Below are 190688 nucleotides of genomic sequence, written 5' to 3'. Positions count from 1 at the left end.
GCCGTAGGCGGTCATCGTCGACATGCCGCGCCGGGCGTTGACGACCTGCGCCATGTCCGCGCCCTCCCGGATCGCCTGCGCCCCGGCCTGGGTGAAGACACGGTCCTGCTCGGCGCGGGACAGGGCGTTGAAGTACGCGCGTGGGCTGATGAACCCGCGCTCCGCGCTGCCGGGCCGGCTCGTGGGCGAGAAGCTGTCGCCGCGCAGGCCGCCCCGGTGCTGGTTGCGGGCGATCAGCGTCGTCGGCAGATGGATGCAGTCACAGCGCGGGTGCCGCTGGAAACCCTTGTTCCAGCCCCACTCGGTGCCCGCCAGGATCACGCACCGGCCACAGGCGGGCGGCTGCACCACCCGGACGTAGCCCTGGATCGTGCGGCGGCTCGCCATGGCCGTGCTGGTCGCCCCGCGCCCGGCGTCCGCGACCTGTGTGGAGGTGATTCGCAGGGCGCTCGCCAGGGACCCGCGGAACGCGTCGTCGGCGGACTGCCCGGCGAGCATCCGCACCTTCCAGTCGATGACCGGCTGGTACAGCAGGGAGAGCAGGGGGCGCCCGTCGGAGGCGATCCCCGCGAACGACGACGGTACGACCCTTCCGGCGGCGGCGGGGTCTGCGTCCTCGGCGGCCAGGACCGCGTCCAGGTACGGATCGGCGAGCCGTGCGGCCTCCGTCTGCGCCTCGGTCACCGCAGCCACCAGCAGCGGCGACAACTGCGCCCAGGAACCGCTGATGTCCCGCCTGCTGATCTGCCCCCACACCGCCTGCACCCGGTTCACCGCACGCCGCACCACGAACTGCTGATGCCGGTACTGCTCCAGGGCGACAGCCCGCGTCATCGTGTCGACCACGGGCTACCCCACCGGAACCGGACCGGCAGGCCCAGGCACGGCCGGTATGGCCGGGTCGCCCGGCTTGGGCCCGTACCCGGCGGCGAAGTCGTCGCCCAGCGCGCGGGTGAAGGCGTCGCGGTCCATCTCCGCCATACGGGCGCGCTGCAAGGCCGAGTAGCCCAGATCCTCGCGGGCCTGCGGGACCGGAATGATTTTGGCCTGCACCAGCTTCACCGTGGCGTCCGCCTTCTGTGCGAACGTCGGGGTGGCCGGGTCCCGCCACAGGGTCTCCAGGCGCTGAAGCCTCGGATCCCAGGACCCGTCGATGATCCGCATGATCAGCCGGTTCATCCGCTCGTAGCCGCCGCCGAACGGCTTCTGCTTGCGCTCGCACCGCTTGATGAGCCGGGTCTCGCGCGAGCGGATCGCGTCCGCCGAGGCAGCGTCGTCGGCGACCAGGCCCATGTAGTTGGGCGGCAGCGCGGCCAGCGCGGACGTGATGCGGGCGAGCAGCTCGATGGTGTCGTGGAAGTTGGACAGGTCGGCGGCGGGGAACTGGATGACGTCGGCGCCGTCCTCTTTCCTCGTCTTGGCCGTCGACCAGATCCGCCCGGTCAGGCGGGACCACACCGACAGCTGCTTGCCGTTGACGTCCACGAAGTCTTCCTCGTCGAAGCCGAACGCCGCCCGCCTCGGGAGGGCGTGGAACTCTGCGCCCACCATCAGGTCGGTGGCGATCTTGCAGGCGGCGTCCGAGATGGGCAGAACGGCCTTCATCTCCGACTGACCGCCAGGAACCAGCAGGCGGCCCCGGTTCGGCATGACCGCTACCAGCGGCTCGCCCACCTTGTGGTCGTCCCGGTCGATGACTGTCCAGGTACCCGGGCCGCCGGATTTGAAGTGCACGGTGGCGTCGGGCCGGTAGAGGGTGGCGTACCGGTCGCGGACGGCGGCGGTGAGCGGGTCGATCTCGTTGTACCGCTTCAGCGCGGCCCGGATCTCTCGCGTCGCCGGGTCGAAGTCGGCGTACATCTGCAGCGCCGATTCGGCCGTGACCAGCGGGGTCGCGGAGTCCTTCGGGTTCGATCCGACGACCAGGAACGACCGCTTCATGGCGAGGGCGTCGACGTGGGCCTGCTGGCTCTTCTCGTCCATACCGTTGGCCTGCCACAGCTTCCACAGATCGTCGTCCGCCGAGTCGGAGTCCGGGTACCGGAACCCCTCGACGTCCAGGCGCTCCTCGACGGCGTCGACGACCAGCTGCGGCCAGTTGATGACGACCTGCCGGATCTGGTCGCCGATCTCCTTCAACAGCTCCGGGTGCATGTACGAGAGGGGCTGCTCGCCCTCGTAGTAGTCGTTCAGCGCCTTGAGTTCCTGCAGCTCGAAGTCGTGGCTGCGGGAGAGGTAGGTGGCCCATTCCTCCTCGGTCAGGTTGTTCAGGTCCACAGCCGCCTCCCTCTCACATCACGACCATGGCGGCCTTCTTCTTCGGCTTGTTCTGACCCGCCTTGATGGCGTCGCGGTAGGCCTCCCACGACAGGCAGCCGGCCATCGAGCCGTCCATGGACAGCGGCGATTGGTGGCGTTCCTTCTCGATCACCCACAGGGGCTGGCCCTGCTCGTCGAGCATCTTGAGGATCTTCCGGCGGGCGTTGGCGATGTGCCGGGCGTAGACCGGGTCAGCAGAGTGGGTCAGCGCGCCGGACTGCATGGCGCCCTTGTAAGCCTTCAGTGAGTACGCCATGGCCTTGAGCCGGTTGGTCCACCACTCGGTGACCCGCTTGTCGCCCCACCGGCCCTTCCAGCGGCTGATCATGCCCTCCCAGTACGGCGGATCCGCATACAGCCGGACCACGTCCCACGTCTTGAACGCCTCGACCAGGACGGCGTCGACTTCGTCCTCGGGGCACTCCCAGCCCTCGCCTCCGGGGTCGTTGGCGCCGGGCGGGCACTCCCAGATGCCCAGCGACCACTGAAAGCCCGTCGCCAAGTGCGTCGCGATCAGCGCGGTGGCGTCCCGGAACTGGGCGCCGTCGAACCCGATCACGATCTTCTCGCCCTTGGCGGGCAGCGGTTGATCCGGCCGGGCCAGTTCCTTCCACCGGTCGACCGAGAACGCCTGACGGCCCGCCTGCACGCGCCGGTTGAGCCACACGCGCTCCCAGTACGCCCGGTCGGTGTCCGGCGCGTTGTACAGGGAGACGATCGCGTCGACCTGGCCCTCGAAGTCCGGCCAGGCCGCGATGGACGGACCCGACGCTTCCCGGACCGCAGCCCGGATCTGACGGTCGTCCGAGAGGTCCTCATCCGGACGCGGCGTGGCCTCCCGGTGGAAGAAGCACAGCGTCCGGTCCTTCGACTTGCCCGCCGCGATCAGCTCGGCGAACTCGTGCGTGCCCTGCGCGACGCTGTCCTCGCCGGGCGTGTAGGTGGTCGTCGTCTCCAGCGACCACGGGTCGAACATCATGATCTTCGGGATGTTCGCCAGCATCGTCTGGTGGGCGCCCCGGTGGCGGGGCAGCGTGAAGCGGTGCGTCTCGTCGAAGTGCTGGAACGTCGTGCGGGCGCCGTCTCGGGAGTCGGGCGAGGAGGCCAGCGGGACGGCCTTGCCGGAGCCGCCCCAGCGCATGATGCGGTCCAGGCCCGGGTCGAACAGGTCGCCGTCCGGTCCCTCCGTGACCATCACGTAGAGGGCCGCGTAAGCCAGTTCCTCCGTCTGCTCCTCGGTGTAGGCCACCATCGGGATGAACGGGTCCGACACCGGGACGCCGACGGGCTCGCCGTCCGCGTCGAACCCGTCGCAGCGCACCGGACCGTCCGGGTGCAGCTCGGCGAACGCCACCGCGGCGGCCAGCTCGGTCTTCGCCGTGCCCTTGCGTACGGACAGGCCGACGCGCTTGAAGCGACGCTTGCCCGCACGCGGGTGGCCCTGCGGGTACACCTCGTACCAGCGGTAGATCAGCCCGCGCTTCTCCGGGTCCAGCACGTACGGCCGGCCGCGCAGAGCGCCGGGTCCGTGGACGGCGCGCTCCTCGATGAGGTCGCACACCTGCGGTCCCAGCGTCGGCCACGGCTCGGCGTCCGGCGCGGGGACCATCAGGACGCCCACGGCTCACTCCACCACGTGCAGAGCGGCCCGCGGATCGTCCGGCCGCCGGCCGGTGGTCACCGGGCGGCGCCGGGGCCGGGCGGCCCGCTCGTCCGCGTCGTCTGCTGCCACCCTCCAGCGCAGCCGCAGCAGCGCCAGCGGGGACAGGCCGAGCCGGTCCGCCATCTGGCGGGCCTCCCTCGACGCGTCCAGGTCGCCCTGCTCGGCGCGCGCCTTCCAGCGGACGTACTGCGCGATCTCGCGGGTCCAGCCGGCACGCTCCCACTCCACAGCCTGCGGCAGCGCCCACAGCTGCTCCCACAGTTCGGCTTCCACCCGTTCCTGCGCGGTGAGCTGGGCGGTGAGGATGGCCGCCGCTTCCCGGGCCGCGTCGGCCTTGCGCTGCAGAGTGGTGCGGCGACGGGTGGTCAGGGTCGGTTCGGCCAGGGACAGTTCCAGTTCATCGGCCGCGCGCTGTGCAGTGTCCCGCTGCGTCGACAGGACGATGTCGGCGAGCAGGGGCCACGGCGGCGTTGCGCCTTCGCGGCCGGCGGCGGGCAGTTCGACCATCGCCACGGTGGCGTTGCGCCTCCGGGCGTTGGGTTTCGGAGCAGGGCCCATTCCGGCCATGCCGATCACCCCCACAGTGCCGTTGCGGCACCTCGGAAGGGGTCCGGCCGTTGCGGCCGAACCTGGTTACGGTGCGTGGTGCCTGGGCGCTCCCCGCGGGCCTCCCAGACCCGTACAGACAGAGAGCGCCCTCCCCGGCGGTCCCCCAGATGATCATGGTCGGGGGTCACCCCCCAGGGTGATCATGGTCCGGGGTCACTCTGTGTCACGGTTCGTTGTCACTGGCGGGCCCGGTCGACCGGTCCTCCATGACCTCGGCGACGTGGATCATGCCTGCCCGCTCGATCCAGCCCAGGCCGTCGGAGTAGGCCATGCTCAGGCGGGAGTCGCCGTCGGTGTCGATGACCTTGAGCAGGACGATGGCGCCGGCCACCAGCTCACCGTCGTCGAGCGTGGCCTCGATGCCGAGAGCGTCGAGCACGTTACCGATCGGGCGTGGGCCGCTCACGCGTCGCCCTCATGTGGCGTCTGACTGGGCGCCTTGAGTGCCTTGGCGTCGCCATCCAGTAGAGCCTTGCCGAGCACCTCGTCCCGGATGAAGGAGAGGCAGTCGGCTTCAGTGTGGAAGGCGAGGCCACCGAGAGAGAAGCAGCCGACCTCGACCTGAAGGGTTGCGAGCCATGGAGCTTCGGGCGCAAAGGGGTTGGTCTCGGGGTCGTCGTCGTGCTCAGCCCACCATCCGCTTCGTGTCATGCGTGCCATCCTCCAGGCTGCTCGCGTGCGGTGTGGCTGCTGTGGCACGGACCGCAGAGCCCGCGCCCGTGCTGCGGGTCGTTGGGGTCGAGGCCGGCGGCGGTCAGGGCCCGGCGGTCGAGCGGGTGGTGGTCGGCGTGCCGAGAGGGCTGGCCGCACGGACTGCCGTGCCCGTGCGCCTCGACCCCGCACACGCACGTTGGGTCGCGCTTCAGCACGGGCTCGCGGAATCGTGTCTCGTGCTCGTGGTCGTAGCCACGCTGCCGTGCGCTGCCTCGCCGCTGGTCGGCCTCGGCCCGGTGCGCGTTGCACTTGCCCTGCTGGGTGTATTCGGGGCATCCGCTCACCGAGCAGACGCGCCAGCCTCGGGACTTAGGCATGTCACCTCCGCTACCGTGTCGCGCCTTGGGGGTGGTGCAGATGAAGCGGCAGCAGATCGATGTGCCGTTGGCGGTCGTTGTGGCCGGTGTAGTGCTGATCATCGGATGCCGTCTGATCACGTGGTGGCCGGGCGTCATCGTGGGCGCCGCGGTGATCCTGGGCGTACTGGTCTCGGCGGCGGCGAACCGCCGGTCGAGGGACTGACGGCGGCGCGGGCAGGCGGCCTTCCTGCATCCGGACGGTTCGCTACCCGTCTTCCGCGCCGCCGTCAGGACTGTTGCACGGCGGCACCCTGGGGTTCAGGTCGCCGGGGCGCCGCCGTGAGTTGGGTCGGGTCCGGCGGATGGCGCATCGTGTCGCGATGCGGCTGAGCCGGGCGGAGGGGTGACTGCGGCGTAGTGATCAGGCGGGTGCGGGGCCCATGTTCGCGATGAAGAGGGCACCGCTATAGCCGGGGCCGCCACCGAAGTAGAGCTTCTGGCTCGTGCCGTCTGCGCTGCTGCCCTTGTAGGCGAACACGATCGTCACGTTGCCTGATCCGTCGACCTCGCCGGGCTGCACGATGAACTCCCGCACGCCAGCGACGCCTGCGAACGCGGCCTGCGGGTACAGCGGGGCGTACCCGTCGGTCTCGGGGGTGGCGGTGCCGGAGCTGGTGTACCGCGAGACGCCGCCGGCAGCCGCCCTGATGCCGGTGTCTACGACGATGCCGTATGTGCGCAGGAACGACGGTGAGTACCAGATGCGGTCACCGACGGCTCCGGGGACGGACTTGCCGATCTCGACGGCACCGGAGGTGGTGACGATGGCCCATCCGGCGACGATGGGCGGGGTGATGATCTGCAGGTCGATCCGGCCATCGGTGCTGCGGATCGAGGAGCCGCCACCCGCCGGTCCTTGCGGGCCGGTGGGTCCAGCTGGTCCTGTGGCGCCGGCAGGTCCCTGCGCTCCGGCGGCTCCGGTCGCGCCGGTGGGGCCGGTGGCTCCTGCCGGTCCGGGTGGGCCCTGGAGGATGAGGTAGTTGCCGTCGTCTGCGGTGACGGGGGTGAGTGCGGCGATCTTGAGGTTGGGGGTGGCCTTGAGGAGCCGCACGGGGAAGGTGACGGTGTCGGCGTCGTAGAACGACAGGGTGAGTTGGTAGGTGCCGCCTGTGGGGTTGATGCCGTCGGCGTCGTTGGCGACCACGGTGATGGACACGTGGCCGTTGGCGTCGAAGTTGGCTCGGGCGGGGCCTTGGACGGTAGTGCCGCTGGCGGCGTGGACGAGGCGGCCGGCGGTGGGTTCGAGGCGGACGTGTCCGACCATCGGGATTCCGTCGGGGTGCGGGTAGTCGCCGGTGAGGGTGACGGTGGCCATGCCGTCGGGCAGAGACATATGACACCTCCTCGGATGCACGATCGCGCGCTGCTGGTTCCCGGCGGGCCGGGCGCGGCTTCACGGCCGAGCGACGGGAGTTATGAGGCGCCTATGCCGACGAGGCGCAGGGCGCGGCTGCGGGTGGCCTGTTCGGCGAGGGCGATGTCGGCGAGGGCGTACAGGGGCCGGTCGCGGTCGTCGAGGCCGGCGGGGGCGAGATGGCCTCGGGCGCGCCACTTGCAGATGGCGGATGGTGTGACGGCGGCTGCGCCGGCGCTGATCGAGCGGCGCCATCTGGTGGCGAGTTCGGCGGCCTGGGTGCCGTTGTAGAGGCCGTCGGTCATGTGTGCCGCCTCCTCCTGGACGTGCCGCAGCCCCGGAACGGGGGGATCCGGGGCTGTGGGGTTCAGTGGGTGGGCGCACGTGTGGTGTTGGCGCCATGTTGACGCTACGACCTGGGGTTTGTCCAGCAGGAACGCCGCGACCCGCCGTGCTCGGGGACGCGGCGGGTCGGTGGCTCCGTGTGAAGCGGCCCATCAGCCCGGAGCGGCAGGGGCAGTGTGGCACAGGGGTACGACAGCGGCGGCGTGGTGGGTGTCGGCCGCGTCTTGTTCGGCCTGGACGGTGTGCAGGACGGCTGCGGCGTGCTGGTCGTAGGCGTCGGGTTCGAGGTGGTGGCCGCAGACGCGGCAGTGGATGCCCCATCGGCCGTCGGTGCGGACCAGGCCGAATGCCTCGCAGTTGGGGCAGGGCGCGGCTTGGGGGTGGTGGCGGGGGGTGCTGTGGGTGAGGCCGCGGATGAGGGCCAGGAGGTCGCCGAGCTGGTGGTGGAGGTCAGCGACCCAGGGGTGGGTGAGGGCGTAGGGGAGGTAGGCGGTGAGCCAGTGGCACCAGCCGGTGATGGTGGGCCCTTGGCGGGGTACGGCGTTGTCGCAGGCTCCGATGTAGAGGGTGTGGTCGGGGTCGCGGTCGGGGTGCCAGCCGATGGCGGGGTAGGTGTAGGCGATGTATCCGGCCCAGCCGTCGAGGAATGCGCCGATCGGAACGGTGGTGTCGTCGTCCTTGTCAGCGTTCTTGGGCGGGGCGGGGTGGCCCGGGGCGAGGAGGACCAGGACGCGGAGGTCGACGGGCACGGGGGCGTGGGCGCGGCCGGTGCCGCCGGTCCGGCCGGCTGCTGGACTGCTCGGGGGCGCGAGCTCGGCGGCCAGGAGGTGGGCCTGTCTGGGGAGTTCGGCGAGCCAGGCCCGCAGCTCCCCGGAGTGGACGAGGCACAGATGCTCGCCGTCCGGGGCGGTGCGGGGGCACAGGGGGCAGGAGGTCATCGGACGAGACCTCGTAGCTGGGCGAAGATCTGGTCGACGTCGGCGGGGGCGAGGAGGGGGTGTCCGTCGAGGGTGTAGCGGAGGCGTACGTCGATCTGTGCGGCGGTGGCGGCCTCGGTCCAGTGCGTGGCCATCTGCCGGGCCTCGTCGGGGCTGAGTTCGCCTTTCATGGAGCCGCGGGCGATGTGGACGTAAGGCAGGCCGGTCTTGGCGCCGGCGACGGACGCGATGCGCAGCGCGGTCTTGATGTCGGGGGCGGGGCGTTCTGCGCGGACATCGAGGAGGATGTGGCCGGCGGTGTTGTGGTCGGCCTTGAGGGTCTTGCGGCACCAGTCGAGGAGCGCGATGTCGGTCTCGGCGTGGGCGGCGGCCGCCATGAGAGTGCGGGCGGTGTTCAGGGTGACCTTGGGGGTCAGGAGGGCCTGGACGGGGCCCCAATCGAGGCGGCAGGCGGCGTTACCGGCCAGGTCGGTGGCGGACCCGATGGTGCAGATGTGGCTGTCTTCGGCGTCGGTCATGGTGTGGGTTCTCCGGTGCAGGCGTGGCAGTGGCCGCAGTAGCCGTGGCGTTTGTCGTCGGGGTGGCGGCTGGTGCGGGTGCAGCGGGGGCAGGTGAACGGGAGGGGTCCGTACTGCTGTTCGAGCTGCTGGGTGATGTCGGCTTCGGTGCGGCCTCCGAGGATGGCGATGCGCAGGGGCGGCAAGCCGAGCTCGGCGAGGTCGACGAGGATCGGTTCGTCGGCCATGAGGCGGGTGACGTTCTCGCCGGACAGGCCCAGGAGGACGACGGGCCCCTTGCGGTCACGCAGGACGGCCTTGATCACTGGTGGGGTCCCTTCGTGTCGCAGGTGTGCTCACGGCCCGCGGTACGGAAGGCGGCATCACAGCAGTCACGGCCCTGGGCCTGGAGGTCGCGCAGTTTGCCGAGGACCGTATGGAAGGAGGCGCGGGCCTGGTCCAGGAAGTCCTCGGCGGCCTGGTCGCCGTCGTGGTGGGTGATGAACGCGGTGAGGGCGCCGACGAGCTGGGCGGCGACGCAGCGGGGCAGCATGGCGTCGAGCTCGGTACCGGCCTGGCGGGCTCGGGGGTCCCACGCGCCGTGGAACTGGAGGGCGAATGCGGGGTCGCCGTGGCTGCAGGGCAGCTCGTCGGCGATGGAGGCGCCGCAGTTGTTGGCGAGGAACGGCGGCGCGGTGGGGCGACGGTCCAGGTACATGATCATTCTTTCCGTCCGGGGATCGGGGCATTCGTACTGATGGGTAAGGGTTGGCGTCTCGCGCGCGGGCGCTCGCCTGCGATTGCGCGCGCGTGAACGCAGGCGCGCGCCCGCGCGCGAGACGGGTGTCAGGCGGGGGGTGCCGTGTGGTGGTGCGGGTGTTCGAGTGTCTGTTCGATGGAGTGGCGCCAGCCGGCGCGGAGGATGCCGGCGCCGTCTCCGGGTTCGGGCGAGAGGTGGCCGTCGACGCAGGCCTTGGCGCAGAGGACTGCAAGGTCGCGGGCCTGGCCGTCGGTGGCGGTGAACTGCTCACAGACGTTCACCGGGCGCAGGGTGTGCAGCTGGCTGGCGCGGATCTTGCCGGCGTCGTACGGGCCGTGGTCGGGGTCGAGGGCGACGACCAGGAGCTCGTGAGTGACGCCGGGGCGCTGCAGACGCGCAGGGTCGACGCCGGCGACGTCGGCGAGGGTGACGATGCCGAGCATGTACTGGGTCCAGGCCGGAGACCAGTGGGGTCCGGTGATGATCCAGAAGTCGATGGTGGCGGGTGCGTCGGTGTAGGCGTCGGCGGGGATTCGTACTGCGGTGCCGTAGATGCCGGCCCATTCGCTGGTCTCGGCGTATTTCTGGGCGGTCATGGTGTGGTGCCTTCCTGCTGGTCGTTGAGGGTGCGGATGGCGTCGGTGAAGGCGCGTGGGGGTCCCCAGCGCTTGTCGACCTCGTCCTCGATGACGGGGATTTCGCGGTACGGAACGGCGGGCAGGGGCTCGTCGGTCTTGAGGGCCCACCAGCCGGCGCAGACCATCGCGCCGAGCGGGAGGCCGCGGAAGGTGGCGACGGGTGTGTAGGCGCCGAGGGCGTTCACAGGCAGGCCCTGGTGGCAGAAGAACGGCTCGTCGTCGGGCAGCTGCACGCCGGCGTTCTCCGCCTCGGGTGAGCCAGGCCGGAAGGCGCAGTCGGCACAGGGCGTACGCATGACGCCGGGCGGCCTCGGTGCGCGGTCGGCGCCGCCGCACGGGTCGTCGGTGAGGCCGACGGCGGAGCAGTGGTGGCAGCGTTCGGTGCCGCCCTCGTATGCGGCGGCGAGGCCACCGATGCAGAACGGGCACTTGTACGGCGTGATGTAGAGGCCGCCCGTCATCGCTGCCCGCCGGGCGGTGCGGGGCGCAGCGCTGCGAGCAGGCGCTTGAGCAGACCGGGCGGGCGAGGCGGAACCCAGCAGCAGGGGCCTTCGCAGTAGTAGGCGGGTACGGCGGGGGTCGGGTCGGGGGCTGGTTCGTCGTCGTCCCATTCGTCCCAGCCGACAGCGGTCATTGCTGTTCCTCGTTCCTGGCGTCGGCTTGTCGCTGGATGGCTGTGGCGACGGCGGTCTGGGCCTGGTTCACGGTGTCGGTGAAGCGTTCATGGGCTTCGGGGCTGGAGTCGTGGTCGACGATGGCGAGGACGGCGCCGAGGATCTTGGCGAGGTAGCAGCGCGGGAAGATGACGGTCATCTCCTCGTCGTGCTGGTCGCCTTTCGTGTGGTGTCCGTGGAGGCGGGCGGCGAAGGCGAGGCCACCGTGTTCACAGAAAGCGTCAGGCGTGATGGTCAGTGGCCCACCGAGCGCGACGAAGGGGCCGCGGTCGGTGGGCGCGGGGGGTGACACGACGGCGATGGTGGCGGGGGTGGTCTGTGACTCGCTCTTCCGTGCCTCCTTGGCCAGCCAGCGCAGGAAGTCCTCGGCGCCGGCCCAGCCGGAACAGGGGGGTGTGGTGGCGTCGCGGCGGGCGTACGTGTGCAGGCGGTCGGCGGCCTGGGTCAGTACGGAGGCGGCGTCCGTCGGCTCGTCGCTGTCGACGTCGGTGAAGTGGTGGGTCACTGGTGCCTGCTTCCGGGTCGGGTGGTGCGGCGGTGGTGGCGTTCGGCGATGTCGCCGCCGGCCTCGTAGGTGAAGGCTCCGGCGCCGATGAGGCTGGCGAGGGCCCAGGTCCAGTCGCCGTTGGTGGCGGCGGCGATGGTGGTGCCGAGGCATATGAGGGCGAGGAGGCAGGCGAGGGTGATGGAGGCGCGGGTGGGCATGGGTGTCCTGGGGATGTCGGGGGTGATGGTGTAGCCGCTGGCGGTGAGGTACAGCTCGACCTGGGTGGCGACGGTGGGTGGTTCGAAGGACTGGTCGAGGTCGGCGTGGATCCACCAGTCTTCGAGGGCGGCCTGGATGGCGGCGTGGGGGCTGGTGTACGGCTGGTGGGTCATCGCTGCCACCTGACGGGCCGTACGCCGACGCGGACCTTGGCGGCGGAGAGCCTCTTGGCGGGCCTGGGCGCGGGGTTGGTGCAGGTGGGGGCGTGCGGGTAGTGGAGGGCCTCGGAGCCCTCCAGGGATGCGCGCTGGCCGCCGAGTTGGCGGACGTGCCAGCGGCCGGTCTGGTCCTGGCGTACGGCCTGGTTGCCGTAGTCGACGCGCTGAGCGTTGATCTCCTGGGTGATGCCGTTGGCGTTGCGGCAGAAGATCACGTCGGCGCGGCATCTGGGGCACTTGCCGGGTCCGTTGGGTGGGGCGGCGGGGCGCGGGGGCTGGTGGGGCATTGCACGGGGTCCTTCCGGTCAGGCGGTGGCGGGTAGCGGGGTGTTGCAGAGGCGGCAGTTGGGATGTCGCAGGGGTGGCCGGTAGGGGGCGGCGCAGTTGGGGCACTCCTGCAGGCTGGTGGCGGCCGCGGTGGGCGGGGGCTGTCCGCGCGCGGGACGGCGTCCGGGCGGGAGGGCGAGGCCGGCGCATGCCTTGCAGGGGGTCCCGGTGTGGCGCATGAGGCCGTCGACGCAGTCGGTGAGGCCGCATGGGGACGTCCAGTCGGCGAGGGCGACGCCGAGGAGCCAGCGGCCCGGGTCGGCGAGGTTGGCGGCGCCGGTGCGGGCTCGGCGGTGGACGAGCTGGTCGTGGAGGTCGTCGGCGGGGATCTGGGCGTCGAGCTGGCGGCCGATGGCGCGGGCGGCCTGGCGCAGGACGAACGGGCTGATGCGGGGCAGGAGATCGGCCACGGGGACCAGGACGTCCCAGACGCGCGGTGACAGGCTCAGCGAGGGCCCGTCGTACGGACGCGGCCGCCGGGCGGCACGGAACGTGTCAGGCGCGGCAGCGGAGTTGTCCACGGGCCCGGGCGCCCACTTACGGTCACCTCGCCTACGGCGGACACCCCCACCGGGGTGCGCAGCAGTGTTCTCAAGGTGAGTCAGTCCTAGGTCTTCCTTATACGCGGGGGCTCCGCACTCAAGATCGGGAGCCGCCCCGCACTCAGCGTCGGGAGTCGACGGCGGCGGGGTACGGGGAGCGGGCGTGACGCTGGCGGGGTCGTGGGCCGGGTGGACGGGGTCGTCGTGGACGGTGACCTGGTGGCGGCCGCGGTGGCCTTGTCGCTTGTCCTGGGTGATCCAGCCGAGGCCTTCCAGCTCGTCGAGGAGGCGGGCGGCCGTGCCCTCGTGCAGGGGCTCGCCGGCGTGCTTGCCGCTGTGGTGGGCGAGGGCCTGGCCGATCTCGCCGAGGGTGAGGTCACGGTGCTCGACGAGCGTCGTGTAGCGCAGGAGGAGGTAGAGGCGGTGGAGGGTGCCGCGCAGGGCGTCAGCGGCCCGTACGGGCGCGTAGACGTACCGCTCGTCGGCTTCCAGGCGGCGGGCGGACCGTTCGTTCGTCAGGCCCTTCCCAGTGGCCCGGTGGGAGCGCTGACGGCGGGTCAGCTCCGTCACGCCGTCGGTCGGCGCAGGCCTCGACAGACGTGTGAGCGCCTTCTCGACGGCCGATACGGACAGGCCGGTGAACTCGGCCAGGCGGCCCACGGAGGCCTCGCACATCCGGCCCTTCGAGAGGGCCTTGACCTTCCCGTAGACCTTCGTGTCGGCGTCGGCGTACGCCGCGGTGTCGACGACCAGGCGCAGCGGGTAGCGGACCCACTGGCCGCGCCCAGCACCACGGGCCCCGCCACTGCTGTGGCGGGGCTCGCGCGGAGCGGGCGTGCGGGTCACGGTGTCCTAAGAGGTGTCGCCGGTCTCGTCGACGTCGCCGACGGGGATCGTGTAGGTGGCGCCACACGGGCCCGTACGGATGCCGGGCAGGATGTGGCGGTGGACCTGGTGGCAGCCGCCCGGGCCGTCGCAGCGCACCATGTACTCGATGCGTCCCGAGGTGACGATCGGGTCGACGGCCACCGCAGCCGGGCCGCCCCAGCGGGGCGGGTCGTCGGGGAGCAGCGCTAACTGCTGCTCGGCGCCGCTCACCGCGGCTCGCCGGTATGGGGAGGCTCCATCCGGACGCCGACCAGCGCGTCACCGGGCGGCATGGTGAGGGTGACCGGACGCGGCAGGTTCCCCGTCCAGTCGAGGATCGACGGCCGGCTGATGTAGCCCTCGGCCATCAGGAAGTTCAGCGAGATGCGTACGACCTTCCCGGACATGCCCGCCTCCGGCGCGAGGTTGCGGGCGTCCTGGACGTGGCCCGCCGGGATGTGCCCGCTGTCGCCGGCGTGGTGGGCGAGAACGAGCGCCAGGAGGCGGGCGTGCACCTGCAGGCCGCCGGTCAGCACCGCCCGCTCCCACACGCTGCGGTTGTAGGGCGGGGTCGGGCGCGGGCGGGCGAGGAGGCTCGGGGTCGGTCTGGTGAGCGAGTCAGCCATCAGGGTCGTCCTGTCGTGTTCGGGGCTGGGCGGTGGCCGGCGGCCAGGCGGCCATGGCCGCGGGGCTGTGCCGGTCGCACCGCCAGCCGCACGGGTAGAAACGCGAGTAGGTCAGCGAGTGAGGAGGCGCGGGCACGTCGCACGGGTGGCGGCGGCCACGCGACCGGTTGACGGCGGCCACGGCCGGTGTCCGGTGCATCAGCGCCTCCTCGCCTCGCGGGGTGGGCCGCCCGCCCCGCAGGGGGATGTCGGGGCGGACGGCCCGGCTTCAGACGGCCGCCGGGTACTGGCAGGGCCGGATATGGGTCTGGACCTCGTACGGCTGGCCGGGCTGCAGCTGGCCGGTGGTGATGGCCTGGTGGTAGGCGGCGGCGAACGAGCGAACCGCGAGGTCGACGACCGTCGGCAGCCGCAGGCCCCACCAAGCCAGCCGCCGCAACTCCCGCAGCAGCCACGGACGGCCACCGAGCTCGACCTGCAGCCACGGCACCGCTGCGGCCGACGGCACACCGGCCACCGGCCGGAACACCAGCGCAGCCACCCCAGCCACCCGCCGCACAGGAGCGGAAGGAACCGCGACCACGGAGACCTGCTGACCGTCTGGATCAGCCACCGGCCCAGCCACCTCAGCCCCCCGCTCGGCCACTGGCCGTTCCTGGCCGACCACTTCAGCCACCGGCTCAGCCGACGTGTCAGCCACCTCGGCCACCGGCGCGGGCAGCGGCTTGTCGAGGAGCTGCTCGGCCGCGTACCGGCTGATGCCCAGCCGCCCCGCGATCCGGCGCGCGCCGTAGCCCAGCTCGGCCCTCAGCCGGTGCGCCTCAGCGTGCGGGTCGACGGCGGTCACTGGCCGTCCCCCTCACCCGTACCTGCGGCCTCGGCCGCGCGCTGCTCAGCCATGTGCTTGCGGTGCTCCTCCTTCGGGCCCAGGAGGACGAACTGCAGGGCCTTCTCCAGGACCACGCCGTAGTCGTAGGCGGCGTCGGCGATGCCCTCGGCGACGGTCCAGGCGTCGTGCATCGCGCTGGCCTCGTGGTCGGCGACGTACTCCTGCGAGCCGATGTCCTCAGCGAGCTGAGCGGCGTACAGGCAGTCGTCGAGCCGCTTGTAGGCGGCCTGAACCTTCCCGGCGTCGCTGTAGCGGGCCTCGGTCAACGCCTCGGTGCCGACGCGCTCACTGCCCGGGGTCAGGACCAGGAGCGTGTCGGTGCCCTGCGTCATGGCGAACTCGACGCGCTCCGGCTGCCGGCCTTCCTGGACCTCCCGTACGGCCCAGGCAGCGCCGGACGCGTACAGGCGGGCAGCGTCCTGGTAGGCGTGGCGGGTCGCGTACATGGCGTCCCGGTAGTGCTTCTCCAGCCCGCGTTGCGCGACTGCATGGGGCCGGACCGGGTGGAGTTTGGCCCGCCAGCCGACAGCGTCGGCCGCGGGGACCCCGGTGACGCGTCCGTCGTGGTGGTCGAGGCCGGGATGGTCGGCGCGCGCGTGGTCGACGACGGCGGCCTGCGCGGCCAGCTGCCATTCGAGGGCGGCGTGACCGAGCGCGCGGACGCTGTCGGTGAGGTGCTCGAACCACGGCGCGTTCTTCGGAGCGAGGTCGTACATCACCGGCCACCCCCGATGTGGACGGAGCGGCCGTCGCGGACGATCGTCAGCCGGTGCGGGCCGGCCTCCATCCACAGCTCCGCGAGCGGGTCGGGGTCGTCCTCGACGGCATAGCAGCCGACCACGCTCGTCTCGGGCAGGGTGTGGGCGAGCGGCTGCAGAGACAGGAAGCCGTGCTGACCCGCGCTGACGAGGTAGGTCTCGCCGCACGCGGCCGTGCGGGCGCCAGCCTCGTAGTGGACGTGGACCAGGTCGCCGGGGCGGGCCGGGTACCAGGGCGCCGTGGTGAGCTGCGCGTAGCCATCCATCAGCGCGCCCACCTCACCGACCAGGTCCCGGGCGCGCTTGGCGTCCTCGGCCTGGACGAGCGGCGAGCGCGGCTCCTGGGCGCCGGGGCTGCCGTACACCGCGATGAAGAGCCGCTCGGCGAACCCGGCCGGACTGCCGGTCCAGGTGTGCGTGTGGGGATCGCCGTCGTGGCCCATGGTGCCCGGCAGGGTGTCGGTGACCTTGACCGACAGGTAGGCCGGGATGGCACCGGGGATGAGACGCTCGATGGCTTCGGTGATGGTTTTCAGTCGCTGGTCGCGACGCATAGCGGTTCCTTCTGTGAGGCCCGGGCGGGACGGTTCAGGTCACGTCCCGCCCGGAGATCGGGTGGAGAGGTCAGGCCCTGGGTCCGCCCTCGCGGGCCTGGCGGGCGTGCGCCAGGTCCTCGCGGACGTAGGAGGGCAACCAGCCGGGCAGGATCCGCACGGCCAGGCGCTCGGGGACGGCGCCCTGAGAGGTCAAGTGGTCGACGAGCACGGCCAGGGCGAACCAGAGGCCGAGGAGGGCGCCGAGGGCGACGAGCACGACGACGAGGAGCGTCACCGGGTCTCACCACCGTCGCCGAGCACGTGGTCGGCGCTCACCCAGCCGCGGGCCATGGCCAGCCCGGTGGCCTGCGCCCCGGACGTCACCTGCATGTGCCGGTAGATGGCCTTGCGGTTCGACTTGATCGTGTGGGTGGACAGGTGCAGCCGCTGCCCGCTCTCCTCGGCGGACTCGCCCCGCGCAATCCCGATCAGCACCTGCAGCCGCGACGCGGTCAGCCACTCGGGCCGCTCCTGCACGGCAGGCCAGCGCAGCATGCCCTCCCGGTACAGCGCGACGGCCGCCTGCAGGCCCCGGTCAGTGGCCGCCCGTCGCGGCTGCCCGTTGATGACGTCCTGGGCCCGCAGGATCAGACTGGGCGTCCGCCCGGTCGGCTGCGTGAGCGTGGGCGTCTGCGTGGTCATCGGGCCCCCTCGTCGAACAGGACACACGCGAGCTCGACGACGCCGGCGTGCTCCCACCGTTCGGTGTCCTCGCCGGGCTCCCAGCTGCCGCTCAGGCCGTGCTCGGCCAGGTGCAGCGCGAACTCGGCCAGGACCGCCGGCGCAACGAACTCGTCGACGTCCAGGAGGCGGCCGACGTCCAGGGTGTGGAGGGACCAGCCGGTCACGTGCGACCATGCGAGCGTCAGCCCGTCCGGCCGTACGTCCTCGGCGAGGTCGAGGTGCCCGGCAGGCCACACCAGGCGCAGGAACAACTCCTGCCGCCCGCGCGGCCCAGCGGCCCGCACGCCCGCCTCCATCACCTCGGGGTGCAGCTCCCACGCGGCGAGCTCCGTGTGGACCGCGTCGCCGTACGCCAGATGCGGCCAGAGCGCGGTCACGACGGTGTGGGTGGACGTCGCCTCGGACAGCTGGTCGCCGCCCGGGGTGTCCTTCCCTGCCGTGCCGACCGTGCTCGTCTCCCCCGGGGCGCTCACTCGCCACCACCAGGCGCCGCCTCGGCGAGGCGCGCGGCGATCCACCGTGCCGCCGCGCCCGGGGTCTTGAACCCCTCCTTCACCTGCGCCCACCGCAGACCCAGGCCGGCGCCGTACGGGCCGTCGGGGTCGGGCACGGCGGCGGCCGTCCAGATCACCGCGCCGCGACGGCCGCGGGTCTGGGTGATCTGGCCAGCCACGTCCGCCGTGGTAACGCGCTCGACGCGTGCGGCCGTGACGAGGAAGTCGAACGGCTCCCCGGTCTCGTCGCGCAGCATGCTCAGCCACGGGTCCCCCGGCCACAGCCACAGGCCGGACGCCTTCCGAGGCGGCAGCCCGTAGCCGATCCGCGCCGTGGTCGTGTGGTGCTGGCCGTGGAACTCGCCCGTCAGCAGGTGGGCGCTCCCGCAACTGCGGCACACGACCCGCACGGCGAGCTTCTCGTACGAGTTGTCGTGCCTGCAGTCGATGTCCGGGCACGAGTGCTTGACAGGCTCCTCGGCGAAGCGGGAGAACACGCCGTCGCGGTGGTCAGTCTCGTCCGTCCGGAAGGCGACCTCCCACACCGGGCGGCGACAGCCCTCCGCGTGCAGCAGCGACTGCCACGCCAGGTACGTGTCCTGAGTGCTCTTCACAGGCCACCGCCCACGGCTGCCTGGTCGTCGTCCGCCCAGGTGTGGACGGCGTCCGTACGGGACCCCGTGCAGTGCCGGCACCGGGCGGCCCGCCGCTTGGCGTCGCTCTCGCCCAGCGTCTCGGGCTCGAACCGGTGCAGCACCACGGTGCCGACGGGCAGTGCCGTGAGCGGCGCCTGGGCGTCCGGGTCGACGGCGGCGGCCTGGTCGGCGGCGGCGAGCTCGGCCCCGGCCGCGGTGATCGCCGAGTTCGCGCACCACACGCTGCACCACCACCTGGCCGGCTCGTCCGTCCCGGAGACCTGGACGAGCACCGAGCCGGGCACCACCGGGTCGGACGGGTCGAGGTCTTCGTCCGCCATGCCGCACCCGGGAGTTGAACAGGTCGCCGCAGTGTGGACGGTCGCGAGCAGCAGCTCACCCAGCATCAGGCGCTGCTGGTCGTCGAGGACCAGGGCCGCCGGACCGCCCCGGACCGTCGTGCACGGGACGACGGTGTCCTCGTGCGGGGTGTCCCCGACCAGGCCGCGCACGGTGCCGTCCCACGCGATCGTGAGCGGGGCGTCCGTGGGCTGTCGGCCGTCGGCCGCGGTGAGGACCTCGTGGACGGTCAGCAGGTCCTCGGGGCGGCGCCCCGCGCACAGCGCGGCAACGGTCATCAGCCGGCCGTGGAACCAGGCGACGGTCTCCTCGTCCTGGTCGGCCCGCGTGTACTCGGCCCGGGTGTCGTCGACCCCCAGCTGGTACGCGCGGTCCGCGATCGCCTTGGCGTCGAGGGGCTGGCCGGCCGTCTCCTGCCCGTCCGGGGCCGCCTGGTCGCCGGGCGCGTCTGTGGTGGGCGTGATGTCGGCCTGTGGTGCGGCGGCGGTGCTCCCGAGGGGGACCGGGACGACCGCGCCGTACGCGGCGAACATCCCTGCGGGGGTGGCCGGCGCGGCCGACGGCTGCGGGCCGCGCGGGGATTCCTGGGGCATGGCGCCCGGAGAGGTCTGGGATGATGCGTTCACGGGTTCCTCATTCGTCAGTGGGTGAGGCGGTCCGAGGGGTCGTGCCTGGTTGGAGCCGGGCACGGCCCCGATTTCTGTTTGTCAGGCGGCAGTCGCACGCGAAGGTGCGGGCAGCAGAGAACGCTGGGCGGGGCGCCTAGCGCCGTAACGGGCGCTCAGCGGGAGCACGGCGCGAACAAGGTCGGCGTCCTCTGCGCTGAGGGGCGGCGCGGCGTCGACGATCCGGCGGATGTACGCCCGCCGCTCCGCCGCAGTCACGCCGCGCTCCGTGACGGCTCTTGGAGCCCGATCTCCTCCACGTCGAGCCCGAGAAGGCCCGCCAGCGCGGCCCGGAGCCGGGGTCGCGGCGTGTAGATCCCGCGTTCGATCCGGCTGATCTGCGACTCGTCGACAGAAACTCCTACTGCTCGGCACTTATCGGCCAGATCCTGCTGAGTCATGCCGCACCGCAGCCGTTGCTGCTTCACTCGACTTGTTGTTTCGCTTGGCATGAGCCACAAGCTAACGCAGGAGGCCACAAGTCAGCAACCCTCTGGAGCGCAAGTTGCCGCAAGTTGCAGGCATGTAAGCGACCTTCCGCCTATTGCGGTAAGTTGCGTTAGCCTGCGTTTCGCTGGTCAGAAGGGGTTCTGATGCCACAACCGCACGAGCGGCTCGACAAGGCGATGAGTGCGCGGCGCCTGGAGCTGCGCTTGAACTGGCGCGAGCTCGCGCGAGACGCGCAAATCTCATATGAGGCGCTGAGGGCGATCCGCAAAGGGGATTACCGCCCGGCCGAGCTGACGGCGCGCACCCTGGACGAGGCCCTGCAGTGGGCCCCCGGCAGCGTGTACGCCATTCTCGACGGCGGCGAGGCCGTCACTGTCGAGATGCAGACAGCCATAGACCGAGCGGCCAGCGAATACGCGGACAGTCGCGCCGCTGCCAGGGAGGCCGAGGCTCGACAGACTGCACCAACACTGGATCAAGAGCTGGAGCTCGCGGCGCGCCTCATGGCGGCGCAGATCAGGGAGTTGGGCCTGTCACCAGCGGACGCAGAGGAGGCTTGGCGCCGCGCCTATCACAAAATCGTGCAGGCACACGTGCCCGCCAACCCCCTGGAGGCCCACCCGGAGACCCCTCCCCACCATCAAGCAGGTTAGTAACGTTCCGGTCACGATGCAGATATATGCGTGACCGTGATCCTTCGTGAGCGCAGAGTGAACACTCCCCACGCAAATGCCACATGCACGCAATAAACAGGGGAGGTGCAGGGTGGCGGATTTTGCCCAAGTGGTAGCGGCCGTTGCAGCCGGGGCGGTGCTGACGGTGGCGACCATGCTGGTACTCAAGCTGCACAAAATGGAGCGCAGAACCGAACGAGAACGAAGGGTCAATGACGCAAGCACTGCTGTCGTCGCCGGTGTAGAAACGTTTCGCCAACTGACTCGCGCTGCCCCGGCGGCCGACGAGAACAGCGCCCCCAGGGCATCGGATGGCGTCGTAGAGATTCGCTCCAAGGCCCATCTGCGCATGCTGTCCGGACGCGACGCCGTCCCGGCTCCGGGCCCGCCTGCTGGCTGCGAGCGCACGCAGCCGGACCGGACTACTCGCGGTCGGCGAGCGCGGGAATCGCACCCCTGACGTTCCGCCACACAATGCGTTCGAGGACGGGCTGGTTCGGGCCTGTCCGCGGGCTCGGCAGGACGTAGGGATAGCCGAGGTAGCGCGGGGAGAGGATCAGCCGCACGAGCTGGCGCCGGCCAGCGATCGGCGCCTCGCACCATGACTGCCAGACATCGACACCAGGTTTGATGATGCTCAGGACCACCGAGGGCAGCGTCAGCTCTCGCTCTTGCGCTTCCATGCCAGCCACCTCCAGCTCTTTGGCGGCGAGGGAGTTCGCGAGGACGAGCACCTGGGCGAGGTTGGCCCCCTTGGCGTCTCTCATCTCGTCCCGCTCCGCACGGGCCGCGGCGAGTCGCGTCTGCAGGTCCACCAAGCTGGCGTCACTGCTGGGCGGGGCGGCCAGGAGCTCGTAGATGTCCTCCCGAGCGAGGTACTCCAACAACAGCCCCAAGTCTCCCTCCCTGCCGATGAGTAGGTCGTCGACGGGCGCCTTCTGAATGTTCATGCAGCCCGCCTGACACCTGTACGTCGGCTTCCTCCTGTTGGAGTTGTCGTCTTGCACGCGGAACGGGCCGTCGCACTTGGCGCAGAGCAGGCCGGCTGTCAGCTCGTGCCGGGCCCCACCGCCCCGGTAGGTGGCACGGCCAGGGGTGTCGAGAAATCGCTGCACGTTCCAGAAACGCTTCTGGGGCACGATCCCGTCCCAGACTGCCTCGTAGAGGGTGCCCTTGTACGCCCGGATGCCTGCGTAGGAGTGTCGCCGCGCCATGTCGGCCAGGTGCTCATGCGTGAAGGGCCGCCCGGATCTGTTCGTGTACCCGCGTCTCTCGAACCGTCGGGTGATTTCCCCCATGGACACATGCCGCTCCAACAGACGGAAGAGCTCCCGGGCGACGATCGAGCGAGCGGGGTCTTCCACCCAGTTGGCCAGCTTGCCGGTCTTCGGGTCGTAGACCGGCATGAGTCCGTAGGGCGCCTCCCCGTACGGGCGGCCGAGGCGCGCCTGGGCTGCCGCGCTGCGACTGACCCGCCGGTGGGTCTTGTAGGACTCGTACTCCGAGTCGACGGCGTCCTCGATGAGGGACTTCCGGTCGCGGCCGTTACTCGGGTCGTACAACCGCTCGTGCGTGGTGACCCAGATGCGCACTCGCTTCTCTTCGCACAGCTCGATGAAGGAGACCCATTCACCGACCTTGCGGGAGCCTCGGGATGACTCCCAGAGCATGAGTACGTCGGCGCCAAACTGGCTCTCACGGCCCGACGGCCCGCTCTGCAGATCGGCGAGCAGCTGCTCAAAGTCGTCGCGCTTCTTCTTGGCGTATCGCGACGCCGAGAGTCCGTCGTCGACATACGGCTTGCTGTGAAGCACCCAGCCGTTCTCGGCGGCGGAGGCCGCGTTGTCGACGCCCTGGTCTTTGACGCTCGTGCCGCCCTTGCGGTCGGACAGACGCCGGTAGTCGCGCGCGATCAGGTCTTCTGCCATGCCTCAGTTCACAACATAATTGCGGCCACTAGCAAGGAATCTCCGAGCCCATGCCCGTGGCCGCCACCTTCGCCTTCGCCCGGGACGACGGTGCGAGTCTGCTGGACGTCTCCCGCCTGGACACCATGGTCACGGTCGTCGACGCGGTGAACTTCCTGCCGGAACTGGACCGCGGCGACGACCTGCTGGAACGCGGGATCACCCCGGTCGAGGGCGACGAGCGCACGGTGAGCGATCTCCTCGTCGACCAGATCGAGTTCGCCGACGTCATCCTCCTCAACAAGACCGACCTGGTCTCCGAGGAGGCGGCCGACCGCCTGGCGGCGACCCTGCGGCGCCTCAACCCGGCCGCCCGCGTCCACCGCACCGTCCGCGGCACGATCGATCCCGCCGAACTCCTCGGCACGGGCCTGTTCGACCTGGAGAAGGCGGAGCAGGCGCCGGGCTGGGTGGCCGAGTTGAACAGCGACCATGTGCCGGAGACGGAGGAGCACGGCATCTCCTCGCTCGTACTGCGCGACCCGCGCCCCTTCCATCCGGGCCGCCTCTGGGACCTGCTCACCGGTCCGCTCGACGCGGGCCACTACGGCCGAGTACTGCGCTCCAAGGGCTTCTTCACCCTCGCCTCCCGCCCCGGCACCACGGGTCTGTGGTCCCAGGCCGGTTCGGTGGCCCGCTTCGAGCCGATCGCGACGGGTGCCGCCCCGGGTGACGAATCCCCCGTACAGGGGCAGGAGTTGGTGTTCATCGGCACCGACCTGCGTCGCCAGACGCTGCGACTGGCGCTGTCACGCTGCCTGTTGACGGAGGACGAACTGGCCGCGGGCGCAGCGGGCTTGGCACACATGGCGGACGAGGACCCCTTCCCCGCGTGGGAGGTGCATCCGGCGGACGTCTGTGACGCGCTCCCCGCCTGAGCTGCTCAATGGCGGGTTTGCCACTGCTCGGTGACGATCGGTCGGCCGGATACGGCAGGATGAGCGGTCGCCGGACGTCGTACAGACGTCCGGGGACTGATCGCGCATTCAGAACTTTTCGCACATTCGAACAGGTGGCAAGTGACGAGACTTCACATCCGGCCGTCGGTGGCGCGGGGCGCCGCGGAACCACTCCTCGGAGGTGAGCGGTGAAGCGAGAACTCACCGTGGACGATCTGGTCGTCGCGGGCATCGCCCTCGCCGTCGGCCTGCTGGCGGCCTTCCTGCTGCGCATGCTGCTGCGCTGGCTGGGCAGGCACGCGGACCGCACCCGCTGGAGCGGGGACGACGTCATCGTGGACGCGCTGCGCACGGTGGTGCCGTGGTCGGCGTTCACCGGGGGCGCGGCGGCAGCGGCCGCCGCGCTGCCCCTGACGAGGACGGTCGGGCACAACGTCAACCAGACGCTGACCGTGCTGCTGATCGCCGTCACCACGCTGACGACCGCGAGAGTGGTCAGCACGCTGGTGCGCACCGTCACCCAGTCCCGGTCGGCGGTGGCCGGCTCGGCGACGATCTTCGTCAACATCATCAGGGTCGTCATCCTGGCCCTGGGCTTCCTGGTGGTGCTCCAGACGCTGGGCGTGTCCATAGCGCCGATGCTCACCGCCCTGGGAGTCGGCGGTCTGGCCGTCGCGCTCGCCCTCCAGGACACCCTCGCCAACCTCTTCGCGGGCATCCACATCCTCGCTTCGAAGACCGTCCAGCCCGGTGACTACATCAAGCTGAGCAGCGGCGAGGAGGGATACGTCGTCGACATCAACTGGCGCCAGACGACGATCCGCCAGCTCTCCAACAACCTGGTCATCATCCCGAACGGGCAGCTCGCCGGGACCAACATGACCAACTTCAACCGCCCCGAGCAGATGCTGACGATCCTGGTCCAGGTCGGCGTCGCCTACGACAGCGACCTGGAGCAGGTCGAGCGGGTCACCTGCGAGGTGGTGACCGAGGTGATGACGGAGATCACCGGCGCCGTCCCGGAGCACGAGCCGCTGGTGCGCTTCCACACCTTCGGCGACTCGCGGATCGGGTTCACGGTGATCCTGGGGGTCGGCGAGTTCAGCGACCAGTTCCGGATCAAGCACGAGTTCATCAAGCGACTGCACCGGCGCTACCGGGCGGAGGGCATCAGCATCCCGGCGCCGGCGCGGACGGTCGCCCTGCAGCAGGGCGCGGTGGTCATTCCGCAGCAGCGCGGCGGCCACGGGGACCCCGACCTGGGGTTCGGCCTGGAGCAGGGCGGACCGTCGTCCGCCCTGCTCGACAGATGAGACGCGCGCCTCAGTCAGAGGGTCGCGGAGTTGTCGTGATGGCCGGCCGTACGGTTCTTCGGCGCGAGCAGTGACGTGGACACCGGGGTGACCGTCCAGTCCGGGTGACCGGGCATCCGCGGTGTCGTCGTGCCGTACAGCCAGTCCCGCAGGAAGCCGGAGAGGTCCTGGCCGGCGATCTCGGAGGCGACCGAGATGTAGTTCTCGGTCGTCGCCGAGGCGTTGCGGTAGCGGTCGAGGAAGGTTCGCTCGATCGAACCGAAGGTGGCCTCACCGACGAACTCACGCAGCGCGTAGAGGACGAGGACGCCGCCCAGGTAGCGCTGGCTGTCGAAGAGGTTGGCCTCGTTGGGGGCCGCGACCGGCCCGGAGGTACGGCGCCACTGGTCGCCGCGCGCGTACGTGTTCTTCATGCGCGCTTCCATGGTGGTCAGGCCGAGGGAGTCGGTCCAGCCGCGCTCGTAGCGGTAGAGCAGTCCGTAGAAGTCGGCGTGGCCCTCGTTGAGCCAGAGGTCGGCCCAGGTGCCGGGGCTGACACTGTTGCCGAAGTAGGAGTGGACCAGCTCGTGCATCATGTGCGACCCGATGAACCGCTCCGCCTGGAGGAGGTAGTTCGGCTTGTACAGCGTGAGGGTCTGCGTCTCCAGGCCGGTGAAGTCGAAGGCGGCCGGGTCGTCCGAGTTGCACGGCAGCAGGCCGTACGTCTCGAACGGGTAGGCACCGAGCCGCTGTTCGAGCCATGCCACCAGGCCCGGGGTCAGCGCCAGCGCCGGTTCGAGGGCCTCGGCGCGCGCGACCGGGACGACGTCCCGCAGCGGCAGCCCGTGCGGGCCCTGCCGGTCCTTCACCACGTAGTCGCCGACGGTGATCTGCACGAGCTCGGTCGCGATCGGCGAGCCCGAGCGGTAGGTGTACGCGGTCCGGTCGCCCGCCAGGCTCTCCGTGCGCACAAGGGCACCACTGGCGACTCCGCGCAGGCCGTTCGGAACGGTGATCCGGCACGTGAAGTCGGCCTTGTCGACCGGGTGGTCGTTGCACGGGAAGACGGTGTGCGCCGAGTTGGGCTGCGGGCACACGGCGAAGCCGTCGGGGGTGGGGACCCAGGCGGTGTGGGTCAGGGCGCGGCGCGGGTCGGCGCCGTACTCGACACAGACCGTCGCCCAGGCGCCCTCCCGCAGCGCCCGGGCGGGCGTGATCCGCAGTTTCTCGTCGACCTGCTCGTACGTGGCCGCACGGCCTCCGACGCGGACGGCGCGGATGTCCAGGCCGAGGGCGTCGAGGGAGAGCCGGCTGAGCGCCTGGGTGGTGCGGATGCGCAGGGTCGCCTCGCCCTCGACCAGCTTGGTCGTGGCGTCGTAGGCGAGGTCGAGGTGGTAGGCGGCGACGTGGTAGCCGTCGTTCCCCAGACCCGGGTAGACGGGGTCACCGAGGGTCTCGGGCCCCGGGGCGGCGGTGTCGCCCCCCGAAGCCGCTGCGGATACTCCCCCGGACGCGGCGTGGGCCGAGGAGGCCAGGGTGGTGGCCGCGGCCGTACCGAGCAGGGCTGCCGCAGGGGCCGTCAGTCTGGTGCGATATCTCATGGGTCGCTTTCGCTCTGGCAGCCGGGTGGTCAGCTCCGGCTGTCGATCAGGTGTGCGGGTCTACCCCCTAGACCACAAGATCGGCGAAGTCGGTTGCATCACCGCCCGAAGAGATCCCGAGCGACTTCCGCACCGAGCTCTGAGATATCTTGATGTCGAGCAATGTTGCAGACGTGGAGCGGAGCACCCGGTGACTGACTCGACCATCATCTACACGCACACTGACGAGGCGCCCGCACTGGCGACGCACTCGTTCCTGCCCGTGATCCAGGCGTACGCCTCGCAGGCCGGGGTGAACGTCGAGACCCGGGACATCTCGCTGGCCGGGCGCATCATCGCCGTGTTCCCGGAGTACCTGGAGGAGGGGCAGCGCATCGCGGACGCCCTCTCCGAGCTCGGTGAGCTGGCGAAGACGCCCGAGGCGAACATCATCAAGCTGCCGAACGTGTCGGCGTCGATCCCGCAGCTCAAGGCGGCCGTCGCCGAGCTGCAGAGCCAGGGCTACGCCCTGCCGGACTACCCCGACGACCCGAAGTCGGACGAGGAGCGCGACATCCGCGCCCGGTACGACAAGATCAAGGGTTCCGCCGTGAACCCGGTGCTGCGCGAGGGCAACTCCGACCGCCGTGCCCCCGCCTCGGTGAAGAACTACGCCAAGACCCACCCGCACCGCATGGGCGCCTGGACCCCCGAGTCCAGGACGAACGTCGCGACGATGGGCCAGAACGACTTCCGCTCCACCGAGAAGTCCGTGGTGATCTCCGAGGCCGGTTCGCTGCGCATCGAGCTGGTGGGCGAGGACGGCACGACCAGCGTGCTGCGCGAGTCCGTACCCGTCCTCGCGGACGAGGTCGTCGACGCCTCCGTCCTGCACGTCGCCGCGCTGCGCGAGTTCCTCACCGCGCAGATCGCCCGCGCCAAGGCGGAGGGCGTGCTGTTCTCCGTGCACCTCAAGGCCACGATGATGAAGGTCTCGGACCCGATCATCTTCGGCCACGTCGTGCGCGCCTTCTTCCCGAAGACGTTCGCCCAGTACGGCGAGACCCTCGCGGCGGCCGGCCTGTCCCCGAACGACGGTCTCGGCGGCATCTACAAGGGCCTGGAGTCGCTGCCCGAGGGCGCCGCGATCAAGGCGTCCTTCGACGCCGAGCTGGCCGAGGGCCCGGAGCTGGCCATGGTCGACTCCGACAAGGGCATCACCAACCTGCACGTGCCGTCCGACGTCATCGTCGACGCCTCGATGCCGGCCATGATCCGCACCTCCGGCCACATGTGGGGCCCGGACGGCAGCGAGGCCGACACCCTGGCGGTCCTCCCGGACTCCTCGTACGCAGGCGTCTACCAGGTCGCGATCGACGACTGCCGCGCCAACGGCGCCTACGACCCGTCGACCATGGGCTCGGTCCCGAACGTCGGTCTGATGGCGCAGAAGGCCGAGGAGTACGGCAGCCACGACAAGACCTTCGAGATCCCGGCCGCCGGTACGGTCCGCCTCGTCGACCAGGCCGGCAACGTGGTGATCGAGCAGGCCGTCGCCGCCGGTGACATCTTCCGCGCCTGCCAGACCAAGGACGCCCCGATCAGGGACTGGGTGAAGCTGGCCGTCACCCGCGCCCGCGCGACCGGCTCGCCGGCCGTGTTCTGGCTGGACGAGACCCGCGCGCACGACGCCAACCTGATCGCCAAGGTCAACACGTACCTGGACGAGCACGACACCGAGGGCCTGGTCATCCGGATCCTGAACCCGGTCGACGCGACCAAGCTGTCGGTGGAGCGCATCCGGCGCGGCGAGGACACCATCTCGGTGACCGGCAACGTGCTGCGCGACTACCTGACCGACCTGTTCCCGATCCTGGAGCTGGGCACCAGCGCCAAGATGCTGTCTGTCGTCCCGCTGATGGCGGGCGGCGGCCTGTTCGAGACGGGCGCCGGCGGCAGCGCGCCCAAGCACGTCCAGCAGCTCGTCAAGGAGAACTACCTGCGCTGGGACAGCCTGGGTGAGTTCTTCGCCCTGGCGGCCAGCTTCGAGCACCTCGCGACGACCACGGGCAACGCGCGTGCCCAGGTGCTCGCCGACACGCTCGACCGGGCGACGGCGACCTTCCTCAACGAGGACAAGTCGCCGACCCGCCGTGTCGGCGGCATCGACAACCGTGGCAGCCACTTCTTCCTGTCCCTGTACTGGGCGCAGGAGCTGGCGGCGCAGACGGACGACGCGGATCTGGCGAAGGCGTTCGCCTCGTTCGCCGAGGCGCTCACCGCGAACGCGGACGCGATCGTCGGTGAGCTGATCGCCGTTCAGGGGAAGCCGGCGGACATCGGTGGGTACTACCAGCCGGACGTCGAGAAGGCGAAGACGGTCATGCGGCCGTCGGTCACGTGGAACGAGACGCTGGCGACGCTGAGCTAGCGCTCGGCGGGGTGGTTCGGTTGTTTTTTGGGCGCGGGCCCGCTGTGGCTGGTCGCGCAGTTCCCCGCGCCCCTTAAACGCAACCCCCGTTCATCAGCTCAGCGTTTGGCTCCCGGGACGCGCATCTGCGTCCCGGGAGCCCATTTTTATGACGGGTCGGTGTTCCTGACCCTGGCCAGTACGTCGCGGATCATGTCCGCGCTGATGGTGAAGTGGTCGCGGGCGATCCGCTCCGCTCGGTCCGGGTCGCCGGAGGCGATTGCCTCGTAGAGGGCCCTGTGGTCCTCGCCGCCCCGGTGGAAGTGGGTGCGTTCGCCCTTGCCCCAGGGTTCGACCGGGAAGCCCAGGCTGGCGCGGGCGAGCAGGTCGCGGCTGAGCATGGCGATCTGGGGATTGTGCGTGGCGTCGCAGACGCTGCGGTGGAAGGCGCTGTCGGCGGCGTGTTCCTCGCGCGGGTCGCGCGCGGACAGGTAGGCGGTCAGGGCGTCGCGCATGGGTACGAGGTCCTCGGGGCGTCGTCGCCGGGCCGCCGTCGCCGCCACCATCCCCTCCACCAGCCCGCGCAGGTCGAAGAGTTGCTCGAACTCCGCCCAGCGCGGCACCAGGGTGCGCCGGACGGCGGCACCGGAGGACTCGGTCCAGCTGTCGCGCACATAGGCGCCGCCGTTGCGGCCCCGGCGGATCTCGATGACACCGACCGCCTGGAGGCGGCCGACAGCCTCACGCACCGTGGGACGGCTCACCCCCAGCAGCGTGATCAGCTCGCGCTCCACAGGCAGCCGCTCCCCCGGCAGGAAGTCGCCGACGGCGATCGCGGTGAGCAGCCGGTCGGAGACCTCGTCGACCGCCGAGGCCACGCGCACCGGGCGCAGTTCGGGCGAGGGGGCACCACCACCGGACAGGGCACGGTCGAGCACCCGCGAGAACTCGTCCCCGGCTGCTGGTCGCTCGGGCGGCTCGGGCGGTTGTGGTGACTCCGATGCGACGGTCAGCGGTCCTCCTCGGTCGGTCGCGGGTTCCAGGCGCGTGAACACGCGGTTACTTCTGCCGGGCCACCGCTAAGAAGCCTTAAAAGGTCTTGTGGACTGAGCATTTACCCAAACAGTATGTCAGCCATCCCCGAACACCACTCCTTTTCAGACGCCGACCGGCTTGATTCTGCCCTTCCCCGGAGGCTCTTCAGTGGCGATCCCCGAACCGAACCACACCGGGACCATCGACTTCAACGGCTGGTCCACCTGGTACCGCATCACCGGCGAACCCGGCAGGACTCCCCTGGTGGTCCTGCACGGCGGCCCCGGCGCCGGTCACGACTACACGCTCCGCATCGCGGGCATCGCCCAGCAGGGCCGCCCGGTGGTGCACTACGACCAGCTCGGCATCGGACGGTCCGCCCATCTGCCCGACGAGGGCGCCGGCTTCTGGACCGTCCAGCTCTTCCTCGACGAACTCGACAACCTGCTAAGGAAGTTGGGCATCGCCGACGCCTACCACCTGCTCGGCCAGTCGTGGGGCGGCATGCTCGCCGCCGAGCACGCCGTGCGCCGGCCGGCCGGGCTGCGGGGACTGGTCATCGCCAACTCCCCCGCTTCCATGGAGCTCTGGCTGGCGGGCGCCGCCGAACTGCGCTCCGCGCTCCCGCCCGAGGTCCAGGAGACCCTGCTCGCCCACGAGACGGCCGGGACCACCGACCACCCCGACTACCACGCGGCCGAGCAGGTCTTCTACGAGCGCCATGTGTGCCGTACGGTCCCGTTGCCCGCCGAGGTCCAGGCCACCTGGGACAACATCGCGGCCGACCCGACCGTCTACCACACGATGAACGGGCCGAACGAGTTCCATGTCGTCGGGACCATGAAGGAGTGGTCGGTCGTCGACCGGCTGCACCTGATCGACGTACCGACGCTGCTGGTGTCCGGCCGCCACGACGAGGCGACGCCCGACACGCTCCGGCCCTTCGCCGACCTCGTCCCCGATGTGCGCTGGCACATGTTCGAGCACTCCAGCCATATGCCGCACGTCGAGGAGGAGGAGCTGTACCTCCAGGTCGTCGGCGACTTCCTCGACTCCACCGACTGAGTCACCCCGCCCCCGCGCTTTCAACGCCCGCTTCTCCGACGGGAGTTCCCGCCCATGCCCCGGATCACCAGACGCACCGCCCTCGCCGCGGTGACCGCCGCCCTCGCCCTCACCGCGACCGCCTGTTCGTCCTCCGGCGACGACGGCGGCGCGTCCGACCCGACCTCCGGTACCTCCGGCGGCGCCCAGTCGGCCGCGTTCCAGCCCGCACACAAGGGCGGCACGCTGAAACTGGTCGCCCACGCGGCCGCCGGAACCCTCGACCCGCAGGTCAACTACACGCTCCAGTACTGGCAGTTGTACCAGTCGATGTACGACGGGCTGCTGGCGTTCAGGAAGACCGGCGGGCAGGAGTCGTTCACCGTCGTCCCCGATCTCGCGGCGGCCATGCCGGTGGTCGGAGACGGCGGGAAGACGTACACCTTCACGCTCCGCAAGGGCGTCAGGTTCTCCACCGGCAAGCCCGTGACCACCGACGACGTGGTGGCGTCCTTCCAGCGGATCTTCAAGGTGTCCAGCCCCACCGCCGGCACCTTCTACAACGGCATCGTCGGCGCCGACGCCTGTCTCAGGTCGCCGGCCTCCTGCACGCTCGCCAAGGGCGTCGTCGGTGACGCGGCGGCCGGCACGGTCACCGTCCATCTGACCGCACCGGACCCGGAGTTCCCGTACAAGCTGGCCGTTCCGCACGCCAGCATCCTGCCGAAGAACTCGCCGACGAAGGACGCGGGTACCAAGCCCCTCCCGACGACCGGCCCGTACATGGCGGCCTCGTACGACCCGAACCGGGCGCTCAAGCTGGTCCGCAACCCGTACTTCGAGGAGTGGTCCCGCGAGGCCCAGCCCCAGGCCTACGCCGACGACGTCGACTACACCTTCGGGCAGACCGTCGAGTCCGAGGTGACCGCCGTGCAGAACGGCTCGGCGGACTGGATGTACGACCCGCCGCCCGCCGACCGGTTGAGCGAGATCGGCACAAAGTACGCCTCGCAGGCGCACGTCAATCCGCTGACGGCGTTCTGGTACGTCACGCTGAACGTCAACTCGGCCCCGTTCAACAACAAGTTGGCGCGTCAGGCCATCAACTGGGCGGTCGACCGGGACGCGGTGGTCGGGTTGTACGGCGGCAAGAACCTCGCCTCCCCCGCGTGCACGATCCTGCCGCCGGGCTTCCCCGGACACGTCGACAGATGCCAGTACACGAAGGGCGACGGGAAGACCTGGTCGGCGCCGGACCTCGCCAAGGCGAAGGCGCTGGTCAAGCAGTCGGGGACGGCCGGGCAGGAGGTCGGCATCGTCGTCCAGGACGACGAGGTGAACAAGTCGATCGGGCAGTACCTGCAGAGTCTGCTGACCCAGCTCGGCTACAAGGCGACGCTCAAGCCGCTGTCCGCGAACATCCAGTTCACGTACATCCAGAACACCAGGAACAAGGTGCAGTTGGCACTGACGTCCTGGTACCAGGACTACCCGGCCGCCTCCGACTTCCTCAACGTGCTGCTGTCCTGCGCCTCTTTCCACCCGGGCAGCGACTCCAGCATCAACATCTCCGGGTTCTGCGACAAGGGGATCGACGCCCGGATGCGGACCGCGCTGAAGACCGGGCAGACCGACCAGAAGGCCGCCGACCAGCAGTGGGGCACGATCGACCAGGACATCATGGCGCAGTCCCCCGTGGTCCCGGTGATCAACCCGAAGATCGTCGACTTCATGTCGAAGCGGGTCGGCAACTACCGGTTCAGCAAGCAGTTCTACATGCTCGTCGGGCAGTTGTGGGTCAAGTGAGCGGCATCGCGACCCCCTCGGCCGCCCCCGAGGCCCGGAGGCGCTCGCCGGGCCCCTGGCGGACCGCCGCCGCCGATCTGCTGCGCAACAGGTCGGCGGTGGCCGCGGCCCTCCTTCTGCTCGTCGTCGTCACGGTGACCCTGTGCGCTCCCCTGTACGCCGACCACATCGCGCACACCGACCCGTTCCAGTCCCAGGTGACCGGGACGACGGTCGTCGACGGCAGGACGGTCCCGGTGCTCACCCCGAGCACCACCGGCCTCGGTCTCGGCGTCACGCCCATCGGCCCCACCTGGGACTTCGGCCACTACTTCCTCGGCTCCGACAACCAGGGCCGGGACGTCATGGCCCGGCTGCTCTACGGCGGCCGTACCAGCCTGTTCATCGGGGTCGCGGCAGCGCTGGCGTGCTGCGTCGTCGGTACGGCCGTCGGGGTCGTCGCCGGGTACGCGGGCGGGGTCGTCGACGCGGTCATCTCCCGGGTCCTGGACGTGATCTGGGCCTTCCCGGTCTATCTGCTGGCCATCTGTCTGTCCGTCGTCCTCCTCACCGACGGGCTCACTCTCGGACCGGTCACCGTCGAGGCGGGAAGTCTGTGGCTGCCCGTCGTGATCATCGCGGCGATCTACGTCCCGTACGTGGCCCGGCCGATGCGCGGACAGGTGCTGGTGCTGCGGAACAAGGAGTTCATCCAGGCGTCCATCGGGTCGGGCGCGCCCGCGCTGCGGGTGATGCGGCGGGAGGTGCTGCCGAACGTGCTGCCCACCGCGATCGTGTTCCTGCCGCTGATGACCGCGCTGGCGATGCTCACGGAGTCGGCGCTGTCCTTCCTGTCCGTCGGCGTCCAGCCGCCCGACGCCAGTTGGGGCACGATCATCGAGGACGGCCTCGGGCTGCTGTACACCCGCCCGGCCGTGACGATCGCGCCCGGACTGCTCATCGCGCTGACGACGGCGGCCCTCAACGTGCTCGGCGACGGGGTGCGCGACGCCCTCGACCCGAACGCCCGACTGCGCGGAGGGGTGTGAACCGATGCTGTACTTCGCGCTCCGGCGCTTCCTCTCCGCGCTCCTGGTGATGTTCGCGATCAGTGTGCTGGTGTTCCTGATCTTCTTCGCCACCCCGGGAGTCGACCCCGCCGCCCGTATCGCGGGCCGCAACGCCGACCCGGCCACCCTCGCCCAGGTACGGCACTCCTTCGGCCTGGACCGGCCGCTGCCCGTCCGCTATCTGCTGATGATGCGGCACCTCTTGATCGACCGGGACCTGGAGTCGTTCGTCAACCGCGGCTCGAAGGTCATCCCGCAGATCACGCAGGCCATGCCGGTGACGCTGTCGCTGGTGATCGGGGCCGCGGTCATCTGGATGACGGTCGGCATCCTCATGGGCACGGTGGCCGCCGCCCTGCGCGGCACGGCCGCCGACCCGCTGATCATGCTGGTCGGGGTCGTCGGTGTCTCGCTGCCCGCCTACTGGCTCGGCGAGGTCGTCAACCTCCTCACCCAGAAGCGGCTGCACGACTCGGTGTTCTCCTGGGTACCGCCGCCCGGGTACGTGGACCTGACCAGGGACCCCGGCCAGTGGGCGCTGCACCTGCTCTTCCCGTGGCTGACCCTGGCCCTGCTGTACGCCGGTATCTACGCCCGGCTGCTGCGCGGCGAGGTCGTCAGCGCGCTCGGCGAGGACTACGTACGCACCGCCCGAGCCAAGGGGCTGTCCGAGCGACGGATCCTGGTACGGCACGCGCTGCGCTGTTCGCTCATCCCGATCGTGTCGCTGTTCGGCCTGGACTTCGGCGCCCTGGTGGGCGGCTCGGCCCTGCTGACCGAGGTCGTCTTCGGCCTGCCCGGCGTCGGCAAGCTCACCTTCGACGCGCTGCAGAACCTGGACCTGCCCGTGATCATGGGGACGGTCATGTACGCGGCGTTCTTCGTGGTCCTCGCCAACGCGCTGGTCGACATCCTGTACGCGCGACTCGATCCGAGGGCTCGCCATGTCTGAACCTTCTGAACCCCTTCTCGACGTACGGGATCTGCGGATCTCCTTCCGTACCCGCACCGGCACGGTCACGGCCGTGGACGGGCTGTCCTTCTCGGTCGCCCCCGGCGAGATCCTGGGCGTGGTCGGCGAGTCGGGCTCCGGCAAGAGCGTCTCGATGCTGGCCGTGCTGCGGCTGCTCACCAGTCCGAACGTCACCGTCACGGGCGAAGTCCGGTTCCGTGGACGGGACTTGCTCACCCTCCCCGACAAGGAGATGCGGTCGGTGCGCGGCCGGGAGATCGCCATGGTCTTCCAGGACCCGATGACCGCGCTGACGCCGGTGTACACGGTCGGCCGACAGATCGCCGAACAGATCCGGACGCACGAGAAGGTGTCCCGGAAGGAGGCGCTCGCGCGGGCGGTCGAGCTGCTGTCCGACGTGGGCATCCCGGACGCCGCCTCGCGGGTCGACGCCTACCCGCACGAGTTCTCGGGCGGGATGCGGCAGCGGGCGGTCATCGCGATGGCCCTCTCCTGCGGTCCGGCACTGCTGATCGCGGACGAGCCGACCACCGCGCTCGATGTGACGATCCAGGCCCAGATCCTCGATCTGATGCGGGAGTTGAACCAGCGCGGTTCGGCGGTGGTGCTCATCACGCACGACATGGGTGTGGTGTCCGAGACCGCCGACCGGGTGCTGGTGATGTACGGCGGGCGGGCTGCCGAGGAGGGCCCGCGCCGGGCCGTGTTCCACGGTCCCCGGCATCCGTACACCTGGGGGCTGCTCGACTCGGTGCCCCGGGTCGGCGGGCCGCGGCTGCGTCGGCTGCCCACCATCGCGGGCGTGCCCGTGTCGCCGGACAGCGTGCCGGAGGGGTGCGCGTTCGCGCCGCGCTGCCCGGCGCGGCACGACCGGTGCGCCGAACGCCCGGTACTGCGCGGTGAGTCGGGGCATCTCGACGCCTGCTGGCTGCCGGCCGAGGAACGCGCGTCGGCCCGTACGGCGCACTCCACACTGGACAGAAAGGCGGCACCGTGACCACGGCCCCCCAGACCGGAACCGGCGGCGCCGGCCTGCTGTTGCGCGCCACGGACGTCACCAAGCACTACCCCCTGCGCGGCGACTCCCTCACCCGGCGCCGCAAGGTGCTGCGGGCCGTGGACGGGGTCTCGCTGGAGGTGCGGCGGGGCGAAACCCTCGGCATCGTCGGCGAGTCCGGCTGCGGGAAGTCGACGCTCGGCCGCTGTCTGGTCCGGCTCACCGACATCACCGGCGGGCGCGTCGAGTTCGACGGGCAGGACATCACCACGCTGTCCGCACGTCGGCTGCGCCCCGTACGACCGGGGATGCAGCTCGTCTTCCAGGATCCGCAGGCCTCCCTGAACCCGCGCCGCCGGGCCGGGGACATCGTGGCTGAGCCACTGCTCATCCACCGGTACGGGGATGCCGCCGCCGTCCGGCGCCGGGTGACCGAGCTGTTCGACGTGGTGGGGCTCGCGGCGGCCCATCTGGACCGGTACCCGCACGAGTTCTCCGGCGGGCAGCGTCAACGCATCGGAATCGCGCGGGCGTTGGCGACGTCCCCGAAGCTGGTCGTCGCCGACGAACCGGTGTCCGCGCTCGACGTGTCGATCCAGGCGCAGGTGCTGAACCTGTTCGCCGATCTCCAGGACGAGTTCGGGCTGACGTACGTCTTCATCGCGCACGACCTGGGCGTGGTCCGTCATGTGTCGGACCGGATCGCGGTCATGTATCTCGGTGAGATCGTCGAACTCGCCGACACGGAGACGCTGTACGAGGCTCCCGCGCACCCCTACACCGAGGCGCTGATGTCTGCGGTCCCGGAGATCGACGACGGGACCGGCGCCCCCGACGCGCCGCGCCGAGAGCGGATCGTCCTCACCGGGGACGTACCCGACCCGGTGGCCGAACCGGCCGGTTGCACCTTCCACACCCGGTGTCCGTACGCGCGGGAGGTGTGCGCCGTGGAGCGGCCCCGGCTGGTCACGACGGCGGCGGGGAGTGCGGTCGCCTGCCACTACCCGCTGGTGACCGCGGGGTGAGAGCGGCGGGCGGGAGCGGTTGCGGGAGTGCGGTTGCCGGGGGCGGATCCGCCCCCGGCCGGCGTGCGTCGCGTCAGACGCGCAGCCACTCCGTCACGACGACCTCCGCGTCCGTCCGCAGCCGGAGCGCGAACGGGCCGGAGACGTGGAGGTCGCTGGTGAAGCGGCCCATGCCGTCGGCGGTGAGGGTGGGCGGTGCGGCGAGCTGCGGACCGCTCAGCACCTCGATCCTGGCCTCCTGCGGCGGTAACACCTGCCCCATCAGACCGTGTGCGCTCACCTCGATGTCGACCGTCAGTTCGTCCGTGTGGAAGGTCAGCATGCGGGGCGGGTCCATGGCGCCTCTGACGGGGATTCCATGGACCAGCGAGTCGAAGGCCAGCTCCGCCAGCCGGGTGTCGAGCGAGTACAGGGCGTAGGCCTCGACGGCGGTCTGCTGGAGCTGCGCCGGGACCGGATCCATGACGGCGGCGGCCTGTCGCAGTGTCTCCTCCAGCAGGTCGTTGTCCAACGAGTCGTCGCCCTCGAACTCCGGCAGGTCGTCGGTGTCGTCGTCGAATCCCTCGGGGTCCTGGGGCAGTCCGTCGCCGTCGTGTGCGTTGTTCACAGCACCCCCCGGGCGGCCAGTCGTACCCGCAGCCGGCGCAGGCAGCGCTGGCGCAGGGGGCCGATGCTACCGACGGCGATCCCGAGGCCGGCGGAGATCTCCTGGTAGCTCGGTGGCGGTGAGGACATCAGGATGCGCAGCAACTGCCTGCAGCGGGCGCCGAGTTCCTCGAACTCCTGCCATAACCTCCGGACACGCTCCGCCTCGGCGGAGGCCTCCTCGGACTGGATCACCCACTGTTCGGGCGTACGGTCGTCGCTGATCCGGTCGAGCAGTTGGGCGTCGTCCGTGGGCGTCATCCGCTGGGAGCTCTTGATGACCTTGAGGCACTCGTGCCGGGCCGTGCTGGCGAGCCAGGAGCCCGCCTTCTCCGGTTCCCGGATCCGGCCCAGATGCTGGGCGAAGCGGAACCAGACGGTCGAGTACACCTCGTGCGCGTCGGCGTCGGACAGCCGGTGGGCGCGCGCCACCGACCACACCAACGGGCTCAGCCCCTCCACCAGCGCCTTCCAGCCCGCCGCGTCGCCGTCGACGGCGGACTGGACCAACGCGCCGACCGCAGCTCGGTCCACGTCCCCACCCCTCGTGTACGGCCAGTCATCGTACGCCGTGGAAGGGGGTGCTCCACTCGTCCTACGCATGGTCCTCACTCGATTTGTCCTTGTACGGAGGCCTGTTGACCTCATGGGGCGGGCTGGAGGTTCACGACCGGCACCGGGCTCCAGGTGGGCGGGATCAGCGCGGGTACTACCGCGCCCCGGACCTCGGCGAACTCGGTGTTCGCCGCGAGGAGTTGCTGCCGCGCGACGCGCGGGTCGGCCTCCTTGTGGGCGGTCATGTGGGCGGCGATCATCGCGGCGACCACCGGGGTGGCGAACGAGGTTCCGCTCCACTGGGCGAACCCCTCGAACATCACCTGGTCCGGGGTGCCCGAGGCCGTCTCGGTGTCCCCCGAGAGCACACCGAGGTGCACGGGGGCCTGGCAGGTGCAGGCATAGGTGAAGTGGTGGCGGCAGGTGGCGTACGTGCTGTGCTGGTAGATGTACGGCACCGGTGTCTCGAAGCCGGTGAGGGCGCCGGTGAGCCGCTCGCCGGGGGCGTAGACCTTCACCCACGCGCCGTGGTTGCTGAAGCAGGCGCCGAACTCGCCGTCGCTGCGCAGGGCGCCCACGGAGATCACCGACTGGGCGTACTCGGGCTTGTCGGCGTAGGCGGCGGGCCAGAAGGGGGTGGCGCTGGCGTTGTTGCCGGCGGCGGCGACCAGCAGGGTGCGCGGCTGCTCACGCAGTGCCTCCATGAACGCGGTGAGGCCGAGCAGGCCTTCCGTGCTGCCGTTCGACGTGCCGGCGGAGAGGCTGATGATGGCCGGCCAGCCGTCGCGCTCGACGGCCTCGAAGAGCTTGTCGCCGAACTCGGACTCCAGGATCGCGCCGGCGTCGTTCAGGGTGTTGCGGGAGACGATGTTCGTGTTGGGGGCGACGGCCGCGACAAGCCCCGAGATGAACGTGCCGTGCCCCGCGTACTGCTGGAGCACCCCGTTCGCGTCGCACTCGTCGAGCTGGGCGTCGCCCTGGACGTGGGCCATCGCCGGGTAGGACGCGTAGTCGTGCATGAGGCCGGTGTCGACGACCAGGACGCCGACCGCGCTCTCCGCGTCGTAACCGCTCTCCGCGAGCGCCGGGTTGGGTCCCGCGCTGTACGGGACGGGCACGGGCTCGTCGCCGGGACAGGCGTTGACCGGGGCGATGTGCACCACGTGGTTTCGGCTGACCAGGCGCCGCCCCGCGTTGCCCTCGGTCTCCCTGAGCGCACGCAGGGCGCCCGCCACCGCGCGGTCGCCGCGCCGGCCGCCCTGGGCCGGGTCGCCGACCCGGATCCGGGTGATGCCCGACCGGTTGGTCTGCGGACTCGCGCGGCGCACGTCGTCGGCGGCGAGTCCCGCGAACGTGGTGAAGTGCGCGCGTACGGTGTCCTCCACGATCCGCGCCTCCTCGCCGTCGCGGGCGAGGACGACACCCTTCTCGTAGATGAACTCGGCGGCGTCGTCGGGCCCCATCGCCAGCTCCACGCCGGGCATGGAGCGCTGGATCTGGTCGAACTGCTCCTGGAAACGCTGAGGTGCCATGGAATGTCCTCCCCCTTGAGCCGATCCCCTGTTGCCTCAATGAAGAGCCGTCCGGCGGCAGCGTGATACAGGGGTCGCGCCACGTTTCTTGATACAGGGATCGTTCAGCGATGGACAGCGAGTTATCCATGGCCAAACCTGTGTGACGCGGGGCGCGGAGCACTACCATCCGTTGGGTGACAGCGGGAAGCGACACGGTTCTCGAACTACTCCCGATGGTGTTCGCCCGGCCGAAGGACGCCCTCGCGCGCGCGGAGAACGTCCTCGGCGGCGATCCGACGCCGTTGCACGCCTCCGTCGCCCATCAGGTGATCGGCATGTGGCAGCGGGACTTCGGCGACATGCGTGTCGCCCTGCGTCATCTGCGGCGCGCCCGTGATCTCGCGGCGGACGCCGGGTCGGCGGAGCGTGAGGCGGACGTCCTCGGCACGCTCGGCGTGGCGCTGGTCCACGCGGGCCGTACCCGGCAGGGCCTGGAGGCCTTCGAGCAGGGCGTCGACCGGGGTACGGGCCATACACGCGCGCGCGTGCTGTACCGGCGGGCGTACGCCTGGTGGGTGCTGGGCCATCATCGCGAGGCCCTGGAGGACGTACGGCGGGCCATTCCCGTGCTGCGGCAGGCGGACGACACCATCTGGACGGCGCGGGCGCTGACCCTGCGGGCGACCGTGCATCTGGCGCTCGGCCGACCCGAGCGGGCCGACGCCGACTTCACGGCCGCCGAGCAGATGTGGGACACCACCGGCCAGGAGCACGACAAGGCCGACGTCGTCGAGAGCCGGGCGCTGGCCGCCTACCGGGCCGGGGACATTCCGGCGGCGCTGCGCCTGTTCGACGAGGCGGCCGAGCGGTACGACCGGCTGGGCACGCCGATCTTCGTGTTCTACATCCGGCGTTGTGAGGTGCTGATGGCCGCCGGGCTGGTGCCGGAGGCGGTCGCGGAGGCCGACGCGGCACTCTCCGTGCTCGACGGCATCGGCGGGCAGAGCACCCGCAAGGCGGAGCTGCTGCTGACCGCCGCGAAGGCCGCCCGGCTCGCGGACGATCCGCACACCGCGATCGCCCGCGCGGCGGTGGCCGTACGTCTGTTCGCCGGGCAGCGGCGCAGCTGGTGGGAGGCGCACGCCCGGCTCGTACTGCTGGAGGCGCGGGTCGCGACCGGGCGGACATCGGGCAGGCTCGTCGCGGACGCGGCGGCGCTGGCCGACCGGCTCGCCGCCTTCGGGTCGCCTGCCGCGCCCGAGGCGTCGTTGCTCGCGGGCCGGATCGCGCTCGCGCTGGGCTGGACCGAGGACGCGGAGAAGCATCTGAAGGTGGCCGCCCGCAGCCGGCGCGTCGGGCCACCGCTGGCCCGGATGACGGGCTGGGCCGCACAGGCCCTGCGCGCGGAGGCGGCCGGGTCGGGGCGCGGCGTGCTGGAGGCCTGTCGGCGCGGGCTCGCCGTCCTGGACGACCACCGGATGACGCTCGGCGCCTCGGAGCTGCGGGCCCGGGCCACAGCTCAGGGCGCCGAACTGGCCGCCCTGGCACAGCGGGCGACCCTGGGCTCCGGGGGGCCACGGAGGCTGCTGGTGTGGAGCGAGCGGTGGCGGGCCACGGTCCTGTCGGCGCCGCCCGTGCGGCCGCCCGACGATCCGGCGCTCGTACGGAGTCTGACCGCGTTCCGGGAGATCGCCGCCCGCGCGGAGGAGGCCCGGATCGACGGCCGCCCGGTTCCCACGCTGGAGCGTGAACAGCGGCGCCTGGAACGGGAGGTGCGCTCCCGCACGCTGCACATCAGTGGTGAGGCCCCCGGCGGCGGGCGCGGCTTCGACCCCGGCCGACTGCTCGAACACCTGGGCGCCGGTGGACGGTTGATCGAGATCGCCGTCGTCGACGGCAGGGTGCAGGTGCTGCTGTGCGGTGACGGGCGGGTGCGCCGCTTCGAGGCGGGGCTGCTGGCGGAGGCGGTGACGGAGGCGGAGCACGTACAGGCTGGACTGCGGCGGCTCGCGCATCCGGGGGCCGAGGGCAGGCTGCCGGTCCTTGAGGCATCGGGGCGCCGGCTGGAGGAACTGCTGCTGGGCGCGGCCGTACCGCATCTGGGCCAGGGCCCGGTGGTCGTGGTCCCACCGGGGAGGCTGCACCGGGTTCCCTGGGCACTGCTGCCCTCCCTCCGGGAGCGGGTGCTCAGTGTGTCCCCGTCGGCGAGGAGTTGGCTGTGCGCCCGGGAGACCGGGCCTCCGTCGGGCGGCCGGCATGTCCTTGTCCGGGGGCCGGGTCTGGCGAGCGGCGGGGCGGAGGTGCCCGACCTGGTCGACCGGTACGGCAGGCCCACGGTCCTCGAACACGAGGGCGCGCGGGTTCCGGCGGTGCTGGAGGCGCTGGACGGGGCCGCGTTGGCCCATATCGCCGCCCACGGCACCTTCCGGGCGGACAGTCCGCTCTTCTCGTCGCTGCGGATGGCCGACGGTCCGCTGATCGTGCACGACTTCGAGCGCCTCGGCCGCAGTCCGCACCGGATCATCCTGTCCAGCTGCGACACCGGCCGCCTCGCGACCGTCGGCGCGGACGAACTCCTCGGTCTGGTCACGGCGTTGCTCCCGCTGGGCACGGCGGGCGTGGTGGCGAGCAGCGCGCCGGTCAACGACGCGGCCGTGGTTCCGCTGATGCTGGCCCTGCACAAGGGCCTCAGCGTGGGCCTCTCCCTCGCCGAAGCCCTCCGCGACGCCCGCGCCGCCCTGCCCGGGGACGCCACACACCAGGCGACGGGCTGGGCCTTCTCGGCGTTCGGCGCCGCCTGAGCCAGTCTTGCGGCTCGCGCCCCTGGACGGCGACCGGGCGAGCTGCGCGCGGGGCCGCAGGGCGTCGAGGCGCTCAGCGTGCCGACCGGCCCGCGCGCCCCTGCCCGGGAGCGGCGGGCGCCCGGCGCAGGGCGTGCCCGAGCCCCGCCGACGATCACGCGGGCCGTGTGCAGAGCCTGGTCATCCCCGGGCCGCCGAACGGCTTCCGTCGGCCTCCTTGAGGAGGCCGAGGACGCGGGACGGCCCCGCCACGATCACGCGGGCTGCGCGGTCTGGGTGTCCTCCAGGAGCCAGGGCAGGGCGGCACGGTCGCTCGCGCCGAGTCTGCTGTACGCGCTGTACAGGTGGTTTCCGACCGTACGGATGGACAGGGTGAGCCGGTCCGCGATCTGGCGGTTGCTCAGGCCTGTCGCCGCAAGGGTGACGATCTGGCGCTGGCGCGCGGTGAGTTCGCCGAGGACGAGGCCGGACAGCGCCGGGGTACGGGCGCCCTGGCAGCGCCGGGCCAGAGTCATCGCGCGGGAGCGGGACCTGCGCGCGGCGCTCGGGTCGCGGTGCACCGGGACGGCCTGGGCGTGTGCCTCGGCAGCGAAGAGCAACAGGCCCCGGCGTTCGAGCAGTTCGGCGGCGCGGTCCAGCGCCGGGCCGTCCTGGCGGACGAGCGCGTCGGCGTGCCGGGCCAGGGGTTCGGCGCCCGCGCCGGGCAGTCGGGCGAGCCGGTCCGCGACCAGGTGCGGGGCGCCGAGGCGTACGGCGTCGTACAGGGCGTACGCCTCCCCCGCACCGCCGTCCGGGTCCGTGACCGACTCCAGTGCCCCGGCGAGGTCGCCGAGCGCCGCCCGCAGCCAGGGGGTCGCCGGTCCGGGGGACGCGGTCGCCGCCTCGCTCGACTGGGTTGACGCCAGCGCCAGTTCCGTACGGCAGGACGGGTCGTCCGGGTCGGCGCGCAGGCCTTCCCGGGCCCAGGACAGTGCTTCGCGCAGTTCTCCGCGCAGTCGGGCGAAGCGGGCCCGGACGGTCGCGTAGCCGACCGGTACGGCGGGGTGCGGTCCCGTGTTCTCGGCCGTCAGCCAGTCCCCGACGGGGCCGGCCGGCTCCTGGACGTCGGTGCGTTCGATCCGGTCGGCCAGTTCGGCGCGCTCGGCCTCCAGGGCCGTCACGCATTCGGCCGGGGTGCGGGACAGCCGCCGGGCCCGGAGCCGGCCGGCACAGGCGCGCAGGACGGGGCCGTGCAGGGGGTGGGCGAGGCGGACCTCGGTCATGGCGTCGACGCGGATCAGACCGTCGGCCTCAAGTCGTTCGAGGGCGTACAGGTCCAGGTCGGCGAGGTCCAGCGCGAGCGGTTCGCTGAACGCCAGGCGGTCCAGAGCGTCCCGTTCCGCGGCGCAGGCACGGTTCAGCGCCTCGGCGGCTCTCTCACGCACCGGGGCGGTCACGGGAACCGGGCCGCGCCACTTCAACTCGTCCGAGTCCAGAGCGAGTTCGCCGCGCTCCAGTACCGCGCCGATCAGGTCGCGCAGCAGTCGCAGGTCGCCCTGGCAGAGGTCGTGCAGACGGCGGGCGGTGAGCGGCTCGACCGGGGCGCCGACACTGGCCGCGACCAGCTGAGCGGTCTCCTCGCGGGGCAGCGGCTCAAGGGCGAGACGCGGCAGCACCTCGCCGGTCCACAACCGGGACACCGCACCGGGCGCTGTACTGCCGTCCGTCGCCACCACGAGCAGCCGGGTACGTCCGTGCACCGCGAGCTGGTGGACCAGGGCCGCCGAGGAGCCGTCCAGCAGATGGGCGTCGTCGACCAGCAACGTTCGTACGCCGGTGAGGAGTTGGACCGCGCGATGCAGGGTTACCCGCTCCGGGAGAAGATGGGCGAACGCGGCGAAGGGAACGTCCCGGGTCTCGGGCGTGCCGCTCACCTTCGCGCAGTCGGTGCCCCGCACGGCCTCCGTGACGAGCCGGGTCTTGCCGCGTCCGGGCGGCCCCGTCACCACGACGCCCCGCCGTTCGGCCGCCAACGACCGGCGGACCAGCTCCAGTTCGTCGTCCCGGCCGGTGAACGGCCAGGGCAGTTCCAGGGTCCTGGCATCCCGCAGAGAAGTCGTCACGTGAACAAGAGCGGGGCTACTCAGCTTTGATACAGGGCGACTTGAGTAGCCCCCGACTCAGGCGCCCGGGCGCCGTGACCCGCAGTCTGTTCCCCATGAACGCACGGTTCTGCTCACTCCCGCAGCAGCCGGCCCCCACGTTCCCACCGGGGTTGCCGGCCGAGCGGCTCAGCGCGCTCCTCGCGGGGCGCTCGAAGTGGGTGAACGGCACCGTGCTCCACTACTACTTCTTCGACCGGGACGGCGACGGCTCGGTCATCCCCCTGCCGGGGACCGGGGAGACGCGGTGGGAGTCGTGGGTCGGCGCGACGGCACAGTGCGACGTCGTCCGCGACTGCTTCAGGGAGTGGCTCGACCTGGGGATCGGGCTCTCCTTCGTCGAGGTGCGCGACCGTTCGGAGGCAGAACTGCGCATCGGGTTCCAGACCGGTGACGGTTCGTACTCCACGGTCGGGCGGGACGCACTCTCGGTGGGCCTGGGGCGGCGCACGATGAACTTCGGCTGGGATCTGACCGCGCCCGGGGAGCGCGCGACGGCCCTGCACGAGATCGGGCACGCCCTGGGCCTGCTGCACGAGCACCAGAACCCGTTCGCCGGTATCCACTGGGACGACGAGGCCGTGTACGACGACCTGGCAGGGCCGCCGAACTTCTGGGGCCGCGACAGGACGAACGCCAACATCCTGCGCAAGCTCGACCCGGACGAGGTGAACGGCTCCGTCTGGGACCCGCTGTCGATCATGCAGTACCCGTTCTCGGCGGGGCTGATCCTCGAACCGGAGCAGTTGCGCTCCGGGGTGCGGCCGCCGGGGACACTCTCCCCGGCCGACAAGGAGTGCGTGCTCCGCTGGTATCCGCCGACGGGCTCGCGCAGGCCGGCCGAACTGGTGCCGTTCAGGTCGGCGCCCCTGTGTCTCGGCGCGGGCGAGCAGGCCGACTTCGGAATCGCGCCGCCGGAGACCCGCGACTACACCGTGGGGACCTTCGGGGAGAGCGACACGGTCGTCGGGGTCTTCGAGGAGATCGACGGCGAACCCCGTTATCTGGCCGCCGACGACGACGGCGGCACTCCGCACAACGCCCATGTAAGGGTCCGGCTCGTCAAGGGCCGCCACTACTTCGTCCGCGTACGCCTGTACTCCACCTGGGGATCGGGGGAAACGGCCGTCATGTGCTGGTGAAGCTGGGGGGCAGAGACCAGCGCATGACGGCCGCCGCGAACGAGACAGACCACCTTCGGGCACTCGGGGGAGCGGTCGAGGACGTCACCTTCATGGGGGAGGGTGACGTCCTCGACCACGCCATGTACGACGGTTCAGGACGCCGCCCGCTCCCCCGCTGCCTCGGCGTCGGGGTGGGTGAGGCCGAGTCGGTCGCGGAGGGTGGTGCCTTCGTACTCGGTGCGGAAGACGCCGCGTTCCTGGAGGAGGGGGACGACGGTGTCGGCGAATCCGTCCAGCCCGCCCGGGGTGATGTGCGGGACCAGGATGAAGCCGTCGCTGGCATCGGCCTGGACGAAGTCGTTGATCGTCGCGGCGACGGTCGCCGGGGAGCCGACGAAGTTCTGCCGGTTGCCGGTCTCGATGACCAGATCACGGATGGACCAGTTGTTGGCCTGTGCGCGTTCACGCCATTCGCGGGCGGTGGCCAGCGGGTCGCGGTACATGCGTACCTGGGCGCGGCCGCGGGAGAGGGTGTGTTCGCCGAGGTCGGGGTCGATGTCGGGGAGGGGGCCGTCGGGGTCGTAGGCGGACAGGTCACGGTTCCAGACGAACTCCAGGTGCTTGATCGCGGTGGCGCCGCTGACCTGGAGGCGGCGTACCTCGCGGGCGAGTTCCTCCGCCTCGGCGTCCGTGTCGCCCAGGACGAAACTCGCGGCGGGCAGGATCAGCAACTGCTCGGGGTGGCGGCCGTACTTGGGCAGGCGGTTCTTGACGTCGGTGTAGAAGGCCTGGCCTTCGGTGAGGGTGGCGTAGCGGCTGAAGATGGCGTCGGCGGTGGAGGCGGCGAACTCGCGGCCTTCGTCGGAGTCTCCGGCCTGGAAGATCACCGGGCGGCCCTGGGGGGAGCGGGGGACGTTGAACTGGCCCTCGATGTCGAAGTGCTGTCCCTGGTGCACGAACGCGCCGGCTTTCGCGTCCTGCAGGAAGGTGCCCGTCTGCGGGTCGGCGAGGAGGTCGTCGGCGTGCCAGGAGTCGAAGAGTTCGCCCGCGGTCTGCAGGAATTCCTGGGCCCGTGAGTAGCGCTCGTGTTGGGGGAGGTAGCCGCCGCGGCGGAAGTTCTCGCCGGTGAAGGCGTCCCAGGAGGTGACGACGTTCCAGGCGGCGCGGCCGTCGGAGAGGTGGTCGAGGCTGGCGAACTGGCGGGCGACCTCGTAGGGCTCGTTGAAGGTGGAGTTGATGGTGCCGGTCAGGCCGAGGTGTTCGGTGACGGCGGCCAGGGCGGCCAGGACGGTGAAGGTGTCGGGGCGCCCGACCACGTCCAGGTCGTAGATTTTTCCGCCCTGTTCCCGTAGCCGCAGTCCCTCGGCGAGGAACAGGAAGTCGAACTTGGCGCGTTCGGCGGTCTGCGCGAAGTGGACGAAGGAGCTGAACTCGATGTGGCTGCCGGCCTGGGGGTCGCTCCACACGGTGGTGTTGTTGACACCGGGGAAGTGCGCGGCCAGATGGATCTGCTTCAGCGGCTTGCTCATGGTCGGGGAGGTCCTTCCGGCTCAGGCACTGACAGAAGCAGCAGTGGTCGTGTAGCGGTTGGCGGGGCGGGCAAGGCCCAGGAGCCCGCGCAGGGTGTCGGCCTCGTAGGCCTGCCGGAAGACGCCCCGGCGCTGCAGTTCGGGGACCAGTTTCCGGGTGATGGCGGGGAGGTCGTGCCCGGCGACGGCCGGCCGCAGCCGGAACCCGGACAGTCCCGCCGACGCCAGCTGCTGCAGCAGGTCCGCGAGTTGGGCGGGCGTACCGGCGAAGACCGGGGCGTCACTGGTGTAGGCGTACCCGGCGAGGGCGTCGAGACGTTCCCGGCGGGCCGCCGCCTCTGCCTCGGTGTCGTCGAGGAAGACGACCAGGTCACCGAAGACGTGCAGGAGTTCACCGGCACGGCCCGCCGCAGCCTGCTCGGCGCGGATCTCCTCGACGATGGTGCGGGCCTGCCCGGCATCATGCGGGGTGACATAGCCGACATCCGCCGAGCGGGCCACCAGCCGGTACGGGACGGTGTCGTGGGCCAGTGCGGTGACCAGCGGCTGGCCCTGCGGCGGACGCGGGGTGATCGAGGGGCCCTTGACGCTGAAGTGCGGGCCCTCGAAGTCGATGTAGTGGAGCTTGTCGCGGTCGACGAAACGCCCGGTGGCGATGTCACGGATCTCCGCGTCGTCCTCCCAGCTGTCCCAGAGCCGACGCACCACCTCGACATAGTCGGCGGCCTCGTCGAAGAGAGCGGCCACGGACTCCCAGGCCCGTGGGTCGTTCAGCGGGTCGACGTGCGGAATCGAGCGGCGGCCGAAGTGCGCGGCCTCGTTCTGGCGGGCGGTGATCTGGACGCGCAGACCCGCGCGACCGGTGCTCACATAGTCGAGGGTGGCGATCGCCTTGGAGAGGTGGAACGGCTCGGTGTGAGTGACCACCGCCGTCGGGACGATGCCGATGTGCCGGGTGAGCGGGGCGACCCGGGCCGCGATCAGAACCGCGTCGAGGCGGCCCCGCACCTGGTCGATGCGATCGTCGGGCTCGGTGAAGGAAGAGGACTGGAGGCCGAGGCCGTCCTCGATGGTCACGAAGTCGAGCAGCCCACGCTCCGCCTCCGCGACCAGATCGGCCCAGTAACGGGCGGTGAACAGCTCACGCGGCCGGGCCACGGGTTCACGCCAGGCGGCCGGATGCCAACCGGCACCGTCCAGAGCGACCGCGAGATGCAGAGGGGCGGAGGGATCGGGCGAAGCTGATGCGGACACGACGGGGTGCCTTCCTGATCGACCGTACGAAGGGGCGGGACAGCGGTCAGGAGCGACAGAGCGCGCCGGCCACGCGCAGGAGGTCGATGTGCCGCCGCGAGTACAGACCCGGACGGCGGACAAGGGGCTTCGTCACGATGTGGTCAACAGCCCGGCGAGGCCTCGTGTTCCGACTTTTGTGTCGGCCGGATGAATTCCGGCAGCGCCCCGCAGGGGGTAGGGAGGACCCGCCTATCCGGCGGAGCGTTCCGCGTGTGCCGCCCAGTCCAGAATCTGTACGGCGGCTCCGGCGGCCTCCAGTCCCCGGCAGTCGGCGTGGTGCCGGCGGGCGATGGCGTCGAGGTCGAGGTGGGGCCCGAAGGCCGGGTGGGCGGCGAGGCGGCGGGCGTAGGCCCACAGGGCCGGATGATCGGCGACGCGGTGCACGGCGGCGGCGTCCAGGTGCCAGCGGTGCACGGTGTCGAGGCGGACCAGGCCCACCCACAACTCCACGTCGGCGGCGGTCAGTTGCTCACCCAGCAGATACGGGTCCGCGGCGAGCCGGGCGTTCAGCGAGCCGAGGGTGCGCAGCAGGGAGGCGAGCGCGTCGGCACGGTCGACGTCATCCGCGGCGGCGTCCCCGGCTTGCTGGGCGGTCCCGGCGGCGTCGAAGTGCCGGGCGCACAGCCGCTCGACGGCCTCGATCTCCGCGTCCAGGCCGCACGGGTAGAGCGTCGGCCGCCCGGCGCCGAAGTGCCGGGACAGGTCGCGCAGGATGTCCGGGGTGTGCGTGCTGACGATGCGCCCCGACCAGTCGTCGCTGAGCACCGGGGCGGTGGCCGCGCCGGAGTAGCGGTGCGCGCTCGCCTCGTACAGCGGGCGCAGTGCGGAGTGTCCGCCGCCGGGGGCGTCGGGCACGGCGGGCAGCTCGGTCACGGGACAGGCCGCGTCGAGGCCGAGCAGGCTGTGGGTCACGGCGATCCGCAGACAGTCCGGGTCGGCCGGGGACAGGTGGAGGCGGTAGCGGCGCGGCACGGCGTAGTGGCCGCTGCGCGCGTCCCGGCCGAGCCGGCCTCGGAAGGCGGGGCCGGAGCGGGCAGGGACGGCGGCCAGTGGTGTGAGGGTCATGAGTCTCCCCAGGGTGTGATGCGCAGACGTACGCGCGGCGGAAGGCGTAGTCGGGGGGGGCCGCCCGGCGAGGGGCGTGATGGGCGGCCGGGCTCAGCGCAGGGGGCTGATGGCGCTGCAGACGCGCTGGAGATCGATGTGCCGGCGGGAGGTCAGCAGCGGGGTCGGCCGGGGTGCGTGCACCACCTCGATGGCGTTCGACTCCACGCTCATCACCTTTCCCTACCTTTTCACTAGGATTCCCATGGGGAGTGTCGATCGGCTCGCGGCCCACGTCAAGGGCGTCTCGTACGGCGGACGGCGCGGCCCTTCCGGTCCTGGACGTCTCGTCGACGCGAATGGGCCGGGGTTACTGATCGCACGGGTGTTCGCCGAGGCGGGGCGCATCGGCGAACGGCCGGATTCGCCGGAACCGGCCGACCTGTTTCTGCCCGGCAGGTCAGCCCTCGGTCTTGGCGGCGGCCTGTTTGACGGCCTCACGGATCCGGCAGTACGTGCCGCAGCGGCAGACGTTCTCGATCCGGTCGATGTCCGCGTCGGTCGGCTCGGACGTCCGCCGCAGCAGCGCCACCGCCGCCATGATCTGGCCCGGCTGGCAGAAACCGCACTGGGCGACATCCTGGTCGAGCCACGCCTGCTGGACGGGGTGCAGGGTGTCGCCGTCGGCCAGCCCCTCGATGGTGGTGACCTTGCGGCCCGCGCAGTCGGCGACGGGCACCACGCAGGGCTGGATCTCCGCGTCGTCGAGATGGCTGGTGCAGGCGCGGCAGACCCCGACCCCGCAGCCGTACTTGGGGCCGGTCACGTGGAGCAGGTCGCGCAGCACCCACAGCAGCGGCATGTCGGCCGGGGCCTCGACGGTGACCGGTTCGCCGTTGAGGTCGAAGGTGTAGCGGGGCATCAGTACCTCTCGGAGGGCGCGTAGGAGCCGCGGTTGCCGGCTGGTCAGAAGGTGAGCGGGAAGCGGCGGGGCTTGGTGCCCGTCGCCCGGGCGTAGGCGTTGGCGACCGCGCCCGCCGCGGCCGGCACCCCGAGTTCCCCGGCGCCGCCGGGCTCCGCCGTGGACGGCATGATGTGCGCCTCGAACCGGAGGGGGGCGTGCCGCTGGCGGGCATAGCGGAAGTCGTCGAAGCTGCCCTCGCGGATCGCGCCCCGGTCGATGTGGAGGCCGGCCCGCAGCACGGTGGAGATGCCGTCGATGGTGGCGCCCATGAGCTGGGCCTCAAGTCCTCGTGGATTCACGGCCGTTCCGACGTCGGCTGCCATCACCGCCCTGGTCACCCGGGGGTTCTTCGGGTCGGTGGCGTCGATCTCGATCAGACAGGCCACGCAGGAGCCGTACTCCTCGTGGACCGCCATGCCCTGTCCGTGTCCGGCCGGGAGGCCCCGCCCCCAGCTCCCGGCGGACGCCGCCTTGTCTAGTACGGCGCGCACGGATCCGCTCCGGAGTACGGTGCGCCGGAAGGCGACCGGGTCCTTGCCGAGGCTGCGGGCGATCTCGTCGACCATGACCTCCTCGACGGTCCGGCTCGTCCCTGAGTCCACCGACCGCCAGGCGCCGAGCGGGATCGCCGCCAGCGGCACATCGCCCGAATCCCCCGAGAGCCGGCCGAAGTTGTACAGCCCGCTGTCGCTGGGCAGCGGGCCCGCCGCCGCGCGTCCCGTCCGCACGGGCACGGACTTCGCACCGCCCTGCGCGGCGAGTCCCTCCCCCTCCCACGACTCGCTCACCGAGGACGTCGCGTGGACGAAGGCCACCACCCGGCCGTTCTTGTGGCTCGCTCTGATCCGGTGGTGGGTGGCCGGGCGCATCCTGCCGTGCCGCAGGTCGTCGCCGCGGCTCCACATCAGCTTGACCGGCCGACGGGCCGCCTTGGAGACGAGGGCGGCCTCGATCGCGAAGTCGTGGTTCAGCCGCCGCCCGAACGAGCCGCCGCCCCGCATGACATGGACCTTGACCTTCGACGCCGGGAGACCGACCGCCGAGGCGATGGCGTCCCGGGCGTCCATCGGCGTCTGGGTGGAGAACCACAGCTCGGCCCGGTCCGCGCGGACGTCCGCCACCGTGGTCAGCACCTCCATCGGGGCATGGCTGACGAACGCGAACTCGAACTCCCCCGTCACCTGCGTCGATCCGCTCGGCGCGGCGCCCAGCGGCGGGACGGCGGCGCGCAGCCGGGCCCTGACGACCGGGTCGGACAGCGCGGCCAGCGGGCCGGGTGCCCAGGTGATCCGCAGGGCGTCCCGGGCCTGGAAGGCATGGTGGAAGGTGTCCGCGACCACGGCGACTCCGCCCGCGACCCGCACGACGGCGCGGACACCCGGCATGGCGCGGGCCGCCCGGTCGTCGACGGCGCGGATCTTTCCGCCGAGCGTCGGCGGCCGGGCCACCACGGTCGGTTTGGCGTCGGCCACGTTCAGGTCACCGGCGTAGCGTGCCCTCCCGGTGATGATGTCCCGGGCGTCTATCCGGGTCGTCGGCTTCCCGATCACCTTGTGCCGGGAGGGCGGTTTGGGCTTGCTTGACACGGCGGGTCGGGTGACCTTCGCGGCGGCGGCGGTCAGTGACCCGAAGGTGGCCGTACGCCCGTCCGGTGCGACCACCATGGTGTCGCGGGTCCGCAGCAAGCGTGCGGGCAGGCGCCACTGCCGGGCGGCGGCGGTCACCAGCCGGGCGCGCGCGGTGGCGGCCAGCGCCCGGGCAGGTCCGTACAGCGAGCTGACCGAGTTCGAACCGCCGGTGAACTGGCTGCCCTTGGTGCGGGCGTCGGCGAGGGGGATGTCGACGTCGGCCAGGCGGGCGTCCAGTTCCTCGGCGATCATCATGGCGACCGCGGTGGTGACTCCCTGGCCGACCTCGACGCGCGGGAGCCGGACGACGACCCGGTTCGCGGCGGTGATCTCCAGGACCAGCATCTCGTCGTCGTCACCGGTGACCACGACGCCGGGCCGGGCGCTCGCGTCCGCCGCGCGGTGTTCGGCGCCCTCCGCCGAGGACGTGTCGCAGCCGATCGGCGCGGCCACGGTGAGGGTGGTCGCGGCCAGCGTGTAGACCATGAACCTCCGACGGGACCACTGCCGCTCCATCGCCACCCCTGCCGATTCCTGTCGGTTCCTACCGCTGGCCGCCGGTTTCCGACGGTCCGTCGCCGCGCCCGCTGTCGGTGCGTCTGCTGTGTAGGAGGGGTGAGGCGGCTTCGTGGTTGCGTGCCGGCACCGGCCGTTCCGTGCCCCTCCCCCGGGCCCGGGCGGCGGAGCGGCTCGCACGGCGGACAACGGACGAAGCGCGGGCCGGGAGTGATCCCGGCCCGCGCTTCGTTTCCGTCATCCGGTGGTGTCAGCCGAGCAGCTTGGTCGCCAGGGTCGCGGCGTTGTACGAGCCCCAGCCGGTGGTGAAGTCCCAGCCGGTGGCGGCGGAGTAGGCGCCGTTGCTGCCACTGGTGATGTCGTGGAAGCCGGTGCCGCTCGCCGTGTAGAGGGCGGGGTTGGCGAAGCCGAGGTTGGCCTTGCCGGCCGCAGCGGCCTGCTGGTTGTAGAGCGCGGCGAACGCCGCCCACTCGGGCGCCGCGGCGCTGGTGCCGCCGACCGAGGACCAGGAGCCCTGGGAGTAGATCGAGACTCCGGGGCTGGGGTTGGCGTGCGCGGAGACGTCCGGGACCTGACGGAAGCCGCCGCCCGCGGACTTCTGCACCGCGGTCTGCCAGCTGGGGATCTTGAAGACGGAGGACTTGCCGCCTCCACCTCCGGACCAGGCCACCTCCTTGCTGAAGGCGTTCGCCGAGGTGACCGTCAGCTTGGTGCCGCCGACGCCGGTGACGTACGGGTCGCTGGCCGGGTAGTCGACGGTGGTGGTGCCGTCACCCGCGTCGTCCGAACCGTCGTCACCGGAGGCCGCGTAGAAGCCGAGCCCCTGGGCGGCTCCCGCCTTGAAGACGGCGTCCACGGCGTTGATGTTGGAGGTGGTGCGGGCGCTCTCGGAGGCGCCCCAGCTGATCGACGTGGTCGGAATGCCGCTGTCGACGATCGCCTGGTAGGTGTCGACCTCACCGGCGTCGGAGTTGGGGCCCTCGAAGACGGTGACGTTCGCCTTGGGTGCGATGGCGTGCAGGACCTCGATGTCCAGCTCGACCTCGACCTGGCCGTCACCGAGCGCGCCGGAGCCGCCGTCCACCTTGGACACGGTCGGGGTGGGCGAACCCAGGCTGTAGTTGGTGTCGTACTTGGTGATGTTGGACTGCTGGAAACCGTCGAACTCCAGCAGCGCGATCTTCTGGCCGCTGCCGGTGTACGTACCGGACACGTTGTAGCCGCCCTTGAGCTGGGCCGGGGTGTAGCCGCCGCCCGGGCCGTTGCGGGGGGCGACACGGGAGACCGACTGGTGGTGCAGCTGGGTGCGGTTGTTGAGGCCGGCGACGTCACTCACCAGGGCGGCGACGGAGGCGGGCAGGGTCGGCGCGGCGTCGTTGGCGTAGAAGGAGCGACCCGACGACGCGTCCTTCCAGGTCGACAGCCTGGTGCCGAAGGCCTTCTCCAGCTGGGCGGCGGTGCCGCTCGCGTCGACGAGCAGGTTGCCCGAGTGCACCTTCCCGACGGTGAGGCCCTGGGCCCGCAGGTAGTCCTTGAGCTGCTTGACCTCGGCGTCGGTCCGGCCGAAGCGGGCGGCGAACTGGCCCTTCGTCAGGTAGTGGCCGTAGGAACTCGACCGGGGGTCGCTGACCTTGGCGACGAAGGTGTCGAGCGCACGGTCGTTTCTGGGGGCCAGGCTGATCGCCACCGATATCCGCTTCCCGGCGGCGAGCTTGCCGGTCCGGGTCGCGCTCCTGCTCAGGCCCTTGAGGACGTCTCCGGTGACAGCGGCGCGCGTCGCGTGCGGCTGTGCGACGTTGGCCGCGTAGGCGGTGGGAACCGCGGCCGCGAGCAGCACCGGTGCGGCGACCAGGCCGAGCAGTTTCAGGCGTGACTTCACTGAGGTCCTCCGGAGAGTGGGGGCGTGTCCCGGAAGCGGAACGACTTCACCGTAGGAACGGCGGCCCCACCCCCGTAAGCGGGGGAACCCTTGCTCTACGTGTTAACTGCACATGTCATGTCAACGGCGTGTGTCGGGTGCCCGCACCGTCCGGATCCGGCCGGGCTGACTCACCGTCACTCCCTGTGGCACCGGGGTCACTTGGTCGTCGTCGCCGTACGTCACGGCGGCGCCGGAGGCGAGGACGGCGACCGCCATGGCGTGGGCGAGCGCGGTGCGCGAGCGGACCCCGAGCTTGCGGTAGACCCGGGAGAGGGCGCCCTCCACCGTCTTGACGCTGATGAACAGCTTCGCGGCGACTTCCCTGTTGGTGGCCCCGCCGCCGACCAGTTCGGCGATCCTGGCCTCCGTCGGGGTGAGTTCGGGTTCACCGGTGCCTGTCTCACCGCCGCGGTCCCTGGCGTCCAGCCGCGCCAGCTCGTCCCAGGCCCGTGCCGCCAGCGGAGCGGCGCCGATCCGCTTCGCGGTGTCCAACGCCTCGTGCAGGACCGTTCGCGCCGTGCTTCTGCGCCGCGAGCGGCGTTCGACCGTGCCGAGAGCGATCAGGGTGCGCACCAGCTCGACGGGCAACGGCAGCCGGCGCAGCCGGTCCACGGCGCGACGCAGGTGCAGCGCCCCCTCCTTCGCCCGGCCGAGCGCCGTCTCCCGGAGGCCCTCCGCCCGCTCCAGAGCCGCCAGTACGCTGCCGGGCGCGTCGGCGGACAGCAGTGCGCGGGCGTCGTGGAGCACGGTCCCGGCCGTGTCCGTCTCGCCCAGGAGCACCAGGGCCTCGGCGAGATCCGTGTACCAGTGCAGCAGTGGCGGGTCGGCCGCGCACATCGTCTCGCCGAGCAGCTTGACGCGTCCCAGCACCTCGACCGCGGCGGCGGCGCCCCGCGGGTCACCGGCGAGCAGTTCGGCCTGGCCGAGCACCGCCAGCGCGCGCAGCAGGAACAGCCGGTCACCGTCCGCCTCCGAGGCGCGTACCGCCTGCTCGGCGAGGGACCGGGCCTCGTCCACGCTGCCGCCCGCCATCGCCGCGAGGGCCGCCGCGTAGAGCGCCGGCGCGGCCAGTACGCCCGACTCGGCGAGGATGTCCGAGCAGTGGGCGGCGGTGCGCAGTGCCTCTCGGCAGTGCCCGGCGCGCACCTGGATACGGGTCAGCGCGACCAGGGTCGCCATGACCTCCTCGACCCCCGCGAACTCGCCGATCTCCGCCAGCAGCCGGGTGACCCGCTCCCCCGCCTCGGTGACCCTGTCGGAGTCCAGGGCGAGGATCGCCCCCATCCGGATCAGTCCCCAGCTCTCCGGGCCGGTGTCGGCGCCCCCGGCCAGGGCGAGCGCCTCCTCCAGGGCCGCGTCGGCGGCGACCGCTTCCCCGGCCAGGGAACGCACCCGGGCGAGAGTGGCGAGGGCCCCGATGCCGGTGTCCGTGTCACCGGCCAGCTCCGCCTGCCGGGCCGCGCGCCGGGCGTGCCGGGCCGCGTCCGTCAACTCCCCGCACAGCAGGCCTCGTACGGCCGCCCAGTAGTGCAGCCAGGCTTCCGACCCGGGATCGCCTGCGGCCTCCCTCAGCCCCTCCTCGATCAGGTCACGGGTGCCTTCCAGCGCCTGTCCCGCGTTGCGCAGCAGGATCACCCGGGCCCGCGCCCGTTGCCGCGCGGAGCCGGGCCCGGCGAGGACGGTTCCGGCCGCCTGTCCCGCCTCCTGCGACTGGCCTCCGTCGCAGGCGTATTCGGCGGCGGCGAGCAGTCGTTCGACGCGGTCCGCGGTGCGGTCGGCGGGAGTGCGCAGGGCGGCGAGCGCGGCGAGCTCGAAGGCGGCTTCGGGCGTGCCGTCGCGGCGCGCGGACTCGGCCGCCGACATCAGCGTGCGGGCGGTGGTCTCGTCCTCGTGCGGATGGGCGAGGGCGAGGTGGCGGGCGCGCTCCACCGGCTCGGTGACCGCGCGGGCCAGCAGGGTGTGCGCCGCGCGGCGGCCGTACTCCGGCGCGTCCGCGTACACGGCGGCGCGGACCAGCGGATGCCGGAATCGTACGGTTCCGTCGGCGCCGGCCGTGGCGACGCCGAGCCGTTCTGCCTCCGCGAGGTCGTCGGCGGCGTCGGGGAGCCCGGCGGCGCGCAGGACGGTGAGGGTGGGGTGGGCGGCGGCGCTCGCGACCAGGAGGGTGTGCCGGGCCGTCGGCGGCAGCGAGCGCGTCCGGTCGAGGAGCCGGTCGCGCAGGCCTCTGGGCACCTGCGGCGGGCGGCCGAGCCCGAGGGTCGCCGCGTCGCGCGGGGCCGTCCGCGCCAGCTCCATCGCGTACGACGGGTTTCCGGCGGCGGTGTCCTGGATCGCCCGCAGTACGCCCGGTGGTGGCTCGGCGCCGACGACGGTTCGCACGAGGTCGGCCACCTCGTCGTCGTCCAGGGGCGGCACAAGGAGTTCGAGGGTGTCCGGCGGGCAGCAGCGCCGCCGTTCGGGCCGCTCGCCGTCGGCCACGCGTTCGGCGGCCAGCACCCGGATGTCGAGGCCCTCGACACGTCGTAGGGCGAAGGCGAGCACCTCAGCGGTCGGCTCGTCGAGCCACTGGAGGCCGTCGACGACCAGCAGGACGGGGCCGGCGGCGGCGAGAGCGCGCAGTACGTCGAGAACGGCGACGCGCACCGCGAGGCGGGCGCGGTCGTCGGCCGGTTCGCGCTCATGCAGCAGAGCGGCTCCCAGTGCCGATCGGGGTTCGGGCGCCAGTGTCTCCAGACAGCTCTCCGGCACCCGCGCGAACAGGTCGACGAGGCCGACGAAGGGAAGTCCGGCCTCCTCGGGGACGGGCGAGCAGCGCAGCACCGTTCGGGACGGCTGGGCACGCTCGGCCGAGGCCGCCAGGAGGGACGTCAGCAGAGCGGACTTGCCGATCCCGGCGGGCCCGTGGAGGAGGACTCCCTGACGGCCTGCCAGCTCGGCCCGGGCGGTGTCGAACAGTTCGCGGCGACCGGTCACGGACGGGACACCCCTGGCGGCGGCCCGGCCTCGACCGTGGCGCGGCACGTCACGGGGCTCTGGATCATGTGTTCATGACAGCCTTGGTGGATTCGGCTTGTCAATCGTTCAACTCGACCCACGCGTAGGTCCGCCCGGAGTCGGTGGGTCACCTTCCTCCGCCTTGCTCGACGTGAGGCAGGTGATCGAGGCGGAACTCGTCTCGCGGGGCTACGAGTTGGAGTACGCGTTCGTCGCGCAGGGCCCGGAAGGCCGCTGTCCGAAGACGGCCCCGCCGCCTCCGCGGCACCCCGGAGCCGACCGTAGAATCCTCGCGACCAAATCGGGGGCGACATCAGCGGGGGAGTCCGCGTGGAAACGATCATCGTGCAGTTGCCCGGTACCGCCCAGTGGGGCGTGGACGAGACGGACAGTCCCGAACTGATCCATCTGGGGCCGGGGGAAATCGCGGACTTCGGACGTGGCGGAACGGGGGTCCGTATCGTCCTCACCGACCCGGGGGTGTCCCGCAGAGCCGGGCAACTGGAAGCCGCGGAGGACTACTGGCGGCTGTCCAACTTCAGCCGCAGCGTGTCGTACGTGGTGGAGAACCTGGAGGGGGCCGGTGAGTACCTCACCGTCGCGCCGGGACGGCTCGGGGCGCCCGTGCCCTTCGAGTTCTCGCGCGTGGTGCTGCCCGCCCTGTCCGGCGACGCCACGTTCAAGGTGTTCGCACCCCAACACGCCTATCTCGGCGAGCAGTCCGTGCCGGGCGGTGGCCAACAGACCGTTCAGCCCTTCGCCCTGGACCCGACGTCGAAGTACTTCCGCGTCCTGGTGGCCCTGTGCGAACCCAGGCTGCGCGACGCGTCCGACTCGGCGCTGCCCGGCGTCGGGCAGATCGTGGAGCGGCTACGTCCACTGGAGTCCTGCCGGGACCTGACGCGCTCCGCGGTCAACTACCACATCGACTATCTCGCCTTCACCAAGCTGCGCCTGGACCTCGGCGAGGAGGCCACGGACGCGACCGACGGCGGCCGCACCGGCGCCAAGCGCACCCGGCTCGCCTCCGTCGCCCTGCGCTTCGGTCTGGTGCGCGAGGAGCACCTCAGCCTGCTGCCGCCCCGCGGCACCGGCCGCCTCACCGCCGCGCAGGAGGCCGGCGGCGCATGACGAAGCCCGGAGAATGGGCCGAGTGGGAAGCGCCCCGCCCGGCCGGTCCCGGGACGCTGACGCCACGCACGTCGCCGTGAAGGTGCTGCTCCCGGCCGGTGGCCTCGGGCCGCAGCCCTGACAGCTGTCAGGACGCGACGAGCCGCTCCCGGCCTAGTCTCGAAGCCGATCAACACGGGGGAAAGTTCGCACAGACGGCCGACAGCTGTCCATGCGCGCCCCCTTCCGTACGCCGACGGAGGAGCATCGTGACAACTGCACGTCGTATGGCGGGATCCATCGCGGTCGCCGCAGCACTGATCGCCGGTAGCACCGCCCTGGCCACCGGGCCGGCTGCCGCGAAGGGGGAAGTCGCGGCCGCGCCCGGTCAGGCCCGGGTCGCCGACTGGGACGGCAACGTCTACCTCTACTACAGCGCCTCCAGCAACAGTTCCTGGAGCAAGTACGGCACCGCGGTCAATGACTTCGCGGGGCACACTTTCGCCGCCGGCGGCGAGGGCCACGGTCTGAGGGTGAAGAACAACGTGAATCGCGCCTGGAACAACGATCCGAGCTTCAGGGCCCGCATCTTCTACAACGAGAACCAGAACGCCAGCGGCAACGCTCCCTACGACGACGTCTGGCCCGGAGAGTCCCGCCCGCTCAACTCCGGGGTGCAGAACAACAACGCCTCGCTCGGCTGGTACTACGCCGGCTGATGCCCGTGCGGGCCGCCCGCACGCCGTCGGGCGGCCCGCACACCCGCACCCGCACCCGCACCCGCGAAGGGACACGACACCATGTCGGCGCGAACAACGCACCGGACCCGGCGTCTCGTGACGGCCGTCATCCTGCTCGCCGTCACGGCGGGGTGCGCCCGGGGGCAGGCGACGGAGTCGAGGTCGGCGCCCACTCCGTCCGGGGTGCCGACGGCTTCCGGCCCCCTGCCGGTCAACGCGGTGCCGAGGATGCTCGATGTCGGTTCCCTGGTACTGCCCGTCGAGCCCTACCTGTTCACCGATCGCCAGGTCGGGCGCCTGTTTCGGGCCAAGGCGGTACTGACCGAGTCGTGCATGCGACGCTTCGGCCATTCCTGGCCCGCCCCCACCGGCCCCATCCCGAGCACGGGCACGCTGAACCCGGCCAACACGGCTCATCGGTACGGCATCACGGACGCGGCCGAGGCAGCGCGCTACGGCTACCACCCGGTTCCCGGATCGGTACCGCCGCAGGTCAGGAACAAGCCCACGAGGGCGCAGCCGCCTCCGGAGGCGATGCTCGTTCTGCGCGGGTCGTATCAGGACGGCACACCGGCGGACACCGACTCGCACGGTCGTCGGCTCCCCGCCGGCGGTTGCCAGAGCGAGGCCGCCAGGGCGCTGTCCGGGGACCCGCAGAAGCTGGGGAACGGGGAACTCGTCGGCGCGGTCAACATCGGCAGTTACCGTGACTCACAGCGCGACCCCCGTGTGGTGGCGGTCTTCCGCGCCTGGTCACGGTGTATGGAGCGGCAGAACAGCGACTACACCTACGCCGACCCGACCCGAACGCCCGGCGATGCCCCGGAGTTCAACGGTCCGACGGCCGGCCGGGCCGAACGCGCGCTGGCGAGCACGGACGTCGCCTGCAAGCGGGAGACGAACGTCATCGGCGTCTGGTCGACGGTCGACGCGGCGTACCAGCGGCGAGCGATGGCCGAGAAACGACGGGAGCTCGCCGCCGTCAGAAAGGACATGCGTACTCAACTGGCCAACGCCGACCAGGCGCTGGCCGAGCGTCGCTGAAGGGCGCCGCTTCGGGGAGATCACCCCGCGCGAGCCGAGTCGGCCACGCCAGGCGGCATCCGTCTCAAGGGCGACGCGACCGGCCGCGGGACCCTGCGGTGCCGACGCCACGAACCGTCCGGGTCGGCCCGGTCCGGCCCGGATCACCTTACGAAACGACCGCCCGGCACCGAGCCGGGCCGGCAAGAAGGGATTCCATGCGCACATCCCGCACCAGACGCGCCTTCGGGTCACCGCTGCCCAGGCCCTTCCTCCTCGTCCTCGCGACCGTCCTCGCGGTGTTCGGACTGTCGACCGCTTCCGGGGCCGCCCCGGCGGCCGCCATTCCGTCACAGGTGAGCGCGGGCGCCCGGCCCGACTTCCGGTTGCCTTTCGCCTGCGGCCAGACTTGGGAGTTGAACACCTACCTCGGGCACGCTCCCGACGACAAGAAGCTCGACATGTACCGCGTCGGCGGGCAGACCCTCGGCTCCTTGGTCGTCGCCTCGGCCGCCGGCACGGTCACCGAGCGCTTCGAGCCCGGTGGTCTGGAGATCAACCACGGGGGCGGCTGGTTCTCCGTGTACCTGCACATGGACCGCATCGACGTGACTGTGGGCCAGCAGGTCGCCTCGGGCGCGCAACTGGGCAGGCTCGGACTGGTCGGGACCGACTCGGCCCACCTGCACTACGAGCAGTTGTACGACACCAACGGCGACAACGACGGTGAGACGGACGAAATGGTGTACCCGGTGATCCAGAACACCGAGTACCGTCTCTCCCCCTCCGGGCCCTTCCCCGAGGTCACCAGCACCAACGCGTGCGGCGGCAACCCGCCCACCCCCACGCGGTTCTGGGTGGACACCTTCGCCGACGCCCCCGGCTACGCCGCCGTCGACTGCGTCGGCGACACCAGCCCCCGCTGCGCGGTCCAGGGCAAGCTGCTCAAGGGCACCAACTACGTCCTGTGCAAGAAGAAGGGCGCCGAGGTGCGCGTGGGGAACTCCTACAACCACTGGTGGCTGCTCACCGACCTCGACGAGGTGGCGCCGGGCGGCTCGGGCCGCGCGTACGTCTCCGCGTACTACCTCCAGCGTTGGGGGAACAACGAGGCGAAGGACAACGACGGGCGCGACATCGGTCTCTGCTGACCTGGGTCAGCTCGGAGAGGGCCGGGCCGGGCACTCCGCCAGCGCCGGACGATCCTTCGTCCGCACGGCCGGCAGCCAGGCCGTGGTCCGGCCCTTCTCCGCCGTGAGACGCACCCTGTACCACCGCACCGAGCGTGTGCCCGCCTCGTCGGCGACCGGCATCCCCTGCGGGAACTGGCAGTCGGCGGTCAGGACGTCGCCGCCCCAGACCCGGGTCCGCACGACGTTGTCGATGTCGTACGGCAGCGAGGGGTCGATCGCGAGTCCGAGGCTGCACAGGTTGTGCCGCTCGCCGAGCCGGTGGCACGACCGCTCGGCGTTGTACACCTTTATGGACGCGTTCGCCACGACGCTCGCCGTCGCCCCGCTCCGCCCCGGCGTGGCGCCTCCGCCCGATGACCGATCGTCGTCGTCGAACTGGAGCCACCCGGCGGCACCCACTCCGCCCGCGACCACCGTCAGTGCGGCGGCTGCCAGGACCCTGCGCCTGCGCCGTGTTCCCGGAGGCGCCAGGGCGCGTGCCTGTTCGGCCCTGATACGGCCCAACAGGCTTTCGGCGGTGTGCGCGGCCCGGTCGGTGTGGGCCGGACTGAGGCAGTCTGCCGCCAGTTCACGCCAGAAGGGCGGCATCCGCAGATCCATGCGCAGCGGTGCGCGTCCGTCGGCGTACTCCTGGGCGGCGGCTCCACGGGCCGCCGGCGTGGCACCGGGGAAGGGCAGGACGCCTCCGGTGAAGACCTGATGGATCATCACGCCGAGCGCCCAGATGTCGGTGCTCTGCCGTACCTGCACACCCCGTTCGCCCAGCGACGCCTGTCGGCGTTCCGGCGGCAGGTAGTCGAGGGTGCCCAGGGGCGGTACGTAGGCGTGGGTGCCGGTCAGTTCCACCGCAAGGCCGAAATCCGCCAGCCGTACCGATCCGTCCGCCATGAGCAGGACGTTGTCGGGCTTGAGGTCGCCGTGCACCCAGCCCAGTTCGTGCAGGTGCGCCAGCCCTTCGCAGATCTCGGTGAGCAGCCGCGCTCCCTCCCCCACCGACAGCGGCTCTTCCCCGGACGGCGAGGAACCGGACCGGCCCGGGTCGGACGAGGCCTCCAGCCGTTCGCGCAGGCTTCGTTCGGCCCGCTCCATCACGAGCACCACGGCCCCGTCGAAGGCCGAACCGGCGGACTCGTCGAGGGTGATCGAGTCGAACAGCCGGATGAGCCGGGGGTGCCGGGTGCGCCGGCTGAACTCGGCTTCGCGCCGCCCGGTCTCCACCAGTCCGCGCGCCTGACGCGGCGCGAGTCCGGCCGTGGGCAGAAACTTGAGCGCCACCTCCGTCGGGGCCGTCTCCCCGTCGGCGGCCGACCCGCTCCCGTCATCGCCGGCGTTCCCGTGGTCGCCGGTCTCACCGGTCTCATCGGCGTCACCGGCATCACCGGCATCACTGACGTCACTGACGTCACTGACGTCACTGACGTCGTCGGCGCGCCTGCCCGCGTACACCGTCCCCCATCCACCGGCACCGATCAGGTCGGTGACCTCCCACTCGCCGACCCGGTAGCCGCGCGGGACCACCTCCACGGATCCGCTGTTCACGCTCCCGCCACCCCCGTCCGCCGAAGCGACGCTCCTCTCGACTGCAGAAGGCCCGGAAACTCCTCGCGGACGAGCCCGAAACGCGGGGCGAGCGCCACCGCCGCCTCCCGTTCGCCGTCGCGCCGCACGCCCTGTCCCGCTCCGGTGGCCGAGGCGGCGATCCGCGGCCACCCGTCCGACAGCAGGTGAACCAGTACGTGGCTCATGCTCTCCTTCTCCTCCTCGTGTTCCTGGTGCCCATGCCCAGCGTCCCGGTCCGGACGGAACTCCGCTCCAGGGCTGTGGGGTTCGGCCCGGCCGGGTGCGGAGCCCTGGCACCGGCTCGTGGGCGGCCGGCGGGCCGCGCGGTCGGTCGATCAAGGTTCCGCCCCGCACCGAAGACGCTCCGGGTGCTAAGAGGCGACGGTGGCAGTACCGGTTCCCGGCCGTGGGACACGGTCACGTTCGGTCCCCCTGATTCCCTGCGACAAGCCAGGATGGTCGGTCCGGCGACCAGGGCAGCGATCAGAACACTCACACGACGGCACCCTCGTTGTCATGGGATTCAGGCATGCGGAATCCCAACCCGTCGATAAGGTAACCCTCATGAATGAGAAATCGGGCAACTGTCATAGCCGGTAAGGGATCCGAGCGGCCCGCCGAACCGAGCGTCCATCAGTTGCGCCTGTTCGTGGTGCTCAGTGAGGAACTCCATTTCAGGCGCGCCGCCACCCGTCTGTTCATCACGCAGTCCGCACTCAGCCAGCAGATCCGCGACCTGGAACAGCGCCTGGGAGTAAGGCTGTTCGAGCGCACCAGCCGGGCCGTCGCGCTCACCGTCGCCGGACGGGCCCTGGTCCCCGAGGCGCGAGCGGCCGTCGACGCCGTCGCCAGGGTGCGAAGGACGGCCGACGCCCAGGCTCGCCAGCTCTCCGGCCGGCTCGTCGCGGGAACCATCGGCGCCGAGGCCGCCATGCCGCACACCCGTGCCGTTCTGAGCGCGCTGCTGGAGCGGCACCCCCGGATGACACTGCAGGTGGTCAGCCTCAACTTCGCCGACCACTTCACCGCTCTCCTGCGGCAGGAGGTCGACGTGATGTTCCTACGGCCCCCCGTCCCGGCCGGCACAGAGGTGCGCAGGCTCGCCACCGAGCCCCGCGTGGCCTGCCTCTCCGCGGGCGATCCGCTGGCCTCGCTGCCCAGTGTCTCCCTGGCGCAGTTGGCCGGCCGGCCCGTGGTCGCCATGCCAGAGAAGGTGCCTCGCGTGTGGTGGGACTTCTGGGCGGTGGACCCGCGCCCCGACGGCAGCACCGTGCGGTACGGGCCGGTGGTCACCGACATGGAGTCCCTGCTGCACGCCGTGGCGGGTGGAGAGGCGATGTGCTTCCTCCCGGCGGCCGCACGCGACCTGTTCCCCCGCCCCGGCATCCGCTACGTCGACGTCACCGATCTCGCCCCCTGCAGCGCCGCCCTGGCCTGGCTCGCCACGAGACGCGACGAACCGACCATCGCCGCCGTACGGGAGGCGGCCGATACTGCTCTCCAAGGCGGGTGAGGTACGGGAGAAAACCTGACCGGATCCCCCACCGGTCCCCCGTCCGGGACCCGAAAACCATCAGGGGCCGCTTCAGATCTCCTCTGAAGCGGCCCCTGACCCACGACTTCGAAAAGTCGGGACGACAGGATTTGAACCTGCGACCCCTTGACCCCCAGTCAAGTGCGCTACCAAGCTGCGCCACGTCCCGGTGCGTCGACCCACGGTTGCCCCGCGTGATCGCACAGACAAACCCTACCGCACACCCGCCCTGCCTCCGAGCGGTTACGGAACGGTCACCGGGACATCAAAGGGCCCTTACCGGCCCATCCGCCGCACTACCGTCGTCCCACCCGAAACACAACAGGGGGACGACCATGAGCAATCCGTACAGCACTCCCGGGAACGCGCCACAGGCTCCGATACCGGGACCGACGCCCGACCGTCGGGGACAGGGGCCGAGATGGGCTCGTAAGAGATTCGTCCTGCCCGCCCTCGGGCTCGCGTTCTTCCTCGGCGTCGGCATCGGGGGAAGCGGTCAGGGGGACGGCAAGGACGCGGTGGCCGCCGACCCGACGCCCACAGCGACCGTGACGGCGACGGCCACGGCGACCGCCACGGTCACGAGCACCGTGACAGCCACGCCCGAACCCGCCGCCACCGTCACCGTGCGGGCGACGAGGACGGTGACGGCCGAGCCGGCCGTCGACACCGACACCGGCTCCGACGCGGGATCGGACGACGGCTCCGGGTCCGGCGACGACAGCGTGTACTACGCGAACTGCGCGGCCGCCCGCGCCGCCGGAGCCGTCCCGGTGCGTGTCGGTGATCCCGGCTACGGCCGGCATCTCGACCGGGACGGCGACGGCGTCGGCTGCGAGTGACGGGCAGAGGTCAGGCGTTCGGGTCGAACGCGATTCCCGCAGGCATGGCCGCCGCCAGGTGGGAGGCGAAGTTGCCGTCCTTGAGGCCGAAGTTGGCGCTGCCCCAGTCGGCTGAGGTCAGCTTGTCGCGGATGCCTGACGGATAGCCGTTCCAGCCGACCAGCGCCGGGAACTGCCAGGTTCCCTCGTGGTTCTCCGGCGGCTCGTCGTTGGTACCCGCGAGGCGGAAGCAGTGCGTTCTGATGCCGTCCTTGTGGTAGACGATCTTGGGGTGCGTGCCGTCCCACCGGACCTGGTCCCGGGCGTGGATGGTGAAGCCGCCGTGGTTGGAGGTCGAGACGTACTCCGCCACGCCGTCCCGCACCCACACCACCACATGCTCCCAGTCATGCCGGTGTCCCCCGATGCTGCTGCCCGGGAGTGCCTGGTCCTTCTCGAAGTAGAGGCCGTAGATGATCGCGCACCAGCCGTTGTTGCACTTGTAGCGGGAGTAGCCGTTGGTGTTGTCGAGGTCGGAGGCGTCCCTGCACTGCCCGTTGAGGGAACCGGTCGGCTTGAGGCCACCATTGAGGGTGCCCGTGGCGCCGATGGCGGGGGTGGAGTAGCAGCCGTCCGTGTCGTAGTCGTACGCCGGCTGGTACGTCTGCTCGGTGCCGTCGGCGTTGGCCGGGAGGGCTCCGGGCGGGGCGGCCAGGGCGGTGCCGGGAAAGGCGACGACCAGCGCGACCGCGCTGCCGAGGACGAGCGAGGCTCTGCGGGTGCGCACACGTCTCTTCACGGGGGCCTCCTGATCGATGCCGTGCGGGGTACGGCGGTTCGGTCAGATTGGCATGCCCATATCACGGATCGGTCACTCGGAAGGAAAGGTTCGAGCGCGCCCGATGAACGTGGGGGCCTACTCCGGCGGCGTCGGCGTGTCGTGCGTCCGGTACATCGCCTGCACGTCCAGCTCCAGTTGGACTGTCGGCCCGACCACCGCGATGCCACGGGCCAGCATCGAACGCCAGTTGAGCGTGTAGTCCTCCCGGTGCAGTTCCGCGCGGGCATGGGCGGCGCAGCGCAACTCCTCGCCGTAGCCGCCGTTGACGGACCCCAGGTAGGTCGTGTCCAGCGACATCGAGCGGCTCACCCCGTGCATCGACAGCGAGCCCTGCACCGCCCACTTCGCACCGGCCCGGTAGGAGAAACGCGAGCTCACGAAGTCGATGTACGGATAGCGCTCGACGTCCAGGAAGTCCGCCGACCGCAGATGGTCGTCCCTGGTCCGGTTTCCGGTGGTGATGCTCGACGCGTCGATACGGACCTGCACCCGGGACTCGGCCATCGACCGCGCCACCTGGATGCCACCCTCGAACCGCTCGAAGCGGCCGTGCACATGACCCATCCCGACATGCTTGGCGATGAACCGGATCGCCGTGTGCGGCGGGTCGAAGAGCCAGGTGCCGGGCACCGGGAGGTCCAGGGGCCGGGCCGGCTCCAACTGGACGCGCCGCGTCGGAAGCATCACCCCGTCGACGAGATCGACCGTCTCGCGGGACGGCGTGAGTCCCTCGGCCATCACCATCAGGCTGTAGCGGCCCGCGGGCAGCACCGCGAGGAAGTAGCCGTACGGGTCCGTCGTACCGCGTGCCATCACCTGGTGGGCGTCGGTCGCGCTCACCGTCACATCGGCGCCGCCCATGGGCTGGCCCAAGGGGTCGAGGACCTCGCAGCCGAGGGCGCCCGCGCCGGACGGGAGGGAGAGTGAGAGGCCCTCGCGGTCGGGGGCGCCTCTGGACCGCAGGCGTCTGAGCAGTGCGAGGGCCATCGGGGTTGCCTTTCTGTCGTACTTCTCTTGGCCGTCAAGGGGGTGGCGCGGGTGCGGTACCCGGCCTCAGTCCGCCGTCCCGGGCGCCGCGCCCCGGTACGCCGCCCGCAGCAGACCGAGCACACCCTCGGGCGTGACCTCGCGCGGGTTGGCGTACGGCCGCTGCCCGGCCACCTGGGCCGCCGCCACCGCCACGTCGGCCTCGGTGAGGCCCAGTTCGGCGAGGGAACGCGGAGCGTCGAGACGTCCGGCCAGCTCCCACAGGGCGGTCGGGGCGTCGGTCGCGCCGCCCAGCGCACGGGCGACGGCGTCTGCCGCCTCGGGTGCGGCGGGCGCGTTGTAGGCCAGGGCGTGCGGCAGGACGACCGTGTGGGTCTCGGCGTGCGGCAGGCCGAAGGTGCCGCCGAGGACATGGCACAGTTTGTGGTGCAGGCCCATGGTGGTGGCGCCGAGGCAGGAGCCGCACAGCCACGCCCCGTAAAGGGCTCGGCCTCGTGCGTCGAGGGACACCGGGTCGGCGGCCACGGCCGGGAGCGCCTCGGCCATCGCCCGTACGCCCTCCCGCGCCATCAGGGAGACGAGCGGAGAGGCGTCCGGGGCGTAGAGGGCCTCCACCGCGTGGGCGATCGCGTTGATGCCGCTGGTGACCGAGAGCGGGACCGGCAGGGAGAGGGTCAGCTCGGGGTCGTACACCACGCTGCGCGGGAGGACCGATCGGTCGCGGCCGGTGGTTTTCACGCCCTTCTCGGTCAGGCCCCAGACGGGGGTCATCTCCGAGCCGGAGTAGGTGGAGGGCACGGCGATCAGAGGCAGCCCGGTGCGCAGCGCGATCGCCTTGCCCAGGCCGATCGCGGAGCCGCCGCCGACCGCCACACACCCGTCGGCGCCCGCCGCGAGCGCCACTTCCACAGCCCGGTCGGCGACTTCCACGGGTACGTGCATCCGCGCCTCGGCGTGCAGACCCGCCAGGGCCGGTCCGAGCGAGTCGGCGACCGCCTGCGCGGTCTGTCTGCCGCGCCCACCGCACACCACCAACAGCCGTCGCAGACCGAGCCGTTCGGCCTCCCCGGCCGTCGCGGTCAGGGCGGCCCCGGCCCGCAGCACGACCCGCGTCGGCAGGGCCTCGTAGACGAAGTCCGTCTCGCCCCTCACGCCTTCTTCTCCAACTGCTGCGACTTGTCCGGCTGTTTCGACTTGTCCCGCTCAAGTACGAGGTCGAAGCGTGCGTGGCGGAAGGGGTTCGGGACGCCGAACTCCCCTGCCAGGGACGGGTCGTCGGTCTCGGTGAAGTCCTGGACCAGGCTCTCCTTCACCGCGAACACGGCGTCCGAGTCGAGGTATTCGCTGCCCGCGACGAAGATGTGGGTGGTGACGGGCTCGTGGCCGTCGGCGGTGGCGATGAAGTGGATGTGGGCCGGCCGGTAGGGGTGCCGGTCGGTGGCGTGGAGCAGTGCGCCGACGGGGCCGTCCGTCGGGATGGGGTACGGGCTCGGCACACAGGTGCGGAACCAGAAGCGGCCCTCCGCGTTCGCGGTGAAGAGCCCGCGGCCGTTGCCCGGCGGCTGGACGTCGGGCTGCTGGACGTCGTAGTAGCCCTCGGCGTCGGCCTGCCAGACATCGAGTACCGCCCCGGGCAACGGAGTTCCGTCCCTGTCGAGCACCCGCCCGCTGATCACGCACGGCTCTCCGTTGCCCACCAGGTCGATGTCGGCGCCCAGTTCGCGTACCGGAGACTTCGTCATGTGGAAGGGCCCGAGCACCGTCGACTCGGTGGCGCCCGGGTCGCCGTGGCCGTTGAGGGTCTCCACGAGCATCGAGACACCGAGGACGTCCGACAGGAGGATGAACTCCTGCCGGGTGTCGGTGCAGGTCTGCCCGGTCGCCGTCAGGAAGTTGATGGCCCGCTCCCACTCGGCCATCGTCGGCTCGGTCTCCCGTACGAAGGCGTGGAGGTGGCGGGTGAGGGAGGTGAGCAGCTCGCGCAGGCGCGGGTCGGCGGTCCCGCTCATGCTGTCGACGACCGCCTCGGTGACGGCGGTGGTGAATCCGGCACCCTCACCGCCGTCACGTGGGCTGGGTTCAGTGGTCATTCCGCGCGCTCCGTCCTGTCCGTCCTGTCCGACCTGTCCCGTCAGGCATGTCCGAGGATCTGTCGCAGCGCGTCCGTCAGCAACTGTTCGGCGTTCTCGGCGGCTTCGGCGTGTCGGAACGCGACGAACCCGTCCGGGCGTACGAGCAGCACGCCCGCGTCGGACACCTCGCTGAGTCCGGCCCAGTCGCCGTAGGGGTCCTCGTACTCCTGGCCGGGGCCGACGACGACCGTGGCGATGTCGAGGGGCTGGGCCTTCGCCGCGCGGATCCAGGCGTCGCCGCCGATGCCGGTGAGGAGGGTGAAGCGGCCCCCGCCCACGGTGTCGAGGGTGGACAGGGTGCGGGTGCCGGAGGTGAGCCAGGCGTGCGGGATCCGGGCGCCGGGGCGGGTGGTGGGCTGGTGGTACAGCTCGGGGTCACGAGCGAAGCCGGGGTCGGGGGTGCCGTCGGGGACGATCGCGGCGGACTCGTAGCGCTGGTTGAGGTCGACTCCGTGGGCGTTGAACTCGTACACCTTGGCGGCGATCGCCGCCCGCAGCCGGGCGCGCTGCCCGGCGGCGGCCTCGGTGGCGTCCTTGCGGGCGGCGATGTTGGCCCACAGCTCCTCCGGGGTCTGCGGGGAGAGCCCGTCGAGCGCCGCGAAGATCGGAGCGGTCTCGGCGATGGACTTGTTGGCGCGGGTGACGACCTGCTTGCCCACGGGGGCCCGTTCGGCGGTGTAGCTGTCGAGCAGCGAGGGGTCGGCGACGCCGTCGAGGACCAGCTTCAGCTTCCAGGCCAGGTTGTAGGCGTCCTGGACGGAGGTGTTCGAGCCGAGCCCGTTGGACGGCGGGTGCCGGTGGACGGCGTCGCCGGCGCAGAGGACGCGTCCGTTGGCGTAGGTCTCGGCGTACATCTCGTTGACCGTCCAGGCCGAGGACGACTTGATGGTCACGGGGATGTCGTCGTCGCCGACCAGCCTGCGGACGATTCCCTCGGCGTACTCGGTGGTGAGGTCGGGGGCGCCGGCGGTCACGTCGTAGCCCCAGACGATCATCCACTCGTTCCAGGGGCGGACGTTGCGGACCAGCCCCGCGCCGATGCCGCCGACGGTGGCGCCCGGGGCGAGGACCCAGTAGAGGGTGGAGGGGCGGTGGGCCGTGTACCGGGTGAGGTCGGCGTCGAAGACGATGTTGATGCTGCCCGCGACACCCATCTGACCGCCCATGGGCAGTCCGGCGTCCTCGGCGACCTTGGAACGGCCACCGTCGGCGCCGATCAGATAGCGGGCGCGGATCTCGTACGTGTCGCCGCGCAACCGGTCACGGACGGTGGCCGTGACGCCGGATTCGTCCTGAGTGTGCGTCAGGTACTCGGTCTGGAACCGGAGTCGGGTTCCACGGGCGACGGCCGCGTCGACGAGAACCGGCTCCATCAGGTGCTGCGGCATGTCGCACATCCGGGTGGGACCGGCCAGTTCGTGCGCGGCCTGGACGAGCGGGTCGTTGCCCCAGGAGCGGACCCTGCCCAGTTCCTCGCCGGCCAGGCTGGTGCAGAAGGTGGTGTCGCCCATCAGGTGCTGGGGCGTCGCCTTGGCGACCACGTCCTGCTCCACACCGAGGTCGCGCAGAACCTCCATCGTGCGCTGGTTGGTGATGTGCGCGCGGGGCGTGTCGGCGAGGCCTGCGTACCGGGTGACGACGATGTTGGGCACGCCGTAGGTGCTCAGCGCGAGCGCGGCCGACGCTCCGGCCGGGCCGCTGCCCACGATCAGTACGTCGGTCTCGACAACGGTATGCACGAGAAGCACTCCAAACGGTGGACAGGCCTCGTCCGGGAACAGCCGGGCGGCCAACCATGATCGTGGAGCGGTACGGCCGTGCGTGGGTGTCTCAATACGAGACACCCATCGCTTCCCGGAATCTCACCGCACCGCCGGGGCGCCCCGCGAACCCGGCCCGATACGGTGAGTCGTGCCATGACCACAGCCGAAGAATCTCCCGCCCTCCTCCTGCTCAGCCAGGCGCGCCAGCGGTTCCTGACCGGGCACCCACTGCCCGACGACGTCCCCGACGAGACCGTCGCCGCCTGGCGGCGCGCCCGTTTCCTCGGTGTGCGGCACGACGTGCGTCAGGCCGGCCCCGTCGACGGCCGGGCCTTCGGGTCGGCCCTGCTGGTGGCGGCCCGGCCCGTCCTCGAACGGCTCGCCCCGGCTCTCGGCGGCGGGACGACGCTGCTGCTCACCGACGAACGGCTGCGGGTGCTGTGGGCGGAGGGCAGCACGCCCGGGGTCGAGTTGCGCCGCGATCTGGCCGAGCGGGAGGTCGGGCACAACAGCGCGGCGCTCGCCCTGCGCGTCCGGCGGCGCGCCGAGGTGCACGGCCCCGAGCACTTCCTCGACGTGTGGCAGGACGTGTCGGCGGTCAGTGTGCCGGTGTTCGCCCCGGAGTCCGGCCGCCCCCTCGGCACGATCACGGTCGCCTCCGAACTGTGCGCCGGCGAGGGCCCGCATCCCGGCGCGGCCCTCGCGGAGGCGGCAGCGGCGGCGGTCGAGGCGGAGTTGCTGGCCGGTTCCCGCTCGGCCGAGCGGGCCCTCGTCGACGCCTACGCACGGGCGGCGCGCGTGCCGGAGGGGGAGCACGGAGGCGGGAACGGTGGCGGGCCGGAGCGCGCGGTGGTGGCGCTGGACGGGCGCGGCCGGCTGGTCAGTGAGGCGGCTGCGCGGCTGGTGTCGCCGCAGGTGCTGGAGTGGCTGGAGCGGGGCGCGCGGGCGCTGTTGCAGTCACCGGCGCCCGTCTCGTCGTACGACATCGCCCTGCCCGAGGGAGCGGGCTGCAGCGCCGAGTTCCGTCCGGTGCGGGAGCAGGGCAGCGGCCGGGTGGTCGGGATCGTCGCCGTGCTGGAGGCGGACCCGGAGGGTGCGGTGACACGGGCGGTTGTACGGGCGGTGCCGCGTCCTGCGGCGGGGCGGCTGGCCGGGAGTTCGGTGCCGTGGCTCCACGCGGCGGGCCGGGCCGTGGAGTTGGCGGGCGGCAGCGAACCGCTCCTGCTGACCGGGGAGCGCGGATCGGGCAAGACCGCGCTGGCCCGCGAACTGCTGGGCGACGCCGAGCCGCTGGTCCTCGACGCCGCCGAGGAGCCGGAACTCGGTCTGGGACAGGGCGAGTTGACGGGAGAGCGACCACTCCTCCTCCGGCATGCGGAGCGTCTCGCCCAGTCGGACGTCGCCGCGCTGAACGGGCTTCTCGACGAGCGTCCGGACGTCCGCCTGCTGGTCACCTACACACCCGGCACTCCCCCGGGCCCCTGCCTTCAGCGGTTCCTGGACACCCTGGGCGCCCGCTCGGTCGTCCTGCCCGCGCTGCGTGAACGCCCCGAGGACATCCGCGAGTTGCTCCCGGCCCTGACACCGAGGCCGGCCGGCGGCACACCGCCGCTCACCTGGACGCTGGACGCGCTGCGGGCTCTGGAGCGATATCCGTGGCCGGGGAATGTCACCGAACTCGCGCACCTGGTAAGGACGTTGGCGGACAGCCGTCGGGCGTCGGGGCCGGTCGGACGGGCCGAACTCCCGGACCCGGTGAGGGATGGGCCCGCGGTACGCCCGCTCAGCCCGATGGAGCACGCCGAGCGCACCGCCATCCTGGAGGCGCTGCGCCGCAACGGCGGCAACAAGGCCCGCACGGCGACGGCCCTGGGCATCGCCCGCGCGACGCTGTACCGGAAGCTGCGCGAGTACCGGGCCTGAGCGGTTTCACCCTCTGGGGTCAGCCGGGGGCGGCGAACGCGATGGGGTACGACGATCTGAAGGTCATCGAGGCGCACCGGTTCGTGCGGTCATGAGTCGGTCTGTGGAGTCGGGGGGTGGGTGTCGCTCGGGGGGGGTGATGGCCGGCTCGGCTCGGCTTGTGTGGTGGAGTCACTGCGGGTCCGCTGTGGCTGGTCGCGCAGTTCCCCGCGCCCCTTTTGGGGCGCCCGGAAGCGGTCAGCGTGGGGGCATGTTGTACGGGGTTACCACCTGGATCGCCGACGGCAGGGTGGGGCCGGCCGGTGGGAGGGCGCCGTGGGTGCGCATGATCGTGCGGCAGGCCTCGTGCATGTCCTGGCGGAGGTCGTGGTGGAGGACGCAGGACAGGCGGTGCTCACGCAGCAGACGGGTGTTGTCGTGGTCCAGGTCGTGCGCGACGAACACCGCGCACTCCCGTCCCAGGTCCGCGAAGGCCCGTAGCGTCGCGATGTTGCCGCCGCCGATCGAGTACACCGCACGGATGTCGGGGTCGCGTTCCAGGGCGTCCCGGACCAGGTCGTACTGGGTGGCGTCCAGACCCTGCCCCTCGGTGATCTCGACAAGGGCGCGCTCGGGGTGCCGGGCCCGCATCGCGCCCCGGAAGCCCATCTCACGCTCCTCCTCGTTGCGGAAGAAGCCGCTGCTGAGGCTGGTGAGTACGTTGCCGGGGAGTTCGCCGAGCCACTGGCCCATCAGGTAGGCCGCCGTGGCCCCGGCGGCCCGGTTGTCGATGCCCACGTAGGCGAGGCGGGCACTGGAGGGCAGGTCTGTCACCAGGGTGACGACCGGGATGCCGGCGGCCACGAGGCGTCCGACGGCGGCGGTGACCTCGGGCACGTCCGGTGCCTTGAGGATGACGCCCTGCGAGCCGCGCCGGGCGATACGGTCGAGGCCCGCCGCCAGCTCCGCCACCGGGCCGGTCTCGCGGAAGTGGAAGCGGGAGCGCACGACGGCCGGATGGAGGGCGGGCAGCTCGGCCTCCAGGGCGGCCCGGACCGTGGTGGTGAACCGCTCGGGCGCCTGCATCACGATGTCGATCATGAACGTACGGCCGACCAGCCGGACCTGGGTGCGCTGTCGGTCCAGGTCGGCGATGGCCTGCCGCACCTCCGTCCGGGTGCTCTCGCGCACACCGCCCCTGCCGTTGAGGACGCGGTCGACGGTGGCCTCGCTGAGGCCGGCCTGACGTGCGATCTCCCGGATCGGAAAGGGGTGGCCCATGGGGAGGTTCCTCGGCTTCCGCTTGAGGGGTTTTTGATGGCCGTCTGCTGGTTGTTTGACGAGTTTGTCATGACAACAATGACAGCAACACCGAGAGTCGAGAGAAGGACGACGATGTCCCTCAGCGCCGCACAGCGCCCCGCGTGGCTGTCCGAACAGGACTGCGATCTCGACGCCTTCCGCGCCGAGGTCGAGCGCACGACCGACGCCGCCGACTACCCGTACGCGACCGCCGTCCGCGACAACGTCCTCGTCTACGACAGTGAGCGGCTGCGCGCCGCCGTCACCACACCGGACGGACACCGGAAGGTCCTCGCGGAGCTGGTCCGGGCGCTCACCGACGGACCCGGCGTCGTGGTGCTCCAGCGGGCCTTCGCCGATCTGTCGGTCGTGGACCGGGCGACCGCCGCCTTCGAGGCGCTCATCGCCGACCAGCGCGCCGCGGGGACGGTGGCGGGCGACCACTTCGCCAGGCCGGGCGCCAACGACCGGGTGTGGAACGCCCTGGAGAAGGCGGCCCTGCGCGCGCCGGACGCGTTCGCCGACTACTACGCCAACGACATGGTCGCCCTCGTCTCGACGGCCTGGCTCGGCCCCGGCTACCAGGTCACCTCACAGATCAACGTGGTCAACCCCGGTGGCGCCGCGCAAAGCCCGCACCGCGACTATCACCTCGGTTTCCTGTCCGACGAGGCGGCTGCCGGCTACCCGGCGCACGTCCACCGGCTCTCCCCCGTACTGACGTTGCAGGGCGCGGTTGCCCACTGCGACATGCCCGTCGAGTCCGGCCCGACCCTGTACCTGCCGTACTCGCACACGTACGAGCCCGGATACCTGGCCTGGCGGCTGCCGGAGTTCGCGGCGTACTTCGACGCCCACCATGTGCAGCTGCCCCTGTCCAAGGGCGACGCCGCGTTCTTCAACCCGGCGCTCTTCCACGCGGCCGGTACCAACCGCTCCGCGGACATCCGCCGGATGGCGAACCTCCTCCAGGTGTCCTCCGCGTTCGGGCGGGCCATGGAGACCGTCGACCGGGAGGCGATCGTGAACGCGGTCTATCCGGTGCTGCTCGCCCGCAAGGCCGAGGGAGCGGGCGACGCATGGCTGCACGCGGTCGTCGCGGCCTCGGCCGAGGGCTACCCCTTTCCCACCAACCTCGACCGGGATCCGCCGGTCGACGGCCTGGCCCCGCCCTCGCAGGCGGACCTCGTGCGGCGTGCACTGCGCGAGGAGTGGACCCCCGAGGCGCTCCGCGACGCACTGCGGGCCGGCGCCGAACGACAGATGAGCTGAGGAACGAGAACAGCATGGGACTTCTCCAGGACAAGGTCGTCCTCGTCAACGGCGGCAGCCAGGGCGTCGGGGCGGCCATCGCCCGGGCCGCCGTCCGTGAGGGTGCCGTCATCGCGGTCACCGGGCGGCGCCCGGAACCGGGCGAGGCGCTGGTCGCGGAGCTGACGGCGGCGGGCGGCAAGGCCATGTACGTACGCGCCGACCTCTCGGACGCCGAGCAGGCGAAGGCGTCCGTGGCCGAGGTGGTCGCCGCGCACGGCCGGATCGACTGCCTGGTCAACTCGGCGGGCCTGACCTCGCGCGGCACACTGCTCGACACCACGCCCGAGCTGTTCGACGCGCACATCGCGATCAACCTCAAGGGCCCGTTCTTCGCCATGCAGGCGGCGGTGGCGGACATGGTGGGCCGCAAGGCGCCCGGCACGGTCGTCAACATCATCACGTCCTCGGCGCACGGCGGGCAGCCGTTCCTGGCCCCGTACGTCGCCGCCAAGGCCGGTCTCATCGGGCTGACCCGCAACGCGGCGCACGCCCACCGCTGGGACCGGGTCCGGATCAACGGCCTGAACATCGGCTGGACCGCGACCGAGGGCGAGGACGCCACCCAGCGGGCCTTCCACGGGGCGGGCGACGACTGGCTCGACCAGGCCGCCGAACGCCTCCCCATGGGCAAGCTCGGCCAGCCCGACGAGATCGCCGACTTCGTGGTCCTCCTGCTGTCCGACCGGTCGGGCGTGGTCACCGGTTCGGTGATCGACTGGGACCAGAACGTCCTGGGCGGCCTGGACTGACCCCTGCTCGTCTGTCTCCCGTCTCGTCTTCTCCGCTCCCCTCCCCCTCCCCCTCGTCTCTTCTCTTCTCTTCTCTTCTCCTCGCATCGCAGGACACCGCACCGCACCCGCACCACATCCAAGGAGCAGCACAACCATGCGTATCGGAATCCTCGGCCTCGGCCGCATCGGCGCCTTCCACGCCGAGACCCTCTCGGGTCTCGACGCCGTCGACTCCCTCGTCTTCAGCGACCCGTTCGCGGACGCCGCGAAGACCGCCGCCGAGCGCTTCGGCGCCCAGGTCGCGGACTCCCCCGAGGCCCTGCTGGCCGCCGGTGTGGACGGCATCGTGATCGCCGCCGCGACCGACGCCCACCCGGCCCTGATCCTCGCCGCCGTCGAGGCGGGTGTCCCGGTGTTCTGCGAGAAGCCGGTGGCCCGCACGATGGCCGAGGGTGTCGCGGTGCTGAACGCGGTCAAGGACAGCGGGGTCGAGATCCAGATCGGCTACAACCGCCGCTTCGACGCGGGCTTCGTCGCCGCCCGGGCCGCCGTGCGGAGCGGTGAGCTGGGCCAGTTGCACACGGTCCGGTCGACCACGCTCGACCCGGCGCCGCCGCCGGCCGCGTACATCGCCTCGTCCGGTGGCATCTTCCGGGACTGTTCGGTGCACGACTTCGACATCATCCGCTGGGTGACGGGCCGCGAGGTCACCGAGGTGTACGCGGTGGGCTCCAACAACGGCGCCGACTACATCAAGGAGGCGGGCGACGCCGACACCACCGGCGCCATCCTCACCCTGGACGACGGCACGATCGCCGTGGTCTCCAACTCCCGTCACAACGCCCGGGGTTACGACGTCCGCATGGAGATCCACGGCTTCCAGGACAGCATCGCCGTCGGTCTGGAGGACAAGCTCCCGCTGCGCTCCGTGGAGCCGGGCGTGACCTTCCCGGCGGGTGTCCCGCACGACTTCTTCATGGACCGCTTCATCCCCGCCTACCGCGCCGAACTGACGGAGTTCACGGAGGTCGTCGCGGGCAACCGCACCTCCCCGTGCACGGTCGCCGACGCGCTGGAGGCGGGCTGGATCGCGGACGCGTGCACGCTCTCGCTCCAGGAGCACCGCCCGGTGCGCATCGAGGACGTACGCACGGTCTGAGCAGGTCCGTCAGAACGGCCGGCCCGCGCTGCCCTCAGCGGTACAGCGCGGGCCGTTCCACGAGCTCCACCTCTACGCGCCGGCCCTCGGCCCGCGCGCGTACGCCGGCCTCGCACACGGCGGCCACCGCGTAACCGTCCCAGACACCGGGCCCGGTGACCTCGCCGCGCCGGGTGGCGTCGACCCATGCCTGGACCTCACGGTCGTAGGCGTCCTCGAACCGCTCGATGAAGTCCTGGGCGATGCTTCCGCCCCAGTGACCGGCGGTGTTGACGACCATGCCGTGCCCGTCGCCGATCCGCGCGGTTCCGCGCTCGCAGACGACCTCGGCCTGCACCTGGTATCCGAAGCCGCAGTTGACGTTGATCTCGACGTCGACGATCGCACCGCCGTCGGTCTCCATCACGACGAACTGCGGGTCCTGAAGTCCGTCCGGCGCGTTCCGGGAAGGCCTCGGACACAGCACGGTGACCGCGGTGATCTCCTGGTCCAGGAGCCACCGGGTCACGTCCATCTCGTGCACCACGGAGTCGTTGACGTGCATCTCGCTGGTCCACCAGGGCGGGGAGGACACGTTGCGATGCCGGTTGTGCAGCATGAGGGGTCGCCCCAACCGCCCTGTGTCCAGCAGTGACTTGAGCTTCAGGTACTCGGCGTCGTACCGCCGCATGAACCCGACCTGGACCCGCCGGTGCCCCAGCCTCACCTCGGCCTCCAGCACCCGCAGCGCGGATGCCGCGTCGGGCGTGAGGGGCTTCTCGCACAGCACCGGCAGGTCGTACGAGAACGCCGCGAGCAGGGCCGCCTCGTGAGCGGCCCCGGGCGAGGCGACGAGCACGGCGTCGACATCGGTGGATGCCATGGCGGCGACGGGGTCGGTGTGGGCCGTACAGCCGTCAATACCGGCCGCGATCGACCGGGCCCGCTCCTGATCGACGTCCACGACGGCGACCACCCGGGCCCCACTGGTGACTTCCTCGATACGACGAACGTGATCGGCACCCATCTTGCCGGTACCGATCACGAGAACGCCGAGCGTGTCATGGTTTTCCATGGAGATGCGGTGCCCCTTCAACAGGCGGCGCGGCGGAGCTCGCTCAGGGGCTCGGGGCCGTGACACTTACGGCTTCGCCGCGCGGGCGCGACCAGCCACAACCGACCCGCACCCGCCGAACTACCGCTCGTTCCCCCACGCTACGCGCTACGCCGACTTTCCCTGCGAGGAGGTGGCGACGGAAGCCTTGAGGTCCTTCGCCTCGGGAAGCTCGTCCACATCCACACCCCGAACCTGCGCCAACTCGTGTTTGAGTGCTGCGAGTTCGGCGCCGCCGGCCATGTGGTTGGTGAGTTCTTCGAGACTGACCTCGCTGCGGGCGGCGGAGAGTTCCATGGTGCCCAGGCGCAGGACGCTGAAGTGGTCGCCGACCATGTAGGCGTGGTGCGGGTTGTGGGTGATGAAGATGACGCCCAGACCCTTGTCGCGGGCTGCGGCGATGTACTTCAGCACGACACCGGACTGCTTGACACCCAGGGCGGCGGTGGGCTCGTCGAGGATGAGGACGCGGGCGCCGAAGTAGACGGCGCGGGCGATGGCGACGGACTGGCGCTGGCCGCCGGAGAGGGTGCCGATGGGCTGGTCGAGGTCGTCCAGGACGATGCCCATGTTGCGCAGTTCCGCGTCCGCGGTCCGTTTCATCTTCTCGATGTCGAGGCGGCGCACGGGCCAGGGGCCCTTGGTCATCTCGGAGCCGAGGAAGAAGTTGCGCCACACCGGCATCAGGGGGACGGTCGCCAGGTCCTGGTAGACGGTGGCGATACCGGCGTCCAGGGCTTCACGGGGTGTGGCGAAGTGGACGGGGCTGCCGTCGATGAGGAGTTCGCCCTCGGTGTGCTGGTGCAGCCCGGAGATGATTTTGATCAGGGTCGACTTGCCGGCGCCGTTGTCGCCCAGGACGCAGGTGACCTGGCCGGAGCGGACGGTGAGGTTCACGCCGTGCAGGGCACGGATGTTGCCGTACGACTTGCCGGTGTCGCGCAGTTCGACGATCGGCCGCCCGTCCTTCGGCGAGTCGTCCCGCGGCGAACTCTCGTCGGTGAGCGTGTCGTTGGGCGAGACGCCGTTGGGGGAGGTTTCGTTGGTTGTCATCAGTTCACCTCCGGGTCGCCTGGCGGCGGACCCACAGATTGACGAGGGCGGCGACCAGGAGCATCACGCCGAGGAACGCCTTGAACCAGTCGGGGTTCCAGTTGGCGTAGACGATGCCCTGGGAGACCATGCCGAAGATGAAGGCGCCGATGACCGGGCCGATCGCCGAGCCGTAGCCGCCGGTCAGCAGGCAGCCGCCGATGACCGCGGCGATGATGTAGAGGAACTCGTTGCCGACGCCCTGGCCGGACTGGACGGTGTTGAACGAGAACAGCAGGTGCATGCCGACGAACCAGGCGCCCACGCCGACGCCCATGAACAGGGCGATCTTCGTGAAGTTGACCGGGACACCGACCGCGCGGGCGCTCTCGTTGCTGCCACCGACGGCGAAGATCCAGTTGCCGAACCTGGTGCGCAGCAGCAGCCAGGTGGCGATCGCGGCGAACACCAGCCAGTACACGATGGTGATCTTGAAGCTGACGTCGCCGATGGAGAACTCGGAGGCGAAGACCTTCTTGGCCTGGTCGAAGCCGTCCATGTCGGCGATCGAGTCGGACGCCACGTTCCCGGTGAAGATCTTCGTGACGGCGAGGTTGGCGCCCTGCAGGATCAGGAACGAGCCCAGGGTGACCAGGAAGCTCGGCAGTCCGGTCTTGATCAGCAGCCAGCCGTTGAACGCCCCCACGGCGAGGGACACGATCAGGGCGACGAAGACACCGGTCCACACGTTCATGGACAGCTGGAAGCTGAGGATCGCGGCGGTCAGCGCGGAGGTGGTGACCGCGACACCGGCGGACAGGTCGAACTCCCCGCCGATCATCAGCAGGGCCACCGGCAACGCCATGATGCCCATCACGGACGCCTGGTAGAGCACGGTTGCGAGGGCGCTGGTCTCACGGAACGACGGCGCCACCGCGAAGAAGAACACGTACACGAGGATGGCGGCGATGAGAGCGCCGACCTCGGGGCGGCCGAGCAGCCTGCGCCCCAGGGAACGCTGGTTGGTGCGGCCGTCCTTCTGAATGGCCGGCGGAGCCGGCGGCGAGGAACTCGCCGCCGGAGCCGTGGTCTGACTCATCGACATCACCGAGTGCCCTTCGCCGCGAACGCGGCGATCTTCTCGACGTTGGACTTGTCGACGAAGGCGGGACCGGTCAGCACGGGCTGCTCACCGCCACCGCTGTAGTTGCCGTTGTTCTTGAAGAGCCACTGCGAGTCGACGGCCAAGTAGCCCTGGAGGTAGGGCTGCTGGTCGACCGCGAACTGGACGTCGCCCTTCGTGATGGCGTCGGTCATCTCCTTGTTGAGGTCGAAGGTCGCGACCTTGGCCTTGCTGTTGGCGTCGGACACCGACTGCACCGCGGTCAGCGCGTAGCTGGCGCCGAGCGCCACCACGTAGTCGATGGCCTTGTCCTGGTTGAGCTTCGCGGTGATGGTCGACTTCACGGACGGCATGTCGGTGCCGTTGACGTTGAGGACCTCCAGCGTGCCGGTGAACGTCTTCTTCACACCGTCACAGCGCTGGGTGAGGCCGACGTTGCCCTGCTCCTGGATCACACAGACGGCCTTCTTGGAGCCGAGTTCGTTCAGCTTCTTGCCGAACGCCTCGCCCGCGACGGACTCGTCCTGGCCGAAGAACTGCTGCAGACCGAGCTTCTTCCAGTCGCTCAGGCCCGAGTTGAGGCCGACCACGGGGATACCGGCCGCGGTCGCCTTGGCGATGACGTCCTTCATCGCGTCCGGCTTCGCCAGCGTGACGGCGATTCCGTCGACCTTCTGGTCGATCGCGTTCTGGACGAGGTTGGCCTGGTTGCCCGCGTCCGGGTCGGCCGAGTAGACGAGCTTGATGTTGTCCTTGTCCGCGGCGGCCTGAGCACCCTTGCGGACGATGTCCCAGAAGGCGTCACCGGGGGCCTGGTGGGTGACCAGGGCGACGGTCATCCGAGGGGTGGTGGCCTTGCCCGCAGAAGCGTCGGTGCCACCGTCCTCGGACTTCTTGCCACCGGAACTGCTGGAGCAGCCCGCGAGGACCAAGGCCGCTGCCGCGGCAGCGGCAACAACGGGGGCGATTCTGCGGGAGCGAGAAGAGCGAGCCATCTTTCCTGCACCTCACTGTGCGACCGGGGAGAGGGTGGGGATCCTGGTGATCCCGGGCCCGGGTCCCGGAGCTCCGGGCCGTGTGCCGCGAACACGGCAGTTCGTGTTGGGACCGAATCCAATTCCTTGGACCTGTCCGCTGTCAAGACTTTGTTAAGACATTATTTCACTAGCAGGTCAGAATGTAAGAACAAACTCTTGACAGCGTTGCCCTCCGAGTCCTACACCTGGGGGGGACGACAAGCCCCTCGGGACCCGCATCCTCCGCAGCTCGAAGGAGCATCGCATGACCGAGTCAGCCCCGCCCTTCGACCTGGTCACCCTGGGCCGCATCGGAGTGGATCTTTATCCGCTGCAGTCCGGAGTACCGCTGACCCTAGTGCAGACGTTCGGAAAATTTCTCGGTGGGTCGGCAGCCAACGTCGCGGTCGCGGCGGCCCGTCTGGGCCGTTCCTCGGCCGTCATCACCCGTACCGGGGCGGATGCCTTCGGCGACTATCTGCACCAGGCGCTCGGGGAGTTCGGGGTCGACGACCGCTGGGTGACGCCGGTCGACGGCCTGTCCACTCCCATCACGTTCTGCGAACTCTTCCCGCCGGACGACTTCCCGCTGTACTTCTACCGTCGGCCGACCGCCCCCGACCTACGGATACGTACCGACGAGCTGGACTTCTTCGGCATCCGGGCCGCCCGTGTCTTCTGGATCACCGGCACCGGCCTGAGCGAGGAACCCAGCCGCTCGGCCACCCTCGCCGCCCTCAAGGCCCGCGACCGGACGGGCATCACGGTCTTCGACCTGGACTGGCGACCGGCGCTGTGGAGCGACGCGGCCTGGAAAGACCCCCAGGACGCCCGCCCGTACTACGCGGAGGCCCTGCGCCACGCGACCGTGGCGGTGGGCAACCTCGACGAGTGCGAGATCGCCACCGGCGTACGCGAACCGCGGGCCTGCGCCGAGGCGTTGCTGGCTGCCGGGGTCGAACTGGCCGTCGTCAAGCAGGGTCCCGAGGGCGTACTGGCGATGCACCGTGACGGCACCATCGTCGAGGTCGCGCCGGTCTCCGTCGAGGTGGTCAACGGCCTGGGCGCGGGTGACGCGTTCGGCGGCGCCCTGTGCCACGGGCTGCTGTCCGGCTGGGAGTTGGAGCGGACGATCCGCTACGCCAACGCGGCCGGCGCCCTCGTCGCCTCCCGCCTCGCCTGCTCGTCCGCGATGCCGACCGAGTCCGAGGTCGACACTCTCCTGGCGAGCGGATCGCCCCGATGAGAGACGACCACCCGATGGACGACCACCTGATGGGTGAACGCCGGACCCCGGCGACCCCCGGGACGGCCGACGAGCGCCGGCGCGAGGCGCTGGGGCTGGGGCTGGGGCTGGGGCTGCCGACCGTGCAGGGGCAGGCCGTCGGCCGGTCGCTGCTCCACCCGTCTTCGGGCAGTGTGGAGGCTGCCGTGGACACGGCGGTGGGACTGCTGTGAACCGAGACATCTCAAGAACGGCCGTGAACAGGGTCAACACGGGACCCGCTGTGAACAGGAGCGACAGATCATGACCACCGCCTACCACCTCCCGGCCGGCAAGGCTCTCGGTGGCCCGTACGTCGTCGACGTCAACCCCGAGAAGGCGGGCTGGGGCTACTCCAGCCTCCGGGTGCTGGAGCTGCCCCCGGGCGGCTCGCACACCTTCTCCACCGGCGACAGCGAGTGGATCGCGCTGTCCCTGAACGGCGCCTGCACGGTCGACACGACAGACGATTTCGGCCACTCCACCTTCGAGGTGCGGGGCCGCGACAGCGTGTTCAGCGGCGTCAGCGACTTCGTGTACATGCCCCGCGACGCCAGTACGACCATCACGTCGGCCGCGGGCGGGCGCTTCGCGCTCACCGGCGCCCGCTGCACCCGGCGGCTGCCCGCCCGCTACGGGCCCGCCTCCTCGGTTCCGGTGGAGCTGCGCGGCACCGGGAATTCCTCCCGGCAGGTCAACAACTTCGGCGCGGCCGGCGTCTTCGAGTGCGACAGACTGATCGCCGTCGAGGTGATCACCCCTGGCGGGAACTGGTCGTCCTTCCCGCCGCACAAGCACGACGAGCACCGGCCCGGCGAGGAGTCCGTCCTCGAAGAGATCTACTACTTCGAGTTCGCCGAGCACGAGGGCACGCCCGGCCTCGGCTACCAGCGGGTGTCACCGTCCGGACAGGGCCGGAACACGGACGTGCTGGCCGAGGTGCGCGGCGGGGACGTCGTCCTCATTCCGGACGGCTGGCACGGGCCCTCCATGGCCGTGCCCGGCCATCACATGTACTACCTCAACGTCATGGCGGGCCCCGAGGCCGACCGCGCCTGGCTGATCTGCGACCACCCCGATCACGCCTGGGTCCGCTCCACCTGGCCCGAGCAGCCCGTCGACCCCCGCCTCCCCCTCTACACGGCCTCGGAGAAGTCCTGATGAGCACCACCCCTGTCCGCCGTCTGACCGTCGCCCAGGCGCTGGTGCGGTTCCTGACCGTCCAGTACACCGAGCGCGACGGCGTCCGCCACCGGCTGATCGCCGGCACGTGGGGCATCTTCGGTCACGGCAACGTGGCCGGCGTCGGTCAGGCGCTGCTGGAGGCCGGTGAGGACGCGATGCCGTTCCACCAGGGCCGCAACGAGCAGTCGATGGTCCACGCGGCCGTCGGCTACGCCCGCCAGCTGAACCGGCTCTCCACCCAGGCCGTCACCACCTCCATCGGCCCGGGTGCCACCAACCTCGTCACCGGCGCCGCCCTTGCGACGATCAACCGCCTCCCGGTGCTCCTGCTCCCCGGCGACTACTTCGCGACGCGCAGCGCCGACCCGCTGCTCCAGCAGCTGGAGCACCCGGTCGAGGCCGACCTGTCGGTCAACGACACCCTGCGCCCGGTCTCCCGTTACTTCGACCGGGTGACACGCCCCGAGGCGCTGATCCCGTCCGCGCTGAACGCCGTACGCGTCCTCACGGACCCGGTGGAGACCGGCGCCGTCACGCTCTCCCTGCCGCAGGACGTGCAGGCGGAGGCGTACGACTGGCCGGAGGAGTTCTTCGCCGAGCGCGTCTGGCATGTCCGGCGTCCGGCGCCCGACCCGTACGAGCTGGCCGAGGCGGTTCAGGCGATCCGGGCCGCCGAGCGCCCGCTGATCGTCGCGGGCGGCGGGATCCACCACAGCCAGGCCGAGGAGGCGCTGAAGGCCCTGGTGGGCGCCACCGGCATCCCCGTGGCGTCCACCCAGGCCGGCAAGGGTTCCCTGCGTTACGACCACCCCGCCGACCTGGGCGGCATCGGCCACACCGGTACGGCGGTCTGTGACGATCTGGCCCGTACCGCCGATCTGATCATCGGCGTCGGCACGCGCTACACGGACTTCACGACCGCCTCCAACACCCTGTTCCAGAACCCCGGCGTCCGGTTCCTCAACCTCAACATCGCCGCGTTCGACGCCCACAAGCTGGCGGCGCGGACGCTGGTCTGCGACGCCCGCGCGGGCCTGACGGCGTTGACTGAGGCGTTGTCCGATCACCGTGTGAACTCGGTTTACGAGGCGGAGTACCGCGCCGGCAAGGATCGCTGGGAACAGGTCGTCGACGCGGCTTTCAGCACTGCCGACGAGCACGCCGTGCCCACCCAGACACAGGTCCTGGGCGCCCTGGACTCGGTCGTCGGCGACGACGACGTGATCATCAACGCCGCCGGTTCGCTCCCCGGGGACCTGCACAAGCTGTGGCGGGCCCGCAGCCCCCGCCAGTACCACCTGGAGTACGGCTACTCCTGCATGGGCTACGAGATCCCGGCCGGCATCGGCGTCCAGCAGGCCGCCCCGGACACCCCGGTCTGGTCGCTGGTCGGCGACGGCACCTATCTGATGATGCCGACCGAGATCGTCACCGCCGTCCAGGAGGGCCTGCCGGTCAACCTGGTCCTCATCCAGAACCACGGGTACGCCTCCATCGGCGGCCTCTCCGAGTCGGTCGGCGGCGAGCGCTTCGGCACCCCCTACCGCTTCCGGGCCTCCGACGGCACCTTCACCGGCGACCCGCTGCCGGTGGACCTCGCGGCGAACGCGGCCAGCCTCGGCATGGACGTCCTGCGCGCCAAGACCGTGGGCGAGCTGCGCACGGCGCTGGCCACGGCCCGCGCCTCGGACCGGCCGACCTGCGTGTACGTGGAGACCGATCCGGCGCCGACCGCGCCCCCGGCGGAGGCCTGGTGGGACGTACCGGTCGCCGAGACCGCGACCCGCGAGTCCGCCGTACGGGCCCGGGAGGAGTACGACCGCCAGGTCGGCGACCGCCGCAGACACCTCTGACCCAGGTGGTCAGCAGCCTCAACCTCGTTTCCCCCAGCCATTCCTGACGCATAGTCAACAACTGAAGGGAGGTGTCCCCGTGGCGACACCCGGTGATCGTGCCCGAACGGTGTCCGGCTCCCCGCTCGACACCCTGGACTTCACGCTGGACCGCTCCAGCCCTGTCCCGCTCTACTACCAGCTGGCCCAGCAGCTGGAGGCGGCGATCGAGCACGGCGTCCTGGCGCCGGGCAATCTCCTGGGCAACGAGATCGACCTCTCGGTCCGCCTGGGCCTGTCCAGGCCCACGGTCCGCCAGGCGATCCAGTCCCTGGTGGACAAGGGCCTGCTGGTACGCAGGCGAGGCGTCGGTACGCAGGTGGTGCACAGCCAGGTCAAGCGCCCGCTCGAACTGAGCAGTCTCTACGACGACCTGGAGACCGCCGGACAGGGACCCACCACCCAGGTCCTGCGCGACGAGCGGCAGCCGGCGTCCGCCGAGGTCGCCGCCGCCCTCGGGGTGAAGGAGGGCAGCGAGGTCGTCGTGCTGGAGCGGCTGCGCTGCACACACGGCGAGCCGGTGGCGTTCCTCTGCAACTATCTGCCCTCGGGACTCCTCGAACTCGACGCCGCCCGGCTGGAGTCGACGGGCCTGTACCGGATGATGCGGAGCGCGGGCATCACCCTGCACAGCGCCCGCCAGACGGTCGGCGCCCGCTCGGCCACCGAGGCGGAGGCCAAACGCCTGGAGGAGCCGGAGGGCGCGGCCCTGCTCACCATGCAGCGCACGGCGTACGACGACACCGGACGGGCCGTGGAGTTCGGCACGCACATCTACCGCGCGTCGCGCTACGCCTTCGACTTCCAGTTGCTGATGCGCCCCTGAGCCGTCCCGGTCACCGTCTCCACTCCCGTTCTGTTCCTGTTCCTGTTCCCGGCGGCCGTACGGTTATCGGGAGCAGGGGCGGCCCGGGTACTCCCTGCCCTCCGGTACGCCCGCCGCACGCATCCGGCGCAGTACCTCGCCCCGGATCGCCTCGTCGTCGATGTAGAGGGGACAGTTGACGTCCCGGTCGAACACCAACACGTCCCCGGCGGTGTCCCAGAGGACCCACCGGGGGGCGTGGGGCGAGTCCTGCCACAGCCGGGTGTATTCGCCGATGGTGTCCGTCGTCGGAGCGCTCACAGCTTTCCCTCCAGTGTCTCCCGGCCGTCGACGAGTGTCGCCACGACCTCGATGTCCCCGATGCGCGAACTGTCGACGCTCCGGGGGTCGTCTCCCAGCACGACCAGATCGGCCCGCTTGCCGGGTGTGACACTGCCCGCGCTGTCCTCCCAGTGACAGGCGTGGGCGCCATCGACGGTGTACGCGCGCAGCGCCTCGTCGACGGTGATGTTCTCGTCCGGCCCGATCAACCGCCCGGACAGCGAGGCCCGTTCGACCATGAACTGCACGGCCCGCAGCGGCGACCCGTCCGCCACCGGCCGGTCGGAACTCCCCACCAGCCGGATGCCGTGCTCCAGGAACCCCCGCCCCCGGTACAGCCAGGGCGCCCGCTCCTCCCCCATGATCGACGCGTAGTCGTCGCCGAAGTACCGCAGGAAGTTGGGCTGTACGACGGCCGCCGCACCGAGCCGCGCCATCCTGGGGAGTTGGTCGGGCCGGATCAGTCCGGCGTGCTCGATCCGGTGCCGGGCGTCGGGTCGGGGCCGCAGGCGCTGCGCCTCCTCCAGCGCGTCCAGCGCGACGTCGGCGGCGCGGTCGCCGATGGCGTGCACGGCGAGCTGCCAGCCCGCGAGGTGTCCGTCCACGACGGTCCGTCTGAGGAGTTCGGGCTCCTCCTGCAACTGCCCTGCGGTGTCGAGCCCTTGGTAGGGGCTGCTGAGGGCGGCGGTGCGGGCCATCATGCCGCCGTCGGTGTACACCTTCAGCGCGCCGACGGACAGCCAGTCGTCGCCGAAGCCGGTCCGCAGCCCGAGGTCGAGGGCGCGCGGGATCCCGTCGGCCTCGTGGGCGGTGACGGAGTGCAGCCGGTCGGCGGCCACCATCAACTGGACCCGCAGGGGCAACAGACTTTTTTCCCGGGCCAGTTGGTAGGCGCCGAGCTCGACCGGGCTGTTGCCGAGCAGGGCGCCGCCGATGCCCGCCTCGGCGCACGCCGTGACACCCTCGGCGAGACAGGCCCGGGCGGCCCGTCCGATCGCCTCCGCCAACTCCTCCTGGGAGTGCGGCAGTCGAAGCGCGCGGGCCGCGCCCATGGCCCCTTCGGCGAGGAAGGCGCCCTCGTGCGGGACCACGCCGGGCAGCAGTTCCAGCACCGGGCCGCTGACCGCGCAGCCGTGTCCGGAGTCGTGCATGAGCAGTACCTTGCGCCCGTCGGCGGCCCGGTCCAGCTCGGCGCGGGTCAGATGCCGGCCGAGCCCCCGCTGGTCGTACCCCGCGACGTCCACCCAGGCGCCGGGCGGGACCCGCGCCGCGGCGTCCGCGACGACCGCGAGCACGTCCTCGACCCGGACGCAGGGCGCCACCGTGGGCATGGTCGCCTTGAAGCCCGTCCAGGCCAGGTGGACATGGCTGTCGATGAAACCGGGCAGCACGGTCGCCCCCTGGAGGTCGATCACCCGCTGCGCGGGCAGCCGGGTCACCGCCTCGTCCAGGCCCACGATCCGGCCCCGCCAGATGCCCACGTCGTGGGCGACGGGGTGGTCGGGGTCCATGGTGAGGACGCGGGCGTTGGTCAGTCGCGTGGTGAGCATGAGCAGTCGGTTCCTCGTTCCGGGGCCTGAGCCGTTCCGATCGTTCCGATCGTCGCGATCACCGCGATCGATCCGATCATGGACCTCAGCCGCTCCGCTCCATGCGCTCGGCGAGGCTCCTCGGCCGCATGTCCGTCCAGTTGGTCTCGATGTGGTCCAGGCACTCCTGGCGGGGCGCGGGGCCGTGAGCGACGGTCCAGCCGGCCGGTACGTCGACGAAGTCGGGCCACAGACTGTGCTGGCCCTCGTCGTTGACGAGCACGGAGTAGACGCCGTCGGGGTTCTCGAAGGGGTTGGTTCCGCTGCCGCTCATGGGGGTTCTCCTCGGTCGGGGTGAGTGAGTGGGGTCGGTAGGTCGGGTCGGTGAGTCTGATCAGTGCTGGTCGCGGTTCTCCGCGCGGGCGACCAGGGACCTCAGTGCCCGGAACCAGGTCTCCGCGAGGTCCCGCACCGCCTCCTCGGACAGGACGGCGGCGGGCCAGGACCAGTGGGCGGCCAGGACGGGCCCGTCGGCGCGGTCCTCGGTGACGACGTTGATGCCGAGGGCGTGGCCCTCCCGCATCTCCGGCTCGGCGCCGATGTCCGAGACGTCCTCCTCCGGGGCGTAGGACCAGTCCGTCGCCTCGGGGATTCCGAAGCGGCCGAGGTAGTTGAACTCGATCGGCGGAGCCGCGAAGCCCGCCAGGACCGGGGCCGTACGGGGGTTGAGGTGGCGGAGCATGCCGTAGCCGGCGCCGTTCGCGGGCAGTGAGGCGAGGTGGGCGCGCACCCGGGCGAGCGCCTCCTCGATCTCCGGGCCGCCCGCGAGGGCCGCGTCCAGGTCGACGGGACCGGGATCGAGCAGCACCGGGAAGACGCTGGTGAACCAGCCGACCGTACGGGAGAGATCGGCGTCTCCCACCAGTTCCTCGTCGCGGCCGTGGCTTTCGAGGTCGACCAGGGCCGGCCCGCCCTCGGCGTCCCCGTGGCGCCGCCGCCAGTCGGCGACGGCGAGGCCGAGGCCGGTGAGCAGCACGTCGTTGACGTTCGCGGTGAAGGCGGACGGCACGGCGGACAGCAGCGGGCCGGTGATCTCGGCGGGCAGTCGCAGTTCCAGGTTCCGTACCGTGCCGGCCGTGTCGCGGGCCGGGTCGAGCGGCCGGTCGAGCGGAAGGGGCGCGGCTCCTTCGAGTACGCCGGTCCAGAACGGCAGTTCAGCCTCTCGGGCCGGGTCCTGGGCCAGCTCCTCGAGCCTGCGGGACCAGGTGCGGAAGGAGGTGTCGACGGGCGCGGGTGCCGCCGGACGTCCGGCTTCGACGTCGGCCCAGGCGGCGGCCAGGTCGGGCAGCAGGATCCGCCAGGACACGCCGTCGGTGACGAGGTGGTGGGCCATCAGGAGGAGCCGCCCGGGCTCGGCGCCCGCGTCGAACCACACGGCCCGCACCATGGCGCCGGTGTCCGGGTCCAGTGCCGCGCGGGCGGCGTGCGCCCGGTCGCCGACGGCCGCCCGCAGCTCCGCCGCGTCGAGTCCGGCGACGTCCACGCGCTCGATCCACGCCCCGGTGTCCACCGTTCCGGCCTCCGGCACCTCCAGGGTCCAGTGCCCGGTGTCCGTGCGGACGAGGGTGCCGCGCAGCATGGCGTGCCGGTCGGCGAGTGCCAGGAGGACGGCGGCGAGCTTCGGCCGGTCCAGGGCGGCGGGCGTCTGGACGAGGGCCGACTGGTGGTAGCTCCGATACGGGCCGCCGAGTTCGCGCAGCCAGTGCATGACCGGCGTGAGCGGTACGGTGCCGGTTCCGTCGTCCGCGGGACCGGCGACGGCGGCACCGGTGGTGGTCGCGACCTCGGCGAGACCGGCCACGGTGCGGTGGCGCAGCACGAGTCGCGGAGTGATCCGCACGCCCACCGCCCGCGCCCTGCTGACCAGTTGCATCGCCATGATGCTGTCGCCGCCGAGCGCGAAGAAGTCGTCGTCGACGCCGATCTCGTCCAGCCCGAGCACGTCGGCGAGGACACCGCAGAGGGCCTTCTCCAGCTCGGAGCCGGGTGCCCGGCCCGTGGAGAGGGCGGCGAAGTCCGGGGCGGGCAGGGCGGATCGGTCGAGCTTGCCGTTGGCGAGTTCGGGCAGCCGGTCGAGGAGGACGACGACCGCCGGGACCATGTGGTCGGGCAGTTGGCGGCCGACCTGGGCGCGCAGCCGCCCCGGGTGCGGCAGTTGTCCCGGTGCGGGGACCACGTACGCCACCAGGAGCTTGCGCGCGCCCTCCTGACGTACCGTCACCACGGCCTGGGCGACGTCGGGTTCGGCCGCGAGCACGGACTCGATCTCGCCGGGTTCGATACGGAATCCACGGATCTTGACCTGGTCGTCGGCCCGGCCGAGGTAGTCCAGGTGTCCGTCGGGGGTCCACCGGGCCAGGTCGCCGGTCCGGTAGAGCCGGGAGCCCGGTGTGCCGAACGGATCGGCGACGAACCGCTCGGCGGTCAGCGCGGGGCGGTCCAGATAGCCGCGGGCGAGGCCGCCGCCGGCCAGATAGAGCTCGCCCGTCACACCGGGCGGCACGGGCTGCAGCCGGTCGTCGAGGACGTACGCCCGGGTGCCCGCCACGGGGCGTCCGACGAGCGGCCGGTCGCTGTCCCGCACCCGGGCCACCAGGGCGTCGACGGTGGACTCGGTGGGCCCGTACAGGTTGAACGCCTCGGTGCCGGTCAGGCGCCCGAGCCGCTTCCACAGCGCCACCGGTACGGCCTCGCCGCCGACGCCGACGACCGCGAGGGGGCAGCTCCCGTCGTCACGGACGAGGCCCGTCTCGGCCATCTGCGCGAAGAACGACGGGGTGACCTCCAGGAAGTCGAAGCCGTGTTCGACGACGGCTGCCGCGAGCAGCTCCGGGTCGCGGCGGGTCTCGTCGGACACGATGTGCACGCAGTGCCCGTCGAGGAGCCACAGCTGCGGCTGCCAGGAGGCGTCGAAGGAGAACGCCCAGGCGTGTCCGGCCCTCAGGTGGTGGCGGCCGGTGGCGGCCTTCGCCGGTGCGTACAGCGTCTCGCGGTGGCTGTGGAAGAGGTTGCCGACGGTCTCGTGGGTGATGACCACCCCCTTGGGGCGGCCGGTGGAACCGGAGGTGTAGATGACGTACGCCGGGTGGCGGGGGGTGAGGGGCGCGAGGCGGTCGCCGTCGAGGAGGTCGCCCGTGTCCTGGGCGGCGAGCAGGTCGGTGGTCGCGGGGGCGTCCAGCTCCAGCGTCGGCGAACCGTCGGCGGGCAGCAGCCGGGCGATGTCCCTCGTGGTGAGGGTCAGCACCGGGCGGGCGTCGTCGAGCGTGTCGCGGAGGTGGGCGGCCGGTGCGTCCGGGTCGAGCGGCAGATAGGCGGCGCCCGCCTTCTGCACGGCGAGGACGGCCAGCAGTGTCCGCGCGGTGCGGGGCAGGGCGAGCGCCACGAGGCGCTCCGGGCCCGCGCCCCGCGCGACGAGCAGCCGGGCGAGCCGGTTGGCCTCGTCGTTGAGCCGCGCGTACGACAGCTCGATGCCGTCGGAGGCCACGGCGGGAGCGTCCGGGGACAGCGCGGCCTGCCGCTCGAAGAGCGCCGGCACCGTGGTCGGGTCGGAGAGGAGCGGCCGGGCGTTCCACTCGGTCAGGATCCGGTGGCGTTCGGCGGTGCCGAGGATGTCGATGCGGCCGATCGGGGTGTCGGGGGCGACGGCCACTGCCCGCAGGAGCCGGACCAGGCGCTCGGCGATCGTCGCGGCGGTCGCGGGGTCGAAGAGGTCCGCGCTGTACTCCAGCACACCGTCGACGCCGTCGCCTCCGGCACGTTCCACGAAGTCGAAGGAGAGGTCGAACTTGGCGGTGTCCGCGCCGAGTTCCTCCCGTCGCGAGTCCAGACCGGCGAGCCCGGCCCCGTCGACGCCCGCGGCCAGGTACACGACCATGACCTGGAAGAGCGGGTGCCGGGACAGCGACCGGACGGGGTTGAGCGCGTCCACCACCCGCTCGAACGGCACGTCCTGGTGGTCGAAGGCGGCCAGGTCGGTCTCCCGTACCCGGGCGAGCAGTTCACGGAAGGCGGGATCGCCCGAGGTGTCGGTGCGCAGCACCAGGGTGTTGAGGAAGAATCCGACCAGATCCTCAAGGACCTCCTCGGAACGTCCGGCGATGGGGCTGCCGAGCGGGATGTCCGTACCGGCGCCCAACCGGGTCAGCAGTGCCGCCACGGCCGCCTGGACGATCATGAACATACTGACGTTGCTCGACCGGGCCAACTCTCGCAGCCCGGCGGTCAGTTCAGCATCCAGGGCGATGTCCGCGCTGCCACCTCGGTAGGTGTCCTCCAGCGGGCGCGGCCGGTCTGCGGGCAGCGCGAGTTCCTCCGGGAGCCCGGCCAGGGTCTCCTTCCAGTGGGCGAGTTGGCGGAAGGCGAGGCTCTCCGGGTCCTTCTCGTCCCCGAGCATCGCCCGCTGCCACAGGCTGTAGTCGGCGTACTGCACCGGCAGCGGCGCCCACCGAGGTGCCCGGCCCGCGGCGCGCGCCTCGTAGGCGACGGCCAGGTCGCGGTTGAGCGGTGCGTCGGACCACTCGTCGCCCGCGATGTGGTGGAGCAGGAGCAGCAGTACGTGCTCGTCCTCGGCGGTGCGGAAGAGGTGCGCGCGCAGCGGAGCTTCCCGGTCCAGCTCGAAGCCGTGACCGGCGGCCCCGGCGAGCCGCTCGGCGAGTTCCTCCTCACCGCGGACGGTCTCGGTCGCCAGCTCGACGTGGGACTCTCCCGGCTCCAGGATCAGCTGGTACGCCCGCCCGTCCTCCTCCGGGAAGACGGTGCGCAGCGGCTCGTGCCGGGCCACCAGGTCGTCGACGGCCAGTCGCAGCGCGGCGGCGTCGAGCCGTCCGGTGAGCCGCCAGGCGAGCGGGATGTTGTACGTGGGGCTGGGTCCCTCCACCCGGTACAGCACCCACAGTCGCTGCTGGGCGAAGGAGAGCGGCAACCGCTCCGGGCGCTCCACCGGGGCGAGGGCGGGCGGTCGGGTGCCGGTCTCCCGACCGCCTTCCCGGAGGCGCTCGGCGAGCCGGGCGACCGTGGACGCCTCGAACACGGTCCGCAGGGAGACGTCCGCGGCGAACGCGGCCCGGATACGGGCGGCCAGTCGCATCGCGACGAGGGAGTGCCCGCCGAGGGTGAAGAAGTCGTCGTGGATGCCGACGCGTGCGACACCCAGGACGTCGGCGAACAGGCCGCAGAGGATCTCCTCGCGCGGGGTGCGCGGCAGGCCTTCGCCCGCCCCGGCCGCCGTGGTCGTGAAGTCGGGGGCGGGCAGGGCCCTGCGGTCGAGCTTGCCGTTGGGCGTGAGGGGCAGCGCGTCGAGGACGACGAAGGCCGCGGGGACCATGTGCTCGGGAAGCGCCGTGGCCAGGTGTCGGCGCAACGCGGCGGTGTCGACACCGGCGGAACGGCCGGAAGCGACGGAACCGGCGGAAGCGGCAGAGGCGGCAGAGGCGGCGGGGACCACGTAGGCGACGAGTTGCTGGTTTCGGGCGACGACGCTGACGTGGGCGACGGTGGCGTGGCGGGCGAGCACGGCCTCGATCTCGCCCAGCTCGATACGGAAACCCCGGATCTTCACCTGGTCGTCGGTCCGGCCCAGGTATTCGAGCGTTCCCTCAGTTGTCCAGCGTGCCAGGTCACCCGTGCGGTACATGCGTGAACCGGGTTCACCGAACGGGTCGGCTGTGAACCGTTCGGCCGTGAGTTCCGGGCGACCGAGATAGCCACGCGCCAACTGCACACCGGCCAGGTACAGCTCCCCCGCCACACCCGGCGGCACCGGTCGCAGCCCGGCGTCGAGGACATAGGCACGGGTGTTCCACACCGGCCGACCGATCGAGACCCGACCGGCCGACTCGGTGACCTGGGTCGCGGTGACGTCGACCGACGCCTCCGTGGGCCCGTACAGGTTGTGCAGCTCGGCCGGCAGTACGGCACGGAACCGCTGGGCCAGCTCGTCGGGCAGCGCCTCTCCGCTGCACATCACCCGACGCAGCCCGAGGCAGCCCGCCGCCGTGGGTTCCTCCAGGAACAGCTGGAGCATGGACGGTACGAAGTGCACGGTCGTGACGCTCTGCCCGTGGATCAGCTCGGCCAGGTAGACGGGGTCCTTGTGCCCCTCGGGCCTGGCGACCACGAGGGCCGCGCCGGTGATCAGCGGCCAGAAGAACTCCCACACCGACACGTCGAAACTGGACGGCGTCTTCTGCAGGACACGGTCGTCGCCGGTCAGCCCGTACTCCCCCTGCATCCACAGCAGACGGTTGACGATGCCCTCGTGCGGCACGACAACGCCCTTGGGGGTGCCGGTCGAACCGGAGGTGTAGATGACGTACGCGGGGCTCAACGGATCGTAGGCCGTGGGGAGTTCGCCATCCGGCACCCCCTCGGGAAGCACATCCCGGATCACCGCCACCGGACGGGCGTCCGCCAGCATGAACTCCAGCCGCTCCGCCGGGTAGTCGGCGTCGAGGGGCAGATAAGCCCCGCCCGCCCGGTGCACCGCCAGCAGCGCGACCACCAGTTCCACGGACCGGGGCAGAGCGACGGCGACCGTGCGTTCCGGGCCCACGCCCAGGCCGGCCAGTACGCGAGCCGTCCGCTCGACGCGGGCATCCAACTCCGCGTACGTCAGCCGCTGTTCGCCGAACACCAGCGCCAACGCGTCCGGCGTACGGGCCACCTGAGCCCGGAACAACTCCGGGAGGCTCCGGGACGTCACCTCACGAGCGGTGTCGTTCCAGTCCCCCAGCACAACCCGGCGCTCCGACTCCCCCAGCACCTCCAGGTCCCGTACGAGGGCGTCAGGTTCTCCCGCCACCTGTTCCAACAGCCGCACCAGCCGCTCGGCCGTCCGGGTGGCCGTCGGCTCGTCACAGAGGTCGGTCGCGTACTCCAGGAGAAGGGTCAGTCGGTCCGACTCGTCCACGAAGGTGAAGTGGAGGTCGAACTTGGCCATACCGGTGTCCATGTCGAACCACTCGGTCGGCATACCGAGCACGTCGGGGTCGCCGTCGGGCCGGAAGTGGTAACCCAGCATGACCTGGAAGAGCGGGTTGCGGCCGGGCACGCGGACCGGGTTGAGCGCCTCGACGACCTGGTCGAAGGGCAGGTCCTGGTGCTCGAACGCGGCGAGGGACGATTCCCGTACCCGCGCGAGGAGTTGCCGGAAGGTCAGTTCACCGCCCGACAGGTCCGTCCGCAGCACGAGCGTGTTCACGAAGAAGCCGACCAGGTCGTCCAGGGCATCGTCCGTGCGGCCCGCGATGGGGGCGCCGAGGGGGATGTCGTCCCCGGCACCGAGGCGGTGCAGGAGGGCGGCCGTCGCGGCCTGGAACAGCATGAACATGCTGGTGCCGGTGGTGCCGGACAGGTCGCGCAGGGCCTGTCCGGTGTCCGCGGGCAGCTGCAGGCGTACCTTGCCGCCGCGCCCCGTGGGCTCGGCCGGGCGGGGCCGGTCGAGAGGCAGCGGCAGTTCCTCGGGGAGACCGCTCAAGGTCTCCGTCCAGTGGGCGAGTTGGCCCGCTCCGACCTGACCGAGCAGTGCGTCCTGCCAGAGGGTGTAGTCGGCGTACTGGACCGGCAGCGGTGCCCACTCGGGGGCGCGGCCCGCGCGCCGGGCTCGGTAGGCGGCGGTGAGGTCGGCCAGGAACGGACGGTCGGACCACTCGTCGGTGGTGATGTGGTGGAGGACGACAGCGACGACGTGATCGGCCGGGCCGACCCTCAACACCTCGCAGCGCAGCGGGAGTTCGCTTGTGAGGTCGAAGGGCCGGCGCTGGGCGGCCTCGATCCGGTCGGCCAGCTCCTTCTCCCCGCAGTCCGTCACGGTGAACTCGGGGTCGGCCTCGGCCGCAGCGACGATCAGCTGGTACGGCTCCCCGTCCTGCTCGGGGAACAGGGTCCTCAGCGCCTCATGGCGTCCCGCCACGTCCCGCACGGCCGCCCTGAGAGCGTCGAGGTCCAGGTCGCCACGGAGGCGGAAGACCAGGGGGAAGTTGTAGGCGACGCCGCTGCCGGTGATCCGTTCGACGAGCCACAGGCGGAGCTGGGCGGCCGACAACGGGACACGCTCGGGACGCGCGGTGACGGTGACGGCCGGGCGGGCCGGGCCAGAGGTGTCGGCGCGGGACGCCAATTGCTCGGGCGTGGGTGCCTCGAACAGATCCCGGATGGCCAGTTCGGCGCCCAGCTCGGTGCGGGCGCGGCTGATGAGGCGGGTGGCGAGCAGGGAGTGGCCGCCGAGGTCGAAGAAGCTGTCCTCGGCGCCGACTTCGGGCAGGCCGAGCACCTCCGCGAAGAGCCTGCAGAGCACCTCTTCCCTAGGGGTGCGCGGCCCCCGGCCGGTGCCGAGGGCGACGGCCGGCTCGGCGTCGGGCAGGGCCCGTACGTCCAGCTTGCCGTTGTCGTTCATGGGCAGCCGGTCGAGGGTGACGAACGCGGCCGGGACCATGTAGTCGGGCAGCCGCTGCTTGAGGTCGTCGCGGAGCTGCCGGATCAGGCTGCCCGCGTCTCGGGCGGCCGTCGGTGCGTTGGCGTACGGGGCCGCTCCGCCGCCGGGAAGATAGAGGCCGGCGGTCAGCGGAGGTACCTCGCCGGGGACGAACACGGCGTCGTAGGTGCCGGTTTCACCGGACCAGGTGGTCAGGACGCGGTGCCCGAGGCCTGCGGCGAGGTCGCGGAGGGTCTCCGGGTCGACTCCCCCAGGGGTGCCGATACGGGCGTCGGGGATGCCGGTGAGGCGTACCGGGAGCGCGGTCAGCGGACCGGTGAGATCGCCGCTGTCCAGGCCGTGTCCAATCGTGTCGAAGGGAACGGTGAGAACGTCCGTCAGTCGCAGGCCCGGCTCGTCGGCGTACAGCACCGCGTCGTAGCGGTAGCGGGTGAGTTCGTTGTGGTGGCGGGCCTGCTTGGTGCGGAGGTCGACGCCGTAGCCGAGGGTGGTGAAGTAGTCGGGGTCGACGAGGAGTTCCTTCTCCAGGCGCAGACCGCGTTCGACGGCCCGGACCGACGCGTCGCCGGTGAGGCCCTTCGCCTCCTGGATCTCGGCCTGGAAGGCGCGGGCGAGCCGCAGGTTGCGGACGTCACCGACGAACAGCGCGCCGCCGGGGGCGAGTAGCTCCATCGCCCCCCGGATCACCGAGGTCAGGTAGTCGATGCTGGGGAAGTACTGGATGACGGAGTTGATGACGATGGTGTCGAACCAGCCGTCGCCGGGCAGCCCGCTGAGGTCGTCGGCGGGCTGGGCGCGGAGGGTGACCCTGGCGGCCAACTCCGGGTCCTGGAGCAGCTCCTGGCCGATCTTGCGGATGACGGGGGCGGCGAAGTCGGTGGCCCAGTAGGCCTCGGCCTCCGGGGCGAGCCTGGACAGCAGCAGGCCCGAGCCGACGCCGATCTCGAGAATCCTGCGCGGCTTCAGCGAGCGGATCCGCTCCACCGTCGCCTCGCGCCACTCCCGCATGTGGTCGAAGGGGATGGGCTGCCCGTCGTAGGAGGAGTCCCAGCCGGCGTACTCCTCGGTGAAGACGGCGGTGCTGATCTCCTCGTACTCGTCGGAGTAGATCTCCTGCCACTCGCCGACCTGGTCGCGTTCGGCGGAGGCCCGGTCGTCTCCCGCGAGTTGGGCGGGGACGACGTAGCCGACGAGGCGTTCGTCGCGGACGATCACGGCGGCGTGGGCGACCCGGTCGTGCTGGGCGAGGGCGGTCTCGATCTCGCCCAGCTCGACGCGGTAGCCGCGGATCTTGACCTGGTCGTCGGTGCGGCCGAGGAAGTCGAGGTTGCCGTCGGGGTTGCGGCGGACCAGGTCACCGGTGCGGTACATGCGCTCGCCGGGTTCGCCGAACGGGTCGGCGACGAATCGTTCGGCGGTGAGGGCGGGCCGGTTCAGATAGCCGCGGGCCAGGCCGATGCCCGCGATGTACAGCTCGCCCGGCACGCCCTCGGGGACCGGTCGCAGCCAGGCGTCCAGGATGTGGGCGCGGGTGCCACGGATCGGGCGGCCGACGGTCGGGGTCGCGCTGTCGAGGGTGCCGCCGCCCAGGGTGTTGATGGTGTACTCGGTGGGCCCGTACAGGTTGTAGCCGTAGGTGCCCTCGGTGTCGCGCAGCCGGTTCCACACGGTCTCCGACACGGCCTCGCCGCCGAGCAGCACCAGCGGCGGACGGTGTCCCTCCAACAGGCCTTCCTCGATGAGGAGATGGGCGTAGGTCGGGGTCACGTTGACGACGTCGACGCGATGACGCTCGCAGTAGGCGACCAGTGCCTCGGCGTCGCGCCTCAACTCCTCGTCGCAGATGTGGACCTCATGTCCTTCGACCAGCCACAGCAGTTCCTCCCACGACATGTCGAAGGCGAAGGAGACGGTGTGCGCGATACGCAGTCGACGTCCGCCCGCCGACGCGATCGCCGGTTCGAAGATCTCCTTCTGGTGGTTGAGCTGCATGTTGGTCAGACCCCGGTAGGGCGTGACGACGCCCTTGGGCCGGCCGGTGGAACCGGAGGTGTAGATGACGTACGCCGGGTGTTCCAGGCTGAAGGCGACGGAGACCGGGTCACCGGGCAGCGAGGCGAGTTCGGCGGCTGTCTCGGGGTCGTCGAGCAGGACGCGGGGCGTCTCGCCCACCAGTCGCGCCGACACGGCGGCCGTGGACAGCAGCATCGTCGGGCGGGCGTCGTCGAGCATCGCGGCGAGCCGGTCGTCCGGGTAGTCCAGTTCCAGGGGCAGATAGGCGGCGCCCGTGCGCAGTACGGCGAACAGGGCGACGACCATGTCGAGGGAACGGGGCAGCCCGAGGGCCACGACCCGCTCGGGGGCGGCGCCCCGCGCGATCAGCAGCCGTGCCATCCGGTTGATGCGGGTGTCGAGTTCGGCGTAGGTGAGGGTGCGGTCGCCGAAGACGACGGCCGTGGCGTCGGGGGTGGCGGCGGCCTGGGTGGCCAGCAGGTCGGCGATGGTCTCCGTGGGGTCGGGAACCCGCCCGGCGGCCCGCTCACGCTCCAACTCGGCGTGTTCGGCCGGGAGCAGCGGGTCGAGACCGCCCACCGGGGCGTCGAGGTCCCGGGTGAGCCGGTCCAGGAGCAGGGTGAAGCGGTCGAGCAGGTCCCGCGCCCGGGGGCGGGCGATCACGTCCGCCCGGTGGGTCAGGGTGACCTGGATGGAGCGGCCCGGGGTGACGACGAGGTTGACCGGGTAGTGGGTCGCGTCGACGTTGGCGACGGCCGTGGCGCCGTGTCGGTCGCCGAGCTCGGCGAGCCGCTCCTCGGTGTCGTTGTTGCGCAGCACGAACAGCGTGTCGAAGAGACGCCGGTGGCCGGTCTCGGCCTGCAGGACACCCAGGCCGAGGTACTCGTACGGCATGACGGCGAGCCGTTCGTCCTGGACGCGCCGCAGCAGCGCGAGCACCGGCTCGGCCGGGTCGTAGGCGATGCGGGCGGGGACGGTGTTGAGGAACATGCCGATGACGTGCTCGATGTCCGGCACCTCGCTCGGCCGGCCGGCGACGGTCGTGCCGAAGACGACGTCGGTACGGCCGGTGGCGCCGGCCAGGGTGAGCCCCCAGGCGGCGTTGAGCACGGTGTTGAGGGTCAGTCCGTGGACGCGTCCGACGGTGCGCAGCCGTTCGCCCACCTCGTCGGGGACGAGGACGTCGAGGCTTTCCGGGATATCCGGTTCCAGCCCCTGGTCGGCGGCGGCGAGCAGGGTGGGTTCGTCGAGTCCGGCGAGGGCCCGGCGCCAGGCGTCGGTGGCGACGGCCGTGTCCTGGACCTCCAACCAGGTCAGGTAGTCACGGTAGTTGCCGGGCGCGGGCAGGGTGCTCGCGTCGCCGCCGTTCTCGTACAGGGCGAAGAGCTGGTCGAGGAAGATCCAGGCGGACCAGCCGTCCCAGAGGAGCAGATGGCGCCCCACGATCAGCCGGTCGCCCCGGTCCGCGCCGAGGCGGACGAGGAGCATGCGGAACAGCAGCGGCCTGGTGAGGTCGAAGCGGCGGGAGCGCTCGGCCTCGGTCAACTCCCTCATCCGTACGTCCTGTTCGGCTTCCGGCAGCCCGGACAGGTCGACCTCTTCGAGGGGGATGTGGGGGTCGCGCACGATGAACTGCACCGGCTGACGCAGGCCCTCACTGGTGAACCCGGCGCGCAGGCTGGGGTTGCGGGCCAGCAACACCCGTACGGCGGCGCGGAGTCGACCGGTGTCGAGGGGTTCGGCGAGGTCGAAGGACTCGTGGACGGTGTAGACGTCCAGGGCACTGTCGTCGTACGTGGAGTGGAAGAACAGGCCTTCCTGGAGCGGGGCGAGCGGCCAGATGTCCTCGACGGGGGCGGGGCTGAGCCGGTGGACGCGCTCGGTCTCCTCGGCCGTGAGGGCGAACGAGGAGCGCGGGGCGGCCACTTCGGCCACGGGCGCCGCCGCTGCGGCGAGGGCGGCCGGGGTGCGGTGCTCGAACACGTCACGCGGGCCCAGGTCCAGGCCTGCCCGGCGGGCGCGGCTGGAGACGCCGATGGAGGTGATGCTGTCGCCGCCGAGCATGAAGAAGTCGTCGTCGACACCGACGTCTTCGAGCTTCAGTACGGCGGCGAAGATCCCGGTGAGGGCTTGTTCCCGCTCGTTGCGGGGCGCGCGCGTCTGAGCTCGTACCGCCTGTGGGGCGGGCAGCGCGGCCCGGTCGAGCTTGCCGCTGGGGGTCAGCGGGAGGGCGGCGAGAACGACGTAGGCGGCCGGTATGACGGCGGCGGGCAGATCCTGGGCCAGCGCGGCCTGGAGTTCGGCGGGCGGCGGGACCTCGGTGTCACGGGCCGGCACTACGTAGGCGACAAGTTGGCCACCGTTCACGGTGACGGCGGCCTGGGCGACAGCCGTCTGACGGCTCAACGCGGCCTCGATCTCGCCGAGTTCGATCCGGTTGCCCCGGATCTTCACCTGCCGGTCGGTGCGGCCGAGGTACTCGATCACACCGTCCGCGCGGCGGCGCACGAGGTCACCGGTGCGGTACATGCGCGCACCGGGCTCCCCGTACAGGTCGGCGACGAACCGTTCGGCGGTCAGCCCGGGCCGGGCGTGGTAGCCGCGTGCCAGCTGGACCCCGGTCAGGTACAGCTCGCCGGGCACGCCTTCGGGCGTGGGGCGCAGGCAGGAGTCGAGGACGCGCAGGCCCGTGTTCCACACCGGACGCCCGATGGGCACGGTGGTGCCGGGTGCGCCGTCGTAGGGGTGGAACGTCACGTCGACGGCGGCCTCGGTGGGGCCGTACAGGTTGTGCAACGGTACGCCGGTCAGCTCGCGCCAGCGGGCGGCGGCGGCGCCGGGCAGCGCCTCGCCGCTGCTGAACACGTTGCGCAGGGTCGCCGCCCAGGCCGGGTCGGCGGTGATCTCGTCGGACTGGAGGAACGCCTCCAGCATCGACGGCACGAAGTGCAGGGTGGTGACGCCCTGTTCGCGGATCAGCCCGGCGAGGTAGGCGGGGTCGCGGTGTCCGTCCGGGCGGGCGAGGACCACGGCGGCGCCCTCGCACAGCGCCCAGAAGAACTCCCAGACGCTGACGTCGAAGCTGGCCGGGGTCTTCTGCAGCACCCGGTCACCGGCGGTCAGTCCGTACTCGCCCTGCATCCACGCCAGCCGGTTGAGGATGGCCCGGTGGGTGACGACGACACCCTTGGGGCGGCCGGTGGAGCCGGAGGTGTAGATCAGGTAGGCCGGGTCGTCGGGGTGGGTGGGGCGAGGTTCGGGACCGGTCTCCTCGCCCGGGGTGTCGAGCAGCAGGAGGGCGTGCCCGGCGGGGAGTCGCGGGGCGGTCGCCGAGGTGGTCACCACCGTCGCGGTACCCGAGTCGGCGAGCATGTGGGCCACCCGGTCGGCGGGATAGTCCACGTCGACCGGGAGATAGGCGGCGCCCGACTTCAGGATGCCGAGCAGGGCGACCATCAGTTCGGCCGAGCGCGGCACGGCGACGGCGACGACCGTGCCGGGGCCGGCGCCCCGTGCGGTCAGTCGGCGCGCCAACTCCGCGGCTCTGTCGTCGAGTTCGCGATAGGTGAGTGTCTCGCCCCCGTACACGACCGCGGTCGCCCGCGGGCTGCGCGCGACCTGTGCCTCGAAGGCCGCCGCGAGGGTCGTGCCGGGGATGTCACGGGGTTCGCCGGTCGGGTGGGCGTCGAGGAGTTCGTCGGCCGAGAGGAGCTCCACGTCCGCGACGCGCTGCCCGGGGTCCGCGGCGAGGGCGTGCAGGATGCGGGAGAGCCGGTCCGCGATCCGGCGTACGGCGTCGGAGTCGAGCCGCTGGGCGTGGTGCTTGAGCCGCAGGTCGAGCCGTCGGCCGGGCTTGACGATCAGGGCGAGCGGATAGTGGACGGCGTCGTGGAACTCGTGGCCCGTCAGCCGGAGCGTGCCCGTCGGGTCGGCGAGGCCGGTCGCGGCCGGGTAGTTCTCGAAGACGACGAGGGTGTCGAAGAGTTCACCCGCGCCCGCGAGGCCGGCGACGCGCTGGAGTTCGGCGAGACCGAGGTGCTGGTGGTCCAGCAGTTGGGCCTGTTCGTCCTGGAGGCGGCCGAGGAGGTCGCCGAGGGTGTCGGAGGGTTCCCAGCGAAAGCGCGTCGGGAGCGTGTTGATGAACAGGCCGACCATGGACTCGATGCCCTCGACCTCGGCGTCCCGCCCTGAGACCGTCGTCCCGAACACCACGTCCTGACGTGCCGTGAGCCGCCCGACGAGCAGGCCCCAGGCGCCCTGGACGACCGTGCCCAGGGTCACTCCGTGCTCGCGTGCCCGGGCTGCGAGCCGGGCGGTCACCTGCTCGGACAGTTCGAGGCGGATCTGTGCGGGCTCGACGCGTGTGCCGTCCGCGGGCGAGTCGACGAGCCGGGTGGGCTCCTCGACCCCCGCGAGAGCCGTGCGCCAGGCGGTGCGCGCGGCCTCGCGGTCGGCGGTGGCCAGACGGCGCAGATAGGCGCTGTAGGGCGCGGGCTGCGGCAGCGGGGCCGGGGTGTCCCCGTAGGAGGCCATCAGTTCGCGGTGCAGGACGGGCAACGACCAGCCGTCGGCGACGATGTGATGGAACGTCAGAAGCAGCCGGCTGCGGTGGTCGTCGAGTCGGACGAGCGCGCAGCGCATGAGGGGCGGGTTGGCGAGGTCGAAGCGGCGGACGCGTTCGGCGGCGGCGACCGCGTCGGCCAGCGGTGCGCGGGCAAGCCCGGGGTGGACGGTCAGGTCGACCTCTCGCCAGGGCAGTTCGAGGTCCGCGGCGACGATCTGCACGGGCTGGCCGTCGGGGTGGCGGCGGAAGCCGGCGCGCAGCGGGGCATGCCGGTCCAGGACGCGCTGGGCGGCGCGGCGCAGGGCTTCGCCGTCGACCGGACCGGTCAGGTCGAGGGCCTGCTGCACGACGTAGGCGTCGAGGTCCGCGCCGTCGACGAGCGAGTGGAACCAGAAGCCCTCCTGGAGGGGGCTCAGTGGCAGCACCTCCTCGACGGTGACGGGGAACTCGCCCTGTATCTCTGCCAGTTCGGCCTGCGTGAGGGTGATCAGCGGGGCGTCCGGCTCCGCGTCCTCCCTCACCACGTCCCTGACCACTTCGCCGGCCGCGGCCGCGAGTGCGGCGACCGTGCGGTGTTTGAAGACGTCCCGGGAGGTGAGGCGCAGGCCCGCGCGGCGGGCGCGGACGAGGAGCTGGATGGCGGTGATGCTGTCGCCGCCGAGGGCGAAGAAGTCGTCGTCGATGGTGGCCGAGCGCAGGCCGAGGACGTCGGCGTAGGCCGCGCACAGCAGTTCCTCGCGGGCGTCACGGGGTGTGCGTCCGGCGCTGAGGGCGGCGTAGTCGGGGGCCGGCAGCGCGGCCGCGTCGAGCTTGCCGCTCGGGGTGACCGGAAGGCGGTCGAGGGGGACGACGGCCGCGGGCACCATGTACTCGGGGAGTTGCTCGGCCGCGTACGAACGCAGCGCCCGCATCAGGGCGTTGACGTCCCGGAAGGGTGCCGGGCGGTTGGCGTGCGGGGCAGTCCCGGAAGGACGGTACAGGCCGGTGAGGGGTGTGTCACCGGCGGCGAACACGACGTCGAGGCTGCCGTCGTCGGCGTTGCCGTTCCACGTGATGGCGGTCCGCAGGCCGTGGCGTGCGCCGAGGGCGTGGAACACCTCGGGGTCCGGGGCGTCCGCGGTGCGGCTGCTGTCGTCCAGCGCGGACAGCGCGGCCAGGTCCTCCGTGAGGCGGGCGTTGGGTACGCCGGTGACCCGGAGCAGTGCGGGGCCCTCGGTCAGACGGGCTTCGAGTGCGTCCGGACCGCTCCAGACGATCTCCGCGCCGGCGGCGGCAGGCTCCTGGGCGGTGGCCTGCTTCTGCCTGCTGAGCACGACGTCGTAGCGGTAGCGGGTCAGTTCGTTGTGGTGGCCGCCGCGCTTGACGTGGATCTCGGCGTCGAAGCCGTCGAGGGCCGCGAAGTAGTCGGGGTCCAGCAGGAGTTCGCCCTCCCAGGCGACCGACCGCTCCACGGCGGCCCGCAGTGCCTGCTTGTCCCGCGTGTCACGGGTGCGGCGGCTTTCGACGGCCGCGCGCAGACAGCGCAGCAGCCGGGCGTTGCGCACGTCGCCGATGAACAGCCGGCCGCCGGGGGCGAGGAGCGTGTCGACCGCCCGGACGACCTCGGTCAGATAGTCGGCGCTCGGGAAGTACTGGGCGACCGAGTTGATGACGACGGTGTCGAAGTGGCCTTGCGGCAACCCCGTGGTGTCGTGGGCGGGTTGGGCGGACAGCCGTACCCGGTCGGTGAGTTCCGGTACCGCGTCGACCTGTGTGCGCAGGGCGCGTACCGCCTCCTCGGAGAGGTCGGTGCCCCAGTACTCCGTGCAGTCGGGCGCGACGCGGGAGACGATCAGGCCGCTGCCGACGCCGATCTCCAGCACGCGGCGGGGCGCGAGTTCCCTGATGCGGGCGACGGTCGCCGCACGCCACTCGCGCATCTCCTCGACGGGGATGGGCAGCCCGTCGTACATGCTGTTCCAGCCCGCGAAGTTCTCACGGAGACCGGCCAGTTGCTCCTCGCTGCCCTCCGATCCGGCTGCCGCGTAGAGGAGTTCGTGGAGGTCCTTCCACTCCCGGACCTGTTCGGTGGCGTCCGGGGCGGTCTCACCGTCCAGGGCGGGGACGATGTAGGCGGCGAGGCGCCGGTCGCCGGGCCGGTCCTCGCGGATGACGACCGCGGCCTGGTCGACGGCCGGGTGGCCGCGCAGGACGGACTCGATCTCGCCCGGTTCGATACGGAAGCCGCGGATCTTCACCTGGGAGTCGGCGCGGCCCAGGAACACCAGACGGCCGTCCGCCTGCCAACGGACCAGGTCGCCGGTGCGGTAGAGGCGTTCGCCCGGGGCGCCGAACGGGTCGGCGACGAAGCGCTCGGCGGTCAGGTCGGGCCGCCCGAGGTAGCCGCGGGCGAGCCCGGCGCCGCCGAGGTACAGCTCACCCGGAACACCGGCCGGGACGGGCTTCAGGCGCGCGTCGAGGACGTACGCCCGTGTGCCGGGGTCCGCGATGCCGATCGGGACGACGGAGCCGGCCGGGATGTCGGGGTCGCACAGGCCGAGGGTGGAGTTGGTGGTGGCCTCGGTGGGGCCGTACGCGTTGAACATCATCCTGCCGCGCGCGTACCGTCCGACCAGCTCGGGCGAGACGCGTTCGGTGCCCGCGAGCAGGGTGGCGGGCGGGAGTTCGACGTTCTCGGGCATCGCGGCGAGCAGCGCGGGCGGCAGGATCATGAAGGTGATGCCGTGCGCGTGGGCGTAGTCGGCCAGGGCGGGGCCGGGCACCCTGCGCTCGGACGGTACGACGACGAGCCGGCCGCCGGACAGCAGGCCCAGGCACAGGTCCCAGAACGCCACGTCGAAGCTGGGCGAGGCGAACTGGAGCACCCGGCTGTGCGGTCCGATCCCGAACCGCTCGGTCTGGGTGGCGACCAGCTTGGCGACACCGGCGTGGGTGAGGACGACACCCTTGGGGCGGCCGGTGGAGCCGGAGGTGTAGATGACGTAGGCGGCGTTGGCGACGGTCAGCGTGCCCGCGTCGGCGCCCGCCGACCGGACTTCCCGCAACTCCCGCACGATGTCGGGCGAGTCGAGGACGACGACTGCCGTGCCGTCGTTCGCCGGGATGTCGTCGGCGACCTCCTCGGTGGTGACCAGGCAGACGGGGCCGGCGTCGGCGAGCATGTAGGAGATGCGGTCGGCCGGGTAGTCGGTGTCGACGGGCAGATAGGCGGCGCCCGACTTCAGCACGGCGACCTCGGCGACGATCAGCTCCGCCGACCGGGGCACGGCGAGGGCGACCACCCGCTCGGGTCCGGCGCCCCTGGCGATCAGGGCGGCTGCCAACCGGCCCGCGCGGTCGTCCAGTTCGGCGTAGGTGAGCGCGGTGTCCTCGAAGACCAGCGCGATGTCGTCGGGGCGCAGCCGTACCTGGTCGGCGAACATCTCCGGCCAGGTGCGCAGCGGGATGTCGTGGCCGGTGTCGTTCCATTCGAGCAGGACGCGGTGGCGTTCCTCGGCGCCGAGCAGCTCCAACTCGCCCACGGGGGTGTGCGGGTGGGCGAGGGCGGCGGTGAGCAGGGTCGTGTAGTGGCCGGCGACGCGCTCGGCGGTCGCTGCCTCGAAGAGGTCCGCGCGGCAGGTCACGTACAGGTCGCCGGCGCGGACTCCGAGGACGAGGTCCAGCAGGTCGTCGTCACCCGGCACGTCGCCGAACGCGGTGTTGAACAGCAGGCCGCCACCACGGGTGGGTTCCGGGCTCAACCAGCCGACCAGGGTGGCGCGTTCGACCCGGTGGGCCCGCAGGTCCTCGCACGACCGGGCCACCTGGCGTACGAGGTCCGTGAAGGACCCGCCGCCGTCGACAGCGATCCGGAGCGGCAGGCCGTCGTACCCGAAGGTGATGTCGTGGCCGCCGCTGTAGCGGTGCAGGAGTGCGGCGTACGCGGCCAGGAGGGTCGATTCGTCCGCCTCCGCCGCCAGCGGGCGGCGGAGGGTGTGCCGTTCACCGGTGGGGCGCAGCGGGTACGGGAAGTCGACCGGGACAGCGGTCTCCTGCGGGAGCGGTGCGAGGCGCCGCCGCCAGAAGGCCGCTGGCGCGCCTTCCGCGTCGTCGTCGACACCGGGCACACGTACTTCGAAACCGGACACAGGCGACCGTGCCTCCAGGGTGTACGGACCGGCTGAGCCGGAGGACCGCAGGCCATACTAAGGTAAGCATTACCTAACCAAAAGACCCCACTCTCGGCGGACCCATCACTCGCCACTACTATTAAGGCCTGCCTAACCTAAGGGAGTTATCCGGTGGAGACCGCACGGTGACGCCGGGGAGAAGGGTTCGCCCCGTTCTTCTCGTGGCAGTTCTCGGCGCCGTCCTGCTCGGGCTGTGTCTTCTGTCACTCGCTCTCGGCGCGGCCAGCATTCCGCCCGATCAGGTGGTGCGGGCACTGTTCGGTGACGCGCCCAGCCGGTTCGTGGACAACGTCATCTGGTCGGCACGGGTACCTCGCACGGCGCTCGGGCTGACCGCCGGGGCGGCGCTCGGTCTGTCGGGCGCGCTCATGCAGGCGCTGACACGCAACCCGCTGGCGGACCCCGGGATCCTCGGGGTGAGTGCCGGTGCCTCGTTCGCGATCGTGCTGGCCGTCGGAGTGTTCGGAGTCGTTACGTTCTACGGGTACGTGTGGTTCGCGTTCGCGGGTGCGATGGCGGCCAGCGTCCTCGTGTATCTGCTGGGCGGACTCGGGCGTTCCGGGCTCACACCGGTCAAACTGGCGCTGGCGGGCATCGCCGTGACCTCCCTGCTCTCCTCGTTCACCAGCGCGATCGTGCTGACCGACCCCGACGCGCTCAACCGCTACCGCTTCTGGTCGGCCGGTTCGATGGCCGACCAGGACGGCGAGACCGTCCTGCGGATCCTGCCCTTCCTCGCCGTGGGCGCGCTGCTGGCCTTCGCCAGTGCGCCCGCCCTCAACAGCATGGCTCTCGGAGACGACGTGGCCGCCTCCCTCGGCCGGCGGCTGGGCCTGGTACGGCTCCAGGGCGTCACCGCGGTCACCCTCCTCACCGGGGCCGCCGTCGCGGTCATCGGTCCGGTCGTCTTCATCGGGCTCGTGGTGCCCCATGTCGCCCGCGTGCTCGCCCAGATGGCGGGGATCGGCCCCGACCAGCGCTGGCTGCTGCCGCTGTCCGCCGTGCTCGCGCCGAGTCTGCTGCTCGCCGCGGACATCATCGGGCGCATGGTGGCCCGGCCCGTCGAGGTCCAGGCCGGTGTGATCGTCGCCTTCATCGGCGGGCCGTTCTTCATCGCCCTGGTGCGGCGCCGGAAACTGGCGGAGGTGTGAGGATGACGAACCCCAGGTCCGCCGTCGACGCCGCCACTCCGACGCCCGCCGCCCCTTCCCTCCGCGTCCAACGGACCTACCGGCCGGCCTTCCCCCCGGTCTCCGGGATCCTCCGGCCCCGCCTGGTCACGGTGACCGCTCTGCTCGCCGTGGGCACGTTCCTCCTCTTCTGCTGGAGCCTGACGATCGGCGACTACCCGATCGCGTTCACCGACGTCGTACGCGCCCTGGCCGGCTCCGGCGACCCCGGCACCGTGCTCGTCGTCCAGGAACTGCGGCTGCCACGCTCGCTGGTGGGGCTGCTGGCCGGCATCGCGTTCGGCATGTCCGGCGGCCTGTTCCAGACCATGACCCGCAATCCGCTGGCCAGCCCCGACATGATCGGCCTCACCCAGGGCGCGGGAACGTTCGTCGTCGCGGGCATCGTCCTGGGCTGGGACGGCGGTCTCGGCACCCAGGCGCTCGGTCTGCTCGGCGCGCTGACCACGGCCCTCGTCGTGTACGCGCTGGCCTGGCGGCGTGGCACCACCGGCTACCGGATCATCCTGGTCGGCATCGGCGTCGCCTGGATCTGTACGAGCGCCACGGACTACCTGGTCGCGAGGGGCGGCCGGTTCCAGGCGCAGGCCGCGCTGGGCTGGCTGGTCGGCAACCTCAACGGCCGTACATGGTCGGATGTCGGGCCGCTCGCGATCGCCCTGGCCGTCCTGCTGCCGACGGCACTGCTGCTCGGCCGCCTGCTGCGCACGCTCCAGCTGGGCGACGACGTGGCGACCGGCCTCGGCACCCGCGTACAGCCGGTACGCCTCGCCGTCCTGCTCGTCGGCGTCGGGCTGATCGCCTTCGCGACCGCGGCCGCCGGACCCGTCGCCTTCGTGGCGCTGGCCGCCCCGCAGATCGCCCAGCGCCTCGCACGCACCGCCTGGCCGCCCACGCTCGCCTCTGGACTGACCGGGGCGCTGATGGTCCTGGGCAGCGACCTGATCGCCCGTACGGCCGTCTCCGGCACGGAACTGCCGGTCGGAATCGTCACCGGCGTGCTCGGCGCGCCCGTCCTGCTCTGGCTGCTCGTCCGCGCCAACCGCGCGGGTTCAGGAGGCTGACCCCATGTCTACGGACCCCAAGGCCACCACGACCACCGAGGACGCCATGCCGGTCGATCCCCTGCCCACCACCGCGGAACCGGCCGCGGACCCGGATCTCAGGGCGACGGGACTGCGCCTGTCGTACGACAACCGGGTGGTCGTGGACGGCCTCGACCTGGCCGTGCCGCCGGGCCGGATCACGGCCATCGTCGGCGCCAACGCCTGTGGGAAGTCGACGCTGTTGCGTGCCCTGGCCCGACTGCTCGCCCCCCGCGAGGGTGCCGTCCACCTGGACGGCCGGGCCCTCCAGTCCATCCCCACAAGGGAGTTGGCCCAGCGTCTGGGTATCCTGCCCCAAAGCCCGGTCGCACCCGAGGGGTTGACGGTGATCGACCTCGTCAACCGGGGCCGTTCACCGCACCAGACGTGGTGGCGCCAGTGGTCGAAGGCCGACGAACAGGCCGTACGCGAGGCGCTCGCCGCGACCAACATGACCGACCTCGCGGACCGCCCGGTGGACGAGTTGTCAGGCGGCCAGCGGCAGCGGGCGTGGATCGCGATGGCGGTCGCCCAGGGCACCCCCGTACTCCTCCTCGACGAACCGACCACGTATCTCGACCTGGCCCACCAGATCGACGTACTGGACCTGATCACGGACCTCAACCGCCGCGAGAACCGCACCGTCGTGATGGTCCTGCACGACCTCAACCAGGCCTGCAGGTACGCCGATCACGTCGTCGCCATGAAGTCCGGGAGGATCGTGGCGGAGGGTCCGCCGGCGGAGGTGATCACGGCGGAAACGGTGGCGGACGTCTTCGACCTGACGTGCCGCGTCACCCTCGACCCGGTCAGCGACACCCCCATGGTGATCCCCATGGGCCGCCACCACCAGGACGTACGCGCCAAGTCGGCCTCGTGACCCGGTTTTCGCCCACGGGGCTGTTTCTCAGCCCGTCCGGCGTCTGAGGACGAGGCCCCTTCAGGGCCGACAGTGGGGGTCTGGGGGCGCAGCCCCCAGGGATGGGACGGGTAGGGGCGGCGGGGGCGAAACGTCCGGTCAGAGCCAGGCGCCGGCCCGGACCCCGTAGACCACGTTCCGACGCAGCGGCCCCTCCGGGACGGTCGGGTCGTCGAAGTCCCTGTCCGGGTCGTGGGTCATGCCGAGGCGGCGCATCACCGCCTGCGAACGGAGGTTGGTGACCGTCGTGATCGCCAGTACCTCTTCGAGGCCGAGACCCTTGTCGTCGAAGGCGTGAGCGATCACCGCGCGGGCGGCCTCGGTCGCGTATCCATGCCCCCACGCGCGCCGGGCCAGCCGCCATCCCGCCTCGACGCCGTCGAACGCCATGTCGTCCTCCACCGGGTCCAGCCCGGCGAAGCCGACGAACTCCCCCGTGCCCGTGACCTCCACCGCCCACCAGCCCCAGCCCCGTTCGTCGAGGTCGGACTGGAAGCGGGCGGCGGAGGCCTCGCTCTGCTCACGGGTGAGGATGCCCCCGAGGTGCTCGCGGACCTCGGGGTCGGCGTTCATGGCCGCCCATGGAGCGAGATCGGAGTCGCTCCAGGAGCGCAGGACGAGTCGTTGGGTTCGCAGATCCGGCATGGCGCCATCCTGACGTGATCACGCACCCGCGTCGAACGGGAATCCGCCCGCCCGCTCGCTCGCCCCACCACCCTCCCCCGGGTCAGGGCCGCGCCGTCAGGTACCCGCCCATCGTCCGGAAGTACTCCGTCGCCGCGATCTCCGACCCGCCCTCCGTCCGCACCCGCTTCACCAGCAGGCCCCGCAGCCGCCCGTTCCGGGCCTCCGTGCCCGCGACCACGACGATCCCGTCGCCCTCGCGGATGAAGATCCGGCCGGGGGTGCCGCCGTAGCAGCCCTCGGACACCTCGGCGTCGACGATGCGTATCCGCTGCCCCTTGTGATGGGTGAACGCGTTGGGATACGGGTCCGACTGAGCGCGGATCAGGCGTTCCAGGGACTCCGCCGGCCAGGTCCAGTCGATGCGGCTGTCCTCCAGGGACCGCTTGTGGAAGAAGCTCGCCCGGCTGCGGTCCTGGGGGATCCACTCCGCGCGGCCGGAGGCGATGAGCCCCAGGGACTCGTGGACGACCGGTGTGATCAAGTCCACAGTGCGATGGAAGAGGTCGGTCACCGTGTCGCGCGCACCCACCGGCACCGCCCGCTGAAGCAGCACGTCACCGGCGTCCAGCTCGGCGTTCATCCGGTGAGCGGTGACACCGACCTCCCGTTCGCCGTTGATCAGCGCCCAGATCAGCGGGGAGAAGCCGGCGTACGCCGGAAGCAGCGAGTCGTGGATGTTGAGCGTGCCGTGCTCCGGAAGGTCGAAGACCTCGGGGGGCAGGACCGTGCGCCAGTTGTTGGCGACAATCAGATCCGGCGCCAACTCCCGCAGTTTTGACAGGAGTTCGGGATCGTCCGGGCGGTTCCGCAGCAGGACCGGAATGCCGTGCTTCTCGGCGAGGTCGGCCACCGAGTCGTCCCAGATCTTCTCGTACACGTGGTCGCTCTTGGGGTGGGTGACCGCCAGGACCACCTCGTGCTCGGAGTCCAGCAGGGCCTGGAGCGTGCGGTGCCCCCAGGTCTGATAGCCGAACATGACGACCCGCATATTCGATCCTTCCGTAGGACACACCATTGCAAGGTAAGGCTAACCTTATTTAATATCAGTGGCGCCTAGGGGAAGGGAAGTTGCGGTGAACGCACTGCACGACGAGCCGGACGCCATCCATGACGTGCTCGGAATCGGATTCGGCCCGTCAAATCTGGCGCTGGCGATAGCCATCGCGGAACACAACGCACAAGCCGCGCCCGAGGAGCGGATCCACGCCGAGTTCCTGGAGCGCCAGCCACGGTTCGGCTGGCACCGGGGCATGCTCATCGACGACGCGACCATGCAGGTGTCCTTTCTCAAGGACCTGGTCACCATGCGCAACCCGACCAGCGACTTCAGCTTCCTGTGCTTCCTGCGGGACCGCGGCCGGCTGGTGGACTTCCTCAACGCGAAGACGCTCTTCCCGCTGCGGATCGAGTTCCACGAGTACTTCGAGTGGGCGGCGGCCCTGGTCGCGGACCAGGTGACGTACGACGCCGAAGTGGTCTCCGTGGAGCCCGTCCTGACCGAGGACGGCGAGGTCCGCTGGTTCGACGTCGCCGCCCGCGTGCCGGGCGATCCGGAGCGTACGGTGGTCCGCCGGGCCCGCAACATCTCGGTGGCCGTCGGTCTCGAACCGCACGTCCCGCCCGGCACCGCCCTGTCGGACCGCATCTGGCACAACAGCGAACTGGTGCCCCGCACGCGCGAGTTGACCGGCTCGGGCGCCTCCGTGGGCCGCATTCTCGTGCTCGGCGCGGGCCAGAGCGGTGCCGAGGCGGTCGACTATCTGCACCGCTCCTTCCCCGGCACCGAGGTCTGCGCGGTGTTCGCCAAGTACGGCTACACGCCCGCCGACGACAGCCCCTTCGCCAACCGGATCTTCGACCCGGAGGCGGTGGACGTCTACTTCCGGTCGCGGCCGGAGGTGAAACAGTCCCTGCACGACTACCACCGCAGCACCAACTACTCGGTGGTCGACATGGACCTGATCGAGACGCTGTACGCCACCATGTACCGCGAGAAGGTCCAGGGCACCGAGCGGCTGCGGATGCGCAACATCTCCCGTATCCGGGACGTCGAGCAGCTGGACGACCGGCTGGAGGTCACCGTCGAGTATCTCCCCACCGGAGAACGGGAGGTGCTCTCCTGCGACGTGCTCGTGCACGCCACCGGCTACCGCCCCCGGGACCTCGACACCCTGCTCGGCAGAGCCGCCAAGCTCTGCCTGCGGGACGACAACGACGCCGTACGGGTCGGCCGTGACCACCGGGTCGAGGCCGCACCCGAGGTCACCGCCGGCATCTACCTCCAGGGGGCGACCGAGCACACGCACGGTCTCACCTCGACCCTGCTGTCGACGACCGCCGTGCGCTCGGGAGAGATCCTCGACTCCCTGCTCACCCGTCGCGGGAGCGACATGGTCACCGGCGCTGGGCAAGCATTGTGAACTTAGGGTAGCCTCACCTACGTTTTAGCCTGCCCGAGTGCACGCGGCACCCGCGCTCAGGCAGGCCTCAGCCCCCAACTCGGGCCATTCCGGCCCTCACTGTCGTCCGATCCCGGAGGGGTACGGGTGAGTAGTCCTTCACAGCCGTCGGGGCGGGACGTCCTGCGCCGGTCGGTCCGTGGGCAGCGGCGTGACGTCGCCCTCGGCGCGCTCCTCGGCTCCGGCCACCAACTGGGCGAAGTGCTGGTGCCGGTCGTGATCGGTCTGGTCATCGACCGCGCCGTCACGGGCTCCGACACCGGCGCCCTGCTGAGGTGGCTCGCCGCCCTCGCCTTCATCTACGTCGGCCTCGCGCTCAGCTGGCGGTTCGGCGCCTGGTCCGCCGACCGGGCCGCCGCGCAGGCCGAACACACCCTCCGCATCACCCTCGTCCGCCGGATCCTGGCCCCCGGCGGCGGCGCCGAGGACGGCCGGCTGCCCGGCGCCCTCGCCAACATCGCCACCGAGGACGCCAAACGCGTGGGCGCCGTCAACATGGCGGCCATGGCCGGGATCTCGGCCCTCGCGGGCATCCTCGTGGGCGCGGTCGTCCTGCTGCGCATGTCCGTCACCCTCGGCCTCGTCGTACTGCTCGGCACGCCCGTGCTGCTGTGGCTGGGCCATCTGCTGAGCAAGCCGCTGGAGGCACGCAGCGAGGCCGAACAGGAACGGGCCGCGCACGCCTCGGCCGTCGCCGCCGACCTGGTGGCCGGCCTGCGTGTCCTCAAGGGCATCGGCGGCGAGTCCACCGCGCTGGCCCGCTACCGCGCCACCAGCCGCGACTCCCTCCAGGCCACCCTGAAGGCAGCCCGCGCACAGGCCTTCCAGAGCGGCATGGTGCTCGGCCTCACCGGCGCCCTGATCGCCGCCGTCGCTCTGGTCGGCGGCCGGCTCGCCGCCCAAGGGGACATCAGTCTCGGCCAGTTGGTGTCATCGGTCGGGCTCGCCCTCTTCCTCCTGGGCCCGCTGGAGGTGCTCGCCTGGGTCAACGCCGAGCTCGCCCAGGGCCGGGCCTCCGCGACCCGGATCGCCGAGGTACTGGCCGCCCCGCACGCCGTCACCCCGGGCGCGGCCACCCTGGACCGGCCGGTGCGCGGCGCGGTCCGCCTCACCGGTGTCAGCCACGGCGGCCTCCGGGGCCTCGACCTCGACATCGCACCGGGTGAGCTGCTCGGCGTGGTCGCGACCGACCCCGCGCACGCGACGGACCTGCTGCGCTGCCTGGCCCGGCAGTGCGACCCGGAGACGGGCAGCGTCGAACTGGACGGCGTACCCCTGCGGGACCTGGATCCCGCCGAACTGCGCACCGCCCTGCTGGTGGCCGAGCACGACGCCGACCTCTTCGAGGGCACCGTCCGGGGCAACGTCACGGCCGCGGCCCCCGAAGCCGCCGACCCCGAGCAGGCGATGACCGCGGCCGGTGTGGCCCAGGTCGCGCAGACCCTCCCGGACGGCGAGGACACGGCGGTCAGCGAACGGGGCCGCTCACTCTCCGGAGGCCAGCGTCAACGCGTCGCACTGGCACGGGCGTTGGCGGCCGAGCGGCCCGTCCTGGTGGTCCACGATCCGACCACCGCCGTCGACGCGGTCACCGAGGCGGGCATCGCCACCGGCGTCCGGGAGCTCCGCAAGGGCCGTACGACGGTCCTGGTGACCACCAGTCCCGCCCTGCTGTCGGTCACCGACCGCGTCGTACTGCTGGAGGACGGGCGAGTCACCGACACCGCCCCGCACGCGGACCTGGTCCACCGCCATGAGACCTACAGAGCGGCGGTGCTGGCATGAGCGACAACGAACTCACCGACGGAACACGCGAGTTGCTTCCTACCGCGACCACGGCCCGCACCCGTGCCGCCGTCCGTGAACTGGTCCGCCCGCACCGCCGACTCGCCATCGGCGCCTTCGCCGTGCTGGTCGCGGCGACCGCGGTCGGGCTGCTCGTCCAGCCGCTGCTCGGCCGCATGGTGGACCTGGTCGCCGAGCACCGCCCGCCCGACGATCTCACCCTCCCCGCCGTCCTCCTGATCCTGGTGGCCGCCGCCCAGGGCGTCGCCACCGCGCTCGGACTGTCCCTGGTGTCCCGGCTCGGGGAGACCGTGCTGGCCCAGTTGCGCGAGCGGTTCGTCGAGCGGGCGCTGCGGCTGCCCCTGGAGCAGGTGGAGAAGGCCGGCTCCGGCGACCTCAACGCCCGTGTCACCAGGGACGTCTCGGTGGTCGGCGAGGCGGTGCGGGGGGCCCTGCCGGAGCTTGCCCGCTCCCTGCTCGCCATCGTCCTGACCTTCGCCGCCATGGCCGTCCTGGACTGGCGCTTCCTGCTGGCCGCACTGCTCGCGGTGCCCATCCAGGCGGGAACCGCACGCTGGTACGTACGCAACGCCGTCCCCCTGTACGCCGAGCAGCGCGTCGCCACGGGCGCCCAGCAGCAGCAGTTGCTGGACACCATCGCGGGCGCCGGTACCGTACGGGCGTTCGGGCTGGAGGAGTCGCACACCGGGGCCGTCACCCGACGCTCCGCCGCGGCGGTCGCGCTGACGATGCGAGGCGTGCGGCTGGTGCTCGACTTCTACAACCGGCTGCACATCGCCGAGTACACCGGCCTCGCGGCGGTCCTGGTCACCGGGTTCCTGCTGGTGCGCGCCGACTCGGTGTCCATCGGGACCGCCACGGCCGCCGCGCTCTACTTCCACAGCCTCTTCGGTCCCGTCAACCAGGCCCTCGCGCTGCTCGACGACGCCCAGTCGGCGACAGCGGCACTGGCCCGGCTGGTCGGCGTCACGGACATACCGGCTCCCGAGTCCGCTCCCCCGGCCCGCACCGCACAGCACCGCGAGGCGGGCACGGTCACCGTCACCGGCGTCCACCACGAGTACGTGTCCGGGCGTCCCGTCCTTCGGGACGTGCATCTCACGCTGGCCGCCGGGGAGCGGGTCGCCCTGGTGGGGGCGAGCGGCGCGGGCAAGACGACGCTCGCCAAACTCATCGCGGGTGTGCACGAGCCGACCTCCGGCACGGTCCGGCTCACCGGCGCCTCGACGTCCCCCGACGGGCTGCGGGTCGCCCTCGTCACCCAGGAGACGCATGTCTTCGCGGGCCCGCTCGCGGACGACCTGCGGCTCGCCCGCGCCGACGCGACGGACGAGGCCCTGCGTGCGGCCCTGACCGAGGTGGACGCGCTGGACTGGGTGTCGGCTCTGCCCGAGGGCCTGGCCACCGTCGTCGGCGAGGGCGGGCACCGGATAACCGCCGCCCAGGTGCAGCAACTCGCCCTGGCCCGGCTGGTACTGGCGGATCCGCCGGTCGCCGTGCTGGACGAGGCGACGGCCGAGGCCGGCAGTTCCGGCGCCCGCCTGCTGGAGAGGGCGGCCGACCGGGCGATCGAGGGCCGCACCGCGCTCCTGGTCGCCCACCGTCTCACCCAGGCCGCCGACGCGGACCGGATCGTCGTCATGGACGGCGGCCGGATCGTGGAGAGCGGCACCCATGACGAGCTGTGCGCGGCTGCCGGAACCTACGCCCTGCTCTGGCAGGCCTGGTCCGGCACCCGTCCGCCGGCCGAGAAGCCCCCCACGCGTCCCAGCACCGATACGACCACCACCGTGAAGGACCACTGATGCTCGGCTCTCCCAGAGGCACTCGGCTCGCCGCGGCGCTCACCTCCGTACTGCTCCTCTTCGGCACCGCCACCGCCTGCGGCTCGGACGACGACTCCGGCACGGCGGGCCCCGCCGCCGACACGTCCGCCAACTCCGCCTTCCCGGTGACCCTTTCGCACAAATACGGCAGCACCACGATCAAGTCCGAGCCCAAGCGGATCGTCACGGTCGGCCTGACCGACCAGGACGCCGTGCTCGCACTGGGCAAGGTGCCCGTCGGTACGACCGAGTGGCTGGGCGGCTACAAGGGCGCGATCGGCCCGTGGGCGGCGGACAAGCTGGGCGGCGCGGCGGCGCCGACCGTCCTGAAGGACACCGGCACGGGCCCGCAGACCGAGAAGATCGCCGCGCTGCGGCCGGACCTGATCCTGGCGGTCTACGGCGGTCTGACGAAGGCGCAGTACGACACCCTGTCGAAGTTCGCCCCGGTGGTGGCCCAGCCGAAGGAGTACAACGACTACGGCGTGCCGTGGCAGAACCAGACCGAGATCATCGGCAAGGCGCTCGGCCAGGAGGCAAAGGCGAAGGAGCTGGTCGCCGGGGTCGAGTCCGACTTCAAGAAGGACGCGGCCGAACACCCCGATTTCGCCGGTGCCACCGCCGTGATGGCGACCCCGTACGAGGGCATCTTCGTCTACGGCAGCCAGGACCCGCGCTCGCGCATCCTCACGGATCTCGGTTTCAAGCTGCCCGCCGACCTGGACAAGGTCATCGGTGACGAGTTCGGGGCCAACATCAGCAAGGAGCGCACCGATCTCCTCGACACGGACGCGATCGTGTGGATCGTCTCCGACACCACCAAGGACAAGGCGGCGCTGCGCAAGAACGCCCTGTACGCGGACCTGAAGGTGGCCAAGGACGACCGCGAGGTCTTCGTCAAGGAGACCAGCGACTACGGCAACTCCGTGTCGTTCGTGTCGGTGCTGAGCCTTCCGTACATGCTGGAGCGGCTCGTCCCGCAGTTGTCGGCGGCCGTCGACGGCAAGACGGCCACGAAGGTGACCGAGCCGACGAGCTGACGACTCGTCACATGGTGGTGGCCCGGCCGGAGTTCCGGCCGGGCCACCACCATCGGGCGTTACCGGCGGCTCACGTGGTGGGTTTGATCTGCCACTGCTGGCAGTTGTTGCCCAGCCACGACCACTGTCGTACGTCGGCGCCGTTCGCGGTGGAGCAGTCGGCGACGTCGGCGACCTTGCCGGTGGACTCGTTGACGATCCGGACGTAGTCGCCGGTGGCCGTGTACACGAGCCTGAACTTCTGGCAGTTGTTGTTCAGCCAGGACCACTGGCGCAGATCGGCGCCGTCGGCCGTGGCGCACTCCGCGGTGTCCATCACCTTGCCGGTGGCCACGTTGACCAGTCGGCTGGTGTCGTTGGCCTGGTCCTCGATGCGCCACTTCTGGTTGTTTCCGCCGTTGCAGGTCCACTGGAGGATGTTGGTGCCGTCCGCGGTGTTCCCGCCCTCCACGTCAAGGCACTTGCCGCTGTTGCGGTTGACCAGCGTGTACGCGGTCGGGGTCGCGGCGGTCTCGCCGGACGGGCCCGGCAGTGTGGTGCCGAGTGCGACCGGGGTGCCGAAGTTCGGTGTGCCGTCCGAGTTCCAGGTGAACTTCTGGGCACGGGTGGTGCGGCCGTTGCCGCAGCCGCCCGAGGCCGAGTTGTTGGCGTGGTAGACGATCCAGTTCTCGGTGCCGTCGGGCGAGGTGAAGAAGCCGTTGTGGCCCGGCCCGTAGACTCCGGCGGCGTCGTTGCGCTGGAAGACAGGCGTCTGCTTCTTCGTCCAGGAGGATGCCAACAGCGGGTCCGTGCCGGTGAGTTCGAGCTGACCGAGCTTGTAGTCGGCGGTCTGGCAGTAGCTCGCGGAGAAGGTGAGGAACGTACGGCCGTCATGGTAGAGCGGTTCGGGGCCCTCGTTGACGGGCGCCCCGGAGGTCTCCCACGCCAGCGTCGGCTGCGAGATGAGGCTGAAGGTGGAGCCCTGCACCGTGTAGGGGTTGCTCATCGGCGCGATGACCAGGCTCTGCTTGCTGCCGCCGATGGCGCCGCTGCCTATCAGGTAGAGCTTGTTGTTGTACGTCAGCACGGTGGCGTCGATGAGCCAGCCGCCCGGGTCGAGGTTGGACCCGGTGAGCTGGTTCCTGAAGGTGTACGGGCCCATCGGATCGGTGCCGGCGCTCTCCACGACGTACGTCCGCTGCTGGTCGCAGCAGGCGGCCCCGCTCGGCGCGCCGGAGTAGTACAGATACCAGTGACCGTCGAAGAAGTGCAGCTCGGGCGCCCAGAAGTTGTTGTTGCGGGTCGAGGTGGTGTCACTCCAGACCTGCACGCTGGGAGCCGTCGCGAGCCCGGCCAGCGTCGGCGACTTGCGCATGGTCAGGACGCCGGTGAAGGACGTGGTGACCAGGTAGTAGTTGCCGTTGTAGTACTCGAGCCAGGGGTCGGCGCCCTTCTGGGACTTGACGGGGTTCGTGTACGGACGCCCCTCGGCCGCGGCGGCGGGCTGAAGGCCGACGACAGGTACGAGCAGCGCCAGCAGCGCCGCCAGGAGGGTCAGCCAGTGACGGGTACGGAACACGAATGGGCCCCTTCTCATGGTCACAACGTTCGAAATTCCGGACAACGTGCGTAACTTCGACCAGAACTTAGGTACGTGGGGTGCGCACGTCAACGGTTGTGACAGGTTCCGTTCCGTTTGGCATGTCTCGCGCAGAAAACAAGTTGTCCGACCTGCCGAACGTTGTTCGAAAACTCTTGACGCCTCTGGTCGCACCGATTGACACTCTCGCAACGCGCGGACACACAGACGAAATCTGCTGTCTCCCGTTACCTCACCCCCCGTGTCCGAGCAGAGGAAGCCGAAACGATGCAACTCGCGAGATCACGCGGCCGTAGCAGACCCTGGTCGGAGAGGCTCGCCGGCTTGACCGCCGCATCGCTTCTGCTGGGCCTCACAGGGCCGTTGGCCCTGTCCGTACCCGCGCACGCCGCCGCGTCGGACATCACCGACGGTCTGGCCCTCTGGTACAAGCTCGACGCCGCTTCCGGCACCACGGTGGCCGACGCCTCGGGCAACGGCCGTACGGGCACGGTGAACGGGACCGCCGGCTGGTCCAACTCCGGTGACGGGCTCGCCTTCAACGGTTCCGACACCTACATCAAGGTGCCGGACAACATCATGAGCGGGATGAACTCGATCTCCGTCTCGATGGACGTGAAGGTCGACGCCACCCAGTCCAGCCCGTACTTCATCTACGGCTTCGGCAACACCAGCGGCACCGCCGGCAACGGCTACCTGTTCACCACGGGCAACTCGTACCGGACCTCCATCGCCAGCGGCAACTGGTCGACGGAGCAGACCACGCGGACCGCGGGCACGAACCTGCAGCGCGCGGTCTGGAAGCAGATCACGTACACGCAGACCGGCAACACGGGCGTGCTCTACGAGGACGGCGTGGAGGTCGGCCGCAACACGGCGATCACCCTCACCCCCGGCTCCATCGGCTCGGGCACGACCACCGCCAACTACATAGGCAAGTCGGTCTACCCCGGCGACAACCTGTTCAAGGGCAACATCCGCGACTTCCGGGTCTACAACCGGGCGCTGGCGAGCACGGAGGTCGAGGAACTCTCCCTCCCCATCGCCGCGCAGGGCGTCGCCGCCGACAAGGCGGCCCTGACACTGGGCGACACGAGCGCGGTGACCGCCGACCTGACGCTGCCGAGCGCGGGTACGGCAGGCGGCTCCGTCATCACCTGGGCGACCGACAACGCCTCGGTGGTCTCGTCCTCCGGCGCTGTCACCCGCCCGGCCGCCGGCCAACCGGACGGCCACGCCACGCTCACCGCGACCCTGAAGAAGGGCCCGGCGAGCGACACCAGGACCTTCGACGTCACGGTCCCGGCCACCTTCGACGACACCACGGCCACCCAGCAGGCCGCCGACGCGTTGACCGTCCCGAACCTCGACGACATCCGCGGGAACATCACGCTGCCGTCAACGGGCGCCTACGGCACGGCGGTTGCCTGGTCCTCGGCGAACCCGGACGTCATCGGCACCGACGGTGTGGTCCACCGGCCCGCGCACGGCGCCGGCGGCACCACGGTCGACCTGACGGCGACGATCACCAAGGGCACCGCCACCGCGACCCGCACCCTGACGGCCAAGGTCCCCGAACTGCCCGCGAAGGCAGCCCTCAAGGGCTACATGTTCAGCTACTTCACCGGCGAGGGCACCTCGGACGGCGAACAGCTCTACGCGGCCCTCAGCAAGGGCAACGACCCGCTGAAGTGGCGGGAGTTGAACGACGGGAAGCCCGTCCTGACCTCCACGCTCGGCGAGAAGGGCCTGCGCGACCCGTTCATCATCCGCTCCCCCGAAGGCGACAAGTTCTACCAGATCGCCACCGACCTGCGGATCTACGGCAACGGTGACTGGGACGCCTCCCAGCGCACCGGCAGCAAGTCCATCATGGTGTGGGAGTCCACCGACCTGGTCCACTGGACCGACCAGCGCCTGGTGAAGATCTCCCCCGACTCGGCCGGCAACACCTGGGCGCCCGAGGCGTTCTACGACGCCAAGCTCGGCTCGTACGTCGTCTTCTGGGCCTCGAAGCTGTACGACAACGCCGACCACTCCGGCGACACGTACAACCGCATGATGTACGCGACCACCCGTGACTTCCGCACCTTCAGCGCGCCCAAGGTGTGGATCGACCGCGGTTACTCGGTCATCGACTCCACGATGATCAAGGACAAGGACACCTACTACCGCTTCTCCAAGGACGAGCGGAACAACTCCTCCTCGACCCCCAACAGCAAGTTCATCTTCGAGGAGAAGAGCGACTCGATCCTCAACCCGTCCTACGACTTCGTCGCCGAGGGCATCGGCAAGGGCGCGATGAGCGCGGCCGAGGGTCCGCTGGTCTTCAAGTCCAACTCCGAGGAGAAGTGGTACCTGTTCGCCGACGAGTTCGGCGGGCGCGGCTACATCCCGTTCGAGTCGACGGACCTCGCGTCGGGCGTGTGGACCCCCTCCACGGGCTACGACCTCCCCTCGAAGCCCCGCCACGGCACGGTACTTCCGGTCACGCAGGCGGAGTACGACCGGCTGCTGAGCACCTACCAGCCGGACCAGATCATCACGAGCGCCGAGAACGTCAAGGTCAAGACGCGCATCGGTGAGGCCCCCGTCCTCCCCGCCACCGTCATCGCCCAGTCCGCCGACGGCGTGAAGCGGCCCGTCGCGGTCACCTGGGCGAACGTGGACCCGTCTCAGTACGCGCAGGCCGGCACCTTCACGGTGACGGGCGACCTCGCGGGCGACTCGGCCATCGCGGTCAGCGCCGAGGTCACGGTCTCCACCGAGGGCCCGGACGTCCCGGCCGACCTGCTTCTGCACTACGACTTCGACGAGACCGGCGGCAACATCGCCCGTGACTCCAGCGGCCACGGCTACCACGGCACCTACGTCCGTACGCCCGACTTCGGTACCGGCGTGCACGGCGGCTCGTTCAAGATGTCCGGCGGCAACAGCAGCTCCAGCTCGCCGTACGTGAAGATCCCCAACGGAGTCCTCAAGGGAACCACCAGCGTCACCGTCTCCACGTACGTCAAGTGGAAGGGCGGCGACAACTTCCAGTGGCTCTTCGGCCTCGGCCCGGACAACAACAAGTACCTGTTCGCCTCGCCCTCCAACGGCGCAGGCAAGCTGTTCTCCGCGATCACCAAGGCCACCTGGTCCGGTGAGAAGCAGATGATCGGCGGCTCCCCGCTGACCGCCGGCGAGTGGCAGCACGTCACCGTCACCCTGGACGGCGCGACCGAGACGGCGATCCTCTACGTGAACGGGGCCGAGACGGCCCGCGTGAACGGTGTCACCATCAAGCCGTCCGAGCTGTACGACGCCTCGAAGGACTACTCCGGCTACATCGGCAAGTCCCTGTACTCCCCGGACCCGTACTTCGGCGGCGAGGTCGACGACTTCCGGATCTACAACCGGGCCCTGACGCCCTCCGAGGTTCTGGAGCTGGGCGGCAACACCACCGGGATCGCCGCCGTGGCCCACCCGGCGCTCAAGGTCGACGCGATCATCAACGACAAGGACAGCAAGGTCGTCCTGCCACTCAACCCGGGCAGTGACGTCAAGGCCCTGGCGCCGCAGTTCACCCTGGCCCACGGAGCGAGCATCAGCCCCGCCTCCGGCACCCTGCGCGACTTCAGCAAGCCGCTCACGTACGAGGTCACCGGCTCTGACGGCAAGAAGCGCACCTGGACCGTGTCGGCGCTGGAGATGAGGAGCCCGGTGCTGCCGGGTCTGAACGCCGACCCGAACATCGTCAGGTTCGGCGACACCTTCTACATCTACCCGACCACCGACGGCTTCGAGGGCTGGAGCGGTACGCAGTTCAAGGCGTACTCCTCCACCGACCTGGTCCACTGGAAGGACCACGGCGTCATCCTGGACCTCGGTCCCGACGTCAGCTGGGCCGACAGCCGCGCCTGGGCGCCGACCATGGAGGAGAGGAACGGCAAGTACTACTTCTACTTCTGCGCCGACGCGAACATCGGCGTGGCGGTCTCGGACTCCCCGACCGGCCCGTTCAAGGACGCCCTGGGCAAGCCGCTGCTGAAGGCAGGAGACCACCCGGGCCAGATGATCGACCCGGCGGTCTTCACCGACGACGACGGCCAGTCGTACCTGTACTGGGGCAACGGCCGCGCCTATGTGGTCCCGCTCAACAACGACATGGTCTCCTTCGACGCCTCGAAGGTCACCGACATCACCCCGAGCGGCTACAACGAGGGCTCGTTCGTCATCAAGCGGGGCTCCACCTACTACTTCATGTGGTCGGAGAACGACACCCGTGACGAGAACTACCAGGTGGCCTACGCGACCGGTTCCTCGCCGACGGGCCCCTGGACCAAGCGAGGAGTGATCCTGCAGAAGGACCTCTCGCTGGGCATCAAGGGCCCCGGCCACCACTCGGTGGTCCACGTCCCGAACACCGACGACTGGTACATCGCCTACCACCGCTTCGCCATCCCCGGCGGTGACGGCATGCACCGCGAAACGACCATCGACAAGCTGGAGTTCGACGCCGACGGTCTGATCAAGAAGGTCGTCCCGACCCTGTCGAGCATCGACCCGGTGACGATCGTCCACGCGGGTGCGGACACAACGGGCCAGGAAGGCGCCGCGATCCCGCTCACGGGCAGCATCTCCGGGGCAGGAAAGCCGAGTTGGAGCGTGAGCGCGGCGACCCCGTGCACGTTCTCCAGCCGGACCACGATCCCGACCACCATCACCTGCCGGGACAACGGCACGTACGAGGTCACCCTGACGGGCGGTCGCAGCACGGACACCCTGACGGTGACGGTCTCGAACGCGCCCCCGTCGATCACCTCGGTCCAGGGTCCGAAGACCCCGGTCCCGGCGGGCAGGCAGACCCCGGCCCGTGTCTCGGCGAAGTTCACCGACCCGGGCAGCGCCGACACCCACACCTGCAGGATCGACTGGAAGGACGGCACCACCCCGACGGCCGGCAAGGTCACGGGCGGCACCTGTGAGGCGAGCCACGCCTACCTGAAGGCGGGCATCATCCGCCCGACGGTCACCGTGACGGACGACGACGGAGCCTCGGCCACCAGCCAGCTGCCCGAGCTGATCGTGTACGACGCCAAGGCCGGCTCGGTGACGGGCAACGGTGTGATCGCCTCCCGGCCGGGCGCCTACCCGGCCGACCCGAAGCTGACCGCCAAGGCGGCCTTCTCCTTCGGCGCCTCCTACGGGAAGGGCGGCACGGTTCCGACGGGCACAGCCTCCTTCGACCTCAAGGCACCCGGGAAGTCCAAGGCAGCCGTGCAACTGCGCGGCACGTCCTCGGACTGGCTGGTGATCACCGGTTCCACGGCTGTCTACCAGGGTTCGGGCAAGGTCAACGGCAAGGACGGCTACGCCTTCCGCATCACGGCGACGGACAAGCCGGACACGTTCCGCATCCAGATCTGGAAGAAGTCCTCGGGCGTCGTCGTGTACGACAACCGCACGAGGACCGCGACCAAGGGCATCACCCTCCGCCGATAGGCCGGCGGCACTGATCGCGCCGGACAACTGAACCCGAGGGCGCGTACACCGAGTTGGGCCTCACCGCCCGCCCGGTGTACGCGCCTTCGGCGTTGCCGATCGTGGAAACCGTCGGGATCGCGGCGGAGGGCTCTTCCACGGGCTCATGCATGGCTGGATGCCGTTCGCGCCGTGCCGTGCGGTATTCGGACGACTCAAAGACGCCGGCACCCGACGGTCCCCGGGAATGGCGAAGGGCCGGTTCCGGATGTCTCCGAAACCGGCCCTGATCTGCGACTGTCTCCAGTCGGGACGACAGGATTTGAACCTGCGACCCCTTGACCCCCAGTCAAGTGCGCTACCAAGCTGCGCCACGTCCCGGTGCGACGACCCGCGGTTGCCCCGCGTGATCACGCGAACAGAACCTTACCCCACGTGAGCGGCTGCCCCGAAGGCGGCGGGAAGCGCGCGACAATCGGGGGATGAGCAGTGCGTCGGAGGATGGGGCAGCAGTGGACGGGCGGGACCGGGACGAGGAGGGGCGGGCACGCAACGCAAGGCCACGGGACGGCCTCGGACGTCCGCTGCCGTACGGCGAGCGCGGGGTCGCCCGGCAGCCCGAGGGCGTCGTACGCCGCCCTGAGGACAGCGTCGCCGAGGCGCAGGCGTTGCTGGACGCCGGGAAACCGTTCCACGCGCACGAGGTTTTCGAGGACGCCTGGAAGTCGGGGCCGGAAGAGGAGCGCGGCCTGTGGCGGGGGCTCGCGCAGCTGGCCGTGGGTCTCACACATGCCGCCCGCGGGAACGTCACGGGCGGCGTCCGGCTGTTGCGGCGCGGGGCCGGCGCGGTCGAGGAGTGGGCTGCCGCAGGTGCGCGCCCGCAGCCGTACGGGATGGACCTCGCCGGTGTCGTCGCCTGGGCACGGGAGCTGGCCGCGGAGGTCGAGCAGGAGGCCCTGCCCGTCGATGCGGGAGCCCGGGCGCCACGGTTGTCGAGCCGTACCGCCGACGGCTGACCCGGTCCGACGGCCGCGTTGTCAGGTCGTCAGTGGGGTGCGGCAGGCTCGGCGGCGTGCGACCTGGACACCCGGGCGGGCCGTCCCTCTTGCAGCGGTGGTTCACGGGTGTGATCGTGACCACGTGACAGCCGTCGAGGACACCGCACCGCCCGCCGCCGCGCAACCGCCCGTGCTGGACTCCCGGCGCCGCAACGTCGTCTTCGTCACGATCATGCTCGGCATGCTGCTGGCGGCCCTGGACCAGACGATCGTCGGCACCGCTCTGCCGACGATCGTGTCGGACCTGGGCGGTGCCGAGCACATGTCGTGGGTGGTGACGTCGTATCTGCTGGCGGAGACCGTGGCCACGGTGCTGGTCGGCAAGTTCGGCGACCTGTTCGGCCGCAAGGTGGTCTTCCAGGTCTCGGCGATCGTCTTCATCACCGGTTCGTTCCTGTGCGGACTCGCCACGAACATGACGCTGCTGATCGTCTGGCGGGCCATGCAGGGCATCGGCGCGGGCGGACTGATGGTCACGGCGATGGCGCTGATCGCCGACGTCATCCCGTTGCGGGAGCGCGGCAAGTACCAGGGCGCGATCGGTGCCGTGTTCGGTGTGGCGACGGTCATCGGGCCGTTGCTAGGCGGCCTGTTCACCGACCACCTGACCTGGCGCTGGGCGTTCTACGTCAACGTTCCGATCGCGATCCTGGTCGTGGTCGCGGCGGCCCGCACCATTCCGGTGGTGAAGTCGGTGGTGCGCCCGGTCATCGACTATCTGGGCATCGCGTTCGTCGCCATCGGCGCCGGCGCGCTGATCCTGGCGACGAGTTGGGGCGGCAACCAGTACGCGTGGGGTTCCGGCGTCATCATCGCGCTGTTCGTCGGCGGCGCGGTCTCGCTGGCCCTGTTCTGCTGGGCGGAGTCCCGCGCGGCCGAACCGATGCTCCCCATGCGGCTGTTCGGCAACCCCGTCTTCACGGTGTGCTCGATCCTCAGCTTCGTCGTCGGCTTCGCGATGCTCGGCGCGATGACCTATCTGCCGACCTACCTCCAGTACGTCGACGGCGACTCGGCCACGGTCTCGGGCGTGCGGACCCTTCCCATGGTGCTGGGCCTGCTCATCGCGTCCGTCTTCAGCGGCAACGTGGTCAGCAAGACCGGCAAGTACCGCTACTTCCCGGTCGTCGGCTCGGCCGTTATGGGCCTGGGCCTGTATCTCCTCTCCCTCATGGACGCGTCGACGAGCACCTGGCTGGCCTCGCTCTACATGTTCGTCCTCGGCACCGGTATCGGCCTGGGCATGCAGGTGCTGACGATCGCCGTACAGAACACGGTCGAGTACACCGACCTCGGTACGGCGACCTCAGGCGTCACCTTCTTCCGTACGCTCGGCAGTTCGTTCGGTACCGCGGTCTTCGGCACGCTCTACGCCAACTCGCTGGCCCCGAACCTCACCGAGGGCATCGCGGAAGCCACCCGCACGGGCGCGGCCGACCAGGCCGTCATCGCCGGCGCGGCGACCAGTCCGGCGGGCCTGCACCACCTCCCCGCCCAGGCGGCCGAGCCGATCATCAACGCCTACGCGGACACCATCCAGACCGTCTTCCTGTGGACCGTGCCGGTCGCGCTCATCGGTTTCGTCGTCGCCCTGTTCCTCAAGCAGGTCCAGCTGCGCGACAGTGCGCGGATGGCTTCGACGGACATGGGCGACGGCTTCGCGACACCGGTCGCCGCGGACTCGCGCCGCCTGCTGGAGGCCTCCGTCGGAAAGATCATCGGCAGTACGGACCTGGACGCCGCGCGCCGGATCGTCGCCGGCTCGGACACCCGGCTCGACATCGCGGGCGCCTGGGCGGTGATGCAGGTCGAGCTGTTCACCCGCATGGTCGGCCATGCCGGTCTCGGGCTCATCGCCGCCCGTCGTCACATGCCGCCCGAGGTACTCCTGCCGGTCTTCGACCGCATGGTCGAGGAGGGCTACCTGACTCGCACCGGCTCCTTCTTCTCCCACACCGAGGCGGGCGCCCGCGAGGCCGCGGTGATCGGCGGCGCCTGGGGCTCCTGGCTGGCCGAAAGAGTGGAGCAGGACCTCGGCCGCCCCTCGGGCGACGACCTGCGCGCGGCGGTGGACACGATCGCCAAACGCCTCCTGGTGGAGGACCTCAGCAGCAGTCTGCCGAGCCGGCCGGCGGCGCTGGCGGGCTCCGGCGGGGGTACGTCCGCCCCGTAGCCGACGGCCCCGGAGAGTCGCTGATCAGCGCAGCAGCAACTGGGCTCCCCCCACCACCGTGGCCGCGATCACCAACTGCTCGAACAGCCGCTGGTTGATCCGGCTCACAGCCCATTTGCCGAGAAACGCGCCGGGGACGACGAACAGCACGAGCGCCGCGTCGAGCAGGAGCGAGTGGCCGTCGATCAGACCGAGGCCGGCGCTGAAAGGGACCTTCGAGACGTTCACGATCAGGAAGAAGAACGCCGATGTCCCCAAGAAGCCGAGTTTCCGGAATCCGGCTGACAGGAGGTACATCGACATGACCGGGCCGCCCGCGTTGGCGACCATCGTCGTGAAGCCGCCGAGGACACCGTAGGAGCGGGCCTTGAGGCGTCCGGCGGGAGTACTCACCGTCTCGGGCTCGTCCTCGCCCTGTTCCTCCTCCCGCTTCGCCTCCGCTTCCGCGCGCCGTCGGCGCCACACCGTCACTCCGGCCATCAGCAGCAGGATCGCCCCGATCGAGGTCCGCACGACCTCGTCGTCCGCCCACACCAGGAAGACCGTGCCGACGACCACGCCCACCGCGACCGCCGGGAACAGCCGCCACAGGGTCGGCCAGTGGGCGTGTCTGCGGTAGGTCAGTACGGCCAGTACGTCCCCGGCGATCAGGATCGGCAGCAGCACACCCGTGGACTCGCGGGCGGGCAGAACGGCCGCGAAGATCGCCAGACTGACCGTGTTGGCCCCGCTGACGGCGGTCTTGGAGAAGCCGACCAGGACCGCCGCGGCGGCGAGGGCGGCGAATTCCCAGTGCGTTATGTGCCAGAGCGTCATCGTGTTCATGCGGACACCGATGCTATGCGCACCCAACTGCCGTCGTCAGGACCGTCTCGCCAGGTGACACCTGCCCCATCCCGACGCGTCACCGTGGACCGGCCTCCCCAGTCCTGGGAAGATCCACGCACACCGCCCCATGCACCCACGCCTTCAACGACGCACCCGGAGAAGCCATGGCCGAGTCCCGCGAGTACGTCCTCCCCGGCAGCGGAGGCGCGATCGCCGTACGCGAGTGGCCCCGACCCGCTCCCGGTGATTCCGAGCGTCCGATCGATCCACCCCGGTATCTCGCCCTCCTCTCGCACGGGTACGGGGAACACACCGGCCGCTACGAGGACCTCGCCGACGTCCTCGTGGCCCACGGCGCGACCGTTCTCGGCCCCGATCACCAAGGACACGGCCGGTCGGCGGGCGAGCGAGCGGTGATCGCGGACTTCGAGGATGTCGTCACCGATCTGCACGCCGTCGCCGAACTCGCCCGGTCCGTCCATCCGGACGTGCCCGTCGTCCTCGTCGGGCACTCCACCGGCGGCCTGATCGCGGCCCGCTTCGCACAGCGGTACGGCGCCGAACTCGCCGCGCTCGTCCTGTCGGCGCCTGTACTCGGCAATTGGGACCTTCCGGAGCGGCTGCTCGCACTCGACGAGATCCCCGACCGGCCCATCAACCCGGCCGCACTGTCCCGCGATCCCGCGGTCGGCGCGGCCTACGCCGCCGACCCGCTGGTCTGGCACGGCCCGATGAGGCGGCCGACGCTGGAGGCATTCGTACGGACGCTGGAGAGCGTGGCCAAGGGCGGTGACATCGGGCCGCTGCCGCTGTTGTGGCTGCACGGTGACGACGACCGGCTCGTCCCGCTCGCCGGGAGCCGCGTCGGCATCGAGGAACTGCGCGGCACCGACTGGACCGAACGGATCTTTCCGGGCGCCCGGCACGACATCTTCCTGGAGACGGACCGGGCCGAGGCCTTCGCCGAGCTGACCGCCTTCGTGGACCGGGTACTCGCTCGCCGACCCCGCTGATCCCTCCCTTCTCCACCTGATCAGCTGCCTCCCACCTGATCGTTTCTCTCCGCCTGATCGCCTTCTCTTCCCGCCGCCGATCGCTCTCCGCCGCCTGCGATGGCCGGTTCCGTCACGTTTCCGTCCCTCCGACCTGGGCACCCGCGTTCCATGGAGTGGTTGCGGCGAGCGGCCTGTGTGGGAGAGGACCCGGAGCTGTTCTTCCCGATAGGCAGGAAGGGGCCGGCGGTGCGCGACACCGCTGCCGCGAAACGCGTGTGTGCCCACTGCCCGGTGAGCCCGCAGTGCCTGGACTGGGCCCTGCGCAGCGGTCAGACCTCGGGTGTCTGGGGCGGCACCTGCGAGGACGAACGGGCCGCGCTGCTCCGTACGAGAGAACGGGTCCGGTAGCCAGAACCCGGGCCGAGCCACGAGGAGGAGTTACCCCATGACTGTAGTGAAGAGCAGCCTGCCGGAACCGGAACGCAAGATCACCGGCGACGCTCTGCAGGCGACCCTGGTGGATCTGCTGGCTCTGTCGCTGATCGGGAAGCAGGCCCACTGGAACATCGTGGGGCCGAGGTTCCGTTCGATCCATCTGCACCTCGACGAGGTGGTGTCGGCGGCTCGTGCGTTCTCCGACACGGTGGCGGAGCGCTCGGCGGCGCTCGGCGTGCCGCCGGACGGCCGCCCGGAAACCGTCGCCTCGGCTTCCGTGTTCCAGGGTCCGAAGGACGGCTGGATCCAGGACACGGATGTCGTCCAGTTGCTTGTCGAGGCGCTGGCGACGGCCATCGAGCGCCTGCGCGAACGCATCGGCGCGACGGAGGAGGCGGACCCGGTGACCCAGGATCTGCTGATCGGTATCACGGCCGAACTCGAGAAGCAGCGCTGGATGTTCGAGGCGGAGAACGCGACCCGCGGCGACTGACCGGGTCCTCCCCCTCTCGGTCGCCTCACCCTCATCACCCCACAATCCGTCCCGCGGTAACGGGAGCGCGACAAGGCCGGTCGCGTCGACGTTGACGGTCGCCACCGCCATCACACCCGGTGGGACCGTTCCTCGCCCCGGCCGCGGAACGACCAACACCCCTTCGAGGGCAGGTCTCCTCGAAGGGGTGGTCGTGTGTTCCGGCGACGCCGCCGACGTGCATACCCGCACGATGCGGATCGGGTCGGGCACCTCCGCCGACAGGGTCCCGTGGCGGTGACATCGTGCACCGGCGCCCACCGGAGACCCTTGCCGTGTCATGTCTTCCCCGTGGGGAAGAGTGCCCGCACCTCCCACCCCTGCGTCCGCCCGGCCGGCGGTCCGGCGCGCAGGTCCCCGCCCAGTGCCGTGACGCGTTCCGTGAGGCCGACCAGGCCGAAGCCACCTCCGTGAGCGGCGGCCGGGAGCTGGGTGCCGCCCCGTCCGTCGTCGGTCACCCCGACTTCCAGTCTGCGGCCGTCGTGGCGGAGCCGGACGGTGATCTCGGTGGCGTCGCCCGCGTGCCGTCGTACGTTCGTCAGCGCTTCCTGCACCACCCGGAACGCGGCTGCCTGCACCTCGTGCGGCAGGTTGTCCGGCACGGCGGGGTCGCGATCGAGGGTGATGTGCTGGACCGGGCTCGCGAAGCCTTCCGCCAGTTCCGCGATGCCGTCCAGGTCTCCTACGGGCCGCCGGTCCGCGGCGTCGGGGCCGGTGTCGCGCAGCACTCCGACGGTACGGCGCATCGACGCCAGCGCCTCCGTGGCCGCGCGTTCGATGCCCGCCAGGACGGTGTCCAGGCTCTCCGGCCGGGTGGTCGCCATCATGCGGGCCATCTGGGTCTGGACGAGGATCCCGGTCACATGGTGGGCGACGAAGTCGTGCAGGTCGGCGGCGATCGCCACCCGTTCCGCCCGTCGGGTGGCGACGACCGCCGCGGCCCGCCTGTGGTCCAGCGCGCGCAGATATCCCGCGAGACCGGCGACAAAACCGATCAGGACAAGCTCCACCAGCATGAATCCGAGCAGGCTGGTCCGGTCGTCCCGGTAGAAGCGCGCGGGCGTACCGAGCAGCGCTGCGGCGTTCAGCGTCGCGCAGACGACGGCCCAGGGCTGCGGGCATTGCCGTACCGCCATGAACAGCAGAATCAGCAGCACGAGCGTCTCACCCGGACCGAACGGGGCCTGCTGGTCCAGCAGCAGCGAACCCGCCGTGAACAGCAGTGAGACGACAGCCGGTACACCGGTGCGCAGTTGCGGGGTGGACCACTGCGGCCGCCGGCTGCTCGGCCACAGCAGAGCCGCGTACCCGAGCGCCAGGACCAGCACGTGGGGCCAGACCACGTAGCCACTGTCCGTCGCGTCGAGGACGTCGACAGCTCCGGCCATGACCAGGAGAGCGACGGCGAAGGCCCGAGCGCAGTTGCGGGGCGAATCCGATGTCATGCGGATCACCGTATGCGCGGACGGGCACGGCGGGATCGGCCGAATGGCCGAGGAGCCGGTCCGCAAGGGTGGCCGGACGGCTGAGGCGCGCGCCCGTGCCCGCGGGACAGAGTGGAGCCAATTCACCGCCCGGTCCGACCTTCAGGAGTACGAGATGCAGCGCAAGGCCCTCATCAGCGTGATCGGCGGTGCGACCGCCGCGGTCGCCCTGGCCGGCGTAGGTACACATCTGCTCGCCGGCACCGAGTCGACAACCGCTCTGGACCAGTCCACGGCGGTGACGGTGGACGGCCGCAGGGCCCTGTCCGCAGACATCGTCGCGGGGCGCGCCCAGAGCAAGTTCCACCCACTGCCCTGGGTGGGCACGAAGGTCTCCCAGGTGTCCTGTCCGACCGGTCTGAAGGCCGTGGCCGGCGCGAGCATCACGTGCACCGGCCGCACCGGCAAGGGCAAGGACATCGACATACCGGTGACGGTCGTCAAGGCGACGAGTACCTCCGTGACCTGGAAGTTCGAGCGCTGAGCATCGACGGAGAGACCAAGGAGCACAAAGAGACGATGAGCACTGTCCTGGCCGGTCTCGGCCTCACCAAGAAGTACGGCTCCACCACCGCTCTGCACGGCGTGGACGTGAAGGTCGGCGCCCGGGAGTCGCTGGCGATCATGGGTCCGTCCGGGTCCGGGAAATCGACCCTCCTGCACACGCTGGCCGGAGTGGTCCGGCCGGACGGCGGCGAGGTCCTGCTGCACAGTGGGCGTATCGACAACCTGGGTGAGAACCGGCTGAGCGAACTGCGTCGCAAGCAGTTCGGATTCGTCTTCCAGTTCGGCCAGTTGCTGCCCGAACTGCCCGCCGAGGAGAACATCGCCCTGCCGCTGATGCTGGACGGCATGCCCCGTGGCCGGGCCGTCTCCCTCGCCCGTCGCTGGTTCGCCCCGCTCGGCCTCGACGGTCTGGAGAAGCGCCGCCCCGGTCAGCTGTCCGGTGGCCAGGCCCAGCGCGTCGCGATAGCCCGCGCCCTGGTCGTCCAGCCGGACGTCGTCTTCGCCGACGAGCCGACGGGCGCGCTGGACCAGGTCACCAGCGAGGAGGTCATCCGGCTGCTGACCTCCGTCACCCGTGAGCAGGGTGCCTCCCTGGTGATGGTCACACACGATCCGGACGTGGCCGCCCACTGCGACCGCATCCTCCAGGTCCGTGACGGCCGCATCACCGGCCATCACCAGTACACCGTCACACCTTGAGTCACGGTCCGCGGTACACCGGCGCCGTCACACCCTGAGCCACATTCCTCGCCACTTCAACGCCCCTTCGCCTGGCGCTGGTTCGTCCTCGCCGCCTCCTTCTGTCCCGATCACCGGCCGCCGCGCCCTTCCCGAGCATCACGGAGCCCTCATGTCCTCGCCCGTCCCCCAGTTGACGTGGTTTCTCGCACGCCGGTCCGGCCGCCGCGGCCTGCACAGCCAGTTGCTGGCGGCCGGCGCCGCGGCGGTCGGCGCACTGATCCTCCTGGTGCTCACGGCCGCCTACTTCGGCAGCGGCACCCGCGCTCACGACACCGCCTGGCGCACTCCTGCCCCCGACCGGCACGGCACCGCCGTCCAGACCCTCGGCACGACCTATCTCGGCGACCGCCCGGTCACCGTGGTCTCGCTGGCCCAGCTGCCGGGCCGGAAGGCCACTCCTGCGCCCCCGGGGCTGACAGAGTTCCCCAAGCCCGGACAGGTGTACGTCTCGCCCGCCCTGGCCGACCTGCTGAACAGGACACCGCCGAAGCAACTCGCCGACCGCTTTCCGAGGGTGTCCTCGTACGGCACCATCGGCGACGCCGGTCTCGCGGCGCCCCAGGAGCTGGTGGCCGTCGTGGGGAAGGCCGCGTCCGATCCCACGGTCTCCTCCGCGGCCGAGCCGCTCGGCATGTTCGCCCAGTTCGGCGGGTTGACCGCCCGCTCGGTGATCTCCGGCTTCGACGGCACCGATGTCAGCGTGTTCGCCTCGGCGGACAAGCCCGCGGTGTCGGTCGGTGTGGCGATCGTCGCCGTCCCCGTGGTCGTGCTCGCGGCTGCCGCCGGACGGCTCGGCGCGGCCCGGCGTGAGCAGCGGCTCGCCGCGCTGCGACTGGCCGGGGCGACACCGCGACAGATCCTCGCGATGACCGGGCTGGAGTCGGCGGTCGTCGGCGCGGCCGGGGCGCTGACAGGCGCGCTGGCCTACTGTCTGCTGCTGCCCGCGCTCGCGGAGATCCCGTTCGGCATAGGCAGCTGGTACACGGGCCAGTTGTGGGTGGGCCTGCCCTGGTTGCTGGCGGTCACGGTGTTCGTGGCCGGCCTGATCGCGGTGAGCGCCATGATGACGCTGCGTCAGGTGGCGGTCTCTCCGCTGGGCGTGGCACAGCAGGCGAACCCGCGCCGCACCCGCCTCATCCGCCTGGTCGTCTTCGCAGCGACCCTGCTCTACATCTATGTGACAGCCTCCTCGGGCGGTGCGGGTCCCCGCGAGCAGCTCGCGATGCTTCTCATGTTCTACGGCGCCTTCTGGCTGCTCGGCCCCTGGGTCGTGGACCGCCTCGGCCGGATCACGGCCCACTTCGCCCGCCGTCCGGCGACCCTGTTGGCGGCACGCCGCCTCAGCGACGACCCGCGCGGCTCATGGCGCACCGTCAGCGGACTGGTCCTGGCCGGGTTCGTGGCCGGGTTCTTCACCGTGGGCAACGTGGGCATCGACGACTACCGCTTCCCCTCCCAGGTCGCCGTACCCACCACGAGCACCGCCATCGCCCGCACCGCCGCCGTCGAGGCCCGTTCACTGCTCGACGCGGCCGGAGTGAAGGCGACCGTCACCACGAGCAAGGGCGACGAGGACCTGCTGGGCAGTTCCACCGGAGTGCTGGTCCACGTCTCCGGCGGCACGGAACAGCTCGACACGGCCGTCACAGCACTCTCGAATCTGGTGCCGGGCCAGCTGCCGTACACCCAGAACTACGCCAACGCCGAGAACGACGCCTTCACCGGCCGGCTGGGCGAACTCGGCACCGCCGCCCTCGCGGTCAGCTTCCTCGTCGCGACCGCCTCCGCCGGACTGACCGCCGCCGCGAACGTACTCGACCGACGGCGGGTCTACGCCCTGCTGCGGCTGGCCGGCACTCCGCTGAAGCTCCTCGACCGGGCCAGGTTCCGTGAGACGGTCCTCCCCCTGGTCGTCCTCGCCGGTGGCACCACCGCCGCCGGAATCTACGCCGCCTTCCAGGTCAACAAGATGTTCGACAGCACGATCAGCACCTCGGGGGCGGTGACCCTCGCGGTGTGCACAACGGTGGGCGCGCTGGCCATGTTCGCGGCGATCGGAGCGAGCAGGCCCCTGCTACGGGCGGTCACGGAGAACGCCGCGCAGGCGGCGGACTGAGAACCAGAGACGATGGATGAACCCTCGACTGCACCCACTCCGCCCCTCCCACCCGTGAGGCATGATCGAGCCATGACTGCCGCTCCGCCCAGCGCCCCGATCCGCGTACTCATCGCGGACGACCAGGACATGGTCCGTACCGGCTTCCGCTTCTTCCTCGACGCCCAGCCGGACATCACCGTGGTCGCCGAGGCCTCCAACGGTGAGGAGGCCGTGGCGCTGGCCCGCCGTGAGCGTCCTGACGTGTGTCTGCTGGACATCCGGATGCCCAAACTCGACGGCCTGGAGGCGACCCGGCTGCTGGCCGGCCCCGGGGTCACCGACCCGATGCGAGTCGTCGTCGTCACCACCTTCGACCTAGACGAGTACGTGTACGGGGCACTTCGTGGCGGCGCCTGTGGATTCCTGCTCAAGGACTCGGGGCCCACCCTGCTCGCGGAGGCGGTACGGGCCGCGGCGGCCGGTGACGCCCTGGTGTCGCCGTCCATCACGGTCCGTCTGCTCCAGCACATCACCGCCCCGCAGGCCACCACGTCCCTCCCGGCAGCTCCGCCCCAGGTCTCGGCCGCGACGCTCGCGGAACCGCTCACCGACCGGGAACTCGACGTGGTCCGGCTGGTCGCACTCGGGCACACCAACGCCGAGATCGCCGCCTCGCTGTTCGTCTCCCTCTCCACGGTCAAGACGCATCTGTCGAGCGTGCAGCTGAAACTGGCCGCGCGGAACCGGGTGGAGATCGCGGCCTGGGCATGGCAGAACGGGCACGCGCGCCCGGAGGTCTGACAGCGTCGGGGCAGCCGGATGTGGCGCGTTCGACGTGGAGAGGCTCTGCAGAAACAGGACGACTTGAAAGTACGATCAGCCAATGTCTGAGATGATCGAAACCACGCCCGGCTGGTTGGCACCCGACGAACTCGAGCAGTCTCGCGCCCGGATGCCGATCCTGTACGTGGAGGCCGTGCCGGTACGGGTCGACGACAACGGCGAAGTCACCAGCATCGGTCTGCTCCTGCGCATCGGATCGGACGGCAACGTCAGCCGCGCTCTGGTGTCCGGCCGCGTTCTCCACCACGAGCGCGTGCGCGACGCCCTCATGCGCAATCTGGAGAAGGACCTCGGCCCGGTGGCCCTGCCCAGGATCCCGGCCTCCCCGCAGCCCTTCACCGTCGCGGAGTATTTCCCGACGCTGGGGGTCACCCCGTTCCACGACCCGCGCCAGCACGCGGTGTCCCTCGCCTACATCGTCCCGGTGGCCGGCGACTGCCGCCCGCGCCAGGACGCCCTCGACCTGGTCTGGTTCAGTCCGGAGGAGGCGTCCTCCCCCGTGGTGCAGAACGAGATGCCGGGCGGTCAGGGAATGCTCCTCAAGCAGGCCCTGGCCCATGTCGGCCGCCTGTCCTGAACAGGCTCCTGAACAGGCGGACCACCGCGACGGGGGCGGCCCGGGGGTTGTCACCCCCGGGCCGCCCCCGTCGCGAACCGTTGTCAGACACTCCATTCAGGCGATCTCGACGAGCAGGTCACCGCCCTCCACCTGCTGGATCCTGTTGATGGCCAGCCTGGTCACCTTTCCGGCCTTCGAGGCGGTGACCGCGGCTTCCATCTTCATCGCCTCGATGGTCGCCACCGTGGCACCGACCGCCACCTCGTCCCCCTCGGTGACGGCGAGCGTCACCACTCCGGCGAACGGGGCGGCGACATGTCCGGGATTGGTCCGGTCGGCCTTCTCCGTGGCCGGGATGTCGGAGGACACGGCGGTGTCGCGAACCTGGATCGGCCGCAGTTGGCCGTTCAGCGTGGACATCACCGTGCGCATGCCACGTTCGTCGGCCTCGCCCACGGCCTCCAGTTCGATGAGGAGCCTCACACCCGGTTCGAGGTCGACCGAGTACTCCGTCCCGGGACGCAGCCCGTAGAAGAAGTCCTTGCTGGCCAGCACGCTGGTGTCGCCGTACGTCTGACGGTGGGTCTCGAACTCGCGTGTCGGGCCGGGGAACAGCAGCCGGTTGAGCGTCCCCCGACGGTCTTTCGCCAGCCCTGTTCGGTCGTCCGAGGTCAGTTCCGCCATGGGCTTGGGTGCGGCCCGGCCCTCAAGCGCCTTGGTGCGGAAGGGCTCCGGCCAGCCGCCGGGCGGGTTGCCCAGCTCACCGCGCAGGAACCCGATGACGGAGTCGGGGATGTCGAACCTGTTCGGCGTCGCCTCGAAGTCCGCCGGCGAGACGTCGGCGCCGACAAGATGGAGGGCGAGGTCACCGACCACCTTCGACGACGGGGTGACCTTCACCAGCCGGCCGAGGATCCGGTCCGCGGCGGCGTACATCGCCTCGATCGCCTCGAAGCGGTCGCCGAGGCCCAGCGCGACCGCCTGGGTGCGCAGGTTGGACAGCTGCCCTCCGGGGATCTCGTGGTGGTAGACCCGCCCGGTCGGCGAGGCGAGGCCCGCCTCGAACGGTGCGTAGATCTTCCGGACGCTCTCCCAGTACGGCTCCAGGTCGCCCACGGCCGTCAGGCTCAGCCCGGTGGGCCGCTCGGAGTAGTCGGTCGCGGCGACGATGCCCGACAGCGACGGCTGCGAGGTGGTGCCCGCCATCGACGCCACCGCGCCGTCCACCGCGTCCGCGCCGGCCTGGATCGCGGCGAGGTAGGTGGCGAGCTGGCCGCCCGCGGTGTCGTGGGTGTGCAGGTGCACCGGCAGGTCGAACTCGCGGCGCAGCGCCGACACGAGGGTAGCGGCGGCCGGGGCGCGCAACAGGCCCGCCATGTCCTTGACGGCCAGGACATGGGCGCCCGCCTCGACGATCTGCTCGGCGAGGCGGAGGTAGTAGTCGAGGGTGTAGAGCCGCTCGGAGGGGTCGGACAGGTCGGACGTGTAGCACAGGGCGACTTCGGCGATCGCCGTTCCCGTCTCGCGTACGGCATCGATCGCGGGCCGCATCTGGCCTACGTCGTTGAGCGCGTCGAAGATCCGGAAGATGTCGATGCCGGTGGCCGCGGCCTCCTGCACGAAGGCGTCGGTCACCTCGGTCGGGTACGGCGTGTAGCCCACGGTGTTGCGGCCGCGCAGCAGCATCTGCAGGCAGATGTTCGGCACGGCCTCGCGCAGGGCGGCCAGGCGCTCCCAGGGGTCCTCGGCGAGGAAGCGCAGCGCGACGTCGTAGGTGGCGCCGCCCCAGCACTCCAGGGACAGTAGTTCGGGCAGGGTCCGCGCCACCACCGGGGCGATGGCGAGCATGTCCTTGGTACGGACCCGGGTGGCGAGCAGTGACTGGTGGGCGTCGCGGAACGTGGTGTCGGTGACGCCGATGGTCGGCGACTCTCGAAGCCACCGGGCGAAGCCCTCCGGGCCCAGTTCGACGAGCCGCTGCCGGGAACCCGCGGGCGGCTCGGAGTTCGGCAGCTGCGGGACCTTGCTGACCGGGTCGATCAGTTCGGGGCGTTCGCCGTGCGGCTTGTTCACGGTGACGTCGGCGAGGTAGGTGAGCAGTTTCGTGCCGCGGTCGGCGGAGTGACGTGCCGTGAGCAGGTGCGGCCGTCGCTCGATGAACGAGGTCGTGACCCGGCCCGCGCGGAAGTCCGCGTCGTCGAGCACGGCCTGCAGGAACGGGATGTTGGTGGCCACGCCACGGATACGGAACTCGGCCACGGCGCGCCGGGCCCGGCTGATCGCGGTCCCGAAGTCACGGCCCCGGCAGGTGAGCTTGACCAGCATCGAGTCGAAGTGCGCGCTGATCTCCGTACCGGCGTGGGTGGTGCCGCCGTCCAGCCGGATGCCGGAGCCGCCGGGCGAGCGGTACGCGCTGATCCTGCCGGTGTCCGGGCGGAAGCCGTTGGCGGGGTCCTCGGTCGTGATCCGGCACTGCAGTGCGGCGCCGTGCAGGGTGACGGTCTCCTGGGAGAGCCCGAGGTCCGCCAGCGTCTCGCCGGAGGCGATGCGCAGCTGTGCCTGGACGAGGTCGACGTCGGTGACCTCCTCGGTGACCGTGTGCTCGACCTGGATGCGCGGGTTCATCTCGATGAAGACGTGGTTGCCCTCGCGGTCGAGGAGGAACTCCACGGTGCCCGCGTTGCGGTAGCCGATCTGCTCGGCGAAGCGCACGGCGTCGGCGCAGATCCGGTCCCGCAGCTCCGGGTCGAGGTTCGGCGCGGGCGCCATCTCGACCACTTTCTGATGGCGTCGCTGCACCGAGCAGTCACGTTCGAACAGGTGGATGACGTTGCCCTGGCCGTCGGCGAGAATCTGCACCTCGATGTGGCGTGGCTCGACGACCGCCTTCTCCAGGAAGACCGTGGAGTCACCGAACGCGGAGGCCGCCTCGCGGGCCGCGGCCTCGATGGACTCGCGCAGTTGGGCGGGTTCCTCGACCCGCCGCATGCCGCGCCCGCCACCGCCGGCGACGGCCTTGACGAACACCGGGAAGCCGATGTCGTCGGCGGCGCGGACGAGTTCGTCCACGTCGGCCGAGGGCGCCGAGGAGGCCAGCACCGGAACGCCTGCCGCGCGGGCGGCGGCCACCGCACTCGCCTTGTTGCCGGTCAGCTCCAGTGTGTCGGCGCTGGGCCCGACGAAGGTGATGCCGCCCTCCTCGCAGGCGCGCGCCAGATCGGGGTTCTCGGACAGGAACCCGTAACCGGGGTACACCGCGTCCGCGCCCGCCTTTCGCGCCGCGCGGACGATCTCCTCCACGGAGAGGTACGCCCGGACAGGATGTCCGGGACGGCCGATCTCGTAGGCCTCGTCGGCCTTCAACCGGTGCAGTGAATTGCGATCCTCGTGCGGGAAGACGGCCACGGTCCTCGCGCCCAGCTCAAAGCTGGCGCGGAACGCGCGAATCGCGATCTCACCACGGTTGGCGACCAGCACCTTGCGGAACATCCTGGATCCCTTCAGCCTGCCGGTGACGCGCCCCATGGTGTCGGCCAGGCCCGGCTCGCGCCATGTGAGCCGGGCCACTCACACCCACCAGGGGCACGTTCAGCGGAGGTCTGCCGAGGCAGGCGTGTCGTCCAGGAAGCCCCCCGACTGGTGCTGCCACAGCTTGGCGTAGGCGCCCTCCGACGCGAGCAGCTCCTGGTGCGTGCCCTGCTCGACGATCCTTCCGCGGTCGAGGACGACGAGCCGGTCCATGCCTGCGACCGTGCTCAGCCGGTGTGCCACCACGAGCGCCGTCCGCCCCTCCATGAGCCGCCACAGCGCCTCCTGGACGAGGATCTCGCTCTCCGAGTCCAGGGCGCTGGTGGCCTCGTCGAGCAGCAGGATCGGCGCGTCGCGCAGGATCGCCCGGGCGAGGGCGACCCGCTGGCGCTGTCCACCGGACAGCTTGACTCCGCGTTCGCCCACCATGGTGTCGAAGCCGTCCGGCAGCGCGTCGGCGAACTCCGTGACGTGCGCCGCCTCGGCCGCCCGGCGGACCTCGGCGTCGGTGGCGTCCGGGCGGGCGAACAGGATGTTGTCGCGGAGTGTGCGGTGGAACATCGCCGGGTCCTGCGGCACGTAGGCGATCAGACCGCGCAGGTCCCGCTGGCGCAGCCGGCTGATGTCCTGGCCGCCGATCATGATCCGCCCGGCGTCGATGTCGGTCATCCGCAGCAGCAGGCGGCTGAGGGTGGTCTTGCCTCCGCCGGAGCGACCGACGAGGCCGACCTTCGCTCCGCCGGCCACCGCCAGGTCGAGTCCCTCGAAGAGCGGCTCGGCACCGGCGTGGGCGAAGGTGACGTTCTCGAAGCGGACGTCGGCAGCCCTGGACCGCAGGGCCTCCGGCGCCGGGGGGTCGAGCACGGTCGGCGAGGTCAGCAGCAGTTCGGTGAACTGCGCGGCCTCCGTCATCGAGCTTTCCAGCCGGCGGTAGATCTGGTTGAACTCGAACATGATCCGGGTGGCGTTCGAGTAGTACGTGAAGGCGACCACGACCGTCTCCACGCCGTGCCCGTTCCCGGCGAGGGTGACCGCGAGCAGCAGGCCCAGGGCGTTGGTGAGCACGGACAGCGGTGCGACCAGGGTGTCGATGCGCAGGTTGCCGTAGTCCCACGACCTCAGCATGAGCCGCCGTGACGCCGCGACCCGGGACCGGTGCTCGGCGGCCTCCCGTTCCTCGGCGGCGAACGCCCTGACCGTGTCCATGTTCATCAGGCTGTCGGCGACATGGCCCGACACCCGGGCGATCGCCTCCTCGCGCTTGTCGACGAGCGCCTGGCGACGCCGGATGAGGGGCACCACACACAGCGCCGTCAGTGCGATCATCGCCACCAGGCCGACCACCAGCAGTGGTTCGTAGCGCCACAGCACCACCGACCCGAACACGAGTGGCACGAGGCTGCCCACGACCTGGAACGTGAGGGTGTCGACGAACTCCTCGAACCGGGAGGCGAAGCTCAGGACCCGCTTGGTCAGCGACCCTGCGAAGTTGTCGTGGAAGAAGGCGGCGTCCTTGGCGAACAGCTCGTCCATTCCGATCACGTACAGATGCTCGATGCCGCGAGCGTCGACGCGGTTCAGGCAGTGCAGACCGATCCGCCAGAGCACCTCCGAGAGCAGCATGACGCCCGCGAAGGCGAGGACGTAGGGCAGCGCCGAGCCGACGGCGACGCCGTTGTCGTCGGCGATGCGGCCGACGAGCTTCGCGACGATCAGCGGCGCGATGTAGTTGAGGCCGATGTTGCCCAGTGCCGGCAGCAGCATCGCGGGCACCGTCAGCAGGCGGAGACGGGCCAACTCCCGTCCGTAATAGCGAAGTGCGAGGAGCACAGGCCCCTTGCCCGGTGGATCCTGGGGCGATTCAGGCGATCCCATTCCAACCCTGTGGTGTCGTAGGGTGACCGGCCACTCGCCTTCGCCGGGGTCGTCCGGGCAGGCGGGCGCGACGACGTCGCCCCCGCGAAGGTCGCGGCGGCGCCGAAGTGTGAGTAGGGGCAGGCCAGATGTCGCATTGTCCCGCGTCGGCTTCCCCGCGGTCCACGCGTTTTCTCGGCCACGGCATGCCCGAACACGGGTGCGACCCAAGGTCGGAGCGGTGTGTTTATCCTTCGACCGTGGCTGACACCGACACCGAGAACACCCCGCTGCGGCTTCCCGACATGCCGCTGCACGATCCGTTCGTCGTCGCCGACGACAAGACCCGCACCTACTACCTCTACACGTCCAACAACCCGTCCGTATCGGGCGTGGACGGCACCGGCACGATGGTCTACCGCAGCCACGACCTGCGGGACTGGACGCGCCCCGTGGTGGTGTTCCTGGCCGCCGAGCAGAAGGAGATCTGGGCGACCGACGGCGGCTGGGCGCCCGAGGTGCACGAATGGGACGGCCGGTACTACCTGTTCACCACGTTGCACGACGAGGGCAGACCACTTCCGGTACCTCCGCCGAACCGGTGGGGCACCCCGTTCCAGATCCCGGCCTACATGCGCGGCACGATCACGGCCGTTTCGTCCTCGCTGCTGGGCCCTTTCAGCGTCGTGGACCCCGCACGTCCCACCCCGCCCGAGAACCTCATGACGCTCGACGGCACGCTCCACGTCGACCCCTCCGGACAGCCCTGGATGGTCTACGCGCACGAGTGGCTGCAGACCATCGACGGAACCATGGAAGCCGTCCGGCTCGCCCCGGACCTGTCCCGGACGATCGGGGATCCCGTCTTCCTGTTCAAGGGCTCGGACGCGTCCTGGCTCGCCGAGGAGATCCCCGGCGGCCTGCCGAACCAGCTCCCGCCGTACGTCACCGACGGCCCGCAGTTGCACCGCGCCCCTGACGGATCACTGCTCATGCTGTGGTCGACGTACGAGAAGAACACCGTCGGCCGGGACGGGACCATCAGCGGTGGCTATGTGCAGACCTACGCCACCTCGGCGTCCGGCGCCGTCACGGGCCCGTGGCAGCAGCACCGGCCGCTGGTCCGCGAGGACAGCGGGCACGGGATGCTCTTCCACACCTTCGACGGCCGACTGATGATGGTGCTCCACCGCCCCTTCGACAACGCGCGGGGCAAGCTGTACGAGATGGAGTTCGCCGGACATGAGCTGCGGGTGCTCCGCCGGCGCGCCGACCTCGACGGCGGCGGCTGACGCCCGGGTGCGCAAACACCGGAGGCCGTCTCCTCATCGCTGAGAAAACGGCCTCCGGCCTCCGACTTCACAAGTCGGGACGACAGGATTTGAACCTGCGACCCCTTGACCCCCAGTCAAGTGCGCTACCAAGCTGCGCCACGTCCCGATACTGTCTGACCTGGGCTTTCCCCTGGCCGAACACGCATGGAAACAATACCGCACTCGGGTCGATGGTCGCGCACGCCTTTTTCCGCACATCCGACACTTGACCTCAAGTTTGGTTGAGGTCGCAGGATCGTCCCCATGACAGCCACAGCCACGCACGCCGACCCGTCCGGGACGCGCGACGCACACGACGCACACGACGCACACGACGCACACGACCGGTACGACACGCACGGATACACCGAGCTGCCCGGACTCATGGGGCTGATGACCGGCGACGAGAAGCACGGGCCCGCGGCGACCTCCACCCTGGACGTGCTCTGGGTCCTCTACGACCGGGTCCTGCGCGTCGCCCCGGACCGGACGACGGACCCCGAACGTGACCGGTTCCTGCTGTCCAAGGGACACGGGCCCATGGCGTACTACGCGGTACTCGCCGCCAAGGGTTTCCTGCCCGTGGACTGGCTGCCGGGCTTCGGCTCGTACGACTCGCCGCTGGGCCACCACCCGGACCGGGTCCTCGTACCAGGAGCCGAGATCGGCAGCGGCTCGCTCGGGCACGGGCTGCCGATCGCCGTCGGTACGGCGCTCGGCTTGCGCGCCCAGCGGCTCGACGGGCCCGCGGTCTGGGTCCTCGTCGGCGACGCCGAACTGGACGAGGGCAGCAACCACGAGGCGATCGCGTTCGCCGGTCCCGTCGGCCTCGAACGCCTGCACGCCGTCGTCATCGACAACTCCTCCGCCAGCCACGCCAGGCCCGGTGGCATCGCCGCCCGCTTCCAGGCAGCGGGCTGGTCCACGACCACCGTCGACGGGCGTGACCACAAGGCCTTGTACACCGCCTTCACCACGCCGCACCCCGGCCGCCCGCACGCGGTCGTGGCGCGGGTCGAACCGAAGTCCGGTTGAGCCGGCACACCCGATCTCGCCGACCGTTCCGGCCTGTCCGACCGCTTTCACCGATCTGAAGGGATCCACTCACCCATGGACACCATGCGTGACCGCTTCGCCCCCGTCCTGACCAGGCTCCTCGACGAGGACCCACGCGTCGCCGTCGTCCTCGCCGAGATCGGTGCGGACGCGTTCACCCGGGCGCGGGCCCGCCATCCCGACCGCGTGATCAACGTGGGCATCCGTGAGCAGCTTCTCGTCGGCGCGGGCGCCGGCCTGGCGCTCACCGGTATGCGCCCGGTCGTGCACACCTTCGCGAGTTTCCTCGTCGAGCGCCCCTTCGAGCAGGTCAAGCTCGACCTCGGCCACCAGGACGTCGGCGCCGTACTGGTCAGCGCCGCCGCCTCCTTCGACTGGCCGGCGGGCGGTTTCACGCACATGGCACCCGGTGACGTGGCCCTTCTGGACACCTTGGACGGCTGGACCGTCCATGTACCGGGGCACCCCGACGAGGCCGAGACGCTGCTGCGGCACGCGGTCGCCGCAGGGGACGACAAGGTGTACGTCCGGCTGTCGGCGCAGTCCAACGCGGAGGGGCTCGCGGTCGACGGCGCACGGTTCCTCACCGTCCGCGAGGGCCGCTCCGGTGTCGTGATCGCCGTCGGACCGATGCTCGACACCGTGCTGGCCGCCACGGAAGGGCTCGACGTCACCGTCCTCTACGCGACGACCGTACGGCCCTTCGACACGGCCACGCTGCGCCGGGCCACAAGGGCGGCGGGCACCGACGTCGTCCTCGTCGAGCCGTACCTGGCGGGTACGTCGACAGCCGTCGTGAACGACGCGCTCCCCGATATGCCGCACCGGGTGCTGGGCCTGGGCGTCGGCCGCCGCGAGCTCCGCAGGTACGGGGACGTCGACGAGCACGTCGCCGCGCACGGGCTCGACGCACGGACGCTCCGGGAGCGGATCCAGGGGTTCGCGGCCTGAGCCCGCCCGCCGGGTTCAGCCCGCGCCCGCAGCCCCCAACTCCGGGTAGGCGTCCAGCAGTCGGGGCGGGGCGGCCTGGCGCCAGGAGTCGACGAGGATGTCCCGCAGTTCGCCCTCGTCCTCCAACGCGGCCAGGCGCACTCTCACCCAGGCGAAGCCCGCCTCGTGGTCGGCGATCCAGAACTTGTCGGGTTCGGCCAGGACCAGTTCGTCGCGCTCCTCCTTGGGGCAGCGCACGGCGATGGAGGTCTCGTTCTCGGGCAGGGTGGCGAACATCTTCCCCGCCACCCGGAACGTGGGCATGCTCCAGGCGATCTTCTCCGAGGTGTCCGGCAGGGAGAGGGAGATACGGCGTACGTCTTCGGCTTCCGACATGCAAGGCACCGTAGCCAATGCCACTGACAATCACTCGCGCTCACCTGGCGAGAGGGCACGCTCCCCCTGCCGGAGGGCACGCCTACGTCTGCGCGGCGGAGCCGAGTGCCTCCAGCACCGGCCGGATCAGCGGGTGTTCCTCCGCTCCCCTGCGGACGGCCGCGAAGACCCTCCGGGTGGGGGCCACCCCGTCGACCGGGCGCACGACCACCCCCGTCAGCTCCATTCCGCGCAGCGCCGAACGCGGCACGAGGGCCACGCCCGCGTCGGCGGAGGCGAGTGCCACGACCGCCCGGAAGTCGTCGGAGGAATGTTCGAGCCGGGGTCGGAAGCCCGCGTTCTCGCAGGCCAGGACAACCACCTCATGGCAGGGATTGCCGGGGTAGGGCCCGATCCACGCGTCCTTGGCCAACTCGGCGAGCGGCACCTCTCGGGCGTCGGCGAGGCGGTGGGTGACCGGGACGACCGCGTCGAAGGGCTCGGCGTAGAGCGGGACGTGGGTGAGGCGGGGGTCGTCGGCGGGCGGCGCTCCCCGGTACTCGACGGCCACCGCGACGTCGACCTGCCGGTCGAGCACCATCGGCAGGCTGGCGTCACCCTCGGCGTCCTGGACGCGGACCCGGATGCCGGGGGCGGTCCGGGCCAGCCGGGCCAGGGCGGGGGCGACGACCAGGGCGATGCCGGTCGCGAAGGCGGCGACGGTGACCGTACCGGCATCGCCGGAGTCGTACGCGGCCAACTCGGCCTCCGCCCGCTCCAGTTGGGCGAGGACCAGATTGGTGTGCGCGAGCAGGATCCCGCCGGCCGGGGTCAGTCGTACACCCTTGGCGCCTCGCTCCACGAGCCGGTGGCCGGTCTCCTGCTCCAGGGCGGCCAGTTGCTGGGAGACGGCGGAGGGGGTGAGGTACAGCGCGGCGGCAGCAGCCGTCACCGTACGGTGGTCGGCCACCGCACGCAGGATGTGGAGCCGCCGCGCTTCGATCATGCAGTCGATTATCCAGCACGTCCGAGGCGGTATGCCCTGAACGTTCCCGGCTCCGGTCCGGTCAGCCCGCCAGCTCCGCCCGGGCGGAGACGAAGGCGTCGACGGCGCGGTTCACGTCCTCGGTGGAGTGCCCGGCGGAGAGCTGGACACGGATCCGGGCCTGCCCCTGCGGCACGACCGGGTACGAGAAACCGATCACGTACACGCCCCGCTCCAGAAGCAGCTCCGCCATCCGGCCGGCCTCCGTGGCGTCACCGATCATCACGGGCGCGATGGCGTGGTCGCCCGCCAGGATGTCGAAACCCTCGTCGGTCATCCGGCGGCGGAACAGGGCGGTGTTCACGGCGAGCCGGATCCGCAGGTCGTCCGCCGACTCCAGCAGGTCGAGCACCTTCAGCGAAGCGGCGGCGATCACCGGGGCAAGCGTGTTCGAGAAGAGGTACGGCCGGGAGCGCTGCCGGAGAAGCGCGACGATCTCGGCACGCGCGGCCACATAGCCCCCGGACGCACCCCCCAGCGCCTTGCCAAGCGTGCCGGTGATGATGTCCACACGGTCCATGACGTCGTGCAGTTCAGGGGTGCCCCGGCCACCTGGGCCGACGAAGCCGACGGCGTGAGAATCGTCGACCATGACCATCGCGTCGTGGCGCTCGGCGAGGTCGCAGATCTCGCGCAGCGGGGCCACATAGCCGTCCATGGAGAACACGCCGTCGGTGACGATCAGCTTCCGGCGCGCCCCGCCCTCCGTCGCCTCCTTCAGCTGTCGTTCCAGGTCGGCCATGTCGCGATTGGCGTACCGGAAACGGCGGGCCTTGGACAGACGGATGCCGTCGATGATCGAGGCGTGGTTGAGGGCGTCGGAGATCACCGCGTCCTCGGCGTCGAGGAGGGTCTCGAAGACACCGCCGTTGGCGTCGAAGCAGGAGGAGTAGAGGATCGTGTCCTCCTGGCCGAGAAACGCCGACAGCCGGGCCTCCAGTTCCTTGTGCACCTCCTGCGTACCGCAGATGAAGCGCACGGAGGCCATGCCGTAGCCCCAGCGGTCGAGGGCCTCGTGGGCGGCGGCGACGACCTCGGGATGGTCGGCGAGGCCGAGGTAGTTGTTGGCGCAGAAGTTGAGCACCTCGCCGGGGCGCCCGCCCGCCGTCACGGAGACGGTCGCGGACTGCGGGCTTCCGATGACCCGCTCGGGCTTGTGCAGACCGGCGGCGCGGATCTCGTCGAGGGTGGCGCGCAGGTCGTCGCGCACGGAGTCGAACATGACAGAGGCTCCTGAGCTGTGAGGGAGAGGTCGGAGAGGGAGTTACGTGGTCCAGTCGAGGATGACCTTGCCGCCCCGGCCGCTCGCCGCGTCCGCGAAGGCGGCCTCGTGGTCGCGGTGGTCGTACCGGCCGGTGATGACCGGGGAGAGGTCGAGGCCCCCCTCCAGGAGCACCGACATCGCGTACCAGGTCTCGAACATCTCACGGCCGTAGATCCCCTTGATGGTGATCATCGAGGTGACGATCCGGGACCAGTCGACCGGGAACTCCTGGGTCGGCAGGCCCAGCATGGCGATGCGTCCGCCGTGTGTCATGTTGGCGATCATGTCGCGCAGAGCCTCGGGGCGCCCGGACATCTCCAGGCCGATGTCGAAACCCTCGCGCAGACCCAGGGTGCGCTGACCGTCCGCGACGGTCGCCCCGGAGACGTTCAGTGCCAGACTCGCGCCGATCTTGCGGGCGAGTTCGAGCCGTTCCTCGCTGACGTCGGTGACGACCACGTTGCGCGCCCCGGCGTGCCGGGCCACCGCTGCCGCCATCAGGCCGATCGGGCCGGCTCCGGTGATCAGGACGTCCTCGCCGACCAGGGGGAAGGACAGGGCGGTGTGCACGGCGTTGCCGAACGGGTCGAAGATCGCCGCCACGTCGAGGTCGACGGGTACCCGGTGAACCCAGACGTTGGCGGCGGGCAGCACCACGTACTCGGCGAAGGCCCCGTCGCGCCCGACACCGAGCCCCACCGTGGCCCGGCACAGATGGCGGCGCCCGGCGAGGCAGTTGCGGCACCGGCCGCACACGAGGTGCCCCTCGCCGCTGACCCGGTCGCCGACGCCGATGTCGGGGACGTCGCGTCCGGTCCCGACGACCTCGCCGACGAACTCGTGCCCGAGTACCAGCGGCGTACGGATCGCCTGCCGCGCCCAGCCGTCCCAGGCCCGGATGTGCAGGTCGGTGCCACAGATCCCGGTTCTGAGCACCTTGATCAGTACGTCACCGGGACCGACCGACGGTTCCGGCACGTCCGTGAGCCACAGCCCGGGCTCCGCCTTCTTCTTGACCAGCGCCTTCAACGCAACGGCTCCTGTGGGTAGGACCCCGGGGCAGGGCACGCCGAAGGAGCCCGTGGCGGGGAGGGGGGTGACGTCGACGGCAGGACCGACGAGAACGCGCGTCCGAGAACGCGAGACGAAATCTGCCGTACGGCGGCTCCCGGGTCCATCGAGGTTTTCTTAAGCGCCGCCGCAGCTTTCCTTCACGCGTCCGCGCCAGGTCGGGCACCGCCACGAAGGACGAGGTCTGGCATATCCCCGTTGGCCGGATGAACGACTGCAGGCGCACCTTTGTTGATCGGACCGGAACCATCAGCCGTATCCCTTCGGAGAAACCGTGCGAACGGACAGCTCGGCCGACAACTGAACCGACAGCCGCGCCCCGTCGGGGCCGTAAGGAGTCAGGAACCCGTCATGCCCGCACCGCACTTGGCGCTTCCGCCCAACGACCGGGTCCTGTCGCTGTTCACCGGCTGGACCCGGGCGCACTGGGAGGCGCTCGCAGACCGGCAGCTGGAGGCTCTGGTCCCCTATGCGACGCCGGGACTCGCGCAGTACCGGCTGCCCGGGCGGAACTCCTCGGCGGGCGTGGTGTCGGACGGACTCGAGGGTTTCGCGCGGTCGTTCCTGCTGGCCTCCTTCCGGATCGCGGGAGCGGCGGGCGAGGTGGATTCCCGTCTCGTGGAACGCTACGCGCAGGGTCTGACAACGGGCACGGACCGTGACAGCGGCGAGGCGTGGCCCGAACTCACCGACTGTTCCCAGCCGATGACCGAGGCGGCCTCGATCGCCATCGGGCTGCACGAGAGCCGTCCCTGGATCTGGGACCGGCTCGACGTGGATGTGCAGGAACGAATCGTCGACTGGTTGTGGGGTTTCGTGGGCCGCCGTACCCGGGACGACAGCGGGCGGCTGTGCCAGGTGGTCGCCGAGCAGTTCCTGGCCTCCGTCGGGGCGCCGCACCGCCAGGAGGACATCGACGGCGGCCTCGACCGGATCGACGACTGGTATGTGGGCGGCGGCTGGTACAGCGACGGCGACGGCCGTACGTTCGACTATCACGTGGGCTGGTCGCTGCACCTGTATCCGCTGCTGTGGTGCCGGATGACGGGCGGCGAGGACGGCGGACGCGGCCGGGTCCACCGTCGCCGCCTCGCCCAGTTCCTCGCCTCCTACCCGCAGTTCTTCGGGGCGGACGGCGCCCCCGTACACCAGGGCCGCTCCCTGACGTACCGTTTCGCCGCGACCGCCCCCGTCTGGCTGGGCGCGCTGGCCCGGTGCACTCCCCTGGCGCCGGGGCTGACCCGGCGGCTGGCCTCCGGCGCGGTGGCGCACTTCGTGGAGCGCGGGGTGCCCGACGAGCGCGGACTGCTGCCGCTCGGCTGGTACGGCACGTTTCTGCCCGCGACCCAGGCGCACTCGGGGCCCGGGTCGCCGTACTGGTCGAGCATGGCCTTCCTGGGCCTGCTGCTGCCCCCGGAGGACCAGGTGTGGACCGCCAGGGAACGCCCGCTGCCCGTCGAGGAGTCCGACCAGTTCACGGCGTTGCCGGGACCGGGCTGGCTGTTGCACGGCACCCGGCACGACGGCATCGTGCGCCTCGTCAACCACGGCAGCGATCGCAACCCGATGGAAGGACCCGCCGACGACGATCCGCACTACGCGAAGTTCGGCTACTCGACGGCCTCCGCACCGGAGACGGGCTCGGTGGCCTGGGAGCGCAACGTGGACGGCCATCTGGCGCTTCTCGCCCCCGACGGCACGGCGTCACGCCGGCGCAGAATCCTTCCGCTGCACTGCTCGGGGCGGGTCGCCGCCTCCCGGTACGAAGCCGAACTCCCCGGCGTGGAGGGCGAGTTCCAGGTCGAGTCGACGAGTGTGCTGCACGGCTCCTGGGAGATCCGTGTGCACCGGGTCCAGGCACCGGCCGACGCGGCGGTCCGCGAGGGCGGCTACGCGGTGGCCGACAGCGCCCTGCCCGAGGCCGAGCGGGGTGACGGCTGGGCCCTGACCCGTACCGCTTCCGGACTGACCAGCGTGGTTGTCGCGCTGCACGGCTGGGACGAGGTCACGGGCGTGGCCCGCGCGGTCGACGCGAACGCCTTCGGCCCGCACTCGGCGACACCGTACCTCCAGCGCGCGGCGCGGTCCCCGGGCGCGAGCAGGCTGTTCGTGACGCTGGTCGCGCTGACCCGGGACGCCGTGCATCCACAGGCCCTGCGCGAGGCGGTGTCGTGCGCGGTGACGGAGGAGGGCCGCGCCCTGATCATGTTCCCGGACGGCGAGACGGTCTCCGTGTGACGGCGCCCCCTCTCCGACGGGCCCCTCAGAGTGCCGCCCCTCAGAGAGGGGCCTCCCCCGGAGCGAGCTGCCCGACCAGTTCCGCCGCCATCGCCTTGATGGTCTCGAGCCCCGCCCTCCCCCACGGGCGCGGCCCGAAGTCGGCGACGCACACCGTGCCCAGCGCCATGCCGGCGGTGTCGATGAGCGGCGCGCCCAGATAGGAGCGGATGCCGAACTCGTCGACGACCGGGTTGCCCGCGAACCGCGGATAGTCCCGTACGTCCTCCAGGACGAGCGCCTTGCGCCGGACCACCACATGCGGGCAGAACCCGTGGTCGCGCGGCAGTCGTCGGCCCACCCGCGGCTTCACCTCGTCGGAGTCGCCGCCGGCGGCACGACCGGGGCCGGCATCGGCGGGAACATGGAGCCCGGCGAAGAACTGCCGTTCCTCACCGATGAAGTTGACCATCGCGTACGGCGCGCCGACCAGCTCCGCGAGGCGGTCCGCGAAGGCGTCGAGGGCGGGTTCGGGCCGTTCCCCGAAGCCCAGTCCGCGCAGTCGCCGGGTGCGGGCCGGGGCCTCGTTGTCCTCGGGAGTCAGCAGCAGACGACCTGCCGGGCGTGGCGGGTCGTAGCTCATGGGCGGGCTCCCTCACTGTGGGCGCTGGGTGCGGGGGCGGGCGCGTGGGCGAGCAGGTGCCGTACGAGGGTGAGCAGGGTCTGCACCCCCGAACTGGAGATCCGGGCGTCGCAGCGCACGATCGGGATCTCGGGATCGAGGTCGATGGCGGCGCGCACCTCCTCGGGGTCGTAGCGGTAGGAGCCGTCGAACTCGTTGATCGCGACGATGAAGCCGAGGCCGCGCTGCTCGAAGAAGTCGACGGCCGCGAAGCAGTCCTCCAGGCGCCGGGTGTCGGCGAGGATCACCGCTCCGAGCGCGCCTTCGGAGAGCTCGTCCCACATGAACCAGAACCGCTCCTGTCCGGGCGTTCCGAACAGATAGAGGACGTGTTGCGGGTCCAGGGTGATGCGGCCGAAGTCCATCGCCACGGTGGTCTCGACCTTGTTCTCGATACCTTCGAGACTGTCGGTCGAGGCGCTCACCGTGGTGAGCAGTTCCTCCGTACTGAGCGGCGCGATCTCGCTCACCGCACCGACCAGGGTCGTCTTGCCGACTCCGAACCCTCCGGCCACCAGGATCTTCAAGGCGGTGGGGAAGGGATCAGAGCTGTCGTCGTAGTCCATCGAGCACTGCCTCCAGAAGAGACCGGTCAGTGGGGTTGTGGTAGAACTCGGGCGGTTTGGTGGTGAGTGCGCCGCAGTCGACGAGGTCGGACAACAGCACCTTGGTGACCGCCGCCGGCAACTTCAGCTGGGCGGCCATCTCGGCGACCGAGACGGGCCTGCGGCACAGGTCGAGAGCCTGTGCGTGTTCGGGGCCGAGATAGCCGAGAGGTGTCGCTCCGGTGGCCATCACCTGGGACATGAGGTCGAGGGCGGTGCTCGGCCTGGTCCGGCCGTTGCTGACGGTGTAGGGACGCACGAGCCGTCCGGCCGCGTCGTCGAGCCAGGGCCCGTCGCCGGCCGCCGTCACGCTCAAGGCCTCATCGCCGAGGGTTCGGCCGACTGCCGGGGCGCGGTCATCAGATACGGGCGGACGCTCTTGACCAGCATCGCCATCTCGTAGCCGAGGACCGCGGCATCGGCCTCACGGCCCGCCAGCACGGCGAGACAGGTGCCGGAGCCCGCGGTGGTGACGAACAGCAGGGTCGAGTCGAGTTCGACGACGACCTGGCGCACCTCGCCGCCGTCCCCGAAGCGGACGCCCGCGCTGCGTCCGAGGGAGTAGAGACCGGAGGCCAGGGCGGCCATGTGGTCGGCACTGTCCGGGTCGAGTCCGTGCACGGACTTGACGAGTCCGTCGCAGGACAGGAGTACCGCGCTCGTGGTGTGCGGTACGCGCTGGACAAGGCCGCTCATCAGCCAGTCGAGATCGGATACATGGCCGGTCGGCACATCGCTCGCCATGGTGGATCGACTCCTTGGGGTACGAAGGTCTGCGGGAGCGCTGGGGGTGGGGGCAGGGGTGGTGCTGAGGCGGGTGGTCATCCGGCCGGTGCGCTCCCGTCGTGCCGGGCAGTGAGGTCCAGGTCGTGTCCGGGCGCGCGCAGCCGGTGCGCCTCGGGTATCGGGGACGTGTCCGGCGGCGGTACGTCCATGGCGTCAGGCGGGGACGCGGCGGCATCGGCGCGGCCCTCGACCGGACCCGTCGGAGGGATCCCCGGTCCGGTCGGCCGCGCGGAGATCCGCTCCATGAACACCGGCTGCGTCGGCATCGGCTCCATGGCCACCGGCTCCATGGATACCGGTACGGCGGTGGCCGGGTGGGCGGGCTCCCCGTACGTCGGCTCCGGGGGCGCCGGTTGACTGTCGGGCGTCCTGGTGTGCGCCGGCTGCCCGTAGTGCGCCTCGTACTCCCGCTCCATCGCCGCCAGCGCCGGGTCCGTGTAGTCCGAGTCCAGTTGGCGTGCCTCGGCGAGCCCGATGCCGCGCTGGAAGGCGGCCATGAGGCCCGGGTCGTGGCCGACGACGTGTTCGCTCTCCGGCCGGGGGGCGGCCGGGCCACCGCGCAGTTGGGGCGCGAGGTGTTCCTGGGCGCGGCGGCGGGGCAGTTGGGGTTTGCCCATGGTGCCGCGCACCGCGCCGGTCCTGGGGGTGGGTGGCGCGCCCACGTGGTCCGCGACGGTCCGCCGGTCGTCGGGGCGGATGCCGGGCATCGCCTCGGCGGGGTTCGGCCGCTCCGCGCGGGCCCCCCGGACGGGCAGCGGAGCCGGGCCCCGGCCGTTCGGCTTCGGTTCGGTGGGACTGGGTGCCTCCGGGCGTCGGCGTGTCGAACCGCCGGTCCGCGTGCCGGGCCCGGGCGTGGTGGGTGCCGGGGGCCGTTCCTCGTGGCCGGCGGCCGACGGGCGCTGCCGGGGCGGCTCGGCCAACCTCCGCATGCTTCCGGTGTCCTGGGTCCGGGCCGGGGTGGGGGCGTGGGGCTGAGGCGCCGCCTGGGACCGCGGCTGGGGTACGTCCGCGGTCCTGCCCGGCCCCGTGTCCATGCCCAACAGGCCCTGGGGTACGACCAGTACGGCCTGCACTCCGCCGTAGATGTTGGTCTGGAGCCGGACGTGGATGCCGTGCCTGCGGGCAAGTTGGGAGACGACGAAGAGGCCGATGCGGCCGTCCTGGAGCAGGCTGGCGACATTGACCTGGTCGGGGTCGGTGAGCAGCGTGTTCATCTTGTGCTGCTCGTCCACGGGCATGCCGAGGCCGCGGTCCTCGACCTCGATGGCGAGCCCCGAGGTGACGAGGTTGGCACGCAGCAGCACCTGGGTGTGCGGGGCGGAGAACACCGTGGCGTTCTCGACGAGTTCGGCGAGCAGGTGGATGACGTCGGCGACGGCGTGTCCGCGCAGGGTGCCGTCGATCGGGGGCACGAGCTTGACCCGCGAGTACTGCTCGACCTCCGCGATGGCCGAGCGGAGCACCTCGGTCATGGAGACCGGGTTGCTCCACTGACGGCGCGAGACGGCGCCGCCGAGGACGGCGAGGTTCTCGGCGTGGCGACGGATGCGGGTGGCGAGATGGTCGACGTGGAAGAGGCCCTTGAGCAGGTCGGGGTCCTCGATCTCGTGTTCCAACTCGTCGAGGATGGAGATCTCGCGGTGCACGAGCGACTGAAGGCGCCGGGCGAGGTTGACGAAGACCTCGACCTTCTGTTCGCTGCCCGCCTGGCTGGAGAGCTGCGAGGCCTGGACGACGGCGGTGACGGCGCTGTCGTGGGCGCGGGCGATGTCGGAGCCGAGGAGCTCGAAGTCGTCGGCGTCGGGCGCCGGTGCGCCGCGCGTGGCGCGGGCCGGGGGTGCGTCGCCGCGGCGCAGCGCCTCGACGAGGGCACGCAGGTCCGTTTCGCTGCGGGCGCTGACGCGGCGCAGCGCGGCGAGGCGTTCGTGCACGGATCCGGCGGCGCGGTCGGCGGCGACCAGGGCGATCACGACGCCCCCGAGGGCCACGCCGACCGCCCCGGCGATCACGGCGAACAGGGTGAGGGTGGGCCGCACCTCGGAGGAACGGACGATGAACAGGACGGCCGCGCAGGCGCTGAGGGCGACCGCGAGCGGCGGCAGTACGGCGAGCCGCATGAGCTGGGGCCGTATGTGGGTCTCGGGCAGCGAGGGGACGGTACGGGCGACCGGCCGACCGTGCCGCCCGCCCTCACGGCGGTCTGCGCGGGGGGCCGGTGCTCGGAGGTGAGACATCTTCGTCCTCGTACTGGTGCGTCGGGACCTGGGGATCGCGCGTCTGCGCGACTCGGGCGTGCTCCATCGCGGTGCCGGTCGGGAGCCGAGAAATACGGCCCTGTGTTGCCCGGCGGCCACTCACAGTAGTCGGGAAGGAATCAGGTGCGGTGGGCAGTTGACAAACTCCTCCGGGCGGCGCCCCGCTCTGCTATGAGGCTTCGCACGGCAGACCGATAAGCTCTCCGGACGCGCGTTCCCCCACCCCACCGAATCGATCGGGCCTGGTCGGATCCGGTCATGAACAGAGGGCAAGGGCCGGGAAGTCAGCTACTCCCCGACCCTCACCGTCCGTACAGTTGTGCGTCTGTCGTGCGTTCTCTCCCATGGGCGTCAGCCCGCCGAAACGGCCTCGGGCTCTCCGCTGCCGTCGGCAGTACCCCCCTGGATTTCACCGGGCGTGTCGATCCGGACCTCGTCCACATCAGCCGTACGAGTGACATCCGCCGCCGGAGGGACATCGGCTGCCCCGCCCGAGTCGACCGCCGGCCACACTGCCCCCTATCGCGCGCTGGAGGCCGTGATGGCGGGCCACCAGGTCGGCGAACTCGTCGATCTGCTCCCGCGCACCAGGTTCCCGCCGGAGTTCATGAAGGTGGCCATTCCCCGGATGCGGTCGGACAGACGCAGTCCGAGCGTGCGGGCGTAGAAGGCCTCGGACGCGTCCAGGTCCGAGCTGAAGATCAGCATGTGTCCCAGCCGACGGGGCTTGGGCGCCTCGTCGGCGTTGAGCCATCGAGCCTGGTCGACACGCCGGATCCGGTCGCCGAAGTTGACGTCGTGGGCGTCGGTCGTGCCGAAGTCGCGCCACGGCGCGAGCCGCTCGTCACGCAGGTTGATCAGGTTGCCCTCGTGATCGCGCAACCACAGTCCTTCGGCGACTTCGGCCGGCCCGTCGACCAGCCTCACCCCCAGCCCCTCCAGATGGCGCCGCCACTCCGGAAGCGAGCCCTCCTCCACAGCGAAAGCGACATGATGGAGCCTCCTCACCGGCCCCTCGACGAGAACCGTCTGGTGCCCAGCGCCCGATGGCAGTCGCGGACACCCAGGAGCAGCCGCGCCAGCCGCTCGTAAACGCGGTCGCCGGTCGGCTCCTGCACCGCGAGCGCGTCGGCGGGGCATGCATCGCAGGAGAGGTCGCCGAGCTGCTGCCACTGCCGGTCGTCGGCGCGGTCAGCAGTTCACGCCGGGCGGCGTCCAGGTCGCCGCCGTCGAGCAGCGCGTCGATCAGCACGGGCTCGCCGTACCAGCCGCCGCGCTCCCGGCGAGCGTCGTCGCGCAGGACGGCCGGCGCCGCCTCAGGCTCGCCCCCCCCCCAGCAGTCCACGGCCCGGGCGGCGGCCCGCAGGTGCTGGTGGACGGCCAGGAAGCGCCCCGCCCGGAACCGGCCCCGGCGGACCGTGACCGTCTCGGCGATCCCGACCCGCCCGTGTACGGACAAGTCCCAGGGTCTGCGCCCACACCTCGCCGGGAAGCCCTCCGCCCCACCCCTCGGAAAGTCAGCGGTGCGGAGGACCGCGCAGGAGTGCTTCATGGGGCCACAGACGCTACATACCGTTCACCTTGACTCGCGCCCTCACTCCGATACCCACCGTGGAGGGCAGTGGCCGGTACGCCGAAGACTGCTCCCGCTTCTGCCGACGCGGCGCCCCGTCGATGGCCCGAAGTGCCCGCTTCCGCTCAGCCTCCGGCACGGCGGCAAGAGCATCCGTCACACGCCTCAGCTCGTCCGAGGTCAGGCCTCACCCACGAGATCAAGGTCCTCGCGGCTCGCCTTCGCAGCAACCTGCGGAACGGGCCACGCGCGGTCGGGCACGTACCCCACACCTCGCCACCACGGCTCGACAGGAAGCACTCCGGCCGGCTCGAACGACTGACCGGGAACAGGAAGAGCAATCGCCTGTCCCACCCCGTCAGCAGCAGCCTTGGTCCACTCACCGGGCTCGGCCCACGCGTGCGCCGCCAGGTTGAAGGTGCCCCAGTGGATCGGCAGCATCACACCGCCGGCCGCCCCGCCCTGGAGATCGAGGTGGGCGCGCATGCCCTCCTCGGGGGTCATGTGGATGTCGGGCAATATGACGCCCTATCAGGCGTGACAACTTCGGCCACGCACGAGCTGGCACCTGGTCGCTCACGATGCCCTACCACCGGCGAGCCCTCAGAATCCGAGAGGCGATCGCCGTGGTGGAAATAACGGGGAGCCCGCATGGGCCTGTACCGCACCGTCCGTCACGAGGGCCTCTGCGACGACCTGCCCCGCTACCTCGACCTGCGTCGCCAGATGTGGCTGGTGTTGCAGAACCGAGTCGGTCGCACTGTGCGCACCGTGTGGGAACCTGCCTTCCCCGGTCTCGCCTCCCGCAAGCTGCTGCGGGCTGACGCCGACTCAGCGGAGTCGGACATGTCCCGAGCCGGGCTCCCCTGATCTGGTGAATCGGTTCGCGCCGCTCAGCGCCTCACCGCCCGGGCCAGGGACGACGTGCTCACAGCATCCGGGCTCAGCTGCGTTGCACCGGGCACCGGCCCATCGGCGACAACCACGAAGCGGACGTGCGGAACCAGCCCCGTTGCGAGGCGGGAGGCTACGGCGGAGCGTGCCGCAGCGCCGGTGGTGACGACCGTGGAGCAGCGCAACCGAACGAGGGTGTTGACGTAGGCGACGGGGTCCGCCCCGGCAGGCAGGCGGTACCGCTGGACCACGACCTGCGAGGTGCTCGTCCTGGCCATCCCCTGCATCGCCGCCCAGGCACCCGTCGTATCCGCGTCCGTGGAAGTCAGGAGACATGCCCGGGCAGCGGTGTCGACATGTGAGACCGGCGCGGGTGGCGTCGCTCCGCTACCTGAATCCGGACGCAGGAGCAGCGTGACGACGCCGGTCGCAACCAGCACTGCCACGGCACCCGCAACGAGTGCCAGCAACCATTGGCTGGGAGGAAGGTGCTGGGCGCGCTCAGAAGCCTTCAAGATAGCCGTCCTCGTCGAGCAGACGCCGATCTTCATCACGCCATGATTCGAACGTGGCCGGCAACTCCAGTTCGGCACCGAGCGGCGGACGGATATCTCGCCGCACCAGGCGCAGCAGAAACTCTGCCATTCCCATGTCGTACTCGTGGTCCCGACGGCGATCTCTGGGCCGAAGGACTACTCGCCACTCATCGGGCTCACCGGTACACCGCCACAGGAAGTCGTCGCCGACTTCGTTCGACGCCCAGGTCAACGTCCCCTCCGCCGGTGGCCACTGAGCACCGTGGAGCAAGTGATCTCCGTATGGATAGCCGTCGAAGGGAGGCGTAAGGATGCCGATCGAGTCACTGACCCCACCCAGCCCATACACCGCTACGAAGTCGCGATAGTCAGCCGGGAGCTCCCATCCTGTCTCCGCGCGCAGCGCATCCCAGTCGACCGTGTCACCGCCGTCGGCGGGCGATTGCAGGATGCGGCTCAGTTCTTCCACAGCCCAGTGCATGGTGTCCTTGTGTAGATCCAACCGGCGACGTGGAGTGCCGATATCACGGTTCAGCTCAGTGGTTCGAAGAACGGACGATCGGGCGCGAAGTTGCGAGAACATACCGTCATGTCCTCACCTCTGAGGTAAGCCAGCAACCACTCACCGAATGTCATCTCATGGAGCACCCAGGCCGGGCTGTCAAGCTCCTGGACCAGGACTCGCCAAGGCGACGAGGGGCCGTCGGGAACACGGAGGAAAACCCATTCACCCGTCGTGGCCGACGCCACCGGCATCAGCTCACCGGGGTTCGCCCCTGCCGGACTCGGCAGGTACTCCACCATGTCTTCCTCGCGGAAAAGCTCGAGATCACCCCTGATGGATTCCCTCAGATTGTGCATAAGGTGACCGGCGGGGTGCTCCAGATACAGTTGATTGTTGATCTGGACCGAACCGTAAGCATCCACGATCTCACGGAAGTCCGCCGGGAATTCCATTCCGAACTCCCGCTCCATTTCGCTCCATGGTGCCGGATCGGTCCAGTTGAATCCGGGTTCCCCCAACAAGGTTCGGATCTCTGCAAGCGTTACCATCACTTGACCCCTTCTAGCATGTCGAGCCGATCCCGGTCCTGGAGTTGATCACAGTGCAGGAATAGCTGTCCGTGATCCTGCCCCGAGGGCCATACACGGCCATTCCCACCTGGATGGTCGTCGGAACAGCCGAGTGGGTGTCTCCGTACATGGGAACGACCGACATGAACAGGCTGTTGTTCCCGTTCAGAGCCTTCCAGCCGAAGGCTTCCACCTTGCTCGCCATCCGAGCATTCGCCCTGGCATTCAAGGCCACCAAATTGCGGACATCCGCGCCGGTACCCTTTCCCCAATAACCTATCAGGTGGCCGGCCTGCGGCCTTCCGCCTCCCGCTCTGATGTCTGCCATTCCCTCCGGTTCGACGGACGGTTCACATTCGGGGCACTTCGGCAAACCGCCGGCTCCGGTCCGCGACCTGCGATCGCTCTTGGTGAGGAATGCGATGGCACCGGTCGCCCTGCATCCCTTGTTTCCCTGATGGTCCGTGTACTCCTCGAGACCGCCGTAGATCCGCCCCCCGTCGATCAGGGGCATCGCATCGCACGAACTCCTGCGCCCGTCGTCATCGTCGTCTCCGGTGCAGCCACCGGTGGCCACGCAGACAGCCGCCGTGGTGAGTCCCGCCGCGATGGCCGAGGCCGCGTTGCGTACCGAGTTGCTGATATTGATCTGCACGGTCGGGGGTTCGGCCGCCGCCGAGATCGAGTGGACAGTGAGAGTGCCCTTGCCGATCGATGCGGTGATCTTGATGGCGTGGGCACGGATAGCAGCGCGGCGGGCGGCTTCTGCGGCTGCTGCCGCCGCCGCTGCCCTGGCCGCCGCGGCTGCGGCGTCCGCGGCGCTGATGCCGCTCCCTCCGCCACAGGAGTAGCACGTGCCGCTGCCGGAACCGCCGCTGTTTCCGCTGTTTCCGCTGTTTCCGTTGTTTCCGCCGCTCCGGCCCGTGCTTGACGAGCCGCTGCTCTGGAGGGACTCGCAGAACGAGTAGGAATGGGTTTCGGCGCAGGTGCGGCCGCGGGCGACGGTGTGGCTGGTGGCGGCCGAGTAGGAGTAAGCGTGGCTGTACGACGAGGAGCTGGAGGAGGAGAAGGCGTCGGAGATGCTCCTGGAAAGTGCTGAGCAGTATTCGACGCAGGTGGCGATCAACGCCGAGCCCAGGAGGTAGGCCCCGTATGCCTCTCCGATGCACAGGTCCTCGAGACAGTGCCCGCTCGGGTCCGTCCCGGTGAGCGGTGTGTCGTTCGCGTAGGCGTAGTCGTTCGCGTTTGTGCTGTCTCCGACCGCCGGATTGTCCACCGTGTCCGCCGAGTCGAAACCGCCCGTGCTCGGGCTGTACCAGCGGGCGTGCATGTTGACGTTGCCGGTCGTCGGGTCGGTGTACTCGCTCTGGTAGCCGGCGCTGCCGGTCAGTGTGGAGGCGGTGGTGGTGCCCCACGGGTCGTAGCTCGCGGAGCCGGTGAGCGTGGTGCCGGTCGCCGTGAACTGTCCGATGACGTCGGTGTGCAGGTCGGTCCAGGTCAGGGTGGCGCCGGTCGCCGAGGACTCGCCGGTGAGGGCACCCCCCGGGTCGCGGCTGTAGGTGCTCGCGCCGTCGGAGGCGACCGTGTTGTCGGTGCCGGAGTAGGTGAGAGCGGTCGGGCCGGCGGTGATCGCGCGGCCCAGCGCGTCGTACGTGTATGCCGTCGCACCGGCGGTCAGCTGTTGGCCGTAGGCGTCGAAGGTGTACGCCGTGGAGTCCTTGGCGGACATCGTGCCGCGGGCCGTGTAGCTGTAGGTGTGCGTGCCGTCGGAGGTCAGCTGGTCGCGGGCGTTGTAGGCGTACGTCGTGGAGCCCGCGGTCAGGCGGTTGCCGTCGGCGTCGTAGGTGTAGCCGGTGGTCGTGGAGCCCGAGGTCCAGGACGTGAGGCGGTTCGCGTAGTCGTAGGCGTACGAGTTCGTGGAGGCTCCCTGGACTCCGGTGGTGGTCTTGGAGGTGAGGTTGTCGTTCGTGTCCCAGTTGTAGCCGACCGAGGCGACCTTGGTACCGGCGGCGGTGGTGAGGGTGTCGGAGGTGAGGCGGTGCAGGGAGTCATAGCCGTAGCTTCGGACGTCGCCCGAGGTGCCGTACGTCACCGCCTTGGGCTGGGACAGTGAGTTGTACTGGTAGTTCAGGGTCGTGCCCGTGGACGCGTCGGTGTCGGTGCTCAGCCGGCCGTCGGTGTCGTAGCCGTAGCTGCTGGTGCCGGACGCGTCGGTGCGGGTGAGCGGGTTTTCGTCGGCGTTGTAGGTGAAGGACGAGCTACCGGCCTGTCCGGAGGTGGTGAGGACGTCGCCGAGCGCGTTGGTGTCGTAGTACTCCCACGTGTCCCCGACGGCTGAGGCCACCAGGTCACCGTTGAGCGAGTAGGTGAAGTGACGGTCGGCCGTGGTCGCGTCGGCGCCGGTACCGTTTTGCGCGGTCAGGTTGTCGATGGCGTCGTAGGCGTTGGTGAGCCTGACGCCCCCGGGGTCGGTCTGGGTCACGAGTCGGCCGCGCTCGTCGTAGGTGTAGGTCGTGGTCCGGTCGGCATCGCTCGTGTAGCCGGTGACCGCGGGGACCTTCTTGCTGGCGGGCAGGCCGAGTGAGTTGTACGTGTAGTAGGTGGTGTCGCCGTTGCCGTCGGTGTAGGCGGTCTGGTGACCGGCCGCGTCGTAGCCGTACGTGGTGACGATGGAGGCGTTGTCGGTGACCGGTTCCGTCTGCTTCGTCAGGTCACCGAGGTCGTCGTACTCGTAACTCGTCGTGTGCTGACGGGCGTCGGTGACCGTCTTGAGGTGGCCGTTGTCGGTGTACGTCGCGGACGTGGACGACAGCACGGTGCCGGCCGATGTCGTGTTCGCGGTCGCGGTCCTGCGGCCGGCCGCGTCGTAGGTCGCGGTCTGGACGCTCTGGTCCGGCAGGAGGGTCTTGATGATGTCGCCGCGCAGGTCGTAGCTGTAGCCGGTGGTGTCGCCGGTCGTGTCGGACGTGGTGAGGGTGCGGCCGAGGGCGTCGTAGGTGTGGTTGGCGGTGACTCCGGTGACGGACGCGGTCCTGGAGATCAGACCCGCGCTGTTGTACACGGTGTCGGTCTCCTGCTTCGTCTGTGCGCTCGTGGAGGTGTAGACGTACGCCCAGGTGCTGCTGCCACGTCCCAGGTCGTCGTAGGTGTGGTGGGTGACAGCGCCGTAGGGCGAGGTCTCGGTCAGGCGGTTGCCGGCCAGGTCGTATGTATAGGTGAGGGTGCCGCGGGTGGCGGTGCCGGAGATGCTGATCGCCGGGTTGGTCTGCTGGACCAGGTCGCCCAACTGGTCGTAGGTGTAGTCGGTTTCGCCCTTGGCGTCGGTCTCGGTCAGGACGTCGCCTGTCGCGTTGTAGGTCCAGGCGGTGGTGGCCGAGGTGCCGTTGTAGGAGGGGAGCGTGGTGCCCGTCCTGCGGCCGTCGCGGTCGTATGCGGTGGCCGTGATGTGGCCGTCGGCGTCCTCGGCCGCGACGCGGTCGCCGAACGTGTCGTAGCCGTTGATCGTGGTCGGGTACGAGGCTTCGGTCAGGCCGGTGGCGGGGTCGGTGGTCGTGATGGCCGGGCTGGTCGTGGTGGTCGGCCGGCCGGCTTCGTCGTTGGCGTACGAGTAGACCTTGTTCTGGGCGTCGGTCGCCGTGACCTTCAGGCCGCGGTCGTCGTAGGTGGCCTTGGTGGTGAGGGTGAGGGAGCTGGAGACGTACTGGGCTGCGGACAACGCGTTGCCCGCGGCGTCGTAGGTGTAAGTCCACTTCTGTGCTGGATCGCCGGCCGCGTCGGTCCCGGTGGAAGTCAGTACGTGGGAGTCGGCGTCGAAGGTGTACGCGGTGGTCTGCGCCAGCGTGCCGGGGTCGGTAGTGGTGGCGGTTGTGCGGTCGGCGGCGTCGACCGTGTACGTCGTGGTGAGGGAGCCGTTCGCGGTGGTCTTCCCGGTGAGGTTGCCCGCGTCGTCGTAGGAGTCCTGCTCGTCGATGTAGGCCGTGCCCGAGGAGCCGGTGCGGGTGTTCTGCTTCGTCAGCCCGTTGTCGTAGTACGCGTACGTCGTGGTGACGCCGATGCCGTTGGTGATGGTGTGGAGGAGGCCGCCCGGGTCGTAGGTCCGCTTCTCCATCAGCTTGGCGGCGGCCGTCTGTGAAGTCGCCGAAGAGCCGGTGTAGTTGGTGAGGGTGGTGGTCAGCGGGTGGCCGTTGGCGTCGCTGGTGAAGGCGTAGATCTGGCCGTCGGCGTCGGTCTCGCCCTGCTTGTTGCCGTAGGCGTCGTAGGTGAAGGTGGTGGTGTGCTGTTCGGGGTCGGTGATGGTCTTCGGTTCGCCGAAGTCGTTGTAGACGGTGCTCGTGGCGCGGGCTGTGTCGTCGCCGGTGGTGTCGGAGACGGTGTTGGTGAGGGTGTTGCCGTCCGCGTCGTAGGTCTTGGTCGTCAGGGCTGTGTGGACTATGGCCTGGTTGACGGCGTACGTCGTGCCGGGGGCGAGTTCGGTGAGGACGCGGCCCAGTGGGTCGTAGGTGTAGTGGGTGACCAGACCGGCCGGGTAGGTGTCGGAGATCTCGGTCTTCGTCAGGACGCGGCCGAGCTGGTCGTAGGTGTAGCGGGTGACCAGGCCGAGTGGTGAGGTCTCCTGGGCGAGGTCACCGTTCGGGTGGTAGACGTACGACGTCACCGCGCCGCCCGGTGTCGTCGTGGAGGCCAGCAGACCGGCTGGGGCGAAGATGCCGGAGGCCCAAGCGGGGGTGTTGGAGCTGGTGTACGCCTTCGTTGTCGTCAAGCCCGCGCTGTGGCCGGTGACCGCGGGGGTCGTCGTGGTGAGCTGGTTGCCGTTGGTGTCATAGGTGTTGACGGTGCGGTACGTCATATCCGACGAGTTCGCCGAGCGGCCGTCCGAAGAGGTCAGGAGCTGGTCGTTGCGTGGATCGGTGTCCGAGTCAGCGTTGAGGTAGTACGTGAAGTACGACGTCGAGCACTTCGAGGCCGACTGGTCCTGACAGGTCGTCCGGGACACCACGTCGCCTCGCGAGTTGTGGCCGGTGGTGGTCACGTCCCCGTTGCCGTCGGTGGTGGTGTAAAGGAAACCCGCCGTGTCGTAGCCGTATGACGTGGTGGCGCCCGTGCCGTCGGTCTCGGTGAGGATCCGCCCACCGTTGGAGAGATCGTAGGTGCTGGTCAGGGTGTTGCCGCCGGGATCGGTGACATCGACAGACTCGGTGGCGATGGCGCCGGTGGACTGCTTGTAGGCGTTCCACTGCAGGGCGACCTGGGCGGAGGTCAGGTTGTGGTCGTAGAAGGCGACGTCGGCGATGGAGCCCTTGAAGTAGCTGACGTTGCCGGGTGAGGCGGTCCAGCTCTTGGCGAAGCCCGCGCCGATGTAGGTGAGGGTGTTGGACTGGTCGGCCGGTGTGCCGGCGAACGTGTCCTGCTTGGTGCCGTCGAGGAACAGTGCCTGGCTGTCGACGTCGCAGCTGAGGACCGCGTAGTGCCAGGCGTTGTCGGTGACCGTGCCGGTGGAGCCGAAGTCGGCGCTGCCCGAACCGCTCACACTCCACCAGTGGCCGTGCAGCTTGCCGTCCGAGCCGACGTAGAGGACAGGGGTCCAACTGCCGGAGGCGTCCGTGGCCCCGTCGATCGCGGTGGACTGGTCGCCGACCAGGACGCCGGAGGTCGAGGTCTTGAACCAGATGCCGATGCTGCGCTTGGTGTCGGTGTGCAGCAGGTCGGCCGGTACGGAGACGTAGGAGCTGGAGCCGTCGAAGGTGGCGGCGGTGTTCGCGGTGCTGTCCTTGGCGCTGAAGGGCCCGCTGACGCCGAGGGTGACGTTGTTGTACGTGCCGTCACCGCCGTTGACCTCGTCGGCCGCGTACGTGGCCGACCCGTCGTCGTTGTCGTCGCCCAACTGCCAGTAACCGGCCGGGTCTGCGCCGAGTACCGTGCCCCGGTAGACCGCGCTGGAACCGGCCACGGCGGGCGTACCGAGCTTCCAGGTGCCGCCCTTCTCGTCGGTGACCTGTGTCAGACGGTCGGCGTCGGTGTCGTAGGCGACGGCTGCGGTGGTGCGCCCGGCGGGGCTCGACGCCTTGGTGAGCAGGGCCGCGCTGGTGGTGCCGTCGGCGTACAGGTCGTCGACCTGGGAGGCTGTGATCGGGTGGCTGTAGAAGGAGACGTCGGAGATGGAGCCGGTGAAGTAGCTGACGTCGCCGGGCGAGTCGATCCAGGAGTCGGCGTATCCTGCGCCGATGTAGGTGTAGGCGTTGTCCTGGTCGTCCGGGGTGCCGGAGAAGGTGTCCTGCTTGGTGCCGTCCAGGTAGAGGGTCTGCGTGCTGCCGTCGGAGCTGAGGACGGCGTGGTGCCACGTGCTGTCGGTGACCGTGCCGGTGGAGCCGAAGTCGGCGCTGCCCGAACCGCTCACACTCCACCAGTGGCCGTGCAGCTTGCCGTCCGAGCCCACGTAGAGGACCGGCGTCCAACTGCCGGAGGCACTGGTGCCGGTGACCGCCTTGGACTGGTCGCCGATCAGGACGCCCTTCTTGGACGTCTTGAACCACAGGGACAGTGCGCGGGTGGTGCTGGCGTGCAGCAGCCCGGCGGGTACTTTCGCGTAGCCGGTGCCCGCGAGGGTCAGTGCCGTTGCCGTCGAGCCGGTGAGCGGGCCGGTGGTGCTGCCCAAAGTGGCGTTCTTGTAACTGCCCGCGTCTGTCTGCTCGTTGGCCAGAACTGAGGAGGCGGCGGTGGTGCTGCCGGATGCGTCGTCAAGGCGCCAGTAGCCGCGGGGGCCGGCGTCCAGCGCGGCCGAGGGGTAGTTGGAGCCCGCGATGTAGGTGTAGGCGTAGCACGAAGTCGAAGCGGTCGATGCGCTACCGGCCGAGGGCGGGCAGACCGAGGTCAGTTCGTCGCCGGTGAATCCGTATGTCCACAGGGCTGCCGTGGTGGTGTCGGTGCTGGTGGCAGCGTCGGTGGTGACCGTGTGGACGTGGTAGTGGGTGGCGCCTGAGGGCTTGCTCCAGGTGAAGTTCAGGGTGCGTTTGGAGACGTCGTTCTTGATGGTGGAGAGCCGGTGCGAGGTGTCGTAGGTGAGCGTCTCGGTCAGCCCGGCATGTGTCTTGATCTGCGACAGCAGCCAGATGTTGGTACCGCCCGCGGTGCCGAACGTGTACGTCGTGCCCGAGGTCTCGGTCAGCGAATAGCCGGACGTGAGCGCCTTGAAGGTGCCGTAGGTGCCGGTCGGCGGGGTGTAGCCGGAGGCCGAATAGCCCCAGCGCTGCTGCTGTCCTCCGTGGTCGATGACGACCACGTTCTTCGAGCCGTCGTCGTCCATCACCGCCCGCATGTCGGCCAGGGCCGACCAGCCCGCGCCGAAGGCACCCGCGGTGCTGGTGTCCAGGGAGTTGTAGGAGCGTGTCACGTCCAGGGAGGGACCGACGGTCGAGACGGAGGCGTCAGTGGTGGAGGTGGTGTAGTTGCCGGCCTCCTCGTCGTAACCGTGACCGTCGTTCTGCGCCAGCCGCGAGGCGATCAGCGGCTGCGCGACCAGCGTTGACAGGGGCTGGCTGCTGCTCGTGGTCGTCGACCAGCCGTCGTAGGCCGCGACCGTCCAGTAGTACGACGTGGACCAGTCCAAGTCGCCTGAAGGAACTGTCCACTTGGTGGACGTCTGCCAGCCGGAGGAGTCGATCTGCTTGCCCGCCGAGGAGTACACCGCGAAGTCGTACTTCAGCGGCGTGGTGGGCCAGGAGTCCGGGTCGACGGCCTTGACCTGCAGCTGCGGGCGCAGGGAGGGCGAGGTGAAGTTGGCCTTGGGATAGGTGTGTTCGATGTCCGGGGCGGAGTTCTTGGCGTAGGTCACCGTGACGTACGGGGCGTGTGAGTCGGCCTGGGAGGAGTCGAACTTCTTCCACTGGGAGGAGACGGTCGGCGAAGTGAACACAGACAGGCCGTAGTTGCTGGTCTGGCCCAGGGCGATCTTCTGGAAGTAGTCCGTGTCCAGGTCGGTGGTCTGCCACTGACCGGTGCCGGTGGACACCGAGGTGTTGCCGCACACCGTGTCGGACACCGTGCCCGCCCAGGTGCCTATGGCCGCGGCCGTCGCGGGCCGGTCCGACCAGGACTTCTGGCCGGTCACCCACCACTGCTCCGTGATCGGGTACACGCTGTAGGACGTGGAGGCGTTGCAGGTGTACGCCCATACGTCGAACAGGTGCAGGTCGGCGTCGGTGATGTGGTAGCCGTCGGTGTCCGGCAGCCCGAGGAACTTCATGAACGCCTGGCCGATGTGGGCGCCGCCGTCCGGAGTGCCGACGCGCATGATCGTGTCGGACGAGTAGTCGGCGGTGTTCGGGTAGTACGCGTAGGTCGTGAGGGTCTGGCCGGCGGTCGACACCGTCATCGTCGGGTCCACCGTCACCGGGAACTGGATCGACGGGTCGGCGAGCCAGGAGGGGTCCAGCGACATCTTCACCGCAGGGGTGCCGTCGACCTCGGTGACGCTGTACGTCATGGCCCAGTTGTCGTGGGACTCACCGGTTGCCGGGTCGACGTAGGAGTCGCGGGCGAAGGGCTGCGGAAGGGAAGCCATGACCGTCCCGCCACCGTCGACCAGTTCCACAGTTCCGTCGGACGCCGTGGTCAGCGTGAGGCCCTTGAGGGACATCGGGAAGACCCAGCTGGTCGGCGCGTTCGCCGAGGCCAGCACCAGGGACTCCTTCACACCGTTCGCCGTCGGCTCGAGAACGAGGTTCGTGTCGCGCAGGACACCGTCGTACTCGACACCGGAGTCGGCGGCTGTGCCGGTCACGGCGTTCGCCCCGGCCAGCGACCAGGACACCGACTCGGAATCGGAGATGGTCAGAGTCGCCAAGTCACTCTGAGCGGAGGTCCCGGAGCTGACCGTGGGGCTGGGAGTGGCTGTCGGGTCGTCAACGTCGTCCACCTGAAGGGCGGAGGCGGTCGTCCAGGTCAGGGCGGCGGGCACAACCGAGCCCGCGCCACTCCCCCGCAGTGCGGACTGCCGTACGGAACCGTCCGTCGCCGTGGACTCCGCGAAGGACACACCGAGGGAATTCGCCTTCTCGTGCCAACGGCCGTCGGCACTCTTCGTGACGCTGGAGTCGATGGACTTCCAAGTCCCTGAGGAATCGCGGTAGTTGATCCTGGACTGCGACATCCTCCGGGTGAAGGACCCGTCGGCGTTCTGGAAGTAGTCGAACTGCGCACCGGACTTCGCGGCCACGCGCCTGCTCGTCTTCGTGTTGAAGCCCACGGACGCCCTGGCGGAACGTTCCTGCTCGGGATGGGCGCTTGGCGCCTTCCAAGCAGCCAACTGCCCCTTGCCCTTGCCCGGCGCCTTCCCCGAGGGCCGTCCCTTGCCGGCCTTCGCCGCCCGCACGTCATGCGCCGAGCCGGTCCTCGACCGCGGCCCCGCACCGTCCGAACCCGACAACCACTTCCACGCCTGGCTCAGCCCCGCGCCCAGCGAAACGGACGGATGCGTCGCCGCGTAAGCCGCCCCACCCTCCTGAGCCCAGAACGACACCACCAACGGCACCACAGCCAGCCACACACGCCACCGCGACAGCGGACGCACCCACCCCACCGACCCCTACCAACGCACCGCTACGGAACAGGACCAGCCGGTGCGTCAGGTCATCCCCGTGATCACGCAGGCTGCGGAAACAAGTTGTAAGCGCAGCGTGAAGAAAGCCACAAGATCCCTTGTGAAGACCTGTGCGCTCCCTTTACCAAGCCACGGGCCAACCCACAGGCTTGCCACTTTCCGTTGACCGTTCCGTTGCCTTGGGCTCATGTACGCGGCGAGCAGCCCTGGGGCCTCTACGCCCCACCGAGCATCACGTCGATGTCACCTGGATCCGCTCCCGCCGCAAGGTCGACGCCGCCTTGGCCCACGGTGTCGAGTCCGCTTTCACTCACGGGCTGTCCGCCTCACCGATCGCAGTCAGCGTCTTCGCCGTGGCAGTCGAAGCCTGTTCCACACCCCGAAATTCCTGTCGCCCTCGCACCGACCTCCCGAGGGCTCGACGGGACGTCACGCGCTCCCGCTCTGCGAGGAAGCAGTCCACCGCAGCGAGATCGGGCAAGTAGGCCCTCCACACGGCCGGCGCGTCCCAGCTCCGAGACACGGGCGGGCAGCACCCGCGGCTCAGGAGCAGTCGGCACCCCGCTCTGGGACTTCGGCCACTCCAGACAGGTACGGACCGCCGGCGAGCCAGCCCGCTATCACCTCAGCGCCCACAGCATCCCGCGCCCCGTACCCACTGCGACCTGGGCGCCTGATCCACAACTCGTCAGCTGTGCTGAATGGAAGGAGTCGACGCGGCCATGACGCCTTCACAAGTGGTGCCCGACCCGGCTGAGGTCAAGAAGGATCGGTGACCGCCGGGCCAGCCAGAGCGGCGTCCACGTAGGCGCGGACGATGCTGGCAGCCTCGCCCGCGGTAACCTCCCTCGTCCACGTTGCCCTCGAGGCGTGGGCATCGCAGTGCAGGGTGATGCAGTGCACCCCGTGTACGTACTCGGTGCGGTAGGCGTGTGGCCGGTGCCGGCAACGACGACCGTGGCGTTCGACTTCTTCCAGGTGGTCGAGGACGACGTCGAGGTGGAAGCGACTCGGAAGAGTGTGCCGTTCTCGGCAGCCGCGGCATCTCAACAGGTGCTGGGCACTGCGGTTGCGACGGAGGAAGGCCACGCCCTTGCCCTCGAAGGTGTTACAGCTAGGGCAAACCGGCCCCCTGACATGGCCGTGTTCATGACAGTGGTCCCAGAGGGCCGCCCGGCTCTCGCGGCACAGACAGCACAAATACTCAGCGGCGCGGTGCGCGCGACGCAGCGAGCGGTAGGCGACGCCGTCCAGTTGGCCCCTGTACGGCTCGAATGCCTCGCCGGAACAGACCGGGCACAAGGTGACGTAGCCGCTGGGGGTGACGGTGCGCCAGGCCCAGGGGCTTCCCTGAGCCCGGCAGCCGGTACAGATCCGAGCCCGCTCGGCGAGTGCCCCGTCTTGTTCCTGTGAGCGATCCAGCATGGCCGCGTACGCGCGCGGGAGCACCCAGTGCGTTCCGGACCAGGTCAGCAGCGCGAGCGGGCGGGTGCCGGCGATCGTGCGCCCGCCGTAGTGCAAGACGAGTTCCTCAAGGGTGAGTTCGCCGGGAAGGCCGTGGGGGCCGATCTCGTACCTGCTGCTCCAGACGTCGCCTTCGAAGGCATCGGCTGTGTTCGCCTCGAAGCCGATGGTCTCGGGGTCGAACAGGTCGAAGTCGTCGGCGGGGTCGTAGGCGAAGACGGTGGGGGTGTTGGCTTCGCTTCGTCGGGAGCGCCGCGCGGCCGCGTAGATCCAGTAGTTCAGCGTCCTGCGCCAGTCGGCGTGCCGCCAGTCGTGGAAGGTTTCCCGGTCGTTGAAGTAGCGGCGACTGGGCACTTGGGCCTCGACCACGTCGGTGGTGTCGATCGTCACGGCGGCGAGGGTTTGTGCGGCGCGGCGGATGTCCCGGTCGTCGTACTTCCAGCGGCCCTTGTCTTTGTAGCCGCGTACGGCGACGTCGCCAAGGAGGACATAGCCGTGGTCGAGGAACTCGCCTTTTTTTGGGATCAGTTCACCGGGATCGAGAGGCAGGTCGCAGGCCTTGGTCAGATCCGCCAGGGCGTCCCGGGCCAGTTGTGGGCTAATGAGCATGCCCGGATGATGACAGGAGGGTCTGACATCACCGGTTTGTTGCCCGGCTCCGTCTTGGAGCTGGGCAACAACATCCGGCGGTTTACTGCCGGCGCCAGCGGCGGTTTCGCCGGGGCAGTCCGAGCCTGGCCTGGACGGTCCGCTCGAGCCGGTCGACGAAGTCGTCGGGGGTGTCTGGGAGGAGGGGCAACACCCAATACCTCGCCCACTCCTCCCGCTTCGAGCCCCGAGAGTGCTGTTGGGCGCATCATCCCGTGTTGCGCGGATGCAGTGGGGTGGATCCGGCAGGTTCGGGCAGAGCCCTGAGCCTCGCCTCACTGCCGGTGGCCACACTGCTGTCCAGACACCCGGCTGGGGAACATGGGCTGAACTACCCGGATGCGTGTCCGGACGGGCCGGACGATCCTGGGTCCATGTCTGGACCGCATTCCGAGCTCCTGTCGCGCCGTCGCCGACGGGTCTCTCGGTCAGTGAGCCTCAATATCGAATTCAGGATTTATCCGAGTTCATTTCCCGACCGAAAAAGGGCAGGAATGGGCGCCGGAATTCCGGCATGCCGAATTTCCGGCCGGGATGGCGAACTCGGAGCGGAACTGTTCAGCTCGGCAGTTCGGGCTGTAGCTCGGCCGACACCATGTCGAAAATCCCCCAGTAGCCGCCGACCCAGTCGCTGTCCGGCAGCCCGGTTCTCGTGGCCACGTGAGTGAAGGCTTCGACGCCGACCCAGCCCTGGAACTCGCCGGAGTCGTCGATGACCTGGAGCATCGGGCGCGGGTGCGAGTTGTAGGCGTAACAGGCCTGTCCCTGGGCCAGGGACTGGCACCAGTACTCCTCCGTGTTGCGCCGGCCGCCACCGATCTCCCCGATGTAGCGAACCCGGTCCTTGTCCGTTCCGGCGCACGACGTGTTGGGCTGGAGCCATCCCATGCACGGGCTGCTGCCGCAGAGCTTCCACGGATTGGCGGCCGCGCCGAAGGTCCAGGTCCCGCCGGATCCCTCCCGACCCACGATGCCCGTCCGGGTGTCCGGGTCGGACGACGACGCCTTGGCCACGACGAAGGCGCCCCGGTACGGCTGGGCGTTGTAGCGCGTGTCGCCGACGAGCTGGCTCATTGTGGCCCGGCTCGTGCGGTCCAACGATGCGTTGCTGCCGTAGCCCACTCCGAAGTTCGCCGTGTACGTCGAGAACACGCCGGACGCCGGGATCGTCACGTCGTTGCCGTAGGCGCCGTAGAACGTCGGGCTGGTGATGCGTGCCGCTCCCCCGCCGGCCAGTCCCGTCGTCACGTTCCAGTACTCGGTGAGCGGTTGGCTCAGTGCCGTACCGGCGGCGTTCTTCGTCCAGGTCACGGCCAGCCGCCTGTCGGTCGTGTAGGCGAAGGTGCCCTGGAACCCGCCCGTCGTGTCGCCGGCGAACCCGTCGACCGTCCGGGCCGCGCAGGTGGGGACATCGCCTCCACAGTCCGCGGTCATCGCGTTCACCCGCGTCGGCTGGTCCCGCTGGTTCCAGGCCCAGTAGTTCGTCGTCACCGTGCCGTCGGTCTGGAAGGCGTAGTACCCGAGCCGCACCCAGTTCCGGTAGTTGTTCTTCGACGCCAGGTCCATGGAGCCGACCGACACGACCCAGTTGGCCTTGCCTCCCGGCAGGGCGGTCACGGCGTGCGCCGGCCCCGCCGTCACCACCATGGCCATCATCAGACCGACCACCGCGGCCAGCGTGCCGGCCGTTCTCATGACGACGGCTCTCACTGCGTTCCTCAACGTGTCTCCCTTGCACGGGGCCCGCGGGGCCCGCCGATCAACACCTCCCTTTACCCGGAACAGTCGAAAGGGTTCACAGGAGACCCGCGTGAACCCTTTCGGCAGCTCCGGGTAACAACAGGTGTAACCGCACAGCTCACGGACCACAGCCGCACAGACCAACACGGAGACCGCGTGAACGGCCCGCCTGGCAGACCTGACGACGATGCCCGTGTCATCGCCGACTCCCTGGCCCAGCCCGAGCTGTTCGGCGAGCTCTACCTCCGCCACGCCGGTGCCATCCACCGCTACGCGGCGCGCCGACTGGGCGAGGACGCGGCCGAGGACATCACCGCCGACACCTTCCTGAGCGCGTTTCGCACCCGGTCCCGCTACGACCTCACGCGCCCGAACGCCCAGCCCTGGCTGTACGGCATCGCCGCCAACGTCATCGGGAAGCAGCGCCGTACCGAGGTGCGGGCCCTGAGGGCCCTGGCCCGCACCGGCCACGACGCTGTCGCCGACGCGTGGACCGACCGCAGCGACAGCCGTGTCACGGCCCAGGCCGCACAGGCGCCCCTGGCCGGAGCACTGGCCGACCTGTCGCCGGGCGACCGGGACGTCCTACTCCTGGTCGCCTGGGCGGACCTGAACTACCAGGAGGTCGCCGAGGCCCTGTCCATCCCCGTGGGCACGGTGCGCTCCCGTCTCAACAGGGCCCGCAGAAAGGTGCGTCTCGCCCTCGGCGGCATGGACCCCCGGCTCGTACACGATTTGCCGGAGCTGGTCGGCAGTGGATGAAATGACCGCGGTGCAACGGTTCCGGGACGAGGCTCCCAGACTCGACCACGCACGGCTCACTGCCGGCCACCGCCGATTCCAGGCGGGGATCACGGAGACGCGGCGCCGACGACGCGGCGGCTGGCAGCTCGCAGCGGTCGGTGCGGTCGCCTCGGTCGTGGCGACCGCCCTGCTGTCCACGCTGACCATGCGGCAGGAGGAAGCGGCATCCACCAGACCCGAATCCCATGCCCAGCGCTGGGTGTACCAGGAGGTGCGCTGGGACACGTGGCAGTGCGGCACCGGCGCCGGCACCGACGGCTACAGCGAGGTCGGTTCGTTCAACCTCGGCCCCGCCTCACCGTCGTGCAGTGCACGGCCGGCGGCGCCGAAGTACAAGCACAAGTGGATCCGCTACAACGGCTCGGCCCTGGCCACCCCGGACGAGAGCACGAGCGATCCGGACGACGTGGACGTGTGGCAGGGGAACTACCAGACCGGCTGGGAGCTGCTCCCTCCCGAGGATTCCGACGATCTGGTAGCCCGCCTGCCCGCCGATGCGGCCGCCGCCCTGCGGCTGATCCGCGGCCACTCCGTCCCCACCCGTTTCGCCGGCACCCTGCGACTGACCCAGGTCCAGCGCGACTTCGCCGACGTGGTCGGGGTGCTGGCCACCGCACCCGACCTCCCGCCGGCCAAGGCGCGCACACTGCACGACGTCATCATGAGCCTGGCGGGAGTCACCGTGCCGGTCCGGGTGACCGACGGCGTGGGACGGGCCGTGCTCGCGATCGGCGTCGACGGCGACTTCCGCGACTACTCCGACCAGCGCAACAGCATGCAGGTCCTGCTCGATCCGAAAACCTTCGCCTATCGGGGTGTCCGGTACGTCGCCGGGCTCGACTACCACGTCGGCGGCAAGTCCTCGGGAGGCCCGTTCGTGGCGAAGGGCACGGTTCTGGCCACGGCCACCCGTGTCTCGACCGCACTCGTGGAGAAGGCCGGCGAACACCCCTGACACCGATCCCGGCTCACGAGGACCTCAGTAGTTCGTCGGCCGCCGCTGCCGCCGCGTCGAGCGCTGCCGCCGGGCTCTTCCGGCCGGTCAGCGCGGCCCGGATCTCGGGCGCGAGCAACGCCATCACCTGCCGCGACGCCGGATGCGGCTCCCCGGCGGATACGCTGGGCAGGGCTGCCTGGTACTGCTTCGCGTACGGTGAGTCGCTCGGTACGACGACGTCGGTGCGGGGCGAGAGAAAGCCACTGGCCCGCCCCAGTGATCGGAGTTGCGCCGACCGGGTCATGAAGGCGAGGAATTTCTCCGCCTCAGCGCGATGCCGCGACCGGGCGCTGACGGCGAGCGCCCCAGGGGCACCGAATGAGGCCTCCCGAACGGGCCCCTTGAGCGGCCCGCCCACCAGGACGTTGTCCTTGCCCCAGGTCCGTGCGGCGAGATCGGCGTCGGCCGGGACTACCCAGTACCCCATCGCGGCCCGCTGCCGGCCGAGCGCCTGCCCGGCGAGAAGATTGGTGTTCCTCATCGACGAGGCGGGTATCGCGCCCTGCCGGTACAGATCGGCCAGGAAGGTGAGCGCCTCGACTCCCTCGGGACTGTTGAAGACGACCCGTCTGCCGTCCGTTGCGAAGACCCGCCCTCCGGCCTGCCACAGCAGCGGATAGAAGTTGAGGTTCAGGGAGGCGTCGTCGGAGGCGGAGTAGTCGAGCAGGGCGATGCCGTGCCTGCGCAGCTTGGGCGCCGCCGCCTTGATCTCGTCCCAGGTGGCGGGGGGTGTGCTGACACCGGCCTCGGTGAGCAGCCGCTTGTTGTAGATGGTCGTCGTGACGGTCTGGTAGATCGGCGCCCCGTAGATCCGGCCGTCCTGCGACACCGCGTCCAGGGCACTGGGCAGGAACCTGTCCAGCCTGCCCTTCAGCGCGGCGTCCACCGGGACAAGCCCACCCGTGGCGACGAACCGGGGAATCTGGTCCGGCATCAGCAGTACGGCGTCCGGCCCGTGGTCACCCGCGAGGGCCTCCGCGAGCCTCTGATCCCGCCCGGCCCACGGCAGCAGCTCGACACTGACCTGGACACCGGGCGTGGCCTGCGCGAAGTCCTCCTCGATTCCGCTCCAGTATGCCGCGTCGGCCCGGGGGTCGGAGATCACCGGGTACATCCAGACCGTGAGCGCGACCGGCACGGGCCCGCGTCCGTACCCGCACCCGGCAAACAGCAGGGCGAACACCAGCCCCACACAGGCGGCGACCCGTCTCGGGCCGGCGAACACCAGGGCTCAGTTCCGCGCCGGGCACGCCACAGAGGCATCGCGCATCACGTGTCCCCCCGTGGTGGTCCGGTGCTCGGCCATGGCTCACAGTGCGTGAACCCTCGCCGGATCATGCCAGATTCCGGCTCAGCGAGTGTGGCGACCGGGAGGTTCGTCTGGCTGATCTCATTCACGCCTCTCTGTGGGACGCAGATACGAGGCGGCACAGGCAAGACGATGGCACGAAGCGAAACGCCCGTTCCGGTCGAGGCGCTCGCCGACGTCACCCAGCCACTCCCGCTCTGCGGTTCGAAGGGAACCCGCACGGCGCCCTCGGCCTCGGCGACGGAGGGCATGTCCACCGTGCCGAAGTGGCCGTGGTCGGAGCCTCGGCTCAGCAGGCACGCGACGGTCCAGCCGTCGGGTCGTCCCCGGCTGTCACCCGCATCAGGCAGTCACGGTAGCGCCGCGGTGCGGCCGGCTCCGCTCACGGGCCACCGTCGTGATCCGGAGCCCGTCGGTGGCGGCGGTGACCGTGGCGGCACGCCGCGTGGCGACTCAGATCGATCTGAGTACGCCCACCGATGCCACCAGGCGGTCGAGCAGGATGAAGTGGGGGCCATGACGACGACGCGTAACCAGGGGAAGCCGCTGCCCGCGCCTCACAGAACCTGGTGGAAGGCGCCTCTTGTGACCTCCCTGCCCGGACTGCCAGGGCCCGTCGATGGCTCGAAGCACTTGATTCCGCTCAGCCTCCGACAAGGCGACAAGAGCATCCGCCACACACCGCAACTCGTCCACGCTCAGACCTCACCCACCAGATCAAGATCCTCACGAACCGCCTTCACAGCGATCTCAGGCACGGGCCACTCGCGGTCGGGCACGTACCCCACACCCCGCCACCACGCCTCGACAGGAAGCACCCCCGCCGGCTCGAACGGCTGACCCGGAACAGGAAGAGCAACCGCCTGCCCCACCCCCTCAGCAGCAGCCTTCGTCCACTCACCAGGCTCAGCCCACGGATGACCCGACAGATTGAAAGTCCCCCAATGGATCGGCAGCAACACCCCACCCACATCACCCTGCTGCAAATCAAGATGCGACCGAACCCCGTCGACAGGACTCATGTGAATGTCCGGCCACGCCCCCGGCAACGGCATAGAATCCGTGTGGTTCTTGGGCCAGAACTCGCTGTAGGCCCCGATCTGGATCATCGTCGCGTCGAAGGGGCCGTGGTCGGCGCCGATGTCCCGGAAACCCTCGAAGTACCCGGTGTCGCCGCTGTGGTAGACGCGGTGTTCCTCACCGGCGACGACCCAGGAGGCCCACAGGGTGTGTTGCGTGTTGCGCAGGCCACGGCCGCAGAAGTGGCGGGCCGGGGTGGCGGTCAGGGTGAGGCCGCCGACCTTCGTCGACTCCTGCCAGTCCAGCTCGCGCAGCCGGTCGGCAGGGACTCCCCAGCGCTCCAGATGGGCACCGACACCGAGCGGCACCGCGAACAGGGTGTCCGTGCCGGCCAGCGCCTTGATCGTGGGCATGTCCAGGTGGTCGTAGTGGTCGTGCGAGATGACGACGACGTCGACCGGGCCGAGCTCGGCCAGCGGCACGGGCACCGGGTGCAGCCGCTTGGGACCGGCGAAGGCGAACGGCGAACAGCGCTCGCCCCAGACGGGGTCGAGGAGCACGCGGTGTCCGTCGATCTCCGTGAGCACGCTGGAATGGCCCATCCAGGTCAGCCGGAGACCGCTCACCGGAGGCTTGGCGAGGTCGGCGAGCGTCGTGGCGTGCACCGGCACCGTGCCGGCCGGGGCACGACGGACCCGGTCCTCCTTGCGCAGGGAGGACTTGGCGAACTCGAGCATGGCGCCGTCGGGCCGGGGGGTGCCTGGCGGGTTCTGGAAGACACCGTCCGCGAAGTGCGGCGATCTGTGGATCCGGGCGAGGCGCTCCCCACTCGCGTCCGCACCGAATGCCTCGGGCCGCAGTGCTCGCAGCCTGGAGCTCGGAGAGGGGAATCCGGTCACGGTACCTCCAGGAAAAGTCGGTCAGGCATTCCATTATGGTCGCTCCGCACGACACTCCGGCGTCGGGCGTGTGTCGGCCGGGTCCACGCGAACCACGACCGACCTCCCGAACGGCGGGTCGACGCCGACCAACGACGCGACGCGACGCGACCGGAGAGACACGTGTGGTAGCCGGAGCGGGCGGACCGAAGTACGTCCCGTCCGGCGCCATGGGCGGCCGACGGGACACCGTGACCAGCCCGCAACTGAACGCCGAGTCAGTATATTGCCCTCATGGCAACCCCTCGGAGCGCTCCGCTGCTCTCCCTCACCTGGACGGATCACCTCACCGGACGCCAGGGCTTCCTCGTCGTGGACAGACTGGTGCGGGGCGTGTCGAGCGGCGGGCTGCGGATGCGCGAGGGCTGCACCCTCGACGAGGTCGCCGGGCTGGCCCGCGGCATGACCATGAAGGAGGCCCTGCACTACGACCCCGAGGGCCGTTACGTCCCCCTCGGCGGTGCCAAGGGCGGCATCGACTGCGACCCCCGGGACCCGGCGGCGTACGACCTGCTGGTGCGGTATCTGCGCGCGATGCGGCCGTACGTCGAGAGTGTCTGGACCACGGGCGAGGACCTGGGCCTCACCCAGGACCTCGTCGACCGGGCCGCGACCGAGGCGGGGCTCGTGTCGTCGATCCAGGCGGTCTATCCGCTGCTGGACGACGAGACCGTGGCCCGGGAGCGGCTCGCGCAGGCGTTCACGGTCGAGGTGGACGGCATCGGGCTGGACGAGCTGGTCGGCGGCTGCGGGGTCGCCGAGTCGGTGCTCGCGGCGCTCGACCGGGCCCAGGTGCCGTACGCCGGGACACGGGTCGCCGTACAGGGGCTCGGCACGATGGGCGGGGCCACGGCACGCTTCCTCACGCGCGCGGGGCTTTCGGTGGTGGCCGTCGCCGACGTCAAGGGCACGATCGGCAACCCGGCGGGCCTCGACGTCGAAGCGTTGCTCGCCGCCCGGGACGCGTACGGCACCGTGGACCGGTCGGTGCTGCGCCCCGGCGACCGCGAACTGCCGGGCGAGGCCTGGCTGTCCATGGAGGCGGAGGTGCTGGTGCCGGCGGCCGTCTCGTACGCCGTCGACACCGGGAACCAGGAGGAGATCACCGCGCGTTGGATCGTCGAGGCCGCCAACATGCCCGTGCTGCCGGAGGCCGAGGACCTGCTCGCCGCGCGCGGCATCGTCGTACTGCCGGACGTGGTCGTCAACTCCGGGACGAACGCCTGGTGGTGGTGGACGCTGTTCGGGGACATCGGCCCGGATCCCGAGGAGGCCTTCGCGCACACCCGGCGCTCGATGCGCGCCCTGATCGACCAGGTGCTCGCGCGCTCGGAGGCCGACGGGACGACTCCGCGGGCGGCTGCGCACGCGATCGTCGAGGACCGGCTGCCGGTGATCGCGGAGAGGTTCGGGTGGTACCGGTGACGGTGCCCGGCTCCGGGTGCCTTCGCCGACAACCGGCCGTATTGGCGGGGATTCACGGACATTGCGGGGGCTGGCCCGACATCGTGTCCGGTGACGGATTAGTGTTTCCGCGTGGCAAGAGTGCGGTTGAGCGTGGCCGAGCGGCGCGAGGAGTTGCTCCGGGCCGCCATCGAGCAGATCGAGGCGCGGGGTGTGGCGGCGGTCAGGATCGCCGATGTGGCCGCCGTCCTCGGGGTGAGCAACGCGCTGGTGCTGTACCACTTCTCGACGAAGGAGAAGCTGGTCGCCGCCGCGTTCCGGTACGCGGCGGAGGCCGATCTCACGCACCTGGGCAAACTCCTCGGCCGCCGTTCCCCGGCGCTGCGCCGGCTGCGGTCGGCCGTGCGCTGGTACGCGCCGACCGGTCAGGCCAAGGGCTGGCGGCTGTGGATCGAGGGCTGGGCGGTGTCCCTGCGCGACCCGGCGCTGCGGGAGGTCGCCGGCGACCTGGACCGGCGCTGGAAGGCCGCGATCACCGAGGTCATCGCGGAGGGGGTGGCCGCGGGCGAGTTCGAGTGCCCCGACCCCGCCGGCACGGCACTGCGGCTCACGGCGCTGCTGGACGGGCTGGCCGTCCAGCTGACGGCGTACGACGGGGTGTCACGGACACGGGCCGAGCAGTGGGTGGACGCCGCGCTGGCCGGGGAACTGGGGCTTGAGCGGGCGGCGTTGACCGGCCCCAGGTGAGTGACCTGGTCGTCGACCCGGGGCTGCGCCCCCGGACCCCCGCTTCGGCCTGGACGGCCTCGTCCTCGAGCGCCGGACGGGCTGCGGGTGCCCGCCCGGCGCCGAGAAGTGCCGAAGCCCCGCAATCGACTCACGCGAACGACTCGCCTCAGGCGACCCAGTCGATGCGGCTCTTGATGTCGTCGGGTGACAGGTGCCCCTTGGCCGTCACGGTGTCCCCGGACGACTCGCCCCTCAGCCGCCGCCCGATCCACGGGACCAGGTACTCGCGGGCCCAGTGGACGTCGTCACGGCGGATCTCCAAGGTGCCCCGGGGAGGCAGCGGCGGCCACGGCTGGTCCGGGTCGGCCGGGATTTCGAGGCCGAGGATCTGCCCCGCGCGCAGCGCCACGCGCGTGTGGCCCTCCGCCGACAGATGGAGCCGGTCGCCGTCCCAGGCCCTGCGGTCCTGGATGGTCTTCAGGGACCACAGGTCGAGCACCGGACAGTTGTACCGGTCGGCGATGGCCCGCAGGTGTCCGTTGTACGTGGCGATCTTGCCGCGCATGTGCTTCAGGACGGGGACGTTGCGGGTGTCGAACCCGGTCGTCACCATGACCGTGCCGACCTCCGAGGTGAGGCCGATCACCGCCCGCTCGAACCGCTCGGCGACCTCGTCCGGGTCGCTGCCGGGCCGGATGATGTCGTTGCCGCCCGCGCAGAAGGAGACCAGGTCCGGCGCCTGCTCCCTGGCGAGGGGAAGCTGCTCGGCCACGATCTGGTCGAGCAGCCTCCCGCGTACCGCGAGGTTCGTGTAGTCGAAGTCGCCCTCGGGGCGCCGGTCTGCGAGCAGAACCGCGAAGCGGTCCGCCCAGCCGACGAACGCCCCGTCGGGGCCGGGGTCGCCGACGCCCTCGGTGAAGCTGTCCCCCACCGCCACGTACGACCCGATCACCGCTCTGCTGTCATTTTTCGAATCGTCTGCCACATCGGCCCATGATTCACCTTCCGATGTGAGCTACGCGACCGTAGGAAGGGGTTGACGCGCGGTGAGATAAGCCACTTGCCAAGTGTTGGTCAACCCGGAATAACGGGGACCCGCAGCTCACGGACACTGAAGTCGGTGATCCTGAAGTGGCTCCAGGTCGTACGGAAGGCAAAGTGCCCACTGGTGTACGGGTCCTGGTCGCTGTAGTCGAAGACGAGCCGCCCGTTGTTCCACCAGCGAACCGTGGATCCGGCCGAGACGATCCGAACCCGATGCCGTTGGTTCGCGACGAGCAGCGGCTCCGTGTAGTCGTAGACCAAGGGGCGCACTCCGGCCTCGCCGACGTAACGGCGCAGCCGGGTCGTGGTGTTGGTGTTGGCGCCGTAGCCGACGTAGTACGTCTTGAGGTAGTCGTACTCCGCGAGGGCGCCGCTGCGCGCGGTGGCGAACAGGTCGTCCGGGGAGCGTACGTCGACGGCGTTCCAGAAGTTGTTCAGGTCGGAGACCCGGTCGTGCGCCCCGCCCGCCGAGACCGGCGTCGCCGTGTACTCGATGACGTACGGACCGCGCAGCCCGCGCCTGAACCAGATGGTCGCGCCGCTGGGTACGTCGACCTCCAGGACACCTCGGACCGCCGTGACGCTGCCGCCGTCCTGGAGTTCGACGGCCCACTGGCCGAGGCCGTGCCGGAAGTCGTCGCGGGCGAGGAGGCGTCCGCACGTGGCGGCATCGGCGCGCGCGGCCGGGGCGAGCGCGGTGAGTGCCGCGCCCGCGGCCAGGGTTCCGAAGGCTCTGCGAGTGGTCGTCACGAGGCGGCTCCTTGTGAGGGGAAAGCGCTTGCGCGGATGGGGAGTTCACTATCACACCCGCACGCGCGGACATGAACACGCCGAAGGCCGGACCCCGGGATCGGGGTCCGGCCTTCGGTCGATGTGCTCGGTGAACAGCCTCGACTGACGTCCGTGCGGGAGGTGTGCGTCAGCCGACGGCAACACCCTTCGAGCGGAGGTAGCCGACCGGGTCGATGTCGGATCCGTAGTCCGGAGTGGTGCGGATCTCGAAGTGGAGGTGAGGTCCGGTCACGTTGCCCGTGGCACCGGAGAGACCGATCTGCTGACCCTCGCTCACGCTCTGGCCGGCCGAGACGGAGAGCTGGGAGAGGTGGGCGTACTGGGCGTAGTAGCCGTCGGCGAGCTGGATGACGACCTGGTTGCCGTACGCACCGCCCCAGCCCGCGGAGACGACGGTGCCGGCGCCGACCGCCTTGAGGGAGGTGCCGGTCGGGACGACGAAGTCGACGCCCGTGTGGTATCCGCTGGACCACATGCTGCCCGCCACGCGGTAACCGGTGCCGATGGTGGCGCCGGTCACGGGGAGGGTGAAGCCGCTGGAGCTGCTGGTGTCGGCGGCCTCGGTGGTCGTGGAGGTCTCGGCCGTCGCGCTCTCGGCGGCAGGCTTGGAATCCGTCTTCCGCGTGGACGTCGAGGAGGACGAGGGAGCCGCGGAGGACGAGGAGGTCGACGCGGCCTTCTTGCCGATCGTCAGCTTCAGACCGGGGTGGATCAGGCTCGGGTCGGCACCGATGGCGGTCCGGTTGTCCGAGTAGAGCTTCTGCCAGCCACCGCTGACGCTCTCCTCCTGGGCGATCTTCGAGAGATAGTCGCCGGCCCGGACCGCGTAGGTCCTGACGCTCGCCTTCTTCGCCGCGGCGGACTTTTCGGTCTTTGCCGTCTGCACGGAAACGGAATCGGCCGTTACGGACTTGGCCGTTTCCGAAAGCGACTGAACAGCCTGAGTCGTGGACTCCGCCGTGGCCGCGTGGGCGCCGGTGGCTCCCAGCAACGGCAGGGCGAGAGCCGCTCCGCCGGTTCCGGCGACGGCTATCGAGCGAGTGAATCGCTGGGACTTCGGACGGCGGTGCTTACCCTTCGCGGGCATGACGAATTCCTCTCCGTCGCCTGCGAGGTGAGCTGTCGGGTGCGGACTGGAGATGTCCGGCCACGCCTGAACGTGACTTAACCCCAAGCCTGTTCCAGAGACCGGAACAGGCGTTCTACCTGTGGGTCCCCCGCTCCTGCCGTACTCGGGTGTTCGATGCGGGCTCCGGGCGGCGGCAGGATTGGGCGTCCGTCCGGATTGGTGGCGAACGTAAGCGACCAAGACGCACGGAAACAAGCCTCAGGTTCCCTGTGTACGGGTTTCCTGTGATCCTCCCCGGAATTTCCGGTCACTGTCCGTGAATTCCGGATCTGTCAGCCCCTCGAACTTCCTTTAATCACGCCGAAATTACGTGAACATGACGGCGACACACCGTCACGAATATGACGCTGCTCACGCACCGGATTCACAGCAACCCCCATTTCCCGGCGAGTTGGAATTAAGGCGCTATAACGGACAGAAGCATCAGATGCGACGCAGTCGGAAAACTGCCGCATCAAGGTCACCCTTCAGCCCGGTTCGCAAGCCGCGATGCAGCAGCACCGCCCCTCTGTGAATTTCGCCCGTTTCGCGGCATTCGTACGTCGCCGACGGGTCGAGCCCGCGCAGCCGCAGCGCCGGAAGCGGCTCACCGTGGTGCTGCGCCTGGAGCCATGCGAGGACGACGGTCTCGTCCCCGAGCACGTACTGCACCGCGCTCAGTCCACCGGTCGGCCGCCGCAGCCGGTAGAGGTCGCCGCGCTGTACGACGGGCCGGATCTCCTTGTAGAGCCCCACCCACTCCCCGGCCTCGGTCAGCTCCTCCTCCGTCCACCGGGCGAGGTCGCCACCGACGCCGAGCACCCCGGCCATCGCACTGACGAACCGGAACCGCAGGGAGCTGATCCGGCCGTTGAGCTGGGTGTTCGGACTGTCCGTGACCCAGGCGGCCATGACCCGCGCCGGATGGATCTGGCTGAAACCCTCCTGGATGGCGAGGCGGTCCAGCGGGTCCGTATTGTCGGAGGTCCACACCTGGTCCGTACGGGCGAGGACACCCAGGTCGATCCGGCCACCGCCGCCGGAGCAGGACTCGAAGGCCACCCCGGGGTGGGCCGCCCGCAGCCGGTCCAGCAGGGCGTACAGCCCGTGCACGTGGTCGACCCACAGACGCTGGGGGTAGTCCTCGCCCGGCCAGCCGGCGTCGGTGAAGCAGCGGTTGAAGTCCCACTTCACGTAGTCGATCGGGGCGCTGGAGAGCAGCCCGTCGAGCTGCTGCCAGAGGTACTCGCGGACATCCTCACGGGCGAGGTTCAGGACGAGCTGGTTGCGGAACTCCGTCCGCTTCCGTCCCGGCTGGAACTGCACCCAGTCGGGGTGCGCGCGGTACAGGTCACTGTCGGGGTTGACCATCTCCGGCTCGACCCAGATGCCGAACCGCATACCGAGCGCGTGCACGTACTCGGCGAGCGGTCTGACACCCGCCGGGAAGCGGTCCGGGTTCGGCGTCCAGTCACCGAGACCGGCCCGGTCGCTGGTGCGGGCCCCGAACCAGCCGTCGTCCACGACGAACAGCTCGACACCGATCGCGGCGGCCCGCCGGGCCAGCGTCCCCTGCTGCTCCTCGGAGATGTCGAACTCCGTGGCCTCCCAGGAGTTGTAGAGCACGGGCCGGTCCCGGTCCGCGTCGGGGACGACGAAGGCGCGCTGGTACGTGTGCCACGCCCGGCTCGCCCCGCCGTGCCCGGAGTCGGTCCACAGCCCCGCGAAGACGGGCGTGGTGAAGGACTCGCCCGCCGCCAGCCGCAGCAGCCCCGAGTCGTCGTATCCGGCGCCGCCGGTGATCTGCACGCGCGCGTCGGGCAGTTGGGCGACGGCGATCCGCCAGGAGCCGGACCAGCCGAGCGCGCACGCGTACACCTCGCCGTGCTCCTCGGTCGCTTCGGTGTCGAGCGCCACCCAGGGCAGGTGCTGGTGCCCGGTGTGGCCGCGCCTGCTGCCGATGACCTTCTCACCGTAGGTGAGGTCCGTCCGCACTAGACGGGATTCGGCGGCCCACCGTCCATGGAGCTGGGAGAGGCGCCAGCCGTCGCGCTCGGGAAGCGTCCAGGTGGCGGAGTCCGCGCGGAGCAGCTCCAGCGGGCCGGCTCCCTCGGGCGCGTCATGGGCGAGGGTCACCCAGCGCTCCACCACGTCGTGGCGCATCCGGTAGTGGAGCGTGATCGACAGCCCCGCGTCACGGAACCGGAGCCGCAGTTCGTCGCCCTCGTCACCGCCCTCGGTCTCGTACGCCTCGAAGCGCCACTCGGTGCCCCGGCGCTCGTCGCTCCGCACGGACAGCGCGGGCCGCACGAAGCGGGGGCCGCCCTCGACCGGGTACTCCTCGTGACCGTCGAGCGGGGCCTCGAAGGGCCAGTAGTCAGGCAGCGGACGGACGGCGAGCGCCTCGGCGTCCGCGAGGGCGATCCTCGGGCCCCAGTGCAGATGGAGCAGCTCGTCGTCCTCGGTGAGGTGGACGGCGTAACTGCTCGTGGGCCCCGAGAGGAGCCAGGTACGACCGGTTCCGGCAATTTCCAGCATCATGTCCCCACAGATCCGAACAGGCACGCTCAAGCATCAACATCATCAGTGCCACGGCGGCCGACGGCAACGCCTGTGGAAAACTCATTGGCCTGCTCACCCATGTCGTATCGTCGAAGCGCGCCCGTCGACGAGCAGCGTCCGCGGGGCGGTGTGGGAGGGGAGCCCTCGTGACGCAGCAGGTCCCGTCGACCGAGCCCGAGCTGGGTGGCGTACGCAACTTCCGTGACGTGGGCGGGCTTCCGACGGTGGACGGTCGGCGCGTGGCGCACGGTCGGCTGTTCCGCAGTGGTCATCTCGCGCACGCGACCGACGAGGACGCGGTGTTTCTCGGTTCTCTCGGGCTGCACACGATCTTCGACTTCCGCAACGCGGCGGACATCAGGCTGGAGGGGCCGGACGTCGAGCTGCCGGGCGTGCGCAACGTGAACATCCCGCTGTCCGACCCGGCGCACGGCGCGGAGTTCTGGAAGATGGTCAGGGACGGCGATCTGGACGAACTGCGGAGCCTGCTGGCCGACGGCAAGGGCGAGCAGCGGATGATCAACTCCTACCGCGAGATCGTCAGGGACCGCACGGCCGAGCACTCCCGGATGCTCCACGCGCTGGCCGAGGACAGCGTCCCGGCCCTGATGCACTGTGCGGCCGGCAAGGACCGCGCGGGCCTGTCCGTCGCGGTGACCCTGCTCGCCGTCGGCGTGGAGCGCGATGCCATCGTGGCCGACTACATGGAGTCGAACGCACAGCACCGCCGCTACCAGGTGCGTCGAAACGGCTCCGAGGCCAAGGCTCACAGCCCCGAGGTCCTGGAACTCCTCAACCCGCTCTTCGGCACCCGCCCCGAGTATCTGACGGCGGCCATGGAGATGGTCGAGGAGACCTGGGGCGGCGTCGACGGCTACCTGGAACAGGGGCTGGGCGTCACCCCCGAGATGCGGGAGCGGCTGCGGGAGCGGTTCCTCGACTGACCGCCCTCTCCCCCTTCGCCTCTTCTTCCCCCCCCCGTCGCCCTCTACTGCTTCGCGCCCACCTCGAACAGCAGATAGATGAAGCCGGCGAAGAGGTGTCCGACCGCGATGTAGATGATCAGCCGGACCCACAGGGCCCGGGGGAACTTCTCCTCCATGTCCGTCATGGCGTCACTCCAGTGGTAGGGCCGATGCAGAGGCCGGCGGTGGGACTCTGCAGCAGGGTGTGGACGAAGAGCAGGTCGGTGCCGTCCCGGCCGTCGGCGGCGAGGCGGTGCGGGGTCAGCGAGTCGAAGTGCGCGCTGTCGCCGGACGCGAGGATGTGCGTGGTGTCCCCGAGGCTCAGCCGCAGCCGCCCCGTGAGGACGTACAGCCACTCCTCGCCGGGGTGGACGCGCACGATGTCGCCCTGCGCCCCGTGCGGCACGTGGACGCGCAGGGCCTGCATTCCGCGGCCGGACGCACCGGCCTGCCAGTAGGACCAGCCGCCCGCGGCTGTCGGTTCCATGTCCGCGGCACGCACGATGGCGTCCCGGTCGGCGACGGTCTCACCGAGGAGTTCGGAGACCGTCGTGCCGTAGATCCGGGCGAGCCCCAGCAGCATCGGCAGGGACGGCTGACGCTGCCCGGTCTCCAGTCGGGAGAGATGGGCCGGCGACAGCCCGGCGGCACTGGCCGCGGCCTCCAGGGTGAGGGAGGCCCGGCGGCGCAGCACACGCAGTCGCGGTGCGAGAATGGGTAGATCCTCGACCGACTCGGTGCCGGCCCCGGGCGTCCGCAGGGGTTCGGCGGGAAGGCTCATGCCTTCCATTCAGCCGCACCCTTGCCTCTGAGGCAAATTTCTTGCCCCAGAGGCAAAAAACGGGTCTACCGGTTGGCCACCGCCTGCTTGACCAGCGTCTTCCCGAAGTCCCACATCAGCCCGCTCCCGCTGTGCGCGTCGTCCATGACAGCGGTGAAGGCGTCCACGAACCGGTCCACCTCGCGCTCGCCGACGACCAGCGGCGGAATCAGCTTGATCACCTCCAGGTGATCGCCGGAGACCTGGGTGAGGATCCGGTGCCGTTGCAGCAGCGGTACGACGACCATCTGCGCGAAGAGCCCCTTGCGCGCGGCCTGCAGCATGGTCCAACGGCCGCGCAGCTTCAGCGACCTGGGTTTCCCGAACTCGATGCCGATCATCAGGCCCCGGCCGCGTACGTCGGCCAGCAGCTCGTACTTGTCGACAAGTGCCGCCAGTCGGGTCCTCAGCTGGTCCCCCGTGGCTCGGGCATTGGCGACGATCTGCTCGTTCTCCATGACCGACAGCACGGCGAGGCCCGCCGCCATGGCCTGGGCGTTGCCCCCGAAGCTGGCCGAGTGCACGAGGACGCGGTCGATCGAGGAGTAGACCTTCTTGAAGATCCACTCCTTGCCGATCGTGGCGCCCACGGGCACATATCCGCCGGACAGCGCCTTCGCCACGCACACCAGGTCGGGCTCGACCCCGTCCTCGTGCTGGTAGGCGTAGAAGTCGCCGGTCCGCCCGAGACCGGTCTGCACCTCGTCCGCGATGAGCAGTGCCTTGTGCCTGTGCAGCAACTCCTGGGCGGCGCGCAGGTATCCCGGGGGTGCCTCGTGCACGCCCTTGCCCTGGATCGGCTCGACGATCAGGGCGGCGACGTCGCCCTTCTTCAACTCCCTTGCCAGGGCGTCGAGATCGCCGAGAGGGACGGCCGTGTCGGGCAGCAGCGGGGTGAAGCCGTCCCGGAAGCCGTCCTCGCCGTTGACGGAGAGGGAGCCGGTGGTCAGGCCGTGGAAGGCGTGCGCGCAGTACAGGACGCGCGGCTTCCCGGTGGCGTACCGGGCGAACTTGAGCGCGGTCTCCACCGCCTCGGTGCCGCTGTTGCCGAAGAACACCCGGTCCAGGTGCGGACTGTGGGTGAGGAGCCGCTCCGCGAGCAGCCCGGGCAGCGGCTGGCAGTCGAAGCGGGTGAGGTCGGCGAGCTGCGCGTCGAGGACGTCGTGCAACGCCTTGCGGACGACGGGGTGGTGGCGGCCGAGGCCCATCACCCCGAACCCGGCGAGCATGTCGAGGTAGTCGTTGCCGTCCGCGTCCCAGAAGTACGCGCCCTCGGCCCGCTCGTAGACCTTGTCGAAGCCGATGGTGTGCAGCATGCGCGGAAGCTGGTGGTTGAGATGCCTGGTGTGCAGCTCGTAGCGTTCGGCGCCGCGCTCGGCGAGCAGCGCGCCGAGGTCGAACTCCCCCGCCGGGGAACCGGGTTCAGCGGTTGTCATTCCTGTTTCTCCTTGGATGTCCCGTTGGACTTCCCCTGGGGCAGCTCTTCCTTGGCGGCCAGCCCGGCGCCGATGCGTCCGGCGATCTCGACAGGTGTGAGACCGATGTCGGCGAGCAGCTCGCCGCGCTTGCCGTGTGCGAGGAACTGCTCCGGTATGCCGAACCGCCGTACGGGCACGTCGACTTCGGCGTCACCGAGTGCCA

151 protein-coding genes, 3 tRNA genes, 2 pseudogenes and 1 riboswitch (1 of these 157 running past the window's edge) are annotated in these 190688 nt (G+C 70.7%); of the genes and pseudogenes, 56 read left to right on the top strand and 100 right to left on the bottom strand.

Going from position 1 to position 190688, the window contains the following annotated elements:
* From PV734_RS19350 to PV734_RS19320, 7 genes are all read right to left on the bottom strand, one after another.
* The coding region (locus tag PV734_RS19350; RefSeq protein WP_319290519.1) for a hypothetical protein at positions 1-846 on the bottom strand (846 nt) is incomplete at its 3' end.
* A gap of 3 nt (positions 847-849) precedes the next feature.
* The gene (locus tag PV734_RS19345; RefSeq protein WP_319290517.1) at positions 850-2277 is read right to left on the bottom strand and encodes a phage portal protein; all 1428 of its coding nucleotides are present in this window, start codon (positions 2275-2277) and stop codon (positions 850-852) included.
* A 13-nt stretch (positions 2278-2290) separates the two neighbouring features.
* Positions 2291-3940, bottom strand: coding sequence for a terminase (locus PV734_RS19340; protein ID WP_319290516.1), 1650 nt, complete (start codon positions 3938-3940; stop codon positions 2291-2293).
* A gap of 3 nt (positions 3941-3943) precedes the next feature.
* On the bottom strand, positions 3944-4549 hold the full coding sequence (locus tag PV734_RS19335; protein ID WP_319290514.1) for a hypothetical protein: 606 nt from the start codon (positions 4547-4549) through the stop codon (positions 3944-3946).
* Between the two features lie 205 nt (positions 4550-4754).
* Positions 4755-4997: a hypothetical protein gene (locus PV734_RS19330; RefSeq protein ID WP_319290512.1), complete on the bottom strand. Its 243-nt coding sequence runs from the start codon at positions 4995-4997 to the stop codon at positions 4755-4757.
* Positions 4994-5242, bottom strand: a complete 249-nt coding sequence (locus PV734_RS19325) for a hypothetical protein (RefSeq protein ID WP_319290511.1) — start codon at positions 5240-5242, stop codon at positions 4994-4996. The genes PV734_RS19330 and PV734_RS19325 overlap by 4 nt, the downstream gene beginning before the upstream one ends.
* The gene (locus tag PV734_RS19320; RefSeq protein WP_319290509.1) at positions 5239-5622 is read right to left on the bottom strand and encodes a holin; all 384 of its coding nucleotides are present in this window, start codon (positions 5620-5622) and stop codon (positions 5239-5241) included. Before PV734_RS19320 ends, PV734_RS19325 begins: the two co-directional genes overlap by 4 nt.
* A 40-nt stretch (positions 5623-5662) precedes the next feature.
* On the opposite strand from PV734_RS19320, the gene PV734_RS19315 reads away from it, so the two are divergent.
* On the top strand, positions 5663-5827 hold the full coding sequence (locus tag PV734_RS19315; RefSeq protein ID WP_319290507.1) for a hypothetical protein: 165 nt from the start codon (positions 5663-5665) through the stop codon (positions 5825-5827).
* Positions 5828-6025: 198 nt separating this feature from the next.
* On the opposite strand, the gene PV734_RS19310 is transcribed toward PV734_RS19315, so the two are convergent.
* The 24 genes from PV734_RS19310 to PV734_RS19195 all read right to left on the bottom strand — a co-directional run bounded on the left by PV734_RS19310 (position 6026) and on the right by PV734_RS19195 (position 19689).
* Positions 6026-6997, bottom strand: coding sequence for a hypothetical protein (locus PV734_RS19310; protein ID WP_319290505.1), 972 nt, complete (start codon positions 6995-6997; stop codon positions 6026-6028).
* A gap of 80 nt (positions 6998-7077) precedes the next feature.
* Entirely contained in the window at positions 7078-7323 is a 246-nt protein-coding gene (locus tag PV734_RS19305) for a MerR family transcriptional regulator (RefSeq protein ID WP_319290504.1), read from the bottom strand.
* Positions 7324-7515: 192 nt separating this feature from the next.
* Positions 7516-8301 carry a hypothetical protein gene (locus tag PV734_RS19300; RefSeq protein ID WP_319290502.1) on the bottom strand — a complete coding sequence of 262 codons (786 nt, stop codon included), beginning with the start codon at positions 8299-8301 and terminating at the stop codon, positions 7516-7518.
* On the bottom strand, positions 8298-8819 hold the full coding sequence (locus PV734_RS19295; protein ID WP_319290500.1) for a hypothetical protein: 522 nt from the start codon (positions 8817-8819) through the stop codon (positions 8298-8300). The genes PV734_RS19300 and PV734_RS19295 overlap by 4 nt, the downstream gene beginning before the upstream one ends.
* Positions 8816-9124, bottom strand: coding sequence for a hypothetical protein (locus tag PV734_RS19290; RefSeq protein ID WP_319290498.1), 309 nt, complete (start codon positions 9122-9124; stop codon positions 8816-8818). Before PV734_RS19290 ends, PV734_RS19295 begins: the two co-directional genes overlap by 4 nt.
* Positions 9121-9516: a hypothetical protein gene (locus PV734_RS19285; protein WP_319290496.1), complete on the bottom strand. Its 396-nt coding sequence runs from the start codon at positions 9514-9516 to the stop codon at positions 9121-9123. The genes PV734_RS19290 and PV734_RS19285 overlap by 4 nt, the downstream gene beginning before the upstream one ends.
* A 128-nt stretch (positions 9517-9644) precedes the next feature.
* A complete protein-coding gene (locus PV734_RS19280; RefSeq protein ID WP_319290494.1) occupies positions 9645-10154 on the bottom strand; it encodes a hypothetical protein in 510 nt (169 codons plus the stop codon).
* Positions 10151-10657 (bottom strand): hypothetical protein, encoded by a 507-nt coding sequence (locus tag PV734_RS19275; protein ID WP_319290492.1) that lies wholly within the window; start codon positions 10655-10657, stop codon positions 10151-10153. Before PV734_RS19275 ends, PV734_RS19280 begins: the two co-directional genes overlap by 4 nt.
* Positions 10654-10830 (bottom strand): hypothetical protein, encoded by a 177-nt coding sequence (locus tag PV734_RS19270; protein ID WP_319290491.1) that lies wholly within the window; start codon positions 10828-10830, stop codon positions 10654-10656. The genes PV734_RS19275 and PV734_RS19270 overlap by 4 nt, the downstream gene beginning before the upstream one ends.
* Complete coding sequence (locus PV734_RS19265; RefSeq protein WP_319290489.1) at positions 10827-11375, bottom strand: hypothetical protein; 549 nt, start codon at positions 11373-11375, stop codon at positions 10827-10829. Before PV734_RS19265 ends, PV734_RS19270 begins: the two co-directional genes overlap by 4 nt.
* Positions 11372-11749 carry a hypothetical protein gene (locus PV734_RS19260; protein ID WP_319290487.1) on the bottom strand — a complete coding sequence of 126 codons (378 nt, stop codon included), beginning with the start codon at positions 11747-11749 and terminating at the stop codon, positions 11372-11374. The genes PV734_RS19265 and PV734_RS19260 overlap by 4 nt, the downstream gene beginning before the upstream one ends.
* Positions 11746-12081 (bottom strand): hypothetical protein, encoded by a 336-nt coding sequence (locus PV734_RS19255; protein WP_319290486.1) that lies wholly within the window; start codon positions 12079-12081, stop codon positions 11746-11748. The genes PV734_RS19260 and PV734_RS19255 overlap by 4 nt, the downstream gene beginning before the upstream one ends.
* Positions 12082-12099: 18 nt before the next feature.
* Positions 12100-13509, bottom strand: a complete 1410-nt coding sequence (locus PV734_RS19250; RefSeq protein ID WP_319290484.1) for a hypothetical protein — start codon at positions 13507-13509, stop codon at positions 12100-12102.
* Between the two features lie 6 nt (positions 13510-13515).
* Positions 13516-13761, bottom strand: a complete 246-nt coding sequence (locus PV734_RS19245; RefSeq protein WP_319290482.1) for a hypothetical protein — start codon at positions 13759-13761, stop codon at positions 13516-13518.
* Positions 13758-14156 (bottom strand): hypothetical protein, encoded by a 399-nt coding sequence (locus PV734_RS19240; RefSeq protein WP_319290481.1) that lies wholly within the window; start codon positions 14154-14156, stop codon positions 13758-13760. The genes PV734_RS19245 and PV734_RS19240 overlap by 4 nt, the downstream gene beginning before the upstream one ends.
* A gap of 268 nt (positions 14157-14424) precedes the next feature.
* Positions 14425-15003, bottom strand: coding sequence for a hypothetical protein (locus PV734_RS19235; protein WP_319290479.1), 579 nt, complete (start codon positions 15001-15003; stop codon positions 14425-14427).
* Positions 15000-15761, bottom strand: a complete 762-nt coding sequence (locus PV734_RS19230) for a hypothetical protein (protein WP_319290477.1) — start codon at positions 15759-15761, stop codon at positions 15000-15002. The genes PV734_RS19235 and PV734_RS19230 overlap by 4 nt, the downstream gene beginning before the upstream one ends.
* Positions 15761-16357: a hypothetical protein gene (locus PV734_RS19225; protein ID WP_319290475.1), complete on the bottom strand. Its 597-nt coding sequence runs from the start codon at positions 16355-16357 to the stop codon at positions 15761-15763. Before PV734_RS19225 ends, PV734_RS19230 begins: the two co-directional genes overlap by 1 nt.
* A gap of 70 nt (positions 16358-16427) precedes the next feature.
* Positions 16428-16634, bottom strand: coding sequence for a hypothetical protein (locus PV734_RS19220; RefSeq protein WP_319290473.1), 207 nt, complete (start codon positions 16632-16634; stop codon positions 16428-16430).
* Positions 16631-17041, bottom strand: a complete 411-nt coding sequence (locus tag PV734_RS19215) for a response regulator transcription factor (RefSeq protein WP_319290472.1) — start codon at positions 17039-17041, stop codon at positions 16631-16633. Before PV734_RS19215 ends, PV734_RS19220 begins: the two co-directional genes overlap by 4 nt.
* Complete coding sequence (locus PV734_RS19210; RefSeq protein ID WP_319290470.1) at positions 17038-17556, bottom strand: hypothetical protein; 519 nt, start codon at positions 17554-17556, stop codon at positions 17038-17040. Before PV734_RS19210 ends, PV734_RS19215 begins: the two co-directional genes overlap by 4 nt.
* Positions 17553-18191 (bottom strand): hypothetical protein, encoded by a 639-nt coding sequence (locus tag PV734_RS19205; protein WP_319290467.1) that lies wholly within the window; start codon positions 18189-18191, stop codon positions 17553-17555. Before PV734_RS19205 ends, PV734_RS19210 begins: the two co-directional genes overlap by 4 nt.
* On the bottom strand, positions 18188-19198 hold the full coding sequence (locus tag PV734_RS19200; protein ID WP_319290465.1) for a hypothetical protein: 1011 nt from the start codon (positions 19196-19198) through the stop codon (positions 18188-18190). The genes PV734_RS19205 and PV734_RS19200 overlap by 4 nt, the downstream gene beginning before the upstream one ends.
* Positions 19199-19452: 254 nt before the next feature.
* Positions 19453-19689, bottom strand: coding sequence for a helix-turn-helix transcriptional regulator (locus tag PV734_RS19195; RefSeq protein ID WP_319290463.1), 237 nt, complete (start codon positions 19687-19689; stop codon positions 19453-19455).
* A 141-nt stretch (positions 19690-19830) separates the two neighbouring features.
* Here PV734_RS19195 and PV734_RS19190 point away from each other — a divergent pair, with 141 nt between their 5' ends.
* The gene (locus PV734_RS19190; protein ID WP_319290461.1) at positions 19831-20340 is read left to right on the top strand and encodes a hypothetical protein; all 510 of its coding nucleotides are present in this window, start codon (positions 19831-19833) and stop codon (positions 20338-20340) included.
* 443 nt (positions 20341-20783) lie between these two features.
* Here the strand turns inward: PV734_RS19190 and PV734_RS19185 are convergent, their stop codons facing one another.
* Complete coding sequence (locus tag PV734_RS19185) at positions 20784-22289, bottom strand: recombinase family protein (RefSeq protein ID WP_319290459.1); 1506 nt, start codon at positions 22287-22289, stop codon at positions 20784-20786.
* Positions 22290-22324: 35 nt separating this feature from the next.
* On the opposite strand from PV734_RS19185, the pseudogene PV734_RS19180 reads away from it, so the two are divergent.
* Both PV734_RS19180 and PV734_RS19175 read left to right on the top strand, forming a co-directional pair.
* Positions 22325-23206: pseudogene (locus PV734_RS19180) on the top strand (GTP-binding protein); the annotation flags it as partial.
* Between the two features lie 209 nt (positions 23207-23415).
* Positions 23416-24540: a mechanosensitive ion channel family protein gene (locus tag PV734_RS19175; protein ID WP_319091085.1), complete on the top strand. Its 1125-nt coding sequence runs from the start codon at positions 23416-23418 to the stop codon at positions 24538-24540.
* A gap of 14 nt (positions 24541-24554) precedes the next feature.
* On the opposite strand, the gene PV734_RS19170 is transcribed toward PV734_RS19175, so the two are convergent.
* Entirely contained in the window at positions 24555-26120 is a 1566-nt protein-coding gene (locus tag PV734_RS19170; protein WP_319290457.1) for a M1 family metallopeptidase, read from the bottom strand.
* A gap of 190 nt (positions 26121-26310) precedes the next feature.
* On the opposite strand from PV734_RS19170, the gene PV734_RS19165 reads away from it, so the two are divergent.
* The gene (locus PV734_RS19165) at positions 26311-28530 is read left to right on the top strand and encodes an NADP-dependent isocitrate dehydrogenase (RefSeq protein WP_319290455.1); all 2220 of its coding nucleotides are present in this window, start codon (positions 26311-26313) and stop codon (positions 28528-28530) included.
* A 146-nt stretch (positions 28531-28676) separates the two neighbouring features.
* Here the strand turns inward: PV734_RS19165 and PV734_RS19160 are convergent, their stop codons facing one another.
* Entirely contained in the window at positions 28677-29564 is an 888-nt protein-coding gene (locus PV734_RS19160) for a FadR/GntR family transcriptional regulator (RefSeq protein ID WP_319091088.1), read from the bottom strand.
* A 148-nt stretch (positions 29565-29712) separates the two neighbouring features.
* Between PV734_RS19160 and PV734_RS19155 the strand changes: the two genes are divergently transcribed.
* Genes PV734_RS19155 through PV734_RS19130 form a run of 6 tightly spaced genes read left to right on the top strand, consistent with a single transcriptional unit; the run spans position 29713 to position 36438 of the window.
* Complete coding sequence (locus PV734_RS19155) at positions 29713-30609, top strand: proline iminopeptidase-family hydrolase (RefSeq protein ID WP_319290453.1); 897 nt, start codon at positions 29713-29715, stop codon at positions 30607-30609.
* Between the two features lie 54 nt (positions 30610-30663).
* A complete protein-coding gene (locus PV734_RS19150) occupies positions 30664-32394 on the top strand; it encodes an ABC transporter substrate-binding protein (RefSeq protein WP_319091090.1) in 1731 nt (576 codons plus the stop codon).
* A complete protein-coding gene (locus tag PV734_RS19145) occupies positions 32391-33422 on the top strand; it encodes an ABC transporter permease (protein WP_319091092.1) in 1032 nt (343 codons plus the stop codon). The genes PV734_RS19150 and PV734_RS19145 overlap by 4 nt, the downstream gene beginning before the upstream one ends.
* Positions 33423-33426: 4 nt before the next feature.
* A complete protein-coding gene (locus PV734_RS19140) occupies positions 33427-34395 on the top strand; it encodes an ABC transporter permease (protein ID WP_319091093.1) in 969 nt (322 codons plus the stop codon).
* Positions 34388-35413 carry an ABC transporter ATP-binding protein gene (locus PV734_RS19135; RefSeq protein ID WP_319290451.1) on the top strand — a complete coding sequence of 342 codons (1026 nt, stop codon included), beginning with the start codon at positions 34388-34390 and terminating at the stop codon, positions 35411-35413. Before PV734_RS19140 ends, PV734_RS19135 begins: the two co-directional genes overlap by 8 nt.
* A complete protein-coding gene (locus tag PV734_RS19130) occupies positions 35410-36438 on the top strand; it encodes an oligopeptide/dipeptide ABC transporter ATP-binding protein (protein ID WP_319290449.1) in 1029 nt (342 codons plus the stop codon). The genes PV734_RS19135 and PV734_RS19130 overlap by 4 nt, the downstream gene beginning before the upstream one ends.
* A gap of 73 nt (positions 36439-36511) precedes the next feature.
* Here PV734_RS19130 and PV734_RS19125 read toward each other — a convergent pair whose 3' ends face one another.
* Genes PV734_RS19125 through PV734_RS19115 form a run of 3 tightly spaced genes read right to left on the bottom strand, consistent with a single transcriptional unit; the run spans position 36512 to position 39170 of the window.
* Positions 36512-37045 carry a hypothetical protein gene (locus PV734_RS19125; protein ID WP_319091097.1) on the bottom strand — a complete coding sequence of 178 codons (534 nt, stop codon included), beginning with the start codon at positions 37043-37045 and terminating at the stop codon, positions 36512-36514.
* On the bottom strand, positions 37042-37686 hold the full coding sequence (locus PV734_RS19120) for a sigma-70 family RNA polymerase sigma factor (RefSeq protein WP_319290447.1): 645 nt from the start codon (positions 37684-37686) through the stop codon (positions 37042-37044). Before PV734_RS19120 ends, PV734_RS19125 begins: the two co-directional genes overlap by 4 nt.
* A gap of 41 nt (positions 37687-37727) precedes the next feature.
* Positions 37728-39170, bottom strand: a complete 1443-nt coding sequence (locus PV734_RS19115; protein ID WP_319290445.1) for a S8/S53 family peptidase — start codon at positions 39168-39170, stop codon at positions 37728-37730.
* 176 nt (positions 39171-39346) lie between these two features.
* Here PV734_RS19115 and PV734_RS19110 point away from each other — a divergent pair, with 176 nt between their 5' ends.
* Positions 39347-41953: a CHAT domain-containing tetratricopeptide repeat protein gene (locus tag PV734_RS19110; protein ID WP_319290443.1), complete on the top strand. Its 2607-nt coding sequence runs from the start codon at positions 39347-39349 to the stop codon at positions 41951-41953.
* 254 nt (positions 41954-42207) lie between these two features.
* On the opposite strand, the gene PV734_RS19105 is transcribed toward PV734_RS19110, so the two are convergent.
* Positions 42208-44055, bottom strand: a complete 1848-nt coding sequence (locus PV734_RS19105; RefSeq protein ID WP_319290441.1) for a LuxR family transcriptional regulator — start codon at positions 44053-44055, stop codon at positions 42208-42210.
* 95 nt (positions 44056-44150) lie between these two features.
* On the opposite strand from PV734_RS19105, the gene PV734_RS19100 reads away from it, so the two are divergent.
* Positions 44151-45236, top strand: coding sequence for a M12 family metallopeptidase (locus tag PV734_RS19100; protein ID WP_319290439.1), 1086 nt, complete (start codon positions 44151-44153; stop codon positions 45234-45236).
* A 134-nt stretch (positions 45237-45370) separates the two neighbouring features.
* On the opposite strand, the gene PV734_RS19095 is transcribed toward PV734_RS19100, so the two are convergent.
* From PV734_RS19095 to PV734_RS19060, 9 genes are all read right to left on the bottom strand, one after another.
* Complete coding sequence (locus PV734_RS19095) at positions 45371-46747, bottom strand: NtaA/DmoA family FMN-dependent monooxygenase (protein WP_319290437.1); 1377 nt, start codon at positions 46745-46747, stop codon at positions 45371-45373.
* A 21-nt stretch (positions 46748-46768) separates the two neighbouring features.
* A complete protein-coding gene (locus PV734_RS19090) occupies positions 46769-48001 on the bottom strand; it encodes an LLM class flavin-dependent oxidoreductase (RefSeq protein WP_319290435.1) in 1233 nt (410 codons plus the stop codon).
* 46 nt (positions 48002-48047) lie between these two features.
* On the bottom strand, positions 48048-48137 hold the full coding sequence (locus tag PV734_RS45835) for a putative leader peptide (protein ID WP_415924226.1): 90 nt from the start codon (positions 48135-48137) through the stop codon (positions 48048-48050).
* Positions 48138-48232: 95 nt separating this feature from the next.
* Positions 48233-49108, bottom strand: a complete 876-nt coding sequence (locus PV734_RS19085) for a glutathione S-transferase C-terminal domain-containing protein (protein ID WP_319290434.1) — start codon at positions 49106-49108, stop codon at positions 48233-48235.
* Positions 49109-49201: 93 nt separating this feature from the next.
* Complete coding sequence (locus tag PV734_RS19080; protein WP_319290433.1) at positions 49202-49321, bottom strand: putative leader peptide; 120 nt, start codon at positions 49319-49321, stop codon at positions 49202-49204.
* Between the two features lie 226 nt (positions 49322-49547).
* The gene (locus PV734_RS19075) at positions 49548-50009 is read right to left on the bottom strand and encodes a (2Fe-2S)-binding protein (RefSeq protein WP_319091107.1); all 462 of its coding nucleotides are present in this window, start codon (positions 50007-50009) and stop codon (positions 49548-49550) included.
* Positions 50010-50053: 44 nt separating this feature from the next.
* Positions 50054-52165: a xanthine dehydrogenase family protein molybdopterin-binding subunit gene (locus tag PV734_RS19070; protein ID WP_319091330.1), complete on the bottom strand. Its 2112-nt coding sequence runs from the start codon at positions 52163-52165 to the stop codon at positions 50054-50056.
* A 280-nt stretch (positions 52166-52445) separates the two neighbouring features.
* Positions 52446-54074: a S53 family peptidase gene (locus PV734_RS19065; protein WP_319091108.1), complete on the bottom strand. Its 1629-nt coding sequence runs from the start codon at positions 54072-54074 to the stop codon at positions 52446-52448.
* 120 nt (positions 54075-54194) lie between these two features.
* Positions 54195-57089, bottom strand: a complete 2895-nt coding sequence (locus PV734_RS19060; RefSeq protein ID WP_319290432.1) for a helix-turn-helix transcriptional regulator — start codon at positions 57087-57089, stop codon at positions 54195-54197.
* 351 nt (positions 57090-57440) lie between these two features.
* On the opposite strand from PV734_RS19060, the gene PV734_RS19055 reads away from it, so the two are divergent.
* The 4 genes from PV734_RS19055 (at position 57441) to PV734_RS19040 (ending at position 61134) form a co-directional block, all read left to right on the top strand.
* Entirely contained in the window at positions 57441-58241 is an 801-nt protein-coding gene (locus tag PV734_RS19055) for a serine/threonine protein kinase (RefSeq protein ID WP_319091111.1), read from the top strand.
* Between the two features lie 248 nt (positions 58242-58489).
* Complete coding sequence (locus PV734_RS19050; protein ID WP_319091113.1) at positions 58490-58939, top strand: hypothetical protein; 450 nt, start codon at positions 58490-58492, stop codon at positions 58937-58939.
* A gap of 81 nt (positions 58940-59020) precedes the next feature.
* Positions 59021-60004 carry a hypothetical protein gene (locus PV734_RS19045; protein ID WP_319091114.1) on the top strand — a complete coding sequence of 328 codons (984 nt, stop codon included), beginning with the start codon at positions 59021-59023 and terminating at the stop codon, positions 60002-60004.
* Between the two features lie 197 nt (positions 60005-60201).
* Positions 60202-61134, top strand: coding sequence for a M23 family metallopeptidase (locus PV734_RS19040; protein ID WP_319290430.1), 933 nt, complete (start codon positions 60202-60204; stop codon positions 61132-61134).
* A 6-nt stretch (positions 61135-61140) separates the two neighbouring features.
* On the opposite strand, the gene PV734_RS19035 is transcribed toward PV734_RS19040, so the two are convergent.
* Complete coding sequence (locus PV734_RS19035; protein WP_319290428.1) at positions 61141-62715, bottom strand: serine/threonine-protein kinase; 1575 nt, start codon at positions 62713-62715, stop codon at positions 61141-61143.
* A complete protein-coding gene (locus PV734_RS19030; RefSeq protein WP_319290426.1) occupies positions 62712-62921 on the bottom strand; it encodes a hypothetical protein in 210 nt (69 codons plus the stop codon). Before PV734_RS19030 ends, PV734_RS19035 begins: the two co-directional genes overlap by 4 nt.
* 383 nt (positions 62922-63304) lie before the next feature.
* On the opposite strand from PV734_RS19030, the gene PV734_RS19025 reads away from it, so the two are divergent.
* The gene (locus PV734_RS19025) at positions 63305-64249 is read left to right on the top strand and encodes a LysR family transcriptional regulator (RefSeq protein WP_319091118.1); all 945 of its coding nucleotides are present in this window, start codon (positions 63305-63307) and stop codon (positions 64247-64249) included.
* Between the two features lie 116 nt (positions 64250-64365).
* Here the strand turns inward: PV734_RS19025 and PV734_RS19020 are convergent.
* Positions 64366-64439, bottom strand: a tRNA-Pro gene (locus tag PV734_RS19020).
* 166 nt (positions 64440-64605) lie between these two features.
* Between PV734_RS19020 and PV734_RS19015 the strand changes: the two genes are divergently transcribed.
* Entirely contained in the window at positions 64606-65112 is a 507-nt protein-coding gene (locus tag PV734_RS19015; protein WP_319290424.1) for an excalibur calcium-binding domain-containing protein, read from the top strand.
* Between the two features lie 10 nt (positions 65113-65122).
* Here PV734_RS19015 and PV734_RS19010 read toward each other — a convergent pair whose 3' ends face one another.
* From PV734_RS19010 to PV734_RS18990, 5 genes are all read right to left on the bottom strand, one after another.
* On the bottom strand, positions 65123-65890 hold the full coding sequence (locus tag PV734_RS19010) for an NPP1 family protein (RefSeq protein WP_319290422.1): 768 nt from the start codon (positions 65888-65890) through the stop codon (positions 65123-65125).
* A 117-nt stretch (positions 65891-66007) separates the two neighbouring features.
* The gene (locus PV734_RS19005) at positions 66008-66919 is read right to left on the bottom strand and encodes a YceI family protein (RefSeq protein ID WP_319091121.1); all 912 of its coding nucleotides are present in this window, start codon (positions 66917-66919) and stop codon (positions 66008-66010) included.
* 66 nt (positions 66920-66985) lie between these two features.
* Positions 66986-68071, bottom strand: a complete 1086-nt coding sequence (locus PV734_RS19000) for a maleylacetate reductase (RefSeq protein ID WP_319290420.1) — start codon at positions 68069-68071, stop codon at positions 66986-66988.
* Entirely contained in the window at positions 68068-69009 is a 942-nt protein-coding gene (locus tag PV734_RS18995) for an intradiol ring-cleavage dioxygenase (RefSeq protein ID WP_319091123.1), read from the bottom strand. The genes PV734_RS19000 and PV734_RS18995 overlap by 4 nt, the downstream gene beginning before the upstream one ends.
* Before the next feature lie 41 nt (positions 69010-69050).
* Entirely contained in the window at positions 69051-70790 is a 1740-nt protein-coding gene (locus PV734_RS18990) for an FAD-dependent monooxygenase (RefSeq protein WP_319091124.1), read from the bottom strand.
* Positions 70791-70967: 177 nt separating this feature from the next.
* On the opposite strand from PV734_RS18990, the gene PV734_RS18985 reads away from it, so the two are divergent.
* Complete coding sequence (locus tag PV734_RS18985) at positions 70968-72737, top strand: helix-turn-helix domain-containing protein (RefSeq protein ID WP_319091125.1); 1770 nt, start codon at positions 70968-70970, stop codon at positions 72735-72737.
* 237 nt (positions 72738-72974) lie between these two features.
* Here the strand turns inward: PV734_RS18985 and PV734_RS18980 are convergent, their stop codons facing one another.
* Positions 72975-73997, bottom strand: a complete 1023-nt coding sequence (locus PV734_RS18980; RefSeq protein WP_319091126.1) for a LacI family DNA-binding transcriptional regulator — start codon at positions 73995-73997, stop codon at positions 72975-72977.
* A gap of 114 nt (positions 73998-74111) precedes the next feature.
* Between PV734_RS18980 and PV734_RS18975 the strand changes: the two genes are divergently transcribed.
* The 3 genes from PV734_RS18975 (at position 74112) to PV734_RS18965 (ending at position 77222) form a co-directional block, all read left to right on the top strand.
* The gene (locus PV734_RS18975; RefSeq protein ID WP_319091127.1) at positions 74112-75290 is read left to right on the top strand and encodes a phytanoyl-CoA dioxygenase family protein; all 1179 of its coding nucleotides are present in this window, start codon (positions 74112-74114) and stop codon (positions 75288-75290) included.
* A 14-nt stretch (positions 75291-75304) separates the two neighbouring features.
* A complete protein-coding gene (locus PV734_RS18970) occupies positions 75305-76081 on the top strand; it encodes an SDR family oxidoreductase (protein WP_319091128.1) in 777 nt (258 codons plus the stop codon).
* 136 nt (positions 76082-76217) lie between these two features.
* Complete coding sequence (locus tag PV734_RS18965) at positions 76218-77222, top strand: Gfo/Idh/MocA family oxidoreductase (RefSeq protein ID WP_319290418.1); 1005 nt, start codon at positions 76218-76220, stop codon at positions 77220-77222.
* Between the two features lie 34 nt (positions 77223-77256).
* Here the strand turns inward: PV734_RS18965 and PV734_RS18960 are convergent, their stop codons facing one another.
* From PV734_RS18960 to PV734_RS18945, 4 genes are all read right to left on the bottom strand, one after another.
* A complete protein-coding gene (locus tag PV734_RS18960; protein ID WP_319091130.1) occupies positions 77257-78276 on the bottom strand; it encodes a Gfo/Idh/MocA family oxidoreductase in 1020 nt (339 codons plus the stop codon).
* Between the two features lie 147 nt (positions 78277-78423).
* Positions 78424-79368, bottom strand: a complete 945-nt coding sequence (locus PV734_RS18955) for an ATP-binding cassette domain-containing protein (RefSeq protein ID WP_319290416.1) — start codon at positions 79366-79368, stop codon at positions 78424-78426.
* A gap of 4 nt (positions 79369-79372) precedes the next feature.
* Entirely contained in the window at positions 79373-80446 is a 1074-nt protein-coding gene (locus PV734_RS18950; RefSeq protein WP_319290415.1) for an ABC transporter permease, read from the bottom strand.
* 5 nt (positions 80447-80451) lie between these two features.
* Positions 80452-81465 (bottom strand): substrate-binding domain-containing protein, encoded by a 1014-nt coding sequence (locus tag PV734_RS18945; RefSeq protein WP_319091133.1) that lies wholly within the window; start codon positions 81463-81465, stop codon positions 80452-80454.
* Between the two features lie 286 nt (positions 81466-81751).
* On the opposite strand from PV734_RS18945, the gene iolC reads away from it, so the two are divergent.
* The 5 genes from iolC to PV734_RS18920 all read left to right on the top strand — a co-directional run bounded on the left by iolC (position 81752) and on the right by PV734_RS18920 (position 86653).
* Positions 81752-82732 (top strand): 5-dehydro-2-deoxygluconokinase, encoded by a 981-nt coding sequence (gene iolC / locus PV734_RS18940; protein ID WP_319290414.1) that lies wholly within the window; start codon positions 81752-81754, stop codon positions 82730-82732.
* Positions 82729-82944, top strand: coding sequence for a hypothetical protein (locus PV734_RS45830; protein ID WP_415924229.1), 216 nt, complete (start codon positions 82729-82731; stop codon positions 82942-82944). The genes iolC and PV734_RS45830 overlap by 4 nt, the downstream gene beginning before the upstream one ends.
* Before the next feature lie 70 nt (positions 82945-83014).
* On the top strand, positions 83015-83911 hold the full coding sequence (gene iolB, locus PV734_RS18930) for a 5-deoxy-glucuronate isomerase (RefSeq protein WP_319290412.1): 897 nt from the start codon (positions 83015-83017) through the stop codon (positions 83909-83911).
* Entirely contained in the window at positions 83911-85788 is a 1878-nt protein-coding gene (iolD, locus tag PV734_RS18925; RefSeq protein ID WP_319290410.1) for a 3D-(3,5/4)-trihydroxycyclohexane-1,2-dione acylhydrolase (decyclizing), read from the top strand. The genes iolB and iolD overlap by 1 nt, the downstream gene beginning before the upstream one ends.
* Positions 85789-85867: 79 nt before the next feature.
* Positions 85868-86653, top strand: a complete 786-nt coding sequence (locus tag PV734_RS18920; RefSeq protein ID WP_319091137.1) for a GntR family transcriptional regulator — start codon at positions 85868-85870, stop codon at positions 86651-86653.
* A gap of 63 nt (positions 86654-86716) precedes the next feature.
* Here PV734_RS18920 and PV734_RS18915 read toward each other — a convergent pair whose 3' ends face one another.
* From PV734_RS18915 to PV734_RS18900, 4 genes are all read right to left on the bottom strand, one after another.
* A complete protein-coding gene (locus tag PV734_RS18915; RefSeq protein WP_319091138.1) occupies positions 86717-86953 on the bottom strand; it encodes a hypothetical protein in 237 nt (78 codons plus the stop codon).
* On the bottom strand, positions 86950-88524 hold the full coding sequence (locus tag PV734_RS18910) for an amidohydrolase (RefSeq protein ID WP_319290408.1): 1575 nt from the start codon (positions 88522-88524) through the stop codon (positions 86950-86952). The genes PV734_RS18915 and PV734_RS18910 overlap by 4 nt, the downstream gene beginning before the upstream one ends.
* Before the next feature lie 85 nt (positions 88525-88609).
* On the bottom strand, positions 88610-88837 hold the full coding sequence (locus tag PV734_RS18905) for an MbtH family protein (RefSeq protein WP_319091140.1): 228 nt from the start codon (positions 88835-88837) through the stop codon (positions 88610-88612).
* 60 nt (positions 88838-88897) lie between these two features.
* Positions 88898-107698, bottom strand: a complete 18801-nt coding sequence (locus PV734_RS18900; protein ID WP_319290406.1) for a non-ribosomal peptide synthetase — start codon at positions 107696-107698, stop codon at positions 88898-88900.
* 167 nt (positions 107699-107865) lie between these two features.
* Here PV734_RS18900 and PV734_RS18895 point away from each other — a divergent pair, with 167 nt between their 5' ends.
* Genes PV734_RS18895 through PV734_RS18885 form a run of 3 tightly spaced genes read left to right on the top strand, consistent with a single transcriptional unit; the run spans position 107866 to position 110895 of the window.
* Positions 107866-108891: a FecCD family ABC transporter permease gene (locus tag PV734_RS18895; protein ID WP_319290404.1), complete on the top strand. Its 1026-nt coding sequence runs from the start codon at positions 107866-107868 to the stop codon at positions 108889-108891.
* Positions 108892-108893: 2 nt separating this feature from the next.
* A complete protein-coding gene (locus tag PV734_RS18890) occupies positions 108894-109994 on the top strand; it encodes a FecCD family ABC transporter permease (protein WP_319290403.1) in 1101 nt (366 codons plus the stop codon).
* Positions 109995-110040: 46 nt separating this feature from the next.
* Entirely contained in the window at positions 110041-110895 is an 855-nt protein-coding gene (locus PV734_RS18885) for an ABC transporter ATP-binding protein (protein ID WP_319091331.1), read from the top strand.
* A 138-nt stretch (positions 110896-111033) separates the two neighbouring features.
* On the opposite strand, the gene PV734_RS18880 is transcribed toward PV734_RS18885, so the two are convergent.
* The gene (locus PV734_RS18880; protein WP_319091144.1) at positions 111034-111579 is read right to left on the bottom strand and encodes a GNAT family N-acetyltransferase; all 546 of its coding nucleotides are present in this window, start codon (positions 111577-111579) and stop codon (positions 111034-111036) included.
* 82 nt (positions 111580-111661) lie between these two features.
* Positions 111662-112609, bottom strand: coding sequence for a methionyl-tRNA formyltransferase (locus PV734_RS18875; protein WP_319091145.1), 948 nt, complete (start codon positions 112607-112609; stop codon positions 111662-111664).
* An 85-nt stretch (positions 112610-112694) separates the two neighbouring features.
* On the opposite strand from PV734_RS18875, the gene PV734_RS18870 reads away from it, so the two are divergent.
* The 4 genes from PV734_RS18870 to PV734_RS18855 all read left to right on the top strand — a co-directional run bounded on the left by PV734_RS18870 (position 112695) and on the right by PV734_RS18855 (position 118752).
* Entirely contained in the window at positions 112695-114041 is a 1347-nt protein-coding gene (locus PV734_RS18870) for a lysine N(6)-hydroxylase/L-ornithine N(5)-oxygenase family protein (RefSeq protein ID WP_319290401.1), read from the top strand.
* Between the two features lie 126 nt (positions 114042-114167).
* A complete protein-coding gene (locus tag PV734_RS18865; protein WP_319290400.1) occupies positions 114168-115865 on the top strand; it encodes an ABC transporter ATP-binding protein in 1698 nt (565 codons plus the stop codon).
* Positions 115862-117691, top strand: coding sequence for an ABC transporter ATP-binding protein (locus tag PV734_RS18860; RefSeq protein WP_319290398.1), 1830 nt, complete (start codon positions 115862-115864; stop codon positions 117689-117691). Before PV734_RS18865 ends, PV734_RS18860 begins: the two co-directional genes overlap by 4 nt.
* Positions 117691-118752 (top strand): iron-siderophore ABC transporter substrate-binding protein, encoded by a 1062-nt coding sequence (locus PV734_RS18855; RefSeq protein WP_319091149.1) that lies wholly within the window; start codon positions 117691-117693, stop codon positions 118750-118752. Before PV734_RS18860 ends, PV734_RS18855 begins: the two co-directional genes overlap by 1 nt.
* Positions 118753-118822: 70 nt before the next feature.
* Here PV734_RS18855 and PV734_RS18850 read toward each other — a convergent pair whose 3' ends face one another.
* A complete protein-coding gene (locus PV734_RS18850) occupies positions 118823-120328 on the bottom strand; it encodes a family 43 glycosylhydrolase (protein ID WP_319091150.1) in 1506 nt (501 codons plus the stop codon).
* Between the two features lie 270 nt (positions 120329-120598).
* Between PV734_RS18850 and PV734_RS18845 the strand changes: the two genes are divergently transcribed.
* Positions 120599-125818, top strand: coding sequence for a family 43 glycosylhydrolase (locus PV734_RS18845; protein WP_319290396.1), 5220 nt, complete (start codon positions 120599-120601; stop codon positions 125816-125818).
* 286 nt (positions 125819-126104) lie between these two features.
* Here the strand turns inward: PV734_RS18845 and PV734_RS18840 are convergent.
* A tRNA-Pro gene (locus PV734_RS18840) sits at positions 126105-126178 on the bottom strand.
* Between the two features lie 101 nt (positions 126179-126279).
* Between PV734_RS18840 and PV734_RS18835 the strand changes: the two genes are divergently transcribed.
* Positions 126280-126813: a DUF309 domain-containing protein gene (locus tag PV734_RS18835; RefSeq protein WP_319091152.1), complete on the top strand. Its 534-nt coding sequence runs from the start codon at positions 126280-126282 to the stop codon at positions 126811-126813.
* Between the two features lie 124 nt (positions 126814-126937).
* A complete protein-coding gene (locus tag PV734_RS18830) occupies positions 126938-129028 on the top strand; it encodes an MDR family MFS transporter (RefSeq protein WP_319290394.1) in 2091 nt (696 codons plus the stop codon).
* A 24-nt stretch (positions 129029-129052) separates the two neighbouring features.
* Here PV734_RS18830 and PV734_RS18825 read toward each other — a convergent pair whose 3' ends face one another.
* A complete protein-coding gene (locus tag PV734_RS18825) occupies positions 129053-129853 on the bottom strand; it encodes a sulfite exporter TauE/SafE family protein (RefSeq protein ID WP_319091154.1) in 801 nt (266 codons plus the stop codon).
* A gap of 167 nt (positions 129854-130020) precedes the next feature.
* On the opposite strand from PV734_RS18825, the gene PV734_RS18820 reads away from it, so the two are divergent.
* The 3 genes from PV734_RS18820 to PV734_RS18810 all read left to right on the top strand — a co-directional run bounded on the left by PV734_RS18820 (position 130021) and on the right by PV734_RS18810 (position 131779).
* Positions 130021-130869, top strand: coding sequence for an alpha/beta hydrolase (locus PV734_RS18820; protein ID WP_319290392.1), 849 nt, complete (start codon positions 130021-130023; stop codon positions 130867-130869).
* 150 nt (positions 130870-131019) lie between these two features.
* Positions 131020-131259 carry a WhiB family transcriptional regulator gene (locus tag PV734_RS18815; protein WP_319091156.1) on the top strand — a complete coding sequence of 80 codons (240 nt, stop codon included), beginning with the start codon at positions 131020-131022 and terminating at the stop codon, positions 131257-131259.
* Positions 131260-131296: 37 nt separating this feature from the next.
* A complete protein-coding gene (locus PV734_RS18810; RefSeq protein ID WP_319091157.1) occupies positions 131297-131779 on the top strand; it encodes a DNA starvation/stationary phase protection protein in 483 nt (160 codons plus the stop codon).
* Positions 131780-132096: 317 nt separating this feature from the next.
* Here the strand turns inward: PV734_RS18810 and PV734_RS18805 are convergent, their stop codons facing one another.
* Positions 132097-133263, bottom strand: coding sequence for a sensor histidine kinase (locus tag PV734_RS18805; RefSeq protein WP_319290390.1), 1167 nt, complete (start codon positions 133261-133263; stop codon positions 132097-132099).
* On the opposite strand from PV734_RS18805, the gene PV734_RS18800 reads away from it, so the two are divergent.
* The 5 genes from PV734_RS18800 (at position 133262) to PV734_RS18780 (ending at position 138068) form a co-directional block, all read left to right on the top strand.
* Complete coding sequence (locus PV734_RS18800) at positions 133262-133786, top strand: DUF4333 domain-containing protein (RefSeq protein WP_319091159.1); 525 nt, start codon at positions 133262-133264, stop codon at positions 133784-133786. The genes PV734_RS18805 and PV734_RS18800 overlap by 2 nt on opposite strands.
* 35 nt (positions 133787-133821) lie before the next feature.
* Positions 133822-134508 carry an ABC transporter ATP-binding protein gene (locus PV734_RS18795; RefSeq protein ID WP_319290388.1) on the top strand — a complete coding sequence of 229 codons (687 nt, stop codon included), beginning with the start codon at positions 133822-133824 and terminating at the stop codon, positions 134506-134508.
* A gap of 151 nt (positions 134509-134659) precedes the next feature.
* A complete protein-coding gene (locus PV734_RS18790) occupies positions 134660-136666 on the top strand; it encodes an FtsX-like permease family protein (protein WP_319290386.1) in 2007 nt (668 codons plus the stop codon).
* 72 nt (positions 136667-136738) lie between these two features.
* Complete coding sequence (locus tag PV734_RS18785; RefSeq protein WP_319290384.1) at positions 136739-137449, top strand: response regulator transcription factor; 711 nt, start codon at positions 136739-136741, stop codon at positions 137447-137449.
* Between the two features lie 91 nt (positions 137450-137540).
* Positions 137541-138068 carry an NUDIX hydrolase family protein gene (locus tag PV734_RS18780; RefSeq protein WP_044471876.1) on the top strand — a complete coding sequence of 176 codons (528 nt, stop codon included), beginning with the start codon at positions 137541-137543 and terminating at the stop codon, positions 138066-138068.
* A gap of 96 nt (positions 138069-138164) precedes the next feature.
* Here PV734_RS18780 and PV734_RS18775 read toward each other — a convergent pair whose 3' ends face one another.
* Both PV734_RS18775 and PV734_RS18770 read right to left on the bottom strand, forming a co-directional pair.
* Entirely contained in the window at positions 138165-141539 is a 3375-nt protein-coding gene (locus PV734_RS18775; RefSeq protein WP_319091332.1) for a pyruvate carboxylase, read from the bottom strand.
* 99 nt (positions 141540-141638) lie between these two features.
* Positions 141639-143453 carry an ABC transporter ATP-binding protein gene (locus PV734_RS18770; RefSeq protein ID WP_319091163.1) on the bottom strand — a complete coding sequence of 605 codons (1815 nt, stop codon included), beginning with the start codon at positions 143451-143453 and terminating at the stop codon, positions 141639-141641.
* 284 nt (positions 143454-143737) lie between these two features.
* On the opposite strand from PV734_RS18770, the gene PV734_RS18765 reads away from it, so the two are divergent.
* Positions 143738-144724, top strand: a complete 987-nt coding sequence (locus PV734_RS18765) for a glycoside hydrolase family 43 protein (protein WP_319290534.1) — start codon at positions 143738-143740, stop codon at positions 144722-144724.
* Positions 144725-144798: 74 nt separating this feature from the next.
* Here PV734_RS18765 and PV734_RS18760 read toward each other — a convergent pair.
* Positions 144799-144872: transfer RNA gene (locus PV734_RS18760), tRNA-Pro, on the bottom strand.
* A gap of 137 nt (positions 144873-145009) precedes the next feature.
* Between PV734_RS18760 and PV734_RS18755 the strand changes: the two genes are divergently transcribed.
* Positions 145010-145780, top strand: a complete 771-nt coding sequence (locus PV734_RS18755) for a transketolase (protein WP_415924225.1) — start codon at positions 145010-145012, stop codon at positions 145778-145780.
* Positions 145781-145855: 75 nt separating this feature from the next.
* Positions 145856-146752, top strand: a complete 897-nt coding sequence (locus PV734_RS18750; RefSeq protein ID WP_319091164.1) for a transketolase family protein — start codon at positions 145856-145858, stop codon at positions 146750-146752.
* A gap of 15 nt (positions 146753-146767) precedes the next feature.
* On the opposite strand, the gene PV734_RS18745 is transcribed toward PV734_RS18750, so the two are convergent.
* The 4 genes from PV734_RS18745 to tdh form a co-directional block, all read right to left on the bottom strand.
* Positions 146768-147127 carry an MmcQ/YjbR family DNA-binding protein gene (locus tag PV734_RS18745; protein WP_319091165.1) on the bottom strand — a complete coding sequence of 120 codons (360 nt, stop codon included), beginning with the start codon at positions 147125-147127 and terminating at the stop codon, positions 146768-146770.
* Between the two features lie 82 nt (positions 147128-147209).
* A complete protein-coding gene (locus PV734_RS18740; RefSeq protein ID WP_319290382.1) occupies positions 147210-148112 on the bottom strand; it encodes a LysR family transcriptional regulator in 903 nt (300 codons plus the stop codon).
* A gap of 61 nt (positions 148113-148173) precedes the next feature.
* Positions 148174-149373, bottom strand: a complete 1200-nt coding sequence (locus PV734_RS18735) for a glycine C-acetyltransferase (RefSeq protein ID WP_319091167.1) — start codon at positions 149371-149373, stop codon at positions 148174-148176.
* Positions 149374-149415: 42 nt separating this feature from the next.
* Positions 149416-150444, bottom strand: coding sequence for an L-threonine 3-dehydrogenase (gene tdh, locus PV734_RS18730; RefSeq protein WP_319091168.1), 1029 nt, complete (start codon positions 150442-150444; stop codon positions 149416-149418).
* 393 nt (positions 150445-150837) lie between these two features.
* Here tdh and PV734_RS18725 point away from each other — a divergent pair, with 393 nt between their 5' ends.
* The gene (locus PV734_RS18725) at positions 150838-152724 is read left to right on the top strand and encodes a DUF2264 domain-containing protein (protein WP_319091169.1); all 1887 of its coding nucleotides are present in this window, start codon (positions 150838-150840) and stop codon (positions 152722-152724) included.
* Between the two features lie 40 nt (positions 152725-152764).
* Here the strand turns inward: PV734_RS18725 and PV734_RS18720 are convergent, their stop codons facing one another.
* The 7 genes and pseudogenes from PV734_RS18720 to PV734_RS18690 all read right to left on the bottom strand — a co-directional run.
* Positions 152765-153346, bottom strand: coding sequence for a GAF domain-containing protein (locus PV734_RS18720; RefSeq protein WP_319091170.1), 582 nt, complete (start codon positions 153344-153346; stop codon positions 152765-152767).
* Positions 153343-153951: a GTP-binding protein gene (locus PV734_RS18715; protein ID WP_319091171.1), complete on the bottom strand. Its 609-nt coding sequence runs from the start codon at positions 153949-153951 to the stop codon at positions 153343-153345. Before PV734_RS18715 ends, PV734_RS18720 begins: the two co-directional genes overlap by 4 nt.
* Positions 153929-154300 (bottom strand): DUF742 domain-containing protein, encoded by a 372-nt coding sequence (locus PV734_RS18710; protein WP_006374978.1) that lies wholly within the window; start codon positions 154298-154300, stop codon positions 153929-153931. Before PV734_RS18710 ends, PV734_RS18715 begins: the two co-directional genes overlap by 23 nt.
* Before the next feature lie 2 nt (positions 154301-154302).
* Positions 154303-154734 (bottom strand): roadblock/LC7 domain-containing protein, encoded by a 432-nt coding sequence (locus PV734_RS18705; protein WP_105969869.1) that lies wholly within the window; start codon positions 154732-154734, stop codon positions 154303-154305.
* Between the two features lie 77 nt (positions 154735-154811).
* Entirely contained in the window at positions 154812-157010 is a 2199-nt protein-coding gene (locus PV734_RS18700; RefSeq protein ID WP_319290380.1) for a sensor histidine kinase, read from the bottom strand.
* Positions 157011-157550: 540 nt separating this feature from the next.
* Complete coding sequence (locus PV734_RS18695) at positions 157551-157958, bottom strand: VOC family protein (protein ID WP_319290378.1); 408 nt, start codon at positions 157956-157958, stop codon at positions 157551-157553.
* Positions 157959-158784: 826 nt separating this feature from the next.
* A pseudogene (locus PV734_RS18690) lies at positions 158785-159120 on the bottom strand (MBL fold metallo-hydrolase); the annotation flags it as partial.
* 135 nt (positions 159121-159255) lie between these two features.
* On the opposite strand from PV734_RS18690, the gene PV734_RS18685 reads away from it, so the two are divergent.
* The gene (locus tag PV734_RS18685; protein WP_319091175.1) at positions 159256-159474 is read left to right on the top strand and encodes a hypothetical protein; all 219 of its coding nucleotides are present in this window, start codon (positions 159256-159258) and stop codon (positions 159472-159474) included.
* Positions 159475-159497: 23 nt separating this feature from the next.
* Here PV734_RS18685 and PV734_RS18680 read toward each other — a convergent pair whose 3' ends face one another.
* The 6 genes from PV734_RS18680 to PV734_RS18655 all read right to left on the bottom strand — a co-directional run bounded on the left by PV734_RS18680 (position 159498) and on the right by PV734_RS18655 (position 174510).
* A complete protein-coding gene (locus tag PV734_RS18680; protein WP_319091176.1) occupies positions 159498-159944 on the bottom strand; it encodes a hypothetical protein in 447 nt (148 codons plus the stop codon).
* A gap of 55 nt (positions 159945-159999) precedes the next feature.
* The gene (locus PV734_RS18675; RefSeq protein WP_319091177.1) at positions 160000-160617 is read right to left on the bottom strand and encodes a hypothetical protein; all 618 of its coding nucleotides are present in this window, start codon (positions 160615-160617) and stop codon (positions 160000-160002) included.
* The gene (locus PV734_RS18670; RefSeq protein ID WP_319198856.1) at positions 160566-161087 is read right to left on the bottom strand and encodes an SMI1/KNR4 family protein; all 522 of its coding nucleotides are present in this window, start codon (positions 161085-161087) and stop codon (positions 160566-160568) included. Before PV734_RS18670 ends, PV734_RS18675 begins: the two co-directional genes overlap by 52 nt.
* A 13-nt stretch (positions 161088-161100) precedes the next feature.
* Positions 161101-170649 (bottom strand): LamG-like jellyroll fold domain-containing protein, encoded by a 9549-nt coding sequence (locus tag PV734_RS18665; protein WP_319290376.1) that lies wholly within the window; start codon positions 170647-170649, stop codon positions 161101-161103.
* Positions 170650-171462: 813 nt separating this feature from the next.
* Positions 171463-172776 carry an endonuclease domain-containing protein gene (locus tag PV734_RS18660; protein WP_319290374.1) on the bottom strand — a complete coding sequence of 438 codons (1314 nt, stop codon included), beginning with the start codon at positions 172774-172776 and terminating at the stop codon, positions 171463-171465.
* 597 nt (positions 172777-173373) lie between these two features.
* Entirely contained in the window at positions 173374-174510 is a 1137-nt protein-coding gene (locus tag PV734_RS18655) for a hypothetical protein (RefSeq protein ID WP_319290372.1), read from the bottom strand.
* 201 nt (positions 174511-174711) lie between these two features.
* Between PV734_RS18655 and PV734_RS18650 the strand changes: the two genes are divergently transcribed.
* Positions 174712-175317, top strand: a complete 606-nt coding sequence (locus PV734_RS18650; RefSeq protein WP_319091183.1) for an RNA polymerase sigma factor — start codon at positions 174712-174714, stop codon at positions 175315-175317.
* A gap of 1 nt (position 175318) precedes the next feature.
* Complete coding sequence (locus PV734_RS18645) at positions 175319-176314, top strand: hypothetical protein (RefSeq protein WP_319091185.1); 996 nt, start codon at positions 175319-175321, stop codon at positions 176312-176314.
* 13 nt (positions 176315-176327) lie between these two features.
* On the opposite strand, the gene PV734_RS18640 is transcribed toward PV734_RS18645, so the two are convergent.
* Both PV734_RS18640 and PV734_RS18635 read right to left on the bottom strand, forming a co-directional pair.
* Positions 176328-177494, bottom strand: a complete 1167-nt coding sequence (locus tag PV734_RS18640; protein ID WP_319290370.1) for a sugar ABC transporter substrate-binding protein — start codon at positions 177492-177494, stop codon at positions 176328-176330.
* Between the two features lie 869 nt (positions 177495-178363).
* A complete protein-coding gene (locus PV734_RS18635; protein ID WP_319091187.1) occupies positions 178364-179584 on the bottom strand; it encodes an MBL fold metallo-hydrolase in 1221 nt (406 codons plus the stop codon).
* Between the two features lie 273 nt (positions 179585-179857).
* Between PV734_RS18635 and PV734_RS18630 the strand changes: the two genes are divergently transcribed.
* Complete coding sequence (locus tag PV734_RS18630; protein ID WP_319290368.1) at positions 179858-181048, top strand: glutamate dehydrogenase; 1191 nt, start codon at positions 179858-179860, stop codon at positions 181046-181048.
* A gap of 111 nt (positions 181049-181159) precedes the next feature.
* Complete coding sequence (locus PV734_RS18625; protein WP_319091189.1) at positions 181160-181774, top strand: TetR/AcrR family transcriptional regulator; 615 nt, start codon at positions 181160-181162, stop codon at positions 181772-181774.
* 148 nt (positions 181775-181922) lie between these two features.
* On the opposite strand, the gene PV734_RS18620 is transcribed toward PV734_RS18625, so the two are convergent.
* From PV734_RS18620 to PV734_RS18605, 4 genes are all read right to left on the bottom strand, one after another.
* Positions 181923-182708, bottom strand: a complete 786-nt coding sequence (locus PV734_RS18620; RefSeq protein ID WP_319290532.1) for an SGNH/GDSL hydrolase family protein — start codon at positions 182706-182708, stop codon at positions 181923-181925.
* Positions 182709-182830: 122 nt separating this feature from the next.
* A complete protein-coding gene (locus PV734_RS18615) occupies positions 182831-183550 on the bottom strand; it encodes a DUF6250 domain-containing protein (RefSeq protein WP_319091190.1) in 720 nt (239 codons plus the stop codon).
* Between the two features lie 169 nt (positions 183551-183719).
* Complete coding sequence (locus PV734_RS18610) at positions 183720-184679, bottom strand: LysM peptidoglycan-binding domain-containing M23 family metallopeptidase (protein ID WP_319091191.1); 960 nt, start codon at positions 184677-184679, stop codon at positions 183720-183722.
* A 4-nt stretch (positions 184680-184683) separates the two neighbouring features.
* Positions 184684-184841: riboswitch (cyclic di-AMP (ydaO/yuaA leader) on the bottom strand.
* 303 nt (positions 184842-185144) lie between these two features.
* Positions 185145-187238 (bottom strand): alpha-galactosidase, encoded by a 2094-nt coding sequence (locus tag PV734_RS18605; protein WP_319290530.1) that lies wholly within the window; start codon positions 187236-187238, stop codon positions 185145-185147.
* A 170-nt stretch (positions 187239-187408) separates the two neighbouring features.
* On the opposite strand from PV734_RS18605, the gene PV734_RS18600 reads away from it, so the two are divergent.
* A complete protein-coding gene (locus PV734_RS18600) occupies positions 187409-188206 on the top strand; it encodes a tyrosine-protein phosphatase (RefSeq protein ID WP_319091192.1) in 798 nt (265 codons plus the stop codon).
* Between the two features lie 44 nt (positions 188207-188250).
* On the opposite strand, the gene PV734_RS18595 is transcribed toward PV734_RS18600, so the two are convergent.
* The 4 genes from PV734_RS18595 to dxs all read right to left on the bottom strand — a co-directional run.
* The gene (locus PV734_RS18595; RefSeq protein WP_006377565.1) at positions 188251-188373 is read right to left on the bottom strand and encodes a DUF6126 family protein; all 123 of its coding nucleotides are present in this window, start codon (positions 188371-188373) and stop codon (positions 188251-188253) included.
* Positions 188370-189008, bottom strand: coding sequence for an XRE family transcriptional regulator (locus PV734_RS18590; protein ID WP_319091193.1), 639 nt, complete (start codon positions 189006-189008; stop codon positions 188370-188372). The genes PV734_RS18595 and PV734_RS18590 overlap by 4 nt, the downstream gene beginning before the upstream one ends.
* 65 nt (positions 189009-189073) lie before the next feature.
* Entirely contained in the window at positions 189074-190483 is a 1410-nt protein-coding gene (locus PV734_RS18585) for an aspartate aminotransferase family protein (protein WP_319290367.1), read from the bottom strand.
* Positions 190480-190688: the end of a 1-deoxy-D-xylulose-5-phosphate synthase gene (gene dxs / locus PV734_RS18580; RefSeq protein ID WP_319290365.1), read on the bottom strand. It continues 1714 nt past the right edge of the window; 209 of the gene's 1923 nt are visible here — the last part of the coding sequence; its start codon lies beyond the right edge, outside the window; it ends in the stop codon at positions 190480-190482. The genes PV734_RS18585 and dxs overlap by 4 nt, the downstream gene beginning before the upstream one ends.

This window comes from Streptomyces sp. AK08-02, from assembly GCF_033795085.1.
Classification (GTDB): Bacteria; Actinomycetota; Actinomycetes; order Streptomycetales; family Streptomycetaceae; genus Streptomyces; species Streptomyces echiniscabiei.
The sequence above is the reverse complement of the archived record's forward strand: the minus strand, read 5'-3'. Positions and strand labels throughout refer to the sequence as shown.

What these genes read in the sequence shown, in the direction of transcription:
- PV734_RS19335 (WP_319290514.1), bottom strand. Translation starts at nt 4,549, where the DNA reads ATGGCCGGAATGGGCCCTGCTCCGAAACCCAACGCCCGGAGGCGCAAC.
- PV734_RS19325 (WP_319290511.1), bottom strand. Translation starts at nt 5,242, where the DNA reads ATGACACGAAGCGGATGGTGGGCTGAGCACGACGACGACCCCGAGACC.
- PV734_RS19320 (WP_319290509.1), bottom strand. Translation starts at nt 5,622, where the DNA reads ATGCCTAAGTCCCGAGGCTGGCGCGTCTGCTCGGTGAGCGGATGCCCC.
- PV734_RS19315 (WP_319290507.1), top strand. Translation starts at nt 5,663, where the DNA reads ATGAAGCGGCAGCAGATCGATGTGCCGTTGGCGGTCGTTGTGGCCGGT.
- PV734_RS19310 (WP_319290505.1), bottom strand. Translation starts at nt 6,997, where the DNA reads ATGTCTCTGCCCGACGGCATGGCCACCGTCACCCTCACCGGCGACTAC.
- PV734_RS19305 (WP_319290504.1), bottom strand. Translation starts at nt 7,323, where the DNA reads ATGACCGACGGCCTCTACAACGGCACCCAGGCCGCCGAACTCGCCACC.
- PV734_RS19300 (WP_319290502.1), bottom strand. Translation starts at nt 8,301, where the DNA reads ATGACCTCCTGCCCCCTGTGCCCCCGCACCGCCCCGGACGGCGAGCAT.
- PV734_RS19295 (WP_319290500.1), bottom strand. Translation starts at nt 8,819, where the DNA reads ATGACCGACGCCGAAGACAGCCACATCTGCACCATCGGGTCCGCCACC.
- PV734_RS19285 (WP_319290496.1), bottom strand. Translation starts at nt 9,516, where the DNA reads ATGTACCTGGACCGTCGCCCCACCGCGCCGCCGTTCCTCGCCAACAAC.
- PV734_RS19280 (WP_319290494.1), bottom strand. Translation starts at nt 10,154, where the DNA reads ATGACCGCCCAGAAATACGCCGAGACCAGCGAATGGGCCGGCATCTAC.
- PV734_RS19275 (WP_319290492.1), bottom strand. Translation starts at nt 10,657, where the DNA reads ATGACGGGCGGCCTCTACATCACGCCGTACAAGTGCCCGTTCTGCATC.
- PV734_RS19270 (WP_319290491.1), bottom strand. Translation starts at nt 10,830, where the DNA reads ATGACCGCTGTCGGCTGGGACGAATGGGACGACGACGAACCAGCCCCC.
- PV734_RS19260 (WP_319290487.1), bottom strand. Translation starts at nt 11,749, where the DNA reads ATGACCCACCAGCCGTACACCAGCCCCCACGCCGCCATCCAGGCCGCC.
- PV734_RS19255 (WP_319290486.1), bottom strand. Translation starts at nt 12,081, where the DNA reads ATGCCCCACCAGCCCCCGCGCCCCGCCGCCCCACCCAACGGACCCGGC.
- PV734_RS19240 (WP_319290481.1), bottom strand. Translation starts at nt 14,156, where the DNA reads ATGGCTGACTCGCTCACCAGACCGACCCCGAGCCTCCTCGCCCGCCCG.
- PV734_RS19230 (WP_319290477.1), bottom strand. Translation starts at nt 15,761, where the DNA reads ATGTACGACCTCGCTCCGAAGAACGCGCCGTGGTTCGAGCACCTCACC.
- PV734_RS19225 (WP_319290475.1), bottom strand. Translation starts at nt 16,357, where the DNA reads ATGCGTCGCGACCAGCGACTGAAAACCATCACCGAAGCCATCGAGCGT.
- PV734_RS19215 (WP_319290472.1), bottom strand. Translation starts at nt 17,041, where the DNA reads ATGACCACGCAGACGCCCACGCTCACGCAGCCGACCGGGCGGACGCCC.
- PV734_RS19195 (WP_319290463.1), bottom strand. Translation starts at nt 19,689, where the DNA reads ATGCCAAGCGAAACAACAAGTCGAGTGAAGCAGCAACGGCTGCGGTGC.
- PV734_RS19190 (WP_319290461.1), top strand. Translation starts at nt 19,831, where the DNA reads ATGCCACAACCGCACGAGCGGCTCGACAAGGCGATGAGTGCGCGGCGC.
- PV734_RS19185 (WP_319290459.1), bottom strand. Translation starts at nt 22,289, where the DNA reads ATGGCAGAAGACCTGATCGCGCGCGACTACCGGCGTCTGTCCGACCGC.
- PV734_RS19170 (WP_319290457.1), bottom strand. Translation starts at nt 26,120, where the DNA reads ATGAGATATCGCACCAGACTGACGGCCCCTGCGGCAGCCCTGCTCGGT.
- PV734_RS19150 (WP_319091090.1), top strand. Translation starts at nt 30,664, where the DNA reads ATGCCCCGGATCACCAGACGCACCGCCCTCGCCGCGGTGACCGCCGCC.
- PV734_RS19140 (WP_319091093.1), top strand. Translation starts at nt 33,427, where the DNA reads ATGCTGTACTTCGCGCTCCGGCGCTTCCTCTCCGCGCTCCTGGTGATG.
- PV734_RS19135 (WP_319290451.1), top strand. Translation starts at nt 34,388, where the DNA reads ATGTCTGAACCTTCTGAACCCCTTCTCGACGTACGGGATCTGCGGATC.
- PV734_RS19120 (WP_319290447.1), bottom strand. Translation starts at nt 37,686, where the DNA reads ATGCGTAGGACGAGTGGAGCACCCCCTTCCACGGCGTACGATGACTGG.
- PV734_RS19115 (WP_319290445.1), bottom strand. Translation starts at nt 39,170, where the DNA reads ATGGCACCTCAGCGTTTCCAGGAGCAGTTCGACCAGATCCAGCGCTCC.
- PV734_RS19100 (WP_319290439.1), top strand. Translation starts at nt 44,151, where the DNA reads ATGAACGCACGGTTCTGCTCACTCCCGCAGCAGCCGGCCCCCACGTTC.
- PV734_RS19095 (WP_319290437.1), bottom strand. Translation starts at nt 46,747, where the DNA reads ATGAGCAAGCCGCTGAAGCAGATCCATCTGGCCGCGCACTTCCCCGGT.
- PV734_RS19085 (WP_319290434.1), bottom strand. Translation starts at nt 49,108, where the DNA reads ATGACCCTCACACCACTGGCCGCCGTCCCTGCCCGCTCCGGCCCCGCC.
- PV734_RS19080 (WP_319290433.1), bottom strand. Translation starts at nt 49,321, where the DNA reads ATGAGCGTGGAGTCGAACGCCATCGAGGTGGTGCACGCACCCCGGCCG.
- PV734_RS19075 (WP_319091107.1), bottom strand. Translation starts at nt 50,009, where the DNA reads ATGCCCCGCTACACCTTCGACCTCAACGGCGAACCGGTCACCGTCGAG.
- PV734_RS19070 (WP_319091330.1), bottom strand. Translation starts at nt 52,165, where the DNA reads ATGGTCTACACGCTGGCCGCGACCACCCTCACCGTGGCCGCGCCGATC.
- PV734_RS19045 (WP_319091114.1), top strand. Translation starts at nt 59,021, where the DNA reads ATGTCGGCGCGAACAACGCACCGGACCCGGCGTCTCGTGACGGCCGTC.
- PV734_RS19040 (WP_319290430.1), top strand. Translation starts at nt 60,202, where the DNA reads ATGCGCACATCCCGCACCAGACGCGCCTTCGGGTCACCGCTGCCCAGG.
- PV734_RS19030 (WP_319290426.1), bottom strand. Translation starts at nt 62,921, where the DNA reads ATGAGCCACGTACTGGTTCACCTGCTGTCGGACGGGTGGCCGCGGATC.
- PV734_RS19025 (WP_319091118.1), top strand. Translation starts at nt 63,305, where the DNA reads ATGAGAAATCGGGCAACTGTCATAGCCGGTAAGGGATCCGAGCGGCCC.
- PV734_RS19015 (WP_319290424.1), top strand. Translation starts at nt 64,606, where the DNA reads ATGAGCAATCCGTACAGCACTCCCGGGAACGCGCCACAGGCTCCGATA.
- PV734_RS19005 (WP_319091121.1), bottom strand. Translation starts at nt 66,919, where the DNA reads ATGGCCCTCGCACTGCTCAGACGCCTGCGGTCCAGAGGCGCCCCCGAC.
- PV734_RS18995 (WP_319091123.1), bottom strand. Translation starts at nt 69,009, where the DNA reads ATGACCACTGAACCCAGCCCACGTGACGGCGGTGAGGGTGCCGGATTC.
- PV734_RS18985 (WP_319091125.1), top strand. Translation starts at nt 70,968, where the DNA reads ATGACCACAGCCGAAGAATCTCCCGCCCTCCTCCTGCTCAGCCAGGCG.
- PV734_RS18980 (WP_319091126.1), bottom strand. Translation starts at nt 73,997, where the DNA reads ATGGGCCACCCCTTTCCGATCCGGGAGATCGCACGTCAGGCCGGCCTC.
- PV734_RS18975 (WP_319091127.1), top strand. Translation starts at nt 74,112, where the DNA reads ATGTCCCTCAGCGCCGCACAGCGCCCCGCGTGGCTGTCCGAACAGGAC.
- PV734_RS18970 (WP_319091128.1), top strand. Translation starts at nt 75,305, where the DNA reads ATGGGACTTCTCCAGGACAAGGTCGTCCTCGTCAACGGCGGCAGCCAG.
- PV734_RS18965 (WP_319290418.1), top strand. Translation starts at nt 76,218, where the DNA reads ATGCGTATCGGAATCCTCGGCCTCGGCCGCATCGGCGCCTTCCACGCC.
- PV734_RS18960 (WP_319091130.1), bottom strand. Translation starts at nt 78,276, where the DNA reads ATGGAAAACCATGACACGCTCGGCGTTCTCGTGATCGGTACCGGCAAG.
- PV734_RS18955 (WP_319290416.1), bottom strand. Translation starts at nt 79,368, where the DNA reads ATGACAACCAACGAAACCTCCCCCAACGGCGTCTCGCCCAACGACACG.
- PV734_RS18950 (WP_319290415.1), bottom strand. Translation starts at nt 80,446, where the DNA reads ATGAGTCAGACCACGGCTCCGGCGGCGAGTTCCTCGCCGCCGGCTCCG.
- PV734_RS18945 (WP_319091133.1), bottom strand. Translation starts at nt 81,465, where the DNA reads ATGGCTCGCTCTTCTCGCTCCCGCAGAATCGCCCCCGTTGTTGCCGCT.
- iolC (WP_319290414.1), top strand. Translation starts at nt 81,752, where the DNA reads ATGACCGAGTCAGCCCCGCCCTTCGACCTGGTCACCCTGGGCCGCATC.
- PV734_RS45830 (WP_415924229.1), top strand. Translation starts at nt 82,729, where the DNA reads ATGAGAGACGACCACCCGATGGACGACCACCTGATGGGTGAACGCCGG.
- iolB (WP_319290412.1), top strand. Translation starts at nt 83,015, where the DNA reads ATGACCACCGCCTACCACCTCCCGGCCGGCAAGGCTCTCGGTGGCCCG.
- iolD (WP_319290410.1), top strand. Translation starts at nt 83,911, where the DNA reads ATGAGCACCACCCCTGTCCGCCGTCTGACCGTCGCCCAGGCGCTGGTG.
- PV734_RS18910 (WP_319290408.1), bottom strand. Translation starts at nt 88,524, where the DNA reads ATGCTCACCACGCGACTGACCAACGCCCGCGTCCTCACCATGGACCCC.
- PV734_RS18905 (WP_319091140.1), bottom strand. Translation starts at nt 88,837, where the DNA reads ATGAGCGGCAGCGGAACCAACCCCTTCGAGAACCCCGACGGCGTCTAC.
- PV734_RS18890 (WP_319290403.1), top strand. Translation starts at nt 108,894, where the DNA reads ATGACGAACCCCAGGTCCGCCGTCGACGCCGCCACTCCGACGCCCGCC.
- PV734_RS18885 (WP_319091331.1), top strand. Translation starts at nt 110,041, where the DNA reads ATGCCGGTCGATCCCCTGCCCACCACCGCGGAACCGGCCGCGGACCCG.
- PV734_RS18880 (WP_319091144.1), bottom strand. Translation starts at nt 111,579, where the DNA reads ATGCCGGATCTGCGAACCCAACGACTCGTCCTGCGCTCCTGGAGCGAC.
- PV734_RS18875 (WP_319091145.1), bottom strand. Translation starts at nt 112,609, where the DNA reads ATGCGGGTCGTCATGTTCGGCTATCAGACCTGGGGGCACCGCACGCTC.
- PV734_RS18860 (WP_319290398.1), top strand. Translation starts at nt 115,862, where the DNA reads ATGAGCGACAACGAACTCACCGACGGAACACGCGAGTTGCTTCCTACC.
- PV734_RS18855 (WP_319091149.1), top strand. Translation starts at nt 117,691, where the DNA reads ATGCTCGGCTCTCCCAGAGGCACTCGGCTCGCCGCGGCGCTCACCTCC.
- PV734_RS18850 (WP_319091150.1), bottom strand. Translation starts at nt 120,328, where the DNA reads ATGAGAAGGGGCCCATTCGTGTTCCGTACCCGTCACTGGCTGACCCTC.
- PV734_RS18845 (WP_319290396.1), top strand. Translation starts at nt 120,599, where the DNA reads ATGCAACTCGCGAGATCACGCGGCCGTAGCAGACCCTGGTCGGAGAGG.
- PV734_RS18835 (WP_319091152.1), top strand. Translation starts at nt 126,280, where the DNA reads ATGAGCAGTGCGTCGGAGGATGGGGCAGCAGTGGACGGGCGGGACCGG.
- PV734_RS18825 (WP_319091154.1), bottom strand. Translation starts at nt 129,853, where the DNA reads ATGAACACGATGACGCTCTGGCACATAACGCACTGGGAATTCGCCGCC.
- PV734_RS18820 (WP_319290392.1), top strand. Translation starts at nt 130,021, where the DNA reads ATGGCCGAGTCCCGCGAGTACGTCCTCCCCGGCAGCGGAGGCGCGATC.
- PV734_RS18815 (WP_319091156.1), top strand. Translation starts at nt 131,020, where the DNA reads ATGGAGTGGTTGCGGCGAGCGGCCTGTGTGGGAGAGGACCCGGAGCTG.
- PV734_RS18810 (WP_319091157.1), top strand. Translation starts at nt 131,297, where the DNA reads ATGACTGTAGTGAAGAGCAGCCTGCCGGAACCGGAACGCAAGATCACC.
- PV734_RS18800 (WP_319091159.1), top strand. Translation starts at nt 133,262, where the DNA reads ATGCGGATCACCGTATGCGCGGACGGGCACGGCGGGATCGGCCGAATG.
- PV734_RS18805 (WP_319290390.1), bottom strand. Translation starts at nt 133,263, where the DNA reads ATGACATCGGATTCGCCCCGCAACTGCGCTCGGGCCTTCGCCGTCGCT.
- PV734_RS18795 (WP_319290388.1), top strand. Translation starts at nt 133,822, where the DNA reads ATGAGCACTGTCCTGGCCGGTCTCGGCCTCACCAAGAAGTACGGCTCC.
- PV734_RS18790 (WP_319290386.1), top strand. Translation starts at nt 134,660, where the DNA reads ATGTCCTCGCCCGTCCCCCAGTTGACGTGGTTTCTCGCACGCCGGTCC.
- PV734_RS18785 (WP_319290384.1), top strand. Translation starts at nt 136,739, where the DNA reads ATGACTGCCGCTCCGCCCAGCGCCCCGATCCGCGTACTCATCGCGGAC.
- PV734_RS18780 (WP_044471876.1), top strand. Translation starts at nt 137,541, where the DNA reads ATGATCGAAACCACGCCCGGCTGGTTGGCACCCGACGAACTCGAGCAG.
- PV734_RS18775 (WP_319091332.1), bottom strand. Translation starts at nt 141,539, where the DNA reads ATGTTCCGCAAGGTGCTGGTCGCCAACCGTGGTGAGATCGCGATTCGC.
- PV734_RS18770 (WP_319091163.1), bottom strand. Translation starts at nt 143,453, where the DNA reads ATGGGATCGCCTGAATCGCCCCAGGATCCACCGGGCAAGGGGCCTGTG.
- PV734_RS18765 (WP_319290534.1), top strand. Translation starts at nt 143,738, where the DNA reads ATGCCGCTGCACGATCCGTTCGTCGTCGCCGACGACAAGACCCGCACC.
- PV734_RS18755 (WP_415924225.1), top strand. Translation starts at nt 145,010, where the DNA reads ATGACAGCCACAGCCACGCACGCCGACCCGTCCGGGACGCGCGACGCA.
- PV734_RS18750 (WP_319091164.1), top strand. Translation starts at nt 145,856, where the DNA reads ATGGACACCATGCGTGACCGCTTCGCCCCCGTCCTGACCAGGCTCCTC.
- PV734_RS18745 (WP_319091165.1), bottom strand. Translation starts at nt 147,127, where the DNA reads ATGTCGGAAGCCGAAGACGTACGCCGTATCTCCCTCTCCCTGCCGGAC.
- PV734_RS18740 (WP_319290382.1), bottom strand. Translation starts at nt 148,112, where the DNA reads ATGATCGAAGCGCGGCGGCTCCACATCCTGCGTGCGGTGGCCGACCAC.
- PV734_RS18735 (WP_319091167.1), bottom strand. Translation starts at nt 149,373, where the DNA reads ATGTTCGACTCCGTGCGCGACGACCTGCGCGCCACCCTCGACGAGATC.
- PV734_RS18725 (WP_319091169.1), top strand. Translation starts at nt 150,838, where the DNA reads ATGCCCGCACCGCACTTGGCGCTTCCGCCCAACGACCGGGTCCTGTCG.
- PV734_RS18720 (WP_319091170.1), bottom strand. Translation starts at nt 153,346, where the DNA reads ATGAGCTACGACCCGCCACGCCCGGCAGGTCGTCTGCTGCTGACTCCC.
- PV734_RS18715 (WP_319091171.1), bottom strand. Translation starts at nt 153,951, where the DNA reads ATGGACTACGACGACAGCTCTGATCCCTTCCCCACCGCCTTGAAGATC.
- PV734_RS18705 (WP_105969869.1), bottom strand. Translation starts at nt 154,734, where the DNA reads ATGGCGAGCGATGTGCCGACCGGCCATGTATCCGATCTCGACTGGCTG.
- PV734_RS18700 (WP_319290380.1), bottom strand. Translation starts at nt 157,010, where the DNA reads ATGTCTCACCTCCGAGCACCGGCCCCCCGCGCAGACCGCCGTGAGGGC.
- PV734_RS18685 (WP_319091175.1), top strand. Translation starts at nt 159,256, where the DNA reads ATGGGCCTGTACCGCACCGTCCGTCACGAGGGCCTCTGCGACGACCTG.
- PV734_RS18675 (WP_319091177.1), bottom strand. Translation starts at nt 160,617, where the DNA reads ATGTTCTCGCAACTTCGCGCCCGATCGTCCGTTCTTCGAACCACTGAG.
- PV734_RS18670 (WP_319198856.1), bottom strand. Translation starts at nt 161,087, where the DNA reads ATGGTAACGCTTGCAGAGATCCGAACCTTGTTGGGGGAACCCGGATTC.
- PV734_RS18660 (WP_319290374.1), bottom strand. Translation starts at nt 172,776, where the DNA reads ATGCTCATTAGCCCACAACTGGCCCGGGACGCCCTGGCGGATCTGACC.
- PV734_RS18655 (WP_319290372.1), bottom strand. Translation starts at nt 174,510, where the DNA reads ATGAGAACGGCCGGCACGCTGGCCGCGGTGGTCGGTCTGATGATGGCC.
- PV734_RS18645 (WP_319091185.1), top strand. Translation starts at nt 175,319, where the DNA reads ATGACCGCGGTGCAACGGTTCCGGGACGAGGCTCCCAGACTCGACCAC.
- PV734_RS18630 (WP_319290368.1), top strand. Translation starts at nt 179,858, where the DNA reads ATGGCAACCCCTCGGAGCGCTCCGCTGCTCTCCCTCACCTGGACGGAT.
- PV734_RS18610 (WP_319091191.1), bottom strand. Translation starts at nt 184,679, where the DNA reads ATGCCCGCGAAGGGTAAGCACCGCCGTCCGAAGTCCCAGCGATTCACT.
- PV734_RS18605 (WP_319290530.1), bottom strand. Translation starts at nt 187,238, where the DNA reads ATGCTGGAAATTGCCGGAACCGGTCGTACCTGGCTCCTCTCGGGGCCC.
- PV734_RS18595 (WP_006377565.1), bottom strand. Translation starts at nt 188,373, where the DNA reads ATGACGGACATGGAGGAGAAGTTCCCCCGGGCCCTGTGGGTCCGGCTG.
- PV734_RS18590 (WP_319091193.1), bottom strand. Translation starts at nt 189,008, where the DNA reads ATGAGCCTTCCCGCCGAACCCCTGCGGACGCCCGGGGCCGGCACCGAG.
- PV734_RS18585 (WP_319290367.1), bottom strand. Translation starts at nt 190,483, where the DNA reads ATGACAACCGCTGAACCCGGTTCCCCGGCGGGGGAGTTCGACCTCGGC.